The sequence below is a fragment of the Mesorhizobium sp. M0040 genome (genome assembly GCF_040323505.1).
GTDB lineage: Bacteria > Pseudomonadota > Alphaproteobacteria > Rhizobiales > Rhizobiaceae > Mesorhizobium.
On record NZ_JAMYVA010000001.1, the window covers coordinates 1 to 224,957 of the forward strand.

A 224,957-nucleotide genomic window follows, 5' to 3' on the forward strand; every position below is an offset into this window, starting at 1 on the left:
CAGCGGCCGCAAGGACCGTGCTCAAAGGCCGGACATATGGACGCAAGCGATCGAAAACGACGCAAAACAACCGTTGCAGGCAGGGCGCCGTCCACATATGGATCCTAGGGTCTGCGCTTCGCTTCGCGTTCGCTCCGCCCTAGGATGACGAAGCACGGCCTTAATGCGCCTCTTCCCAGTTGTTGGCGGCGCGGGCGTCGACGTGCAGCGGCACCGACATCGACACCGCCGGCATGGCGGCGTTCTCCATGACGTGGCAGACGACCGGGATCGTCGCCTCGACCTCGGCTTCGGCCGTCTCGAAAACCAGCTCGTCATGCACCTGCAGCAGCATGCGGGCAGAAAGCCTGGCTTTTTCCAGCGCCTCGTCCATGCGGATCATGGCGCGGCGGATGATGTCGGCGGCGGTGCCCTGCAGGCGTGCGTTGATCGAGGCGCGCTCGTTGAACGCCCGGACCGAAGGATTTGACGATCTGATTTCCGGATAGTGGATGCGGCGGCCGAAAATGGTCTCGACGAAGCCGTGCTCGCGGGCATAGGCCTTGGTCGCATCGATATAGTCGCGGATGCCGGGGAAGCGCTCGAAATATTTCTTGATGTAGTCGCCGGCTTCCTCGCGCGCGATCGACAGCTGGTTGGCGAGGCCAAAGGCCGAAATGCCGTAGATGATGCCGAAATTGATCGCCTTGGCACGGCGGCGCACTTCCGAAGGCATGCCCTCGACCGGCACGTTGAACATTTCAGACGCGGTGATGGCGTGAATGTCGGCGCCATCGGCGAAGGCCTGCTTGAGCTGCGGGATTTCGGCGACGTGGGCCAGCACGCGCAATTCGATCTGGCTGTAGTCGGCGGAAACCAGCTTGTTGCCCTTGTCGGCGATGAAGGCCGTCCTGATCTTTCGCCCCTCCAGGGTGCGTACCGGAATGTTCTGCAGATTGGGATCCGAGGACGACAGCCGTCCGGTCGTCGTCGCGGCAAGCGCGTAGGAGGTGTGGACGCGCTTGGTGTCGGGATGGATGAAGCCGGGCAGCGCATCGGTATAGGTCGATTTCAGCTTGGTCAGCTGGCGCCAGTCGACGATCTTACGCGGCAATTCGTGGCCTTCGGCGGCGAGGTCTTCGAGAAGCTGCGCCGAGGTCGACCACTGGCCGGTCTTGGTTTTAGAACCGCCGGGCAGACCCATCCTGCCGAACAGGATGTCGCCGAGCTGTTTTGGCGAGCCGATGTTGATGCGTTCGCCGACCAGCTGGTAGATCTCGTCCTCGAGCCGTGCGGCACCCTGTGCCAGTTCTCCGGAGAGCCGCGACAGGATCTGCCGGTCGACGGAGATGCCGCGCTGTTCCATCCGCGCCAGGACCGGCACCAGCGGCCGTTCCAGCCGTTCATAGACCGAGACCAGGCCCTTGGCGGCAAGCCGTGGCTTCAGCACCTGCCAGAGCCTGAGCGCGACGTCGGCGTGCTCGGCCCCGTAAGCCGTCGCCTTGCCGAGGTCGGCCTGATCGAGGCCGACGAAGCTTCTTCCCGAACCGGCCAGTTCCTTCAGCGGAATGGTCGCGTGGCCGAGCCATTTATCGGCCAGCGCCTCCAGGCCATGGCCACCATGAGTGCCGGCCTCAAGCACGTAGGAGATCAGCATGGTGTCGTCATAGGGGCCGATCTCGATGCCGTGACGGCTCATGACGACAAGGCGGTATTTCATGTCGTGCACGATCTTGAGGACGGATTTGTCCTCGAGCAGCGGCTTGAGCAACGCCAGCGCGTCGCGGATCGGGATCTGGTTTTCGACCGCGCCGCCGCCGAGCAGGTCGCCATTGCCGTTTTTGTGGGCAAGCGGCACGTAGGCGGCGTGGCCGGGCGCGACGGCCATGGCAAGGCCGATCAGTTCGGCCCGCATCGGATCGGGCGAGGAGGCTTTAACGTCGAAGGCGACGATGCCTCTCTCCATCGCCTCGGCGATCCAGACCTTCAGCGTCGCGGCGTCGCGGATGCAGGCGTAGGCGCTGTTGTCGATCTTGCGGGCGGTGGCAGCCTCCAGGCGAAGCGCCGAAAGCAGGGATGGGGTGTCGCCTTGCTTGGCTGCGGCCGGGGCTTCGAGTGCCGCTTCGTCCGACGGCGGTGCGCTCTCGGCGGCCGCGGGCGCGCCAAAACCCATATCGGGGCCATGTGCGGTATCGGCACGCTCTATGGTGACGGGGGTGGCTGGAACGTCGCCCGCGTCGGTCCCCGTCGCTTCGGCCACGCGGCGGGTCAGCGTCGAGAATTCCATGGTCTTGAGAAAGCCGATCAGCCTTGGGCCGTCCGGCGCGTGCAACACGAACTCGTCGAGCCCTTCGGTCACCGGCACGTCGTTCTTCAGCGTCACCAGGTCACGCGAGATGCGCGCCTTGTCGGCATTGGCGATGATCGATTCGCGCCGCTTGTCCTGCTTGATCTCGCCGGCGCGGGCGAGCAGCGTGTCGAGGTCGCCGAACTGTTCGAGCAATTGCGCCGCCGTCTTCGGCCCGATGCCGGGCACGCCCGGCACATTGTCGACCGAATCGCCGGTCAGCGCCTGCAGGTCGATCATCTTCTGTGGCGGCACGCCCCATTTCTCGATCACCTCGGGAACGCCGATCTGGCGGTCCTTCATCGGGTCGTACATGGCAACCGTTGGGCCGACCAGTTGCATCAAGTCCTTGTCGGAAGAGATGATGGTGGTGTCGGCGCCGGCTTCGCAGGCAAGCCGGCAATAGGTGGCGATCAAATCGTCGGCCTCGTAGCCTTCCGTCTCAAGGCATGGCAGGTTGAAGGCCCTGGTCGCCTGGCGGATCAGGCCGAATTGCGGGATCAAATCTTCCGGCGGCGCCGAGCGGTTGGCCTTGTATTCGGGGTAGAGGTCGTTGCGGAAGGTCTTCGACGAATAGTCGAAAATCACGGCGAAATGCGTCGGCACGATGCCGACATCGGTGTTGCGGGCGTCCTGCGTCAGCTTCCAGACCATGTTGCAGAAGCCGAGCACGGCACTGGTCGGCAGCCCGTCGGACTTGCGGGACAGCGGCGGGAGCGCGTGATAGGCACGGAAGATGTAGCCGGAGCCGTCGACAAGGAAGAGATGATCGCCTTTTTTCATGGCACGAGGGATAGCGCGGCGCAGCGCCGCGGTCCATGCCAAAGGCGGCTTGCGCCAAGGGTTCCGGCAACACCCTGACAAATGGCGTGCGAGCTTGGCCGGCCCTGCCGGCCTGGCCGGAGCTTTGTTCGCTCACGCCTATGTTACAAAAGTGTAATTTTTGTGCCCTTGAATCGCCACGTTCGCAGACACAGATAAACGCCATCGGCAGTTTTCGCCGAAGTCCGGAGCAAGGCCCGTCCCCCGCCTATCCCGGACACTTGCGGCAGCCTATCCCCCCTCTCCGGGCTGCCGCATCGTTTCGAGTAAGGCCGCCGTGGTTCCCCCTCCACCACGGCGGCATTTTTTTGCCTTTCGACAAGATCCTGCCTTGTGGCCTAACGGTCGCGGGCTTTCCGTTTCGCCGTATGGGCTCTAGATTCGCCGCCAGAATCGAAAGGCCCCGCCAGATGTCAGCAGTTTCCCCCGTCCTCGACCGCCTCGACAAGAACTTCGACCAGAGCCTCGAACGTCTGTTCGGCCTGCTCGGCATCAAGTCGATCTCCACCGATCCGGACTACGCCGCCGACTGCCGCAAGGCAGCCGAATGGCTGGTCGCCGAGCTCAAGCTGATCGGCTTCGACGCCAGCGTGCGCGACACGCCGGGGCATCCGATGGTGGTCGCGCATCACGACGGGCCGGCGGGCGCGCCGCATCTGCTGTTTTACGGCCATTACGACGTCCAGCCGGTCGATCCGATCGAACTGTGGGAAAGCGACCCGTTCGCGCCGGCGGTCAAGGAGATCGAGCCCGGCCACAAAGTGATCACCGGCCGCGGCGCGGCCGACGACAAGGGTCAGCTGATGACCTTCGTCGAGGCCTGCCGCGCGTGGAAGCAGGTGCATGGCGGATTGCCGTGCCAAATCACAATCCTGTTCGAGGGCGAGGAGGAGTCCGGATCGCCGTCGCTGAAGCCGTTTCTCGAGGCGAATGCTGACGAGCTCAAGGCCAATTTCGCGCTGGTCTGCGACACCGGCATGTGGGACCGCGATACGCCGTCGATCTGCGTCTCGCTGCGCGGGCTGGTCGGCGAGGAGATCACGGTGACTGCCGCCGACCGCGATCTGCATTCCGGGCTCTATGGCGGTGCGGCCGCCAATCCGATCCGCATCCTGGCAAAAATCCTGGCCGACATCCATGATGCGGATGGCCACGTCACCATTCCAGGTTTCTATGACGGCGTCGAGGAAACGCCGTCGCAGATATTGCAGTCGTGGCTGTCGCTCGGCGAGACGGCCGAGACCTTCCTCGGCCCGATTGGCCTGTCGATCCCGTCCGGCGAGAAGGGCCGCTCGGTGCTCGAGCTGACCTGGGCGCGGCCGACGGCCGAGTTCAACGGCATTATCGGCGGCTATACCGGCAAGGGCTTCAAGACGGTGATCGCCGCGCAGGCCTCTGCGAAAGTGTCCTTCCGCCTGGTTCACAAACAGGATCCGGAAAAAATCCGCGCCGCCTTCCAGGCATTCGTCAGGGAGCGCGTTCCGGCCGACTGCTCGGTCGAATTCCACCCGCATGGCGGCTCGCCGGCGATCCAGCTTTCCTACGACTCGCCCTTCCTGGCCAAGGCCAAGCAGGCGCTGTCCGACGAATGGCCGAAGCCAGCGGTGGTGACCGGCAGCGGCGGCTCGATCCCGGTGGTCGGCGATTTCCAGACCTATCTCGGCATGGAATCGCTGCTGGTCGGTTTCGGTCTCGACGACGACCGCATCCACTCGCCGAACGAGAAGTACGAGATGAGCTCCTTCCACAAGGGCCAGCGCTCCTGGGCGCGCATTCTCGAGGCGCTGACACGCTGAAATTGCGCCAGACTCAAGTTTTTGTTGATTTTTCGCCGGATCGCGGCAAGGACGGGCATGGTCTGTCGCGCATCGCTGCACGGGGCCGCGACCGGAGAAGACGATGAGCGACATACGTTTCCACAAAAACGATCTGCCCGGCCTGCTGCATTACGATGTCGGGGCGGTCGCCATCGACACCGAGACGCTGGGGCTGAACCCGCATCGCGACCGGCTCTGCGTCGTGCAGATCTCGCCGGGCGACGGCTCGGCCGACGTCATCCAGATCGCACCCGGCCAGAAGAAGGCGCCGAACCTCGTCAGCCTGCTGAAGAACCGCAGCATCACCAAGCTGTTCCATTACGGCCGCTTCGATCTCGCCGTGCTCTACAACGCCTTTGGCGTCATGTCGGAGCCGGTGTTCTGCACCAAGATCGCGTCGCGGCTGACGCGCACCTACACCGACCGGCACGGGCTGAAGGACATCTGCTTCGAGCTTCTCGGCGTCGGCCTATCGAAGGCGCAGCAATCATCGGACTGGGCCGCCGAGACGCTGTCGCCCGAGCAGCTCGAATATGCCGCCTCCGACGTGCTCTATTTGCACCGGCTGCGCGACGTGCTCAGCGCGCGGCTGGCGCGCGACAACCGGACCAGGGAGGCCGATGCCTGCTTCCGCTTCCTGCCGACGCGTGCGAAACTCGACCTGATGGGCTGGGATGAAGAGGACATCTTCGCCCACAGCTGATGGCCTTCTGGCACTTTAACGCCGTCGGCCGGGAGGAATTGAAATGGCTGCGCGAAAACCAATCGAAACGGCACCGAAGGACGGTTCCAAAGTCACCGTCTACTGGCAGGACAGCGACGGCGTGATCAACGAGAGCATCGCGCAATACCGTTCGCTCGACCGGCTGAAGGCGGCCGGCGGCGACTGGGACGAAAGCGACGCCGGCTGGTGGGCCTATACGGACGGCCATACGCAAAGGAAGATCGAGCCGATCAGCTGGCGGCCGGCCTCCGACGATCCGGACGCCGACGACTGAGGGTTGTCGCAACCGCCGAACTGAAGTGATTATTCTGAGGCAAAGCATATTTTGTTCTTGCTTTGTGCCTGCAGCTATGCTACTAATTTCGCTATGGTGCTCATTGGCTCCAACGACCCGCCAGCCGAGGCGGGTTTTTCATTTCCGGCTTTGGCGCTGTCGCGGGCCGCAGCCGTTCGGCAAGCGACTGAATACAGTTTATTTCGATTTTTCCCGACTTAACCCGCCTTTAAACCGCCGCATCTAGTCTTCAACCCCAACGCCATAGGCATGGGGAAGACAGCACAGCGCATGGCGAACCGGAAAGACAGCCGCATCGAGCCCAGCTTCGAGGCATCGCCGGGGGCGAGATCCTCGGCCGGTTTTTCGGTAAGCGAGGAGGACCGCGTCGTGCCGAGCAACCGAAAAGCCGCTGCAAAGCGCAAATCGTCCAAGGCCAAGCCGCCGCGCGGCGGGCGCGGCAAAAGCCGGCGCGGCGTGTTCGGCGTGCTTGCCCGGCTGTTCTACTGGTGCTTCGTGCTGGCCATCTGGGGCGGTATCGCCACTGCCGGCATCGTCGTCTATTACGGCGCGAAAATGCCGGCGGCCACCACCTGGGCCATTCCCGATCGCGCCCCCAACATCAAGATCGTCTCGGTCGACGGCCAGCTGCTTGGCAATCGCGGCATGAGCGGCGGCGAGGCCGTCGGCCTGCACGAAATGTCGCCCTACATTCCCGAAGCCGTCATCGCAATCGAAGACCGCCGCTTCTATTCGCATTTCGGCATCGATCCGATCGGCCTTTCCCGGGCCATGGTGACTAATGTGCTCGGCGGGCATTTTTCGCAGGGCGGCTCGACGCTGACCCAGCAGCTCGCCAAGAACCTGTTCCTGACGCCGGACCGCACGCTGGAACGCAAGGTGCAGGAAGTGCTTTTGGCGCTGTGGCTGGAGCACAAGCATACGAAGGACCAGATCCTCGAAATGTACCTCAACCGGGTCTATTTCGGCTCCGGCGCCTATGGCGTCGAAGCGGCCTCGCGCCGCTATTTCGGCAAGAGCGCGCGCGACGTCACGCTGTCGGAGGCGGCACTTCTCGCCGGCCTGCTCAAGGCGCCGTCGCGGCTGTCGCCGGCGCGCGACCCGAAGGCCGCCGAACAGCGTTCGCAGCTGGTGCTCGCCGCGATGCGCGACGAGGGCAAGATCAGCGCCAAGGAGCAGACCACGGCGATGAGCGCGCCGGCGACACGCGCGCCGTCCTACTGGACCGGCTCGGAAAACTATGTCGCCGATACGATCATGGAAGAACTGCCCGACCTGATCGGCGACGTGCGCCGCGATATCGTCGTCGACACGACTGTCGACCTGACGCTGCAGAAGCTCGCCGAGCAATCGATCCGCCGGCTGATCGACCAGAGCGGCAAAAAACTCAATGTCAGCCAGGGCGCGCTGGTGTCGATCGACAATTCCGGCGCGGTGCGCGCGATGGTCGGCGGTTACGACTATTCGACCAGCCAGTTCGACCGCGCCTCGGAAGCGCGCCGCCAGCCGGGCTCGGCGTTCAAGCCGTTCGTCTATATGGCGGCGCTGGAATCCGGCCGCACGCCCGACAGCGTGCGCAACGACGCGCCGATCAAGATCGGCAACTGGACGCCCGACAATTACGGCGGCAAGTATTTCGGCAAGGTGACGCTGGCGACGGCGCTGGCAAAATCGCTGAACTCGGTTGCCGCGCAGCTGACCATGGAAGTCGGGCCGAATGCGGTGGTCGAGGCGGCGCACCGCATGGGCATCCAGTCCGAGCTGACGGCCAACACATCGATCGCGCTCGGCACCTCGGAAGTGACGCCGCTGGAACTGACCTCGGCCTATGTTCCCTTCGCCAATGGCGGTTATAAGCCGGACATCCATTTCATCCGCCGGGTCACGACGAGCGACGGCAAGGTGCTCTACGAAAACAATGGCGGCGGTGCGCCGCGCGTCGTCAAGCCCGATGTCGTCGGCATGATGAACTCGATGATGACCGGCACGGTCGAGATCGGCACGGCCAGGAAGGCGGCGTTCGCCTGGCCGGCGGCCGGCAAGACCGGCACCAGCCAGAACTCGCGCGACGCCTGGTTCATCGGCTATACCGCCAACCTGACCACCGGCGTCTGGTTCGGCAATGATGACGGCAGCGCGATGAAGAAGGTCACCGGCGGCGCGCTGCCGGCGCAGGCCTGGCACGAATTCATGGTCGCCGCGCATGAGGGCGTGCCGGTGCGGCCGCTGCCCGGAACCTGGAAGTCGACGCCGCCCGACACCATCGTCCCGGACGACATACCGTCCGATACGGCGCCGCCGGCGCCGGTCGCTTCCGTCGGCCAATCGGCGCCGCCTGCGGCAGCTACCCAGTCGGCTTCGCGTCCCGTGCGTCCTGCCGAGACGGTCGATGCCGGCGGCCTGGCCATGCCGGGCGTCGACAGCGCCACCGGATCGATCAAGCACCCGGTGCCGCCCGGCAATGTCGGCGGCCCGGTCAAGAAGCGGCAGACCTCGATCCTTGATATTCTGACAGGCGGCTGAGCGACAGGCCCCTCGCCACCGCTGCCGCGTTCCGCTACATCTCCCGTTTGGAGACCGCGAATGGCAGAGACCGACACCAGAAAAACCATCGTGCTGACCGGCGCCAGCCGTGGCATCGGCCATGCCACCGTCAAGCGCTTTTCACGCGAAGGCTGGCGCGTCATCACCTGCTCGCGCCAGGCCTTTGCCGAGGACTGCCCGTGGCCGGCCGGACCTGAAGACCACATCAAGGTCGACCTCGCCGACCAGGAGGATGTCGGCATCGCCATCTCGGAAATCCGCCACCGGCTCGAGGCGCATGGCGGCCAGCTGCATGCGCTGGTCAACAATGCCGGCATCTCGCCCAAGCTCAAGGACGGCAACAGCCGCATGAACTCGATCGACACGCCGATGCATGTCTGGCGCGACGTCTTCCAGGTCAATTTCTTCGCCCCGATCATGCTGGCGCGGGGCCTGTTCAAGGAGCTGGCGTCGGCCAAGGGCTCGATCGTCAACGTCACCTCGATCGCCGGTACCCGCGTGCATCCTTTCGCCGGTACCGCCTATGCGACGTCGAAGGCGGCACTCGGCTCGCTGACCCGCGAGATGGCGCATGATTTCGGCCCGCACGGCATTCGCGTCAATGCGATTGCGCCGGGCGAGATCGACACCGCGATCCTGTCGCCGGGCACCGAAAAAATCGTCGAGACCATTCCGCTGAGAAGGCTGGGCACCACGGCGGAAGTCGCCGACATCATCTTCTTCCTGTGCTCGCAGCAGGCGTCCTACGTGACCGGCTCGGAAATACACATCAATGGCGGCCAGCACGTGTAGAAGGCTTTCCAGGCGAGCGAGCCGGCAGGATTTGTCAGCATCGCGGGCGGCGTGTTCAAGTCTGGCGGCGGTTGACGCCGCCGATGCCCGATCAGGTCGCCTGCAGCAGGCTCTCGATATCGGGTATGCTGTGGTTGGTCAGCGTCTTTGGAATTTCGGCCGTTATCTTGTCGGTGACCTCCTTGTGCAGCTTCCTGCGCATGTCGCCCAGCACCGGCGGCGGTGCGATCAGCACGATCTCCTTGAAGGTGCCGCGATGCGCCAGCTTGTAGAGCCTGTCGGCAATCTCTTCGGCAAAACGCTCCTTGCCGAGACGGTGCCAGTCGGTGTCCTCGACCGCACTGCGGTGGACGGAAGGGCCGTCGCTGTAGCGGCCGGGGCGGTCCGTGCCTTGTTCTCGGGTTGCCGGATTTTCCTGCTCCATCTCGTGCACGACCTGAAGGTCGGGATATTGGACGTCTCCACGGTTCTCGAGGAACAGCGCCTTTTCGCCATCTGCCACCACGATCCACAGTCCGCGTTTCAGTCTGACGTTGCTCATGGGGCGCTCCTTTTTTGATTTTTCGAGCCCATCGCCGGGCCTTTGCCGCAGGGGTGTGACCGGGCCTGGGTCCATAGGGCAAACGCGTGCCGAGGCGGGAATGTTCCGGTACTCGGACCCGGTATTCCGACAAGGGCCGGCGAGAGTGCGGGGCTGCCGTCGATCGCTCGGTCAGCATCCGGCGGCTTAATCTACTAAATTGATAGAATTTAGAAAAATCTGTTTTGTGATTAGCTCCTCCGGCCGCTAAAAAGGCAGCGGATCAAGGGCTGCAACAGCAGCTTCAATCTGCTCCGCATTTGAATGTGGAATATTTTTCTCTTGGCCTTCATGCTTGCAGAAAAGAGATTGCCTGCTACGAAGCGATGCGCGAGTGGGTGCCTTCTGGTTTTTCGCGCCCCCGCGTAGAACTGACAAACGGTTCCAGGATTCCGCTCGTCATGCCGCAAGCCACGCCCAAGCTCAATGCCTTTCCCGTCTTCATGCGGGTCGAGGGCGAAGCCGTAGCCATCGTCGGCGGCGGCGAGGAGGCGCTGGCCAAGGCGCGGCTGCTCGCGCAGTCGAGCGCTGTGCTGCGCGTCGTCAGCGATGAAACAAGCCCGGAGCTGCTGGCCTTTATCGCCGAGACGGGGGCCGCCCACATCGCCGACGCCTATGATGCAGCACATCTCAATGGTGCGGTGATGGTGTTTGCCGCCAGCGGCGACGAGGCGCTCGATCGCCGCGTTGCCGGGGATGCGCGCCGGCTGGGCATTCCGGTCAATGCCGTCGACCGGCCGGAGCTATGCGATTTCTTCACGCCGGCACTGGTCAACCGCGCGCCGGTCGCCATTGCCATCGGCACGGAAGGTGCCGGCCCGGTGCTGGCGCAGATGCTGCGCAGCCGCATCGACCGCATGCTGTCGCCCTCGCTCGGTCCGCTCGCAACTCTCGCCGCATCGTTTCGCGACACCGCCGAAAGACTGCTGCCGAAGGGCAATGCCCGCCGCCGCTTCTGGAGCGATTTCTTTGGCGGTGCACCGGCCCGCGCTGTCGAGGCCGGCGAGCTTTCGCAGGCGCATGATGCGGCCGTCGGCCTGCTGCTTTCGAAAGAACCGGCATCGGGCCATATCGCGCTTGTCGGCGCCGGTCCGGGCGCCGAGGACCTTTTGACGCTGCGCGCCCATCGCCTGCTGATGGAAGCCAACGTGATCGTCCATGACGCGCTGGTGCCGGAGGCGATCGTCGCCATGGGCCGTCGCGACGCCGAGCGCCTGCCGGTCGGCAAGCGCAAGGGCTGCCATTCCAAGAGCCAGGCCGAGATCAATGCGCTGCTGGTCGAGCTTGGCCGCGCCGGCAAGCGTGTCGTGCGGCTGAAGTCCGGCGACCCGCTGGTGTTCGGCCGGGCCGGCGAGGAGATGGCGGCACTTCGCGATGCCGGCGTCGCCTACGAAGTGGTTCCGGGCGTCACCGCGGCCTTCGCCGCCGCCGCCGATTTCGAACTGCCGCTGACGCTGCGCGGCGTGTCGTCGTCGATGGTGTTCACCACCGGCCATGACCTCAAGGGAAATTCGCTGCCAGATTGGGCAAAGCTCGCTATTTCCGGCGCGACGGTCGCCGTCTATATGGGCCGCTCGGTCGCTGCAGAGGTCGCCGGCCGGCTGATCGAAGCCGGCCTGTCGCCGGATACGGCCGTCGCCGTGGTCGAGAATGCCAGCCTTGCCAGCCGCCGCCGTTTCCACGGCACGCTCGCCGACCTGCCGTCGCTGGAGGCGCGCGCCGACCTCAGCGGCCCGGTGATGACCATCATCGGCGACGCGGTCGCCGGCGCCAATTTCGAACGGTCCGAGCCGCTGGCGGCACACAGGCAGGAAAGCGTGGCCCGTGCTGCCGCGCAAGGAGTGAACCAATGAAAGTCCTGACCGCGAACCGCCTCGCCGACGGCATAGCCGTCTGGTACGCCAATGGCGGCTGGGCCGAGACCATCGACCATGCCGACATCGCCCATGACAAAGCGGCCGAGGACCGGCTGGAGGCGATCGGCGCCAAGGCCTCCGCCAACAACGAAGTGGTCGACGTCAACCTGATAGACGTGACCGTGGCCAACGGCACGGTCGAAGCGGTCCGGCTGCGTGAAAAGATCCGTGCCGCCGGCCCGACCACCCGCAACGACCTGGGCAAGCAGGCCCGTCCGCAAGCCGCACGCGCGGCATAGATGACCCAAGCATGATCCCGATCATGCTCGAACGAAGAAAATAACGGGCGGACGCGCCCGGAAAGACCTGAATATGTACCGTTACGATGAGTTCGACCACGATTTCGTCAAGGCCCGCGTCGCCGAGTTCAGCGACCAGGTCGCGCGGCGCCTTGCCGGCGAGATCACCGAGGACCAGTTCCGGCCGCTGCGGCTGATGAACGGCGTCTATCTGCAACTGCATGCCTATATGCTGCGCATCGCGGTGCCCTACGGCACGCTGAACAGCAAGCAGCTGCGCATGCTTGGCCACATCGCCCGCAAATACGACAAGGGTTACGGCCATTTCACGACGCGCCAGAACATCCAGTTCAACTGGCCGGCGCTGTCGGACATCCCGGCGATCCTGGCGGATCTGGCAAGCGTCGAGATGCACGCGATCCAGACCAGCGGCAACTGCATTCGCAACGTCACTGCCGACCACTTCGCCGGCGCAGCCGCCGACGAGGTTGCCGATCCGCGCCCCTATGCCGAAATCCTGCGGCAATGGTCGTCGGTGCATCCGGAATTCTCGTTCCTGCCGCGAAAATTCAAGATCGCGGTGACCGGCGCCGAGCGCGACCGCGCCGCCATCCAGACGCACGACATCGGCCTGCACCTGAAGAAGAACGCCGCCGGCGAGCTTGGTTTCGCCGTCTATGTCGGCGGCGGCCAGGGCCGCACGCCAATGGTGGCCAAGAAGATCCGCGATTTCCTGCCCGAAGCGGATCTGTTGTCCTACTGCACGGCGATCCTGCGCGTTTACAACCTCTACGGCCGTCGCGACAACAAGTTCAAGGCGCGCATCAAGATCCTGGTCCATGAGACCGGCGTCGAGGAGATCACCCGCCAGGTCGAGGCCGAATGGCAGGAGTTGAAGGACGCCGAGCTGAGGCTGCCGGAAGAAGACATCCGCGCCATCGACGCCTATTTCGCGCCGCCGGCGCTTGTCGACCGGCCGGAAGGCGATGAGGCGGTCAAGCTTGCCCGCCTCGACTCAAAGAGCTTTTCCGAATGGCTGGACCAGAATGTGGTCACCCATCGCCATCCCGACTACGCGGCGGTGACCATCTCGCTCAAGGGCATCGGCGAGACGCCGGGCGATGCCTCCGACAGCCAGATGGAAGCGGTCGCCGACATTGCCGAAAAATATTCATTCGACGAGCTGCGCGTCAGTCACGAGCAGAACCTGATCCTGCCGCATGTCGCGCGGGCCGACCTCAAGGCGGTCTATGACGCGCTTGTCGATATCGGGCTGGCGACGGCCAATTCCAACCTGATCAGCGACATCATCTCCTGCCCCGGCCTCGACTATTGCGCGCTGGCAACGGCGCGTTCCATTCCCGTGGCGCAGGAAATCTCGCGGCGCTTTGCTTCGCTGGAGCGCCAGCGCGACATCGGCGAATTGAAGCTGAAGATTTCCGGCTGCATCAATGCCTGCGGCCATCACCATGTCGGCCATATCGGCATCCTCGGGGTCGAGAAGAAAGGCGCCGAGCTCTACCAGGTGACGCTCGGCGGCTCGGCCGACGAGAACACCTCGGTCGGCGAGATCATCGGCCGCGGCTTCAGTTCGGAAGAGATCACCGATGCCATCGAGCAGATCGTCGAGACCTATCTCGGGCTTCGGCTGGACAGAAACGAAAGATTCATCGACGCCTACCGCCGAGTCGGTCCCGCGCCGTTCAAGGAGGCGCTCTATGCTGGCGAAGCCAAGGCCGCTTGACCGGATCGTCGACGTCGAGGCCGGCATCGCCGCCCAAGCGGCGGGTCTCGACGCGCTCTACGGCCATCTAAAGCCGCTGGAGATCATCGAGCGGTCGGCCCGGGAGTTCTTTCACGGCGAAATCGCCGCCGTCTCGTCCTTCGGCGCGGATTCGGCGGTGTTGCTGCACATGATCGCCGAGATCGACCGGACGCTGCCGGTGATCTTTCTCGACACCGGCAAGCATTTCGAGGAAACGCTCGGCTATCGTGACGCGCTGGCCGCCGATTTCGGGCTGAGCGATATCCGGGTGATCAGGCCCGACGATGCGGCGCTGGCAAGGATCGACCCGACCGGCAATCTGAACGAGACCGACACCGACGCCTGCTGCGACGTGCGCAAGGTCGAGCCGCTGGCGCGCGGCGTCGAGCCGTTCCGCGCCTGGTTCACCGGCCGCAAGCGCTTCCAGGCGGCGACCCGGGCAGCGCTGCCGGTGTTCGAGGCGGTCGGCTCGCGCATCCGCATCAATCCGCTGGCGCACTGGACGACATCGGACCAGGCCGGCTACATGCGCGCGCATGCGCTGCGTGAAAACCCGCTGGTCGCCTATGGCTATCTGTCGATCGGCTGTTTCCCATGCACGCAGCCGGTGCAGCCGGGCGACGACGCGCGCAGCGGCCGCTGGGCCGGGCACGCCAAGACCGAATGCGGCATCCATTTGTCGGGGCTGGAAAGGTCGCTGACCGACGCCTCGCTTTAGGGTATGTTGATATTCAGCCGGCCTGCAAACGGCGGCTTCCTGCGCTTCCGGCGCTCACGTACCCAAAGTACGCTCCGCTCCGGTTCTCGGAAGCCACCATTTTCGGCTCGGCCTGACCTGAATCTCAACGCACCCTGAGGTGTTTTGCACTTTAGAATCTTTGGACTTGGGAATTTTCTTGATGAGCGACTTGATAGCCGAAAACGCCATGCGGCTGTGGACACCGGATGGGTTCCGCGAGGACGAGTGGGTGCATGCCGAAAGCGCCGAGGCGCTGGTCGGCAATGGCCGTTTCATCCTGCCGTTGCAGGCGTTTCTCGGCCTCGATCCGGAGGTGCGGCGGTCGGCGAAGGAGCGCATCGGTGTGCTGCTGCAGCCCGGCGATCAGCTCGAAAAGATCGCAGGCCTGCTCGATCAGCTGTCGCTGGTGGCGCTGGCGTTTCCGGCGTTCAATGACGGCCGCTCGTTCTCCAAGGGCGAATTGCTGCGCAGCCGTTATCATTTTGCAGGCGCTATGCGCGCCACCGGGCAGGTGCTGATTGATCAGCTGCCGCATATGCTGCGCCTCGGCTTCGATGAATTCGAGATATCGCACCCGGTGCTGCTGAAGCGGCTCGAGCAAGGTCGTACCGGCGGACTGCCGCTGTCCTACCAGCCGGCGGTGAAGCCGGAGGCCAAAGGCCCGAAATATTCCTGGCGGCGGGTGCGCGCCGGCTGATCCGCTCCGGAGGGCCAGAAGCCTTCTGGTCGGACCACATTCCCGATTCAGCCTTTTATTTTGCGCCTCTCCGCCTTAGGATAGGCCCATTATTTCGCGATCCGAATAAATGTGGCCACAAGGGAGGAACCGGGTATGGCTGGCAAGAAGATATTGATGCTCGTTGGCGAGTTCAGCGAGGAGTACGAGATTTTCGTCTTTGAACAGGCCATGCATGCGGTGGGCCACACCGTCCATGTCGTTTGCCCCGACAAGAAGGCCGGCGATATCCTGAAGACCTCGCTGCACGACTTCGAGGGCCACCAGACCTATACGGAAAAGCTCGGCCACGACTACATCCTCAACAATACGTTTTCCGAGGTCAATCCGGCCGACTACGATGCCGTCTACGCGGCGGGCGGGCGCGGGCCGGAATATATCCGCATCGACAAGCGCGTGCAGGCGCTGGTGCGGCATTTCCATGAGACGGGAAAACCGATCTTCACCATCTGCCACGGCGTGCAGATCCTGATCGCGGTCGACGGCGTGGTGCGCGGCCGCGAAGTCGCGGCGCTGCAATATTGCGAGCCGGAAGTCACGCTGGCCGGCGGCATCTATATCGATGTTGCGCCGACCGGCGCCCATGTCGACGGCAATCTGGTGTCGGCCAAGGGCTGGCCGGGCCTTGCCGCGTTCATGCGCGAATGCCTGAAAGTGCTGGGCACCGAGATCCGCCAGGGCGAGATCCTGATGCGCGACCAGCGCCAGGCGGCTTAAGCTCGGAATGTGGAGCCCGCCGCACCCCTAACGCATGTCGCGCAAAAGTGTTCAGCGGTTTTGCGATAACGGCATGCATAAACAAGAACCTAAAGCGCGTCGCATGAGGCCGGTCGAGCGCGACGCGCTTTAGGTGCGGCGGTGGGTCTACACGGCCATCCGCGCTTCGCGGAACGATACCAGCTTGCTGCGGCTCTCGTCCCACAGCGCCAGCTTGACGCAGCGCAGGCTGTCGAGGAGTGTGACGCGGCCGATCTCGCGCAACTCCGGATAGTCCCTCAGCACTTCCGGAAGCCGGTAGCATGGCACCTTGGCCGAGAGGTGGTGCACGTGGTGGACGCCGATATTGCCGGTGATCCAGTTCAGCACCGGCGGCAGGTCGTAATAGGACGAACCGTGCAGGGCAGCGTGCTGGAATTCCCACTCGGAGTCCTTTGTCCACTCCGTCTCTTCGAACTGATGCTGGACATAGAACAGCCAGATGCCGGCCGATCCGGCGAGGATGACGATCGGCAAATGCACGACCAGGAACGCGCCGGGGCCAACGAACCAGATGAGCAGCGCGGCGATGACCGCGATGGCTAGGTTGGTGGACATCGACGACACCCAGGGGGTGAGGCCGCCCCGCATCATGCCCAAGGGCAGTCTCTGCTCGAAAATGAAAATCCAGATCGGGCCAAGGCCGAACATCACCAGCGGATGGCGATAGAGGCGATAGGCGAGCCGGCCCCGCCACGACAGTTGCCGATATTCGGCGACGGTCAGTGTCTTGATGTCGCCGGTGCCGCGCTCGTCGAGATTGCCGGCGCTGGCGTGATGGGTTGCGTGGGCGCGGCGCCAGCAATCGTAGGGCGTCAGCGTCAGCACGCCAAGGACGCGGCCGATCCAGTCGTCGGCATAGCGATTGGCAAAGAAGGAGCCGTGGCCGCAATCGTGCTGGATCATGAAGATCCGCACCAGAAAGCCGGCGGCCGGAAGGATGAGGACCAGACCCCACCAATGGCCATAGGCATAAGCGGCCGAGGACAATCCCCACAGCGTGGCGAAAGGAATGAGGGTGATGGCGAGTTCGACGGCGCTGCGACGCCTGTCGGGCTTTTTATAGCGCGACAGGATTTTCAACCAGGCGCGCTTGCTGTTTGCCACAGCTTCGGGGGAAATCATGTTCATCATGAAACATAGGCGGAGCAGGGCGCTGCCGCAAGGCGGCGATCACGCAAAGTTACTGCGGGTAAATGTCGCGCGATGGCGAGGAATTGCGGCCGCAATCGCAGGTCGCGTTGCTGGCGACGGTGTCTACCGACGGCGCCCGCCTGCGACCACCTTGGCTTCGACGCCGTCCAGGCGGTCGAGCAATTCCTTCAGACGGTCGGGAATATCGGACTCCGTGCGGAAGGCCGGCAAGGTGCGCAGAAAGCGCTTAGTCGCCTCGGTGCCGAGCTGGCGCCGGATATCGGCGGCGAGCCCGACGCGTTTTTCGCCATTCCTGCGGGGCATCATCCAAAATCCTGTGTCGGCTTCGAAACTCTTCCAAGGGAGGAATGGTTCCCGCATTGTAGCATGCTGGCAAGCAAAGCCGTCGGGTACGGTAAAGTTTGAATTAAAATCGAGAGGTCTGCGCCGTCCGCCATCAAGCAGCGACAGCGGCTGCAGTATCGCTTGCCCCTTGATTTTTGGCCGCCAAACCTCGATATCGGGCGCAAATCACACCATTCGAAAATGACGGGAAACGGCGATGAGCGACCAGGCAAAAGACGAACGCGCGCCCGATGAAGCCGAGAAGACCGAGGCTGCCGCGGAGCCAAGGGAAGGTAGCGTCGACGGCGACTATGAAGCGCTTGTGCGGCTTCTGAAGGAAAACGAAGAGCTGAAGGATCGCGTGCTGCGCGTCGCGGCCGACATGGAGAACTTGCGTCGCCGCACCGCCCGCGACGTCCACGATGCGCGCGCCTATGCGGTTGCCAATTTTGCCCGCGACATGCTTTCGGTGTCAGACAATCTGCGCCGTGCGCTGGATGCCATCCCGGAGGAGGCCAAGGCTTCGGGCGATGCCGGCTTCAAGGCGCTGATCGACGGCGTCGAGATCACCGAGCGCGCCATGCTGTCGGCGCTGGAACGCCACGGCGTGAAGAAGCTCGAGCCCGAGGGCGAGAAATTCGATCCGAATTTCCACCAGGCGATGTTCGAGGTGCCCAATCCCGACGTACCGGCCAACACGGTCGTGCAGGTCGTGCAGCCCGGCTATTCGATCGGCGAGCGTGTTCTGCGGCCGGCCATGGTCGGCGTCGCCAAGGGCGGCCCCAAGCATGTCGCAAGCGAAGCGCCAGTGGAGCCGGGGCCAGTCAACGAGCAGGCCGAGAAGGATGCGTGAATGGTGAATAGTGAATGGTTAGTAGTGAGTAGCCAATTGCTGCTCCAGCAGTCAGTGCTATTCCCTTACTGCCCTACTCAGGCCGCAAACCGCTGCGCTTCTCCGCCATAATAATTGACGTAGCGGGCACCGATCTCCTTGACCGGCATCACCACGAACACGTCGACCGTCGAGAATTCACGGTCGATGACGCAACCGTCGCCGATGCGCGCGCCGACGCGCAGATAGCCCTTGACCAGCGGCGGCATCGCGGCGATCGCCGCCTTGGTATTGACGGCCTCGATCGGCATCAGATCCATGGAACAATAGCGCCCGGCGACGGCACGCACGTCCCATGATGAATTCGTCCGGCAGTGGTGGGCAAGATAGGTCAGCGCCTCCGCATGTGCCGCAGGCACGGTGCCGTGGAACGACGCGCAGCCGGTCATCACGCCGATGCCGTAATGGTTGATGTAGGCCCAGATGCCTTGCCACAGCGCCTCGATGGTGCGCTTCGAGCGGTATTCCGGCAGAACGCAGGAGCGGCCGAGCTCGAGGAAGCGCTGGCCGGGATGCCGCGCGATCAGCTTGGTCAGTTCGAATTCGCCTTCGGAATAGAAGCCGCCGGCGGCCGCGGCAATCTCCTGCCGCAGCAGGCGGTAGGTGCCGACGATGCGGCGATGCTCGGGGCCGGAAAGCGAAGTATCGAAGACCAGCAGATGATCGCAGAGGGGATCGAAGCGATCGGCATCGCGGCGGTCCTGCATCTGGAACAGGTCCTTCCTGGCACCAAGCTCGTCGTAGAACACCCGGTAGCGCACTTCCTGCGCGGCAGCGATCTCGGCCTCGTTGCGGGCGAGCCGCACTTCGAGATTGCCGATGCGGCCGAGCGATGCGCCTTTTATGACGGCATCGGCGTTCCGGCCGACGAGCAAAGGCCCGCTGGCGTTCGGCCGAGCATCACATTCCGGCATGACTGTATGCACGAGTGATTCTCCTTCGAGCCATCCCTCTTGGCACGGGGATACGGTGTAGGTGCAACAGGATTGTGACAGTACCGTGATACGCCTCTGCGGGCAATACTTCGTCGGCTGGGTAATCTATCAACCGTCTATGTTGTGCCTCAGGCGGCCGCTTGCCCTTCGACCGCATGAACCAGGGCATCGGGGTCGAGCGGCTTGGTGACGAAGCCGCTGGCACCGTGAGCGAGCACGGCGTGGCGGGTCTTTTCCTGGCTGTCGGCCGACAGCACCATGATCGGCACCGGCGGCACCGCGGTCTCCTCCTCATGGCGGCGGATGGCGGCGATGGCGTCCAGGCCGTCCATGACAGGCATATGCAAGTCCATCAGCACCACGTCGTAACGGTGCTTGTGGCCGGTGCTGATGACCGCCTCGACGGCGGCCTTGCCGTTGCCGACCACTTTCACGCGATGCCCGGCCTTCAGCAGCGTGGCGCGGGCCAGCATGGCGTTGATGTCGTTGTCCTCGGCGATCAGCACCGACAGGCCCTGCTGGCGGGCGCCAATGGCGTGCCCCGCCTGCGCGCCGCGCTTTTGCAGTTGCGGCTCGGCGATGACCGGCGCGTGGCTGGTCAAAAGCACGCGCAGCAATGTCTCGCCGCGCACCGGCCTCGCAAGGAAGGTGGCGTAACCATTGGCACGGAACTCGCCAAGCATGCCACGGTCGGTCGGTGCGATCAGCGTCACTGCCTCGCAATCGGCAAATCCGCTCTGGCGCAGGCGCCTGAGCAGCCTGCCGTCGCTTTGCTCCATGGCAGCATCAATCAGCAGCACGTCGCAGCTCTCGGCGAAAGGGGTGGCCTGGGCGGCGGCGGTGGCCAGATCGACCGTGCCGCCATTGGCGCGAATGGTGCGGGCGAGGGCTTCGGCCTCGACCAGGTTCTTCGATACGATCACCGCATGCCGGCCCGACAGCGCGTCCTGGCGGATCTGCGGCGCCTCGACGGCGGAAATAGCGGGAATCTCGAAGACGAATTCGGACCCCTGGCCAAGCCGGCTCGACACAGAGATAGTGCCGCCCATGGCGATCACCAGGCGTTTGGAAATGGCGAGACCGAGGCCGGCACCGCCATGCGCACGGGTCGAGGTGCCGTCAGCCTGTTCGAAGTCCTCGAATATGCGCTCCATGTCCTCCTCGCGCAGACCGGGGCCGGTGTCGGTGATGGTGAAGCGGATGCGGTCGGTGGTTTCGGTGCGGACGCGGGCGATGCTTGCCAGGACGCCGCCGCTGTCGGTGAACTTGACGGCGTTGCCGATGAGATTGAGCAGCACCTGCCTGACCCTGCCGGGGTCGGCGGTGATCAGCTGCGGCACGTTGGGTTCGACATGGCAGCCGAGGCCGATATCCTTGGCAAAAGCCCGCGCCGCCAAAAGCTCGATGACATTGTCGGCGATCTCGCGCACCGACATCGGCTGCGGTTCGGGATCGAAGCGGCCGGCCTCGATCTTGGAGTAGTCGAGCAGGTCCTCGATCAGCGCCAGCAGCGCGCTGGCCGAGGTCGAGATGGCGCCGACATAGGTCCGCTGCTCGGGCGAAAGGCTGGTGTCGGCGAGAAGCCGGGCCATGCCCATGATGCCGTTCATCGGCGTGCGGATCTCGTGGCTGACGGTGGCGAGGAAGCGCGATTTGGCCTGGCTCGCATATTCGGCCCGCTCGCGGGCGGTGATCAGCGAGGATTCGGCGCGCTTGCGAGCGGTGATGTCGCGGGCGATGGCGCGATGCGAAACGGCGCCGCTGTCCTTGTCGCGCACCGACAGCTCGATCCAAGAGAACCAGCGTGGGCCGTCCGGCGTGCGAATGGCGACGTCGGTGGAACTCAGGCATTCGTGGTCGGAAAACGCGGCGTCGGGGACGATGCCGACATCGATGCCTAGTTCGGCCAGGGTCTTGCCGGCAAGGTCGCGCTGGTCGGTTTCGACAAGGTCGGCGAAAACCTTGTTGGCGTAGACAATGTGGCCGTCGCGGTCACGATGGACGACGAGATCGCCGAGTGCATCGATCAGTCCGCGAAAGCGCTCCTCGCTCTCCTGCATCTCCCACATGCGGTCGGCCAGCGTCTCGATTTCGGCGCGGCTGCGGGCGGTCGTGGCATCGAGCAGGGCCACCGCGCGGCGCTCGGTGCGCCTGTTGCGCAGATGCATGGCGAGCCCGGCGATGGCTGTCGCCAAAAGGCCGATGGTGATGAAGATCGGCGCCCCGGTCAGATGCGAAAAGCCTGCCAGCACGACGATGGCGACGAGCGTCAGGAAGGGCAGGCCTTCGCGGTTGGAGGCCGGCAGTTCCGGCGCCAGCGGTGGCGCGGCGACAAGCTGCCGTCCTGGCGCCGCGGGGGCCGTCCCGTCGGCCCGTTCGGCTGGTTCCGCCTCTCTGATGCCGGGTTCCGCAATCATACGGAAATCCTGCCAGACAGAGCTTATCGAAGGTTGTGGTTGATCGCTCGAATTTTAGCGGTCGCGCTCTTTTTTATCCCTTGGGGGCTCACATATCCACCACCACGCGGCCGCGGATCTTACCCTCGACGATGTCATGCGCGGCGCCGATGATGCCGTCGAAGCCGATGCTCGTCGACAGGCTGGCAAGCTTTGCGTGGTCGAGATCGGCGCCGATGCGGCGCCAGGCCTCGAGGCGGACCGCCTTCGGCGCCATCACCGAATCGATGCCGAGCAGCGAGACGCCGCGCAGGATGAAGGGGGCGACGCTTGCCGGCAGGTCCATGCCGCCGGCGAGGCCGCAAGCGGCGACGGCGCCGCCATAGGAGGTCATCGACAGAACGTTGGCCAGCGTGTGACTGCCGACCGCATCGACGCCGCCGGCCCAGCGTTCCTTGGCGAGCGGTTTTGCCGGCTGGGTGAGCTCGTCGCGTGAAATCACTTCCGCGGCGCCGAGGTCGATCAGATAGGGGCTTTCGGCAGCGCGGCCGGTCGAGGCGATGACGTGATAGCCGAGGCTGGACAGGATCGAGACCGCGACCGAGCCGACGCCACCGGCAGCGCCGGTCACCACCACCGGGCCGCGATCGGGCACGATGCCGTGGCGCTCCAGCGCGATGACGCAAAGCATGGCGGTGTAGCCGGCGGTGCCGACCGCCATCGCATCATGCGGGCTCATGCCGTCCGGCAACGGCACCAGCCAGTCGCCCTTGACGCGGGCGCGCCCTGCAAAGGCGCCGAAATGCGTCTCACCGACGCCCCAGCCGTTCAATATGACCTTGTCACCTTCGCGCCAGTCGGGATTGGAAGACGAGATGACGGTGCCGGCGAAATCGATGCCCGGCACCAGCGGCCAGCGGCGGATTACCGGCGCCTTGCCGGTAATTGCAAGACCGTCCTTGTAGTTCACCGTCGTCGCCTCGACCGCGACGGTGACGTCGCCCTCCATCAGGTCTGCCTCGGTAAGCTCGGTCACCGCGACTGACTGGTTTTTCTCGGCGTCACGCGAAACGAGGATGGCTTTGAAGGTTTCGGGCATTTTTTCTCCTCGGGCTTGCAGATCAGAATGTGCGGCGCCAGGCGAGTGAGGTCAATCGCTCGACGCTCCGCGCCGCCAGCCAATGAGTTCGTCGAAGACGACCAGCACCGCACCAACCGAAATGAAAGCGTCGGCGAGGTTGAAGATCGCGAAGGACCAGACCGGCGTATGGAACAGGACATAGTCGATGACATGACCGTAGATTGCGCGATCGATCAGGTTGCCGAGCGCGCCGCCGACGATCAGCGCGAAGCCGATGCGGGCAAGCAGGTGGCCGGGCGGCGTGCGGGCCGCAAGATAGAGCACGAAAGCGACCACCAGAACCGCGACGACCACCAGGCCGGTGTCGCCGAAGGACGAAAACAGCGAGAACGCGATCCCGGTGTTGTAGGTGCGGTACAGCGCCAGGAACGGAAGCAGGTCGAGCCGTTCCTGAAAGGCAAGACCGGTTTCGACTAGGTATTTCACCCACTGGTCGAGCGCTATCGCGGCGACGACCAGAAGAGCATACGGCCTCCAGGACTTCATGGTTTGCAGTTTCACGGTTTGAGATGTCACGATCTGGCGTCCTCCGGGCCGAGCTTCAGCGCGCCGCGCCGGATCTCGAACAGCATGACGCCGGTGGCCACCGCAAGGTTGAGCGAATCGGCGCGGCCGGCCTGCGGTATCCGCAGCAGTTTGTCGCAGCTTGCGGCAAGCTCGTCAGGCAGGCCTTGCTGCTCGTTACCCATCATCAAAAGCACCGGGCCTTTTGAAAAATCGACCGAGCGGTAGTCGACCGCACCCTTCAGATGGGTGCCGGCGACGAGGCCGGGAAAGCTCTTTCGCCAGGCGAGAAAAGCTTCGGGCGACGCCTTGGCGACCTGCACGGCGAAAATCGAGCCCATGGTGGCGCGCACCGTTTCGACCGAAAAGGGATCGGTGGTCTCGCCGACCAAGATGACGCCCCTGGCCCCGACAGCGTCGACCGTGCGGATGACGGTGCCGAGATTGCCGGGGTCGCGGACGCGGTCGAGCGCCACCCAGACGTCGCCGTCACGGGCGCGGATGTCCTTCAACGGCAGGAATTTCTGCGAGAACACGCCGACGACCATTTGCGGATTGTCGCGGCGGGTGATGGCGACCAGCACTTTTTCCGAAACTTCAAGGACGGTGCCGCCAGCGGCGACCGTGCGCGCCGCGATCTTTTCAACCGCCGTATTGCCACGTCCGGCCTTGGCGAAGACCAATGTCCTGATCGACCAGCCGAGATCGAGCGCGTCGATGACCAGCTTCAGGCCTTCGGCCATGAAGGCATTCTGCTGGTCACGGAATTTCTTCAGCGCGAGCGCCTTGATGTCCTTGACCAGCGGGTTGGCGAGGCTGGTGACTTCCTTCACCTGCCCTGGCGCGCCCGCGTGCCGTTCGTACGCACTCATTCAGGCCACCCAGCGTGAGAACAGCGAGGTCGAAAGCGCCCGACCGGCAGATTTCTCGCGGATGATCAATTCACCCGACTCGACCGTGCCGCCCATGCCGGCGAAGGTGTCGCGCATCAGGGCATGGATGGCGAAAAAAGAGGCGCGGATCGAATAGGCGGTCAGTACCACGGCGAGCGGCTTCGGCGTCAGGATCGCGCGGCAGATATCGGTCAGCGCCGGCAGGTCCTCGAACAGCTGCCAGACCTCGCCTTTCGGTCCGCGGCCATAGGCGGGCGGGTCGAACAGGATGATGTCGTAGCGGCTGCCGCGGCGCTCCTCGCGTTCGGCGAATTTCACGGCATCGTCGACGATCCAGCGGATCGGCTTTTGCGACAAGCCCGCCATTTCTTGGTTTTCGCGCGCCCAGCCGATCGCCTTCTTGGAAGCATCGACGTGGGTGACCTCGGCGCCGGCACGCGCCGCCACCAAGGAGGCAAGGCCGGTGTAACCGAACAGGTTCAACACCTTCACCGGCCGTTTTGCCGCCGCGATCAGACCGGCCATGTGGTCCCAGTGCGAGGCCTGCTCGGGAAAGACGCCGACATGGCGAAACGAGGTGAAGCGGCCGAGATAATCTATGCCGTCATGCTTCATCGGCCAGGTCTCGCCGAGCGGCGTCTTGGGGAAGCGCCAGCGGCCGATGCCTTCCTCGTCGGTATCGCCGGTGAAAATGGCGTCGGCGCGCTCCCAGTCCCTGGCCGGCAAAGCCTTTTGCCAGATCGCCTGGCCCTCCGGCCGAACGATGCGGTAGGGGCCGTATTGCTCGAGTTTTTCTCCGGCGCCGCTGTCGAGCAGCGCGTAGTCCTGATTGGGGCCGACCTCGAGGATCAGCGGCAGATGTTCGGCAGGCAGCGCGCCATCGCGGCGGGATAGAGGGCGCGGCGCGGCTTTCGGCTCGGACCGGTCCTGCAGTTTAGGCTCCGAACCGGCGGTCAGGCCGGCGTCGCGCCGCCGCGGCTGCTCCGCCCCGCCCTTCGCGGGCGGGCGGCTGTCGCGGCGTTTGTCGCGAAAAGGTTTCAAGAAGGCGCATCTCCGGAAGGCGGCTCGCCGCTTCTGCCACAGCACATTGACCGGCGCAACAAAAGGGCTGCCGACGTTTGCAACCGGATCAGCCGCGCCTGATCGACAGCAGGCCGACTGCGAGCGCTATGAAACCAACGGCCTTGAAGCCGGTGACGACCATATGGCCGGTTTCCCAGCTGCTCCGGATACTTTCGAAATTGTCCGGGATCGGTCCAGGCACCCAGGTGGCCAGGACTTCGTTTGCCGGTTTGACCAGGGTAAACCACGCCACGAGGGCCATCAGATAAAGCACGGTGGCGGCCAAAATCCACCAGAATGCCGGGCGGTCGCTGCGCAGCATCCAGGCGAGAAGCCCCGGACAGGCGATCGCGGCCACGTCCAGCGGTGCGCCGACAATCGCGAAGAATTGGAACTGAGCGTTGAAGACAGTGGTTTCACGCCAGAGCGAAGGCGGCCATCTGGTCAGCCGCGGCACCGATTCCAGCACATGGGCGAAGGATGGTCCGAGGCTGAGCGCAGCGACGATGGCGGTCAAAACCGACCAGAACAACAGGACCCCGCGCATATCCATAATGGCCAGACAACGGCGTCAGGGCGCAGACGTTCCCGTCCGCCACCATGTCGCTTGCCGCCGAAAGTGCTGGGGCTCTATCGTGATTGAAACTAGGTCATGATTCATGTCCCGTGCTGAACGCCTGCTCGACCTGATCCAGATCCTGCGCCGGCATCGCCGGCCGGTCAGCGGCCGCAGCCTTGCGGGCGAAATGGGTGTGTCGATCCGTACGCTCTATCGCGATATCGCCACGCTGCAGGGGCAGGGCGCGCCGATCGAGGGCGAGGCGGGGTTGGGTTACGTGCTCAGGCCCGGTTTCATGCTGCCGCCCTTGATGTTCACCGATGAGGAGATCGAGGCGATCGTGCTCGGTTCGCGCTGGGTGGCCAAGCAGCCGGACTGGCGGCTTGCGAACGCCGCCACCGACGCGCTGGCCAAGATCGCCGCGGTGCTGCCGGACGATTTGCGCGAAGAGCTCGACGCCTCGACGCTGCTGGTCGGGTCGCGCACCGAGGTCACCGAAGGCATCGATCTCGGCGTGGTGCGGCAGGCCATCCGCGAGGAGCGCAAGCTGAGCTTTGTCTATCGCGACGCCGGCGGCGCTGCCTCCGAGCGCACCGTCTGGCCGTTCGCACTCGGCTTCTTCGACAAGGTGCGCGTCGTCGCGGCCTGGTGCGAGATGCGCCAGGATTTCAGGCACTTTCGCGCCGACCGGGTATCCGGCCTCAATGCCACCGAGATGCGCTATCCGCGCCGCCGTCAGGTGCTGCTCAAAGAATGGCGGGCGACGCTCGACACGCCAAGCTAAGGCTGCTGCTCAGTTAAGACTGCTGCCAGAATCTGGCAGTGGCATACGCTATGCTCCTCCAGTCGAAACCATCTGGAGAGCAATTCATGACACCGCCCAATTTCGTCATCCTCTATGTCGACAAGCCTGAGCAAAGCGGCGCCTTCTACAGCGCGCTGCTTGGGCGGCAGCCGGTCGAGACCTCGCCGACCTTCGTGCTGTTCGTGCTCGACAACGACTTCAAGCTCGGCCTCTGGTCGCGTCACACCGTGGAACCGGCCGCCGCGGCAGCAGGCGGTGGCGCCGAGATCGTCTTTGCGCTGGACACGCCGGGTGCCGTCGACGCCACCCATGCCGAGTGGGCCGGCCGCGGGCTGAAAATTCTGCAGACGCCGACCGACATGGATTTCGGCCGCACCTTCGTCGCGCTTGATCCCGACAGCCACCGGCTGCGGGTTTTTTGGCAAAGGGAGTAGGGCAGTAGGGCAGTAGGGCAGTAGGGGAGTACGTGACAGGAAATATAGCTGGCGCGACGCCGCACGATCAGTACAGTTTCCTACTGCCCTACTGCCCTACTGCCCTACTGCCCTACTGCCCTACTGCCCTACGCTTGCGCGACACACGGCAATGCCGGCGGCGAGGTCCTCGAGGGCTGCGCCGACCGACTTGAACAGCGTGATCTCGTCGTCGTTCTGCCGGCCTTTTTTCTGGCCGCGCGTGAGTTCATAAAGGTCGGCGACGATGGCTTCCGGCTTCAACACGCCGGAGGCCAGCGGCTGGACGATGTCACCGGCTTCCTTGGTGGCGCCGGCGCGGGTATCGACATAGACGCGGGCGCGTGCAATCGCGTCGTCGTCGCTTTCGCGCATCGCCGGCGTGAAGCCGCCGACCAGATCGACATGGGTTCCGGGCTTCAAGAGGGCGCCCCTGATCAGTGGCGTGGTGGTGATGGTCGCCGATGACACAATATCGGCCTGGCCGAGTTCGGCGTCGAGATCGCCTGCGGCTTCGGCCGCAAAACCCTCGGCACGCAATTTTGCCGCGACCTTTTCGGCATTCGCCGGCGTGCGGTTCCAGATGCGGATGTTCTTGATCGGACGCACCGCCGAATGCGCCTTTGCAAGGAATGGCGACAGCGCGCCGGCGCCGACCACCAGCAGCCGCGATGCGTCCTCGCGGGCCAGATAGGAGGCAGCCAGCGCCGAGGCACAGGCCGTGCGCCACTGTGTCAGCCTCTGGCCGTCGATCAAGGCCTGCGGCTCGCCTGTGGTGCCGTCGAGCAAGAGGTAAAGCCCCATCACCGCAGGCTTGCCGACGGCATTGTTGTCGGGCGACACGGTGACGATCTTGACGCCGATATGGCCACCGGCCGAGGTGCCGGCGGCGTTGAAGTCGGTCCAGGCCGGCATCAAAAGCAGCGTCGAGGCGGCGCCATCGGGCCGCTCGACCGTGTGATGATGCCTGACCGGCTGCACGGCGCCGTCGCGAAAAGCGGCGCGCAATGTCTCGACCAGCCCGGGAAAGGTCAGCGCGCGGTCGACCTCGGCGGCGGAAATGGTCAGCATGAAAGGCTCCGTGGAGAAATAGGCCAGCTGCGCTTCAGGCCCGAGTCGCGGCTCAGTTCGTCGGCTTCGGCAAGGCCGGGCCCTGCGACGCGGCGGGCGCGCGGCTGACCGCCTGGCGCAGGTTCTCGGCCTCGGCGCCGCGCTGGCGCGCCAGCTTGCGGTAGCGGCCCTGCTTGATCCAGGTCGCCAGGCTGCCGACGATCATGCCGATGGCCAGCGCCAGGAACAGGAAAATGAAGAGCGGCATGGTCAGCGTCAGCGCCGGATTGCCGGGATTGAACGGATCGAGCGTGAAGGCGACCGGTTCGCGATTGGCGACGGCCAGCGCAATCAGGATGACGGCCAGCGGCACGAAAACCACGATGAGAATGAAGCGATTGAACATGTTTTTCCGTTCGGAAGCAAAGGCACCAGCGGTGGCGGGCGCCGCGCCTATTTGCCTCCGTTCAGCCTTTCACGCAATTCCTTGCCGGTCTTGAAGAACGGTACCCATTTCTCCTCGACCTCTACGGATTCGCCGGTGCGCGGGTTGCGGCCGGTGCGGGCAGGGCGATTTTTCACCGAAAACGCGCCGAAGCCGCGCAACTCGACCCGGTTGCCCTCGGCAAGCGCGTCGGTGATTTCATCGAAGATGGCGCTGACAATGTTTTCGACGTCGCGCAGGAAAAGATGCGGATTACGCGTGGCGATGATCTGCACAAGTTCGGATTTGATCATGAAAAGGCTCCCCGTAAAAGCAGTGCCGCCGAAATTATCAGAATGATTTTATTTGGTTTTTCACTCGTCCCAAGCGGTTCCTCAAGGGTGCCAGACGGAAACGAGACCGTCAAGAAACAAGCGGTCCGCTCCAATTTCGTGAAGCACGTCGCCGCCATGGCCGGCCAGGCCAAGCGCAGCACCGACGGTCTGCGCCATCGCCTTGGAGAACAGGAAACCACCACGTTTTTCCGTGTCCTTCCATTCCACCACCTTGAGCTTGGCATCGACACCCTTGCCTGCAAGCCAGTCGATTGCTTCGGCCTCGCCGCCGACCGCGTCGATCAATCTGTTGGTGACCGCCTGCCGGCCGGTGAAGATCGACCCGTCTGCGAGCGCCAGCGCCTCCGGCTTGGTCATGTTGCGGCGCTCGGCGACGATGCCGACGAACCAGTCGTAGCTGTCGAGGATGAGCTTGCGGACCATGGCGCGCTCATCGTCATTGGTCGGCTTAAAGGGAGAAGGCGAGGCCTTCAAGGGCGAGGATTTCACCTCCTCCAGCTTGACGCCGAGCTTGTCCATGAGGCCGCTGACGTCCGGGTACTGGATCAGCACGCCGATCGAGCCGACGATCGAGGATTTGCGTGCGACAATATGGTCGGCCGCGGTGGCGATCATATAGCCCGCCGAAGCCGCGAGCGTGCCGACCTCGGCCACCACCGGCTTGTCGGCAGCCAGCTTGCGCACTGCCTCGTAGATCGATTCGCCACCGACGGTGGTGCCGCCGGGTGAATCGATCGACAGGATCACAGCCTTGACGCGCGGCGACTGACGGATGGCCTCCAGCCGCTTGATCAGTTCTTCGTCTTCGGTGATGGTACCTTCGATCTTGACCTTGGCGATGTGGTCGACAGCCGCGCCGGTGAAGTCGTCACCATAGATCCACGCCGAAAAGGCGATCAGCCCGGCTGCGGCGACGATAATCGCCGCGACACGCCAGAATGTCAGCTTGCGGCGCAAGCGGCGGCGGTCGATCAGGTCGTCGGCTCTCAATGCCATGGTCAGCCTCGTAGTCGGTGGGAGCAGATGCTTTTAAAGCAACCATTCGCGCCCGGCTACCGTTTCCTGACGGCCTTGCGCCAAAGGCCGTCTTAGGCATTCGCGGCAAGCCTCAACCTGTCACGTTCTACAGGCTCTAACACTGTGCGCCCATATCTGGTATGAGGTACAGGCTGCGCTGGGGCCATTTTCATTGTACAGGGGCGGCTGTCACATTTTTGCGGTTTTCCTCGGCTTGTGCTTGCTTGAGGGCGCCGGCACCCCACCTATAGGGCGGCCTGGCGGGCAGGGGTTTAGAAGAAGCAGTCATGTTAGCGGGACCAATCGAACCGACCAACACCGAGACGGAGTTGGCTCCCAAGGCCGCAGGCCGGGCGCGGGTCGACGCGTTTGACGTTGCGCAGCGTCATTCGCGCCGGGTCCGTATCCTCAAACTGGCCGTGCCGCTGGTCGCTGCCGTGATTGCGGTCGCGTTTCCGGTCTATTCCTATCTCATGGCTCCCGCTGCAATCGAGGTGCAGGCCGACGGCGGCGCCTTTGCCGATGGCAAGCTGGTGATGGCCAACCCCAAGCTAAACGGCTTCACCAAACAGAACCTGCCCTATTCGATGACAGCCCTGCGCGCCATACAGGATGTCAGCAAACAAGGCATCATCGATCTGGAAGGCATCAAGGCCAAGCTGCCGATTGCGGCCGACAACACGGCCGCCATCGATGCCACGCACGGCACCTATGATCGCGACGGCAACACGCTCAGCCTGACCAGCGATGTGACCGTGTCGACCACGGATGGTGTGGTGGCAAAATTCAAATCAGTCTATCTCGACATGGGCGAAGGCACTATGAAGACAAGCGAGCCCGTCGATGTCAGCCGCGGCGGGTCGCGGATCAGGGCGGATTCGATGTCGGTCCAGGACAATGGCAAGGTCCTGGTTTTCGAGAACAAGGTGCGCGTCGACATCGATCCCGCCAGTTTGAAGGCGGCAGAGGCAAAGAGCGGAGAGACCAATGCGGTTCAGTAGTTCGGCACGGCGCCTCGCCGCGATTTCGGCGTTGCTAACCTTGGGGCTGACCTTGGGGACGGCGCCGTCGCTGGCGCAGTCCAAGGCCACCAGCCAAATGTCCGGCCTCAGGCTGTCGGGCGACAAGCCTATCCAGATCGAAAGCGACAAGCTCGAGGTGCGCCAGGCGGAAAGCGTCGCCGTCTTCACCGGCAACGTCAACGTCGTCCAGGGCCCAACCGTGCTCAAGGCCGGCAAAATGACGGTCTATTACGTCAGGGATGCAGGCGCCGCCAAAAGCGCCCAGCCGGCGGGTGCTGCGGCAATGACCGGATCCGCCAACATCGACCATCTCGAGGTCGACGATAAGGTCTACATCAAATCGGACAATCAGGTTGCCACCGGCGACCGCGGCACCTTCGACATGAAGACCGAAGTGCTGGTGCTTTCGGGCAGCAAGGTCGTGCTCTCGCAAGGCGACAACGTGCTTGTCGGCTGCAAGCTCACCGTGCAGATGAAGAGCGGCCTTGCCCAGGTCGACGCCTGCGGCGGCCGCGTCATGATGTCGATCACGCCGCCGGCGAAGTCTGGAGCAGCGAAACCCTGATGACCGGTATATCGTCGCTGCTGGCGCGTCTTCCAGGGCGCGCCGCCAGCAAACTTGCGGCACCGGCCAGGGTCACCGTCGAAGCGGCAAAGTTCAAGGGAACCTTGATCGCCAAGGGGCTGACCAAAAGCTACAAGGGCCGCAAAGTCGTCAGCGGCGTGACGCTGGGCGTGCGCGCCGGCGAGGCGGTTGGGCTGCTCGGCCCCAACGGCGCCGGCAAGACGACCTGTTTCTACATGGTGACCGGCCTGGTGCCGGTCGATGAAGGCACGATCGAAATCGACGGTTTCGACGTCACGTCGATGCCGATGTATCGCCGCGCCCGTCTCGGCATCGGCTATCTGCCGCAGGAAGCCTCGATTTTTCGCGGCCTGAATGTCGAGCAAAACATCCGGGCCGTGCTCGAAGTGGTAGAAAAGAGCCGCAAGGAGCGTGAGCGCCTGCTCGACGAATTGCTCGAGGAATTCCACATCAGCCATCTGCGCAAGGCTCCGTCGCTGTCGCTCTCCGGCGGTGAGCGGCGTCGTCTCGAAATTGCCCGCGCCTTGGCAACCCGCCCCGCCTACATGTTGCTCGACGAACCTTTCGCCGGCATCGATCCGATCGCCGTCGCCGACATCCAGCAGCTCGTGCGCCACTTGACGGCACGTGGCATCGGCGTTCTGATCACCGACCACAATGTCCGCGAGACACTTGGCCTGATCGACCGCGCCTACATCATCCATGCCGGCCAGGTGCTGACCCATGGTCGAGCCGACGAAGTGGTCGCAAATGCCGATGTGCGGCGGCTTTATCTCGGCGAGGGATTTACGCTCTAAGTGCGAAATTCCGGCTCGAGCGGGATTTCCGGCGTAGTCCAGCAGCTTTTTCTTCAATTTTCTGCCTGAAAACGCGCCGCCAGGCGAGTTTTACCGCTCCTCGCCTTGACAAGCAAAAGCCGGGCCAGTTTCTATGCTGGCCTGGAAAATTCCTTCCAGCAGTGCGGGTGCGTAGACGGAGCGTTTGAAACCGAACCATGGCGTTGGCGGCAAAACTACAGCTACGACAGTCGCAGTCGCTGGTGATGACGCCGCAGCTGATGCAGTCGATCCGCCTGCTGCAGTTCACCCATCTCGAGCTGGAACGCTTCATCGACGACGAGATCGAACGCAATCCCCTGTTGGAACGCGCCGAACCGCAGGAGGACGCCGCCAGCGACCAGGCGCAGAAGGGCGACGCCGCATCGGAACCGGCTGCCGACGGCGACTGGTTCGAGGCGGAAACGGCGTGGAGCGCCGAGGCGATCTCGGAAAAGCTCGATACGTCGCTGGAAAACCTGTTTCCTGACGATCCTGGTACGAGCGAGCGGCTCGGGCCCGACCTGACGGCACAATGGAAATCGGCGTCCGGCAACGGTTCCACCTCTTCCTCCGACGGCTTCGACGTCGCGGATATGGCGGCGGCGGCCATCACGCTGCGCGACCATGTCGGCGAGCAGGTGGCGCTCGCCTTTGCCGATCCGGCGGCGCGCCTGATCGCCGGCGAGCTTGCCGACGGCCTCGACGAGGCCGGCTACATGCGTGCCGACATGGCCGAGATCGCCGCCCGCCTCGGCACGGACGCTACGGCGGTGGCAACGGTCCTGGCGGTCTGCCAGACATTTGAGCCCGCCGGCATATTCGCCCGCGACCTCGCCGAATGCCTGTTGCTGCAGCTGGCCGTGCGCGACCGGCTCGATCCGGCGATGAAGGTGCTGATCGCCAATCTCGAACTCCTGGCACGGCGCGATTTCCAGACGCTGAAGCGGATTTGCGGCGTCGACGAGGAGGATCTGCTCGACATGCTGGCCGAGATCCGGGCGCTCGACCCGCGGCCTGGAATGGCGTTTTCGCGCGGTGCCAGCGATGCGATCGTGGCCGACGTCGAGGTGCGTGCAGCCAATGACGGCAGCTGGACGGTCGAGCTCAATGCCGAGACGCTGCCGCGCGTGCTGGTCGATCACATCTATTTCGCCCAGGTCACGCCACATGCGAAAAACCAGGCGGAAAAGGATTTCCTCGCCGAATGCCTGCAGAACGCCAACTGGCTCACGCGCAGCCTCGACCAGCGGGCGAAGACCATTCTCAAGGTGGCCTCTGAGATCGTGCGCCAGCAGGACGCTTTTCTCGTCCACGGCGTGCGGCACCTGAAGCCGCTCAACCTGCGCACGGTGGCGGACGCCATCGGCATGCACGAATCAACGGTCAGCCGGGTCACGGCAAACAAATACATGCTGACGCCGCGCGGTGTGTTCGAGCTGCGCTATTTCTTCACCGCCTCGATCGCTTCGTCAGGTGGCGGCGATGCGCATTCGTCGGAAGCGGTGCGCGACCGCATAAGGCAGCTGATCGACGAGGAGAAAGCCATCGATGTGCTTTCCGACGATGCCATCGTGGACATGCTGCGGGAAAGCGGCGTCGACATCGCCAGGCGCACGGTGGCCAAATACCGGGAAGGCATGAACATACCCTCTTCGGTGCAGCGGCGGCGCGAAAAACGCGCTTTGGCCAGCGCCGGCCGTTGATCTCCGGCGGAATTTCCACAGCTTTCGCCCTTCATTGACAAGCGGCGACGAAGTGGCTAGAAGCCCGCCCGCATGAGACGGGCTGGCGAGTGGATTTGAGTTCGCCGATGCCCGCACGAGAGATGGTCCGTCACGACGTAGGCCACGGGACGGCCAAGAAGGCGGCTTGTGATCAACCGGAAAGTTCGGATCTAAAATCGGCGCAAGTGACGCCGCAAAAGCTTGTGCGCGCGGACCACGAGTATAAACTCGGGACAGTTTGAAGCCTGAGCAAGGAAGGTCAGTTTTCAGATGACACTGCGCATATCGGGAAAACACATGGATATCGGCGATGCGTTCCGTACGCGCATCAACGACCGTGTCGGGGAAGTGATCGGGAAATATTTCGATCGGGGCTTTTCAGGGCAAATCGTAGTCGTCAAATCGGGGTCGCGCTACACGGCCGATTGCATGATCCGGCTGGACTCCGGTGCTTCGCTGCAGGCGACCGGCGATGCCCAGGATCCAACGCTTGCCTTCGATACTGCGGCAGACCGTCTGGAAACGCGCCTCAGGCGCTACAAGCGCCGGCTGAAGTCGCACAATTCAGGCAATAGCAACGGCGAGCTCACCGACGTCGCCTATACGGTGATGGCGCCGCTTGCCGACGACGAGGAGGACATACCGGAGAATTTCGCGCCGGCCATCGTCGCCGAATCGACTATGACGCTGCGGACCATGTCAGTGGCGTCAGCGGTGATCGAACTCGACACCAAGGACAGCCCGGTCCTGGTCTTCCGCAATGCCGGAAATGACCATCTCAACATCGTCTATCGCCGGCCGGACGGGAATATCGGCTGGATCGACCCGTCCACGGCCAAGGTCGCGCAGGGGTAAAGACCAGCCGCACGCGAGCGTGGGGACTGGCGACGGCAGGCGAACAAGGGATTTCAAGCATGGATCTGAGCGATCTCGTCAGCGTTCCGGCAATCATGCCGGCGTTGAAGGCGAACTCCAAAAAGCAGCTGCTGCAATTGCTGTCCGAAAGGGCGGCGGCAATTTCCGGCATTCCGGAGCGAGAGGTGTTCGACACCATCCTGCAACGCGAGCGGCTCGGCTCCACCGGCGTCGGCAACGGCATCGCCATTCCGCACGGCAAGCTGGCTGGGGTGAAGCGGATCGCCGGCGTTTTTGCCCGGCTGGAGACACCGGTGGACTTCGAGGCCCTCGATGATCAGCCGGTCGACCTGGTGTTTCTGCTTTTGGCTCCCGAAGGTGCCGGCGCCGACCACCTCAAGGCGCTGTCGCGCATCGCGCGGGTGCTGCGCGACGCCGACACGGTTGCCAAGATCAGGGGCACGCGCGACGCCGTGGCCATCCATGCGCTGCTGTCGGACACGCAGGCCTCGCACGCCGCTTGAGGTTTTGATTAAATCCTTTGAAGGGCCGCCGTGAGCGGCCCTGTCCGTTTCCAGCCAGATCGCTGCGCCATATTTGTCAGTTGATGGCGCCAATGTTGGTGGATAGCGACGTTAGTGGATAGCGACCGGGGTCAGATCGTTTTCCAGCGCGCCAGCCAGTGCCCGGTCGCGAGCGTCCGAAAGCAGGATCGGCTGGCCATTAGCGGCAAACAGGGCCCACAGTTCCAGACCCGGCGCGATTTCGCCGAGGCCCGGGAAACGGCCGCGCAGATCGTCGCTCGACACTTTCCTGAGATAGGCGACCGAACCTTCGCCGAGATGGGCGAATTCGCCGCTGGTCATGATGATATTCTCGTTAGTTCTGGTCATTTCAAGCCTCCTTGCCGCGAGACGCCGCTCAAGGCCATCCCGCATGAGAGCTATCGGCAAAAATCAGTCTTTCACCGATATGTTTATTTTTCGTACCAGCCGTTCGGATTCCGGCCGATCGAGATCGATCGACAGAAGGCCGTTCTTCAATTCGGCCGCAATCACCCGCATGCCGTCGGCCAGCACGAAACAGCGCTGGAACTGGCGCGCGGCGATGCCGCGGTGGAGAAATTCGCGCTCGGTGTCGTCGTTCTGACGGCCGCGCACGACCAACTGGTTCTCCTCCGTTGTGACATCGAGATCGCTTTCCGCGAAACCGGCGACGGCGAGCGTGATACGCAGCCTTTCGGTTTTGCCGTCGGCACCGCTGAGGCGCTCGATGTTGTAGGGAGGATAGCTGTCACCGGACTTTGCCAAGCGCTCCAGCGTCTTTTCCATGGAATCGAAACCGAGGAGAAGCGGGCTGGAAAAAGGCGTCATTCGGCTCATGTTACAGTGTCCTCTCAAGAGCGACATAAAGTGGAAAAACCCGGATGGCATTTTTCCCGATGGTCTTGATATGGTCCGCCGCCCGGCAGACTTCAAGCCGTCACACGTCCCGCCCAAAAAGACTTGCCAAAACAAGGAATTGAAATGCCCCAATCCCGCAGGATCATCATCGACACTGACCCCGGCCAGGACGATGCCGTCGCCATATTGCTGGCGCTCGGCAGCGCCGAGCTGGAGATCGTCGGCATCACCGCGGTGGCCGGCAACGTGCCGCTGAAACTTACCGAAAAAAACGCCCGCAAGATCTGCGAGCTGGCCGGCCGGCCGGACGTCAAGGTCTATGCAGGCGCCATCCGGCCGCTGGCGCGCGAACTGGTCACCGCCGAGGAAGTGCATGGCAAGACCGGCCTCAACGGGCCGCAACTGCCCGAACCAAAGATGAAACTGCAGGAAGAGTATGCGGTCGATTTCATAGTCGAGACGCTGATGAGGGAGGAGAGCGGCACGATCACGCTTTGCGCGCTCGGGCCGCTCACCAACATTGCGTTGGCGCTGATCCGCGAGCCGAAAATCGCGCCGCGCATCAAGGAAATCGTGCTGATGGGCGGCGGCTTCTTCGAGGGCGGCAACGTCACGCCGACCGCCGAGTTCAACATCTATGTCGATCCGCATGCCGCCGATGTCGTGTTCAAATCCGGCATTCCGATCGTGATGATGCCGCTGGACGTCACCCACAAGGCGCTGACCACCGCCAAGCGCACGAAGGCCTTCCGCAAGCTCGGCACCAGGGTCGGCACGGCCACCGCGGACATGCTGGAATTCTTCGAACGTTTCGACGAGGAGAAATACGGTACCGACGGCGGCCCGCTGCACGATCCTTGCGTGATCGCGTATCTGCTGAAGCCGAAGCTGTTCAAGGGTCGCAATTGCAATGTCAGCGTGGAAACCGCCTCGGAGCTCACCATGGGTATGACGGTGATCGACTGGTGGGGGGTGACCAAGCGGCCGAAGAACGCCATGGTGATGCGCGACATCGACCATGATGCGTTTTTCGCGCTGTTGCTGGAAAGGCTGGGGCGGCTTTAGGGCTGCTCAGTAGTTGAGCAGGCGGTAGGTGGTGGTACCGTCCTGGCGTTGCTGTTCTTCGATCGATACTTCCGATCCGATCATGTGGGGTGTTTCCACCTCACCATCGACAAATATCCGAGCGTTGCCGTCATGGAGGCGGACTTCATATCTATAATAAAGTCCATGTCCGACGGAACCTTTCGGATTTAGAGGCATCGTCGCAACATCTTCGACGGTGCCTCCTACGAGTTGTGTGCCAGTGATCGGACTGTTCTGCCTAGTTACAATCGGCACAGCGATCGCGAGAGCGAGCGCGCACAAGATTGTGATGCCAACAACTCTGTCGCGAAACTCTTCCCGAAGCAAAAGAATGCGGGTTCTAAGAGAAATATTTGTCGGCCCCATACCTTAGAGTTGAGTAGCATAGGGGCTTTGTTCAAGAGCGATTCCCCGAAAAAGCCATATCACTCGCTTCACCTTTGAAAACAGCTTATCGATCGATCGTCGTTCAATTTGCAAACCGGTAAAAGACGAAGCCATTGTCGCGCGTGACGCGCTCGATGCCGACGCGCGAGCCGATCAGATGCGGGAGGTCGTCGTAAACGAGGACCGTCGAACCGTTCTCAAGGACCAGCAGATATTGGATATTGCGCCCTTTACCCTGTCCACTTTTGATCGTTGCATCGACCGGGTCGACCGACCGGATCGGACTTGCGTCATTCGCCCATTTGTTCAGAGCCGACGGAACCATCGCCGCGAACAAAGCGATGGACAGGATCACGCCAAACGCGTTCCTTTTCAAATCCGCGTAAGTCCACGGCATAGACATGAATCCCCAACTGTTGATCCATGTGGTGGCCTGAAGGCCGACTTTCAATCGGCCTTCCTATTCCAGGATGTTGCTGTTGGCGTCGCCGGGCTCGCGGCCGTTACTTCGCCTTGGAAAACGCCAGCCACAGGCCGCCGCCGACCAGGAAGCTGCCGCTGATCCTCGACAAGAGCTTGACGCGGCCGGCCGACAGCAGACGCCCTGCGCGGCCGGCGGCCAGCGCGTAGGTCGAATCCGAGACTGCGGCGAAGATCATCGCGGTGAGACCCATGACGCCGATCTGTAGTGCGTAATTGCCTTCAGGCGCGATGAACTGCGGAAAGAAGGCGCCGAAGAACACCAGCGTCTTTGGATTGCTGATCGCCACCAGCAGCCCCTGCAAAAAGAAGCCGCCACGCGGCTTTTTTGCCGATCCGTCGGCGTTAAGCTTGCCTTTCGAGCGGAACATCTGCACGCCCATCCAGATCAGGTAAGCGGCGCCGATCAGCCGGACCCATTCGAACCAGTGGCCCATGCCGGCGATCAGCGAGGTCAATCCGATGCCGACAATGGCGATCATGATGGCTAGCCCGGCCTGGGTGCCGGCGACATTGGCGAGACCGGCGCGCGAGCCGTGGCGGATGCTGTTGGCAATGATCAGCGTCACCGTCGGCCCCGGCACCAGGATGATGACGATGCAGGCGACGACATAGGTGGCGTAGAGTTCCAGCGACATTTTTTCCCTCCACAGATGCCGCTCGTGCGGCGCGCTGTCGCGATCAATGCATGGCGATGAGATGAGTGCAAGTCGGCGAGGCGCCGACAATACGGAGCTGATTTCAGCAGGCGCCGGCCTGCCATGGCAGCGTTGCCTCATAGGCGGCAGCCGCCCTCAGCACGGAGAGGTCACCGCGCGGCCGCCCGATCAATTGCATGCCCATTGGCCGGCCCCTGGCGTCGAAGCCCGCCGGTACGTTGACCGCCGGGCAGCCGCCCAGCGTGGCGAGCGCTGCGACCTGCATCCAGCGGTGATAGCTGTCCATGGCACGCCCGGCCACTTCCCTTGGCCAGTGGGTGACGACATCGAAGGGAAAGACCTGTGCGGCTGGCAGCGCAATCAGGTCGAAACGCTCGAAGAGCGACAGCAGCATTCGATGCCAGGACGAGCGCCTCACCGTGGCGGCGTGGATCTGCGGCGCGGTGAGGCGCAGTGCATGTTCCACCTCCCAAACGGCCTCCGGCTTCAGCAGACTTCGTTTCAGGAGATCGTCGTAATGCGCCTTGAGTGCACAACCGCTGCTCGCCTGGCGAAGCGTTACAAAGGCTTGCCACAGCGCTTCGAAGTCGAATTCCGGCATCAGCGGCTCGGCCTCGAAGGACACATCCGCGAACCGGCCGAGTGCTGCCTCGCAAAGCTGTAGAATGCCTGCTTCAACCGGCAGATGGCCTTCGAGATCGCCGAGCCAGGCGATGCGCCCGCCGGCCGCCGGTGCTTCCAGCCCTTCGAGGAACGAGCCTGGCTTATCATGCGACAGCGGCGCGCGAGGATGATAGCCGGCCTGAACGTCGAGCAGCAACGCCATGTCACGCACGTTACGCCCCATCGGCCCTTCGACGCCCATTTGCGCAAGAAACACATCAAGGTCAGGGCCGGCCGGCACCAATCCCTGCGATGGACGGAAGCCATAGACATTGTTGTAGGCAGCGGGATTGCGCAGGGAACCGCCAAAATCGCTGCCATCGGCAACGGGAACCATGTCGAGCGCCAGCGCGACCGCCGCACCGCCGCTCGAGCCGCCGGCGGTCAGCGCCGGGTCAAATGCGTTGAGCGTCTGTCCGAACACGGTGTTGTAGGTGTTGGAGCCGAGCCCGAATTCGGGAACGTTGGTCTTGCCGATGATGATCGCGCCGGCTTTGCGGACGCGCTCGACGAAGAAGTCGTCTTCCTCAGGCACAAAATCGGCGAAGATCGGCGAGCCGAAGGCGGTTCTCAGGCCTTTTGTCAGCGCAAGATCCTTGATCGCGATAGGCAGGCCGAACAGCGATCCGGTATCTGCTCCTCGCGCCAGATGAGCGTCAGCGCCGTCGGCCTCGCGCAGGATGTCGGCACGCTCACGCAATGAAACGATAGCGTTGACCAGCGGGTTCACCGCCTCGATCCTGTCGAGGAATGCCGCGACCACTTCGCGCACCGAAAGCTGCCGGCGCCTGATCTTCCCGGCAAGCGCCACGGCAGACTGGCGGCAGATGTCGCCGGCGGGCGGCACCGCGTGCTTCGTCGTCGGGCGCATGGCTGTCATCCCGCTTTAGCCTGCAGATTTCTGCAGGGCGGCATCGACGTCCCTGGCCAGCGGGATGGCCGGCTGTGCACCGGCCTTCAGGCAGGCCAGCGAACCGGCTGCGGCAGCGCGGGCAAGCGCCTGGTCGAGCGGCAGGCCGGCTGCCAGCCCGGCGGCAAAATAGCCGCAGAACGTGTCGCCGGCGCCGACCGTATCGAGCGGACTGATCTTCAGCGCCGGAACCATCAGGAGATCGTCCGGCGTTACCGCCAGAACGCCGTCCGAGCCAAGCGTGACGACGATGGTGCGGCCGGTTCTCGCGGCATAGTCGCGCATCCGTGCCGGGCGGTCGCGGCCATTCAACGAAAGCGCCTCGCCATAGAGGTCGAACTCGGTTTCGTTGGCGACGAGATAGTCGGCCTTGCCGAGGAAGCCGGCCGCGTCGCCATGGAAAGGTGCGGTGTTGAGCACTGTGATCGCGCCGGCCGTGCTTGCCGCGTCGAGTGCTGTCTCGACGGTCTGCAGCGGGATCTCCAGTTGCAGCAGCACGACGTCGCCGTTTTTTACGAAAGCCTTGGAAAGGTCACCCGGCACGACCGAATCATTGGCGCCCGGCACAACGGCGATCACGTTCTCGCCGTCGGCGCCGACCATGATCAACGCGGTACCGGTCGAGGCAAAGGTCTCGCCGACGCCGGACAGGTCGATCTTGCCGTCGCGCAGCAGCGCCAGAGCCTCGCCGGCGAAGCTGTCCTTGCCGACCGCGCCGACCATGCGCACCTTGGCGCCGGCACGGGCGGCGGCCAGCGCCTGGTTGGCGCCCTTGCCGCCGGGGGCAGTAGCGAAACCGGAGCCGCGCACCGTCTCGCCGGGACCGGGCAAGCGGTCGACACTGGCGATGAGGTCGAGATTGATGGAGCCGATGACGACGATCAAGAAGTGCCTCCCGCTAGCGCATGTCACTCTAATTGCGCGGGAAGCTACTCCGTAAGATCGCTGCTTGTCACCCTAGCGGTCCTTGCATCGCTCCTATCGTTCCATTCTTTGGCTATTCACGAAGAGACCTGTCCCGCCTCCCAGCCGAGGATGGCGCGTTTGCGGGTCAGGCCCCAATGGTAGCCGGTGAGCGCACCGGACTTGCCGAGAGCCCGGTGGCACGGCACGACGAAGGACATCGGATTGGCACCGACCGCGGCACCGACAGCCCGGCTGGCGCTCGGTGCGCCGATGCGCGCGGCGATCGAGGAATAGGTGCAGGCCTGGCCCATCGGAATACGCAGCAAGGCTTCCCAGACGCGGACCTGGAAGTCGGTGCCGATCATGACGACGCGCAGCGGCTGGTCGGCGCGCCACAGCGACGGATCGAAGATGCGCGCGGCATAGGGTGCCGTCGCCGCCATGTCCTCGACATAGGTCGCATTCGGCCAGCGGCTGGACATGTCGGCAAAGGCCGCACGCTCGCCGCCGGGGTCGTTGAAGGCGAGGCCGGCGAGGCCGCGGTCAGTCACCATGATCAGCGCGATGCCGAAAGGCGAGATATGATAGCCGTAGCGGATGGTGAGCCCTGCGCCGCGGGTTTTGTAATCGCCCGGCGACATCGCTTCGTGGGTGACGAACAGATCATGCAGCCGGCCTGGGCCGGACATGCCGAGTTCGAATGAGGTTTCAAGCAGCGGCATGCCGGCATCGAGCAGCTTGCGCGCATGATCGAGGGTGACGGCCTGCAGAAAAGCCTTGGGCGATAGGCCGGCCCAGCGGGTGAACAGCTTCTGCAGCCCGGTCGGCGTCTCGCCGACCTCCTCGGCCAGCACTTCCAACGAAGGCTGGTCGCGATAGTCGAGGCTGATCTTTTCGATGGCACGACGGACGATTTCGTAGTCTCCACCTTCAGGCGTGATGTCTTTCTGAAGGATTGCTGTCGTTTTGAGAGGCATTTGGGCGTTCATGGCAGTATCTCCTTGAGTGCGAATATCGTCCTTCGCGGCGGCGATCACCACCCGAAACTTGCTTTCCCGCGGCATGTACCCAGATAGAGCTGGGCTTTGAATGGGGAGGACGGTCGTGGCTGGTGAAAAAGTAAACCTGACCGGGGCAAAGGAGACTTTGCTTTTGACACTTTACGGCAAGGCGCTGGAGAGCCGGCTGCCCAATTCGCTGCTCAGGGACTACTTTGCCGACGAGGCGGTGCGCAACATCGACTATGATTTCTCACGGCTCAAGGTCGACAACAATCTCGGCGTCGGTCTAGCAATCAGGGCAAAGACGCTGGACGTCTGCGTTCAGGACTTTCTCGCCCGAAATCCTGACGCCATCGTACTGCATCTCGGGTGTGGGCTCGATACGCGCATATTCCGTATCGACCCGCCAGCCGGCGTGGACTGGTTCGACGTCGACTATCCCGAAGTCATCGACCTCAGGCGCAAGCTCTATCCAGTGCGGGATCACTACCACCTGATCGCTTCGTCGGTCACCGAACCGGGATGGCTGAACGAAGTACCTCGGGATCGCCCGGCCATAGTCGTGGCGGAAGGCCTGACTCCCTACCTGGGCGCCGAAGAGGGGCAGCAACTGTTTTCTCGTTTGGTGGGACATCTTTCGAGCGGCGAACTGGTTTTCGATGCCTATAGTCGTCTGGGACTGAAGATCATTCGCCTCAATTCCTCCTTCCGCGCCACCGGCGCCGAGGTCCACTGGAGCATCGAGAACCCGCATGAATTGGATCGAGCCGTTCCGAAGCTGCGGTTCGTCGAGGACATCCCTGCCTATAAGCCGGAACATGCCGCTCGCATGCGCTGGTTCGCGAAACTGTTTGTTCGCCTTTGGAAATACATTCCAGCATTGCGCAAGATCGGCAGGCTGTTGCGCTATCGGTTCTGAAACGCTGGCTCAGCGCGCCTTGGCGGCTGCCAGAGCGCGCGAAAATGCGGTGGCAAAACTCTCGCGGTCGGCGGGGTTGAGAAAGCCGCCGATCGAGACGGTTTTTCCTTGCGCCTCGACCGCCATTCTGGTGATGCCGATCTCGGCGTGTCGGGCGATCGAAAAGCGCGCCCAGAACGGATTGAAGCGGTGTGCTTCCGATTTGCCTGACGGGGCAGTCTTGCGGATGTCGAGGCTGGTGCGCGACACCGATACCTCCTCGCGAGCCCGGGCGGCACGATAATTGGCGCGGAAGGCTATGTAGACGGCGATCACGTCGAGGCCGAAGAAGCCGAACACCGGCCAGGCGCCGCGCGACAGAAAAAAAGCTCCGGTCGCCAGCCAGCCGAACAGCAGGGCGCCCATCAGTATGGCAAAGCCGGTCTTGCCCAGCGACCGGTGCGGTATCAGCAGCGCCTGGAAAAATGGCTCGTCGGCCTGAAATGAGGTGTTTGTGTCGCTCATTGGGGAATATTATAGGAAGGCAATGACAAGCCCCAAGCCCAAAAACTCTTCTGCGCTAAAAAAAGACCTGTTGCCCGGCCGCCGCAACGGCTCGAACGTCAAGCCGCGTCCGCGGCCGGCGAGATCGCGGGCGCTTTACAGCCCGGCCGAAGTGCATGAGATTTTCCGGCGCTTTTCCGTTCAGCGGCCGGAACCGAGAGGCGAACTCGAACATATCAACGCCTTCACGCTGCTGGTGGCGGTGGTGCTTTCGGCGCAGGCGACGGACGCCGGCGTCAACAAGGCGACGCGGGCGCTGTTCAAAATTGCCGACACGCCGCAGAAAATGCTGGCGCTGGGCGAGGCCAAGCTCGGCGACCATATCCGCACCATCGGGCTATGGCGCAACAAGGCCAAGAACGTCATCGCGCTGTCGGAGGCGCTGATCCGCGACCATGGCGGCGAAGTGCCTGAGGATCGCGATCAACTGGTCGAGCTGCCGGGTGTCGGCCGCAAGACCGCCAACGTCGTGCTCAACGTGGCATTCGGCCAGCATACGATGGCGGTCGACACGCACATCTTCCGCATCGGTAACAGGCTCGGCCTGGCGCCGGGCAAGACGCCGGAACAGGTCGAGCAAGGTTTCCTGAAGATCATTCCGGATGAATATATGCGGCACGCGCATCATTGGCTGATCCTGCACGGCCGCTATGTCTGCAAGGCGCGCAAGCCGGATTGCCCGGCCTGCGTCATCGCCGATATCTGCAAGGCCAAGGAAAAGACGACCAGCGTGCCTGCACCGCTGGTCGAGATCGCGCCGCTCGGGCCAGTAGAAGCGGCTACTGAGTCAGTGCCCGGCAAGTGACTCTGAAGTTCCTCGTATGTGGCGCCGTCCACATTCAGGAACTCTCCTCGACGAACACCTCCTCGCGCTTCTTCCTGACCGCGGGGAGAAACACGATGACGAGCACGGCAAGCGCGATGAGGAGCAGGCTGGCGCTGATCGGCCGCGTCACGAAGGTGCTCGGATCGCCGCGCGAGAGGATCATGGCGCGGCGTAGGTTTTCCTCGAGCAGCGGGCCGAGCACGAAGCCGAGCAGCAGCGGCGCAGGTTCGCAGCGCAGCTTGGTCAGGAGGTAGCCAAGCAAGCCGAAGAAGGCGACGGCATAGAGGTCGTAGACGTTGGTGTTGACGCTGTAAACGCCGATCGAGCAGAACGCCATGATGATCGGGAAGAGCACATAGTAGGGGATGGTAAGAAGTTTCACCCAAAGCCCGATCAGCGGCAGGTTCAAGATGATCAGCATCAGATTGCCGATCCACATCGAGGTGATGATACCCCAAAACAGTGCAGGCTGTTCGATGGCGACATTGGGGCCGGGCACGATGCCCTGGATGATCATCGCGCCGATCATCAGCGCCATTACCGGGTTGGCCGGAATGCCGAGCGTCAGCATCGGGATGAAGGAGGTTTGGGCGCCGGCATTGTTGGCCGATTCCGGTCCGGCGACGCCTTCGATGGCGCCCTTGCCGAATTCCCCGGGATTTTTCGAGACACGTTTTTCGACGGTGTAGGAGGCAAAGGCGGCAAGGATCGCGCCGCCTCCCGGCAGGATGCCGAGCGCCGAACCGATGATCGTTCCGCGCACGATGGGAGCCGCCATGCGCCGAAAATCTTCGCGGGTCGGCATAAGGCCGGAGATCTTTCGGATCAGCACGGAACGCTCATGCTCGTTTTCGAGGTTGCGCAGTATCTCGGCGACGCCGAAGACACCGACCGCCACTGCGACGAAATTCAGCCCGTCGGCATATTCGCGGATGCCGAGCGTGAAGCGGGGCGTACCAGTGTAAATATCGGTGCCGACAAGTCCCAGCAGCAGGCCGAGCACGACCATGGCCAGTGCCTTGACGATCGAGCCGTGGGCGAGCGCGACGGACGAGACCAGGCCGACGATCATCAGCGAAAAATACTCGGGCGCGCCGAATCTCAGCGCTATCGCAGTCAGCGGTGGGGCGAAGATGGCGACGAGGAAGGTCGACACCGTGCCGGCAAAGAACGAGCCTATCGCCGCGGTCGCCAGGGCTGCTCCGGCGCGGCCGTTCCTGGCCATCTGATAGCCATCGATTGCGGTGACGGCCGACGAGGATTCGCCGGGCATGTTGATGAGAATGGCGGTGGTCGAGCCGCCATACTGCGCGCCGTAATAGATACCGGCGAGCATGATGAGAGAGGAAACCGGGTCGCCGATCTGGAAGGTGATCGGCAACAGCATGGCGATGGTTGCGGTGGCACCGATGCCGGGCAGGACGCCAATCAGCGTGCCGAGAAGGACGCCGATCAGGCAGAAACCGAGGTTTGCCAAAGATGTGGCTGTCGAAAAGCCGAGTGCGAGGTTGTTGAGGAGTTCCATTTCATCTCCTCACAACGACAGTGGCAACCACGGGCCGAAACGCCGAAACGGCAGGCCGAGTGCGTAGCTGAAGACGACGAATGCGAACAGCGTCAGGCCGGCTGACAGCACGAGTGCAGTCAGCGGCTTCATACGGCCGCTACCGAAAGATGCGATCAGCGCCGTCAGGAAGATCGACGGGATGAAGCCGAGGCCGCGCACCGTCAGGCCGAAGAAGATCGGAGCAGGCAGGATGAACAGCATGCCGCGCCACGCAATGTAACCGATCGGCTCGCTCTCGAAACGCACCGCTTGGACGAGGATGGCGGCGCCAAGCAAGATCAGCACAATTGCCAGCACCAGCGGGAAATAGCCCGGCCCCATGCGAAAGGCGGTGCCGATTTCGAGGCCCAGCGACTGCAGCGCGAAAAAGGCGCCAATAAAGATCAACAGCGCGGCGCATATGCCGTTGGTTCTGTCGATTGCGAAAGGTTTCATGGCGTCCTCCCGGCCCGCCTCACGGGCGTGCCGATGCCGGTGTAAAAACGGGGCGCTGGCGGCGCCCCGTTAAAAACCTTTAGTCGGCGTACTGGCCGGCCGCTTCGATGATCGGCTTCCAGCGCGCAATCTCACTTTCCAGCTTGGCCTTGAGCGCGGCCGGCGTGGCATCGGCCTCGGGCGACGGCTTGGTGCCGAGTTCGGCAAATCGGGCGACGACGTTCTGGTCCTTCAGCGCCACCTGCAGAGATTTCGACAGGCGTTCGGTGATCTCGGCCGGCGTGCCCTTGGGTGCATAGATGCCGTGCCAGATGCCGACCTGCACCTGGGGAAGACCGGCCTCTATCGTCGTCGGCACGTCCGGCAGCACGTCTAGCCGTTGCGGCGAGGTTACGGCATAAGCCTTGATCGTGCCGCCCTGGATCTGCTTGGTGGTATTGGTCGTCTGGTCGCACATGATGTCGACCTGGCCGCCGAGAAGATCGGTCATGGCCGGGCCGGTGCCTTTATAGGGTACGGTGACCAGCGGCGTGCCGATGGCGCTCATAAACAGCATGCCGCACAGATGCGAGGCGGCACCGATCCCGGCATTGGCAACGGTGATGCTGTCCTTGTTGGCCTTGGCGTAGTCGACCAGCCCCTTCAGATCGGTCGGCTCGAGGTCCTTGCGGCCGACGATGGTCATCGGCACCTCGGTGACGAGGCCGACATATTCGAATGCGTTCAGCGTGTCGTAGGCGAGCTTTCTGTAGAGCGTAGCACTTGTCGCCATGCCGATGTGATGGAGGAGCAGCGTGTAGCCGTCAGGCTCGGCATTTGCGACGCGGCCCGCGCCCAGTGTGCCGCCGGCGCCGCCGACATTCTCGACGATGACCTGCTGGCCGAGGTCCTTCGACATGGCTTCCGCGACAAGACGCGTGACGGTGTCAGTAGGGCCGCCGGCCGAAAACGGCACGACAATGGTGATGGTGCGTTCGGGGTAGGTCTGCGCGCCAGCGGCCGGTGGGTAAAGCATGGCGGCCGCAGCGACAGCCAGCGCGGCGACGAATTTTCTCATCGTGATTCCTCCCATGATACGAATTACCAACCGCTGCGTGGAGTTCCTCTCAAAACTGACTGTAGATGGAGCAATAACTAGCGCAACCCGACAAATGACAATCGGGCTCAAACGGCAAACTGCACGTCTATCCGCGCAAATGAGTGGGAAGGCTGGGCCGTGCGATGCCCTTCCTCCAACCTATGCTAGTAGCCATAGCCGCGCGCCATCGCCGCCGCGAACACCGGGATCAAGAGGAAGATGAAGGCCGCGGTGCGGACATAGGTGCGAACGGACGCTAGCTCCGCCGCAGGCACCTGGAAGCCGGAACTGGCGCTCGCCTGCCTGTTCCAGGACAGGAATCGGACGGTCGGGATAATCGACAACAGGCCGACAATTGCGAAAGCGGCCATCTTTGCCCAGAACATCCAGTTGTAGACGTAGAATTCCCAGCCCTTGAGACCATAGATGACGCGGCCGATGCCGGCGACGATGATCAGCATGGCGATGATGCCGTAGTGGCGATCGATGCCGACAAGCCGCTTCAGCGTCGCGGCGGACAAGTCGCTGCGGATCAGGACGAACTCGGCGCCGATGATGCCCGCCAGCGAAAACACCAGCAGATGATGGAAGATGGCAAGCACAAGGTCGGTGGTGTCCATGCTGTTCCCCTCTGTCGGACGGCAGCGCCGAAACCGAACGCACGTGAACCAATACTGGCGAAAAATAACACTGCTTGGCAGGATTCACATCAGCCTGGAAGATAATCTACACAGCCTTGGCTCTTGTTTTACGCAACGGATTTTGATTCCCCGTCTCGTGCGTGTCGCTGTCCCCACGTTTGGAAGACCTGCATTAGGCACCGGCAACACAACCGAGACATGACCATGGCCAGTCCGCATACAATTGTCGCCCCAGTGATTGAGACCTCGCGCACGGTCCTGCGGCCGCACCGGCTTGACGATTTCGACGCCTATGTCGCTATGTGGGCCGATCCCGTCGTCACCCGCTTTATCGGCGGCAAGCCGCGCACGCGGGAGGAAAGCTGGATGCGCTTCCTACGCCACGCCGGCCTGTGGTCGCTTCTGGGCTACGGCTTCTGGGCGATCGAGGAAAAGGCGACCGGCCGCTTCATCGGCGAGGCCGGCTTTCACGATCTGAAACGCGACATGACGCCGTCGATCGAGGGCATTCCGGAAACCGGCTGGGCTCTGGTTTCGGGCGCGCATGGCCACGGGTTGGCCAGCGAAGTCGTCGCACGGGTGCTTGCCTTGGGCGACGAGACGTTCGGCGCCGCGAAGACCGTCTGCATCATCGATCCGGAAAACACCGGATCGCTGAACGTCGCGGCAAAATGTGGTTATGGCGAAGTGCTGCGAACCGTCTACCAAGGCAAGCCGACCATCCTGCTGGAGCGGCAGCCCTGACGGACGCTGTCTGGCCTCTGCCTGCCACGTCGTCCGGCGTCGAGTTCGCCTGCCTGAAGATCGCACAGGCCGATTGTGCCGCATGCGGCGTGTTCTGTCTTTGACAGGAAGACGCAAACTCTGCATGAATTTTATCGAGCGGGTCTGAAGTCAGGCCACGTTTCTGGCAGGCACCGGAGGAGGTGTCGCGATTTGGAGGAATCCCATGCTGAACAGACGCCGATTCTTGATGAGCACCGCTGCAGCAGGTGCTGCCGGACTGGCGGCATCGCATTTTATCCCCGCCTTCGCGCAGGACGCACCGCAGCTGCAGATTTTCGTGCCGGCGGCGCCGGGCGGCGGCTGGGACCAGACGGCGCGCGCCATGGACCAGGTGCTGCGCAGTGAAAAACTGATCTCCGGCTCGCAGATCACCAATGTCGGCGGCGCCGGCGGTACTGTCGGCCTGCCGCAATTCGTCAACCAGTGGAAGGGCAAGGGCAATGCGCTGATGGTGGCTGGCATGGTCATGGTCGGCGCGATCATCGCCAACAAGGCGGCTAACAACCTTACCGAGGTCACGCCAATCGCCCGCCTTACTGGCGAGTTCGAGGCGCTTGTGGTGCCGGCCGCCTCGCCGTTCAAGACGGCCGCGGACTTTGTCGCTGCTCTCAAGGCTGACCCGACGCAGGTTCCGGTTGCTGGCGGTTCGGCCGGCGGCTCGGACCATATATTGTTCGGCCTCATCGCCAAGACCGTTGGTGTTCCGGCCACCAATCTTTCCTATGTGCCGTTCGCCGGCGGCGGCGAGGCGCTTTCGGCGCTGCTCGGCAACCAGGTCGCGGCCGGCATCTCCGGCTATGGCGAGTTCGCCGAACAGGTCAAGGCGGGTGCGCTGCGGCTGCTGGCCATCTCCGCGGACAAACGCCAGGAGGGGATCGATGCGCCGACGATGAAGGAAGCCGGCATAGATGTCGAGCTGTTCAACTGGCGTGGCGTCTTCGCACCGCCCGGCGTCTCGGACGCCGACAAGGCAGCAATGATCAAGCTGATCGAGACCATGGCCAAGAGCGACGCCTGGGCCACCGAATGCAAGAACCGCAACTGGACGCAGATCCTGCTCACCGGTGACGATTATGCGAAATTCGTCGCAGAAGACACGGCCCGCATCGGGACGATCCTCAAGGACCTCGGCCTAGCGTGATGCTCTCGGCAAGGGGCGGCAGCCTGCGCCAACCCTTGCCGACTTTCGCCAGCCGCATGGACATACGCGGCGCCGGAGGTGAAACTACGCCGAGATCGGCCGAGTGAGACCGGTCCAAGGAGAACCGGCCCGAAGGGACCGACATTGGGAGGACGATGATGAGCACCAGCGACCAGCCGGCGCCGCCGCGCCTTGCAGTGCCCGAACTGCTGATCGGCGTCGGGCTCCTCGCCTGTGCCGGTGCGGTTGCCTGGCAGACGCTGGCAATCCCGGTGTCGCCGCTCTATTCCAAGGTCGGTCCGACCGTCTTTCCCTACATCACCATGACCGGGATGATGATCCTGTCGCTGCTGCTCATCATTGCCGCCTTGCGGGGCGGATGGCAGCCGGAGGACGAAAAGGAGACGCCGACCGACTGGAAGGCGATGGGCATCGTCGCCCTCGGACTGATCGCCAATCTGGTGCTGATCCAGCCGCTCGGCTTTACCGCTGCATCTGTCATCATGTTCGTTCTCATCTGCCACGGTTTCGGCAGCCGGCGTCCGCTGCGTGACGTGCTGCTCGGGCTGATCCTGGCGCTGGCCGCCTATTTCGGCTTTGCCAGGGCGCTTGGCGTCAATATCGGCGCCGGCTTCATCGAAAACCAGCTGAACGCGATCGTCGATTCGGTCGTTGCCATGCTGAGGGGCTGACGCCATGGAAACGCTCGGCCATCTCGCGCACGGATTTTCGGTCGCCTTCTCGCCGATCAATCTCATATGGTGCCTGGTCGGCACCACGCTGGGGACTGCGATCGGCGTGCTGCCCGGCCTCGGGCCGGCACTGACCATCGCGCTGCTGTTGCCGATCACCTATCAGGTGGCGCCGGAGGCGTCCTTCATCCTGTTTGCCGGCATCTACTACGGCGCCATGTATGGCGGCTCGACGACATCGATCCTGCTCAACACGCCTGGCGAAAGCGCCACCATCGTCACCGCGCTGGAAGGCAACCGGATGGCCCGCTCCGGCCGCGGCGGTGCGGCCCTGGCGACCTCGGCGATCGGCTCCTTCGTCGCCGGCACGCTGGGCACCATCGGCGTTGCCTTCCTGGCGCCGATCGTCGTCAAATTCGCGCTGGCCTTCGGCCCGGCCGAATATTTCTCGCTGATGGTGCTGGCCTTCATCACGGTTTCGGCAGTGCTCGGCTCGTCGTCGGTGCGCGGCCTGACCAGTCTGTTCGTCGGCTTCGTCGTCGGCATGATCGGCGTCGACCTGCAGACGGGGCAGCCGCGCTTCACCTTCGGCACGAGCGAATTGCTCGACGGCGTCGACGTCATCGTCGTCGCCGTTGGCCTGTTCGCCGTTGGCGAGACGCTTTACATGGCCTCGCGCCGCTATGCCGGCAAGGACGATATCGTGCCGTTGAAGGGCTCGCTCTACATGACCGCGGCCGAATGGGCGCGCTCGTGGAAGCCATGGCTGCGCGGTGCCCTGATCGGCTTCCCGATCGGTGCCATGCCGGCCGGCGGCGCCGAAATCCCGACCTTCCTCTCCTATGCGATCGAGAAGAAACTCTCCAGACACAAGGAGGAGTTCGGCACCGTCGGCGCCATCGAGGGCGTTGCCGGGCCGGAGGCCGCCAACAATGCATCCGCGGCCGGCGTGCTGGTGCCGATGCTGACGCTCGGCCTGCCGACCTCGGCGACGGCCGCGATCATGCTGTCGGCATTCCAGAGCTACGGCATCAATCCCGGGCCGCTGCTGCTGACGACACAGGCCGACCTGGTGTGGGGGCTGATCGCCAGCCTGTTCATCGCCAATGTCATCCTCGTCGTCCTCAACCTGCCGCTGATCGGGCTCTGGGTGCGATTGCTGAAGATCCCGGCCCCGCAACTCTATGCCGGCATCCTGGTGTTCGCCACGGTTGGCACTTACGGCATCTCGCAATCGCCGATCGACCTCGTCATCCTCTATCTGCTCGGTGCCGCCGGCTTTCTGATGCGGCGTTTCGATTTCCCGACCGCGCCCGTCATCATCGGCATGATTCTCGGGCCGCTTGCCGAAACGCAGTTCCGCCGCGCGATGACCATCTCGAATGGCGACTGGACGGTGTTCTACAAGCATCCGCTGTCGCTGACGCTGCTGACGCTGGCCTTCATCGGGCTGGTTGGACCGCATATCTGGGCCTACATCGAGCACAGACGCATGCGTGGACCGGAGCACGTGCCGGGCGATGCCTGAGCTGTTCGTGACGTCATGACAGACCTGCTTTCCGGCATCCGCATCCTTGACCTGACCAATGTGCTGGCCGGCCCCTATTGCGCCTACCAGCTGGCGTTGCTCGGGGCCGACGTCATCAAGGTCGAGACGCCGCAAGACGGCGATCTGGCGCGCCAACTCGGCGCCTCTCCGGAGCTCAACCGGGCGGGCATGGGCGCTTCGTTCCTGGCGCAGAATGCCGGCAAACGCTCGGTGGCGCTCGATCTCAAGCAGGAGGCCGGCCGCGAACGCTTCCTCGATCTGGTCGCTTCGGCCGACGCGCTGGTCGAGAATTTCCGCCCCGGCGTAATGGACCGGCTGGGGCTTGGCCATGCCAGGCTGAAGGAGGTCCGGCCAAGCCTTGTCTACTGTGCGATATCGGGCTTCGGCCAGACCGGGCCGATGCGCGACAATCCAGCCTACGACCAGATCATCCAGGGTCTTTCCGGCATCATGAGCATCACCGGTACACCGGAAACGGCGCCGCTGCGTGTCGGCTATCCCGTCGCCGATACGCTTGGCGGGCTGGTCGGGGCGTTCGCCATTACCGCCGCACTGGTCAAGCAGAAGACGACAGGCGAGGGCGCGTTCCTGGACGTGTCGATGCTCGAATGCACGCTTTCTGCGCTCGGCTGGCCGGTGTCGAACTATCTGACGGCGGACGTCGAGCCGCAGCCGATGGGCAATGAAAACATGACGGCCGCACCGTCTGGCGCGTTTCGCACCGGCGACGGCTTGCTCAACATCGCAGCCAACAAACAGGAGCAGTTCGTCGCGCTCTGCCGATTGATCGGCCGGCCGGAGCTGGCCTCGGATGTCCGCTTTGCCGAGCGAGAAACGCGCAAGCAGAACCGCATTGCATTGAAAGCGCTGATCGAGGATGCCTTGGCGAGCGGCTCGGCCGCCGCCTGGGAGGAGACGTTCAATCGCGCCGGCGTGCCGGCAGGCAGGGTGCTGACAATCCCGCAGATACTGCAGGAGCGACAGGTGATCGAGCGCGGCATGACGGCGCGCTTCCCGGCTGTGTCCGGGATGGACCAGCCGCTGACCGTGGTGCGCGGCGGCTTCATGGTCGATGGCGAGGCGCCTTTGCCGAGCAGGCCGCCGCCGGGGCTCGGCGAGCATATGGACGAGGTTTTTGCCGGCCTGCCGCCGCGTGCCAGGAAAAGAGCGAAGGCATGAGCGGAACGCAAAACAAGACTGGTCGCGCACGCGGCGAGGAATGGTGGCAGACCGGCATCATCGAGATGCGCCCCGGCGTCATCCGGCTGCGCGGCTATGAAATCCAGGATCTGATCGGCCGCGTCAGCTTTCCGGCAATGATCTGGCTGATGCTGCGCGGCGAACTGCCAAGCGAGGAGCAGGCAGCGCTGCTTGGCATCGCGCTGGGTGCTGCCGTCGACCATGGGCCGCAGGCGCCGTCGATCGCCATCGCCCGTATGGCGATCACCTGCGGCGTCGGCATCAACAGCGCCATGGCATCAGCCGTCAACGTGCTTGGCGATGTGCATGGCGGCGCCGGCGAACAGGCGCTTTCCTTCTACGGAGACATCGCTGCCGAACTGGACGCCGGCATGCCGCTTGCGGACGCCGTGTCGGCGCGGCTCGATCGTTTCCTTGCCGGGGAAAACGGCTATGTGCCCGGGCTCGGCCATCGTTTCCATCCGGTCGACCCGCGGGCGCCCCGCCTCATCGAGCTAACCCGCGACTTTGCCGCGCGCGGCATCGTCAGCGGGCGCTTCGCCGACATCGCGGAGGCGATCGAGGCCGAGGTGGCGCGGCGCAAGGGCAAAAAAATCCCCCTCAATATCGACGGCGCCACGGCCGTCATCTACGGCGAGCTCGGCTTTCCGCCGCCGCTGACGCGCGGCCTTTTCGTGCTGTCGCGCTCGGTCGGCATCCTCGCACATGCGTGGGAACAGTCGCAGGAAAGCGACCGCAACAAAGGGCCACTGCCGCGCGAATGGCTGTGGGCCTATACCGGCACGCCGGCGCGGCCTCTGCCCGAGGAAGACGATGGCAGTCAGTGAGGCATCGGTTCAAGAGACGGCGGCGGCGGGCGCTGGAACCAATTCCATCCCGACACAGTCGGGGCAGGCCTCCATCTTCTATTGAGCGGGATCTTTTCCGAACGCCGGACCCTGCTTTTTGGGATTATGCTCCAGCTCGGCAATCCTGATGTTTCTCACCAGCGTCGAAAGATCCGGCTCGTCGATGAGCAACGCCGCGTCGGCTGGTGCCAGCCACGCACGCTGACGCCTCTTGGATTCCTGCCAGTCGGCAAGTTCCTCGGTTACCTCCAGCAAATAGACGACGACGTCGACACGGACGAAGCGGTTTGCCAGCCGCTTCCAGTAGGAATAGGTGCCGGCCGGTTGTTTCAGTGTCTTGCCGAGAACGCCGGCTTCTTCCTGTGCTTCGATAGTGGCCGCCTTGCGGCCGCTCTTGCCCTTCATCGGCCAGCCCTTCGGCACGATGAAGCGCCTCGTCGTTCGCGATGTGACGAGCATCACCTCGACTCCGCCATGCCCATTCAGCCGAAAGGGGATCGCAGCGACCTGGCGAATCCGGTCGCCCTTCCTTGCCTTGCGTACGACCTTCTTCTTACTGGCTGCCATTCGATAATCCAGTCGAAGCGGTGCCCAAAGCAGGAAGGGCAGCGTTGCTAAATCCAAACCGCCTTCGATGTTATCTCAGGTGCGGCGGCATCCAAGCATAATAAGTCGGCTAAATAAATGGAAACGTTAACGGGCTAAATAAATGGAAACGTTAACGGCAAGTGCTGACAAAGCCGCTCCCCGACGGCAGCAACTGGCAAGTTGGCCTCATCTGCGGCACCTCCTGCCGTTGCGGTGTTGGGATTTGGCGATCCTGGGCACGGTACTGCTGTTGCTGCTGCTGGTATTGCTGCCGCCGCAGCCTGTTCTCCAACATCTGCAACTGGTCCTGCTGGATCAACACGTTGCGGTCGGCGGGACTGACGACCTGTGCCGATGCAGCAGGATTTACGCCCGACAGCATCGCCGCGGTCAGCATTGCCGACCCTAAAAACGTCAATAGACGAAGCCGTGACATCCGTTCATTCCCGCACAAAACCAACCTTCCCTTAATATAGGGCTTTTGTCCGGCGACGCCATGGCCGCCGCTGATTTGAAGCGGATTGGAAGAGGCATTTCGGCTTCGGATGCTCGTCGCGTCAATCGATTTCGCGCAGCCGGTATCCAACGCCGGTCTCGGTGGTGATATAGCGGGGCTGGTCGGGCGTTTTTTCGATCTTTTGCCTGATCTGCCGGACGTAGACTCTGAGATATTGAACGTCGGTGGAATCGCCCCAGACCTGCTTCAGCAGGAACTGGTGGGTGAGAACCTTGCCGGCGTGCTGCACCAAGGTGCGAAGAATGTCGTATTCCTTCGGCGAGAGCTTTATCTCCTTGTCCTCGACCTTGACGACGCGCTTCACCAGATCGACGGAGAGGTCGCCGGTTTGGAACACCGGTCTCTCACCCTGCTGCTGGAACTTGTGGCGAAGCGCTACGCGGATGCGTGCGACAAGCTCGTTCATACCGAACGGCTTGGTGACATAGTCGTCGGCGCCGAGTTCGAGGGCGGACACGATGCCGGCCTCATCAGTGCGGCTGGAAAGAATAACCACGGGAATGTCCAGGCCATCATCCCGCCATTTGCGCAGCAAATCATGGCCGCTCATGCCGGGGAGGCCGAGATCGAGCAGCACAAGGTCCGGCTTTTCCGTCTCGATGAGTTCAATCGCCGCCCTGGCGTTCGGCGCCTCGCTGATCGCATAGCCTTGGCTGCCAAGCCCGACGCGAAGCAGTTTCCGGATCGGCGGTTCGTCGTCGACCACCAATATCCTGACGTCCAGGCTCGTCATGCCAGATCGTCCATATTTTGATGGCCCGTCTCGGGTTCGCCGAGATTGGGCAGTTCCGCCGGCACCAGTTGCATCTTGATCGTGAAAACCGCCCCCGAGCGGTCGGACCTGTTTGCCGCCAAGAGCGTCCCGCCCATCGCTTCGATGAAGCCGCGGCAAATCGACAGGCCGAGCCCCGTGCCGGCACGCACCTGGTCACCCTTGCGCACACGGTAGAAAGTGTCGAAAACGCGCTCTAGATCCGCTGGCGGAATGCCTGGTCCCTCATCCATGATCTGCAGGATGACGAAGCCGTTGTCGGCCCAGGCTTGCAGGCGGATCGTCGAACCTGGCGGCGCGTATTTTGCAGCATTGTCGAGGAGGTTGAACAGCACCTGTTCGAACAGAACGGGGTCGACCCGCAACATCGGCAGATCCGATGGAATGTCGATCTCGGTCTTATGCTCGCCGACGATTTTGCGGGCCCGATACAGAGCTGAACCGACAATGTCGCCGAGATAGTGAAACGCATAGTTCGGCTCCATCGTGCCGGATTCGATCTTGGTCATATCGAGCAGATTGGCAATGAAGCGGTTAAGCCTCTCCGCTTCATCGAGCACGGTCGACAGCAGTTCCGTCCGGTCCTGCTCGGGAAGTGCGGCCTCGAAGTCCCTGAGTGTTCCGGCCGCGCCCATGATGGCGGCAAGTGGCGTCTTCAAATCGTGGGAAATGGAGGTGAGCAAGGCCGAGCGCAGACGGTCTGCCTCGGCCGCGAGCTTGGCCCGGTCAACATCGGCGACGAGCTGGATGCGCTCGATGGCGACCGCCGCCTGGTCGGCGAGCGCATCGAGCAGACGCTGCTGCTCGGGTGTCAGCAGCGGACCTTGCTTGTCGTTGTCGAGGCCGACAACGCCCACCGCCGTGCGTCCGGTCCGCAAGGGCAGATAGAGGCGCTTTGCTCCGGGCAGCGTGTCGGCGCCGCGCCCGGCGGCGCGGTTATGCTCCCAGGCCCAGCGGGCTGCTGCGATGTCGGCCTCGGCCAGCGTGTCGTCGGGTGGGTAGCCGGCTTTGACCGCAATTGTGCCGTTCTCCGGCAGAAGCAGCACCACGCGCAGCTTCAGCATCGAGGCGATCTGGAAGGCAGTCGCCCAGAGAACGTCATCAAGCGTCCCAGCGCCGGCGAGCTTCTTTGAGAAGAGATAAATATCTTCTGTGGCGCGTGCCCGCGAGCGCGCAGCGACCGCCTGACGCTGCACGCGCGCTGTTAGATTGCTGGCAATGACCGCAACAACCAGGAAGACAGCCAGCGCAACGATGCTCTCCGGATCCTCGATCGTCAGCGTGTAGCGTGGTTCCAGGAAGAAATAGTTGAAGGCAATGGCGCTGATGAGGCAGGCATACAAAGCCGGCCAGAGACCGCCGGTCACCGCCGACGTCAGGACCCCAATGAGAAAGATGATCGCCAGATTGCGGACGTCGAGAAACTGGTCGAGAAGAACGGCGAAGGCGAGCGAGCCAACAACATAGGCCGTGGCCCTGAGATAGGGCCAGATCTCGAACTGCCACTGCTCGTCCGCCGCCTTGACGGTCCTCGACGTCGCCTCGGCGTTGCGTTCGTTTCCCGAAATGACATGGACGCTGATGTCGCCGGCATTGCGGATGAGATCGTAAGTGAGCGAGCCTTCGATCAATTCCCGCCAGCGCGATCGGGTCGGCCTGCCGATCACGATATGGGTGAAGTTGTTCGCCGTCGCATGCCGAACGATGTCTTGCGCGACGTTCTGACCCGGAATGGTCGTCACCTCGGCACCGAGCTGCTCGGCAAGGCGCAGCTGCGTCGCCAGCCGATCCTTGTCCTCCTCGGGCATGGCCGCTGAATGAGGGGTATCGACATGAAGCGCCGTCCAAGGGGCGCGGAGCCGGTCGGCCAACCTCCGCGCATAGCGTACACGGGCCGCCCCGCCCGGACGCGCATCGACGCAGACGAGAACCCTTTCCCCCGCCGCCCAAGGCCCGGGTATCGCGTGGGCCTGCATGTGGGTCAGCAACTGCTCGTCGACCCGCTGGGCAGTGCGGCGGAGCGCCAATTCCCGGAGCGCCGTCAGATTGCCCGGCGAGAAATAGTTCTCGATGGCGCGCTGGGCGGTGCTGGGGATGTAGACCTTGCCTTCCTCAAGCCGTTTGATCAGATCGTCGGGGGTGAGGTCGATGATCTCGATATCGTCGGCCTGGTCGATTATGGAGTCGGGGACAGTTTCCCGCACCCTGACGCGGGTGATCTGCGCCACGACATCGTTCAGGCTCTCGACGTGCTGGATATTCAGCGTCGTGTAGACATCGATGCCGTGCGTCAGGATTTCCTGGACGTCGAGATAGCGCTTGGGGTGACGGCTGCCGGCGACGTTGGTGTGGGCGAGTTCGTCGACCAGAACTAGCGCCGGGTGCCGGGCGAGGATGGCGTCGAGATTCATCTCCTCAAGGATCCGCCCCTTATAATCGATCTCAAGGCGAGGAATGACCTCGTAGCCTTCGACCAGCGTCTGGGTTTCCTTGCGGCCGTGCGTCTCGACGATGCCGATCACCACGTCGACCCCGTCGGCCAGCCTGGCGCGGCCCGACATCAGCATCTCGTAGGTCTTGCCGACACCGGGGGCGGCGCCGAGAAATATCCTCAGGCGACCGCGCTCCTCCCGCTCGGCATGCTCGAGCAGCGCGTCGGGAGAGGGCCTGGTTTCGGCGGTGCGGCTGTCGTCTGGCATAAGGGTCAATCATGAACGGCGCCGGCTTCGGTGTCGATCCCGGCGCCGGTCCTTCACTGTTTCATCGCATCGTCCAGCGCAAGGTTGAGGGCCAGCACATTGACCACCGCCTCGCCGATGAATCCCAATTCGCGATCTTCGACATGGCTGTCGACAAGCGATTTGATCCTGGATTCATCGACGCCCCTGGCCTTGGCCACCCTGGCAACCTGAAAATAGGCCGCATCGGGGCTGATATGCGGATCGAGGCCGCTGCCGGACGTGGTGACCAGATTCATCGGTACCGGCTGGCTCGGGTTTTCGGCTCTCAGCTTTTCGGCGTCGCTCTTGATCCTGTCGATGAGCTTCGGGTTGGTAGGGCCGAGATTCGAGCCGCCCGAGGCGGCGGCATTGTAGCCGTCGCCGGCAGCCGACGGGCGGCCATGGAAGTAGCGGTCGCTTTCGAAAGCCTGGCCGATCAGCTCGGAACCGACGAGCTTGCCGTCCTTCTCGATCAGGCTGCCATTGGCCTGGCGCGAAAACAGCGCCTGGGCAATGCCGGTCATGCCGATCGGATAGACCAAACCCGTCAGAATGGTGAAGAAGACGATCATGACGATCGCGGGCCTGATTTGATTGAGCATCGACGTGGTTCCTTAGGCGAGACCGAGAGCGGTGATGGCCATGTCGATCATCTTGATGCCGACGAAGGGCACTACGACGCCGCCAAGGCCATAGACAATGAGATTGCGGCTGAGCAGCGCACCGGCGCCGACCGCGCGGTATTTGACGCCCCTCAGCGACAGCGGGATCAGCGCAATGATGATCAGCGCGTTGAAGATGATGGCCGAGAGGATAGCGCTCTGCGGCGTCGCCAGATGCATGACATTGAGCGCTTGCAGCGGCCCGGCGGTCTGGCCCGGGGCGATGTAGAAGACGGCGAATATTGCCGGGATGATGGCAAAATACTTGGCCACGTCGTTGGCGATGGAGAAGGTGGTCAGCGAGCCACGCGTCATCAGCAGCGCCTTGCCGATTTCGACGACCTCGATCAGCTTGGTCGGATCGCTGTCGAGATCGACCATGTTGCCGGCCTCGCGCGCCGCGACCGTGCCGGTGTTCATGGCAACGCCGACATCGGCCTGCGCAAGGGCCGGCGCATCGTTGGTGCCATCGCCGCACATCGCGACCAGTTTGCCTTTGGCCTGCTCGTCGCGGATCAGCTTCAACTTGTCCTCGGGCGTCGCCTGGGCAAGGAAGTCGTCGACGCCGGCTTCCGCCGCGATCGCCGCCGCGGTCATCGGATTATCGCCGGTGATCATCACCGTGCGGATGCCCATGCGGCGCAATTCGGCAAAGCGTTCTGCGATGCCGCCCTTGACGATGTCCTTCAGATGGACGACGCCGAGCAGGCGCCCGTCGCGCTCGACCGCGAGTGGAGTGCCACCCGATTTGGCGATCTCGTCGGCGATCGCCTGAAGGTCGCGGACGGTGTCGCTGCCGGGGCGCGTACTGCCTGTGGCAACGGTCGAGAGGTTGACGTGGGCAAGTACCGCATCGACTGCGCCCTTGCGGACTGAGGAGCCTTCCAGATCGACACCGCTCATGCGGGTTTGCGCGGTGAAGGGCACGAAAGTCGCGTGCAGGCTTGCCATGTCGCGGGCGCGGATGGCGTATTTTTCCTTCGCCAGGACGACGATCGAGCGGCCTTCCGGCGTTTCGTCGGCAAGCGAGGCAAGCTGAGCCGCGTCGGCCAGTTCCTGTTCGGTGACGCCCTTGACCGGACGAAATGCCGTCGCCTGACGGTTGCCCAGCGTGATGGTTCCGGTCTTGTCGAGCAGCAGCGTGTCGACATCGCCGGCCGCCTCGACGGCGCGGCCCGACATGGCGAGCACGTTGAAGCGCACCAGGCGGTCCATGCCGGCAATGCCGATAGCCGACAGCAGGGCGCCAATTGTGGTCGGGATCAGGGTAACGAACAGGGCGACCAGCACGGTCACCGAGATATAGCCGCCCGAATACGAGGCGAAGCTCGGGATCGTCGCCGTCGCCAGCACGAAGATCAGCGTCATGCCGACGAGCAGGATGTTGAGCGCGATCTCGTTGGGTGTCTTCTGGCGCTCGGCGCCCTCGACCAGCGAGATCATGCGGTCGAGGAACGTATGACCGGCAGCCGCAGTGATGCGCACGCGGATCCAGTCGGACAAGACCTGCGTGCCGCCGGTCACCGCCGAACGATCGCCTCCGGATTCGCGGATGACCGGTGCGGATTCGCCGGTGATGGCCGCCTCGTTGACCGACGCCACGCCTTCGACCACCTCGCCGTCCGAGGGGATGATGTCGCCGGCTTCGACAAGCACGATGTCGCCGACCTTCAGGCTGGTGCCGGGCACCAGTTTGAACTTGCTGCGGTCGCCACCGTTCAACAGCTTGGCCTGCGTCTCGGTTCGCGCCCGACGCAGCGAGTCAGCTTGCGCCTTGCCGCGGCCTTCGGCCACCGCTTCGGCGAAATTGGCGAAGAGCACGGTGAACCACAGCCAGATGATGATCTGCAGCGTGAAGCCAAGATCGCCGCCGCTGGTAACGAGATCCTTGACGAACAGCACGGTGGTGAGCGCCGAGACGACGGCGACGACAAACATCACCGGGTTTCGCATCAAGGTGCGCGGGTTCAGTTTTCTGAAGGAACCGCCGATAGCGGGCCACAGAATGCGGGTATCCATGATGCTCACGGATTTCGACGGGCTCATTTGGTAGCTCCAGTGTCGATGTTGTTGACCGGTCGATCGTGTGCCGAACGAAGGTGCGGCGGCCCCGTAAGCCAGCAGCCAGATCATGATCAAGGCTGCCGCAATAGCGAGGAATGTGGACAGCGTCGGGAAAGGAGGGGGCGTTTTCTCCCCCTCCGGCTCGGGGCGATGCCGGACCTTTCGAGGTATGATGTTGAACCAGGGCATCGCCGTTTCAGAATGTCTGACCGTGAATCATCGCCAGGTGCTCGACGATCGGTCCGACCGCCAGGGCCGGGAAGAAGGTCAGGCCGCCGACGATCAGGATGACACCGGCCAGCAGCCCGACGAACAGCGGACCGTCGGTCGGGAAGGTGCCGGCGGAGGCAGGGACGGTCTTCTTCGCAACCAGCGAGCCAGCAATCGCCAACGCCGGAATAATGACCAGGAACCGGCCCATCAGCATGCCGATGCCGAGCGTTACGTTGTACCAGGGCGTGTTGCCGCTGAGGCCGCCAAAGGCGGAGCCATTGTTCGCCGCGGCCGAGGTGTAGGCATAGAGAACCTCGGAGAAGCCGTGCGGGCCGGCATTGGCGATGGAAGCAACGCCGGTCGGCAGCACCACCGCGACAGCGGTGAAGATCAGCATTGCAAGCGGCAGGCAGAGCACGGCCAGCATAGCCATCTTGACCTCCTTGGCCTCGATCTTCTTGCCGAGATATTCGGGCGTGCGTCCGACCATCAGCCCGGCGACGAAAACGGCAATGACGATGAACATCAGGATACCGTAGAAGCCGGCGCCGACGCCGCCGACAATGACCTCGCCGAGCTGCATGTTGATGATGGGGATCATGCCGCCGAGTGCGGTGAAGCTGTCATGCATGGCGTTGACCGCGCCGCAGGATGCGGCCGTGGTGATGACGGCAAACAGTGCCGACAGGGCGATGCCGAAGCGGCTCTCCTTGCCCTCCATGTTGCCGCCGTCGACGCCCAGCGCATGGACGAGCGGATTGCCGGCGGCTTCCGCCCAGTAGCAGACGGCAACGCCGGCGATGAACAGCACGCCCATAGCCGACAGAATTGCCCAGCCCTGGCGCTGGTTGCCTACCATGCGGCCGAAGACATTGGTCAACGCCGCGCCGAGGGCGAAGATCGTCACCATCTGGATCAGGTTGGAGATTGCATCGGGATTTTCGAAGGGATGCGCTGCATTGGCGTTGAAGAAACCGCCGCCATTGGTGCCGAGCATCTTGATGGCAACCTGGGAAGCGACCGGCCCGATCGCGATAGTCTGCTGCGCGCCTTCGAGCGTCGTCGCGTTGACGTAGGCAGCGAGCGTCTGCGGCATGCCGAGATAGACATAGACCAGAGTCAATGCGACGCAAAAGGGCAAAAGCAGGTAGAGCGTGCCGCGGGTCATATCGACCCAGAAATTGCCGATCGATTTGCCTGAGGCTCTAGCAAAGCCGCGGATCAATGCGACCGCAATGGCGACGCCAGTCGCCGCCGACAGAAAATTCTGCACGGTCAAGCCGGCCATCTGCACGAGATAGGACATCGTGCTTTCGCCGCCGTAGTTCTGCCAGTTGGTGTTGGTCATGAAGCTGGCGGCGGTGTTGAAGGCCAGCCCAGGTTCGACGGCGGTCATGCCGGCCGGATTGTAGGGCAGGCCGCCTTGCAGCCGTTGCAGCAAATAGAGCACCAGGAAGCCGGCCAGGTTAAAGAACAGCAGGGCCGCCGCATAGGAGGTCCAGTGCTGCTCCTCGCGCTCGCTGGTCCCTGATATGCGGTAGAGCCCGCGCTCGAGCGGGGCCAGAATTGACGACAGGAATGTGCGCTCGCCGCTGAAAACGCGATGCATGTAGCCGCCGAGCGGCTTGGCCAGCAGAACGACGATCCCGCAATAGACGAGGATCTGTAGCCATCCGTTGATTGTCATGGGGTTGGCTCCTTGCCAGCGGAGATCAGAAGCGTTCCGGGCGAACGAGGGCGTATGTCAGGTAGGCGAGAAGAAACAAGGTCACGGCGCCGCCGAGGATATAGTCGAAAAGCATGTTACGATCCCCTAAACTTACAGCTTGTCGCAAGCTTTGATGTAGCCGAAGCATAGAGCAAAGAACGCGATTCCAATCGCGACAACAACTATGTCCACCGCGCGTTTTCCTTATGTTGTATTTGTTTGTTTACTTTAACAAACTATCCAAACCCGTCGCCGCATCATATCGGCGGCTGGATACACCGCTCCTGTGAATATGGATCAAAGTGCCATAAAGGTTCGAGACGGGACGCGGAGCAAAGAAATCAAAATCCCATAAGGATTTCGCCGCCTCGGCGCTGGCCGAAGCTTCAGGGGGGGAAGTGCGCACCGGCGCGCGAAGCTGCCGGGGCTCAGTCCGCGCGGGTGTAGATCACCGCGTAATCGTCCGCATAGGCCCGCTTCCAGCCCAGTTCGTCGAAGAACGGAATGCGGCTGTCGTCGGCGGTCAACAATGCCCAGCCTATCGTATATTTGTCGAGTTGGGCTTTCAGGATCGGCTTGCCCCGGCTGTGCCCAGTCTGCTCATCCGTTTCCGTAAAGCCATTCAGGAAGAGCTGATCCGCGCGGCCGTCGATAAACGTCCTGATGCCGTGGAAAATCAGCGTGCCGCCGAAATCGTAGGAGTTCAGCAGATTGCCCGACAGATTATGGGTTTGGGCAAAGGCCAGTGCGTCCCTCGCCGAGGTCTTCTGGCTCGGCGCGACCGGATAGGTCGTGAAGGCGGCAGCCGCCAAAACCAGCAAAACGGCAAGTCCAGCACAAATCCTGGAAAATTGCCGTGCGAAAAATTGTTCAAGTCCGTCACGCTTTTCCGCCGCCCATTTCTCGGCTGAAAGCACTGGATAATGTTGCGCGACCTCGACGGCAAGGACCACCGGCACGAGAAGAAAGAACAGATACATGAACCGTATGTGGGTGAGATAGACGTGCAACGTGAAGACAAGGAACAGCGCCTTGGCCCAGCCAATGCGCAATCTCGACACGAGCAGCCCGAAAAACGCCACCAGCAGGGCCACCTCCTGGAGGGTGTGCCGCGAGGCGTCGTAGGGTTGCCACTCCGCAATGTAAGGCACCGCCTCATTGCCATAGGCCACGGTGAATGTGGCGAGTATGGCCTTGACGCCATAGGGATTGAGCAGGCTGACCAGCGGGCAAAGCAGCCCGAAAACGATCCACTTGGCCAGCAGCCGGGGGTTCGACAAGCGTGTGCGCATGACGAGATCGAGGCCGGCGAAGGCGGCGATGACGAAACCGAAGGTGAAGGTGGCATGGAGATTGGCCCACAGGCAAAGCAGCGCCAGCAGCCATAAGGGCGGTGCTTTCTCGTTGCGTGCGGCCTGGAAAAGACCGGCGGTCCAGACGACGATGATGGGCAAGGTAAAGATGTGCGGCCGGGCGACATAGATTGGCCCGATCAAGAGCGCGAGAACCAGCGTCAGTCCTATCGCCAGCGTCGGCTTCAACCACGCGCTGAGATACCACGAGGTCAAGAAGGCCGTCAGCGCGATTACTGCAGTCGCCAGCAGCACCACGCCGTTCCAGCCGCCGGCTTGAAAGGCAATTGCAAGGAGAACCTGGCTAAGCCATTCCTTGGCGATCCATGGCTGGCCGGCAAAAGTGTAGGAATAGATGTCGACGGTGGGGAATGTGCGGCTTGCCAGCATATCCATGCCGACCTTGATGTGCCACCAGCTATCGGGATCCTGCAGGAGGGAGGTGGCAAAGGCGAGGAGCGCCGCCGCCATCACGACCGCCGCCAGCAGGCAAAACATCAGCCTCACATGCCGTATGTCATATATCGACGGCCTCGCCTCACCAGATATCCCGCGCATATGGCATCCCTGAGCCGCGATAGCGGAAGGGATAGGCCGAATTTGTTAGAAAACCGATAAGCTGCAGGATTGCGGCCACAACCCTGTGCCGCGCGTCCAACCGGCTCGGCGGCTCAGCCCTCGGCCTTGAAGTTCTTGGCTTCCTTCTCGACCTTCGGGCTGTCCTTCCCGTGCTTGCGCATCAGATCCTTCGCCTGCTTCGGCGAAACGTCGGTGGTTTCGGCAAGGTGCAGAGCCTTCTTTTCGTCCGAATCGCGCGTCTTGCGGTCGGCCATTGCGGTTGTCTTGTCAGCCATTACGACGCTCTTATGCTCTCGGCGATTTCGTTCAGCACCTTGCGGTCGGTGCCGTGGCGCTTGATCAGCGTGCGTGCCTGATCCGGGGTAATGCCCGCTTCCTCGGCGAAATGACGTACCTCATAGTCTTCGCCGCCCGCCACTCGTGAGCGGTCGCGACTGTCGGTCCTGGTTTTGTCGTCGGCCATGGCAGCTCTCCTCATCTCGACGAGAGCATAACGGGCAAGATTTCAGCGAGTTCCTTCGAGCGTGTCGCCCAATTACCGCCTTCGGGCATGACCCGGCATGAGCAGCGGTTTTGCTCAAAGCAAGGGCTTGGTGCCAGGCCGACCTTCACGCACAAACAGGCTGGCCTCTTTGGCGGCGCTGCCAACCGCCCGCCACTGCTCCTGGGCGCAGCCTGATGTTCGTTCCAGATTGCTTTAATGGGAGCGATGGTCGAACACGACGCCCATGGTCCGACCAACCGCCGTCATGACGATAAGCTCGACCAGATCGTCGTCACTGTTGCCGCAGGCCGGAGCCGTCCTGCGAACGATGTCCAGCATCGCCCTCGTCGATATGGTGTCGCCGGCACCGAACCGTGAAAGCGCAGATGAAACAAGCTCTTGGGCCGTCAAGTCGGCGACGGTCACCCTCTGCACCACGTTCATTGGCTTCCTCCCACCATGAACCCTCTCCCGGGAGAATGATACGCCGAACGTCGCGTTTCGCCAGCGAAATGGTGGTCCTACCAGCGCGTGGGCAGCGACCGAAATCGTCGGTTTTGCGGGAGGCAATCCGGGCGCGAGGCGGCAGCGCTTTTGTGCCATGCGACTTCGCCATAGACCCAATCCCGGTGGCCGGGATCGGTCTCAATTTTATTTACTGGCAGTCTGATGCTTGGCAGTGTGGTCTGCTCGGTTGCGGCCGAAGCCAGCGCAGCAAGAACCACGGTGCGGGCAGGACCGGGACGGTTCGTCGTTTCACGGAAACGCCGAACCGGTCTGTCTTTTTGTTTGACGCAATTCCGGACGGAAAACCGTTCACACGTTTTCCTGGAATTGCTTGTCTTGTGACTCTAGGCGGCCAGGTCGCTCGGAAGCTTGCCGCCATTCTCGGCCAGCTTTTTCATCAATGCGTCGTGCAGCCACAGATTCATCGTTACAGTGTCGTTCATATCGCCGGTGTATTTCAGCTCGTGGGCAAGCTCCTTGCGGGCGCCGAGGCTGCTGTCGATATTCAGAGCCTTCATCAGGTCGACGATCGAATTCTTCCAGTTGAGTTTCTGCCCCTTCGCGGCCACCGCCTTGTCGAGAATGGCAGCGATGTCCGGGGCAGAGGACGGCGCGGCCGGCGCGGCCGGAGCCGGGGTTGCAGCCGGGGCGGATCGGGTAGGCGCCGTCGGCTGGGTGGCCGTGCTCGAAGCAGGCGCGGGAGACGGTTGCGCCGGCGGCGCTTCGGCCGCAACCGCGTTTCCGAAAATCGCACCTTTGATACTGTCGAAAATGCCCATTGCTATCTCCTGTGTTGGCTCGACGGTGTGTTGCCTTGACGGTCGGTGGGGCGACCGTTGCCGAATGCCGCATTGAGCGCCCTGGTTGTACCGGACCACGAACGCAACGCAGGGGCAACTTAAAACTGGCTAAAAGGTAAAGGCTTGGTTGCATTGGGGAATCGGCTCAGTGATCCGACCCGAGAGTAGAATAGGTCGGATCGCGGCCCGACAAATCGTCACGCGCTATGGGCGAGGGAATGGTCAGCAGCCAGTTTTGCTGACGCAGACCAGAAAAATCATCTAGATTCGTGTTCGCAATTCGCTGAGAGGAACGAAGCCATGACAGCAGTCGTCGCATCCGACAGGCTCGAACGTTCGCTGGTTTGGGCAGAGGACGATCCGTCGGTCAAATGGGCCGGCGCTTTCGCGGTTTACGGCGGGCACGGCACCACCCAGTCCTCGGTCATTGTCTACGAGATCGAGCCCGGCAAGCGGCTCGGCTGGCACAGCGACGCCACCGAAGAGACGCAATACATCATCGCCGGCACCGGCGAGCTGCACATCGAGGGCGGCAGCACCCACCCGGTCGGGCCCGGCAGCGTCCTGGTACTTCCGACGCCGGTCCGGCACGACCTCGTCAACACCGGCACCGAAACCCTGCGCGCTGTCGCTTTCTTTGCGGCGGCGATGTTCACGCAGACATTCGACGACGTCATGCTGCCGCCGAAATCCCATGTCCTCGGCACGCCCAATCGTGCGGGCTGAATGCGTGCCGGCGAGAATCACCAGGCCTGCGGATTGCGGACTCGGAGCTGAGATGAGCGCGCGCGCGGCCGGCAACCGGTTCGGCGTCGTTACGCGCCTGCGTCACGGGCGGACCGGCTGATGGCGCCCGTCAAGGTCGACCCCGCCAAGGTGCGCGAGTTCAGGGATGCCGAAAGCTTCCATGCCTGGCTTGGCGAGCATCACGACAGCGAGGACGAAGTCTGGATCAAGATCCATAAGCTCGATTCGGGACTGCCGTCGATCACTCCGAAGCAAGCCATCGACGTGGCGTTGTGCTGGGGCTGGATCGATGCGGTGCGCAAGGCCTTGGACGGCAAAAGCTACCTGCAGCGCTACACCCCGCGCGGCAAGAAGAGCACCTGGAGCCAGATCAATGTCGACAATGTCGCCCGGCTGATCGAGGAGGGCCGGATGACCGAGCACGGGCTGAGGCAGGTCGATGCGGCCAAGGCCGATAGCCGCTGGGCGCGCGCCTACAAGAGCGGCAAGGAGATGAAGATCCCCGACGACCTCCAGGCGGCAATAGACGCCGAGCCCAGGGCAAAAGAGATGCTGGCAAAGCTCAGCGGGCAAAACCGCTTCGCACTCGCCTTCCGCATCCACAACATGAAAACCGAAGCCGGACGCAAGAAGAAGATCGCGGCGTTCGTGGAGATGCTGAAGCGCGGCGAGACCATCTATCCGCAGGGCAGAAAGTGACATCTAACGAGGCGTGCCGGCGCTGCGTCTTGTGCTTGTCCCGGTCGGCGAGCCTCGAATGCGGCCGGATCACTGCTCAGGCCCACCTTCGATCCAGGCGATGTCGCCGACGATTTGTTTTCGACGAGCGTCGCCCGGCACTTCGACACCAGCTCTAATTCGTTTAGTTGATGCAGGAAAAAGTCTCGTCCTCACAGTCGGCATAGTATATTAGCAGGCGCTGTTATGAGGTTTTTGCCCGTTCAGGAGCCGACTGGCACGTGGGCCGTGTTTGATGCGACCGTGGACGTGCCTGCGGATTTCGCTGGCAGTTGCCTTATCGGCTTGCCGCGGGAGCGGGCGGAGTGGCTCGCAGCAAGAGCCAATCGAGATGCTGCTGCAAAAGGCACTTCGATTTGCCGGTTGTCAGCTGCCGGACCGGCACAAGCCACGGTTCTTAGACTTAGACCGATAGGAGAGATTTCGATGATGCAAGAAAGGGTAATGGCGGCTGCGTTGGCAGCCAGGAATCAGGAAGCGGATATTCGTGGTGTCTTCGACATCACCAACAAAACCGATGCGCCAATTGGCCCCCGCCGATTGGGCGAGGCTATCCACTTTGTCGCCAATGCACCTATCGTTGGCTATGATGTTCACGCCGCCGTCATCAGATATGGCCCACTCGGAACCCCCAGCCTCAGAGCAACAGATTGCGCACAGCTGTGGGAGAAGTTCGGCGAGGCCTTGCTGCAACACTGACGGGCAGACCTTTGGCGCGTATGGTACCACCATCGTGCAGGACACTTTCCTGGCGAGAACGACATGAAGCCTGCCCGGTAATGTTGCAATTAAATTAGCGTGAGTGCATATTTTTTGCTGGCTGGACTCGCAACCGGCCAGGCCCGGCGGCCGGCCGCCAACGGGCTGTCAGGCCGGCGACAAATGGCTCCGCAGGCCCGACGGTCCCTTGGCAAGATCGCCGGAACCACAGCATGATGCGGCGGCAAAACGGGTTTGGGAGAATGACATGCCTAAGGTTTCGGAACTCTTTTTCAAGACAGCCATCATTTTTCTTATTCTGGGAATTGCAGCTGGCCTGCAGATGGCAATTTCAGGCGATCACGGCGCGTTTCCGGCTCACGCGCACATCAACCTGCTGGGGTGGGTCACCAGTGCAATATTCGGCGGCTATTATGCGCTGAACCCGGCGAAGGCTGCCCGCAGGAGCGCGATGATCCACTATGGCGTCTACAATCTCGGCCTGGTCGTGATGCTGCCAGCGCTTTACCTGATGCTGCAGGGAAATCCGGCGCTCGAGCCGATCGTCGCCACCGGCTCAATGATCGTCGCTGTCGCCGTGCTGATCTTTGCCTTCGTGGTTTTCTCCGCTGAAACAGAGCGCTCGGTCTCGGGGATACAAGCGGTCCCGCGCTAGACGGGGCGGCGATGGTGCCGAGTCGACCAAGCCCGTGCTTCTGGTGAAGCGCGGGCCGATTGGTTGTAGGCTGATCTGAGGTAAGGGTGCGGCGAAGATGAAAGCCGCTCAGTAGCCTTCGCGCGCCCCTTTGCCTGCCCCAAGATACCTGCACCGCAGCGGCAGTAGCCGTCCAGTGTCCCTTTAGGCTGGCGAACCGGTGAGATTTAACTGGCGGAGAGAGCGGGATTCGAACCCGCGTTACGGTCTCCCGTAAACACACTTTCCAGGCGTGCGCCTTCAACCACTCGGCCACCTCTCCGTCTTTTTAGCATTTTCGACGCGGCCGGTTTCGCCGCGCGGGTTGGGGAGATGCATCTCCTTTGGGATTCCGGCCGGAATTCCGGCCGTGGGCGCCGTCAACCAGCGGATACCCTTTCCCCGCACCCGAGCCGTCAAAGCAACAGGCGCGGGGCTCATCTAGTCGATCCGGTGCCGAATGCCAAGACATAACGGCAGTCTATTCGCTTTGCCGGATAGGGATGCTCAGCCCATGTTATCGGAGCACCCGTTGGGAGCCTATCGAAACGATCGGCGGAGGTGTGCTTGCCGTCCGGCGCGCCACCGGTTCCGGCGAACCGGCGGTCGCGGGTTCAACTTCACGTGTCGCGATTGTGCAATAAGCGGGTAGATCCTATTTAACAGTCCGACACGACATTCTGATAAACTCCTGGGGAGGAAGGGTCCGGATGTTCCGCTTCGTCTTTCGTCTCGCTGCAATGGTCGCGCTTTCGGTTTCGGTCATCATGGCCGTGCTCGATGCGACCCGCTCGGTGGCGGCTTCGGCGCTGGTGATGACCCCGCTCAACACCAGCTGGCTCGCTGTCTCGCCGGATACGCGCAGCGCCTTCGAAAGCTTCGTCCGCGATAAGATCAACCCGCTGCTGTGGGACGGTGCCATCGCCTGGGTGCTCAGCCAGCCTGGCTTTGCCGTGTTCGCGGTGCTGGCGTTCATTCTTTATGCCATCGGTTACAGGCGGCAGCGCCCCAGCGGGCGGTTCGCCGCAACCTGACATTTCCAGCCTGACCCGGTGTTCCCGTACCGGGGACGCTCAACCAAGAAGAAAAGGAACCCACACATGTTTCTCAGCGACATGCTGAACAAGAAGCTCAACCTGCCGAAACCCTCCGAGGCGTTGCCCGGCCGCGACCGGCCGATCCCGACCGCATCGAAGCACTTTGTCTCGAACAGGCCGCTCAAGGGTCCTTATCCCGAAGGGATGGAAACGGCGATGTTCGGGCTGGGCTGCTTCTGGGGCGCCGAGCGCCTGTTCTGGCAAGTCGAGGGCGTCTGGGTCACGGCGGCCGGCTATGCCGGCGGCGTCACGCCCAACCCGACCTATCAGGAAACCTGCACGGGGCTCACCGGCCATGCCGAAGTCGTGCTCGTCGTCTACGACCCCAAGATCGTGTCTTATGCCGAGCTCTTGAAGCTGTTCTGGGAAAGCCACGACCCGACCCAAGGCATGCGCCAGGGCAATGATGTCGGCACCACTTACCGCTCGGCGATCTATACGTTCAACGACGCTCAACACCAGGCTGCGATCGCCTCGCGCGACGCCTACGAGGGTTCGCTGCGCGGCGCCGGACGCGGCAAGATCACCACCGAGATCGCGCCGGCGCCGGAATTCTACTTCGCCGAGGAAGACCACCAGCAATATCTGGCAAAGAATCCCTACGGCTATTGCGGCCTGCAGGGAACCGGCGTCTCCTGCGCCATTCCGGCCGCCGTCTCCGCCTGATTTTACGACCCTGGCGCAAGGAATATGCTGTGGCGCCGCGATGCGGCGCCATGCTTTTCCAAAGGGTCAAAATTCCACGTGAATTTTGTTTCGGGCCGTGCCAGATTGACCCGAAGCGGGAGGAAGACACTCCTGCCCGACACCGTATGCCTGCCGGAGAACCGGGCCGGCATGCGGTGCATAATGGACAAATAACCGACAGGGGTGTGGATCACATGAAACGTATCGTTCTCGGCCTTATGGCCGCAGCTGCAATGGTTCTTCCGGCCTTCGCCGCGGACATTCAACCCGCGATCCTCTATGATCTCGGCGGCAAGTTCGACAAATCGTTCAACGAGGCGTCGTTCAACGGCGCTGAAAAGTTCAAGACCGAGACCGGCATCCCCTATGTGGAATTCGAGGTCAGCAACGCCACCCAGCGCGAGCAGGCGCTGCGCCGCTTCGCCGAGGACGGCCGCAACCCGATCGTCATGGCGGGCTTCTCCTGGGCAGATGCGCTGGACAAGATCGCCACCGAGTTCCCCGACACCAAATTCGCCATCATCGACATGGTCGTCGACAAGCCTAATGTCCGCTCCCTGGTCTACAAGGAGCAGGAAGGCTCGTACCTCGTCGGCGTGATGGCGGCGATGGCTTCCAAGACCAAGAAGGTAGGCTTCGTCGGCGGCATGGACATTCCGCTGATCCGCAGGTTCGGCTGCGGCTATGTCGGCGGCGCCAAGGCGGCCGGCGCCACCGACGTCATCCAGAACATGACCGGCGATACGCCCGCAGCCTGGAACGATCCGGCCAAGGGCGGCGAGATCGCCAAGACGCAGATCGACCAGGGCGCCGACGTGGTCTACGCGGCGGCAGGCGGCACCGGTGTCGGCGTGCTGCAGGCAGCGGCCGACGCCGGCAAGCTCGGCATCGGCGTCGATTCCAACCAGAACGGCCTGCAGCCCGGCAAGGTGCTGACCTCCATGGTCAAGCGCGTCGACGTTGCCGTCTACAACACCTTCATGGATGCCAAGGACGGCAAGTTCACGGCCGGCGTCAACGATCTCGGCCTCAAGGAAGGCGGCGTCGACTACGCCATGGACGACAACAACAAGGCGCTTGTCGACGATGCGATGAAGGCGGCGGTCGAAAAAGCCAAGGCCGACATCATAGCCGGCACCATCAAGGTGCACGACTACATGTCGGACAATGCCTGCCCGTATTGATCGATTGCCGTTATTGATCGACTGGCACTGCTGAACTGACGAGCCGCCGGGTGAAAGCCCGGCGGTTTTGTCTTGTCGGCCCGCTCACCAGTGCGGCGGCTTTGTCACCGGCACATCGGGCGCGGCCTGTTCTTCCAGCGCCAGGAAGCGCTCGGCCAACGCGTCGAGCTTGCGCTGCATGCGCTCGATCACCTTCCACTGCTCGGCGATCTGGCCGGACAGTTCCTCGATGGTCTTCTCCTGCTCGGCGGCGCGGATTTCCAACGTCGTCAGCCGGTCGTCGGGCATGGTCATTTGAAATCCTCGATCAGGCGATTGTGCAGGGTGCGGCCACGTTGGAAATTGACAAGCATGGCGGGATTTGTCGAGAGTGAACCCTGCTCCGGCCAATTGGCACAGACCCAATTGGCACAGACTGGGCGTCATGCTAGGCGTTTGACCAAGCGGTAAAAAATAACAGTGGGAACAGGCTGCATGGCGCAAGCCGCAATCGAGCTGATCGGCATCGACAAGAGCTTTGGCGCCGTGCGCGCCAACCGCGACATCAATCTGGAGATTATGCGCGGCACTATCCATGGCATCGTCGGCGAAAACGGCGCCGGCAAGTCGACGCTGATGTCGATCCTCTATGGTTTCTACCAGGCCGATTCCGGCGAAATCCGTGTCGGTGGGCAGCCGGCATCGATCAAGACACCGAATGATGCGATCGCGCTCGGCATCGGCATGGTGCATCAGCATTTCATGCTGGTCGACAATTTCTCGGTGCTGGAAAACGTCATTCTCGGCGCCGAAAGCGATGCGCTGCTGAAGAAGAGCATCGCCAAGGCGCGTTCCGAGCTGGAGCGGCTCGAGCGCGAATACGGGCTCGAGGTTGATCCGGACGCCATCATCGAGGAGTTGCCGGTCGGCCTGCAGCAACGCGTCGAAATCCTCAAGGCGCTCTATCGCGGCGCCGAGATCCTGATCCTCGACGAGCCGACAGGCGTGCTGACGCCGGCCGAGGCCGACCACCTGTTCCGCATCCTCAGGCAGCTGAAGGAGCAGGGCAAGACGATCGTGCTGATCACCCACAAGCTGCGCGAGATCATGGCGATCACCGACACCGTCTCGGTGATGCGCCAGGGCACGATGGTGGCGACCAGGGAGACCAAGAAGACCACGGTCGAGGAACTGGCCGAGCTGATGGTCGGCCGGCGCGTGCTGCTGCGCGTCGAGAAGGGCGAGGCGAAGGCCGGCGGCGTCAAGCTCGCGATCAAGAACCTGACGGTGAAGGATTCCCGCGGCGTCACCATGGTCGACGACGTCTCTTTCGATGTCCATGCCGGCGAGATCGTCGGCATTGCCGGCGTCGCCGGCAACGGGCAGTCCGAATTGCTCGAGGCGATTTCCGGCATCAGGCATGCCGTTTCGGGCTCGGTGATGCTCGACGGCAAGCCGATCGACCTCACCGGCGCCGCCGACCCTGGCGAGCTGCGCGAGCGCGGCCTTGCCCATGTGCCGGAGGACCGCCATCATGTCGGGCTGGTGCTGGCCTTCGAGGAGAACGAGAATTCGATCCTCGGCTACCAGGACGACGAGCGCTATCTGAAGGGGCCGTTCCTTGACATTGACGCCATCCGTAACGATGCCCGGGACAAGATCGTCAAATATGATATCCGCCCGACGGACTGCCGCCTCAAGACCGCCAATTTCTCCGGCGGCAACCAGCAGAAGATCGTGCTTGCGCGGGAAATGGAACAAGATCCCGGCGTGTTGATCGTCGGCCAGCCGACGCGCGGCGTCGATGTCGGAGCCATCGAATTCATCCACAAGCGCCTCATCGCCATGCGCGACCAGGGCAAGGCGGTGCTGGTGGTTTCGGTCGAGCTCGACGAGATCCGCTCGCTGTCCGACCGCATCCTGGTGATGTTTGCCGGCCGCATCGTCGGCGAACGCGGCCCCGACGCGACCGAGGGCGAGCTCGGCCTGCTGATGGCCGGCGTCGAGCAGCGCGAGGCGGCGGAATGAGCACTCCCTATGCCAAGCTGCCGGCCTGGGCCGACTACGTCCTGATCCCGCTGATCAACCTGTTCGTCGCCTTCGTCGTTGCCGGCTTCGTCGTCATATTGGTTGGCGAGAACCCACTGCGCGCAGCCGTCGTCCTGGTCGAGGGTGCCTTCGGCCGCGGCCAAGGCATCGCGTTCACGCTTTTCTATGCCACCACCTTCATCTTCAGCGGGCTTTCGGTGGCGGTTGCGGCGCATTGCGGCCTGTTCAACATCGGTGGCGAGGGCCAGGGCTATATCGCCGGTCTCGGCATTGGCATTGTTTGCCTGGCCTTCGACAGCGTGCTGCCTTGGTGGCTGACCTTCCCGATCGCCATTATCGCCGCCGCGGCGATGGGCGCGCTGTGGGCGCTGATCCCGGCCTATCTGCAGGCCAAGCGCGGCTCGCACATCGTCATCACCACCATCATGTTCAATTTCATCGCCGCCAGCGTCATGGTCCGTGCGCTGGTCGGGTACTTGAAGCCCCCCGCCTCGATGGCACCGCAGACGCGCACCTTCCTCGAAGGCGCGCAACTGCCGAAGCTCAACTGGGTCATCGAATTGTTCGGCGCCAAAATCCGTTCGGCGCCATTCAACGTCAGTTCCCTGCTGGCGCTAGCCATGGCCTTCCTGGTGTGGGTGCTGATCTGGCGCACCAAGCTCGGCTACGAGATGCGCACCTATGGCCACAGCCCGAAAGCGGCGCGCTATGCCGGCATTTCGGAGATCCGCATCATCATCATCGCGATGATGATCTCGGGCGCGCTAGCCGGCATGATGGCGCTCAACCCGACGATGGGCGACCAGCACAATGTCGCACTCGAATTCGTTTCGGGCGCCGGTTTCGTCGGCATCGCGGTGGCGCTGATGGGCCGCCTGCATCCGGTCGGCATCGTCATGGCGGCAATATTGTTCGGCATGCTCTACCAGGGCGGCGCCGAACTCGCCTTCGAGATGCCGGCGATCAGCCGCGACATGATCGTTATCATCCAGGGCCTCGTCATCCTGTTCGCCGGCGCGCTCGAGCATATGTTCCGGCCCTACGTCCAAGCGTTGTTCGCCTCGCTCAGCCCGAAATCGGTCGGCATGGAAGCGGTCAAGGGGAAGGGCGCCTGAGATGGATTTCTTCAACGCCATCGTACAGGTCCTGGACTCGACCATCCGCCTGTCGGTGCCCTTGCTGCTCGCCTGTCTCGCCGGCCTCTATTCGGAGCGGGCCGGCGTCTTCGACATCGGGCTCGAGGGCAAGATGCTTGCCGGCGCCTTCGCCGGTGCGGCCGCCGCCTCGGTCTTCCACTCGGCCTATCTCGGCCTCGGCATGGCCATCCTCATCTCGGTTGCCTTCGCGCTAATCCACGGCTTTGCCTCGATCACCCATCGCGGCAACCAGATCGTTTCCGGCGTCGCGATCAATTTCATTGCCGCCGGATCGACGATCATGCTCGGCCAGGCCTGGTTCCAGCAAGGCGGGCGCACGCCGGCGCTGGCCGCCGGCGAGCGCTTCGAGGCAATCACCTGGCTAGGCGCGGAGGCGTTCAGGAGCGTGCCGATCCTCGGGCCGATCTATTCGGAACTTATCTCCGGCCATTCCGTGCTGGTCTATCTCGCCTTCCTGGCCGTGCCGTTCACCTGGTGGGTGCTGTTCCGCACCCGCTTCGGCTTGCGCCTGCGCGCCGTCGGCGAGAACCCGGCGGCGGTCGATACCGCCGGCATATCGGTCGCCTGGCTGCGCTACCGCGCCCTGATCTGCACCGGCGTCCTCACCGGCATTGCCGGCGCCTATCTGTCGATGGTGCAGAATGGCGGCTTCGTGAAGGACATGACCGCCGGCAAGGGCTATATCGCGCTGGCCGCGCTGATCTTCGCCAAATGGAAACCGGTCAATGCCATGTTTGCCTGCCTGCTGTTTGGCTTCCTCGACGCGGCGTCGATCCGCCTGCAAGGCACGCCGCTGCCGCTGATCGGCAAGGTGCCGGTGCAATTCATGCAGGCGCTGCCCTATGTGCTGACCGTCATCCTGCTTGCAGGCTTCATCGGCAAGGCAATCCCGCCGCGCGCCGGCGGCGTGCCGTATGTCAAGGAACGCTGATCTATCATGGCTCATGATCTGTTCGAAGCGGCGAAAGCCGCCATGGCCAAGGCCTATGCGCCCTATTCGAAATTTCCGGTCGGCGCGGCGTTGCGCACCGAGGACGGCCGTGTCTTCACCGGCGCCAATGTCGAGATCGCGTCCTATCCGGAGGGCTGGTGCGCCGAAACCACCGCGCTCGGCCACTACATCATGGGCGGCGGCGGCAAGATCACGGAAATCGCCGTGATCGCCGAACGCGTGGCAAAATGCTCGCCCTGCGGCGGCTGCCGGCAGCGGCTGGCGGAATTCTGCCGGCCGGAGACGAAGTTCTATCTCTGCGATGATAGCGGCGTGGTTGAGACCGTGACCATGGGCGAGTTGCTGCCATACGGGTTTGAAGGCGATGTGCTGAAATGAAGGAAGCGCTCGATCACCTCGTCGAAAGGCTGGACGGGCTGGCGCCGACCACCGCCTTGGTGCTGGGGTCAGGGCTTGGCGGGCTTGTCGACCAGGTCGAGGATGCGGTGCGCATCTCCTACGCCGACTTGCCGGGGTTTCCCCGAAGCGGCGTCAGCGGCCATGCCGGCGAGGTGGTGGCGGGGCTCTTTGCCGGCACGCCGGTGCTGATGCTGTCCGGCCGGGCGCATTATTACGAGCACGGCAACGCGGCGGCGATGCGGCCGGCACTCGAGGTGCTCGCCGGCCTCGGCATCTCCAGGCTGATCCTCACCAACGCCGCCGGTTCGGTCGATCCCGGGATGGGCCCGGGCTCGGTGATGCTGATCACCGACCACATCAATTTCTCGGGCTCCAACCCGCTGATCGGCGAACCGAGCGACCGCCGTTTCGTCGGCCTGACCGAAGCCTACGACGCCGGTCTCCGCTCCGCCATCGAGCAGGCGGCGAAGGCCACCGGGACCACGCTGCACAAGGGCGTCTATATGTGGTTCTCCGGCCCATGCTTCGAGACGCCCGCCGAGATCCGCATGGCGCGCGTCATGGGCGCCAACGCAGTCGGCATGTCGACGGTGCCGGAGGTCATTCTCGCCCGCTTCCTTGGGCTGCGCGTCGCCGCGTGTTCGGTCGTGACCAACCTTGCCGCCGGCATGACCGGAGCCGAGCTGTCGCACCAGGAGACCAAGGACATGGCGCCGGTCGGCGGCGCGCGGCTGGCGACCATTCTGCAGCGTGTTTTTCAGGACGGGCTTCCGGAGCACAGGGTCGACGCCTGATGCTTCCCCAGGAAATCATCCGCCGCAAGCGCGACGGCCAGAAGCTCTCGGCTGAGGAGACAGCGTTCTTCATCGAGGGTCTGACCGCCGGCACAGTCACCGACGCGCAGGTCGGCGCCTTTGCCATGGCGGTGTTCTTCAACGGCATGAGCCGCGACGAGGCGGTGGCGCTGACTATGGCGATGCGCGATTCCGGCGATGTGCTCGACTGGTCGGATCTGCCCGGCCCTGTCACCGACAAGCATTCGACGGGCGGCGTCGGCGACAATGTCTCCTTGATGCTGGCGCCGATCGTCGCTGCCTGCGGCGCCTATGTGCCGATGATTTCCGGCAGGGGTCTGGGCCATACCGGGGGCACACTGGACAAGATGGATGCGATCCCCGGCTATATCAGCCAGCCGGATGTTGCGCGGTTCCGCAAGACCGTGCTCGAAACCGGCTGTGCCGTCATCGGCCAGACCGCCGATCTGGCACCCGCCGACGCCAGGCTCTACGCGATCCGCGATGTGACAGGAACGGTGGAATCGGTGCCGCTGATCACCGCCTCGATCCTGTCGAAGAAGCTGGCGGCCGGCCTCAATTCGCTGGTGCTCGACGTCAAGGTCGGCAACGGCGCCTTCATGGAGAAATCGCGCGACGCAACCGCACTGGCCAACAGCCTGGTCGACGTCGCCAATGGCGCCGGCCTTAAGGCCTCGGCGCTGGTCACCGGCATGAACGAGCCGCTGGCGTCCGCCGCCGGCAATGCGGTCGAGGTGCGCAACGCCGTCGATTTTCTCACCGGCCGCTTTCGCGACCGGCGGCTGGAGGACGTGACGCTGGCGCTGGCCGCCGAGATGCTGCAATCGGCAGGCCTGGTGTCGTCCAACCAGGACGGCCTGCGCCGCGCCGCCGAAACGCTGGCCGGCGGCCGCGCCGCTGCCGTCTTCGCGCGCATGGTGGCGGCACTGGGTGGTCCGGTCGACTTTGTCGACAATCCGGAAAAATATTTGCCGAAAGCGGCAACGGAATTCGCTGTCAAGGCGAGCGCGAACGGCTTTGTCACCGGCATCGCGACCCGCGAGATCGGGCTTGCCGTGGTCGGGCTTGGCGGCGGGCGGACGCGGCCCGACGACAGGATCGATCACGCCGTCGGCATCACCAGGCTGTTGCCGGTCGGTGCTGAAGTGCGGGCCGGCGAAGCGCTGGCGCTGGTCCATGCCCGTAATACCGGGGATGCCGAAGCGGCCGCGGCCGCCGTGCTTTCGGCCTATATGATCGGCACTTCCAAACCGGCCACGGAAAAAACCGTCATCCGGCGGATCCTGCCGCGCGGGTAATCACTGAACCAGCAGCAGCTTGCCGCCTTCGACCTGGTATTTTTCGAGCCGCTGCAGAAAGCTCATGCCGATCAGGTTGGTGTGCAGCGCCCTGTCGTCGAGCACGACGGCCTCGACGCCCTCGACGGTGATCTTGCCGATCTGCAGGCGATCAATCGTCACCACGGCGGCCTTGATCGCACCATTGGCGGTGTTGACCTGATGGCTGAAGTCCGTCGAATTGAGCGAGATGCCGATCCTGCGCGCAGTCGAGGTGTTGATGGCGACGAGCGTGGCACCGGTATCGATCATGCCGTCGATCTGGCGGCCGTTCAACTTGAAGACCGACATGAAATGCCCGCGCGAGTCCGCGGTGACGACGACCTTGCGGCCGAGCGGCTGCGGCGTTGTGGGCCTGTCCGGGACGGCGGCGAGATTCAGGTCGGTTTGTGTGTCGGCCGGCCTGGCTCCGATGGCGGATTTCAACAGCCGCTCGATTACCTGTGAATTGGACTGATACACGATCGGCAGCGATGCCGACGTTCCGGCAAACACGCCAAGGATGAGGAGCTTGCGCAGCATGGACCGGCCTTTGTTGTTGCCGATCCTTAGTCCGACATGGTGATTGCCGCTTTAACGAGTGCGGAAACCAGCCGTTTGCGTAAACAATCGGTAAACGGATCTATTTGGTGCCGTACATGCGGTCGCCGGCATCGCCGAGACCCGGCATGATGTAGCCCTTTTCGTTGAGCTGGCGGTCGATGGAAGCGGTGAAGACCGGAACATCGGGATGCGCCTGGGTAAACCGCTCGAGGCCCTCTGGTGCCGCCAACAGGCAGAGGAAGCGGATGTTGGTGGCACCGCGGCCTTTCAGCTTGTCGATCGCCGCGATCGCCGAATTGGCGGTCGCCAGCATCGGATCGACGACGATCACCAGCCGGTCGGCGAGGTCGCCCGGCGCCTTGAAGAAATACTCGACCGCTTCCAGCGTCTCATGGTCGCGATAGAGGCCGATATGGGCGACACGCGCCGCCGGCACCAGATCGAGCAGGCCTTCGAGCAAGCCGTTGCCGGCGCGCAGCACCGAGGCGAAGACCAGTTTTTTGCCCTCCAGCGTCGGCGCCTCCATCGTCTCGATCGGCGTCTCGATCGTAGTCGTCGTCAGTTCCAGGTTGCGGGTGACCTCGTAGCCGAGCAGCAGCGAGATCTCGCGCAGCAGCCGCCGGAAGCCGGCCGTCGAAGTTTCCTTCTTGCGCATGATGGTCAGCTTGTGCTGGACAAGCGGATGATCGACGACGGTAACGCCCTTCATGGTGTTCTCCAACTGCGCAGGTGAATAGTGGATGGTGAATGGTGAATAGTGAATAGTGAATAGTGAATAGTGAACTGGTTTGCGAGTCCTTGGTTGCGCGGAAAACTCGCGGTTGACGAACCGAAGCGCCGGGTGAACCATTCACCATTCACCATTCACCTGCCCTTGGCGCCGAGCCTGCCCAGCAGCACCGCCCTGGTCTTCCTGTCGACGAAGGCTGCCTCGATGGCCGTCCTGGTGACGGCGGTGAGCGCCTTGTCGTCCATCGCAAAATGCTCGGCAGCGATGTCGTATTCGCGTTTCAGCGAGGTCCAGAAATAGGGCGGGTCATCGGAGTTGAGCGTCACCTTGCAGCCCGCTGCCCGCAAGGCGGGGAAGGGATGGTCGGCGAAGCTGTCGAAGATTTTCAGGGCGATGTTGGAGCCAGGGCAGCATTCGAGCACGACGCCTTCGTCGGCGATGCGCCGCACAAGCTCGGGGTTCTCGATGGCGCGCACGCCATGGCCGATGCGAGACGGGCGGATGTGATCGAGTGCCGCCTCGACGCTCTCCCAGCCCATCAATTCGCCGGCATGGACGGTGATGCCGAGGCCGGCCTCGCGGGCGATCTCGAAGGCCCTGACATAATCTTCCAGGTCGCCTATCCGCTCGTCGCCGGCGACGCCGAAACCGGTGACCAGCGGATGCCCGCAGCGCGCGGCGAAACGCGCCGCTCGCTCGATCGATTCGACACCGAAATTGCGCACGCCGGTGACGATCATGCGGCCTTCGATGCCGGTCTTCGCCTTGGCGCGGGCCATGCCTTCGCCGAGCGCGTCGGTATAGGCCTTCGGCGACAGCCCGGCCTTGCTGGCATGGTCGGGCGAGGTGAAAACCTCGGAATAGATGGCGCCGTCGCGGGCGAGGCTGGTCAGGTAATGATCGGCCAGCCGCGCATAGTCTTCTTCGGTGCGGAACAGGTCCGACGAGAAGTCGTAGGCGGCGAGGAAAGAGGTGAAGTCGTGCCAGACGAAGGAGCCGTCCTGGATGTAGGGCGAGGCATCCTTGCCGTATTTCTCAGCCTGGCGGAGGACGAGTTCAGGCGCCGCTGCCCCTTCGATGTGGCAGTGCAGTTCTGCTTTCAAAGGCATTCAATTATCCCGTCAGGCTTTTTCTTATGACGCAAGTTCCTGTCGGAAAACCGTGTGACACTTTTCCGGAACCTGCTTCGAAGCGCGGCCGAACACCGCGCCTTAAACAATAGCGCCCGCACCATCGATCGGCTATGGTCCCGCCGATTTTATGGCGGATCAAAACGATGTCGGTTGAAAGAACCACTGCTGCGGGCGGCATGGAAACCTCCTATGGTTTCAAGCGGGTAGGGCCAGGCGACAAGCAGTCCCTGGTCAATGATGTTTTCCACAATGTGGCGAACCGCTACGACCTGATGAACGACCTGATGTCGGCCGGCTTGCATCGGTTGTGGAAGGACGCCATGGTCGCCTGGCTCAATCCACCGAAGCGGCCGGGCTGGAGCGTTCTCGACGTTGCCGGCGGCACCGGCGATGTCGCCTTCCGCATCGTCGAGGCGAGCGGCAGGCACGCTCATGCAACGGTTCTCGATATCAACGGCTCGATGCTCGCCGTCGGCCGCGACCGGGCCGAGAAAAAAGGCCTGTCGGCAAATACCGATTTCGTCGAAGCCAATGCCGAGGAACTGCCTTTTGCCGACGCCACTTTCGACGCCTACACCATCGCTTTCGGCATCCGCAACGTGCCGCGCATCGATGTGGCGCTTGCCGAAGCCTATCGCGTGCTGAAGCCTGGCGGGCGCTTTCTCTGCCTTGAATTTTCCGAGGTCGAGATGCCGCTGCTCGACAAGGTCTATGAAGCATGGTCGTTCAACGCCATCCCGCGGATCGGCAAGGTGGTGACCGGCGATGACGAGCCCTATTCCTATCTGGTCGAATCGATCCGCAAGTTTCCCAATCAGCAGAATTTCGCGGCGATGATTTCCCGCGCCGGCTTCGACCGCGCCTCGTTCCGCAACTACTCCGGCGGCATCGCCGCGCTCCACTCGGGCTGGAAGCTTTGAGGCTGGCCCGTATCTTTCGTACTCAATGTGCTCTTCGCCGGTCTAGGAAATCGGCGAGGCAAAGCCAGCCATGAGCAGCATCGGCGCTGGTTTCAGGCTCGTGCGGGCCGGCTGGGTGCTGGTCCGCGAGGGCGTCATCGCGGCTTTGCCCGGCGACGAGCTCTTCGGCTTGCCGAAATTCGGCTGGCGCATGGCCCGGCTATTCACCCGCCGTCGCGCGCTTGCCTATGAGCGCGGCGACAGGCTGGCCAAGGCGGTCGTGCGGCTCGGCCCGTCCTACGTCAAGCTCGGCCAGTTCCTGGCGACACGGCCGGACGTCGTCGGAAACGATATCGCGTTTGATCTCGCCATGCTGCAGGACAAGATGCAGACGTTTCCGAAGGCCGAGGCTGTTGCCGCGATAGAGGCCTCGCTCGGACGCAAGGTTGACGAGCTCTATGTCAGTTTTGGCGAGGCCGTCGCCGCCGCCTCGATCGCCCAGGTCCATACCGCCGAAACGCTGCAGGACGGCGTCGTTACCCAGGTGGCGGTGAAGGTCATCCGGCCGGGCGTGCGCCGCCGCTTCTTTCGCGATCTCGAGAGCTATTTCCTCGCCGCCCGGCTGCAGGAAAAATACATCCCGTCGTCGCGCCGGCTGCGGCCGGTCGAGGTGACGGAGACGCTGGCCCAGACCACCAAGATCGAAATGGATTTGAGGCTGGAGGCGGCGGCTTTTTCGGAGCTCGGCGAGAATACCAAGGACGATCCCGGCTTCCGTGTGCCGTCGGTCGACTGGGAGCGCACCGGTCGTGACGTGCTGACCATGGAATGGGTCGACGGCATCAAGATGAACGATATTGCCGGCCTCGCCGCCGCCGGCCACGACCTGAAGGCGATTGCCGCCAACCTCGTTCAGTCGTTTCTGCGCCATACGCTGCGTGACGGTTTCTTCCACGCCGACATGCACCCGGGCAACCTGTTTATCGAAGCCGACGGCACCATCGTCGCCGTCGATCTCGGCATTGCCGGCCGGCTCGGCAAAAAGGAGCGCCGCTTCCTCGCCGAAATCCTCTACGGGTTCATCACGCGCGATTACCAGCGCGTCGCCGAGGTGCATTTCGAGGCCGGCTACGTGCCGCGCCAGCACAATGTCGCGGCCTTCGCCCAGGCGATCCGGGCGATCGGCGAACCGATCCACGGCCAGCCGGCCGAGACCATCTCGATGGCCAAGCTGCTGACGCTGCTGTTCGAAGTGACCGACCTCTTCGACATGGCGACGCGGTCCGAGCTGGTGCTGCTGCAGAAGACCATGGTCGTTGTCGAAGGCGTCGCCCGCACCCTCGACCCGGCCTTCAACATGTGGAAGACGTCAGAGCCGGTGGTCAGCGGCTGGATTGCCCGCAATCTCGGCCCGCGCGCGCTGCTGGCCGATGCGCGCGACGGTGCCAGCGCGCTGCTGGCGCTGGCCCGCCAGGCACCGGACCTCGCAGCCCGTACCGAGCGGCTGTCGCGTGAGATCGACCTGATGGCCGAAAACGGCCTGCGCTTCGACGAGGGGACGGCGGACGCGATCGGCAAAGCCGAGGCGCGCCACACCCGCTCCGGCCGGCTGGCGCTGTGGGTGATCGCGCTGACGCTGGTGTATATCGCCTGGCGTATATTCTAGCGCTTGTTGCAAAGTGATTGCATTGCTATCATTGCACTCAGCAATTCCGGGCAAGGTGCAATCAGATGGCCAGCATCACGATCCGCAACCTTGATGACGAGGTCAAGGACCTGCTGCGCCGACTGGCGGCGGAGAATGGCCGGTCGATGGAAGACCAGGCGCGGGTGATGATCCGCGCAGCGGTCGAAGGTCAGTTCGGTTCGGCCGGTCGCATCGACCAGATCGAGAAAACACTGCGCGAACTGACGAGTTCGCAGAGTCCAGCAACGCCGGTGGTCGCCGTCTCCAGCCCGCGAGGCATCCTCTCCGGCAAGCGCATCCTGCTGATCATCGGCGGCGGCATCGCCGCCTACAAGGCGCTCGACCTGATCCGCCGGCTGCGCGAGCGCGGTGCGGCAGTGCGGGTGGTGATGACCGCGGCGGCGCAGGAGTTCGTCACTACGCTGTCGGCCGGGGTGCTGTCCGCCGACCATGTTTTCACCGAACTGTTCGATCGGCAGGACGAGCACGACATCGGCCATATCAGGCTGTCGCGCGAGGCCGACCTTTTGGTCGTGGCGCCGGCCACCGCCGACCTGATGGCAAAGCTCGCCAATGGCCACGCCAACGACCTTGCCTCGACCGTGCTCATCGCCACCGACAAGCGAGTTTTGATGGCGCCGGCGATGAACCCGAAAATGTGGGCGCATCCGGCGGTCCGCCGCAACCGCTCGATGCTGGGCAAGGACGGCGTCGCATTCGTCGGCCCGGCGAAAGGCGAGATGGCCGAAAGCAACGAGGTGGGCGAGGGCCGCATGGCCGAGCCGCTGGAGATCGTCGCCGCGATCGAGGCGCTGCTCGACAGCCGGCCAAAGCCGCTGGCGGGCAGGAAGATCATTGTCACCTCCGGGCCGACGCATGAAGCGATCGACCCGGTCCGCTACATCGCCAACCGGTCGTCGGGCAAGCAGGGCCACGCCATTGCGGCGGCGCTGGCCAGGCTCGGCGCCGACGTGCGTCTCGTCTCCGGCCCGGTCGGCATTGCCGATCCGGCCGGCGTCGCCACGCTGCACGTCGAAACGGCCGTCGAGATGAAGGACGCCGTCGAGCAACTGCTGCCGGCCGACGCGGCAGTGTTCGTCGCGGCTGTTGCCGACTGGCGCGCTCAAAGTTCGGCCGGGGAAAAGATCAAGAAGATGGCGGGCGAGGGGCCGCCGGCGCTGCAGATGGTGGAAAATCCCGATATTCTTGCCGGTGTCGGGCACCACAAAAAGCGGCCGATGCTGGTGGTCGGTTTCGCTGCGGAGACGCAGGACCTGGTCAGGAACGCCCAGGCCAAGCTTGCAAAAAAGGGTGCCGATCTTATCGTCGCCAATGATGTCTCGCATGAAGATGGTTCCCCGGGCGTGATGGGCGGCGACCGCAACAAGGTGCGGATCGTCTCGAAGGCCGGCGTCGAGGAATGGCCGGAGATGAGCAAGGACGAGGTGGCGACGCGGCTCGCGGCACTGATCGCCGACCGGCTGAAGACGGTCGTTGTCTAGTCAATCTCCCCCACGGAGATTGACAGCTTCGCCGGCTTCGTGTCGGTCGCCCCCGAAATCCGCAAGGCGGCGAGGCATCCCAGGATGCCGAGCGGTATGAAGGCGAGGAACAGCCAGGCGGCGACGTTCGCCGCGGCCTCGCGGTTCAGGCCTTCGGAAAAGCCGCTGGCGTTGGCGACGATGCCGGTCAGTGCCGCACCCACGGCATAGCCGATGCGCTGCATGGTCGGCACGGCGGCCGAGGCGATCGTCTGCTCGCCTTCCTTGGCCGATGCCACGATGACACGCGTGACGAACGGCCAGGCTATGCCGAAGCCGCCGCCTTGCAACAAAGCACAAAACAGGATCAGCGGGATCGAGCCGGCCGGCACCGTATAGGCGAAACCGGCGACGCCCGTGGCGATCATCAGCGCCCCGCCGACGATGATCAGCCGCTCGCGCTCCGGTGGCGCATTGGCGACGAGGATCGACAGGATCGACCAGGCGATCGATTCGGCGGCGATGATGTAGCCGGTGGTCAGGATCGGAATGCCGTGCAGGCTGGTCAGAAGCAGTGGTCCGTAGACCGCGAACGAGCAGGTCGCCACCGAAAACGCCGCGACCATGGTCATGCCCGCGCCGACCGGCGAGCGCCATGAGAACAGCCGCGACGGGAACAGGCGCGAGCGCGGCTTCAGTGCGTCGATATAGATAAACAGCGCCAGGCCGATCAGGCCGAGGGTGAGCAGCAGCGACGAGCGCAGCAGGGCGATGTCGACGCCGGCAGTGGCAATCAGCACGACGCTGCCGGCGAGGCAGCCAAGTGCCGCAAAGGGGAAGGGCGGCGCCGAGCCGCCCGTCGCCTGCGGCCTCGTTGCTTCAGGCGTATCGAGCACGAGGAAGCTTGCCAGCGCCATGGCCGTGCCTCCCAGGGTGAAGACGCCGAAGGCCCAGCGCCAGGACGAGAATTCGGTCATGACCGCGCCGAGCACCGGCCCGCTGAAGGCGGCGACACCCCAGATCGCCGACATGACGCCGAAAAGCTGCGGCCAGATCGCGCGGGCAAACAGCCGCTCGACCGAGACGAAGGCCAGCGACACCAGCGCGCCGCCACCGAGCCCTTCGATCAGGCGGCCGCAGAGGAACAGCGGCATCGAAGGCGCGGTGGCGCAGACCAGCGCGCCGGCGGCATAGAGCATTGCGGCGACCATCATGTTGGTACGCAGCGCGACATAGCTCACCAGCCGTCCGGCGGCCGCACCGGCAACGATGGCGCCGAGCTCGTAGATCGCCAGCGACCAGCCGACCAGTTGCACGCCGGCAAGTTCGCCGACCATGGCCGGCATGACCGTTGCTACCATGGTTTCGTTGGTGGCGTGCAGCAGAATGCCGAGGCTGATGAAGCAGAAGCGCGCCAGATCGCCGCTCGCCCACAGCGCGCGCCAATCGACCCCGTTTGTGCTTGTTTTGGTCATCCAGTCCCCCGAGCTTCCCTAGACGCTGGTCTAAAATATTGGAGCGCTCTTCGTCTCCAAATGGGCACGCGGCGCTTCGGGGACGGCTTGTAAAACCTCAACCGCAGTTGAGTTCAAGCGGTTTTTCCGGTGTGCTGAGATGATGATGTAGGCGGAAAGCCAGGGTGATCGTGCATCTCGGCACCACGATCAACCCGCTCTGCGGCGCAACTCATACTGGTTGACGCCGATTGCGATGTTCACGCCGTTCTACCAATCGATTTAGCAGCACCTCAACCGACGTATATCCCAGATACTGGTTGCCAGCTTCCGCAAATATGGTTAATATATTAGCAAGAAGAAATATTCCCGCTTACAGTCGTACTGGAGCACGACAATGGGCGCTGCCGATTTGCGCAGGCCAAGTATTGCGGCGATTCTGTGCGCCGCAGAGGGCCCTTCATCCGAAAGAGTCTTGTCACCCGAAAGAGTCTTGGGAGGCCCGGCGGCTTAAAGCCGTTGCTGGCGGCCTCATAACTTCCGCATCCCCCACAGCATAATCGATCGAGCCGAATCGAGGGCTTTGTTGCGCCCTCATGCTGCCGACCAGTGCCAGAGATGGCCTGCGCAGCACACTCTAGCTCTGGCAAAATCGGAGGAGAACATGATTATCAGACATAGTGGTTTAAAGGTGGCCGCGGTTGTCGCCTTCTGGGGTGGAACACTGTTGCTCGGAACAGGCGGAGCGCTAGCGCAGAACGCCTGTCCTGGCGTGTCGGCGACGCAGTGCACGGACTTCTGCGGCACCGCTGGCGTGGCCTCCTGTACAAAGACGGGGTCGGTTCCGGACTGCGTGTGCAATGAGACCAAGAAGGATGTGAATGGCAATGCGTTCGGCACGGCAACGCAGGATACGGCTGAAGGCCAAGGCAACATTGGCAACAAGACCGAGACGGCCTGCGAGGGTAATCCCGGCCACTGCAAGTAGTAATATCCGAAATTGTCGAATAAACATCTATGTATTTGGCTGTTGACGGGTTTATTCTATAGGTTTGTAGAATTCCTCTGCGGCACTGCCAAGTGCAGATTAAAGAGCTGGAAGGGATTACCTTTCCCTTCCGGCTCAGAGGTGGTCAGAACATGATGCGCAGCGTTTTGTTCGTTACGGTAATCCTCGGCGCGGCGGTAACGCCCGGGAGTTCCATGGGACCGACACCATCGGCGACTTCCGGCCAGGTTTTGTCGGCCTTCAATCAGCTCTCAGCTCTCCTCGAGCCTTCCTCCATCCGGCCCGATACCCCCGCCTATCGCACGCAAGCCGTGGAGCGCGGCGATATCGTCACAACGGTGCAGGCGGCTGGCACGCTGAACGCGCTAGTTATGGTGGAAGTCGGTTCTCAGCTCTCGGGTCGGGTGAAGGACCTCTATGTCGACTTCAACTCCAAGGTCACCAAAGGCCAGGTGATAGCCCGGGTTGAGCCGGAGATTTACGAAGCGAGAGTAGCGCAAGCCCTTGCCGAACGGGAGATGGCGCAAACGCAGGTTTCGGTACATCGGGCGCAGATCGAGCGGGCCAGGGCAGAGATGGAGACCGCCGAGGCCAGATATGATTCTGCAGCCGCACAGACTACACGCGCCGAAATCGCGCTCGATGGTGCGGCGCAGGAAGTGAACCGCAAACGTTCCCTGGCTAAGCAGAAGATCATCGCGGTGGGAGAATGGGAGCGGGAGAATACCGCGCACAATTCTGCCAAGGCGCAGGCGACTGCCGCCCAGGCCGAGGAACTGTCGCAATCGGCAGTCGTTCGAGCCGCCAAGGCGACACTCAACATGGCAGAAGCGGAACTCGCCAACACGCTTGCCCAGGTGAAGCAGAAGGAAGCGGTGCTTCAGCAGGCCCAAATTGATCTTGACCGCACCTATGTACGCGCGCCGGTCACCGGCACGGTGGTCAATCGCGCCGTCAGTGGCGGTCAGACCCTGGCGGCTAGCCTGCAGACCCCGATACTGTTCACCATAGCTCAAGACCTGACTGAGATGCAGGTGGAAGCTTCCGTGGTGGAAGCCGACATTAGCCGTTTTGCGCTTGGGCAGCCGGTTACTTTCACCGCCGATGCCTATCCCGACCGAATTTTCACCGGCACGGTAAAACAGATACGCAAGGCACCGCAGGTCGTTCAAAACGTCGTCACATACATAGTGGTGGTCGGTACGCAAAATTCCGATGAGCTGCTGTTGCCCGGCATGACCGCCAATCTGAGCGTGGTAATGGCCAAGCGACAGGGAGTCTTGAAAGTGCCCAATGCGGCCCTGCGTTTTCGGCCGCCGAGCGATACCGGGGACGAGGCGCGATCAACCGCGCCGGCCATTGCCGAAACGGGCGTAGAGGCGGGAAGCCCGGGCGAGGTATTTGTATTTGGGCCAGACCGCGAGCCGAAGCTTGTCTCGCTCCGGCTTGGAATCACCGACGGTCGTGCAACAGAGGTGCTGGCAGGCGACCTGACTGAGGGGCAGCAGGTCATTATGGGGCTTGCCACTGCTCCGCGTCGGGACGATGACGCGTCTTCCGTCCTGGTCAAGTTCCGGTTGTGGTGAGGTATTCATGGCTCTGATTGACGTCGACCGGCTGCGCCATTGCTACCGTGTTGGCGGAGAGCCGGTGTGGGCGCTCGAAGGGGTGAGCATGACGATTCAACGAGGCGAATTCGTCGCGGTGATCGGATCTTCAGGATCGGGCAAGTCTACCTTCATGAACATACTGGGCTGCCTCGACAGTCCGAGTGAAGGCCGTTATCGGCTGAACGGGGTAGACGTCGGTGGACTCCATCACGATGAACTCGCTGCGATCCGCAATAGGAACATCGGTTTCGTGTTTCAGTCGTTCAATCTGCTGCCGCGGGCCAGCGCACTAGAAAACGTGGAACTGCCGCTTGTCTATCGCCGCATGTGGGCTGGTGAGCGGCGGCGCGCAGCGCTGGCGATGCTGGCCAAGGTAGGGCTCGCCGATCGGGCCAGACATACTCCTGCCGAACTCTCGGGCGGACAACAGCAGCGCGTTGCCATTGCCCGCGCCCTGGTGACGGAGCCTTTACTTCTACTGGCCGATGAACCCACTGGTGCGCTCGACAGCCAGACAGGGCTGGAGATCATGGCAATTTTCCGCCGACTCAATGGAGAGGGCCTGACCATTGTGCTGGTCACCCATGAGGCTGAGATAGCTGCCCATACGGATCGCATTGTAGCCTTTCGAGACGGCCGCGTTCTGTCAGACACCCCTGTCATACAGCAGGTCCGACCTTTGGATGACACTCGCCGTCTAGCGCTGGCGTACAACAATGTCCGGTAGCACAAGAACCGCCCTGCGATCATTACGCTCCCATCATATGCGCAGCGCGCTCACCATGTTGGGCATCATCATCGGTGTGGCCGCTGTCGTGGTGATGATCGCGATCGGGGTTGGTGCGCGCGAACGGATCACCGCGCAGATCCGCAGCCTCGGCGCCAACCTCATCAGCGTCAGTCCGGGCAGTGCGAAGATGGGCAGCGTGCGGCTTGGGGCCGGTGGCGCGCCGCGGCTGAGTGAAGAGGACGCGGCGGCGATCGGAATGGAGATCCCCGGCGTCGTGGTGGCGGCGCCACTCCTCTACGCCCGCGAGCAGTTCACGATCGGCTCCGCCAATTGGCAAGGCGTGCTTCGCGGCGTGACGCCGGAATATTTCTCAGCGCGCGAGTGGAGGGTTATTGCCGGGCAGGAGATGACCCCGGAGGACAACAACCGCGTCGCCAACGTGGTGCTCCTCGGAACGACGATGCGGGAGAAGTTGTTCGGAAAAGCCGATCCGCTGGGCGCCGCGATCCGCATCCGCGACGTGCCGTTCACGGTGATCGGACTGCTGGAGCGGAAGGGCCAGAGCGTGTGGGGCGATGATCAGGACGATGTGGCACTTGTGCCGCTGAGGACGGCGCGACGTCAGTTCATTGGCACGAGCCGTGCCAATCCGACCTTCGTACACAACATCACCGTCAAGTTCGCCGATTGGACCTCGGCCGAGGGCACGATGGCAGCGATCCGCCAACTCCTGTGGCAGCGTCACCGGTTGCGGACAGGTCAGGAAGACAGCTTCATGGTGAGCAACCTCGCCGAAGCTGCGAATGCCGAAGGTTCGACCACACGCGTGGTATCGCTGCTGCTTTCGGCGGTGGCCTCAATTTCGCTGGTCGTGGGCGGGATCGGCATCATGAACATCATGCTGGCGACGGTGACGGAGCGGGTCCGCGAGATCGGACTGCGGCTTGCGGTGGGCGCGCGACGGCGAGATATCCTTGCCCAGTTTCTCGTTGAGGCAGCAACGCTTGCCCTGCTCGGGGGTATTCTAGGTGCTGGTATTGGGATTGTTGCTGCAATCGCCGTTGGGTCTATCGCTCAATGGCCGGTGATCATCGATCTCAGCGCCGTCCTGCTGGCTATCGGCTTTGCCGCGGCTGTAGGCGTCTTTTTCGGCTACTATCCCGCCCGCAAGGCCGCAAGCCTACAGCCGATCGAAGCGCTGCGCGCAGAATGAGTTTGGCGCCACCGCGCGATCATCGGTCAATTTCGAAGCCGCAAGGCGCCCAATCAAAAGGCTGCCACGCGCCGGCGACTACGCGGCGCGGAACCGTCCTATCCCGGCGCATGATGAAAGGCCACGGGCCGTATTTGCCAGAGGCCGCCTATTTGAAGGAGTGGATCAGGTCCAGCGAAGTGACGGCGACAGCCAGGTTGACGCCGGTCTGTGCCTGGACACTGAGCGGCTGCAGCGAAAAGGCGCTGTCGAGGCCGCCGACCAGGAGATTGGCGCCGCCACCGGTGACCACGCTGGCCTCGGCGTTCACGCCATAATAGCTGCCGGCAAGGTCGCCTTCATCGTGGTTGCGGGTCGCCGCCAGAACCGCCCATACCAGCTGGCCCTGATGCGTCCGGCCGACATCGACGCCGAGCTTGGAAATCACCCCGGTATAGACTTCGGAGGGGCCGCCACGATGCGGACGAAAGACACAGGAAACACCCTTGTTGGAGGTGACGAGATAGGCCGTGCCGCCGTCGATGGTGCAGTCGAGCACGCCGAGCTGGAGCTTGCTGGCGCTGGCGGGAGCGGCAACGACGGTCGTGGCGAGAGCAGCGGCACAAGCGAGTTTCTTGATCATGGCAGGGTCCTTTCGAAATTGCCTTGTACAAACGGCTGAGCACGCCGAGCGTTCCGCCGAAAACTTGGCGCCAGCAAGGCGAAGCTAAACGCAGGGTTGTCGGAGTGTGGAATCGGAGGCCCGATTAACCGGCCGCTCAGCCGGCACTGGTGCGGGCCAGGCCGTCCTTGGCCGGCTGGTAGGTCGGATTGAGGTGCACGGCTTCGCGGTAGGATTTCGCGGCCCTGACCTTGTCGCCGCGCCGCTCGTAGATCAACGCCTGGTTGGACCAGGCCTCGGCATTCTTGCCGTCGAGCTTGATGGCCATGTTGAAGTCGGCGAAGGCATTGTCCTCGTCGTTCATGGCAAGGTAGGAGAGGCCGCGTCCATTGTAGGGCTCGGAGGCGTCCGGCGCCAACGAAATGGCGGTCGAGAAATCCTCGATGGCAAAGGCGTGCTGGCCCTGACTCTGGTAGATCAGGCCGCGATTGTGATAGGCGCGCGCATCGGTCGTGTCGAGCTGGATGGCCTTCTGGAAATCGTTGAAGGCTTCCTGGACCCGGCCGGCCCTGCGGTAGAGATTGCCGCGGCCGATATAGGCGGCGTCATAGTTGGAATTGATCTGGATCGAGCGATTGTAGTCGGCGAGCGCGCTCGCCTGATCGCCGAGGAAGCGCTGGATGAGCGCACGGTTCGAATAGGCCTGGTAAAAATTCGGATTGAGCTGGATGGCGGTGTTGAAGTCCTTCAGCGCCGCCTGGTACTGGCCGCCGCGGCCATAGGCCGAGCCGCGCACATTGTAGGCTTCCGGATCCTGGGGGTTGCGCTGGATCACCGCCGACAGCGAGGAGATGTTCTCGGTCGAGGCTTGCGCCTTGTCGATGTTGTTGAACTCGCCGGTCGGAACGCTCTGGCAGCTGGCAAGCGCCATCCCGGAAAGCAGGGCTGCCGTCAGGGCGAGGCCGCGCCACGCGGTTCTGCGCTCTACGGTGATTGCGTCCATGTCTGCCCTGTCCTTACTGCGCCGTCTGGTCCGTTCCCCCTCCGAACCGGCATCTCTCCCAACCGGTCCTCTCGGACCGGGTCGAACTCACAACAAAAAGGTGGCGGCGATTCCGCATCGCGCCACCTTGGATATCCTTGGAAAAGGACGAAAAATTGACGTCAGAACCGCGGCGGACGCGGAGCACCGGCACCGGCAGCACCGGCCGCGACCGGACGCGGCGTCATCGGCAGCAGGCCTTCGCGCTGGGCGCGCTTGCGGGCCAGCTTGCGGGCACGGCGCACGGCTTCCGCCTTTTCACGGGCGCGCTTCTCGGAGGGCTTCTCGTAATGTCCGCGCATCTTCATTTCGCGGAAGATGCCTTCGCGCTGCATCTTTTTCTTGAGCGCGCGAAGCGCCTGATCAACATTGTTGTCGCGGACGAGTACCTGCACGTGCAATCCTGTCTTTCGGGTTTGAAATCAACAGGCAAGCGGCCATAGCCGCAAGCCTCCGCGGCGCGTTACACCACGAATTGGGGCGGCTGATAGCAGAATCAAGGGGCTCTGTCCACAGCCGATTGAGAGGCGGTCCCGATCCGGAAACGAAAAACCCGCCTCGGCGGGGGTCATTGGTGTGAATCAGCACCATATGGAGATTATTAGCATAGCTGCCGGCACAAAGCAAGAACAAAATTCGCCTTGGGTCAGATAGGCGCCGCTATGCGGTGGCCAGGTGGAGCTGCTCGAAACCCTCGAAGAACTCGCCGTAGTCGCAGGTTATCTCCTCGCCGGCGGCGATGTCGCGGGTTGCGGTGGCCCCGCCATATTGCGAAAAGTCGGTGTTCGGCTTGTCGGCGTGGTTCATGAAGCGGCCATTGTCGACCTCATAGACCATGAAGCCCGGCCGGTCCGGACTGGGATAGGCATATCTGTCGAGCAATTCCTTGAGGTGCGGCGGCGCCGTCTCGTATCTTTCCATCGGGATCAGCCGGTCGAAGTCCGGATCGAGCCGCCAGATCTGCGCCCCTTTCCGGATCGGCTCGGCGGCGAACACGCCGACGCCTTCGATTGCGCTTGCAGCGATATAGGTCCTGATCAGCAGCATGTTTCCAACCCGTTTTCGAGGAGAAGACGGAATCGTCAAATCGCCGGGAAAAGCAAGACCGGTTTTTCCGGCATTGCGGCTGGCGGCCGACATTGCGGCTGGCGGGCCGACGCCAACCGCGAAACGCTTCACGTGCGGGTGATCGAGACACCGCCGTCGGCGAACAGTGCCGTGCCGGTGGTGAAGCTCGATGCATCGGAAGCCAGGTAAAGCGCCGAGCGGGCGATCTCCTCTGGCTCGGCGACGCGCTTCAAGGCATGCAGGTTTTCGACGAACGCCCGCGATTCAGGTGTGTTGAATGTCGCCGAAGGCGTGTCGGTGCCGCCCGGCAGCAGCGCGTTGACCCGGACGCCCTTGGCGCCAAATTCGGCGGCCAGCACCTGCGTCAATCCGATCAGTCCGGCCTTGCTCGCGGCATAGCTGGTCATGCCGGGCATGCCGACCGTGTAGCCGACGAAGGTTGAGGTGAAGATCAGCGAGCCGCCGCCGCGTTCGACCATCGCCGGCACCTGGTATTTCGCGCCGAGAAAGGCGCTGGTCAGATTGGTATCGAGTGTCTCGCGCCAGCCCTCCAGCGACAGCTCCGAAACCGGCCCCATCCTACCGACCGAGCCGGCATTGTTGAAGGCGATGTCGAGCCCGCCGAATTTCTCGACCGCCAGGTCGACCAGGGCTTTTGCGTAGGCTTCGTCACGGACATCGCCGGCAAGGGCGACGGCCGTGCCGTCGGCGTCTTCGATTTCGGCAACCAGCGCATCGAGTTCCGCCTGGCGGCGGGCGGCGACGACGAGCCTGGCGCCTTCCTCGGCAAAGAGCTTTGCCGTGGCGCGGCCGATGCCGGAACTGGCGCCGGTGACGATGGCAACTTTGTTGATAAGTGCGAGCATTTTTTTGCATCCTTTTTGGCGCCGGCCCTTGCCGGCAATCGGGATGCTTGGTCGCAGATCGGGGCGGCGCGAGCCACCCGATACCTGCGCTGTGGCCGACAGCGCTTCTTGACGTCCGCTGGCCACCAGGCTACGGGTCGTCATCCAAAATTGCGGGTGGACGCGCCACCCATTTGCAATGACCCCCCAAGACATGATGAGCAAGTTGCTGGAGCCCGGCTACGAGGGCGAGGGCAATTTGGCGAACGACCTTCTTTCGGAGTTCAAAGAAGGCTTTCCGATTGAAAATCTCCGGCCGCTGCTGGTTTCAGGCAATGTCCATAACGCAGTCCGTGGCTGCGTTCATAACGGTCGAAATAGGCTTCAGACGACGCTTCAAGTTGAACTGCGTTGTCGCAGAGATAGCCGACCTGCTCGACAGCAAAGCTTCGCGCACCCGCTTCGATGTAATCGAGGCGCTCGGGGACTGCACCACGCCAGCTGATGGGGCTATTCTAGGTCGCGTAATGCTGCGGCTGGACGACGAACATGCCGGTGTCCGATGGAAGGTCGTCGAGTTCATCTGTCTCGCGGAGCGGTGGCAGCTGCAGCTCGCGGTGGAAAATGCTGCCGCGCTTCGCCCGGACTCGGCTTTCACGACACTGGTCAATGCTTATGGTCACTATATCATGCCGAGTGCCAAGGACCTGCCACAGTTGCTCGCGAATCCGGATGCGGTGTTGCGGCGCTTTGCTGCGGCAGTGGCTATCAGGCCGCGCGAGGTGATCGTCGAGCGCTTCGTGGCCATGGCGGAGCAGTCGGACGATGCGGAAATTCGTAAAATCGCTGCCGATTGCCGCGAAGGTTATTTGCGGCCGACCTATGCAATTGGGCCGTCCATCCTGAAGCGTGCTCCGGCTGACCGCTCAAAAGGCGAAGCTCAGAAGAGCGACCAGTGAAAGCACGGCGCAAAACGGCAAGCGCCGTCGCAAACAGGGGCAAGGCTGGCAGCCCGGTTTTCGCAAATGACGGCCGGCAGATCGGTCGACCCCGGCGCTAGTGACACAGCTCGCGCGATGGCGACCTTGTTGGCGAGTGCGAACATTTTCTGCATCCTTTTTTCGCGCCGGCTCTGGCCGGCAATCGGGATGCTTGGTCGCAAATCGGGGCGGCGCGAACCATCCGATACCTGCGAGGTGGTGTCGGCCTGGACTATTGCCTAAGCAGCCAGCCGAGCCGATCGAGCGAAAATGCGTAGCTGACGGCGATCAGCAGGGCGACGGCTATGCCGGCTGTCGTGTAACCGGCCAGGTGGAATCCGGCAGCGCCGCCGAACAGGATGACGAGTTCGAGCACCAGCCGCAAACCGCCCGGCACCGGAACCGGTGCCCGCCCCGAGCGGCTCGGATCGTTCGGCACCGCGAAGATTCCCCAGAGCGCGGCGGCAACGAACGGCAATGCCACGGCAAGCATCCAGCGCCACATGCCCGCTGAGAGGCTCCAGCCCGCCATGCCGAGGCCGAGCAAAGCGGCGAGCTCCAGCAAGAAGCGCAATGTCAGATTCCACCAGACGTTAGCCACCGCCATAATTCTCCGATCGTCAGGCGACGGATAGCGGTGGAAGGCAATTGCATCAACCTGCCGGATGCGGCTTTTTCACCACGGCGCAAAACGGCAAGCGCCGTCGCAAACAGTGCAAGGCTGGCAGCACGGTTTCGCTAGTGATACAAGCTCGCGCGCCGGGGCTGGCTGATCTGCCCGGCCGTCATTTGCGAGGCCTGCGACGTTGAAGAAATACTCGGTATTCGCCATCGCCCGCGAGGCCATGCGCGGCCATAAGGGTTGGGAGGAACAGTGGTCCTCGCCGGAGCCGAAGAAGGAGTACGACGTCATCATCGTCGGCGCCGGCGGCCACGGCCTGGCCACAGCCTATTATCTCGCCACCGTGCACGGCATCACCAACGTCGCGGTATTGGAAAAAGGCTGGCTCGGCGGCGGCAATACCGGGCGCAACACCACCATCATCCGCTCGAACTATCTCTACGACGAGAGCGCCGGCATCTACGACCATGCGCTGAAGCTGTGGGACGGGCTCAGCCAGGAGCTCAACTACAACGTCATGTATTCGCCGCGCGGCGTCATGATGCTCGCCCACAACATCCACGACATCCAGGTGCTGAAGCGCCACGTCCACGCCAACCGGCTGAACGGCATCGACAATGAATGGCTGACGCCGGAGCAGGCAAAGGAATTCTGCCCGCCGCTCAACATTTCGCCCGGTGCGCGCTACCCGGTTATGGGTGCTGCCCTGCAGCGCCGCGGCGGCACGGCGCGCCACGATGCGGTTGCCTGGGGCTATGCGCGCGGCGCCTCGGCGCGCGGCGTCCACATCATCCAGAATTGCGAGGTCACCGGGGTCAAGCGCGCGCCGAACGGCGCGGTAACCGGTGTCGAGACGACGAGCGGCTTCATCGGTGCCAGGAAGGTCGGCGTGGTTGCCGCCGGGCACTCATCGGTGATCATGAACATGGCCGGCGTGCGCATGCCGCTGGAAAGCTATCCGCTGCAGGCGCTGGTGTCGGAGCCGGTCAAGCCGGTGGTGCCTTGCGTGGTGATGTCGAACACCGTGCATGCCTATATCTCGCAGTCCGACAAGGGCGAGCTCGTCATCGGCGCCGGCACCGACCAGTATGTCTCCTATTCGCAGACCGGCGGGCTGCACATTTTGCAGCATACGCTGGACGCCATCTGCGAGATGTTCCCGATCTTCACGCGCATGAAGATGCTGCGCTCATGGGGCGGCATCGTCGACGTGACGCCGGACCGTTCGCCGATCCTGGCCAAGACGCCGGTGCCCGGCCTCTATGTCAATTGCGGCTGGGGCACGGGCGGCTTCAAGGCGACGCCGGGTTCGGGCCATGTCTTTGCCCATACGATCGCCAGGGACGATCCGCACCCGATCAACGCGCCCTTCACCATAGAGCGCTTCCGCACCGGCCGCCTCATCGACGAGGCGGCGGCGGCGGCGGTGGCGCACTGATGATGACCGAGATGGCCATCGCCATGCCGCTGATGCTCGCCGGCGAGCAAGGCCTGTTCCATATCCCCACGCCAGAGGAGGTGCGCCTGCAGCCCATCAGCCGCGCCGGCAATGAAGCGGATTGGCCGTTTTCCGTCGACGAGGGTGTACTCGCCTGCGCCTGGAGCGCCGGTCAGAGAGTGGTCACCTTTATGGAGAACCGGCCAGCCGATCTCAAGGAAGGCGAAAAATTCGAGCGGCGCTACGTCATCGTGACGACCGAACCGATGACGCTTTCGGTCGGCAATATGGCGTATCGCGACCTTTTCCGCCCGGTAGCCAGCATCGAGGAGCGCATCCGGCTGGTCGCGCCCTTCGTGACGATGGGCCAGAGGCTTTGCGACCAACCTGCCGGCGCTCGCGTCGGCCACGGCGAACTGTAGGACCAACCATGCTTCTCATCCGCTGCCCCTATTGCGAGGAAGAGCGTCCGGAGCTCGAATTCCGCAACGCCGGCGAGGCGCATATCGCGCGTTCCCCAAACATCGCCGGCGAGAGCGACGACGATTTTGAAAAGTTCTTTTTCATCCGCTCCAATCCCAAGGGGATCATCTATGAGCGCTGGCGGCACATGCATGGCTGTGCGCGGTTCTTCAATGCCGTGCGCGACACCATCAGCGACAGGTTCCTGATGACTTACAAGGCCGGCGAACCGAAGCCCACCAAGCTGCCGGGAGCCGCCAAATGAGCGCCACGTTCCGCATTGCCGGCGCCGGGCGGCTCAAACAGGCAAAGATAGCTGGCTTCAGCTTCGACGACCGCCCCTATACCGGCATCGAGGGCGATACGTTGGCCTCGGCGCTGCTTGCAAACGGCGTCCATCTCGTCGGCCGCTCGTTCAAGTACCACCGGCCGCGCGGTTTTCTGTCGGCCGGCGCCGAAGAGCCGAACGCGCTGGTCGAGATCAAGCGCGACGCGGCACGCAAGACGCCGAACGTGCGTGCCACGGTGCAGGAACTCTATGACGGATTGACCGCACAGTCGCAGAACCGCTGGCCGTCGCTCGCTTTCGACATCGGTGCCGTCAGCAGTATTGCCTCGCCGATGCTTTCGGCCGGCTTCTACTACAAGACCTTCATGTGGCCGAAGGCCGCGTGGAAAAACCTTTACGAGCCCAAGATCCGCGCCGCCGCCGGTCTCGGCGTCGCTCCTGACCAGCCGGATCCCGACCACTATTCGGCGCGCTTCGCCCATTGCGATGTGCTGGTGCTTGGCGGCGGTGCCGCGGGCATCGCCGCGGCATTGGCCGCGGCCGAGACCGGCGCGCGCGTCATCCTTGCCGACGAGCAGGCGGAATTCGGCGGCAGTCTGCGCTTCGAGAGCGGCGCGAAGATCGAAGGCCAGGACGGCTTTTCCTGGGCGCAATCGGCTCTCGCCAAGTTGAGCGCGATGGACAATGTCCGCGTGCTGCCGCGTACCACGGCCTTCGGCTATTACGCGCAGAATTTCGTCGGGCTGGTCGAGCGCGTCAGCGACCATCTGCAGAACCCCGGCCGCGACCTGCCGCGCGAGCGGCTGTGGCAGGTTCGCGCCAAACACGTGGTGCTGGCGACCGGCGCCATCGAGCGCCACATGGTGTTTGCCGATAACGACCGCCCCGGCATCATGCTGGCGTCGGCGGCGCGCACCTATCTCAACCATTACGGCGTCGCCGTCGGCAGGATTGTCGGCGTCTATACGGCAAACGATTCCGCCTATGCGGCGGCGATCGACCTGAAAAAGGCCGGCATCAACGTAGCGGCGATCGTCGACCTGCGCGACAACCCGACCGGGCCGGCGATCGACGAGGCGAGGGCGCTCGGCATCGAGGTCAATTTCGGCCGCGCGGTGATCCGCGCCGGCGGCAAATTGCGGGTGTCGTCGATGACTGTGCAGCCGAAGAATGGCGGCGGCGAGCGCACCATCCCGGTTGACGCGATTCTGATGTCGGCCGGCTGGACGCCATCGGTGCATCTGTTCTCGCAATCGCGCGGCAAGGTCGCCTTCAATGACGAGACCAAGCGCTTCGTGCCCGGAATTTATGCGCAGGACTGCGTCTCGGTCGGCGCCTGCAACGGTACCGACGGGCTGTCGGCGACGATCGACGAGGCCTATGCAGCGGGCGCGAAGGCGGCCAAGGACGCCGGCAGCAGGCCGGCCAAGGGCACCAAGCCGAAGGTCGACGCCGGCGAGAGCTGGTCGCGCGGCATGCTGGGTGCAGCACCCGGCGCCGGGGCGGATACGACGGTAAAGGCGTTCGTCGATTTCCAGAACGACGTCACCGCCAAGGACATCCGCCAGGCGGTGCATGAGGGCATGCGGTCGATCGAGCACGTCAAGCGCTTCACCACCAACGGCATGGCGACCGACCAGGGCAAAACCTCCAACATGCACGGCCTGGCGATTGCCGCCGAGACGCTGGGCAAGCCGATCCCGCAGGTCGGGCTGACGACGTTCCGGGCGCCCTATACGCCGGTGACATTCGGCTCGATCGTCGGCCACGCGCGGGGTCCCCTGTTCGACCCGACCCGCAAGACCGCGATCCATCCCTGGGCCGAGCGCCAGGGCGCTGTATTCGAGGATGTCGGCCAATGGAAGCGCGCCTGGTATTTCCCGAAGCCGGGCGAGGACATACATGCCGCCGTCGACCGCGAATGCGTCACGGTGCGCAAGACAGCCGGCCTGTTTGACGCCTCGACGCTGGGCAAGATCGAGGTGGTCGGGCCGGATGCGGCCAAATTCATGGAACTGCTCTACACCAATCCATGGGAGAAGCTCGAGCCCGGCCGCTGCCGTTACGGCATCATGCTGCGCGAGGACGGCTTCATCTATGACGACGGTGTCGTCGGCAGGCTTGCACCCGACCGTTTCCATGTGACGACGACGACCGGCGGCGCGCCGCGCGTCATGAACCATATGGAAGACTATCTCCAGACCGAGTTCCCGCATCTCAACGTCTGGCTGACCTCGATCACCGAGCAATGGGCGGTGATTGCCGTGCAGGGACCGAAGTCTCGCGACATCATTGCGCCGCTGGTCGAGGGCATCGACATGTCGGATGAGGCGCTGCCGCATATGTCGGTGCGCGAAGGCCGGATCTGCGGCGTGCCGACCAGGCTGTTTCGCATGTCGTTCAGCGGTGAGCGCGGCTTCGAGGTCAACGTGCCGGCCGATTACGGCGAGGCAGTCTGGGAAGCGCTATGGGCCCAGGGCCAGAAGCATGGCGCCTGTGCCTACGGCACCGAGTCGATGCATGTGCTGCGCGCTGAAAAGGGCTACATCATCGTCGGCCAGGATACCGATGGCACGGTGACGCCGAACGACGCCGGGCTCGACTGGGCGGTCGGCAAGAAGAAGACCGACTTCGTCGGCATTCGCGGCATGGCGCGGCCGGATCTGGTCGCCAAGGGCCGCAAGCAGCTTGTCGGCCTGAAGACCAGGGATCCCAAGGTGGTGCTGGAGGAGGGCGCGCAGATCGTCGCGGACCCGAAGCAGGCAATCCCGATGAAGATGATTGGCCATGTCACCTCGAGCTATTGGTCGCAAAATTGCGGCCGCTCGATCGCGCTGGGGCTGGTCGCCGGCGGCCGCGATCGCACGGGCGAGACGCTCTATGTGCCGATGCCGAACGGGGTGATCGAGGTGGAGGTCACCGGCATGGTGTTCTTCGACGAGAAGGGGGAGCGCCTCAATGGCTAAGGCCGCTTTGAAAACCGACGCCGCCGGACCCTCAGTCGAACGCCGTCCGGCTCTCGCCGGCCAGTCGCTTTCCGCCGCCGGCGTTACACTTGCCGTGCTGCCGCCGGCCGAGCGCATATCGCTGCGCGCGCCGGAAGCCTCGATTGCGGCACTTTCGAAAGCGCTCGGCGTCGTCCTGCCGCAAAGGCCGAAAACCTCGGCGGCAAAGGCCGGACGCACGGCCTTGTGGCTCGGGCCGGACGAATGGCTGGTCATCGATGAGAGCGGCAAAGATCCACTCGTCGATTGCGCCAAGATTTCCGAGCTGCATTCGGCGGTCGGCATCTCGCACCGCAACGTCGCCATATCGGTTACCGGTCCGGCTGCCGCGGCGACGATCAATGCCGGCTGCCCGCAGGATCTGTCGCTCGGCGCCTTTCCGGTCGGGGCGGCGTCGCGCACCATTCTCGGCAAGGTCGAAATCGTGCTCGTGCGCACGGCGGCCGACGCGTTCCGCGTCGAATGCTGGCGTTCCTTTTCCGATTATGTCTTTACTTTTCTGTCGGAGGCAGCGCGCGACGCGGCAGCATAGGCATGTTCGCCGCGCCCGGCCGTTCTGCGACAGCGAGCCGAGGGAGAATGCAAATGCCGCCGAACTCCGCGCCGAAGTCGCCGGTCAAGACGCCGGCCGTGCGCTCTTTCGAAGACGAGCAGCGCACTGGGACGGATATCGAAGAGGAACTCGAGGAAGGCCTCGAGGATACATTCCCGGCCAGCGATCCGGTGTCGATCACCGGAACGGCCATTCCCGGCGCACCGGCAAGACCCGGCAAGCCCAAAAGCGTGGTGGGACAGAAGCGCAAGAAGTGATCTGCACCGGGTGACAAAAAGCAGGGCTGAGGCCGGCACGATGGGCGGCCGGAAAATTGCTGCCGCCCTTTCGTTTCCTCACCGCGTATTGTCGCCCGATCGACTCAGAAGCTGCTTGGCACGATCCACGGGTCGATGCCGATGCCGAGCCTCGGGCCCTTGCTGCCGGCCTTGTGGGCCGCGGCATCGGCCTTTTCAAGCGATCCGGTCGGCGCGCAATCAAGCTTCGCACCGGTCTTGGTATCGATGCAGGCCGCTTCCTGCTTGGCTGGCTGACTGCTGCCGGCAAATGCGGCGCCAGAGAGCGCCAGCAGGGCGGCGAGCGTGAGGATTGCCTTCTTCATCGTCGGTCTCCGGTTCAGCTATTGAATTTCTCGTACATGTACGGTATTGCGTACAGATACGCCTTGGACTCCCGGTGTTCAAGTAAAATCGTACGCGTACGGAGAATTGCCGAACGCTCGGCGCCGCAGCGCAGATCGTTCGGAGAAGATCCTGCAGATCGGGAGGAGCGCCGCTCTTCAGCAGTTGACCGGGGGCGTGAGCGGCGCAATCTCGTGCGCGGCGATGGCTTCGAGCATGATGTCGCCGATCCGTGTGATGAACGTCGTCTGGTCGCCGAACGGGTAGAACGGGAAGGTGATCAGCAGCGAGATGGCGCCGTGGCCGACCGCCCATAGCATGGTGGCGATGGCGCGTGGATCGCCTTTGAGCCTGCCGGCGGCAACGCAGGCTTCGACCCTCGCGATCAGCACTTTCATCGCCGGGTTGCCGCTCTCCATTTCGGCGAAGGTCTTTCCGGCTGGCGGCCTGACTTTTTCGGTCATGAAGACGGTGCGGTATTCGTTGGGATTTTCCAGCCCAAAGGCGGCGTATTCGACAAGCACCGCCTTGAGCGCCTCGATCGGGTCGTCGGCCGTATGATTTGCGATGCGCCTGGCCAAGGTCTCGAAGGCATCCTCGGCAAGCGCGAACAGGATGTCCTGCTTGTCGGCGAAATAGGAATAGACCGACATCGGCGCATAGCCAACGCGCTTGGCGAGCTTGCGGATGGTGAGGCCGTCATAGCCTTCTTCCTGGACAAGCTTGTGCGCGGCGTCGACAAGTTCGGAACGCAGTTCGGCCTTTTGTTTTTCGCGGCGCTCCTGGACGCTTAGCTGCAACTTTCTACTGCCTTATGACTGATGGCTGGATGCAGCATATATACGCTGTACGGCGTCGGGCAAGGGTGGCACGAAGCAGAAGCTTGACTGTCGCATGGCTGGCAATCGCGCTCGGCTTCGCCATGGAAGCTCTCATTCTGACCGTCAGATTTGCGGCAGGTGCCTACCCGGCGACGACGCAGGTTCTGATCGAACTGGCGCAAGGCGTGACCTGGTCGTTCTTCGTCTGCGCCGGCGTCAGCCTCGGCACGGCGCTCACCAAGGTGCGAGCCTCGCTCGGTGGCCTGATCGGTGCGATTTCGGCGCCACTGGCGATGGGCATCGCCAAAGGGACGCAAAAGGTTATGGTCAGCGCGCTGGACGCGGCGGCAAAGCCGGCCATCCTGTCGCTCACGACGCTCGGTGTGCTGCGGGCGATCGAATACGGGCTGCTCGGCTGGGCACTGGCGTCGCTGGCATCGAAGGAAGAACCGCGTCCGCTCCATTTCGCGCTGGCAGGCGCCCTGATAGGCGCGGTATTCGGCGGCGGCACCACGGTGCTGACCATCGAGACGGCCGCGGCAAATGACGCTGCTCTCGCAATGCCACAGGCGATCGCAACCGGCCTCAACGAGATCGTGTTCCCAATCGGTTGTTCACTGGTCGTCTACATTGCGCTGCAGGTCAGCCGCCACATGAAGTACGTCGCGGCCGAAGCTAAATAGATTTGGCACAGATAGATTTGGGCTTCTCCGCCTGACGAGAGTCAGACCGCTTCCGGCTGGCGTTCGATCAGCGTCAGCGTCAGCCAGCGCGCGGTCAGCGCCGGTTTTTTCGAGCCCTCGATCTCGATCGTCACGTCGTGCGCCGTCTGCACCCACCCCGACGGCCTGACCTTGACGTCGGCCAGCACGAAACGGGTGCGGATGCGCGAGCCGGTCTTCACCGGCGCCAGGAAGCGCAGCGAATCGAAGCCGTGATTGACGCCCATCTTGCTGTTTTCCAGCGGCGGCATGGTTTCGAAGGTCATCGCCGACAACAGCGAAAGCGACAGGAAGCCATGCGCGATGGTGCCGCCGAACGGCGTTTCGCGGCTGGCGCGTTCCGGATCGCAATGGATGAACTGATGGTCGTCGGTGGCATCGGCGAACTGGTCGATCATGCGCTGGGTGACAACCCGCCATGGCGACACGCCGACTTCCTTGCCGACGTTGGCCAGAAGCACATCGAGACTGATCGGTTCCACGCTGATGTCCTCCATCTTCACCCCCGGCATTTCACTCGCCGGATGGCGTGCGTCTCATTCCTTGAACAATGTCAGCCCGTGTTGCACCGACTGCCCGCCATCGATCGGCAGGATGGCGCCGGTGACATAGCTGCCGGCCCGGCTGCACAAATAGAGCGTTGCGCCGGCAATGTCATCCGGTGCGCCGATGCGGCCGATCGGAACGTGGTTGCCGATATGTCTTGCCTGGTCCTCGGTGCCGGTGGCGAAGGCCGTCATCCGGCTCTGGAAAGGGCCAGGCGCAAAGGCGTTGACGGTGATGCGGCGGGCAGCGAACTCGATTGCCAGGATGCGCGTCAGGTGGTGAACCGCGGCCTTCGAGGCCGAGTAGGAGTAGGCATCTTCGGCCAAAGGCTGCGTGCCCATCACCGATCCGAGGTTGATCACCCGGGCCGGGTCGGCATCGCTGGCGGCGGCCTCGAGCAGAGGCAGCAATTCGCGCGTCAGATGGAAAACCGCGGTGACGTTGACGCCGAACACCTTGGCCCAGGCATGGTAGGGAAAGCTTTCCAGCGGCGCGCCCCAGGAGATGCCGGCATTGTTGACCAGGATATGCAGCCGCTCGGTCCGCGCCCTGACCTCGGCCACAAGCGCCGCAATGCCTGCCTCGCTGGAGACGTCGCCGGCAAAACCTTCCGCCCGGCCGGATGCGCCAAGGCCGTTCAACTCGCCCGCTACCCTGACGCAATCCTCGCTCTTGCGCGAGGCGATCATCACCGAGGCGCCGGCCATGACCAGAGCGGTCGCCGCCATGCGGCCGATGCCGGTCGCGGCGCCGGTGACCAGCGCCGTCTTGCCGGCGACTGAGAACAGCTCGTCCAGATAGCTCATCGAATTCCTCCGCGAAGTTCACCGCTGTTTGACTGGTGGTTCAAGGAGCGGCTTCACGTCGACAAGGCTAGCCGAACTTCGATCATGCTTGCCATGGGTAAAGTAGCTGGGGTGGGGCACGCTTAGCGGCTGAATGGTTAAGCCCGAAATGCAAGGTGGTCATTCGGCCGTGACATGGGTCGGATGAATGATGCGGCCGTGCCCGTTAGCGAGCACCTTGGTAAGCTGTTCATTTCGCGCGTGAACCAGTCGTCGTTACTCCTCCGCCCCAGCCGCAGGCGGGTCTTGAGGAGTTGGGAGGTGGCCGAGCAGTGGGGCGGGACTGACATTCGTATTCGTGGACGGGGACTATGCTTTCGGGGGGAAAGCCATGGGTAAGAAACAACGCACCGTCCTGCTGGCAGCGATTTTTGCGACTGCCTTTGGCGTCTTTTTGCTGATCCTGATCCTGCAGATGATCAGTTTTTTAGTGGACTAGACCGAAGCGAAACGCGTCCCTTTCCGGAGGGGCTCTACCGCAGGCTTTCCAGTTCGCGGATGCGTTTGGCGCCGTCGGCTTCGAGCTGCCTTGTGACCGCGCCGATCAGCGCTTCGGCAACGACGAAAAGTGCGGCGGATGAGTCCCACGCCGAAGGCACTGCGGTGCGCCCGGCGATGACGTGGCGGGCGAAGCGGGCGATCGGCGACAGCCACTGGTCGGTAAACAGCACGATCTGCACGCCGCGCTGGTTGGCGGTCTCGGCAAAGCGGACCAGGCTGTCCTGATAGCGCCTGATGTCGAAGATCACCAGCACGTCGCGCTTGCCCATGTCGATCAGCCGGTCGCGCCAGACGCTTTCCTGCCCGCCGAGGTGAAAAACGTTGGGCTGGATGATGGCGAGGTGGGCGGCCATGTAGCGTGCCAGCGGGTCGGTGAAGCGGCCACCGATCAAGAATGTCTTGCCGCGCCGGTCGGCCAGCTTGGCGACGATGTCGGCAAGCTGCTTGTCCGAGAGATGCCGGAATGTCTCGCGCATATTGTCGAGCGTCGCCTCCAGCATCGGCGAGACGGCGCTGGCGCCCTGCGATGGCGGATTGAGCGTGCGCGAGGCCGGCGACTGCAATTGCGCCGCCAGTTCGTCTTGCAGCGTCGACTGGAATTCCGGATAGTTCTGGAAGCCGAGCCGGGCGACGAAACGCAGGATCGTCGGCGACGACACGCCGGCGGCAGCCGAGAATTCGGCGACCGTCTTCAGCCCGATCAGCGGATAGCTGGCGATCAGCGTTTGTGCTGCGCGCCGCTCGCCTGCCGGCATGGTGCCCATGCGGTCGGAGATCAGTTCGGCAATGCTGGAAACCATGTTTTTCCCCACCCTGGCCGTGCCGTTACCGCATTATCGAAATCGCGTTTGACAAAGCCGGCCAAACTGTATGAAATCATCCGCAGGGACGCAATGAGGCAAAATACGTAACATACGATACAGCGCTCCCCGGGGACAGCAGACAATGGAGACAGCACGGCCCGCCAGCCTTGCATCGCCTGAAACCGTAAGGGTGACGAACCCCGGCGGATCGAGCCCCTTCGTGCTGACCTGCGACCACGCCTCCAATTTCCTGCCACCGGAATTCGGAACGCTCGGCCTTGCCGCCGAGGATCTTTCCCGCCACATCGCCTGGGATCCCGGCGCCTTGCCGGTGGCGCGCCGCATGGCCGAGGCGCTCGATGCGACGCTGGTCGAGACCTGCATCTCGCGGCTCATCATCGACTGCAACCGCCCGCTCGACGCGCCGGACCTGATAGTGACGGTCAGCGCCAGCGAAAAAACCGTGGTCCCGGCCAACCAGGGACTTTCGGCCGACCAGCGGGAGGCGCGCATCGCGCTGGCGTGGCGACCGTTTCACGAGCGGATCGCAACGGTCATCGACGAGCGCCTGGCGGCCGGGCGGGAGACCAGGCTGGTCTCGATCCATTCCTTCACGCCGCTCTACAAAGGCAAAAGCCGGCCCTGGCACATCGGCATCATCCACGACGAGGATCGCCGGCTGGCGGCGCCGCTGATCGCGACACTGAAGCGGCTTGCCGGCGTCAGCGTCGGCGTCAACGAACCCTATTCGCCGGCCGACCGGGTCTATTTCACGCTGGAACGCCATGCGCGCTCGCGCGGGCTGCCCTGCGCAATGATTGAAATCCGCAACGACGAGATCGCCGGCGCGGCCGGGCAGCGGAAATGGGCGGATCTGCTCACCGGTATTTTTCTCAATCTGGAGCCCGAAGCGGCCAAGGCCTCCAGACCAAGCGCAGTCGGAAAGTCAGTTCAATCGGCCAGCTAAGAAACCAAAAGGGGACTTTAAAATGGTAGCACCGGGTTACAGCGAAGTTGACAAGAAGGAGGACCTGAAAGTTCTCCACGGAATGGGCTATGCTCAGGAACTGTCGCGAAGCATGAGCCGCTTCTCGAATTTCGCGATCTCGTTCTCGATCATCTGCATCCTCTCAGGCGGCATCAATTCCTTCGCGCAAGCGACGTCGTCCATCGGTGGCGCCGGCGCTGGCATCGGCTGGATCGTCGGGTGCATGGTTTCGGGATTTTTCGCGCTCGCCATGGCCCAGATCGCCTCTGCATTTCCGACCGCCGGCGGCCTCTATCACTGGGCATCCATCCTAGGGAACCGTTTCACTGGCTGGCTCACCGCATGGCTCAATCTGCTCGGCCTGATCACCGTGCTCGGCGCCATCAACATCGGTACTGCTTTCTTCTTCGTCGGCACTTTCGGCGGAGCCTTCGGCATGACTGGCACGCCTGGTGAGATCGTCGGGTTTGTCGCCTTCATCACCGTGTTGCAGGCGCTGCTCAATCATTTCGGCATCAAATTGACGGCTATGTTGACGGACGCCTCCGGCTTCCTGATCCTGGCAACGACAGCCGTGCTGATCGTCGCCTGCCTGATGTTTGCTCCAGCGATCGACATCACGCGGCTGTGGACGTTCACGAACTATTCGGGCGACGCGGGCGGCGGTGTTTTCCCGCAGTCCGATTCCATGACGTATCTCTTCCTGCTCTGCCTGCTGCTGCCGGTTTACACCATCACTGGCTATGACGCGTCGGCGCATACTTCGGAAGAAACGTTGAGGGCGGCGCACTCGGTTCCGCGGGCAATCGTTTCGTCCGTAGTCTGGTCGTCGCTGATCGGCTGGGTGATGCTGTGCGCGATCGTACTGGCGATTCCGGATCTGGCGGCCGGCGCCAAGCAGGGCTGGAGCGTATTCTTCGCCACGATGGACGCGATCTTGCCGGCGTGGCTGAAGACACTGCTCTATCTGGGCATCCTGATCGCGCAGTTCCTCTGCGGTCTGGCAACGGTCACCTCTGCCTCGCGCATGCTTTTCGCCTTCTCGCGTGACGGCGGCATGCCGATCGGCTCGGCCTCGCTAGCCAAGGTCAGCCCGACCTGGCGCACGCCGGTCAATGCGATTTGGACGGCTGCTGTGCTCGAGGTCATCTATGTCTTTCTTGCCCAGTTCATCTCGGTCGGCGGCACGAACATCTATACCATCGTCGTCAATTCGACATTGGTGTTCCTGTTTCTGTCCTTCATCATTCCGATCGTGCTCGGCATGATGGCTTTCGGAACGGAAAAATGGCCGAACCCCGGCCCATGGAACCTCGGCGCCGGCCTGTTCAAGCTGTTTTGCATCCTGTCGGTCATCGGCATGGCGATCATCTTCTACATCGCCATCCAGCCGCCGAACGACAAAGTGCTCTATATCACCCTGGGCTTCATCGTGCTGACCGCGGTGCTTTGGTTCGGTTTCGAGAACCGCCGCTTCCAGGGTCCGCCCATCGGCGACCAGATCGCAAAGCGTCAGGCGGCGATCAAGGCAGCCGAGCTAGCCATAGGCGAAGCCGGCGCCTGACCCCCTCTCATGACCATGGCCGGCATTCGCGCCGGCCGTGGTTTTCGTTTCCTTTTCAAAGTGACAAGCCCGAAACGACAAGCGCTGGAGTGCCAAAGGAATGGCCGGAAATTTCTCGTTCGATCAGTTGAAGCAAGCGGTCTCCAGCGGCGACGTCGACACGGTGCTGGCCTGCATCGTCGATATGCAGGGGCGGCTCGCGGGAAAGCGTTTCCTGGCCCGTTATTTCGTCGATTCCGCGCATGACGAGACGCATGGCTGTAACTATCTCTTGGCGGCAGACATCGATATGGAACCGGTGCCCGGCTACAAGGCGGCGAGCTGGTCGAAGGGTTATGGCGATTTCGTCATGAAGCCGGACCTTGCGACGCTGCGGCTCGTTCCGTGGCTGGAGAAGACGGCGCTGGTGATCTGCGACGTGCTCGACCACCATACCCATGACGACCTGGCGCATTCGCCGCGCGCCATGCTGAAGAAGCAGGTCAAGCGGCTGCAGGATCGCGGCTATATCGGCTATTTCGCTTCCGAGCTCGAATTCTATCTGTTCAGCGAAACCTACGATTCCGCCCGCAAGAAGCACTGGCAGGGCCTCGAGACGGCATCGCCCTACATCGGCGACTACCAGATCGGCATCACCACCAAGGAAGAAGGCGTCATGCGCCGGCTGCGCAACGAGATGGAGGCGGCCGGCATCCCGATCGAGAATTCGAAGGGCGAGTGGGGGCCAGGCCAGGAAGAGATCAATGTCCGCTACGCCGAGGCGCTCGACATGGCCGACCGCCACGTCATCCTGAAGAACGGCGCCAAGGAAATCGCCGAGTCCGAAGGCAAGGCGATCTCGTTCATGGCCAAGTACAATTACGGGCTCGCCGGCAATTCCAGCCACATCCATAATTCGCTGTGGAGCGCCGACGGCAAGACGCCGTTGTTCTACGACAAAAATGCCGAGTGGACGCTGTCGACACTCGGCCAGCAATGGGCGGCCGGCCAGCTCAAATATGCCAAGGAATTCACCTGGTTCCTGGCGCCCTACATCAATTCCTACAAGCGCTTCCAGGCCGGCACGTTTGCGCCGACCAAGATCATGTGGAGCGAGGACAACCGCACCGCCGGCTTCCGTCTTTGCGGCGAGGGCACCAAAGGCATCCGCATGGAATGCCGCATCGGCGGCGCCGATTTGAACCCCTATCTGGCTTTCGCCGCGCTGATCGCGGCCGGGCTTGCCGGCATCGATGAAAAGCTTGAGCTGCAGAAGCCCTTCGTCGGCGATGCCTACCAGGCCTCGCAGCTGCCCGAAATTCCAAAGACATTGCGCGACGCCGCGGCGACACTGGCGGAATCGAAAATGCTGAGGCAGGCGCTCGGCGACGATGTGCTGGAACATTACGTCCACACGGCACACTGGGAACAGTTCGAGTACGACCGCCGGATTACGGACTGGGAACTGCACAGGGGGTTCGAGCGGTATTGAATAATCTGGCAACGTTGGCGCCGCTCCTCACCCTCAGCCTCTCCCGTGAAGAACGGGGGAGAGGGGGCCCGGCGCTGAGCTTGTCCCTTCTCCCCGTCAGTATACGGGAGAAGGTGCCGGCAGGCGGATGAGGGCGGCGCTAACCAACGACATTATTGTAGAATGCGAGGACCCAAGGCATGACCGAAACGGTCAAGATAAAATCCCCCGTCGACGGTTCGATCTATGCCGAACGGCCTCTTGCCACCGACCAGGCGATCGGTGCCGCGGTCGAACGTGCCAAGGCGGCGCAGGAGAAGTGGGCTGAGACGCCGGTCGTCGAGCGCGGCAAGTACATGCTTGCCATGCTGGAAGCGCTGGTCGCCATGACCGACGAGATCGTGCCGGAGATCGCCTGGCAGATGGGCCGGCCGGTGCGCTATGGCGGCGAGTTCGGCGGCGTCAGGGAACGCGTCAGCTACATGGTCGAGATCGCCGAGGCGGCCTTGAAGCCGGTCATGGCCTCCAACCCGAAGGACGGCTTTCGGCGCTATGTGAAGAAGATGCCGCTCGGCGTCGTCATGGTGATCGCGCCGTGGAACTATCCCTATCTCACCGCCGTCAACACCATCGTCCCGGCGCTGATGGCGGGCAGCGCCGTCATCCTCAAGCATGCGGCACAGACATTGTTGGTCGGCGAACGGTTTCAGCAGGCGTTTGATAAGGCCGGCCTGCCCAAGGGCCTGTTCCAGAACCTCGTCCTGAACCACGCGCAGACTGAAAGGCTGCTCGGCTGCGGCAAGATCGACCATGTCAACTTCACCGGCTCGGTCGCCGGCGGCCGCGCCATCGAAAAGGCGGCGGCGGGCACCTTCATGACGCTCGGCCTCGAACTCGGCGGCAAGGATCCGGCCTATGTGCTGCCGGACGCAAAGATGGACCATGCCGTTGCCAATCTGGTCGACGGCGCCTTCTACAATTCCGGCCAGTGCTGCTGCGGCATCGAGCGCGTCTATGTCCACGAGAAGGTCTACGATGAATTCGTCGAGGGCTTCATTGCCGAGACCAGGAACTACGTCGTCGGCAATCCGCTCGACCAGGCGACCACCATGGGGCCGATGGCGCAGGCGCGCTTCGCCGACCTGATCCGCGAGCAGAAGGCCGAGGCGTTGCGCAAGGGCGCCAGGGCACACATCAATATGAAGGTGGCCAACGACAGGCAAGGTTCCCCCTATCTGGCGCCGGAAGTGCTGACCCAGGTCGACCACCAGATGAGCGTCATGCGCGAGGAAAGCTTTGGCCCGATCGTCGGCATCATGAAGGTGCGCAACGACGAGGAAGCGATCGCGCTGATGAACGACAGCCCCTATGGGCTGACGGCCTCGATCTGGACGCGCGACACCGGCCATGCGGCGGCGATCGGCGATCGCGTCGAGACCGGCACCGTGTTCATGAACCGCTGCGACTATCTCGACCCGGCGCTGGTCTGGACCGGCGTCAAGGACACCGGCAAGGGCGCGGCACTGTCGGCCATCGGCTACGACAATCTGACCAGGCCGAGATCATACCATCTGCGCGAGGTGATCTAAGGTGGCGATCGACAAGCATGCGATCGCTGTTGAGGGGGAGTAATGGCGGATACACAACAATCGGCTTTGCCAGATCGTGAGGGTCCCGAGGGTATCGGCGGATGGCTTGTCCTGCCGATGCTCGGGTTGATGCTCACGCCGATACTGGGGTTGGTACAACTGCACAATACCGACTATCTCGGCATGCTACAGAACTGGCAGGCCTTCAGTTTGTCCCAAGGTGTGCTGATTCTTGCCGAATTGTTGATATTCGGCATACTAAACCTATCGGCCCCGGCCCTATTATTGTTCTTCATGTTCAAGCGCTGGCAGATATTCCCCGGCTGGTACATGATTTGGGCATTCGCGATGCCGGTATATGCCGTTCTCGATCCATGGGCTGTGCATCTGGCTTTTTCCACCGCCGTTCCAGAATTGGCCGACGCGTACGACGCAGACACCGTGGGCGGAATTTCGCGCTCGATATGGGCCGCAGTCATCTGGGTTCCGTACATGATGCGGTCGGAACGTGTGGCCAACACCTTTGTGAACGAATGACATCCAAGAGCACGAAAGCAGTCAAGAAGGTCGAAATGACAAAACTCGTTTCCAAATGGAATTACCCGACGACCGTCCGCTTCGGCGCCGGACGCATCAAGGAGCTGCCGGAGGTGCTGGCGGCGACCGGCATCAAGCGGCCGCTGTTCGTCACCGATCCGGGACTGGCCAGGCTGCCGGTGGTGGCCTCGACGCTGAAGATCCTCGACGACGCCAAGGTGCCGTATGGCGTGTTTTCCGAGGTCAAGCCGAACCCGGTGGATTCCAACCTGACCGCCGGCATTGCCGTGTTCAAGAAGGGCAAGCATGACGGCGTTATTGCCTTTGGCGGCGGCTCGGCGCTCGACCTCGGCAAGCTGATCGCCTTCCAGGCCGGGCAGACACGGCCGGTCTGGGATTTCGAGGATGTCGGCGACTGGTGGACACGCGCCGATGCCGATGCGATCGCGCCGATCATCGCCGTGCCGACCACGGCCGGCACCGGCTCGGAAGTCGGCCGCGCCGGCGTCATCACCAATGAAGCGACCCATACCAAGAAGGTCATCTTCCATCCAAAGCTTTTGCCGGCGATCGTCATTGCCGATCCGGAGCTGTCGGTCGGCATGCCGGGCTTCATCACCGCCGGCACCGGCATGGATGCGCTGGCCCATTGCCTCGAAGCCTATTGCGCGCCGGGCTATCACCCGATGGCCGACGGCATCGCCGTGGAAGGCATAAGGCTGGTCTTCGAAAACCTGCCGAAAGCCTATGCCAACGGCAAGGATCTGGTCGCCCGCGCCAACATGATGAGCGCCGCTGCCATGGGAGCGGCCGCCTTCCAGAAAGGGCTTGGAGCGATTCATTCGCTGTCGCATCCGATCGGCGCGCTCTACGACACCCACCATGGCATGACCAACGCCGTGTTCATGCCCTACGTGCTGGCCTTCAACCGAGAGGCGATCGAGCCGCGCATCGCCCGGCTTGCCGCCTATTGCGGCATCAAGGGCGGCTTCGACGGTTTTGCGAAGGCGATCATCAAGCTGCGCAAGGAGCTCAAGGTGCCGCATGCGCTGCCCAGCCTGATCAAGGGGCTCGACATGGACAAGAAACGCAAGGGCCTGATCGCCGACATGGCGGTGGTCGATCCGACCGCCGGTGGCAACCCGGTCAAGCTGACCAAAAAGGCGGCGCTGACGCTGCTCGAAAACGCCATCGCCGGCACCGTCTGAGACAATTTTCGCATCGGAAATCGACTTGGGAAAAGAGGCAAAGGAAAGGGGGAAAGATGAAAGGCAAGATCGAAACTAGTTAGCCGGAAAAAGAATCGCGAAGCGATTGCTCCAGCCGGTTAAAAAGAGTTTACTTTTTCGTACTGCGGGGCATCGCGTTCACAAAGCTTTCATCTGGCTGTCACACGAAAACGATACCGCATCGCAGGCGTCCAACGGCGTCAGTTCAACGGAGAGAACACATGTTCAAATTCACGGGAAAACTGCTTTCCCTTTCGGCCGTCGCCCTGATGGCGACCTCTGCCATCTCGTCGGCCCAGTCCATGGATGAACTGGTCGCCGCAGCCAAGGCTGAAGGCCAGCTCACGGTCATCGCGCTGCCGCATGACTGGTGCGGCTACGGCGCAGTCATCGACGGCTTCAAGGCGAAATATCCGGAACTCACCATCAACGAGCTCAACCCCGATGCCGGCTCCGGCGACGAGGTCGAGGCGATCAAGGCCAACAAGGACAACAAGGGCCCGCAGGCGCCCGACGTCATCGACGTCGGCCTGAGCTTCGGCCCGACCGCAAAGAAGGATGGCCTGATCCAGGCTTATAAAGTATCAACCTGGGACTCGATCCCGGACAGCGCCAAGGATGCCGAAGGCTTTTGGACCGGCGACTATTACGGCGTGCTTTCGTTTCTGGTGAACAAGGACCTGGTCAAGGAAGCGCCGGCCGACTGGGCCGACTTGCTGAAGCCGGAATTCGCCAATACCGTGGCGCTCGCCGGTGACCCGCGTGCTTCGAACCAGGCCATCCAGGCAGTCTATGCCGCCGGCCTTTCCGGCGGTGCGGCTGCCGGCGAAGCCGCCGGCACGGCTGGTCTCGACTTCTTCAAGAAGCTCAACGCCGCCGGCAATTTCGTGCCGGTCATCGGCAAGCCCGCGACGCTTGCCCAAGGCCAGACGCCAATCCTGGTGACCTGGGATTATAACGCGCTTGCCGGCCGTGATACGCTGAAGGGCAATCCGCCGGTCGACGTCGTCGTGCCGAAGACCGGTGTCGTCGCCGGCGTCTATGTTCAGGCGATCAGCGCCTATGCGCCGCACCCGAATGCTGCCAAGCTGTGGCTGGAATATCTCTATTCCGACGAAGGCCAGATCGGCTGGCTGAAGGGCTATTGTCACCCGATCCGCTTCAACGACCTCGCCAAGAATGGCAAGCTCCCGGCTGACGTGATGGCCAAGCTGCCGCCGGCCGAGTCCTATGCAGCCGCGGTGTTCCCGACGCTCGACGAGCAGGGCAAGGCCAAGGAAGCCATCACCAAGAACTGGGATGCCGTCGTCGGCGCCAACGTCAAGTAAGACTTGAGATCAGCCGGGCGGCTTAGATGGCCGCCCGGCATACCTCCAGGACGGTAGCCGGCGCATGACCGATATCTCGTTGTCCGATCACGCTGTTGCCGGGAAGACCGCGCCTCCTGCCGACGCCCGCAGCATGAGGCTGCCGACGCAATGGCTTGGCGTTGCGCCTTTCTTCATCTTCGCCATCATGTTCCTGATCCTGCCGACGCTCTATCTGATGCTGGGCGCATTCCGGAACGATGCCGGCGAATTCACTTTCGAAAACATAGCGGCCTTGGCGCAGCCGTCGATCGTTGCCGCCTACTGGATCTCAATCAAGGTCAGCCTCGCCTCGTCGCTGATCGGTGCTTTCGCGGGACTTGCCATTGCCATCGCCATCGTGCGCGGCGGGCTGCCGGAGTGGATACGCTCGGCGACACTGACCTTTTCCGGTGTGGCCTCCAATTTTGCCGGCGTGCCGCTGGCCTTTGCCTTTCTCGCGACGCTCGGCCGGCTCGGGCTCGCCACGGTGCTGCTCAACGTCTTGGTCGGCTTCAACATTTATGCCCATGGTTTCAACATCCTGTCGTTCTGGGGCCTGACGCTGACCTATGTCTATTTCCAGATCCCCCTGATGGTGGTGATCATCGTGCCGGCGATCGATGGGCTGAAGAAGGAATGGGGCGAAGCGGCGGCAACGCTTGGCGCGACCCAGGCGCAGTTCTGGCGCATGGTCGTCATTCCGGTGATCTGGCCAAGTTTCCTCGGCACCGTCATCCTCTTGTTCGCCAACGCCTTCGGTGCCATCGCCACCGCTTACGCTCTGACCGGCTCCTCGCTTAACATCGTCCCTATCCTGCTCTACGCACAGATCCGCGGTGACGTGCTGCACAATGCCCATCTCGGCTACGCCATCGCCTTCGGCATGATCGTCATCACTGGGCTGGCCAATGTCTTCTACATCTGGTTCCGGACGCGCTCTGAGAGGTGGCTCAAATGAAGTCCGGCAGATTCTGGGCCTGGATCGTCTTCGCGCTGGGCGCGGCCTATTTCTTCATTCCGCTGATCGCGACCGTGGAATTCTCCATGCGCATGCGGCGCGGCGCGTATTCCTTCGATGCCTATCAGGTCGTGCTCGGCGATCCCCGCTTCCAGGCGACCTTCATCTATTCGGTGGTCGCAGCCATCTTCACCATCGTCCTTGGCGTGCTGGTGGTGGTGCCGGCGGCGTACTGGATTCGTCTGCGGCTGCCGCAGATCAGGCCCGTCGTCGAGTTCATCACGCTGCTGCCGCTGGTCATTCCGGCCATCGTTATCGTCTTCGGCTACATCAGAATGTACGGGTCGAACTCACCGCTGCCGTTCCTGGCCAGCGAGACAGGAGCCAATGCCTTGCTGGTCATCGGTTATGCGACACTGGCGCTGCCCTATATGTATCGTGCCGTCGACACCGGGCTTCGCACCATCGACGTGCGGACACTGACCGAAGCGGCGCAGATCCTCGGCGCCGGCTGGGGCACGATCATCACCCGGGTCATCCTGCCCAATGTGCTGATCGCGGTGCTGTCAGGCGCCTTCCTGACCTTCGCCATCGTCATCGGTGAATTTACCATGGCCAGCCTGCTCAACCGGCCTGCTTTCGGACCCTATCTGCAGAACGTCGGCGCCAACCGCGCCTACGAGCCGGCGGCGCTTGCCATCATCGCCTTCGCCATCACCTGGGGCTGCATGTCGCTGATCCAGATCCTGTCGCGCTTCGCGCCGCGATCGGCGAACCGTCCGAACTGACCCGAAGGAAAAAGCCATGACCGAGCCATTCCTCTCAATCCAGCATGTGCAGAAATCCTTCGGCGCCGCCATTGTGGTGCAGGATTTCAACCTCGACGTCGAGCCGGGCGAATTCGTCTCCTTCCTTGGCCCGTCGGGCTGCGGCAAGACGACGGTGCTGCGCATGGTCGCCGGTTTCGAGGAGCCAAGCGCCGGCAAGATCGTCGTGGCCGGCAAGGACATCACCCGGCTCAAGCCCAACCAGCGCAATGTCGGCATGGTGTTCCAGGCCTATGCGCTGTTTCCGAACCTCACCGTGGCGCAGAATATCGGCTTCGGGCTGAAGGTCGCCGGCATGCCGAAGGCCGATGCCGACAGGCGCGTTGCCGAGATGCTCGACATCATCAAGCTGCCGCAGATGGGCGACCGCTATCCCTATCAGCTCTCCGGCGGTCAGCAGCAGCGCATCGCGCTGGCGCGGGCGATTGCGCCCAAGCCGAAACTGCTGCTGCTCGACGAGCCGCTGTCGGCACTCGACGCCAAGGTGCGCGTGTCACTGCGCGAGGAAATCCGCTCGATCCAGAAGAAGCTCGGCATCACCACCATCTTCGTCACCCACGACCAGGAAGAGGCGCTGTCGATCTCCGACCGCATCGCCGTCATGTATGGCGGCAAGGCCGAGCAGGTCGGCACGCCGTTCGAGATCTACAACCGTCCGGCAACCAAATTCGTCGCCAATTTCGTCGGCACGCTGAACGTGCTCGAAGGCACGGTCACCGACGCCGCTTCGGGCAAGGTGCGCGTCAACTCGCAAGAGGTCTCGCTCAAGGGCAAGCTCAACGGCTCGAAGTCCGGCGACACGCTGTCGCTGGCGTTGCGGCCCGAGGCGATCTCGCTCGGCCGACACCCCGGCCGCGATTCCAGCCTTTCGGGCGAAATCGCCGAGGTGCATTTCCTCGGCTCGGTCATCCGGGTTCGCGTCGGCATCGGCGGCAGCACGGTCTCGCTCGACACGTTCAATAGTCCGGCCACACCGCCGCCGGCCGTCGGCGAAAAGGCCGAGATTTCGTTCTCGTCGGGCGACATGCTGGTGCTGCATTAGGAGAAGAGTGAATGGTGAATAGTGAATAGTGAGAATGCGCTTTACGCGCCGAAATTCCTCTGCACGCAGCCATTCACCATTCACGAGCAGCCAAAGCCGTCGCCGTTTTTGCAGTGCCAATCGCCCGGCTTCACCGCTACGATAAGGCATGGCGCTTTTTGAACTCACCCTTGTCCTGCTTCTCATCGCGGTCGCCCTGACCGCGCTGTCGCGGCGTCTGCAGATTCCCTATCCGTCATTGCTGGCGCTGGCCGGCGCCGGCATCGCCTTCCTGCCGTTTGCCCCGACCATCGAGATCGACCCGGAGCTGGCGCTCGCTCTGTTCATCGCGCCGGTTCTGCTCGACGCGGCCTATGACACGTCGCTGCGCGATCTCAACCGCTACAAGGTTTCGCTCATCCTGCTGGCGCTTGGCGCCGTCATCTTCACCACCGTGACGGTCGCGCTGGTCGGCTGGACGATGGCAGGCCTGCCCATTGCCGCGGCCATAGCGCTCGGCGCGATCGTAGCGCCGCCCGATGCGGTGGCGGCGGCGGCCGTGCTCGGACAGTTCAAGGTGCCGCACCGCATTACCGCCATCCTGGAAGGCGAGAGCCTTCTCAACGACGCCACGGCGCTGTTGATCTACAGGATGTCGGTTTCCGCAGCCGCCGGCTCCATCCTGTTGAGCAGTGCCGTTCCAATGATCCTGCTGTCGACGGTCGGCAGCCTTGCCGCAGGCTATGTGCTCGGCCGCTTGTCTCTCGCCATACTCGGCCGCATCGACGACCCGGCGAGCGGCACCGTGGTGCAATTCGCCTCAACCTTCGGCGTCTGGATCCTGGCCGACAGGATAGGGGTTTCCGCCATCATCACGATCGTCGTCTATGCCATGACGATCGCACGTACATCGCCGCGCCACATGCCGGCAAGGAATCGTGTCAGCTCCTACTCGGTCTGGGAGACGGCGGTGTTCGTGCTCAATGTTCTGGCCTTCGTTCTGATGGGCCTGCAAGCGCGGTCGATCGTCGGTCGACTTGCCGAGCAAGGGCAAAGCGAGGCGTTCGTCTTTGCCCTGGCTGTGCTGGCCGTCGTCATCGTATCGCGGCTCGTCTGGGTGCTGGGCTGCGGCGCGATCCTCAGAGCGCTGGCACGTCTGGGTGACGAGGACAGGCAAAAAGACGCGCCGACATTTCGCGGCGGCGTGCTTATCGGCTGGTGCGGCATGCGCGGCCTGGTGACGCTTGCGGCAGCCTTCGCCTTGCCGGCCGACTTTCCGGGCCGTGATCCGATCGTGCTCGCCGCTTTCACGGTCGTGCTCGGCACATTGGTGCTGCAAGGCGTCAGCCTGAAACCGTTGCTGCTTCTGCTCAATCTCGACCTCGACCGGACGGTCGACCGGGAGGTGGCGCAGGCGCGCGTCGCCATCATGCAGGCGGCGCTGGACGTGCTCAGCGGCAAGACATCGAGCGCGGCCGGGGCGGTGCGAGAGCAATATGCCGCCCAGCGCGCCATCGCCGAAAACCCGGAGGATGCCCAGGCGGCGACCGAGTATGACAGATTGCGTCTTTATGCCATCAAGAGCCAGCGCGATGCGCTGGAGCGTTTGCGCATCGACGGAACGATCGGCGACGAAGCCTACCACCGCCTTGAGGAAGAAATCGACTGGTCGGAACTGGCAGCATCCCCGCCCGGTCGGTTCCAGCCGCTGACCACTTAGCATCTGGCCCAAGCTCCCTCCGCCCGGCTGCACATTGCAAGGCTGTCAGCGAACGGCTACTGCCAGCAGGAAACTGAGCCGGATAAGCAATGAAGCTGGTCAGCTATAACATCCAGTACGGCTTCGGCAGCGATGGCCGCTACGACCTGGCGCGTTGTGCCAAGGTCGTGGCCGGCGCCGACATCGTCGCCTTGCAGGAGGTGGAACGGCACTGGTTGCGCAGCAACGAGGACGACCAGCCGGAAGTTCTTTCGCAATTGCTGCCCGACTATCATTGGGTCTACGGGCCGGCCTTCGACATGGATGCCAACCACCGGCGTGAAGGCCGCATCGTCAACCGGCGGCGGCAATTCGGCACCATGGTTCTGTCGAAGCTTCCGATCGTCTGGTCGCGGCTGCATACGCTGCCGCTCAGGCGCACGCTGCGGCCGCTCAACACCCGCAATGCCGCACTCGAATGCATAATCCGCACCCCTGCCGGTCCGGTGCGGGTGCTGTCGTTGCATCTGGCGCATATCGCGGCCGAGGAGCGGCTGGAGCAGATCGACTATTTGCTCGCCGAGCATCTCCGCGCGCCGTCCGAGGGCGGCCCATGGAGCGGCGCCGACGACGAGCCGGCGCGCAACTGGAGCAATGGCGAACAGGAGCCAGAAAACCCCGTAGCGGCGATCTGGTTGGGCGACTTCAACATGGAGCCGGATAGCGCCGAGTACCGGCGCATTGTCGGCAGCGCGCCCTATCATCGCGGTGCCGCCTATCTCGACGGTTTTGTCGATGCCGCCGCCGTCGCAATGGAACCGACAGCGGATTTCCACACCCATGTGAAGACTATCGATGCCAGGCTGGCAAAGCGCCGGCTCGACCATTGCTTCGTCGGCGGCATGTTTGCCGGGCGCGTGCGCTCGGTCAGCGCCGATATCGGGCAAATCGCTTCCGACCATTTTCCGCTCTGGGTCGATATCGACCTGGAGACGCCGATCGTCATCGGGACGGGCGGCGGATGAACCGCCGATGAGCCTGTTTGTCTTTTTCGCGGTGCTCGCCGCCGCTTCCATGCATGCGATCTGGAACGCGCTGGTCAAGGTCCATCTCGACCGTTTCCTGTCGATCACACTGATGACGCTCGGCATGGGTGCCGCTGCGCTGGTGACGTTGCCTTTCGTCGAGGTGCCGAAGCCGGAAGTGTGGCCATACATCCTCGCCTCGGTTGTCTTCCACATGGGCTACAGGACGTTCCTGATCGGCGCCTACAAGGCCGGCGATTTCGCCCAGACCTATCCGCTGGCGCGCGGCACCGCGCCATTGCTGGCCGCTTTGGGGGGCGTTGTGGTGGTTGCCGAGATGCCGGCGCCGCTCGCCATTCTCGGCATCCTCTTGTTGTCGGCGGGCACGCTGGTGCTGTCGTTTCGCGGCGGCGCGCATCTGGAGAAATTGAACCTGCGCGCCGTCGGCTTCGCGCTGGGCACATCGATCTTCATCGCCAGCTACACGCTGTCGGACGGCAGCGGCGCGCGGCTGGCCGCCACCGCGTCGAGTTATGCCGCCTGGCTGTTCGTCTGCGATGCGCTGTGGGCGCTGGTGCTATGCGTCGTCTTTCGCGGACCACAGGCGCTGCCGGTGCTGGCGCGCGACTGGAAGGCCGGAATCTATACCGGCGTGCTCAGCGGCGGCGCTTACTGGATCGTGATGTGGGCGATGACCAAGGCGCCGATCGCCTCGGTGGCGTCGCTGCGCGAAACATCGATCCTGTTCGCCATGATGATCTCGGTATTCGCGCTCGGCGAGAAGATGACGGCATGGCGAGGTGCCGCGGTGCTTAGCATCGTTGCCGGCGTCGTTGCGCTGAGAATGGGATAGTCACGCGATCTCCAGATCAAACACCATCAGCCCGTCGGTGCCGCCTTCGAGCGCCGCGACCAGTTTTGCGCCGGCTCGCTGATGCGCTTCATGCTTCAGATAGGCATCGCGTGCCGCAGCGTCGCGAAAGTCGATGGTGAAGCCGTGCGTGAAGCCGCGGGCGAAGGGTTCCGGGCTGGTATTGGCGCTGAATTCGACCTTGCCCATGCCGTCGATCACCGCCCGCAACGCTTCGAGATCGGCATGGATTGCCGCGCGCTCGGCGTCGGCGACATCGTTGCGAAATCTGACGAAGGCACAGTGCCTGATCATTCTTTGTCCCTCATGCCGCTCGGTTGGTGGAAAACACCGCCGGCGGCAGCGGCTCGCGGCCAAGGATCAGATCGGCGCCTTTTTCGCCAACCATGATCGTCGGGGCATTGGTGTTGGAGGAGGGGATGCGCGGCATCACCGAGGCGTCGCAGACGCGCAGGCCCTCGATACCGCGCAGCCTGAGATCTGGCGTTACCACGCTCATCGCATCGTGGCCCATGCGGCAGGTGCCGACCGGGTGGTGGTCGGTCTTGGAACTGCGGCAAGCGTAGTCGAACAGCTCGTCGCCGCTCTGCAGGTCGGGTCCCGGCAGTACCTCGCGCAGCACATAGGGGGCCAGCGCCTTCTGCCGCATGATCTCGCGCGCCAGCCTCAACCCCTTGATCGACATGTCGCGGTCATAGGGATCGGACCAATAATTCGGATCGATCAGCGGGCGGTCGGCGGGATCGGCACTGTTCAGCCGCACGGTGCCGCGCGAGCGCGGGCGCAGGAAGGCCGAGTTCAATGTCACGCCCGGATTGTTCAGCTTCTCGACGCCGGCCTCGATGCCGGAGCCGAGGCCGAGATGCAGCTGGATGTCGGGAGAGGCGGCGGTCGGATCGGCGTACCAGAAGCCGCCGGTCTCGAACAGGCTGGAGGCTACCGGGCCTTTCTTCAGGAGCAGATACTGCAGGCCGGCCCAAGCCGTCCAGTGCAGCTTGGCATAGTTGTCGTAAGTGTGGTCGCCGGTGCATTCGGCGATGACGAACAGGTCGAGATGATCCTGCAGGTTGGAGCCGACGCCGGGCAAATCGTGCACCGGTGTCACTCCGATCGTCTTCAGATGGTCGGCCGGGCCGATGCCCGACTGCAGCAAAAGCTTCGGCGAGCCGATGGCGCCGGACGAGACGATCACCTCGCGCTCGGCGCGCAGGATCGCCGGCTGGCCGCCCGGCCTGTCGACGATCTCGACGCCGACGGCGCGGCCTTTGTCGACGACGATGCGTGTCACTAGAACGCCGGTCCTGATGGTGAGATTCTTGCGCTCCCGGATCGGCCTGAGATAGGCGACCGAGGCGGAGGAGCGCTTCGCGTCCTTCTGCGTCAACTGATAGTAACCGACGCCCTCCTGGGCTACCCCGTTGAAGTCGGGATTGAAGGGGATGCCCATCTCCTGTCCGGCACGGAAATAGGCCTCGCAGATCGGCAGCGGCGCGATCGGGTTCGACACGCCGAGCGGGCCTTGGTCGCCGTGGAAATCGTTGGCATAACGCTGGTTGTTCTCCGCGCGCTTGAAATAGGGCAGCACGTCGCGATAGCCCCAGCCGGCAAGGCCTTCTTCCTTCTCCCAGGCGTCGTAGTCGCGGGCGTTGCCGCGCGTGTAGATCTGGGCGTTGATCGAAGAGCCGCCACCGATCACCTTGGCCTGCGTGTATCGGAAGACACGGTCCTGCATGTGCTTTTGCGGCACCGTCGACCAGCCCCAGGCGGCGATGCCCTTGGTCATCTTGGCGAAACCGGCCGGCATGTGGATCAGCGGATTCCAGTCCTTGCCGCCGGCTTCGAGCAGCAGCACCTGATGCGACGGATCTTCGCTCAGCCGGTTGGCGAGTACGCAGCCGGCCGGGCCGGCGCCGACGATGATGTAGTCGGTCATGGCGTCACCTGTTCATAGCCTCGGCACCGACAGCGCGCCGTCGACATTGATGACCGAGCCGGTCGAAAAGCCGAACTTGCCACCGGCGAGTGCTGCCACGGCGGCACCGATATCTTCGCTCTCGCCCCAGCGCATTGCCGGCACCAGCCCGCCGTCGATCAATCCGTCATATTTGGCGGTGACACCCGCGGTCATGTCGGTGCGGATGATGCCCGGGCGCACCTCGAACACGGCGATGTTTTCGGTGGCAAGCCGCAGCGCCAGGTTCTTCACCCACATCGAAAGCCCAGCCTTGGAGATGCAGTAATCGGAACGTTCCGGCGAGGCCATGGCGGCGCTGACCGAGGTGATGGTGATGATCGATCTCGCATCATCGCTTGGCAGGCCGAGCATCGCTTTGGCGACGGCCTGGCTGAGGAATACGGTGCCGCGGAGATTGATGCCGAGCACCCGGTCGAAATTTTCGGGCTTGAGCTCGAGCAGATCGCCGCGCAGGACGGCGCCGATGCCGGCATTGTTGACCAGGCAGTCGATGCGGCCGAAGGCGCTTGTGGCGGCATCAATCAGCGCTGCGTGGCCGTCGAGGTCGGCGATGTCGCTGCTGGCATAGGCGAACTTCGCGCCGCGCCCTCTGATGTCGGCGGCGAGCCCGTCGGCGGCTTCGTCGGCAAGGTCTGAGAGGAGGATGTCGAAGCCTGCGTCGGCCAGCGCCTCGGCGCAGGCAAGGCCGATGCCGCGCGCGCCGCCGGTGACGATCGCTGCCGGGCGGGTCATGTTGCAAGCTCCGTCTTGCGGATATGATCGGCGACGCGCAGCGCCTGTGCGGCGATCGACAGCGCCGGATTGACGGCGGCCGAATTCGGCAGGAATCCGGCATCGACGACGAACAAATTGCTGTGGTCGAAGGAGCGGCAGAACGGATCCAGCGGCGAGGTCGCCGGATCGTTGCCCATCTTCACCGTGCCGCACTGATGCGAGGGCGTGCGCTTGTCAAACGGACGCGACAGGACGATCGGATAGCCGCAGGCGCGGAAATTCTCGCGCATCACCTTGGTCAGTCCGTCGAGCGACCGCATGTTGGAGCGCCGCCACTGCATGACGATGTCCTTGCCGTCGATCATGATGCGGCTCTCGGGATCGGGCAGGTCCTCGCACATCAGATACCAGTCGACGGCGTGGCCGGCCATGAAATCGAGCGCGAATTTGGGCGCGCGCCTGACATTGGCCTTGAGGATGTTGCCGTCGATCTTGCCGAGGAGCTGGACATTGCCGAGCGGGTTGCCGCCCTTGCCGTCGGACAGATAATAATCGTTCAGCATCAGCGTCTTCTGGTAGACGGATTTGTTCCGGCGGCGTGGATCGATCGCCAGCATGGCGCTCGAATTGTGGTTCATGAAGTTGCGGCCGACCTGGTCGGAGCGGTTGGCCAGGCCTTTGCCACCGCCTCTGCCCTGAGGGGTGGGCGAGCGCAGCAGGATGGCGGCGGAATTGACTGCGCCGGCCGATAGGATGACCAGCTTCGGCGCGACTTTCTTCAGCGTACCGTTCTGTCGATAATGGACGGCGATGATCGTCCTCGCATCCGGCGATGCCTCGAGATATTCGACATGGGCGCCGGTCTCGAGCTTGATCTTCTGGTCGGCAAGGGCGGCGGTCAGCGGCCCCGTTTGGGCGTCGACCTTGCCGACGCCGGTGTTGGGAAAAGCGTCCCACGGCGTGCTGCCGTCTTTCAGCCAGGCTTCGATGTCGACGCCGAGCGGCAGCGATGCCGGGTGCAGGCCCAGGCTCCTAAGCTCGGCGCGCGCACGCGCGATCGGCGGCTCGTCGGGTACCGGCCCGAAAGGGTAGGGCATCGAGTGGAACGGCTCGGTCGGGTCTTCGCCGAGTGCACCGCGCACGCGGAAAAGCTGCTCGGCCCTGGAATACCAGGGCTCGAATTCCTCGTAGGAAAACGGCCAGGCCGGCGAGACGCCGCCATAATGCTCCATCTCCGAAAAGTCTTCCCTGCGGTAGCGGATCAGCACCGCGCCGTAGAATTTCGAATTGCCGCCGACATAGTAGTAATTGCCCGGGTTGAACGGCGCTCCGCCGGCCTCGAGCCACATCTCCTTCGGCCGATAATGACCATCGACGAAGATTGCGCGGGTGTCGCGTGTGTGCGGCGTTGCTGGCAGTGGTTCGCCGCGCTCCAGCATCAGGATCGAGGCGCCACCGCCGGCAAGGCCGGAGGCGATCGTGGCGCCGCCGATGCCGGAGCCGATGATGACGATGTCGGGATTTGTCATGGCGGTCAGACGATGCGTTTCTCGGTCGCCGGATCGAAGAACACCGCCTTGGTCAGGTTGAAGGCGAGCGGCGTGACCGTGCCGGGCTGGATTTTGGCATCGGCGCGCAGCCGCGCCACCACCGCCTTGCCGCCGAGATTGGTGACCGCGAACGTATCCGAGCCGGCCGGCTCGATGACCTCGATGTGACAGTCGGCGCGGGCGATGTTCGAGGCGTTGCGTTCGGCACCCTCGGGATCGGTCAGTGCTTCCGGGCGAACGCCGAAGATGATCGGTTTTCCCTGGAATGCCGACAGGCCGGCCGGCGCATTGCCCAGCGGCAGCGAGATCGGCTGGCGCGCCTCGCGCTCCATGACGACGGAGAAGCCGCTGCCGTTGCTGCCGATCGTCGCCGGGATCAGGTTCATCGCCGGCGAGCCCATGAAGTCGGCAACAAACAGGTTGACCGGATTGTTATAGATTTCGGCTGGCGTGCCGAACTGCTGCACCTCGCCGTCGCGCATCACCGCGATCTTGGTGGCCAGCGTCATCGCCTCGATCTGGTCGTGGGTGACGTAGACGATGGTGGTGCCGGTGGTGGCGTGCAGGCGCTTGATCTCGATGCGCATGTCGACACGCAGCTTGGCATCGAGATTGGACAAAGGCTCGTCGAACAGGAACAGCTTTGGATCGCGCACCAGCGCCCGGCCCATGGCGACGCGCTGGCGCTGGCCGCCGGAGAGCTGGCTTGGCTTGCGCTTCAGCAAATGGCCGATCTGCAGGACCTTTGCCACCTTGTCGATCGCCTTCTGGCGCTCGCCGGCCGGCACGCCGCGCATCTCCATGCCGAAGGCGATATTGCCGGCAACGGTCATGTTCGGATAGAGCGCGTAGCTCTGGAAGACCATGGCGATGTCGCGCTTGGAGGGGTGGAGATCGTTGATCGTGCGTCCGTCGACGCGGATTTCCCCTTCGGTGATGGTTTCCAGGCCGGCAATAGTGTTGAGCAGCGTGGACTTGCCGCAACCGGAAGGCCCGACCAGCACGAGGAAGCCGCCCTTTTCCAGGTCGAGGTCGATGCCTTTCAGGATCTCGACCGCTCCGAAACGCTTCTTCAGCCCGTCAATTTCCAGAAAAGCCATGCGATTATCCTTTGACGGCGCCGGCCATCAGGCCGCGCACGAAATAGCGGCCGGCGAGCACGTAGACGAGGAGCGTCGGCAGCGCGGCGATCATCGCCGCCGCCATGTTGACGTTGTATTCGACGACGCCGGTCGAGGTGTTGACGACATTGTTCAGCGCCACCGTCATCGGCATCACGTCGCCTGAGCCGGCATAGGCGGAAGCGAAGAGGAAGTCGTTCCAGATGTTGGTGAACTGGTAGATCACCGTCACCACGATGATCGGGAGCGAGTTGGGCAGCATGATGCGCCGGAAGATCTGGAAGAAGCTGGCGCCGTCGATCTGCGCCGCCTTCACCAGCTCGTTCGGAAACGCTTCGTAATAATTGCGGAAGAACAGGGTGGTGAAGCCGATGCCGTAGACGACGTGAACGAACACCAGGTTCACGGTCGGATTGCCGAAGCCGAAGGTGAGGCCGGTCGCGTTCTGCAGCTTGACGCCGAACCGGCCGAGGCTGCCGAGGATCGTTGCCATCGGCAAGAGGACGGACTGGAACGGAATGAAGCAGGCAAACAGCATCAGCCCGAACACCAGCGTCGCCCCGCGAAAGCGCCATTTCGTCAGCACATAGCCGTTGAGCGCGCCGAGCAGGGTCGAGATGATGACGGCCGGAACCACCATCTTGATCGAGTTCCAGAAATAACCCTTCATGCCGACGCAGGTGAGACCCGAGCAAACCTCGCTCCACGCCCTTATCCAAGGTGCGAAGGTCGGCTCCTGCGGCAGCGCCAGCATGTTGCCGTTCTGGATTTCGTCCATGGTCTTGAACGAGGTCACCAGCATGACGAACAACGGCATCAGGTAGAACAGCGCGAACAGCGCCAGCAGCCCGTAGATGACAATACGGTTGACCGTCCTGGCGCTGATACCGCCAGTGCTCTGGCGAGCAGGAGTGGCCACGGCGCTCATCGCGGCTTCTCCCGAAGCTCGGAATAGAGATAGGGAACGATGATCGCGGTGATGGTCATCAGCATGATCACGGCGCTGGCCGAGCCGACGGCCATCTCGTTGCGCTTGAAGGTGTACTCATACATGAAGTTGGACGGCAGCCAGGCCGAACCGCCCGGCCCGCCGCTGGTCAGCGCGACCACCAGATCGTAGGATTTGATGGCGAGATGCGCGAGGACGATCAAGGCGGACAGGAAGATCGGCCGCAGCAGCGGGATGACGATGCGACGGTAGAGCTGGAAGGTGGTGGCGCCGTCGATCTGCGCCGCCTTCAGGATCTCGCCGTCGATGCCGCGCAGGCCGGCCAGGAACATCGCCATGATGAAGCCCGACGCCTGCCAGACGCCGGCGATGACCACTGTGTAGATGACGAAATCCTTGTTCTTGATCCAGTCGAAATGGAAGCTCGTCCAGCCCCATTGGTGCAGCGTCTGCTCGAGGCCGAGGCCGGGGTCCAGAAACCATTTCCAGGCAACGCCGGTGACGATGAACGACAGTGCCATCGGGTAGAGGTAGATCGGCCGCAGCACACCTTCGCCGCGGATCTTCTGGTCGAGCAGGATCGCCAGGAACAGGCCGAGCGCCAGGCAGATGGAAATATAGAGGAAGCCGAAAATCCCCATATTGGTGATCGACGTGTACCAGGAGGACGGCGGATCGCTTTCGAAAGTCCAGCGCCATAGCCGCTGATAGGCGCGTGGCCCGGTGATCGCATAGGAGGGAAAGGTCTTGGAATTGGTGAAGGACAGATAGATCGTCCACAGGATGAAGCCGTAGACGAAGACGATAGTGGCGGCGAAGCTCGGCGCCAGCACGAGCTTCGGCAGCGCGTCCTGAAGGCGCGAGCGCACCGTGGCGCCCGGACGGGCATCGTGCTCCGGCGTCAGCGTGATACTGGTTTCAGCAACTGTGCTCATCTGTCCATTCCGTATGGCGGGTCCGGAATTCTGCTGTCTCGGGCTCTGCGGCACGAAAGCGTGCCGGTCGGCGCAACCGCAAAACCTCGCCGCAGGGGATCTCCCCGGCTTGCGCCGGGGAGATCATTCACATGGGCGGGTGCCTTACTTGGCGTCTTCGATCGCGCTGACCAGTTGGGTCACGGCCTCGTCCGAGGTCTTGATCTGGCCGTGCACGAATTTCGAGACGACATCCTTATAGGCGTTGGCAACCGCGGGAGGCGCGCCATAGCCCTGCGCCAGCGAACCGAACAGCGTGCCGCCTTCATTGGCGGCCTTCAGGTCGGCCATGCCCTTCTTGCCGCAAGCGTCGAAATCGGTGTCCGGCACGTCGGTGCGGGCCGGAACAGAGCCCTTGACGACGTTGAAGGCCGACTGGAAGCTCTTCGACAGCGTGGCGGTGGCCAGGGCGATCTGGGCGGCCTTGCGGTCCTCCGGAACGTTGAACATGCCGAACATGTCGGAGTTGTAGACGACGCTGCCGTCGGTGCCCGGGAAGCGGTAGCACAGGAAGTCGGTGCCCGGGACCTTCTTGGCGGCGTTGAATTCGCCCTTGGCCCAGTCACCCATCACCTGCACCAGCGCATCGCCCTTGATGACCATGGCGGTGGCGAGGTTCCAGTCCCGGCCCGAGAAGTTCGGGTCGACATAGGTGACGAGCTTGGCGAGATTGTCGAACGACTTCTTCATCGTGTCGGACTTCAGCGACTCCTCGTCGAGGTCGTTGAAGGCCTTCTTGTAGAACTCAGGCCCGCCGGTCGACAGCACGACTGAGTCGAACATTGTCGCTTCCTGCCAGTTCTGGCCGCCCAGCGCGAGCGGGATGACGCCCGCCGCCTTGGCTTTGTCCAGCAACGCAATGAAGTCGTCGAAGGTCTTGGGCTCGGTGCCGCCGATCTTGTCCATCACCGCCTTGTTGATCCATAGCCAGTTGACCGAGTGGACGTTGACCGGAGCCGCGACCCACTTGCCGTCATAGACGGAGAATTTCTGCAGGGCCGCGGGAACGGACTTGTCCCAGCCTTCCTTTATCGCCGTCTCGGTCAGGTCGCCCATAACGCCGGCTGCGGCGTAATCGAGCACGGTATAGCCAAGCATCTGCGAGGCGGTCGGGTAGTTGCCCGCTGCCACCATCGCCTTCAGTGCGGTCATGGCGGCGTCGCCGCCGCCGCCGGCCACCGGCACGTCCTTCCAGGCAAAGCCTTCCTTGGCCAGATCCTGCTTGAGCACGTTCAGAGCGGCAGCTTCGCCGCCCGACGTCCACCAATGCAGCATCTGGACTTCCTTGACGTCCTCGGCATGGGCCGCGAACGCAACGCCCGATGCGAGAGCCGTCCCGATAAGCAGTTTGCGCAACATGTACTTCCTCCCTTGTTGAACTTACACGACCGGCGGATGCCCACCGGGTTCTTCCCAACTCAGCCGACCCACCATCCGGTGCGCTGGCCGCGATGAAACTGGATTGTCTTTTCCTCGGTATAATCCTCGACGGCGCGCTTGCCGAGTTCGCGTCCGAGACCGGACTGCTTGTAGCCGCCGAAAGGCAGCTCGGGGTAACCCTCCATGAACGTGTTCACCCAAACGGTTCCCGAACGCACATTCCGCGCCACCGACATGCAGGTATCGATGCTGGCGCTCCACACGCCCGCCGACAGACCATAGGGCGTGTTGTTGGCGATGTGCAACGCCCTTTCAATCGATTCAAAAGTCAGCACCGAGAGCACCGGACCGAACACTTCCTCGCGTGCAATGGCCATGTCTTCGGTGACGTCGCGAACGATGGTCGGATCAAGATACTGGCCGGCGCTCGAAGCAAGCTGATTGCCGCCGCTACAGATCCGGCCGCCGCCGTTTTCCGCTGCCGTCACGTAGCCGGTGACCTTGGCCACATGGTCGGCGGAGATCATCGCGCCGACCTTGGTGCGGTCGTCGAGCGGGTCGCCGACAACCACCTTGGCGGTGAGGGCTTTGACGGCGCCGAGGAACTCGTCGGCGATCGCCTCATGGACGATCAGCCGGCTGCCGGCATTGCAGCATTCGCCGGCATTGAAGAAGCCGCCGAACACCGCCGCGTCGGCGGCGGCCTCGAGGTCGGCATCGGGAAAGACGATCTGGCCGTTCTTGCCGCCGAGCTCCATCGCGACTTTCTTCAGCGAGTTGGCGGCAGACGCCATGGTCATCTTGCCGACGCGGGTGGAGCCGGTGAACGACACCATCTCGACCAGCGGATGGCTGACCATCGGTGCGCCGACATCGGCGCCCAACCCGGCAAGGATGTTGACGACGCCGTCCGGCAAGCCGGCCTGCATCAGGATCTCGCCGAGCACAAAGGTCGAGGCCGAGGTCATCTCGCTCGGCTTGACCATCGCCGTGCAGCCGGCGGCGAGCGCGAAGGGTAGTTTCTGGCTGACGATAAGGAACGGGAAATTCCACGGCGTGATGATGGAGACGACGCCGATCGGTTCGCGCAACACGACGCCGAGCATGGCATCGCCGAGATTGGCGTAGCTTTCGCCGTGAAGCGTCCGCGCAAGTGCCGCGGCATAGCGCCAGATGTCGACGGCGCCGCCGATCTCGCCGCGCGCCTGCGCAATCGGCTTGCCGGATTCCAGCGCGTCGAGCCGGGCAATCTCGTCCAGCCGCGCCTCGATCAGGTCAGCAGCCTTGAGCAGGATCGTGGCGCGTTCGGCGGCCTTCATGCGCGGCCACGGGCCGGTCTCGAAGGCTTTGTGCGCGGCCTGAACTGCCGCCTCTACGTCCGCCGCGCCGGCCTGTGCATAGCGCGAGACGGTGAAGCCGTGGCCGGGGCTGCTGCGCTCCAGTGTGCGGCCGTCCTGGGCGTCGATGAACTTGCCGCCGATCAGCAGCCGGTAGCTTTTCGGCGCTGCGGCTGCCTCGGCGGGCATGGCGATGTTGAGGGGTGCGTTCATGTGATTTCCAGGTTCCTAAGATCTTGAGAACGCCGGCTTCTGCTTGGCCTTGAAAGCCTCGACGCCGGCCCTGAGATCGCTTGTCAGCGCGATGAAGCCGCTGGCCAGCGCTTCGGTCGCGGCAGCACTCTCTTCGCCCTCGGCGACTGTAATCATCAGCTTGGCGGCTTCGGTCGAGAGCGGCCCCCGCTCGGCGATCTTGCCGGCCCAGGCCTTGGCTTCGGCGAACGCCTTGCCGGTCTCGACCACCCTGTCGACAATCCCCAGAGCAAGAGCCTCGGTAGCCAGAAACACTTCGCCGCCGAGCGCCATCCGCCGCACTGCCTGCGCACCGAAGCGGCGCACGGCGCGCTGGGTGCCGGACCAGCCAGGAACGACGCCGATCGAGGTCTCGGGGAACCCCAACTTCACCTGCGTTTCCGCCACGCGAAAGTCGCAAGCCGCCGCCAGCTCCAGCCCGCCGCCCAGCGCATGGCCGGCAAGAACGGCGATCGTGGGCTGCCGCAGCCGCGCCAGCCGGTCGAAGACGCGGTGGCCGTAGCGCACCCATTGCACCTGGAAATCGGCAGCGCTCATTTCTGCCCAAGCCTCGACGTCGCCGCCGGCGCAAAAGCCCTTGCCTTCGCCGCAGACCAGCACGACGCGGACGCCGGTTGCTGTCTCGGCCTCGTCGAGTGCCGCTTCCAGCGCCCGCAGCATCGGAATATCGAGCGCGTTGAATTTCTCCGGCCGGCGCAGCGTGACAATGCCGATGGCGCCGTCGGTTTCAAAGGTTACCAGACGCTCAGCCATGTGCGCCTCCAAGCGACGCGCCGCCATTGAGCGATAGGCCGATCGGCCGGTCCCGGTAGAGCGCATCCGGCGTCACTTTCAGGTCGTTGGCGACGGCGAGCGGGATCTCGGCCTGCGCCAGCACATCGCGCTCGAGGTCGATGCCCGGCGCCAACTCGGTCACCATCAGCCCCGCAGGCGTCAGCTTCATCACGCAGCGCTCGGTGACATAGGTGATATCCTGTCCCTGCGCGACGGCACGCTTGCCCGAGAAGGAGATATGCTCGACCTCGCCGACGACTTTCTTGACCTTGCCCTCCTGGTCGATGCGGATGCCGCCACCGGCAAGCGACAACTTGGCGCCGGCATTGAAGAAACCGGAAAAGACGATCTTCTTCGCCCGCGCGGTGATGTCGACGAAGCCGCCGGCGCCGGCGGTGACATGCGGCCGCGCCGAAAGCTTCGAGACATTGACAGAGCCGTGGCGGTCGATCTGCAGGAAGGACAGCAGCGAGGCGTCGAAGCCGCCGGCCTGGAAATAGATGAACTGGTGCGGCGAAGGCATGAAGGCGTCGGCATTCGACGAGCAGCCGAACTTGAAATCGAGCAGCGGCACGCCGCCGACCGCGCCCTGTTCGATGACCCAGGTGACCTTGCCGTGCTGGCCTTCCTCGAGCAGGATGCGCGGCACATTGGCCGAGATGCCGAAGCCGATATTGACCGCCATGCCGTCGGCAAGCTCCATGGCGACGCGGCGCGCAATGACCTTCTGGACGTTCATCTCGGCGTTGCGAAAGCTCGACAGTGGCCGGAAGATCTCGCCGGAGATGGCCGGATCGTAAGGCGTCAGCGTCGTCTGCAACTGGTCGGGCGCCACCACGATATGGTCGACCAGCACGCCGGGCACGCGCACATCGTGCGGCTTCAGCGTGCCGTTCGCGACGACGCGCTTGACCTGCGCGATGACGATGCCGCCATTGTTGCGGGCGGCCAGCGCCTGTTCGAGGCCGCCGAGATAGGCACCCTCATGCTCATAGGTAAGGTTGCCGCGCTCGTCCGCCGTGGTGGCGCGGATGATCGCGACCTGCGGTACGATCGAGCGGAAATAGAGCCATTCCTCGCCGTCGAACTGCTGCACCGAAACGATCGGCTCGCTGGCGGCAGCATTCATGGCGCAACCCTGATGGCGCGGGTCGGCAAAGGTATCGAGCCCGACCTTGGTCAGCACGCCGGGGCGCTTGGCCGCGGCCTCGCGATGCATGTCGAACAGGATGCCGGACGGCACGTTATAGGCGGCGACCGAATTGTCGCCGATCATCTTCCAGATCTGCGGCGGTTCCGACGATGACGGCCCGGACGGATAGGAGCCGCACAAAGTGCGCTTCAACAGGCCGGGCTTGGCTAGATGGTCGATGCCCTTGATGCCGTACATGTCACCGGCGGCGATCGGATGCAGCGTCGTGATGTCCCTGGGATGGCCTTCCGCGTCGAAGCGCTCGCCGACGGCAGCCAGCACCGCATCCGGACAGCCGAGGCCGCTCGACGATGACACGGAAACGACCATGCCATCCCTGATCAGGCCGGCAGCTTCAGCCGCTGAAACGAGCTTGCTCACGCGGCGCTCCCGAGCTTCGGGTCGATGGCAACGGCGTTTCCGGACCTGGCCGATTGCAATGCCGCCTCGGCTGATGTCAGCGACCAGACGCCGTCCTCGCCGGTGGCGGACGGCTGGCCGTCGCCACGGATCGCTGCGTGGAATTCGCGCAGCGAACGGGCATAGAGGTCTTCGCGGTCGAAGCTCAATTCCTCCTCGCCCTGTGCCGTGCGAAGCAAGACCGAGCCGACCGGCTTCTGCGTCATCACATTTTTGGCGATCAGCGAGCCTTCGCTGCCATGCACCTCGAAGCCGGTGCCGGCGAATTTTGTCGTGAAGCCCTCATGCGATTGGGCGATGACGCCCGATGCGAAGCGCCAGAGGCACATGGCGCCGTCTTCCAGTCCGCCGGCGGCCATGCCGGCCGATTGCGTGAATGCCGAGATCTCGACCGGATCGTCGCCGAGCACGAACCGCAGCGCATCGGCATCGTGGACGGTGATGTCGAGCACCACGCCGCCGCCGGCGTCCGGCCTGGTGATGCGCCAGCCCTGCAGGTGTTCCGGCAGATAGACAGAGTGGAAGACGCGCGCGGCGATCGGCCTGCCGATGCGGCCGGCAGCGATCGCTTCGCGCATCGCCCGATGCGAGCCGGCATTGCGCAGATGGTGATTGGTGCCGAGCACAACGCCGGCGGCCCTGGCCGCCGCGACCATCTTGCGCGCGTCGGCGCTGGTCAGCGCCAGCGGCTTTTCGCACAGCACATGCTTTCCCGCCTCGATGGCGGCGAGTGCCTGTTCGAGATGCAATTCGTTAGTGGTCGAGATGTAGACGGCGTCGATATCGGATTTGAGCAGGGCGTCGAGCGTCGAGACCGCCGCCGGAATGCGGTTTTCACTGGCGTAAGTGGCGGCGCGCTCCGCGCTGGAGCTCATCACCGCGGCGATCTCGTCGTCCTTCTGCGCGCGGATGGCGCCGATCATGAACTGTCTTGCGATCGTGCTGGCGCCGATCAGCCCCCAACTGACGGTCATGCCGCGTCTCCCATTCCTGCACAGCCATGCTCGTTGCGATCGGGGCCGCAGCTTTCCCTGACCACGAGGTTGACGGCGCCGATATGATCCTCGGCGCGCGTGGTGCGCGATTGGATCATCTTCAGCACTACATGGGCGGCGCGCTCGCCGAGGCCGGCGGTGTTCACCGCGACGCTGGTCAGCGCCGGCATATAGTGCTCGGCCTCGGCGACGTCGTCGAAGCCGACGACGGCAAAGTCCGCGCCGGGTTCCAGGCCGCGCTTGCGCAGCGCCAGCAAGACGCCGAAGGCGACCGCATCGTTGAAGCAAAGGGCCGCGGTCGGCGGCGCGGCCATGGCAAGTGCGGTTTCCAGGCAGGCAATACCGCCCTTGCGGCTGGTTTCGCCCTCGAAGACCAGCCTGTCGGCCGGTTCGATGCCGAGCGCTTCACAGGCCTCGCGAAAGCCGCCCAGGCGCTCGTGATAGACGACAAGGTCGGACGAGCCGCCGAAGAAGGCCAGCCGGCGATGGCCCTTGCCGATCAGATGGGCGGTGGCGAGATAGGCGCCGCGATGATTGTCGGGCGTGATCACCGGGATACGGCTTTCGGGAAGCCGGCGCATGACGAAGACGACCGGAACGCCTGCGGTCTCAAGGCGACGGAACGCGCCAGGCGTGGTGCCGCGCGCCGGCGACACGACGAGCCCGGCGACACCCTGCTCCATCAACGATTTCAGAACCTCTTCCTGGCGCACCGGGTTTTCAGCCGTATTGGCGATGAAAGGCACGACGCCGGCCGACTGGAAGACGCGCTCCATGCCGACCGCGAGCTCGGCGAAAAACGGATTGGTGAGATCGTTGATGACCATGCCGATGACGTTGGAATGGGCCTTGCGCAGATTGGCGGCGCCGCGGTTGTAGACATAGCCGACGTCCTCGATCGCCTTGCGCACCTTGAGCGCGGTTTCGGGCCGGATCAGCCCGCTGCCTTGCAGCACCAGCGATACCGTCGATTTGGACACGCCCGCCTCACGGGCGATGTCGAGTATCGTTGCCTTGGCCCGGCTGGCCATCCAGATCCGTCCTCCCGGTGGTTTCTTATGCGATTTTATTGGAACGATCTAATCCCTGCGGCGCATTTGAGTCAATCGCGTTTTTGCGAACCCGGGAAAAATGCGGCTCGGTGGCGCAATTCTCCGGCAAGCAGGGCTTTCGGCTGCTGCGATGCAGCAATTTTCGCTGCACGAGGCAGGGCGGCAAAATACTTGATTTGTTGGAACGTTCCATTTAATAGGCGTTGGTAAGGGAGAGAGCCATGGACATCACCTTGCCCGGGGAAGGCGCCGGCCGTGTCCGCTACCGGCTTGTCGGCCAGCCGGTGCAGCCTGTGGCCGGCGCTCGCTTCTCGCGCATCGCCTACGCCGCCGCCCATGTCGTTGCCGATCCCCTCGCCATGGCCGATCCGTGGTCGAGGCCCGCGGTCGACTGGGACAAGACGATGGCGTTTCGCCATCACCTCTGGCGGCTTGGCTTCCGTGTCGCCGAAGCGATGGACACCTCTCAGCGCGGCATGGGTTTCGACTGGGCGAATGCCAAGGAATTGATCCGCCGCTCGATCGCCGAGGCGCGCAGCGTCGAAGGCGCCGATCTTGCGTCGGGCGCCGGCACCGACCATCTGGCGCGGGGCGCCAGCAGGCTAGACGATGTCATCGCGGCCTATGAAGAACAGCTCGGCTTCATCGAAGGGCTTGGCGGCAAGGCGATCATGATGGCCAGCCGGGCGCTGGCGGCGGTCGCCAAAGGCCCCGACGACTATATCGGCGTCTACGACCGCATCCTGTCCCAGGCCTCCGGCAAGGTCATCCTGCACTGGCTGGGCGACATGTTCGACCCGGCGCTGAAAGGCTACTGGGGCAGCAGCGACTTCGAAACTGCGCTGGAGACGGTGGTCGCGATCATCGAACGCCATGCCGGCAAGGTCGAAGGCATAAAGATATCGCTGCTCGATGCCGGCAAGGAGATTGCGCTCAGGGACCGGCTGCCTGAGGGCGTGCTGATGTTCACCGGCGACGATTTCAATTACCCCGAGCTGATCGCCGGCGACGGCGACAGACATTCGCACGCGCTGCTCGGCATTTTCGATGCGATCGCGCCGGTCGCCAATGCGGCGCTGGCAAAGCTGGCCGACGGCGACCGCGCCGGCTACGACGCGCTGATGGCCCCGACAGTGCCGCTGTCGCGCAAGATTTTCGAGGCGCCGACCGAATACTACAAGGCCGGCATCGTCTTCATGGCATGGCTGAACGGCCACCAGGAGCATTTTTCGATGGTCGGCGGCATGCAATCGGCGCGCGGCATCCGTCACTATTCCGATGTCTTTCGCCTTGCCGACCAGGCAGGGTTGCTGGCCGACCCCGAGCTTGCCATTGCCAGAATGACAAGCCTCTGCGCGGCAGCGGGCGTCTGATCGCGAGCGCTACAGCGTCCGATCCAAAGGTTGCTTCGGGTGGCTTTGCGATTTGCCTTGTCTGGGCAAATCTGTATGCGGTATGCGTCCGGCAACAGAGAAGCCGAATCCGGCGCTCCGCCGGCCAACTGGCATAGCTGCCGTTCTGCATTGGGGTAAGCTGATGACCTTCGACCTTCAGGGCAAGCGCGTTTTCGTGGCCGGACATCGCGGCATGGTCGGCTCGGCCATCCTGCGCCGATTGGCCGACGAGGATTGCGAGGTCCTGACCGCCTCGCGCGCCGAGCTCGATCTTCTCGACCAGGCCGGCGTGCGGCGCTGGATGGCCGACCGCAAGCCGGATTCAGTGGTGATGGCGGCGGCCAAGGTTGGCGGTATCCTGGCCAACAACAGGCTTCCGGTCGATTTTCTGCAGGACAATCTCGTCATGCAGAACAATGTCATCGACAGCGCCTTCCGGAACGAGGTGCAGAAGCTGCTGTTTCTCGGTTCATCCTGCATCTATCCCAAATTCGCGGCGCAGCCGATCTCCGAGGACGCCTTGCTGACCGGGCCGCTCGAACCCACCAACGAATGGTATGCGATCGCCAAGATCGCCGGGCTGAAACTGTGCCAGGCCTATCGGCGCCAGTACGGCGTCGACTACATCTCGGCGATGCCGACCAATCTCTACGGTCCGGGCGACAATTTCGACCTCAATTCCAGCCATGTCGTGCCCGCTCTGATGCGCAAGGCGCACGAGGCCAGGCGCGCCGGCCGCAAGAGCCTGGAGGTGTGGGGATCAGGCACGCCGATGCGTGAATTCCTGCATGTCGACGACGCCGCCGACGCGCTGGTCTGGTTGCTGAAGAATTATTCGGGCGACAGCCACATCAATGTCGGCTCGGGAGAAGACATCACCATTGCCGATCTTGCCCGCACCGTCGTGTCGGTCGCTGGCGCCGATGCTGCGATAACGTTCGATGCGACGAAGCCGGACGGCACGCCGCGCAAGCTGATGGACGTGTCGCGTCTGTTCGCCACCGGCTGGCGCCCGCGCTACTCGCTGCGCAGCGGATTGGAACAGACCTATGCCTGGTTTCTGGAGCACGTCGAGACCGGCGATCTGCGCCTCGGTGCGGCCTGAGGCCGGTATAGGCCGGGAACGTCAGTCGACGAAAAATACCGACGGCCAATTGAGGGATTATCTGGATGGTGGGCGTGACAGGGATTGAACCTGTGACCCCTGCAATGTCAATGCAGTGCTCTCCCGCTGAGCTACACGCCCATCCGAAGCCGCGCATACACCATTTTTGGTTCGGCACGTCAATAGCGGGAAAAGCGAAAGAATGGCTGGCTTGCCGGGTCGGTCAAGACGCGAGAAAAAACGCGTCAGGCGGCCTGCAGCATCTTTTCGACTTCGTTGACGAGGTCGCGCAGGTGGAACGGCTTCGATAGCACCTTGGCGTCTTTCGGCGCCTTGGAATCAGGGTTCAGCGCGACGGCGGCAAAGCCGGTGATGAACATCACCTTGAGGTCGGGATCGATCTCGGTGGCGCGGCGGGCGAGCTCGATGCCATCCATCTCCGGCATGACGATGTCGGTCAGCAGCAGCGAAAAAGGTTCCTCGCGCAGCCGCTCATAGGCACTGGCGCCATTGTCGAAATCGCTGACCTGATAGCCGGCGCGCTCCAGCGCCTTGACGAGGAACCGGCGCATGTCGTCATCGTCTTCCGCCAGCAGAATGCGTGCCATCTTGTCCCGTCCGAATCACCCAACCGACAATGCCGTGCGGCAAGCCCGTTAACCATGCTGTATATGAGGAGGTGACGGTAAACATCAAGTGAACGTTGGCCGCACAATCCTGATTTGGCTGGCGCTTCGGCGGCTGGACATGCGGGCGGCGAGGTGGCACTTTCCTATCATGATGCATTGGTATTCCCGGGTTCGTTCAAATTGAAAACGGCAGCCGAGGATTTTTCGGTCGTTCCTCCCTTCGAAATCCGATCGGGCGCCGAACAGCGCGTTCCCTTCCTCTTCAACTCGCCGCATAGCGGCCGCTACTATCCGGAGCGGTTCATGGCGATGGCCAAGCTGGACCGCAACGCTATCCGTCGCTCCGAGGACTGCTATGTCGAGGAATTGTTCGGCGGCGCCGTCGCGCTCGGGGCGCCGATGCTGGCGGCAAACTTCCCGCGCGCCTATCTCGACGTCAACCGGGAGCCGTGGGAACTCGACCCGCGCATGTTCGCCGAACCGGTGCCGTCATTCTGCAACATCCGCTCGGCGCGGGTGGCCGGCGGGCTCGGCACCGTGCCCAAGCTGGTCGGCGAGGGGCTCGACATCTATTCCGGCCGCTTGCCGCTGGCGGAAGCCGTGGCGCGCATCGAAGCGGTCTACAAGCCCTATCACGAGACGCTGAAACGGCTTTTGACCAGAACCCATGCGCGCTTCGGCTACGCCGTGCTGATTGACTGCCACTCGATGCCGGCAAGCATAAGGGTCGGCGACAGCGGATTGCGGCCGGACTTCATCGTCGGCGACCGCTTTGGCATTTCCGCCGCGGCGGCGTTGACCGAGACGGCGATCGGCCTGCTCACCGGCATGGGCTACAGCGTCGCCCACAACAAGCCTTATGCCGGAGGCTTCATTACCGAGCACTATGGCCGCCCCGTGCGCCATCTGCATGCGCTGCAGATCGAGGTCAATCGCGGGCTCTACATGAATGAGCGGACGTTCCAGAGATCGGCTGGTTTCGACGCCCTGGCCGACGATCTGGCGCGGTTTTCGGCCGAACTGATGGCGATGCCCGATCACAATTTCATGGATCTGCCGCTGGCCGCCGAATAGCCGCGGAATCGCGGTACTCGCCGCTCATGCGGCAGCGTAAAAAAAGACCGCATCGTTTGCACGACACGGTCGAAGTCTAGGGAGGAAACGCCCAAGGAGGGCATGGACAGGAACCCCTGTCCGAGAACAAACGTATTGTGCGCTGCACAAATGTCAAGGCGCGTTCCGGCTTTTTTAATTCACTGTGAAGTGGAAACTGCATTTCCATGACGGCGGCGTTGCATTCGAGCAACAGTTGGCACCATGCGAAAGGCTCCGAACGCCCTTGTTTCGGCATAAATCCGTAGGCAAACGGGTATCTCCAAACATGCTGGAGCGGGAGAATCAGTTGGACATCAGCATCGAGTTCATGCGGCGCATTGCGCGTGCCGCCGCAGCCGAGACCTTGCCGCGCTTCCGCAACCAGGGCGCGGTCAACAACAAGGAGCGCGGCAGCTTCGACCCGGTCACCGAGGCCGACCGCGAGGCCGAGCGCGCCATCCGGGCGCTGATATCAGCGCAATACCCCGATCACGGCATTCTCGGCGAGGAACATGGCAGCGAAAACATCTCCAGCCGGCATGTCTGGGTGATCGATCCGATCGATGGAACGCGCGCCTTCATTTCCGGCCTGCCGGTATGGGGAACGCTGGTCGGGCTGACGGTCGACGGCGATGCCGTCGCCGGCATGATGTCGCAGCCCTTCACCGGCGAGTTGTTCTACGCCAATGCTTGCGGCTCGCACTATGAAGGTCCCGGTGGCCCCCGAAAACTCGCAACGCGCAAGACGACGAATCTCGCCGAGGCGACGCTGTTCACCACCACGCCGGCGCTGTTCAAGGGAGACGCGCGCCTGCGCTACGACCTGTTCGAGCAACAGGTCCAGCTCGCCCGTTACGGCACCGACTGCTATGCCTTCGCCATGGTGGCGGCGGGCAGCGTCGATATCGTTGCCGATCCCGGATTGAAACCGTACGACATCGTCGCGCTGATCCCGATCATCGAGAAGGCAGGCGGCGTTGTCACCACCTTCGAAGGCGGACCGGCGGAAAAGGGCGGCGACATTTTGGCGGCGGCGACACCGGAACTGCACGCGGCGGCGATGGCGGCGCTGCGCGGCTGAGATTGGGCATACTGCCCAGGCGAGATCGTTGCCATACCTCCTGACAGGATGATGTCAGTTGGCATGCGCTATGGAACGCTGTCAGCCGGGAGGATCATAGATGCCGACGCAGCCAGCAGCCAGCCATTCCGATGCTCCGGCGGACGGGCGGGCCGATTTCGATTTCTTCTTCGGGCGCTGGACCGTCGGCCATCGAAGATTGCAGAAGCGGCTGCAGGGCGACGGCAACTGGGATGTGTTTGGCGGCACGTGTGACGTGCGGCCGATCCTTGGCGGCCTCGGCAATATCGACGACAATTGGATTGAATTGCCCGGCGGGCCCTATCGCGCCGCCACCTTGCGGACCTTCTACCCGGCGGCGAGGCAATGGTCGATCTGGTGGATCGACGGCCGCAATCCGTCGACCATCGATGTTCCGACGCGCGGCACTTTCGTGGCGGGCGTCGGCACGTTCCTGTGCGAAGACGTATTCGACGGCCAGCCGATCCAGGTCCGCTTCCTGTGGTCGCGGATCACGGACAGGTCGGCACGCTGGGAGCAGGCTTTTTCGCCGGACGGCGGCAAGACATGGGAGACCAACTGGATCATGGATTTTGCCCGCGTGAGCTGAAGCCGGACAGGTATGCGGCTCAGACGTCACCGGTTCCTGGGATGAAGGCATCGAATGCCGCAAGCAGTTGCTCGCGATAGAGGTCGGCTTCCTGGAGGATCTCATGGCGAGCGCCGTCGATCATCACCAGCGAGCCGACGCGCAGACGTCTCGCATAGGCTTCGACTGCCCTGGTCGAGACGACCTGGTCGGCGCCGGCGGCGACCATCAGCAAGGGCACCTGGATCTTGGCCATGAAATCGGGGTCGCTGACGATCAAGGACGCCTCGGTGGCCGCCTTCAGCCAGCGGATCGTCGGTCCGCCGAGCGCCAGCTGCGGATAGGTTTCGTAGATCAGCGTGTTGCGCCGATAGCGCGCCGGGTCGCTGGTCAGCTTGTTCATGGCGAAGGGCACTGATTCCTTCGGTCGCGGACCCCATGCGGCATAGAGCCGGCCAAGGCCGAGAAGGCAGAACAGCGAACAGGTGCGGCGAACGGTTTTTATCGAAACCGGCAGGTCGGGCACGGTGAAGAATGGTGCGATCAGCACCATGCGGCGCACGCGGTTCGCCATTGAGGGCGCGGCGAGCAGCGCGATCACCGCGCCGGCCGAATGGGCCAGTATGTAGTAGGGTCCTCGGCAATCGGGCAGCACGATCTCTTCGAAGAACTGCTCCAGATCGCCGGTATAGTCGAAGAAGCTCTGGACGTAGCCGCGCTGTCGGTCGCCGATCATCCGGTCGGAAGCGCCCTGGCCGCGCCAGTCGAGGGTTGCCACGCCAAAACCCCGGTCGGCAAGGTTGCGAATGGTCTCGAAATACTTCTCGATGCATTCGTTGCGGCCGGTCAGGACGACCACGGTGCCCTTCATCGGACGGCTAACCGCGGCAAACAGACCATAGCGGATCTTCTTGCCGTCGCGCGTGGTGAAGAAGCCGCCGGCTGCGTTTTCCGGCAGCGGATTGCCCGGAGTTTCGTGGAAGAGAGGGGGCTGGTGGAGAAGATCGGTCATACGGTGTTTGGTTGGTGTCGGTGCCGGCGTGGGCGCAAGTCAGGCATAAACGCCCATGCGCCAAAAGCAAAGGAATTCGGGACGCCGGGGAGGTCGACCCAGGCAGCGAACAAGTAAGGCCGGAAGCAGCCTTGGCGTGCTTCCGGCCTCTGTCGACCGGGAGGAAGGGACGTTACACCCGGTTCGGCCTCGTCGTGTCGCCTTTCCCGGCGACCTGTTCGTGATCTCGAGAACAGTTTTAGTGCCGCCTGGCTGAACGCTCGCCGAAGCCACGGTTCATCTGCCGTTCATCGGCATCGGCATCGGGACGTGGGCCGGGACCGGTCGCGTTTGGACGCGGGAAAATCTTGAAATGCCGTCGCCGGCTTCCCAAATTTGTCATGCGGTCGCCAATGTCGGGGCCGCTGGCCCATCCGGAACGCCGTCACGGGTTTCGCACCGGCCATACGCAACCTTGTTGCTCAACAGGAGAACACACCATGCGTCACGTTGATTTTTCCCCGCTCTACCGTTCGACCGTCGGTTTTGACCGGTTGTTCACCATGCTCGATTCGCTTGCGCAGCCGGAAGGCCAGACGTATCCGCCTTACAACATCGAGCGCACGGGCGAGGATGCCTATCGCATCTCGATGGCTGTGGCCGGCTTCTCGGAAGATGAGATTTCGATCGAAGCTCACCGCAATGTGCTGACCGTCAAGGGTGAGCGCAAGGAGGAAGGCAATGGCGAAGGCTCCGAACTGCTCTATCGCGGTATCGCCAGCCGAGCCTTCGAGCGCCGCTTCCAGCTTGCCGATCACGTCGAGGTTGTCGGCGCCGCGCTGAAGAACGGCCTGCTCTTCGTCGACCTCAAGCGCAACATCCCCGAAGAGCTGAAGCCGCGCAAGATCGCGATCACCTCGGCTCCGGCCAAGGCCAAGCAGATCGAGGCCAAGACTGCCGCCTAAGCCAGGCAGCTAAACTCCGGGACGCCAACTCCCCGGGAAGAAAGGGCGGTGCAGCAATGCGCCGCTCTTTTTGCTGGTGGGCAAGGCTTGCTATCCGGCGAGCAGGTAGCCGAAACGGTCGACCTCGTCGGGCGTGGTCGCGAAGCTGGTGACAAAGCGATAGAGCGCTTCGTCTTCGCCAATGTAGCTGTCGTAGCCGAGCGGCCTGTGCCAGTCGTGGAAGGCCGCCCCTGCCGCTTGCATTCTTTCGGCCTCGGCCTTTTTCATGACTGCGAAGACCTCGTTCGCCTGCGGCAGCCAGGCCAGCCGGGCCGAAGGGGAATCTTCTATCGCCGCGGCAAGCCGTGCCGCCATCGCATTGGCGTGCCGTGCTGTGTCGAGCCATAGCCCACCCCTGAAATAAGCATCGAATTGCGCGGCGATGAAGCGCGATTTCGAGAACAGCTGGGCCGCGCGCTTGCGCAAAAAGGCCAATTCCTTGGCTCGCTCGAGGTCGAACAGAACGATCGCCTCGGCGCACCAACAGCCATTCTTGGTGCCGCCAAAGGAGAGGATGTCAACGCCGTGCTTCCAGGTCATTTCGGCCGGCGTCGTTTCTAGCGCGACGAGCGCATTGGCAAAGCGGGCCCCATCCATGTGCAGCGGCAGTCCATGCTGCTTTGCGATCGCCGAAATCCTGGCGATTTCGTTCAGCGTGTAGACGGTGCCGACTTCGGTCGACTGGGTGATCGAAACGGCAACCGGCCGCCCGGAATGGACGTTTTCGGGTGCGAAACGGTCCACCGCCCGTTCCAGATTGCCGGCATCGATCCTGCCGAGTGCGCCTTCGACTGTATAAAGCCGCGAACCGCCGGTGAAATATTCCGGTGCACCGCATTCGTCCTCGATGACGTGCGATTCGCGATGGCAGAAGGAAATGCCGCCTGGCTTGTTATAGGTAGTCAGCGACAGCGAATTGGCAGCGGTGCCGGTGGCGACGAAAAACACCGCGACCTCGCATTCGAAGATTTCATTGAAGCGCTGGTAAACGGCCTTGTCGAGGGCACCGTCGCCATAGGCGGTGGAGAAGCCGTCGGCATGGGCCGACAGGCCGGCAGCGATACGGGGATGGGCGCCTGCCCAATTGTCGGAAGCGAAAATCATGCGTCTGCCTATGCTGGGGAAATCGATGCGAGCTTGGCCGCTTTCGCATACCGGCCGCAAGTGGCAGATGCCGAAAATCCGCTAAAGCCAGCGAAACGCATGAGCGTAGATGCAGCGACCGAAGGCTACGCTAACACGGCGTTCCGCGCAATTTTCTGTCGCGAAAGCCTCAAGAATTTTGTGAATCGGTCTTGTGTGCATCCAAAATTTCTGTCATAAAAATTTAGGACAGTAGTGCTGTCTTATTTTGTCGCACAAAACTGGCCGCATTGGCATATGATTGCGCCTCTGCGGCATTGCCGCGAGCGACAGCTAGACAGTCTGGCTCCAGCCTGTACGAATACCATATGCGAACGAGGCGGAAAGCCGCACGGTCGGCAAGAATTTCGCAAGACGTGCCGCAAGATTGAAAGGGGAGCCACGCGCTTCCCGACGGAAACCAGCGCCCGAAGGGGACGGAACGGAGGACAGGACGATGACGGACATGACGCCATCTGCGACGAAGGCCGCGCAGACGAAAGCGGCAGCCGTCAAAAATCCGTCCGTGACCAATATTGGGCGAACCAGCACCGGCTATGCCGCGCACGGCCTCTATGATCCGCGCAACGAGCATGATGCCTGCGGCGTCGGCTTCATCGTCAACATGAAGGGCGTGAAGTCGCATCAGATCGTCGAGGACGGCCTTGCCGTGCTCGAAAACCTGACGCATCGCGGCGCCGTCGGCGCGGATCCGCTGATGGGCGACGGCGCCGGCGTGCTGGTGCAGCTGCCGGACCGCTTCTTCCGCGAGGAGATGGCCAAGCAAGGGGTCGAACTGCCGAAGCCCGGCCACTATGCCGTCGGCCATGTGTTCATGCCGCGCGACCCGGAACTGCAGGCGCATATCGAAGGCATCATCGCCGAGGTGGCGCAACTCGAGGGCCAGCCGCTGCTCGGCTTTCGCGACGTGCCGGTCGACAATTCGTCGCTGTCCAAGGCGCCCGACATCGCCGCTTCCGAGCCGGTGCACCGACAGGTATTCCTGGGCCGCGGCGCCGAGATCGAGAACGACGACGATTACGAGCGGCGGCTCTACATCCTGCGCAAGGTCATTTCCGGCCGTATCCACGAAGAGACCAAAGGCGTCGACAACGGCTTCTATGTCGTCTCGATGTCGTCGCGGACCATCGTCTACAAGGGCATGTTCCTGGCCTATCAGGTCGGCGCCTACTACAAGGACCTCACCGACCCGCGTTTCGAGACGGCGCTGATCCTCGTCCACCAGCGCTTCTCGACCAACACGTTCCCGTCGTGGAAGCTGGCGCATCCCTACCGCATGGTCGCCCACAATGGCGAGATCAATACGCTGCGCGGCAACGTCAACTGGATGGCGGCGCGGCAGGCCTCGGTCGATTCCGAACTGTTCGGCAACGACATCTCGAAGCTGTGGCCGATCTCCTATGAAGGGCAGTCCGACACCGCCTGCTTCGACAATGCGCTCGAATTCCTGACGCAGGGCGGCTATTCGCTCGCCCACGCCATGATGATGCTGATCCCGGAAGCCTGGGCCGGCAACAAGCTGATGGGTCAGGACCGCAAGGCCTTCTACGAGTATCACGCAGCCCTGATGGAGCCGTGGGACGGGCCAGCGGCGGTTGCCTTCACCGACGGCCGCCAGATCGGTGCCACACTCGACCGCAACGGGCTGCGGCCGGCGCGCTACATCGTCACCGATGACGACCGCGTCATCATGGCCTCGGAAGCCGGCGTGCTGCCGGTGCCGGAGGAAAGGATCGTCAAGAAGTGGCGGCTGCAGCCCGGCCGCATGCTGCTGATCGACTTGGACAAGGGCCGCATCGTTTCCGACGAGGAGATCAAGTCGGAGATCGCGACCAGGCACCCCTACAAGAGCTGGCTCGCCAACACACAGCTCATCCTGGAGGATCTGAACCCGGTCGAGCCGCGCGCCCTGCGCAGGGACGTCAGCCTGCTCGACCGCCAGCAGGCGTTCGGCTACACCCAGGAGGACACCAAGCTGTTGATGTCGCCGATGGCGACTACCGGCCAGGAAGCCGTCGGCTCGATGGGTACCGACACGCCGATTTCGGCAATGTCGGACAGATCGAAGCTGCTCTACACCTATTTCAAGCAGAATTTCGCACAGGTCACCAATCCGCCGATCGACCCGATCCGCGAGGAGCTGGTGATGAGCCTGGTGTCCTTCATCGGGCCGCGGCCCAACATCTTCGATCTTGTCGGCAATTCGCGCCGCAAGCGGCTCGAAGTGCGCCAACCGATCCTGACCAATGGCGATCTGGAGAAGCTGCGCTCCGTCGGCCACACCGAAGACCGTTTCGACACCAAGACGATCGACATCACTTACGGTTCGAATGAAGGCGCGGCCGGCATGCAGGGCGCCATCGACCGGCTATGCGAGCGCGCCGAGGCGGCGGTCGCCGGCGGCTACAACATCATCATCCTGTCGGACCGTCAGCTCGGCCCGGACCGCATCGCCATTCCGGCACTGCTGGCGACTGCGGCCGTGCACCATCATTTGATCCGCAAGGGATTGCGCACGTCGGTTGGGCTCGTCGTGGAATCCGGCGAGCCGCGCGAGGTGCATCATTTCTGCTGTCTCGCCGGCTACGGCGCCGAGGCGATCAATCCCTATCTCGCTTTCGACACGCTGCTCGACATGCACAAGCGTGGCGAATTGCCGGCGGAGGTCGATGCCTACGAAGTCGTCTCCCGTTACATCAAGTCGATCGGCAAGGCCATCCTGAAGGTGATGTCCAAGATGGGCATCTCCACTTACCAGTCCTATTGCGGCGCGCAGATATTCGACGCCATCGGGCTCAAGTCGGACTTCGTGCAGAAGTACTTCACCGGCACGGCGACGCTGATCGAAGGCGTCGGGCTGGACGAGATCGCCGCCGAAACGGTCAGCCGCCACACCGACGGCTTCGGCAACGACCCGGTGCTGCGCAACAGCCTCGAGGTCGGCGGCGAATACATGTTCCGCATGCGCGGCGAGGCCCATATCTGGTCGCCCGACGCAGTGGCGACCTTGCAGCACGCCGTGCGCCAAGGCTCGTGGGAGACGTTCAAGGACTATTCCGCCCAGATCGACAGCGAGACGGCGCAGGCGCAGACCATTCGCGGCCTGTTCAAGATCAAGCTTGCGCAAGAGACCGGGCGTAAGAAGGTCAAGCTCGACGAGGTGATGCCGGCGGCCGATATCGTCAAGCGCTTCTCGACCGGGGCGATGTCCTTTGGCTCGATCTCAAGGGAAGCGCACACGACACTGGCGCGCGCCATGAACGCCATCGGCGGCAAGTCGAACACCGGCGAGGGCGGCGAAGAGGCCGACCGCTATCTGCCACTGCCGGGCGGCGGCAAGAACCCCGAACGCTCGGCAATCAAGCAGGTCGCTTCGGGACGCTTTGGCGTCACGGCCGAGTATCTGGTCAATTCCGACATGATGCAGATCAAGGTCGCGCAAGGGGCGAAGCCCGGCGAGGGCGGCCAGCTGCCGGGCCACAAGGTCGATGCGACCATAGCAAAGGTCAGGCACTCGACGCCGGGCGTCGGCCTGATCTCGCCGCCGCCGCATCACGACATCTATTCGATCGAGGATCTGGCGCAGCTCATCTACGACCTGAAGAACGTCAATCCGGCGGCCGACGTATCGGTCAAGCTGGTCTCGGAAGTCGGCGTCGGCACGGTTGCGGCCGGCGTCGCCAAGGCGCGTGCCGACCACATCACCATATCAGGCTATGACGGCGGCACCGGTGCCTCGCCGCTGACCTCGCTCAAGCATGCCGGCAGCCCGTGGGAGATGGGCCTTGCCGAGACGCACCAGACGCTGGTGCTCAACGGCCTCAGGTCGCGCGTCGCGCTACAGGTCGATGGCGGCCTGCGCACCGGGCGTGACGTCATTATCGGCGCACTGCTCGGCGCCGACGAGTTCGGCTTTTCGACCGCGCCGTTGATCGCGGCCGGCTGCATCATGATGCGCAAGTGCCATCTCAACACCTGCCCCGTCGGCGTCGCGACACAGGACCCGGTGCTGCGCAAGCGCTTCAAGGGCACGCCCGAGCACGTCATCAACTTCTTCTTCTATGTGGCGGAAGAGGTGCGGGCGCTGCTTGCCGAGATGGGCTACACCCATCTCGACCAGATCATCGGCGACACCGACCTTCTGGAAAAGCGCGAGCTGATCCAGCACTGGAAGGCACGCGGGCTCGACTTCAGCAAGATGTTCTACAAGCCCGATGCGCCGCACGAGGCGGTGCACTGGACCGAGCGGCAGAAGCATCCGATCGACGACGTGCTCGACCGCAAGCTGATCGAACTCGCAAAGCCGGCGCTCGAAGCCAGGCAGCCGGTCAGTATCGAACTGCCGATCCGCAACGTCGACCGTTCGACCGGCGCCATGCTGTCGGGCGAGGTGGCAAAGCGCTTCAAGCACAAGGGACTGCGCGAGGACACGATCTCGGTCAAGCTCACCGGCACGGCCGGCCAGTCCTTTGGCGCCTTCCTGGCGCGCGGTGTCTCGTTCGAACTGGTGGGCGCTGCCAACGACTATGTCGGCAAGGGCCTGTCGGGTGGCCGCATTGTCATCCGCCCGCCGGAGAACACGAAAATCGTTGCTGCCGAGTCCATTATTGTCGGCAATACCGTGCTCTACGGCGCAACCGAGGGCGAGGCCTATTTCTGCGGCGTTGCCGGCGAGCGTTTTGCCGTGCGCAATTCGGGTGTCGCCGCCGTCGTTGAAGGCGTCGGCGACCATGGTTGCGAATACATGACCGGCGGTATCGTCGTCGTCATCGGCCAGACCGGCCGCAACTTCGCCGCCGGCATGTCGGGCGGCGTCGCCTATGTGCTCGACGAGGCGGGTGATTTCGCCGAACGCTGCAACATGGCGATGGTCGAGCTGGAGCCGGTTCCGGAAGAGGACGACCTGATGGAAAAGCTGCTCCACCATGGCGGCGATCTCGACCATAAGGGCCGTGTCGACGTATCCGGCGATATGACCAGCCATGACGAGGAGCGGCTCTATCAGCTGATCTCCAACCACGTCCACTACACCGGCTCGGTACGAGGTCGCGAAATCCTCGACGACTGGGCGACTTTCCGGCCGAAATTCCGGAAGATCATGCCGGTCGAATACCGCCGCGCGCTGATCGAGATGGAGCGGATGCGCATGAACGTGGCGGCGGAATAGATTTGGAAATTGCCGGGAGGCCGTGCGTCCCGGCAACCATCTTCATCAAGAATCCTGACCTCGGACTGAAGGTTGCCACAGCTGCCTTATGAGGTTAACGGGTGCGTCGCCAGGCGTGCCTTCCGGACAGTAGGGACTGGACTATGGGCAAGGTAACAGGGTTTCTCGAGATCGACCGGCAGGTGCACAAGTACCAGCCGGCTTCCGACCGCATCCGGCATTTCCGCGAGTTCACGCTGCCGATGTCGGACAAGGAGGTCGAGAAACAGGCCGCGCGGTGCATGGATTGCGGCATTCCGTATTGCCATGGACCGACCGGCTGCCCGATCCACAACCAGATCCCGGACTGGAACGACCTCGTCTACAATGGCGACTGGGAAAACGCGATCCGCAACCTGCATTCGACCAACAATTTTCCGGAATTTACCGGCCGCATCTGCCCCGCACCTTGCGAGGAAGCCTGCACGCTGAACCTCGAGGATATTCCGGTCGCCATCAAGACGATCGAGCAGGCGATTGCCGACAAAGCCTATGAAACCGGCCATATCCGGCCCTATCCGCCGGAACGGAAGACCGGCAAGCGCGTCGCGATCATCGGCTCGGGGCCGGCAGGCATGGCGGCTGCCCAGCAACTCGGCCGCGCAGGCCATGACGTTCACGTCTATGAGCGCGAGAGCCGGCCGGGCGGGCTGATGCGCTACGGCATCCCCGATTTCAAGATCGAGAAGCATTATATCGACCGGCGCATCGAGCAGATGCAGGGCGAAGGTGTCAGCTTCCATTGCGGCGTCAATGTCGGCGTCGACAAGCCGGTCGCCGAACTGCTCGCCGAATATGATGCCGTGCTCTATTGCGGCGGTTCCGAAACGCCGCGCCCGGCCAACATCCCGGGCGACGATCTCGACGGCGTGCACGACGCCATGCCCTATCTGGTGCAGCAGAACAAGCGTATCGGCGGCGAGCCGATCCAGTCGGTCGCATGGCCGTCGCGCCCGATCGTCGCCGGCGGCCAGCATGTCGTCGTCGTCGGCGGCGGCGACACTGCCTCAGACTGCGTCGGCACCGCCTTCCGCCAGGGCGCGGTGCGCGTCACCCAGCTCGACATCCGGCCGCAGCCGCCGGAAAAGGAAGACAAGCTGTCGGTCTGGCCCTACTGGGCGACCAAGATGCGCACGTCATCGTCGCAGGCCGAAGGCGCCGAGCGCGAATTCCAGGTGGCGACGCTTGAATTCATCGGCGAGGACGGCCAGCTGACCGGGGTCAAATGCTGCGAGGTCGACGAAAAGCGCAAGCCAATCGCCGGCACCGAATTCGTCATCCGCGCCGATCTCGCGTTCATCGCCATCGGCTTTGCCGGGCCAGCCGCTCGCGGGCCGGTCTCGGAACTCGACGGGCAGATGAAGATCGTCACCGACAGCCGCCGTTCGAAGAATGTCGAGGCCAATGACCGGGACTACAGGACCAGCGTCGAAAGGCTCTATGCGGCGGGCGACGTGCGGCGCGGCCAGTCGCTGGTCGTCTGGGCGATCCGCGAGGGCCGCCAGGCGGCGCGCGCCATCGACGAGGCGCTGATGGGATCGAGCGTGCTGCCGCGCTGAGCCCGTTCCGAAGAGGTTCTGTTTACTGGCGGATCGCCGTCGTCGTATCGGATGCGGCCGCCGTCGCAGGTTGTGTCTTGGGCGGCCAGGAGAAGTCATCGGCGCGGCCCGGTGAGGCGTCGGGCGCCTTGCCCTCGACGATCAGCCTTTCGCCCGGCAAATTCTTGTCAGCTTTTGCCGGCGGGGCGGCGCCGAGAAGTTCCGAGCCGCCGTCCAGCGCCGGATCGCTGAGCAGCATCGGCGCGGTGCGATCGACAGCTATCGGTGCGGCAGCAGGTGACGGCGCCTCGACGGGAGCGCCGGCCGGGGCAGACGCTGTCACCACGCTTCCCGGCGCGGCCAGCCCAAGGATCTTCATCAGCGGCTTTTCGGTATAGAAGGCGAGCTTGCGCTTGCCGGCCTTCGACATGTTGATGCCGTCGTCGGAACGCAGGCGCACCGATTGGCCGTTGATGTCCGGTCCGCTGGTGATGAAGGCGCCGTTCTCGTCGACGAACCCGTCCCAGACGTCGACGAATTCGCCGCCGTGGCTTTCGGCGGACGAGCGGAAGATGTCGTTGAAGGCCAGCATGTCGGAGGTCATTTTCGAGACCCGGAAGGCCGGCATGCCAACCCACAGATACGGCACCTTGGTTGCTGCGATGGCCTTGCCGAACGCTTCGGTCCGGCGCTCGTATTCCTTGGTCCAGTTTTCGGATCGCGGCTGCTCGCGTACATCGCCGACGCGCATCTGCTGCCGGTCGTTGGATCCGAGCATGACGACGACGGCTGCCGGTTTTTCGGCAGCGATCAGCGACTTGACCTGTTCTGGCCAGTTGTAGACATCGTCACGCACGAAGCCGGACGATCCGTTGGCACGGACGACGATCCTGACGCCAGTGTTCTCGGCAAAGGCGGCGTCGAGCCCCTCAGCCAGCCCAGACGCCATGAAATCGCCGACCACCAGAACGACGCGTGCATCCGGCGCCTTCTCGGCCACCGGGGTTGTCGGCTCGGCCGGCGGCGGCCGGCGAACTGACCGGGGCTTTCTCAGCTTGGGCCTGGGCTTTGTTCTCTGGAATTCTCTCTGGAATTCGGGCGGCGGCTGCTCAAACCGCTCGCTTCTGCGCGGAAACAACAGGTCGCGCAGCGACCAGCCACGACTTTCCGGCTCCTGCGCCATGGCCGAGGTATGAAAGGCACTGGCGGCGCCGACTGCCAGAACGGCGATCGCCAGAACCAGGATCGGCACGCGACGAACGATTAACCGGATGCGCGCAGCCGAAACCAATCACCCTCTCCATCCCGCAACCGGCTCTAGTTCTGCCTGAGCCATTTGAGCACTTCCTTGCTCGGATATCCGTCCTGGGTCAAGCCGGCCTTTGCCTGGAAGGCCATGATGGCGGTTTTCGATCCGTCACCGATCTTGCCGTCGAACTTGCCGTCGTAATAGCCGTGCTCGGAAAGTCGCTTCTGAAGCTCCTGCCTTTCCTCGAAGGAGAGCTTGGTAAACGGTCGCTTCCAGTCCTGCACAAGCCCGCCATAGCCGGCGATTTCGTCGGCAAGAAGGCCCACGGCGAGCGCATATTTGTCGGCATTGTTGTAACGCTTGATGACGGAGAAATTCTTGATCATCAGGAAGGCCGGCCCGCCGCTGCCGCCGGGCAGCTTCAACGTCGCCTTGTCCGCACCGTTCTTGAACGGCTTGCCGTTGGCACGGCTGACCCCCAGCGCCTGCCATTGCGACAGCGACTTCGAGCCTCCGGGCAGCTTCTTGCCGTCCGGAAGGCTGACCTCATAACCCCAGGTCTTGCCTGCCTGCCAGCCGTTCTTCCTCAGCAAATTCGCGGCTGTCGCCAGTGCGTCGGGAATCGAATTCCAGATGTCGCGCTTGCCGTTGCCGTCCATATCAACCGCATAGGACTGGTAGCTGGTGGGGATGAACTGGGTATGGCCCATCGCGCCGGCCCATGAGCCGCTGAGATGGCTTTCGTCGATGTCGCCGGTCTGCAGGATCTTCAGCGCCGCGATCAGCTGGGTGCGGGCAAATTTCGCTCGCTTCGGATCGGCATAACCAAGCGTCGCCAGCGAGCGCACGACATTGCGCATGATATCATCGCGCTTGAGAGTTTCGCCGTAGTTCGATTCCATAGACCAGATGGCCAGCAGGATGTAGCGGTCGACGCCGTATCTTGCCTCGATCCTGTCCAGCCAAGGCTTCCATTTCCTTGCCATCTGCTGGCCGACGGCGACCGACTGGTCATGGACGCGGTTATCGAAATAATCCCAGGCGGGTGCGGTGAATTCGGGTTGAGTACGGGCCTTTTCCAGCACCACCGGGTCAGCATCGTTGATGCCCTTGAATGCCTGGTCGTAGACGGAGCCGGAAACGCCGCTCGCCACGGCGGTAGCACGGAAGCTGGCGACCCATTGGCGGAAGCCGGCATCGGCAAAAGCCGGCCCGCTGGGCATGAGCAAGGCAAACGAGAGGCTGGCGGCCGTCAGGACGCTGGTGAAGCGCCTTGCGGCGTTGCGAACGGACATCTTTCCCTCCTTCTTCATCTCAGGAAGACTATTCATCGCCGAACCCGGTTAGCATTTGGTTTACCATAGGTGCCGTCCGGGGTGAAAAGATGCGTCAATGCTTTACCAGCTGAGATTTCTGACCCGCCGTTCAGTAATCCTCGATTTCGGCATGAAAATGTCTCGAATCGGGATTGCCGAACAGGCATGCAAATGGATAATTGGCACATGAAGAGAGTTCGCAAGGCAGTGTTCCCGGTTGCCGGTCTCGGCACGCGCTTTCTCCCCGCCACCAAGGCCATTCCCAAGGAAATGCTGACGGTCGTCGACAGGCCGGTCATCCAGTATGTGGTCGATGAGGCGCGCGAAGCCGGGATCGAGCATTTCATCTTTGTGACCGGCCGCAACAAGGCGGTCATCGAGGATCACTTCGATGTCCAGTTCGAGCTCTACGACACGCTTGCGCAGCGCGGCAAGGACGACCAGCTCGCCCGCCTGCAGCGGCTGCAGCCGGCGCCGGGGCAGACCAGCTTCACCCGCCAGCAGGTACCGCTCGGCCTTGGTCACGCCGTCTGGTGCGCGCGCGAGCTCGTCGGCGACGAGCCCTTTGCGCTGCTGTTGCCCGACATGATCATGCAGTCGGAAAAAAGCTGCATGAAGGACATGGTCGAGCTTTACGCCGAGACCGGCAACAACATCGTCGCCGTGCAGGAATGCGATCCGGCCGAGGCGCACAAATACGGCATTGTCGGCCGCGGCGAGGACGCGCATCACGGTTTCCGCATCACCGGCATGGTGGAAAAGCCGAAGACCGGCACGGCGCCGTCGAACCTCTACATCAACGGGCGCTATATCCTGCAGCCGGAGATATTCAAGATACTCGAAGGTCAGGAAAAAGGCGCCGGCAACGAGATCCAGCTCACCGATGCAATGCTGAAGCTGCAGAAGCAACAGCCCTTCTACGGCTACCACTACCGCGGGCGAACGTTCGACTGCGGCTCGCCCGAAGGCTTCGTCGAGGCCAACGTTGCCTTCGCACTGTGGCGCAGAGACATGAATGCCAGCATGGCCGGTGTCATTCGCACGCTTCTCGACGAACTCGCGCCGCCAGAACGCCGCGGCGTAGCCTTGTAGTTTCAACACCGGTTGCCGCGCTGATCGGCTAAAGCGCGCCGCGTTCGACCGGCCTCATGCGACGCGCTTTAGGTTCTTGTTTTACGCAAGTCGTTATCGCAAAACCGCTGCACACTTTTGCGCGACATGCATTTAGCGCTGCAACTTCAAGCCGACGAAGATACTGTTGGCCGTGTAGTCGCGCCCAACCAGGTTGCTGGTCAGTTTTTCAGTCCTGGCGCGGGTGGTGAGCCCGGTGTAGCGGTTCAGCCACCACGTCAGCGCAGCCTCGGCGCTCAGCGTTAAATCGTGATCGTCGGAGCCGGTATAGTCGCGCCATTCAAGGCCGAGAGCGGCATTTCCGGTCAGGTTGGCGCGGATCTGCCGCTCGCCGGTGAGGCTGCCGGAATAGAGCATGTCGCCGCTTTCGCCCGCATTCGTCGTGTTCTCGGCGGTCGTCTGTGCGGTGAGCCCGATCGTGGTGCCGCGTTCCGGCGACCATTTGAGATCGGCATTGACCGTCGCGCCCGAAATAGCCGGCAGGGCATCGTCGTCGATAGCTTCGCGCAGCCAGCCGACCGAGAACTCGCCGCTAAGCTTCTCGCGGAGATCGAGCTCGACGCCGGCCCGTGCGCCAAGCCTGGTCGAGGAGCGCTGGAAGCCGTTTGGATCGACGCGCAAATCATAAGCGCGCCGGCCGATCTCGATTTCGGTGAACGGGGTGATGGCAGGCGAGATCTCGTAACCGGTACGCAAAATGGCCGTGTAGAGCGTCGAGTCGCGGCCCTTCTGCGACAGCGATCCGCCCGACGAAAGCTTGGCGTCGCCAAAGATGTCGTGCTCGACCGCGCCGGTCAGCGCGAAGCGCATTTTGCCGGCATCCTTCTCGACGGCGAGACTGCCGTTCACGGTCTGGCGCACCGGCTGGCCAACGGCGCCGACGACCGCGTCCGGCGCCGAGGCCGATTCGGGCAAGGCCTCATAGCCCAGCTTGGCGATGGCGCGCAGATCATTGTCGAGATCGATGTTGAGTGTGCCGTCGACGCGGCCTTGCGCCTCGTGAATGTCATAGCCGGACAAGGTTTCGCGGAAGATGCCATAGCCCTCAACCGTCGCCGAATTCTCCCGCCAGTCGGAGACGGCGTTGAAGCGCAGCGTCGTTTCCGACAGCAAGGCCGGCTTGCCGAGGCTGCTCGAATCGGCGTTTGTCGAAGACGTCAGGCCTTGCTCGAGCGTCGGCCGGATCACGAAGGAGCCGAGCTTGATGCCGGTGGCGGCGAACGGGTCGTCCTCGTTCTTCTTGTCCTGGCCTTCGATGGCTTCGGTGCGCTCGGCGCCAGGGTCGAGCTTGAGCCTCTCGGCGGAATCGATGGTGACGGCACGGCGGTTGACCGTATCCTGCTCGTCTATGGCGGCGGTATCGGTGTCGTCGGTCGCCGCCGCGGCTGCAGTCGCGGTTCTCTTGCGCTTCTGGCTGTCAGCGGTCTCGTCTTCGGCGTTGGCCGCATTGGCGGCGCGTTGCGTCGCGCTTGGCCGCCGTCGGGGGGGCGGAGCAGGGTTGTCGGGAAATGGGTCGCCGCTGGCCGCTGGTTGATCGAAAGTGCCGCCGGTTGCGGCCGCTTCGTCCGTGCCGTCGTCAGGCAACGCCCCTTGGCTGGCCGGGCGATAGGTAGGCAGCGGCGTATTGTCGTTGGCGGTTGCAGCAGCCTGCGCGGCTTGGGTTCCGGCTATGCTCGATTGCCTGATCGTGTACTGCTGGTCGTCCAGGATTGTCGATTCCGAAACCTCGCCACGCAGCTCGGTTTCCTGGGCGCAAAGCAGTGCCGGCCGCGACAACGCAAAGACACTGGTTGCCAGCAGCAAAGCGCAGACCGCCTTGCCCTTTCGTCCCATTTTGTTTTGAGGCTGAAACCCGGACATCGGCACCACTGCTTGCGCGGCGCACGCGCGCCATACTTACGAAACCGTAAATGGGGATGGTTAACGGAGCGTTGAGGCATGGCCCGTCAGGAGGTTCGGGACGGCAATTCCGTTGGACAGGCGCGCGCCGAAGCGCTAATCGCATCGTCCATGGACGTGAAATCCCCAGACAGGAAGCGGCATGACGGGCAGGCCGCGATTGCCTCGGCGCTGAGAACCGTGGCGACGGAGCAGGCCGGCGTCGCGGCACTGGCAGACGCTCTCGAAAACGGGCTGGCCGAGCCGTTCGCACGAGCCGTCGGCATGGTGTCGCAGATCGATGGCCGCGTCATCGTCACCGGGGTCGGCAAAAGCGGCCATATCGGCTCGAAGATCGCCGCAACGCTCGCCTCGACCGGCACGCCGGCCTTCTTCGTCCACCCTGCCGAAGCCAATCACGGCGACCTTGGCATGATCGCCAGAAACGACGCCATAATCGCGCTTTCGTGGTCGGGCGAAAGCCTGGAGCTCAAGGGCATCATCGCCTATTCGAGGCGCTTCTCGATCCCGCTGGTCGCGGTCACCGCGGGTGAAAAATCGGCTCTGGCGCGCGCGGCCGACGTTGTGCTTCTGCTGCCGCGAGCACCGGAAGCCTGCCCACACGGGCTTGCGCCGACGACCTCGACACTATTGCAAATGGTGATGGGCGATGCGCTGGCCATCGCGCTCCTCGAGGCACGCGGCTTCACCCCGGACCATTTCCGCACGTTCCATCCCGGCGGCCAGCTCGGAGCCAACCTGACGCAGATCCGCGAGATCATGCATGTCGGCGACAGGCTGCCGCTGGTGTCGTCAGGTACCGGCATGCGCGAGGCAATCCTCGAATTGTCGCGCAAGGGGTTTGGCTGCGTGGCCGTGACTGCCGCGGACGGCAAGCTGATCGGCATCATCACCGATGGCGACATCAGGCGCCATATCGGCAGCGATCTCCTGGCAATGAGCGTCGATCAGGTGATGACCAGAGAGCCGAAAATGGCCGCGCCCGACACGCTTGTTGCGACGGCGCTGCAGACGATCAACGACTCGGCTATCACCAGCCTGATGGTGGTCGAAGGCAGGCGGCCGATCGGGCTCGTCCATCTGCACGACCTGCTGCGCATCGGTGCTGCCTAGCGGGCTTCTAGACCGCCTCGACCGTCAGTTCCAGGTCGGTATCAGCGGCGCCCGTCACGCGCACTTGCGTGCCGGCCGGCAGGTCAGGGCCGGAGACGCGCCACAACGTGTCGCCCAGCTTTATGCGGCCGCGCCCGTCCTTGATCGGCTCGGCAAGGGTCGCCGTCCGGCCGACCATCTGTGCGCCGCGACGGTTGAGCAGGGGCTGGTCGGTTTCATCATGGCGCCCGCCCACCAGCCGCTTGCCGACATAGGCCGAGACCAGCGACAGCGCGAGGAAGGCGAGGACCTGGACTTGCCAGGTCCAGAAACCGGCATCCCAGATGAGCAGTGAGACGACGCCGATCAACAGCGCGGCAATGCCGATCCACAGCATGAAAATGCCCGGCGCGATGACCTCCATTACCAGCAGGACGAAGCCGAGGACCATCCAGCTCCACGGGCCGAGTTCGGAAACAATGCGGTCGAGCATGGCTGTGGCCTCAGGTTTCGCTCGGACGAACGACCGGCGGGCGGGCGGCCCGTCGTGCGGCACCGGCGGTGCCTTCGCTTCGGAAAACTTCCTTGGCGATTTCGCCAATACCGCCGAGCGTGCCGATCAGCGATGAGGCCTCCATCGGCATCAGCACGAGCTTGCTATTTGTCGCTGAGCCGATCTTGGTCAGCGCTTCGGTGTATTTCAGCGCGACGAAGTAGTTGAGCGCCTGCACGTCGCCTTTGGAAATCGCCTCCGACACCACCTGCGTGGCGCGTGCTTCAGCCTCGGCCGAGCGCTCGCGCGCCTCGGCATCGCGGAAGGCGGCTTCCTTGCGGCCTTCGGCCTCCAGGATCTGCGATTGCTTGAGGCCTTCGGCGGCGAGGATCTGCGCGCGCTTATTGCGCTCGGCCATCATCTGTCGGCCCATCGATTCGACGAGATTGGCCGGCGGGTTGATGTCCTTGATCTCGACACGAGTGATCTTGATGCCCCAGGGATGCGCCGCCTCGTCAACGACGCGCAGCAGGCGCTCGTTGATGGCGTCGCGGTTCGACAAAAGTTCGTCGAGGTCCATCGAGCCCATCACGGTGCGGATGTTGGTCATCGTGAGATTGAGAATCGCATTCTGCAGGCCGGAGACCTGGTAGGCGGCCTGCGCCGCGTTGAGCACCTGATAGAAGGCGATGCCATCGACGGCAACGGTGGCATTGTCGCGGGTGATGATCTCCTGCGTCGGAACGTCGAGCACCTGCTCCATCATGTTCATCTTGGCGCCGACACGGTCGACGAAAGGCACGATCAGGTTGAGGCCTGGGTTCAATGTCTTGGTGTAACGGCCAAAACGTTCGACGGTATAATTATAGCCTTGCGGAATTGTTCGGATGCCCTTGATAAGCACCAGCACGACAAGGGCGACAAGAACAAGAAGCGCGATATCAAAACCACTGAAACCCATTTGGCTCTCCCCTCAAAGGCCGGCCATGTTGGATATTCCACGCGACCGATTCCCATCAAACACTTAAGTGTGTTTCAGCAATGTTACAATCAGGTGATCACGGATTGCGGGTGCATAGACGGGTGATCTGTTCAGGCCCAGCCGGACAGCTCGCGCCGCACCATCGCCTCGATCACCGCCATGCCCTCGGCACTGTCGTTGAGGCAAGGGATGTGTGCGAACTTTTCGCCGCCGGCATGATGGAAGGTCTCGGACGCTTCCCTGCCGATCTCGTCCAGCGTCTCGATGCAGTCGACGGAAAATCCTGGATTGACGATGGCGACCGATTTCACGCCTTCGCGCCCTAGTCTTTCGACCGTCTTGTCGGTGTAGGGCTGCAGCCACTCCTGCGCGCCGAAGCGCGACTGGAAGGTGGTAATCAGCTTGTTTTCATCCCAGCCGAGCTTTTCGCGCAGCAGTCGGGTCGTCTCGAGGCAATGGGCCTGGTAGGGGTCGCCCTTGTCGGAATAGGGTTTCGGAATGCCGTGATAGGAAGCGATGACAATTTCCGGTTCGAAGTCGAGGCTCGCCAGATGCTTTTCGATCGAACGGGCGAGCGCCTCGATATAGGCCGGCTCGTTGTAATAGGGTGGCACGCTGCGAATGGCCGGGGCGCGGCGCATCTTCATCAGCGCGCGAAACAGCTGGTCGTTGGCAGTCGCAGTCGTCGTCGCCGAATATTGCGGATAGAGCGGGAAAGACAGGATGCGGTCGCAGCCTTGCTCGACCAGTCTCTCGGCCACGCTCTCGGTCGAAGGGTTGCCGTAGCGCATCGCCCAGTCGACGACGACATTGGGTAGCTCGCCGAGCGCGAGCCCGAGCTTCTCGGCCTGGGCGCGGGTGTAGGTTCGCAGCGGCGACTCGTTGCGCTCCCGGTTCCATATCCTGGCATAGTTGGCCCCTGATTTCTTCGGCCGGGTGGTGAGGACCACGCCGTAGAGGATCGGATACCAGATCGCCTTGTTGAGCTCGATGACGCGCGGATCGGACAGGAACTCCCGGAGGTAGCGCCACATCGGCTTGAAGCCGGTGCCGTCCGGGGTGCCGAGATTGATCAGCATGACACCGACCTTGCCGGTCCTGACCAGAGGGCGCCCTGCCGACGGCGAGGCGGCAGTCTTCTCGGCGTTGATTTCAGCAGGGTTGGCAAGCGTCATGAGGTTCTCCAACACCGCGAACCAACGGTGCCGCGGCGAAAGTAGCGATGCCGCGCCGGTTTTCAAATGCTGCGTCTGGCCGCACCTTATCCCAGAAATGCAACACCCGCCCGGTCTGCCGGGCGGGTGCATTGCGTTCCTGCGGCCGGATTACTTCGAGGCCGCCGGGATCGTCAAGGTTGCGCCGACCGGAAGGCGGCGTGGCTCGTAGGCTTTGTTGGCATCGGAGATTATTTTCCATTTGGTGCCGTCGCCATAAGCCTTCACCGCGAGATCCCAATAGGTATCGCCGGCGACGATTACATGGCTGCTTTCGGCCGGTGCCGGCTCAGCCGGAGCAGGGGTCGCCGGAGCCGGTGCGGCCGGAGCCGCAGGTGCCGCCGGCTGGGCCGGCTCGGCGGGTGCGGGTGCCGGCGCTGTTTCAGCCGGGACGGCCGGCGGCGTCTTGGAAATGTCGCCGGAGCCGGCCGGCATTTCGGGCATTGCCGGCTCAACGGGCTTTGCAGGCGCAGCCTCAGCAGGTTTTGGCGGTTCGGCAGGGTTGGCAGGTTCTGCGGCCGGGGCCACGGTCGCGGCGATCTCGGTGATGCGGCCGTCGAGCTTCGGCGTATAAGGCCGGTGCGCGCCTAGGTAGTCGGCGACGACCTGTTCCAGCCCTGGGCCGTAATCATAGGCGTTCTTGGCCTTCTCGGCGAACACCTTGTAGCCGTCGCCGCCCTGGCGGACATAGTTGTTGGTGGCGACCAGGTAATCCTTGTCCGGCTTAATCGGCGTCCAGGCGCCGCCTTCCATGACCTCGACCGATTTGACGCGTCCGTTAGGCGGCGCCGATTTGTCGAACGCATATTTCAGGCCGGCAACCTGCGGGAAGCGCCCGGCGCCGTCCTCGACCTGGCTGAGGCCGCTTTCGAGGCCGGCAACCAAATCCTTGCCGGAGATCTGGAAGGTCGCCAGCGTGTTCTGAAACGGCAGGACGGTGAGAACCTCGCCCATGGTGACGGTGCCCTGGTCGATGGAGGCGCGCAAGCCGCCGCCATTCGAGATGACGATCTCGACACCTTGGCCCTTGACCCGGTCGAGGACGGCGTCGGAGACCAGATTGCCCATCTCGCATTCGCGGGCGCGGCAGTTTTCGCGACTGCCGTCGATCGCCTTGGTGGTCTCGGCGACTTCCTTGTTCTTCAAGGCCTCGATCGGCGCGCCGAGTTCCTTGATGCGGGCAAGCACGGCGGGGTCGGGCGTGATCGATTTGTCGAGATGGATGGGATCGCCGCTTGCCTCCTTGACGACGCCGTTGTCGTCGAACACGACCTTGAACTCGCCGAGATATTTCGAATAGGACGCCGCCTGCACGACCGGCACTTTGTAACCGTCCGGATTGTCGACCATCGTCGGATATGGGCCTTCCGCCTTGGGGTCGGTGTTGGACAGCAGCGAATGGCTGTGGCCGCCGACCACCACGTCGATGCCCGGGATCTTGGCGATCACGTCGCGCTCGCGCTTGTAGCCGATATGGGTGACCGCGATGATCTTGTTGACGCCCTCTCGCTTCAGTTTCTCGACCTCGGCGGTGATCGACTTGACGTCGTCTTCGATGGCAATGTTCGGGCCAGGGGTGGCAAGCTCCGGCGTGTCGTTGGTGACCGCGCCGACGATGCCGATCTTCTGGCCGCCGACCTCGACCACGATCGACGGCTTGACGCGGTCGCCGAGCTTGGATTGCGCATTGGCCTTCACATTGGCGCCGAGCACCGGAAACTGGATCATGTCGAGAAACGGCGCCAGCGCCGACTCGCCATCGTCGAACTCATGGTTGCCGAGAGCCTCGGCATCGAATTTCATCTGGTTGAGGAATTCGCCTTCGGTCTTGCCTTTGTAGGTCGTGTAGAAGAGCGAGCCCTGGAAATTGTCGCCGGCGCTGAGCAGCAGCACGTTCTGGCCCTCCAGCTTCTTGCGCTCCTGCGCAATCGCGGTGACCAGGCGGGCGGCACCGCCGACGCATTCGCCCTTGGTCTCCTCCTCGGCCGAGCAGGTCGATTCGTACTTGTTGTTGCTCTCGATGCGGCTGTGCCAGTCGTTGATGTGCAGGATGTTGAGCGTGTAGTCGGCAAAGGATACCCCAGCCGACAGGCCAAGCGCCGATGCCGACAGCGCGGCGATGGCAGCAATCTTCTTCATTCTCGTCTCCCGGGTGACTTGACCAGTGGCGTTAACGCTCTTGTTTGACTGGGATGTAACAGCCCTCTCAGGCCATGTTCACATCGCGTTTCAGTCGATGCAAGCTGAAATCGGCATCAGCTTTGCCGGCGCAAGAAGACGGCGGCTTGAAGCCGCCGCCCTTGTGCAAAGTAAATTCGGAATCGGATTTCAGGTGCGCCTGGTCAGCACAAAATTCTGTCCGCTCGCGCTGGTGCAATTGAGCTGGCTGGTGGAGACCATCAAGCAGTTGAAGCTGATTGGCGTCTGGCGGATCAGCGAAGTGCCATGGATCTCGACCGAGGTGCCGCCGGTCATGGTGTAGCTGCCATCGGCAAGCTTCTGGCCGGTATCGGTGGCGACGGTCGCGAAGCTGCCGCCCTTGAAGGTCGACAAGCCCGTGCCCTGCGCGTCGATCCAGGAGCCTTCAACCCCCTTGGCCGTGATCACCGGCGGCTCGCCTGGGCCGGTTGTCGTGCAGGCCGCCAACGCGACCGTAGCGGCCGCGGCAATGCCAGCCGAAAGCAGTCTTTGCGCAATCGTCATCTTCAAGATCCTCTCCTCTCGCATCGGCCCAAAATCGATCCGATTTTCGGAAAGCACGATGCGCACATTCAAAGTGCTAGAGCGTACTTTGTGCGTCCAAATGGACGCACGTCGCTCTAGGCCGCCCCTCTTCAATCGCCCGATTTCCGGGCGATTGCAAGCTGGCGGAGTGTCGAGGCAACGCTGCTATCGAACGAGGATGTTGCGGAATTGCCACGGGTCTTTGGTGTCGAGATCCTCGGGAAACAGACCAGGCCGATTGTCGAGCGGCGTCCAGTCGGTATAATAGCTCCTGACCGGCCCGAGATATGGGTTCTGCACGTCGAGGCAGCGCTTGTAATCCATCTCGTCGGCTTCGACGATGCCGGCCTCGGGATTTTCCAGCGCCCAGACCATGCCGGCCAGCACCGCCGACGTGACCTGCATGCCGGTGGCGTTCTGATAGGGCGCCAGCTTGCGCGCCTCGGCCAGCGACAGCTGCGAGCCGTACCAGTAGGCGTTCTTGGCGTGGCCGTAGAGCAGCACGCCGAGTTCGTCGACGCCATCGACCAGTTCATTTTCGTCGAGCACGTGATGCACGGGCTGAGCCTTGCCGGCGACACCGAACATCTCGTGCAGCGACAGCACGGCGTCGTTGCAGGGATGATAGGCGTAATGGCAGGTCGGCCGGTATTGCACCTTGCCCTTCTTGCCGCGCAGCGTGAAAAAATCGGCAATCGAGATCGCTTCGTTGTGTGTCACCAGGAAACCGTATTGCGGGCCGGGCGTCGGACACCATGTGCGCACGCGTGTATTGGCGCCGGGCTGCTCCAGATAGATCGCGGCCTTCGAACCGTTCTTGTGGCTTTTGGCGTTCTTCGGCATCCACGCCTCATGCGTGCCCCAGCCGAGCTCGGCCGGCTGCAGCCCTTCCGAAATGAAGCCTTCGACCGACCAGGTGTTCCAGAACACGTTCATCGGCTTGGGCTTCTTGGTGCGCTGGGTGTCGCGCTCGGCGATATGGATGCCCTTGACGCCGGCCTTCTTCATCAGCCTGGCCCAGCCTTCGCGATCGTGCTGCGCGGGTTCCGAGAAGTCGAAGCCAAGATCTGTGGCGAGATTGACCAGTGCCTGCTTGACGAACCACGAGACCATGCCCGGATTGGCGCCGCAGCACGAGATCGCCGTGGTGCCGCCCGGGTTCTTCGCGATTTCAGTACGTACGGTCTCGCGCAGCGCATAGTTGGTGCGTGAGGCGTTGTCGGCCTTCTCGTCGAAATAAAAGCCGAGCCAGGGTTCGACCACCGTGTCGATATAGAGGACGCCAAGCTTGCGGCAGAGCTTCATCAGCTCAAGCGAGGAAGTGTCGACCGACAGGTTGACGCAAAAGCCCTGGCCGCCGCCATTGGTCAAAAGCGGTGTCAGCAGCTTCTTGTAGTTCTTTTTGGTCACTGCATCCTGCATGAAAGTGATGCCGCGCTCGTCGAGCAATTTGCGGTCGGCGTCGCGCGGGTCGATGACCGTCATGCGCGACTTGTCGAATTTGAAATGGCGCTCGATCAGCGGCAGCGTTCCCCGTCCGATCGAGCCGAAGCCGATCATCACTACAGGGCCGGTGATCTCACCGTAAACGGGCCAGTTTTCATTCGCCATTTATCGATTACTCCCTCAAAAAACGCTTCGGAACAGCGGCTTGGCCGCGGCGCGACAAACCATAGATCATTGTCACAATAAAGCGAAAAGCGGACGGCCGGCGTTACACCGCGCCATCCCGGCTACGGCTCGACCAGTCTTGCGAATTCAGGCTTGAAGAGGTCACGTGCCTCGGAGACCGGCAGTTCCAGCAGATCGTCGGCGCAGGCCTGGATGGCATGCGGCAGGGTCTGGAGCCCGAAAACCAGAACCTGCTTGTCGCCCTCACGCCAGAGGCTGACCGCTAGATATTCGCCGATGAGATCGTCCATGCCGCATTCGGCTTCGTGATCGATATCGGTCTGATCGATCGGTTTCTTGCGCCGCTGCTTGACGAAGGAGGCCAGGGAAGGACCGGGCTTGCCATCCACCGTATCCGAGAAAATGTCCTGAAGGCCAAGCAGGACGCCGCGCCGCACATCAATGATGTAGGCGTCCGAATAGTTGGTCGGATGCGCTCCGCCGCAGAAGATGCTGCCGGACTCCCGCCAGCTCATCAGCCGCGACGTCAGCGAGCTCACTTCGAATGTGCTGTCCTCATAGCCGCCGAGCGTGCCGTCGTTCCTACCGTCAATCGGCCCGCCTTCGTTGAAACCGGCATATTGCGCCGCCACGCAGCCCAGTGCGCCGATGTTTGCGCGCCAGTGCCTGTCTTGCAGCAGAGCATTCGCGGCCTCGATCGGAACGTTGCCGGACAGTTCGACAATGCGCGGCGTGGCGAATTTGGTGCGAGGGTCGACGACATAGCGGTAGGTTGCGTCCGACCAACCAATCGTCTTGCCGTTATCGAGCTGAGTGTCCATCCGCAGATAGTCACAGGGGGACGTTTCCATAGTGAGCGGCGTGTCATTGGCGAAGAAGTTCATGAAGCTGAAATCGTAGAGATCGAGCGGGGTGCTGGGCTCGTTCCCGGTCACTTGCCGACTTGCGACCCGTTCCAATCTGAGCGGCAGCGCCTTCTTTCCGTTCCAGCTGCCTTCAAGGGTCTTGCCGTTACTGGATGAGGCCAGGCGCCACACAGCGGCGATCGGCGCGGCCTTTCCGTCATCGCAATTATCGGCGCCGCATGCCTCCTCCTCGGCCAGTTCGAACTTGCTGCCCTTCTGCAACCTGGCCTGCAGCGGTATATCGACGCCCTTCGAGCGGTAGAAGTAGCGGCCGGCCAGCGGGCCGTCGGCGGTCGCGGGGTCGCCGGTGAATTCGACGACGATATCGCTTTTTCCAAGCTTGCCGGCATAAGTCACCGGCTCCGCCTCAGCTGCTGTCGACAGTACCAGGATCGCGGCCATGAACGTGACCGGCCTGCCAAGATGCTGGATCATTGTTCCCCCAAGCCACAAGTTACAGTTGTCTTCCGCCGACAGTCACGGTCGGCTGTCAGGCCCTTATAGTCAAGTTGTGCCCCGTTCAGTGCCAGACGCTGCTTAGCGAAAAGACGCTGCCAGCGCCGCCCCTGATGCGGATGGCGCATCCGCGCGTTTCAGCGGACTTTTGCCCTCGGCCCGGCCGTGGAGGCTCGAACCACCAGTTCTACCGGCAGAACGACCTGGCGGGGGGCCTCATTGTCAAGAACCATTCGGGCGGCCAGCCTGCCTTTTCCGATCACGTCTTGCGCCACAGTGGTCATCGGAGGCGTGGTGCGTGCGGATTCAGCGGTCCCATCGAAGCCAACGACCGATACGTGGCCCGGCACGTCGATGCCGCGGCGAACCGCCTCGTCCAGTATTGTGATCGCCTGCCAATCCGACATGGTCAGGATCGCGGTTGCTTCAGGCGCCCTGTCGAACACCACTGCTCCGGCAGATGGCTCGCCTGGGATCGTCTCGATGATCGGGACATCGTCGATCGACAAATTCGCCTCCGCCAAACCCTGTTTGAAACCGTCGAGCCTTTCATCGTCGAGCGGGAAGCCGGCCAGAAGCGGGCGCGTTGCCTGTCCGGGCATGTGGACAATCGGTCGGCCGGGAGTCCGTCGCACCGAAAGGATGGCAAAATGCCGGTGCCCCAGCCCGGTCAAATGCCGGACGGCAGCTACCGCGCCGCTCCAGCCGTCGATCTTTATCGAATTGATGTCGGGACCTGCGTCGCTTTCGAGAATGACGAAGGGCAGACGCCGTCTCTGGACCGAAATTATGAGACCAATATCGGCGCTGTGACCAAGGATAAAGCCGTCAACCAGCGCATCGCGGATGCTGGCGAAGCGCGTGTCATCGGTGCCGTTTACAAGGCTGAGCGTCGTTCCAGCCTCGTCGCAGGCGAGCGAAACGCCGAGCACCAGCTCGCGGCCATAGGGGCTTCTCATCACTTCGGAGATGGCGTAGGCGCCAGGCGGCATGAACCCGATGGCATTGAACTTGCCGTCCCGCAGCAATCGTCCTTTCGGATCGGGGCCGCCAAACCCGAGCGCTCGCGCGGCCGCTTCGACGCGCTCGCGCAATTCGGGCCTAACCAGCTCCGGCCGGTTGAAGACGTTGGAGACAGTCCCCCGGGAAACTCCGGCAGCCTTGCCGACATCGGCTAGGGTTGGCATTGGCGATTCACTCGTTTTTCCTGAGGTAGACCATTTTTTGGAGCGCTCCAAGAATTTTATTGACTCAAAACCGAAATAGGCGGATCGTATTCCTTGGAGCGCTCCAAGAGCGTATATTCGGAGGATTGTTGCGACTAGACATTGAGAATCGTCAAATGGCGTGGCCGCAGCGCCATGCCCAAGGAGAGGATGATGGCAGAAACCGATGCTTTTCCAGCTTCGCTCGTCGGCAAGACTTTCGACTGCGTTTTCGGCCCCTTCGTACCACGGCTGACGTTTTTCTCGCCGCAGGAATTGCATATCCAGGCGTCGATCGGGACCACCGAAATCGACGAGGTGGTCACGGTCGACCTGACCAGCGTACGCCCGAATCTCGTGCTCGCGAGTTGGACGGAGCAGAGCGGCAACTTCATCGTGCAGTTGCAGGATCACGAGAAGGGGATCGTCCATAATTATGCGCGGCTGGCCGATGGGCAGCTCTTCTGTGCCCAGGGTGCCATTCAAGTCGTTCCTGCATAAGGGAGGAAAATGCGATGGAGCTCGCTTACGATAGTCATCTGCTTGCCCGAATTCTGCTAAGCGTCGCGACCGTGGGCTACGGCGTAGCGACGATCAAAGCCGACTTCAACGCCACACATGCAACCAATCCGTTGTGGACCCCACACGCCCGGTTTCATGTCGTCTGGCAGGTGCTGAGCTACACCGGTGTGGCGCTGATTGCGCTCGGACTTATCTGGATCAAGGGACAACTCGAAGCCGAGCGGCTCTATCTCGCCGGGGGATTGGCCGCGGCTATGTATGGAGCATTCTTCGCGGCCATGCTCTCGCGGCCGATCTACGGTGGCGTGCTGTATGACGAGAACGGCTATCCGCCGTTCCGGCCGCCGTTTGGACCGGCGGGCTGGCGGTGGGATGTCAACGTCACCGTCTTTACCGCAATGTCCGCGATCCTGCTGCTGGGCCTGGCCGCGATTTAGGACAGCACTAGCGCCCTGAGCCACGCGACCAGCCGGTCACGGTCGGCGGTCATCCCCTTGTAGTCGAGTTGTGCCTCGTCCAGCGCCAGAAGTTGTTCGGCCAAGGACGCCGCGAGCGCCGCGCGGTCGGGGTGGCGTTCCAGCACGGCGAGCGGGTCGAGATGGATGCGGATGGTGAAGAGTACGTCGCCCGAAACGGGGAGCTTTCTCAGCGTCTGCCGTTCGACGCGGATAAAGGCATGGGCGTCGATGTCGCCATCCGGGAATCTCGACGGGCGACAGCTGGCGCGGTCGATGCGTTCGAGGTTGGAGAGCGGATGGTAGAGCGCGTCGCCCGCCTGGATCGACCAGTTGTAGCGCTCGACGGCTTGGCCCTGGAGGCCGTCGAACATGCGGTTGATGAGATCGGCCGGGCGTGTGCCCGGGCCGAAACCCGGTACCGGCGCGTGGATCTGCTGCAGCGGCTTGCCGAATTTTTCGATCAGCGACCATGACGAGGGGAAGCAGAGCGAGCCGGCCGCCAGACGCCAGCCGCTCTCGTCGCGGCGCATCAGGATCAAATCTTCCTGGACGAGCAACGAGGCCGCGGCAAGCGGCGCATCGCTGAAAGAAGCTGCGGTGCCCGAGCCTTCGAGATCGTCGGTGCCGCCGATCACCTCGATCCCGTCGGCGGTACGCCTGTGGGTCTCAGGAAAGTTCGCCGCCAGATGCGCACCGACCAGATCGAGCACTTCGCGCTGGGCGTCGCGCGTTGCTTGCTCCTCGACAAAAACCTTGTCGGGAATTTCCGCGTAAAGCCGGCATTTCTCGGCAAGATAGGGCAGCAGATATTCGTCGACCTCGATCCATCTATCGAGATTGAGCGGCTTCAGCCCGATGGTGAACAGTTTCGACGAGCCGTCATAGGGTGTGTGGGTCGGTGGGCGGAAACTCATGCCTCTTTGTAGGCTTCCAGTGCGGCAGCGGCCATTCTCGCCGTGAATTCGGTGATTTCGTAATCGGCGGCACCTGCCTTGGCGAAGGGATCGTCCGCCAGTCTGGCATCGAGCTCCTCGCGTGGACCGCGCGCGATGATGATGCCGCCGGTCCTTGGCCGCTTTGGCCCGGAGGCGACAAAGATACCTTGCGCATAGCAGGCCTTCAGCCACTCGACATGCGCTTGCTGCAGGCAGTCGATCTCGGTCAGCGGCACCTTGTAGTTCAGCGAAACCACGAACATTGTTGTCTCCAGATGCTTCAGCCCAGCCGCGCCGGGATCAATCCGCGCAGCGAGTTGCCGACGAACAGCGCCTTGGCCGATTGCAGTTCGTTCCACGTGTAGACCGCTTCACCGGCGCGGCCTTGATCCAGCAGTTCGCCGCGCAGGACGCCAGGCAGCAGGCCGCAATCGAGCCGCGGCGTGGCCAGCACGCCGTCGCCGAAATCGGCAAAGACGTTGGTGATCGTGCCCTCGCAGATTTCGCCGCGCTCATTGGCGAGCAGCACCTCGTTGGCGCGGCTGGCGAGATATTCGGCGCGGGCGCGCGTATAGGTTTGTCGGCCGCTGGTCTTGTAGCGCAGCAGCATGTCGCTCGAATCAAGCCGCACGCGCGCCAGCTGCAGGGTCCAGACCTTGTCTGCGGCGAGCGGCTCGTAGGGCTGCACCGACACCGCCACTTCGCCCTTGCGCGACAGGACGAGGCGAGTGCGCAATGCGATGTGCTGGCGGCCGACCGCATTCATCAGCGCTTCGCCGACCCTTTGCGGGTCGCAGGCGAAGCCGAGTTCGCTTGCCGAACCGTAAAGCCGCGCGAGATGGCGGTCGAAACGGACGAAACCCGAGCCGGGTTCCCAGCGCATTGTTTCGATCAGTTCGAAATCGGCAGTGTTCCCGTCGCGAAACGGGCTTTCAGCAGACACTCCTGGTACTCCTCTTCGGCTGTCGAATCGAAGACGACGCCACCGCCGACATTGTAGACCGCCTCGCCATTGGCAAAGAGCGAGATGGTGCGTATCGCCACCGAAAAGCGCATCCGGCCGCCGGGCGCGATCCAGCCTATGGCGCCGCAATAGACATCACGCGGGCCACCTTCCAGCTCGCGCAGGATCTCCATGGCGCGGATCTTCGGCGCGCCGGTAATCGAACCGCAGGGGAACAGCGCGGCGAAAATCTGGCGGATGGCGAGGCCGGGCAAAAGTTTTGCCCGCACGCGGCTCACCATCTGGTGGACCGTCGGGTAGCTCTCGATGCGAAAAAGCTCCGGCACATCGAGCGTGCCAACCTCGCTGATCAGTGAGATGTCGTTGCGCAGGAGATCGACGATCATCCGGTTCTCGGCCTGGTTCTTCTCGTCGTTGCGCAAGAACGCTTTCAGGCGATCGTCCTCGGCCTTGGTGGCGCCGCGCGGCGCAGTGCCTTTCATTGGATGCGTCTCGATCATGCCTTCCGCGTCCACCTCGAAGAACAGTTCGGGCGAACGCGACAAGACGATCGGATCGCCGAGCGCGACCAGCGCGCCATACTTCACCGGCTGGCGTTCGGTCAGCGCGTTGAAGGCGGCCAGCGGATCGCCCGACCATTGCGCGCGGACCGGAAAGGTCAGATTGCCCTGGTAGCAGTCGCCCTTGCGAATATGGTCATGCAGCCTGGCAAAGCGTTTGGCGTAGTCGTCCGAAGACCAGGCTGCCTTGGCGTCGAAGATTGGGCCGTTGCTAGCCGGCAGATCGCCTGGCGCGATCGTCTCCTCGACTGGCGCGTCGAACACGCCGAGGCAGAAAAGCGGGGCGCGGCGGCCGGCCGGCAGCAGCGGAACGAGCTTGGGTTCGAGCAGGTAACCGGCCTCGTAGGAGAAATAACCGGCCAGCCATTTGCCGCCGTCATGTGCTACCTGCGCGGCTTCCAGGGCAGGCAAAAAGTCCGCCTCGCCATGCGCTGCGATTATCTCGGCCGGCCGGTCGAAAACGAGCTGCCGCGCGGTCTCGTCGTTCCTGAAAATTGCAAAGGGCAGGGGCAGGGACATAAGGCTCGGATGCTGCGGTCACCAGCGATCGATCTATATGGGGGCTCGACCGTGTGCAATCGAGGGAGCGGCGTCTCAAGACGCAAAGGCGCGGCGGCAAAAACAAATGCGGCGCCAGAGGGCGCCGCCTTGTTCCAGATGCCGCCTGCGATGGATCAGGTGTTGCTGGCTTCTCCCGCGGTCGGGAAGCGGCGCGCAAATTCCTTTTCGTCGCCGGCGGCAAGCAGTTTCGCCTGCTCGATCCAGCGTTCACGTTCGATACGGCCGTCGAAATTCAACGTCGCCTCGATCCGCTTGACATCGTCGGGCGTCCAGGCGGCGATCTGGGCATAGGTCGTGACCCCAAGCCCTTTGAGCAGCCGCTCGTTGGTGGGGCCGATGCCGATCAGGCGACGCAGATCGTTGGCTTTGCCTGCCGCGGTGGCTGTTGCCTTGCCGGTCGCGGCTTTCTTTGCCGCCGGCGCAGCCTTGCTTGCCGCTGGCGCGGTCGTCGGCGCGGCGCTCGCTTTCGATGCAGGCGGTTTCGGCGTTGCCGTTTTCGCGGCACTTGCGCGTGGCGCGGTCGCGGCCTTCGCCGTTGCAGATTTCTTCGGCGCCGGTTTAGCCGGTGCGGATGTCGACATCAGCGTTGACGGCGCCTGCATCGCGGCTTTGGTCGCGCCGGTCTTGGCGGCTGGCGCCTTGGCTGTTGCCGCCTTCGCGGTTGGCGCCTGGGTGGTTTTCGCCTCGCCCAGCCGGCGTTCGAGATCGGCGCGGGCGCGGCCGCATGCATCCAACTCACCGGTCAGACGGTCGCTATCGGCCCGCAATCTGTCGCGTTCGCTGCGCGTGCGGTCTAGATCGCCGCGCAAACTGTCGAGTTCGCCACGCAGGCGTCCCCAAATGAACCAGCCAACCAACACACCTACCAGGAACGCCAGGAGCATGTAGAAAAAAGTGCCCATTGTCTTTCTCTCTCCAGTCCGATCCGTCCGCCCTGGCCTGTGGAGCCATGACCTCGGCGAAGGACCATTCGATGGTGGTTCCGCAATTTGCAGAACAGCCGGCTTCGATCGAGCTGTCGGCGACCGGTTTGCCCCTGGCCAACAACCGTTGTCGCATCCGCCGACACGCCATGACCGGTCGGGATTTTCCGACCGGATCCATTCGTGCCCGGCTGAGCTTGAGGGCGGACGCTATCATACAGCTTACGGGAATCTAACGGAAAACTTCCATGGAAAGTTATTTAAGAACAAATATCCAAGACAAGAATAGAACCATCGCCAATATGCATTGCAGCTAAACTGTTCTGGAAAACCCGGTCATCCGGTGTTGCGCATCACCCAGTGTTGCGCATCAATTGTCCAGTGCTTCCAGCTCGTCGATCAGTCCGCTGATCACGCCAAGCCCGATCTGCCAGAAGGCAGGGTCGGCCGCGTCGAGGCCGAACGGTGCCAGAAGCTCGGAATGATGCTTGGTGCCGCCAGCGCGCAGCATGGCAAAATATTTCTCCTGAAAGCCGCGCTCGGCGTTCTGGTAGACCGCGTAGAGCGAGTTCACCAGGCAATCGCCGAATGCATAGGCATAGACGTAGAAAGGCGAGTGGATGAAATGCGGGATATAGGTCCAGAAAATCTCGTACCCTTCGCGCAGCTTGATCGCCGGCCCGAGGCTTTCCGCCTGCACTTCCAACCAGAACTGGCCGAGCTTGTCGGAGGTCAGTTCGCCGCTCCTGCGCTCGGCATGCACTTTGCGCTCGAACTCGTAGAAGGCGATCTGGCGCACGACCGTGTTGATCATGTCCTCGACCTTCTGGGCGAGCATGGCCTTGCGTTCGCGCTTGTCGGTGGTCTGCTCGAGCAGCGAGCGGAAGGTCAGCATTTCGCCGAACACCGATGCGGTTTCGGCCAGCGTCAGCGGCGTCGATGCCATCAGGGCGCCCTGGCCGCCGGCCAGCACCTGGTGCACGCCGTGGCCGAGCTCGTGCGCCAGCGTCATCACGTCGCGCGGCTTGCCCATGTAGTTGAGCAGCACATAGGGATGCGCCGAAGGCACGGTCGGATGCGCGAAGGCGCCAGGCGACTTGCCGGGTCTCACCGGTGCATCGATCCAGTTGCGGTCGAAGAAAGTTCTGGCGATCTCCGCCATGTCGGGCGAAAAGCGCTGGTAGGCGGAAAGCACGGTGTTCTTGGCCTCGTCCCAGCCGATGACTGCCTGCGGGGTCTCGGGCAATGGCGCATTGCGGTCCCAGTGGTTCATCACCTCCATGCCGAGCCAGCGCGCCTTCATCGCGTAATAGCGATGCGACAGGCGTGGATAGGCGTCGCGAACCGCGGCGGCGAGTGCATCCACCACGCTGCGTTCGACGCGGTTGGCGAGGTGGCGGGAATCGGCAATGTCCTCGAAGCCGCGCCAGCGGTCAGAAATCTCCTTGTCCTTGGCCAGCGTGTTGGTGACCAGCGTAAAGACGCGCAAATTCTTGCGGAAGGTCGTGGCCAGCGCCTCGGACGCCCGGCGGCGCACCTCGCTGTCTGCGTCCTGCAGGCGATTGAGTGCCGGCTCCAGCGTCAGCTCCTCGCCGTCGACGTCGAAGCGCAAATCGGTCATCGTCTCGTCGAACAGGCGATTCCAGGCCCCGCGCCCGGTGATCGATTTTTCATGGAAGAGCTGCTCGATGCGGTCTTCGAGCTGATAGGGCTTGTCCTTGCGCAGATCGAGCACCCAGGGCCGGTAATGGGCGAAGGCCGGATCGGCCGCGAGTGCGTTTTCGATCGCGCCATCGTCGATGAGGTTCAGCTCGAGCGCGAAAAACAGCAGGTGCGCGCTGGCATCGGTCATCTTTTCCTGGATGTCGCCATAGAGCTTGGCGCGCTGCGGATCCGACGTGTTGCCGGCATAGACAAGCCCGGCATAGGAGACGATGCGGCCGATCAGCTCCTCCAGCGCTTCATAGGCCTGAAGCGTCTCGCCAAGCCTGCCGGCGCTGCCACGCCCGGCCTCGGCGGCGAGCGTGCCTTTCCAACGGCTCTCGAAGGCGATGGCATCGACGGCGGCCTTGGCGATGTCGCGCTTCAACTCGGGCGCTTCCATGCCCGAATAGAGATCGGCCAGATTCCATTCCGGCAGGTCGCCAAGCTCCGCCACGCCCTGACCGGGCGCCGCCGCCAGCTTTCGAGCAAAAACCATGCGCATTGCCGATCCTTCCAGACACAAAAATTCGAGGAAACGAGAAGCCGGTCAAATCCTAAGGAATTCATTCACCGGGTTTTTTGAAAGCTTATTTAGAACCCTGTGCCAAGATGATCCATAGGGCGCATTCTCGGGCGGGCACGGTCGGATCAGTCATGGCAGCTTCCATACTCATAGTCGATGACGATCCCGTGCAGCGCAGGCTTCTCGAGGCGGCGGTGACGAAATTCGGCCACACCGCGATCGTCGCCGATGGCGGCGAGGCGGGTCTCGAGTTTGTCGACGGACCCAATGCGCGCGACGTGTCGGTGGTCATCCTCGACCTTATGATGCCCGGGCTCGACGGCATCGGCGTGCTGAAGGCGATGCGCGAGCGTGGCATCCACATTCCCGTCATCGTGCAGACCGCGCAGGGCGGCATCGAAACCGTCGTTTCGGCAATGCGTCACGGCGCCTTCGACTTCGTCGTCAAGCCGGCCTCCCCCGACAGGCTGCAGGCGTCGATCGGCAACGCCCTCAAGGTCGAAGCGCTCGAAGGCGAAGTGAAGCGCTCGTCACGACAGCGTGGCGGCCATCTGACATTCAAGGACATGATCACCCACAGTCCGGCGATGGATCGGGTGATCCGGCTCGGCCGCAAGGCGGCGGCGTCCAACATTCCGATCCTGATCGAAGGTGAATCCGGCGTCGGCAAGGAACTGGTGGCGCGCGCCGTCCAGGGCAGCGGCGACCGCCGCTCGAAACCCTTCGTCACCGTCAATTGCGGCGCCATCCCCGACAATCTGGTCGAATCGATCCTGTTCGGGCACGAGAAGGGCTCGTTCACCGGCGCCACCGAAAAACATACCGGCAAGTTCGTCGAAGCGCACACCGGCACGCTGTTCCTTGACGAAATCGGCGACCTGCCGCTCGACGTGCAGGTCAAGCTGTTGCGCGCCGTACAGGACGGCGAGGTCGATCCGGTTGGCGGGCGCTCGGCCGTCAGGGTCGACATCAGGCTGATCTCGGCAACCCATCGCAACCTGCTGCAGCAGGTCAAGGACGGCAAGTTCCGCGAGGACCTGTTCTACCGGCTGAACGTCTATCCGATCTTCGTGCCGCCATTGCGCGACCGTCGCGACGACATCCCCTATCTGGTCGAGCACTTCATGGAGAAGGTGGCGCCCGCCGATCCGCGCCACCGCCTGCGTGGCATCTCGGCTGCGGCGCTTGCCATGCTGCAGGCCTATGACTGGCCGGGCAACATAAGGCAGCTCGAAAACGCCGTCTTCCGGGCTTCGGTGCTCGCCGACGGCGACATGCTGACCGAAGAAGAATTCCCGCAGATCCGGGCGCAAGTCGAGGGCACGGTCAACCTCGATTCGGGTATCGCCTTGCCAGCTCCAGGGTGGCCAGCTTCAGGGGGGCCAACTCCAGGGTGGCCAGCTTCCGGAGTGGCTTCGGGCAGCCAGCCGCGCGACAACATATCGGCCGCTGGCGGCATCGCAGCCGCCGACGCCGATGCACCAGCCAAGCCTCGTTTCGGCACGCTGCGGGCGCTCGACGAGCGCGGCAATGTGCGTGCGCTGGCCGACGTCGAACTCGAAATGATCAAGCTCGCCATCGATCACTATAACGGCCAGATGAGCGAAGTCGCCCGCCGCCTCGGCATCGGCCGGTCGACGCTCTACCGCAAGCTCAAGGAATACGGCATCGACCCGGAAACCGGCCGCGTCGAACGGCTCGCTTCCTGAGTCACAGGGCCAAGCCGGTTCTCATCCGGACATCATTCCACGCAACTGCGCCTCGAAATGATGTGTTCGCCACAGTGTTCACGTATTAAGGCGGACGGTAACAGATCGTGTTTCGAGCTGGCGCCAAAACATGATCTAAACCAGCGGTTTACCAAGATATCCTGCGCAATATTTTTGGCGGGATATCGCCACCGTGTTACCGCATTTCGGCTTCAATAAGCGATGATTAACCATTAGGATCGATATTCGGATGCACACACCACGCATCCGTTTGGTCAAATCCGGGGACAAAACGGCAGCCTGCAAGGCCTTTTGATTTGAACAGAATCGAACGACACAAAAACGGGCGGCATTATCACATGAGCGTCTGGCCGAGATGGCTGGCAGCGGTGATTGTTGCCGTCGGGTTCCTTGCAGCAGCGGCAACCGGCGCCAGCGCCGAGACACGTTCGCTGAAGCTCTATCATCTCCACACGCATGAAAAGGCGGAGATCGTCTACAAGCGCAACGGGCGCTACGACCAGGCGGGCTTGCGAAAGATCAACATCATCCTGCGCGACTGGCGTCGCAACGAGCCGACCAAGATGGATCCGCGCCTGCTGGACCTGGTCTGGGAGGCCTATCGGGAGAGCGGCGCGACCGACTACATCCAGGTCGTCTGCGGCTATCGTTCGCCGGCCACGAATTCGATGCTGCGCAGCCGCAGCAGGGGCGTCGCCGAAAAAAGTCAGCACATGCTCGGCAGGGCGATGGATTTCTATATTCCCGGCGTGCCGCTGAAGAAGCTGCGCGACGTCGGCCTCAGGATGCAGGGCGGCGGCGTCGGCTACTATCCCAGCTCCGGCTCGCCGTTCGTGCATATGGATGTCGGCAATGTACGCCACTGGCCCGGCATCAGCCGCCAGGAACTGGCGCGCGTGTTCCCCAACGGCAAGACGCTGCATGTGCCGAGCGACGGCAAGCCGCTGCCTGGCTATCAACAGGCGCTCGCCTCCTACAAAGCCCGCAAGGGCGCCGGCGCGCCGGCCATCGAACTCGCCAGCGCAAGCGGCGGTGCCAAAAAATCCCGTGGGTTCCTGGCAGCCCTCTTCGGCGGTGGCGACGACGAGGCGGACGACAGCGCCGATGTGGCGATGGCCGAGCCGGCGCCAAAGCGCCGTAACGTGAAGCCGGCGCCGTCCGCCAAGAGCAGCAACCTGCCTGGCATTGCCATCGTGGCGCCTCAGGATGCCAGGCGCGCTCAGATTCCGGAAGTCGCCGATGCTCCGGCGCCTGCGCCTGAACCGGAGAACGACACGCCGGAGACGATCATCGCGGCATTGCCTGCCCGCAGCATTCCGCTGCCGGATTTTGCTCCGCGTCCGAAGACCGACGTCGGCGCCCAGCCGCCTGAAAACGTTCCGTTCGGCGTGGCGGATGCGGCTGGATCGACTGAACAGGCGGTGGCGACCGCGCAAGCGCCGGCAAGCGTGGCGCCGGCAAATGTTCCGTTCGGCATAGCAGACCCGTCTGCTGCGGCCGGCCCGGTGCAGGTCGCGGCAAACAACATTCCCGTGCCGAGCTGGCGGCCCAATCATTCGCTGCCGGCCGATCTTTCGTCGGTGGGTCTTGCGCCGCAGGACAAGCAAGTGTTGCTGGCGCTGGCGAGTGCGGCCGAGCGGAGCAACACCGCCACCGACGCATTCTCGGTATTGCCGTCGGCGCGGCCCGACAGTTCCCAGCCCGACGAGGTCAAGGCCGTTCTGGAAAGGGTCAGCGCGACCGACGAATACAAGGTCGCGTCGCTTTCCGAGCAAGCATCGGTGTTCGAGGAACCGGCGAGCGACGACGGGGCATCGAGCGACGGGGCATCGCCGCGCGAGGCCATCGTTGCCCGCCCGGCAGGCTCCGATCCGGCCGCCGTCATCGGTGCAGGCGTGAAGACCACACGCAAGGAACCCAGGGCCACCGCCCGCGACCTGAAGCCCGGCCCCAAGCCGGTGGTGGTCGCCGCCGCGCCGCAGTCCGCCCGGTGGGCGCTGCACAGCGGTGAGTATGTCGCAACTGTTTCAGATGCGACAACGGCGCCGCGCTACGCCTACGACTTCGTCCGTACGGCACCGAGCGAGGTCTATACGATAGGCTTCCAGCCGGGCAACGAGATGGCCGACGCAAACCGGTTCACCGGCAAAGCCGTCAAGTTCATGTCGGTGGCCCGCTTCAAGACCGAGTAGGCCGCGCTGGGCACCTCGCGCGGCTACCTCCACCGCCGGCACTGGCTTCCTTCATCCAGGGATGCTAACCAGCGGTCGGCATTCTCCCGCTTCGTCTAATGGTAGGACAGCGCCCTTTGAAGGCGTGAATCGTGGTTCGAGCCCATGAGCGGGAACCAGCCGGCGAACCAGATCGGCCAGATCGGCCGCGGCTTTTGATGCAGAAGATGCTAGCGCCCGAGCTTGCTTGCCGCGCGTGCCAAGGCTTCGATCTCGTCCCATTTGCCGGCCTTGACCAGCTCGTCCGGCGCCACCCAGGAACCGCCGACGCAGATGACGTTGGGCAGGCTGAGGTAGTCGGCGGCGTTCTTGCCGGTGATACCGCCGGTCGGGCAGAATTTCACGTCGGCAAGCGGCGAGGCGAAAGCCTTGAGCGAGGCAATGCCGCCCGACTGTTCGGCCGGGAAGAATTTCAGAAAGCGCAGGCCGGCTTCGCGGGCGGCCATGACCTCTCCCGGGGTGATGGCACCGGGCAGCAACGGCACGTCGCTGTCCTTGGCTGCCGCGAGAAGCTCGCGGGTGATGCCGGGGCTGACGATGAACTTCGAACCGGCGGCCGCCGCCTCGCCGAACTGGCGGGCGTCCAGGATGGTGCCGGCGCCGACGACCGCGTCTTCGACCTCGCCCGCCACCCGGCGGATCGCCTCCAGCGCGTCGGCGGTGCGCAGCGTGATCTCGATCACCGGCAGGCCACCGCTGGCCAGCGCCCGGGCCAGCGGCACCGCGTCGGCGGGATTGGCGATCTTCAGCACCGGTATGACCGGCTGGCCGTTGAGGAGCGACAGGAGCTTTTCGGTCGTGCTGGGCATTCGTCGTCTCTCCTCTGTTGATCAAGTCGACCGGTTAGCAGAAGGCGGTTTTTCTGTCCACGAAACGCGGCGTGTCGCGATGTCACGCGTGGTGTTCGAAACCCTCCGTGATCAGGTCGCTCCCGGCTCTGCCTTGATCCGGCTGTCGTGTGCGTTTAGTGGCTTGGTGATGACACTTCCCAGCCAAGCCTTCCGCGTTGCCGCGCTTTACCGCTTCGCCCGGCTCGACACCTTCGAGGCGCTGCGCGCGCCGCTTGCTGCCTTCTGCTGCGCGCGCGGCGTCAAAGGCACGCTGCTGTTGGCGCGTGAGGGCATCAACGGCACGGTCGCCGGCAGTGAACCGGCAATCGCGGCGCTCATCGATCATCTCGAATCCATCGACGGTCTCGCCGGCCTCGAGATCAAATACAGCAGCGCCGCAACGATGCCGTTCCACCGCATGAAGGTGCGGTTGAAGCGCGAGATCGTCACCATGGGCGTGGACAATATCGATCCGGCGGCAGGTGCAGGCACCTATGTTGCGCCTGCCGACTGGAATGCACTGATCTCAGATACGGGCACCATCGTCATCGACACGCGCAACGCCTACGAGGTGTCGCTCGGAACGTTCAAAGGTGCTGTCGATCCCGCCACCACCAGCTTCCGCGAATTCCCGGCCTGGGTCGAGCAGCATCGGCATGAGCTCGACGGGCGCAAGGTCGCCATGTTCTGCACCGGCGGCATACGCTGCGAGAAGGCGACGGCCTATGTGAAGTCGCTGGGCTTCGAGGATGTGTTCCACCTCAAGGGCGGCATTCTGAAGTATCTCGAAGACGTGCCCGCCGAACAGAGCCTCTGGCAAGGCGAATGCTTCGTCTTCGACGAGCGCGTTTCGGTATCGCACGGGCTGCTCGAAGGCGAGGCCGAACTCTGCCGCGCCTGCCGGCACCCGCTAGCCGCAGAAGACCGGCTGTCGCCGGAATATGCCACCGGCGTTTCATGCCCGCATTGCTTCGATGCCCGCTCGGACGAAGATCGCGCCCGCTACGCCGAGCGCCAGCGCCAGGTCGAGCTGGCGCAAGCGCGCGGCGACCGCCACATCGGAAGTTAGCTTCACGTTAAGCAACTTCACGTCAAGCAACAGAGAAACGATCGATGACCCACAGCCATGTCCCGTCGTTCTGCCGGCGCGCGACCTCGGTGGTGATGGTGCCATCGGGAAGCCGGGTCGAGGTGAGCGCCAGGTCGCCATTGACGACAGCCGGGCGCTGATCTCCGGACTGAAATTTTCGGCCGGTTGCGGTGCTCTCCGCGAACAGCCCCCGGATGGCTTCGCGGCCGAACGTCAGTTGTCCGCCACCGCTGTCGATGACGGCATGCTGCTCGAAAAGCGCTGCCATGCCGTCAATGTCTCCGACCCACTGCCGCGAAATCAGCAGGCGCTCCAGCTCCTGGGGATCGCGTGCCGGCTGGCGGGCTGTCTCATTGGTCATGCCAGGCTCCTCCCAAGCGACGTGCCGCGACATTACTCGAAGTCGGGGGCGGTTTCGACACGTCCAATGTCCACAGCGTCGCGTGTTTTTTGGCGCGGAAGGAGGCTGCAGCACTGTGATTTCCGTGTGAAATCCCAGCAGATGTCGGTGCGAGGTCATGCGTGGCAGCGGGCAAAAGGATGCACCGCGTCATTGTAATGTCAAACTGCGGGACCTAGGTCTTCGACGTGCAAACCTGCCCGCGCACCTTCGGCCGGGCCAATTCTGGAGGCATAGATGTTCGATCCCAAGAAGCTCCTCGACGATCTGCTCGGCTCGCAAATTCCCGGCACCGGATCGACCGTCCGCGACAAGGCCGGGCAGGCGGTGCAGATGGCCAAGGACAATCCGCTTGCCGCCGGTGCGCTGGCCGCGGTGCTGCTCGGAACCGGCCCAGGCCGCCAGGTCACCGGTGCGGCGGTGAAGCTTGGTGGGTTGGCTGCGATCGGCGGCCTCGCCTACAAGGCCTACCAGAACTACAAGAACGGCAACGCGCCGGCCGAGACGCAAGCTGCAGGCGAACCGGAATTGCTGCCGCCGCCGGCCGATACCGCCTTCCATCCGTCGCAAGCGCCGCAGGGCGAAGACGAATTCACGCTGACGCTGGTCAGGGCGATGATCTCGGCGGCGAAGGCCGACGGCCACGTCGATGACGAAGAGCGGCAGAAGATCGCCGGCAAGCTCAGCCTCGCCGGCGTCGGCGCCGAAGCGGAGAAATTCCTGATGTCGGAACTGGAGGCGCCGCTCAATCTGGATGCGCTGATCGCAGGGGCCAAGACCGATGCGCAAAAGCTGGAACTCTACACCGCCTCGCGTCTTGCCATCGATCCGGACACGCGGGCCGAACGCGGCTATCTCGACCTGCTTGCCGGCCGTCTCGGCCTGCCGGATGCGCTGGTCGACCATGTCGAGGCGACGGTGGCGGCGGCCAAGGTGCCGGCAGCGGGCAGCACGGCCAAGCCGGTCGCAGGCTCGCGCTGGTAGCTCGAAGAGGAAGCCTCGGAGCTCGGCGCCGTTGGCGTTAGCTTCTCGTTAATCCGGTGGGCGCATGATTCAGGCAGTCGGATCGGCTTTCCTCCTCCCAAGCCCGGTTCGGATCAGGGGCGGTCGCCAATGGCCGCCTTTTTTGTAGCACGAGCCGTTGCGCCGGCTTGCCATGGTTCCCGTCATTTGCGATGCCTCGTCCCTTTCAGGGAGTACAGCCATGACCGACTCTAAAACCGCCATCGTAACCGGCGCCGGCACGGGCATCGGCAAAAGCGTCGCCACGGCGCTGCTCAAGGCCGGCTGGAACACGGTCTTCTGCGGTCGCCGCAAGCCGGTGCTGGAGGATGCGATCGCCGCGGCCGGGCCGACGCAGGCCAAGGCATTGGCCTTCGCCTGCGACATCAGCAAGGCCGATCAGGTCGACGATCTGTTCGAGACGGTGGCTGCGGCTTTCGGGCGCGTCGACCTGCTCTTCAACAATGCCGGCACGAGCTACAAATCGACATTGATCGACGACATCCCGGTCGACGTGTGGAACGACATCGTCGGGGTCAATCTCACCGGCTCGTTCCTGTGTGCTCGCGCCGCGTTCGGCGCCATGCGCAGGCAGCAGCCGATGGGCGGCCGCATCATCAACAACGGCTCGGTATCGGCCTATGCGCCACGGCCGGGCTCGGTGCCCTATACGGCGACCAAGCACGCCATCACCGGGCTGACCAAGACGCTGGCGCTGGACGGCAGGCCCTTCGACATTGCTTGCGGCCAGATCGACATCGGCAACGCGCTGACCGACATGGCGCAGGCGATGACGGTCGGTGTGCCGCAAGCCAACGGCACCATTGCCGCCGAAGCGGTGATGGATGTCGAGCGCGTCGCCGATGCCGTCCTCCATATGGCCAGCCTGCCGCTCGACGCCAACGTCCTGTTCATGACCGTGATGGCGACGAAGATGCCGTTTGTCGGGCGAGGCTAAATTAGTCTCAACCCGGTCCTAAATCAGGGCCGGGTGACCGGAAGCGGCACGCCGGGTAAATATAGCGAAATCGGGCGGATTTCGTAGACGGCGGTCGGATTGACGCGGCGAAGGTCGCGCGCAATGTCGATGGCGGCGTCACGGTTGGCGCAGTCGACGACATAGAGCCCCAGCAATTGTTCCTTGGTCTCGGCAAAGGGCCCGTCGATAACCATTCCGGTGCCTGGCCCGCGCAAGGTGCAGGCGTCTTGCGTCGCGCCGAGCCGGGCCGCCGGCCCAAGGGTGCCTTGCCGATAGAGCCGATCGTTGATCTGGAGAAGATCGGTCATCAGCGCCGCATCCTGCTCAGGCGTCAGTGCCGTAATCGCTTCTTCCTCGTGATAGGCAAGAATGGCATAGAACATCTGGCGTCTCCTTTCGTCGTACCCTCACTTTGCCAGAAACGTCTCGATCCGCTCCAGCGCGCGCAGGATGTTCTCTTCGGAATTCGCGTAGGACAGCCTGACATAGCCTTCGCCGAGAATGCCGAAATCGGGGCCGCCGATCAGCGCCACGCCGGCATCCTCGAGCAGCGCCGAGGCGAGCTTCTTGGCCTTCCAGCCGGTCTTGGAAACATTGGGGAAGGCATAGAAGGCGCCTTTCGGCGTAATGCATGAAACGCCCGGCAAGGCATTCAACCCCTCGACCACGACCTTCCTGCGGCGGTCGAAGGCGCGCATCATCTTGTCGACGTCGTCCTGCGGGCCGTCGATGGCGGCTATGCCGGCATACTGGCTCGGCGCGTTGACGCAGGACCAGCAATTGACCGCCAGCTTGCGCACCTTGTCATAGAGATGCGCGCCCTTGTCGCCGTTCGGCCAGATCGACCAGCCCATGCGCCAGCCGGTCATCGCCCAGGTCTTCGACCAGCCGTTGAGCACGATGAGCCGGTCGCGGATTTCGGGGAAGGCGAGCAGCGAGCAGTGCGTCTCGCCGTCATAGGTCATCACGTCGTAGATCTCGTCGGAGAGGATGGGGATGTCCGGGTGCGCTTCCAGCCCCTTGACCAGCTTCTCGATCTCGGCGCGGGGGGTGACGCCGCCGGTCGGGTTGGCGGGCGAGTTGAGGATCAGCAGCCTGGTCTTCGGGGTGATCAGCGCCAGCGTCTCCGCGGCCGAAAAGGCAAAGCCGTTCTCCTCGCGCATCGGCACCGGGATGGGGGCAGCACCGGTGAACTCGATCATCGAGCGGTAGATCGGAAAGCCGGGATCGGGATAGAGGATTTCGGCGCCCGGCTCGCCGAACATCAGGATCGCCGCGAACATGGTCGGCTTGCCGCCGGGCAGGATCATCACCACTTCCGGCGAGACTTCGACGCCGGTGATGGCCAGCGTGCGGCGTACCACCGCTTCGCGCGTCGCCAGCAGGCCGTTGGCCGGCGTATAGCCGTGATGGCCATCGCGCAGCGCCTTGATCGCGGCCTCGACGATATGCTGCGGCGTCTTGAAGTCGGGCTGGCCGATGCCGAGATTGACGATGTCGCGGCCTTGATGGGCAAGTGCCGTGGCACGCGCCAGCACCGCGAACGCATTTTCCTCGCCGAGGCGGTCGAAGGCCGAAATCGTGTGGAGCATTTTTCCCGTCCGTGTGGTTCTTTCAGCGAGCGTGCGTTTTTGTGAGCGTCCGCCCGCAAAAGTCAAACGGATTGGAGTTTTCGGTGTCGGAAAATCTCAAGAATTGGCAACCGCGCCCGCGGCCCGAACGCAAGGTGCTGGAGGGGCGAACTGTCAGGCTGGAGCCGCTCAATGCCGAAAAACACGGCGACGGTTTGTTCGAGGCCTCGTCTGTGGCCGATGTCGACGGCCGCTTCGCCTGGCTGCCAGACTACCCGCCGGAGAGCCGCGCCGCCTTCCAGCCATGGCTGGACAAGGCGGAAGCCAGCGAAGACCCGCTGTTCTTCACGGTCATCGACAAGGCCAGCGGCAAGGTCGCCGGGCGTCAGACGCTGATGCGCATCGACGCCACCTACGGCGTCATTGAGATCGGCAACATCTATTGGGGCCCGCTGATCTCGCGAAAGCCGGCGGCGACGGAAGCGCAGTTCCTGTTCATGAAGTACGTCTTCGACGAGCTTGGCTACCGCCGCTACGAATGGAAATGCAACAACCGCAACGAGCCGTCGAAGCGCGCGGCGGAACGTTTCGGCTTCAAGTTCGAAGGCATTTTCCGTCAGCATCTTGTGGTCAAGGGCGAAAACCGCGATACCGCGTGGTATTCGATCATCGACAAGGAATGGCCTGATCTGCGCAGAGCCTATGAGGCGTGGCTCGATCCGGCCAATTTCGACAGCGAGGGCCAGCAGAAGCGGCGGCTCGAGGATTTCCGCGCCGAGTTCGGCGCCTGACCATGCTCCCGAAAAGTGGTATCCGGTTTTCGGAAAAGATCATGGTCAAATAAAAAGATAGAGCCTCCATCCCGATTCTGCCGGGATGGACCAGGCTCTAGCAGGAGCTCATAGATGGCGCATACCCACGACCATGCTGCGCAGGGCCACGACCACAGTCACGGTGCCGGGCATGTGCACGGCTCGACCGACAAGAAGCGCGTGCTGATCGCGGCCTGCCTGACCGCAGGCTTCATGGTCGTCGAAGCGCTTGGCGGTCTCTTGACGGGATCGCTGGCGCTGCTGGCGGATGCCGGCCACATGCTTGCCGATTGCGTCGCGCTCGGCCTTGCCTGGTATGCCTTTCACCTTGCGAGCCGGCCGGCGACCGTGCGCCTCACCTACGGCTTCGGCCGGGTCAAGACACTGGTCGCCTACACCAACGGCATCGCCATCTTCGCCATCGCGCTGTGGATCGTCTACGAGGCTCGGGGCCGCTTGCAAGCGCCGGCTCCGGTGCTCGGCGAGCCGATGCTGGTCGTCGCGATGGCCGGCCTGCTGGTCAATCTCGGCTCGTTCTACGTGCTGCATGGCGGCGACCGCGGCAGCCTGAACATGCGTGGCGCCATCCTGCATGTGCTCGGCGATCTGCTTGGCTCGGCGGCGGCGATCGTGGCGGCGCTGGTGATCCTGGCGACGGGCTGGACGCCCATCGATCCGATCCTGTCGGTGCTTGTCGCGCTGCTGATCCTGTCCACGGCCTGGTCGCTGATGCGCGAGGCAGCTCACGTCCTGCTCGAGGGCGTGCCGGCAAGCCTCGACCGCGACCTGATCGCCAGGGACATCGAGGCGACAGTCAAGGGCGTGCGCGAGGTGCATCACATGCATGTCTGGTCGCTCGACGGTTCCAGCAACATGGCGACGTTGCATGCCTGCCTCAATGACGGCGTCGACGCGCATATGGCGGTAAGCGCGATCAAGAAGCGGCTTGCGCAGGAGCACGGCATAGCCCATGCCACCGTCGAACCGGAATTCGGCCGATGTGCCGACAGCCATGAGCATGATGGCGAGCACGATCACGCGCATGATGCGGCACCGCACCGCGGCCATTATCACTGACTTCGGGAGTTCCTGGCATTGGCAACGATCGACATGAACTCTCGCCACCCTGGCGCCGCGTGATGGACCGCGACACCCGCAATGCGGCGATCGGCGCCGCCTGGATTTTGCTGCTGTTCGGCATCGCAGCCTATTATCTTCCAACGGTGATGCTGGCGGTCGGCAAGGTCTCGACGGTTCTTGCCGGCGTCGTCGCGGCGATCTTTATGGTGGCAATCTTCGTCGTGTTCTGGCTGCGTAGCCGCAGCCAGCGCAAAAAAGGAAAGTGACATGCGCATTCTGATTACCGGCGCGGCAGGCATGGTCGGCCGCAAACTCATCGCCAGGCTGGCCAAGGACGGGACGCTCGGCGGCCGCAAGATCGCCGCGCTCGATCTTCACGATATCGTGCCGCCGCAGGCGCCGGTGCTCGAAGGTGTCAGCATTACCCTCCACACCGGCGACCTTGCCGCACCGGGAGCGACCGCAAATCTGGTCGCGCCGCGCCCCGACGTGATCTTTCATCTCGCCGGCGTGGTGTCGGGCGAGGCGGAGGCCAATTTCGATCTCGGCTACCGCGTCAATCTCGACGGCACCAGGGCGCTGTTCGATGCCGTTCGGCTGGCCGCATTTGCGCCGCGCGTCGTGTTCACCTCGTCGATCGCCGTGTTCGGCGCACCGTTTCCCGACATCATTCCGGACGAGTTCCACCCGACGCCGCTGACCTCCTACGGCACGCAGAAGCTGATCGGCGAGGCGCTGCTTGCCGACTATACGCGCCGCGGTTTCTTCGACGGCATCGGCATCAGGCTGCCGACCATCTGCGTCAGGCCGGGAAAGCCGAACAAGGCGGCCTCAGGGTTCTTCTCCGGTATCATCCGCGAGCCGCTGAGCGGCCATGAAGCGATCCTGCCGGTGCCGCGCTCGGTCGTCCACACACACGCCAGCCCGCGTTCGGCGGTGAATTTTTTGATCCATGCGGCTCAGATCGACGGCGCCGCCGTCGGGCCGCGCCGCAACCTGACGATGCCGGGCGTCGCCGTCAGCGTCGGCGAGCAGATCGAAGCGCTGGAACGTGTCGCCGGCGCCAAGGCGGTGAAACTGATCCGCGAGGAGCCCGACGAGACGATCTGGGCGATCGTCAAGGGCTGGCCGACGCGCTTCGAGGCGCGGCGCTCGAGGGAGCTTGGCTTTGCCGCCGAGACGAGTTTTGATGAGATCATCCGCGCCCATATTGAGGATGAGCTGGGCGGCAGGATTTAACGTGGCGCCGTCTTCCTTCTCCCCTTGGAGAAGGTGGATTGGCGCGCAGCGCCAAGACGGTTGAGGGGTGCTGGACGGAGCGCTGTTGGCGCCAAGCTGGAACACCCCTCATCCGTCGCCTTCGGCGACACCTTCTCCCACAAGGGGAGAAGGGAGAGTCGCGCCTGGACGTCACCCGCCGGTCGTCAGGCTGGCCGAGAGCAGCAGCAGGCCGAACAGGAAGACGAAGGCGGCGCCGCCGATCTCGACGATCGAATGGATGCGGTTGCCCATGCGGCCATCGCCGGCGAAATACACCGCCCAGTTCTTCGCGGTCACCGCAAGCGTCGCCAGAGCCGAGACGGTGATTGCGGTGCCGAGCGCCATGGCCAGCACCGAAAGGATGCCGCCGAACCACAGCCCATTCAGCAAGGCGAAGCTCAGGACGATCAGCGCGCCTGAACAGGGGCGGATACCGACGGCAGCCACCGCCGACCAGGCCGTGCGCCAATCGAAGCGATCACCGGAAAGCAGCGCCGGGTCGGGCGCATGCGAGTGTCCGCAGGTGTCGCAGACCTCGCCCGCCGCATGGCTGTGGTGATCGTGTGCAGCATGGGCGTGGTGGTGGTCGTGGGCGCCGTGATCGTGATGGTCATGCGCATGATCGTGGTGGTCATGCGCATCAAGCGCGTGGGAATGTGCCGCATGGGCATGTGAATGGCCGGCATGTGAATGGCCGGCATGGGCAGCCGAGAGGCTGTAGCCCGGATTTGCGCCGAACAGGCGAAGGATGGCCGGGCCGGTCTTGCGCCACAGCAGCCAGGCGCCGAACAGAGTGACGAAGACATAGCTCATGATTTCGAGGAACCATGCGGCGTCTGTCATCGAGACAGCAGTGCCGCGCAGCAAGAAATAGGCGACCAGCATCACCACGATCGCGGTCAGCGCCTGCAGCAGGGCCGAGACGAAGGACAGCATGATGCCGCGCCGGAGCGCCACTTCATTGGCCACCATGTAGGAAGAGATCACCGCCTTGCCGTGACCGGGGCCGGCGGCGTGGAAAATGCCATAGGCAAAGGACAGGCCGATGAGCAGCCACAACTTGCTACCGTCCTGGCGCATCGCCTTCATCGCGCCGGCAAGCGCATGATAGAATTCCTGCTGGCGCAGATTGATCCACATCAGGATGTGGGCGAACGGGCCGGTGGTTGGGGCCGTCCCGTCATTGGTGCCGATGCCGAGCGAACTCTGGGCGTGGGCGGAGCCGAGGAAGTGCGTCATCACCAGGGTGGCGGCCAGAAGGCCGATGGCCAAACGCAGGGACGGTTTCGTCACTGGATCTATCCTTCCGGCTGACAGGTAAGTTCGAGCTTGGTGGCGAAGATCTTGCTCATGTCGGTGCCCGTCGGATCATTGAAGAACGCGTCGGTCAGGGTCTTCTGGTTCTGGGCGATTGCCTCGTCCGGGTTTGGGCGGATGACCTTGCTGGTGCAGGTCGAGGGCAAGCCATCGACCTGCAGATTGGCATCCTCGGTGAAGTCGATCGCGGTGTAGAAGGTCGGGTCGTAGACGCCGATATCGATCTTGCCGTTGAGCTTGATCGGCACCTTCGGTTCGGATTCGAACAGGATGATGAGCTGGTCATTGTCGAAATTGGCCATCAAATGCGGCGGTGGGTTCATCGCCACGTCCTTGCCGTCGACAGTGACGAGCTGGAAATAGTTGAACTCGGCAAGCGAGGCATGGACGGTGTCCGCAACATCCTTCAACTCCTTGTCATCGAGTTTCAGGTCGGAATTCTTGTCGAACTCCATCATCACCGTGCTCGAAAACAAATCGTCGAAGCGCCAGAGATGACGCAATGACTTCACGGTTTGGTGATCCGGGCCGAGGACCACTTCGAGGCGGGCTTCGGCGAAGACGTGGGGATGCACCTCAGCCGGCCCGACGGCGGCAAACGTCGCGGTCAAGGCCGAGGCCAGCATGATGGCTTGCTGTTTCAGGTGCATTCTCGGTCGCGATTCAATCGGCTTCGGTGAATTGCCGACAGTTACCAGAAAGGGGGCGAAAATGGGACCGCAAGGCGGCTGAAAGCTCATGCGTTGTCCAGCGCCTTGAACCACTGCACCAGGAAATCGACAAAGACACGAACTTTTGCAGGCAGATAGCGCCGGTGCGGATAGACGGCGAAAATGCCGCCGCCGGGCAGAATGCGGTCATCCAGCGCAGTCACCAGCTTGCCGCTTTCGATGTCGGGCGCGGCGATGAAATCCGGCAGGATGGAAAATCCCAATCCAGCGACGGCGGCCGCCCTCGCCGCCATCGGGCTGTTGACCTCGATCGGGCCAGAGACCGAAACACTCACCGTATCGGCACCGTCGCCCTTGAACGGCCAGTTGGTGAGCCAGCGGCCATTGGTGTCGATGATGCAGGGCACGCGGGCAAGGTCTTGCGCCCTGACCGGCATGCCGTGCTTGGCGATCAGTTCGGGAGACGCGCAAAGCCGTACCGAAAATGGCGCCAGGCGCCTGGCGATCAGCGAGGAATTTTCCAGCCGCGAAATGCGCACCGCCAGATCGAAGCCCTCCTCGACCAGATCGACGAAACGGTCGTCGAGATGGATGTCGAGCACGATGTCGGGATGCTGCTTGGCGAAATCGATCAGCGACTGGCCGATCGGCGCGTCGGCAAACGTGCGCGGCGCCGACAGCTTGATCCTGCCGCGCACGTCGCCGGAGGATTCGCGCACCGCATCGGCAAGGCTGTCGACCTCGCGCACGATCTCCGAGGCGCGCCGGTAATAGGTGTGGCCGGCCTCGGTCAGGGAAAACTGCCTGGTGGTGCGGTTGAGCAGCAGCGCGCCGAGCTCGTCCTCTAGCTCGCGCACATATTTCGACAATAGCGCCTTCGAGCGGCCGATCTTGCGCGCCGCCGCCGAAAATCCTTCGGCCTCGACCACGTCGATGAAGGCGCGCATGCGGGTCAGCGTATCCATGTCATGCGCCTCCTTGGTGGGCCGAAAGGATGCGGGCGGCCAGCGCAATCAGCTGCCGGTCGCGGTTCTTCGGGCCGAGCAGCGAAAGACCGAACGGCGCCCCGCCGGTCTTGCCGAGCGGCAGCGTGATTTGCGGAAAACCGGACAGGCCGGAAAGGCAGAGCAATCTCAGCGCCCGCTCGCGATAGGTCTGCAAATCGTCGAATGACGCGGCCTTGAGCGGCGCGGCACCGGGAGCGGTCGGAAGCACAAGAACGCCGTCCTCGCCAAGCAGGTCGCCAAGCTCGAGGCGAAACGAAACGCGACGTTCCGTTTCGTGCTGCGCGGTTGCCGGACCGATGGTCGCGCCATGCTCGAAGCGCTCCTTGACGCCGGGTCCCAGCATGCGGTCGCCGCCAGCGATCCAGGCGCCGTGGCTTTGCCAGGCTTCATAGCCTTGCAGCTTACGGAAGCACCAATAAAGATCGTCGGTGGAATGCGACAGCGGGCCAACGCTGCGCGGTGCGCCCAGCACCGAAGCGACACTGCGGAGCATGGCGCGATATTCGTCGGCCTCGTGCGGGCCGAGCACGAGGCCGTCCAGCGCAGCGAGAGTGACGGGGCGTCTCAGTTCGTGGGAATGCGGATCGTCGCCGAGCAGCACCGTGCCGACCTTTTCGTAGATGACGATGTCGCTTGCGAACCAGCCGAACGTGTCCAGCGAAGGCGCCAGCGGCATGGCGCCGTCGAGCGGGATGCGGCCATGCGTCGTCCTGAGGCCGATCAGGCCGCAGAAGCTTGCCGGCGCTCGGATCGAGCCGCCGGTGTCCGATCCGGTTGCAATGTCGGCCAGCCCGCCGGCGACTGCCGCGGCAGAACCGGAGGACGAGCCGCCGGTGACGCGGTCGGGTGCTGCCGGGTTGATGGGCGACGGGAAATGCGCGTTCAGCCCGAGCAGGGAAAATGCGAGTTCGTCGGTCTGCGTCTTGCCGACGAAGCGGGCGCCCGAATCAAGCAGCGCCTGGACGGCCGGCGCGGTCGCCATGGCCGGTGAAGCGTCCCGGTACTTCTGCGGGTTGCCGCAACCGGTGCGATAGCCGGCGACGTCGAAGATATCCTTGACGGCCAGCCGCAAGCCGGCAAGCGGGCCGGATTGCGCATTGGTAACAGGGACTTGATCAAGATCGAGAAAAGCGTTCAGCGGGCCGCGAGTGCCTGTCATGCGTTCGATATCCGGATGTGCTTGCCGCAGCATTGTTCTTCTGGTTGCCGCAGCATTGTTCGATGCCACAAATTTTACAACCTGCCATACGATTTTTATTGATTGTGAAATCTTTCGATCTTATATCGCGCTTGCCCAAAGTCGCACGTGCCTGTGGGTGTCCGCCGATCCTCGAATGGTGAGGGATATCGGTAAGGTAACTGGAGCCAACCCCTCCAGTCGGTTTAGCGGCCAACCGCCAGACCGAGGACACCTTGAAGCAACGACGGTGCGGGCCTTTCTGGTGTTCTGCCGGTCGTCCAAAGACCGGGGTTACTGAAGAGGCACACCTTCATTGCCGGCAGTGCGGACGGGTCTCCCATCCAAGCCAAGGCAGACAAAGCGAACCGAGGCCGGGCAAGGCCAAGGTTCACCGCCGCGAGACGGCGTTTCATGGTTCCGGGGTCTCCACCGGCTGGTTCCATGGATTTCCGTCCCGCCTTTGTCCACCGCGTGTTCGCGAGGCCGAGAGCCCGCGTCCGCAAGCCTTTGTGCGCGCCGAAAGGCGCTGATGGAGAGACCCGATGGCTACCCAGCGCATCCTTGACTTTCTCGCCACCCGACGTCCGAACGGCCCGTGCCTCGTCGTCGACCTCGATGTCGTGCGCGACAATTTCCGCGCCTTCGAGAAGGCGCTTCCCGATTCCAAGATCTACTATGCGGTGAAAGCAAATCCGGCGCCGGAAATCCTGCGCCTGCTTGCTGCGATGGGCTCGTCCTTCGACGCCGCTTCCGTTGCCGAAGTCGAGATGGCGATGGACGCCGGTGCGCCGGCGGACCGCATCTCCTTCGGCAACACCATCAAGAAGGAGCGCGACATCCAGCGCGCCTACCAGCTCGGCATCCGGCTGTTTGCGGTGGACTGCGTCGAGGAGGTCGAGAAGATCGCCCGCGTCGCTCCCGGCGCCCGTGTGTTCTGCCGCGTCCTGACCGACGGCGAGGGCGCCGAATGGCCGCTGTCGCGCAAGTTCGGCTGTGTGCCGGCGATGGCGGTCGACGTGCTGCGCCATGCCAAGGCGCTCGGCCTCGACGCCCATGGCGTATCATTCCATGTCGGCTCGCAGCAGACCGACCTGACCGCCTGGGATCGCGCGCTGGCCGACGCCAAGAAGGTGTTCGCGATGCTGGCCGACGAAGGCATCGTGCTGAAGATGGTCAATATGGGCGGTGGTTTCCCGACCCGCTATCTCAGGGATGTGCCGGTGGCGCAGGCCTATGGCCAGGCGATCTTCTCGGCGCTCAGGAAGCATTTCGGCAACGCGATCCCCGAGACGATCATCGAGCCGGGCCGCGGCATGGTCGGCAATGCCGGCGTCATCAAGTCGGAAGTCGTGCTGATCTCGAAGAAAGCCGACAACGACAATGTGCGCTGGGTGTTCCTCGACATCGGCAAGTTCGGCGGTCTCGCCGAGACCATGGACGAGGCGATCCGCTATCCGATCGTCACCGCGCATGACGGCAGCGAGACCGCGCCTTGCGTGCTCGCCGGCCCGACCTGCGATTCGGCCGACGTGATGTACGAAAAAACGCCGTATCCGCTGCCCTTGTCGCTGACCATCGGCGACGAGGTGCTGATCGAGGGCACCGGCGCCTACACGACGACCTACGCCTCGGTCGCCTTCAACGGCTTCGAGCCTCTCCGATCCTACGTGATCTGAGGGCTCGCAAGAGTTGCTCAGATCATCCCCGGTGGGCGCCTGTCGCCCGCCCGGGCTCGCCTGTGGAACAATCCGCTCGTGAAGGATCGCGGAAATGGACATTGCAGATCTCATCGTTGAAGGCGTGGGAATCTCCCCCCTCGAGGGGGAGATGGCCGCGAAGCGGCCAGAGGGGGTCGGTTCGACTGGACTCGGCCTCCTGCCGCAGATGGAGGCCGGCGCTTCACGCGCGACAACCCCCTCTGTCGCCTTCGGCGACATCTCCCCCTCGAGGGGGGAGATTGCCGGCGCCTTTGCCATCACCGCCGAAACCGCCGCCGACATTGGCGCTCGCGAGGCTTTGCTCGATCGCGCCATGGGGCCGAAGCGCCGGAAGAAGTCGTCGGAAAAGCTGCGGCGCGGCCGCCGGCCTTCGGAGGGCCTGGCCTTTGTCGCGCGCGATGCGTCGGGCACTGTTGCCGGCACGGTGCGGCTGTGGGACGTGGTGCTGGGCGAGGGCGGCACGGCAGCGCTGCTGCTCGGCCCGCTTGCGGTCGACCCGGCGCTGAAAAATGCCGGCATCGGCTCGGCGCTGATGCGCCATGCGGTCACTGAGGCCGAGCGGCTTGGCCATGCGGCGATCCTGCTGGTCGGCGACGCGCCCTATTACGAGCGCTTCGGGTTTTCGGCCGCAAAGACCGGCTCGCTGGCCATGCCGGGGCCTTACGAGCGGCACCGCTTGCTGGCGCGGGAACTGGTTGTCGGCGCGCTCGACGGCGCGCAAGGCACGCTGAAGGCGGCAGGGCGCAAGCTGAAGGCGCAGGGGCTGCCGCTCGCTGCCTGATGGTTCGAAGCAAGCCGCCCGCCATCGTGCGGCGGCTTGTTTCACCTCAAGCGATCAGCCGATCAGCTGGCTGAGCGCCATGGCGACTGTCATGTCGCCTTCGACCTTTATCTTGCCGGACATGAAGGCCATCGTCGGGTTGAGATCGCCTGATATCAGCGAGTCCAGGTCGTCGAGCGACAGCTTTATGGTGCAATCGGCCGGCGCATCGGTAGTCGAGACATCGGCGCCGTCGATGACGACGACGCCGTCGCTGCCGGTGTCGAATTTCACCGAGCGATCGAACCCGGCACTCGCCACGCGCGACCTGATCTTGTCGGCAATCTCCTGAACGCTCATGGCGGTTCTCCTCGTCTCGTTGCGTTTGTCGCGCCTTGGCGCTTCGACCTGGCCGAAGTCGCATGGCTGGTTTTACAGCCACGGCCGCCGGCGCATATAGCTTCGGGTTGACGTTTACGTCAACGCGGCTCCCCGAGCTGAGGATGGGCTTTATCGCCGCAGCATCACGCGGGCATGGTTGCCGGTGCTGTCCTTCGCCAAATTCATGGATGCGGTGCTGGTGCCGAGCATGAACGTGCAATCGGCGGCCGAGACCTTCCAGCGCGCCGGCGCCGAGGAATTGGCGGTGGTCGAGGATTTCACCGACCGCAAGGTTGTCGGGCTGTTGACCGAAGGCCACCTGATGCGGCGCTATGCCGAAGAACTCGACAAGGCGCGGCGCGATCTGTCGGGCGAGGGGTAGCCGCGTCCTCTCGCGATAGCGATGCGACACACATGTCGGCTGCTGTGTAAGGAGGGCTCACGTCAACGGCCCGCTAATCGCCGGCTCCGAAATCCGATTGCGCGGACTGTCTTCTTCCTTGTGGAAGAGTGTCTTGAAGAAAAGAACGTCGGGAACCGCCTTGATTACTTTTGCGATCACGGCGGTCGCGAGCACGGCAAACGCTAGGCGACCGAGAAGCACGCTCGTAACATCAGCGCCAAGTGTGACAACGACCAACGTATCCTCAATGAGGCTGTGGGCAAAACCCATGAACACGCAGGCAAGGAATATCTGACGCGGCTCCGCGCTAGGCGTGCGCGCCTCGCGGATCAGCAGTCCTGCGCCATAGGAAATCCCGAGAAACAGGCCAACAGCGGCGAAAGGTACCGTCTGCTTTTCGATGCCGGCGAGCCGAAAGAGCGGTGCAAGCCCTCTGTTCATCCACTCCAAAATGCCCGACATCTTGAGAAGCTCGATCACCCAGCTCAGCGCAAGCAGAACAACGAGCATGATGCCCAGGGTTTTGAGCGTACCCAGGAGAAAGCCGCCCCAGTCGGTGCTTTCATTCGTCGGCATCCACGCCGGCTTCACCGGTCCTGACAGCCATCCGGTCACGGCGAATATCTGATGCAGAAGGACAGCAAAGACCAAACCCCCGCCAATACGAAGCGCCGCGGTGACCAGGAAGCTCGGCCCGGCCCTCTGAATGATCCGTTGCTCGATCGGAATGGCATGTGCAAACAGCAAGAGAGCCGAAAGAACCGTCATGTCGGCAGTGCTGAGCGCCGAAACCGGAACCAAGGTGAATACGATCACAAGCGCGCCCCAGATCCCGACCAGCAATCCCGTCAGCCAGGCAAAGGCGAGTTCAGGTGGCAACCCCACCTGCAACATGAGCGGGGAGAAGAACGGAGAAATCGCCTGGATGACGCCAAGGTCCTGCAGCAGCCGCGTGGCAATCGCAACCGGAACGATCACGCGAACCAGTTCCCAATAGATTTCAAGCGTCTCCAATGTCTTGCGATAGAAGGCGGCGCAAATTGCCATCATGCTGCTCCATCATCCCTGGAGCCATCTGAGTAGCGTGAGACGCTTCGCATTTGTGGTCAAAGTTTGCGATTCCGTGCAATAAAATTGCAACGCACCGACGATGAGCGCGACCGACATGGACAAGATCGACAGAAGGCTTCTCAACCTGCTCCAGGATGATGCCTCACGAACTAACGCCAAACTGGCGGGGTTAGTCGGGCTTTCCCCTTCGAGTTGCCTGCGCCGCATACGACGACTGAAGAAGAGCGGTGTCATCAGCCGCGTTGTCGCGCTTCTCGCACCGGCAAAGGCTGGCCGGGGCTTGAAGGCGATCGTCGCCGTCGAACTGGAGCGTCATGGTGAGCAGTATATGAGGGACTTTCTCGAGTTGGCCGCTCAGGAACCGGCCGTCACTCAGGCCTACAGTGTAAGCGGCGAAACCGACGCCGTCCTCATGCTCCGCCTGACGGATATGGAAGAGTTCGATGCGCTGTGCGAGCGACTGTTCCGAGACCGAAGCAACGTCGCGCGATACCACACGATGTTCGTGATCCGAACGGCCAAAGAAGTGACCGCAATTCCACTGTAGTGTTCGGGTTGCGATAGACCTGCCGGGCCGCGAATTCAGCGGCCCGGCGGAGAAACTTTACGAACATTTCTATATGCCGAAAGGGGGTAGTGAAGGCAGCTTGGAGGCAACGCCTCGCGCACGCGAGGACAATCGCCAGCGCCGAATGTCGGAATTGGGCGCCAGCTCGACGCATTTCATGGCGCCTCCCTCACGCCCAGGCATGAAGCTGTCCTTGTTGGCTCAAGGAGAATTTGCATGCGCGGTCATTGCTTATGTGGCGCTATTGCCTTGAGCGGCAGCAGGTAGGCGATGATCTGCTGATCGCCGAGTGCTGGATCAAAGCCAATAATGTCGGAGGCGAAAAGGTCGTGGGCGGGGCCTCTCTCGAAGCCAAGGCTTTCATACAGCTTGCATGCAGACGTCATGAACGAGGCAGTGTGAAGTGCAAGGCCGCCTGAGCCCTGCAGACGCGCTTGCAAGACACACCATTCGCAAAGCGCGCGGCCGTATCCGCGGCCCTGTGCCGAGGGAGCAACCGCGAGGGTCCTGAGGCCTGCCAGCCCGGGCGGCCAGCCCATGCCGTCAAAGGCGGCATCGGCGTAGTAGGTGACCGTCCCGACGAGGCGTCCCTCGACTTCGAGCACCGCGACGCTGGCTTTCGCCCAACGCCCCGCGACATCCCGCGCATCCTTGACGTAGGGCTCGAAGATGTGCGGTGCCAGAACGGGCCGTAACGATGCGAAAGCCTCTGAGACGAGCAACCCAATTCCATCCAGTTCCTGACGGCTTGCCAGGCGGACGCGTGGCTTGGATGCGATCTGCATGCATGTCCTCACTGCTCCAGTAATTCGACCGTATGTAGGGCTCCCTCCGGCTGGCTGGACTTCGCCCGGCTTCGGCCGTCGGCCGCATCCCGCAGCGCGATTCACCCGGAGAGGTTCGCCTGCCACAATAATGACCGGCAGCAAGATTCCAATGGACCTGAGCCGTCGAGCCGCGACGACGAGTTAATCGGCGGAGCACCTCAAACTTTCGGTAACAGTTTGCTCATGCTTATGCGCTCCTCGACCTCGTATCCGCACTTTCGGTAGAACCCAAGAACCGTCGAATTGGAAGCGACAATCTGGAGGTTGATCTTTATGCAACCAAGGCCGGCGAGCCGCCTTTCGGCCTCATGGATGAGGGCCTCGCCGATCCCTTTTTGGCGATGGGACTGCAAGGTAGCGATGCGCGATATCCACCCTCGATGGCCGTCATACCCGGCCATGATCGATCCGACGACCTGATCGGCCGCTATCGCCACCAAAAGCAGGTTCGGCTGATGCCTCAGCTTCTCGCGAAGCGGGAGCGATCGTAGTTGCGCGACATCTCGAGCCCAGACTATCCGGCTCTATAGTGGAGCGATACGGCGACCCAGCAGCAGAGCGATGCCCAACGCCGGAAGCGTCGCCGTCGCGACGGCGAAGAAGACGAATTGCAGCCCGGCCGACCCAGCGACCAAGCCGAGCGCCGGACTGCCGAAGCCGAGCGCCACGTCGAGGAAGACAGTGTAGAGTCCCATGGCTAGGCCGCGGCTGCGTGGTGGAAGATGGCTTACGGCCTCGGCACCGAAACCGGGATAGACCAGCGAGTAGCCGAGGCCAGTCAGGCCCGCTCCGATGGCGGCGAGAACGGGCCCGGGCGCAAGCCAGATCAGCATCAGCCCTGCCGCCTCGACCGCCACGAAGATCACGGCGACGCGCGCGCCCCCTAACCTGTCAGGCAGGTGGCCGAAGCACAGCCTTGCCGCGATCAGCGACGCGGCATAAGTGGTGAAGGGAAGCCAGACCGGCTGCCAGCCGCGTTCGGCAAAGAGCAGCGCGCCAAAGGACAGGATTGCGCCATAGCCAAGGCTGCTGAAAGCAGCTCCGACGCCGGGAAGCCAGACCGCTTGCGCCACGCTCGTCCATGACTGTCGCGCGGCGCTCGCGGCGAGGCTGGTGCCACGCATAGGCAGGATGGCAAGCAGCGTCGCAAGCGGCAGGCCGACCGTCGCGAGTGCGATCGCGGCGAAGCCGCTCGCCGCGTAAAGCGCAGATCCGATCGGCGCGCCTAGCGCGAGCGCCGCGAACATCGCCGTGCCCACCCAGGCTATGACCTTTCCGGAGTTCTGTCCGCCCGCAAGGGAGAGGCCCCAGGCGACGCCGCCGGTGATGATGAAGCTCTCAGACGCGCCCAGTACCGCCCGGCCGGCGAAGAGCGCCGATGCGGACGCTACCGGCCGGTCGAGCAATGCCAGCGAGCCGAGGTAAATGAACCCCGCCAGGGCAGCGGCAATGAGGCCGACGATGACGGCCCGCTTGCCGCCGCGCCCATCGGCATAATTTCCGGCTCCAATGCGCGACAGCATCGAGGCGACGAACTGGCTGCCCGTCACCAGCCCGACTGCGAAGGGGCCGAAGCCGAGCTGCTGGTGAAGATGCAGCGGCAGGACGGGTAGCGCCAAGCCGATCAGGAGGAAGCCGGCGAAGACAGCCGCCATGATTGGCACCAGTTCCGCCATCGCGCCATTTCGGTCAGAAGTCCGCGCCATTGTGGCCACCGATAACACTTTGACAGCCGGGCTGTTCCGATCAGTAACGTTCGTAGGTCACGCGCCAGCCTTCGGCCGGATTGTCCGGCGTCAGGACCAGTTTGTTGTCCGAGACTTCGAATTTGCGTTTCATGCTCTTCCCGACAAGGTTGCGGACCAGGGAGGACTCGATCGTGATGACGAAGGTCTTGTCCTGGTCGTTGATGGCGACCGGCCCGTAATAGGCTTCGTAGCCATTCGCCGTGTAAGGCGTGTCCGGCGCCTTAGCGTCGGGGTTCTGGGCCTGCACCGAGAGGGTGCCGGCCTCGGTGAAGATGACCTGGCCGGAATATGGCACGGGCTTGAGGTTTCCCTCGGCACCGGTCTCGAGCGACCTCATGCGCCATGCGCCGATGATCGGGGACTCTTGGGAGAAAGCCGGCGTGGCGACCGAAAGCGCAAGCGCAAGGGCAGCGATCTTCAATCTCATCGTCATATGTCGTTGTTCCTTTTCTGATTTGTGGGTGCGGACAGGCCGTCCGCCCAATCTTCGCTCACACGGAAAGCATGACCTTGATGGCGCGCCGCTCGTCCATGGCGCGGTAGCCTTCAGCGACCTCGGCCAACGGCAGCTTGAGGTCGAAGACCTTGCCGGGCTTGATCCTGCCCTTGAGCACACGGTCCATGAGGTCGGGCAGGAAGCGGCGCACCGGCGCGGGGCCGCCCAGCATGCGCTTCTGGCCGAAGAAGAGATTCTGGCCATCGAAGCTCACGCCATGCGGCACGCCGACATAGCCGATGGTGCCGCCGGGGCGAGAGCAGGCCAGCGCCTGGTCGAAGGATTCCGCCGTGCCGACGCATTCCAGCACCGAGTCCGCGCCGACGTCCTTGGTGAGCCCTTTGATCCGGGCCACACCTTCCTCGCCGCGCTCAGCGACGATGTCGGTCGCGCCGAATTCGCGGGCGAGTTTTTGGCGGCTGGCGTGCCGGCTCATGGCGATGATGCGCTCGGCGCCCATCTCCTTGGCCGCAAGCACGCCCATCAGGCCGACCGCACCGTCGCCGACCACCACCACCGTCGATCCTTCTCGGACCTCGGCTGCGTCGGCCGCATACCAGCCGGTGCCGAGCACATCGGACACAGCCAGCAGGTCAGGGATGAGTTCGGCCGGCGGCACCTCGGCGCTGGCGACCAGTGTGCCATCCGCCAACGGCACGCGGGCGTAAGGCGCCTGCGCGCCCGACATGAACTCGCGCTGCACACAGGACGACTGGAAGCCGAAGCGGCAATGCGGGCAGGTATTGTCGGAGAGGCAGAACGAGCCGACGACGAACTGGCCGGGACGGACCGTGCGCACCTCTGCGCCGACCTCGACGACGATGCCACAATATTCGTGGCCCATATGCATCGGGCCGTTGACCGGCTGCAGCCCGCGATAGGGCCACAGGTCCGAGCCGCAGATGCAGCTCGCCGAGAGCTTGATGATAGCATCCGTCGGGCGAAGGATCCTTGGGTCTTCGACTTCCTCGCAGCGGATGTCGCCGGGCTTATGAAGAACGGTTGCGAGCATTTTGGTTCCTTTCGAGTGGAGAAGATCAGGCGCCGTAGTCGGCGTCGCTGACATGTTCCAGCCAGTCCACGACCTTGCCGTCTTTGACCTCCTGGAGCGCAATGTGGGTCATGGCCGTCTCCGGTGAGGCACCGTGCCAATGCTTCTCGCCGGGCGCGAACCAGACGACGTCGCCGGCACGGATTTCCTCGACCGGGCCAGCCTCGCGCTGCACGCGGCCAAGGCCGGAGACGACGATCAGTGTCTGGCCGAGCGGATGCGTGTGCCAGGCGGTGCGGGCGCCGGGCTCGAAGGTCACCTGTGCGCCTTGGACCCGCCCGGCATCGAAGGGATTGAAGAGCGGATCGATCCGCACCGTGCCGGTGAACCAGTCAGGTGGCCCCTTGCCGGAAGGCCTGGTGCCAGCGCGAAGAATGTCCATGGTTATCTCCGTTGGGTCCTCAAATGCGCTCGATGCGAAGCGGGAACTTGCCGCTTACGTGTAGGGCCTCTTCGCCCGCGTCGAAGCGGCCGAGCCTGATCAGCCCGGGATGGCGGTAGTCGGCGTAGAACATGGCCAGATTGCCCCAGGGCATGAAGTAGCAAAGGTCGTATGGCCGCTCGTTGCCGAACGGGCCGCTGCCCTCCTCCGTCAGCTTGCGCGGCAGATAGGCAATCTTCTCGTTATGCGCGTAGTCGTCGATGGTGAGATCGAGCGGCAGCATGATGAAGAAGTCGCGCGCCGACGGATTGTCGTAGAGCGTGGCGGTCATGGTCCGGCCATTGAAAATCATCTTGATCTTCATGTCGGTGGGCTCCTGGCTGCCTGGGTCGCTGCCCTGCTGGCTGCGGGCGGCCCGCGGCAGGACCGTTGCCGCGAGCGCGGCGCCGAGCAACGCGCGGCGGCTGAGGTCCGGACGGTCGATCGTCATGGCTGCGACCTCCGGGCCAAATGCGACGCTGCAAAGGCGGCGAGCGCCGATCCACAGAGCAGCACCGCGCCGAAAGTGAATGCACCCCACCAGCCGACCGTATCGAAGAGCGTGCCGCCGATGGCGGCGCCGCCGGTGATGGCGAGCTGGATGACGGCTACCTGCAACCCGCCGCCGGCCTCCGCGTCGTCCGGCAACGTGCGGCAGAGCCACGTGCCCCAGCCAACGGGCGCGGCCGTGCCGAAGAAGCCCCAGGCAACGAGCAGCGGCGCTGTAGGAATCGGCAGCGTACCGAAGGCGATGAGCGCTACGGCCAACGCGGCCATGACCAGCGGGATGACGATGAGGATGCTAAACAGGCGCGTGCGCAAAAGCCGGCCTATGCAGAGGGTGCCGAGCACCCCGGCCAGCCCCATCGCCAGCAGGATCGCCGAAAGCGCGGCGATGTCGAGCCTAGTGACGCTCTCGAGGAAGGGCCGCAGATAGGTAAAGAGCGCAAACTGGCCCATGAACAGCATCATGATCGACGCCATGCCGATGGCGACAGGAAAACGGCCGAGGAGCGCCAGCGGATTGCCTGGACGCTTCCTCCGGCGCGGGGGCAGCGCCGGCAGGCTTGTCCACTGCCAGACCAGCGCCAGGAGCCCAAACGGCACGACGAGGAAAAAAGCGCCGCGCCAGCCGACATAGGCGCCAAGAAAACTGCCCAGCGGCGCGGCGATGGTGGCCGCAATGGCATTGCCAGCGTTTAGCATGGCGAGACCCTTCGGAACCATGTCTTGCGGCACGAGGCGCATGACGATCGCGGTCGACATCGACCAGAACCCGCCGATCGCGATGCCGAGCAGCGCTCGGCCGACCATGAGGAACGCGTAGTTCGGCGCGAAGGTGACAGTGAGCCCGGACACGATGAGGAGAAGGGTGAAGCCGGTCACGACCAGTCGGCGGTCGATCCGGCGCGTGAGGCCGGCGACCAGCAGGCTGGTCACGACGGCGAAAGCGCCCGAAATCGAGATCGCCTGTCCCGTGCGGCCCGCGGTGATGCCGAGATCGGCCGCGAGCGGCGACAGCAGGCTGACCGGCATGAATTCCGACGCGATGAGCACGGAAACACACAGAGCCATCGACAGCACCGCGCCCCATGCGGCGCGGTCTTCGACAAGCCTTGTGTCGTAGGTCGTTTCCATAATTGGCATCCTTGCAAGGCGACGGGGGTGGATCAGCCGCCCATCCCCGTCACCATGCTGGAAGATATTGCAGAGGAACCCATTCTATTAGACTGAGTAATTCGCATGGACTTATCTGCTTATGATATAAATGTCAGACGGGAGGTGCCCTATGCAGCGCGATGGCATGAAGGATCTGCTCTGGTTCGTGGCGGTCACCCGGGAGCGCAGCTTCACCAAGGCGGCGGCCAAGCTCGGAACCTCGCAGTCGACTCTGAGCTCGACAATCAAGGAGCTTGAAGCTCGTCTTGGCGTCCGCCTGCTGACGCGTACGACGCGGAGCGTCGCTCCGACCGAGGCCGGCGAGCGACTTTTCCAATCTCTTGTTCCCCGCTTCGAGGAAATCGAAGCCGACCTTGCAAGTCTGGTGGCCTTTCGCGACAAGCCCTCCGGAACGGTCCGCATCACGCTGTCCGACCATGCGCTCCAGACGACCGTCTGGCCGAAGTTGCAGCCCTTGCTCAGCGACTATCCTGACGTGTGTGTCGAGCTCTACAGCGACAACGGCATGAAGAACATTGTGGAGGAGCGTTTCGACGCAGGCGTGCGGCTTGGTGAGAGCATTGACAGGGATATGATCGCAGTGCGCATCGGGCCGGATTGGAGGCTCGTGGCCGTGGCTTCGCCGGAGTACTTTTCCCGCCATCCGGTTCCGACCGCACCGCAGGATCTGGTTAATCATGACTGCATCAATATGCGGCAGGCGACGTTCGGCGGATTATATGCCTGGGAATTCGCCAGGGATGGCCGCGACCTTCGTGTGCGGGTGGAAGGCCAACTCACCTTCAATTCGTCCATTCCCATGATCGAGGCTGCGATAAGCGGTTTCGGGATCGCCTATGTCCCGGAAAACCTCGTCAGCCACCACATCGCCAAGGGATGCCTTAGGCTCGTGCTTGACGACTGGAGTCCGCCGTTTGCGGGCTATCACCTCTACTACCCGAGCAGGCGACAGCTCTCGCCTGCGATGGCGGTGATCGTGGAGGCGCTCCGCCATCGCATCTGACCCCAAGACTGCGCCTATGAATCATGAAGCTGACATTGGTAAATGGTAGGTTCTGACCCAAGCCATTTGACTTCTACGCTGCGGGCGGCTGCTTTCGCCTCAAAGCAGACGTGTAGCTCGCTCGCCTCTATGTCTGTGATTGACACAGAAGCAGTCATCGAAAAGGAGCCAAACTCGCAGGCTGAACTGGCCAAGAATTCTCGTGGATAGCCGAGGTTTTTCTCGAGCCTAGGCCATGTCTTGGTCGTCAATGGGTAGGACAGGGTTGTCCAGTTATCCCCCGGCAAGACGCGGCAGCAGGAAAATCTCCGCCCCTTCCGGCAGTTCCTTCGACCACGTGTCGCGATAGATCGTCCCGTCGATGGCGACGGCGATGCCGCGATCGATGTATGGCTCGAGGCCGGGATACTGCTCAGCCAGCTTCCTGAACAGCTCCCGAATATCCTTCGCCTCGATTTCGACCTTGCTCTTGCCTCCGGCGATCGCGCCGAGCGACCCCCAGAGCGTTACTTCGACCATCAGCCTCCCCGTTCCGCCTCGAGCGCCGCCAGGATGCGCGGCGGCGACATCGGGATATGCGTCATCCGCACGCCCGCGGCGTTCGACACCGCATTGGCGATCGCCGCCAGCGGCGGCACGATCGAGGTCTCGCCGACGCCGCGCACCCCGTAAGGATGGTTGGGATTGGGGATTTCGAGGATCTGCGTGTCGATCATCGGCAGGTCCGAGCAGACCGGGATCCGGTAATCCAGGAAGCCAGGGTTCTGCAGCCGCCCGTCCTTGCCGTAGATATACTCCTCGTTGAGCGCCCAGCCGATGCCTTGCGCGGCACCCCCCTGGTATTGCCCCTCGACATAGGTCGGATGCACCGCCTTGCCGGCGTCCTGGACGACGGTGTAGCGCAGCACCCTGGTGGAGCCTGTCTCGGGATCCACCTCGATATCGCAGATATGGGTGGCGAACGAGACGCCGGCGCCGTCGGCGACGAGCTCACTGTGGCCTGCGATCGGTCCCCCCGTCTTCCCTGACGCGGCCGCGATCTCCTTCATCGACAGCGGCGAAAGGTTGCCGTGCGTAGCGCCTTTGGCAATCGCGTGACCCTCTTCCCAGACCACGTCGTCGACGGGTATGTCCCACATCTGCGCGGCGCGCTGCCTGAGGACCTTGATGGCGTTGCGGGCGGCCGAGATCGTCGCCATGGAGGAGGAGAAGGTGCCGCGGCTGCCGTCCGTCATGTCGTTGTAGCCAAGGCTGGAGGTATCGGCGACCACCGCCTTGACCTGCTCATAGGGGATGCCAAGCTCCTCCGCCGCCACCAGCGAAAGCGACGCGCGGGAACCACCCACATCGACCGTGCCGACGGCAAGCGAGACCGAGCCGTCCATGCCGATGTTGAGGTCGGTGCAGGTCTGGCCACCGAAATTGAACCAGAAGCCGCAGGCCATGCCGCGGCCCTGGTTCTTGCCGAGCGGCGCCTTCATGTGCGGGTGATTCTTCGCCGCCTCCAGCGTCGGCCCGATGCCGATCGGGCCGTATACCGGTCCATAGGACGATCTGGTGCCTTCCTGCGCCGCGTTCCTGATCCGGAACTCGACGGGGTCCATGCCGATCTCCTTGGCCAGCTCGTCGACCGCACTTTCCACCGCAAACGCCGCCATCGGAGCCGACGGCGCGCGATAGGCCGCGGTCTTGGGCCGGTTGACCAGCACTTCGTAGCCGACCGTCCTGACGTTCTCGAGCTTGTAGCAGGCAAAGGCCGTCATGGCGCCGATCTCGGCCCACATGCCGGCATAGGGGCCGCAGCTATAGCGCAGTGTCGCCTCGGCCGCCGTGATCGTGCCGTCCTTGCGGGCGCCGATCCGAACATCGATCGAGGTGGCGCTGGTCGGGCCGGAGGCGCGGAACACCTCGTCGCGCGTCATGACCAGCTTGACCGGCCGGCCGGCCTTGCGCGACAGCGCCAGCGCCACCGGCTCGGCCCAGACATGGGTCTTGCCGCCGAAACCGCCGCCGATCTCCGACGAGGTGACGCGCAGCTTCGAGGCTTCCATGCCAAGCAGTTGGGCGCAGTGCTGCCGGTAGACAAAATGGCCTTGCGTACAGACCCACAGGTCGGCGGTGCCGTCGGAGCTGACAGTGGCCACGCAGGCATGCGGCTCGATGTAACCCTGGTGCGTCTGCTCGGTCTTGAAGGAGCGTTCGACGACGAAATCGGCCTGGCCGAAACCTTCATGGATGTCGCCATGGCCATACTGGGTGCGCTTGGTGACATTGGAAGGCTTGACGGGCTTCTCCTCGAGGCCCTCGGTGAAGATGGCGTCGTTGATCAGGGGTGCGGAGTGCTTCATCGCCTCGTCGACATCGGTGACATGCGGCAGCACCTCGTAGTCGACCTCGATCAGCTTCAGTGCCTGCCTCGCCGTGCGGGCATCGACCGCAGCCACCGCGGCCACGGCATGGCCGTCATAGAGCGCTTTCTTGCGCGCCATGCAGTTGTCGAGGATGTCGTACATGGCGGCATCGCCGTCGGTGAGGTCGGGCAGGTCGGCCGCGGTGATCACGGCCTTGACGCCGGCGAGCTTCTCCGCCTTCGACGTGTCGATCTTCCTGATCGTGGCATGCGCATGGGGGCTTCTGAGAACGCGCCCGACCAGTTGCCCGGCCATGTTGAAGTCGGCGCCATAGCGTGCGCGGCCCGTCACCTTGTCGACGCCGTCGGGACGGATGGGACGCGTGCCGACAGAGGTGAAATTGCGTCCGGAGTAACGCGGATCGAAATTCATCGTCATGCTCCCTTCATCACGCTGGCGGCGTCCTGAACGGCACGCACGATCTTGTCATAGCCGGTGCAGCGGCAGAGGTTCCCGGCGAGGCCGAAGCGGATCTCCTCCTCGGTCGGATCGGGATTCTTGGCCAAAAGGTCCTTGGCAGCCATGAGGAAGCCCGGCGTGCAGACGCCGCATTGGAGTGCGGCGTGTTCCAGAAATTTCTGCTGCAGCGGATGCAGCCTGTCGCCATGCGCCATGCCCTCGATGGTCTCGACGTGCCGGCCCTCGGCCTCCGCGCCGAGCACCAGGCACGAGCACACCAGCCGATCGTCGAGGATGATGCTGCAGGCCCCACAGTCGCCGGTGCCGCAGCCTTCCTTGGCGCCCGTCAGCCCCAGGCGATCGCGCAGGACATCAAGCAGCGTCTCGTCCGGCTGGCAAAGGAACTCGACATTGTCGCCGTTGATTGTCGTTGATACTGCCACACCAGCCATCATTTGCCTCCTGCGCGTGCATAGGCGGTCGTGGCGGCCCGCTTGGCCAGCACACCCGCGACTTTCCGTCTGAATTCGATAGTGCCGCGCTTGTCGTCGATCGGGCGGCAGGCGCCCGAGCAGACCTTGGCGAGCCTCTCCAGCGTGGCTTCGTCCAGCTTGGAGCCGATGAGAACCTCGGCGGCCTCCTCGACCAGAATCACCGTCGGCGCCACGGCGCCCAACGCCAGACGGGCGGATTTGACGCGACCTTGCTCATCGAGCGTCAAGTTCACGCCGGCGCTTACCACCGCGATGTCCATCTCCGTGCGCGGAATGAAACGCAGATAGGCATCGCCCGAACGCGGCAGACGGCTGTCGAGCAGGATTGCCTCGATGATCTCGCCCTTGGCCAGCGACGTCTTGCCCGGCCCAGTCGGCACCGCTTCCACGGCAATCGTGCGCCTGCCTCCTGGCCCGACTACCAATGCCCTGGCGCCAGCTGCCACCAGCGCCGGCACGCTGTCCGCCGCCGGTGAGGCGTTGCAGAGATTGCCGACTATGGTGCAGCGTCCCTGCACCTGCTTCGAGCCGATCAGCTTCGCCGCCTCGACGACGCCCGGCCATGCCTTAATCAGGGCCGCGCTCTCTCCCAATACGGCGCAGGGGACCGCAGCGCCAATGCTAAAGCCGTCCGCCGTTTCGCGGATTTCACTCAAGCCCTCGATCGCCTTGATATCGAGGATCAGGTCGGGTTCGATAAAGCCGCCTTTCATCCTCACCAGGAGGTCGCTGCCTCCGGCGAGAATGGCGACCGTGCCGACTGATCCGGCCAACTGGCCAACGGCATCTTCCATTGAAAGCGGACGTATGTAGCGCATCGTCTCCCCTTAGTGGTCATAGTCACACCAACTGATATAACCGTCTCTCCACAATGGCCATCCTGTTCGTGCATTCGCGGATTGGGCCAGGCGCCGCAATTTCATTTGCTCGTCCAACTGGACGCACCGCCAGCCACTAATGCTCGATCGGTCCCTTCGGCATGACCAGCGCCGTGCCAGCAGTCGTCGGGCGCTCGATCATGCGGCGGACGCGCGCGCAGTCCAGCACCGCGCCGACCCATCCGTAAGTCATCCGTAAGTGCGCTCCCTCTATGTCCTGTTTCGAACCAGGCGACATGTCTGCGCCGTACAGAGAGGGAAACGAACATGAGCACGCTCCTTGCACCAATTGTGATTGGCCCCGTATCGGTCTTGAGTACCTCGGTCCGTATCGATGGGCCGCTTCCCGGCTCGAGCATTTCCCTCCTGGTAAATGGCGTACCCGTCCCTGCGGTAAATGCCGGCGCCACAACCAGTACCTTTGTGCCGGTCGCCGCAGGCTCCCTCAACGTGGGGGATGCATTGACCGCACGCTGGACGCTCGGCGCCGAAACCAGTGATCCAAGCCCGGTCCCGATCGTCGTGCTCGGGTATCCCTCGACGCTAAGCCCATTGGTGTATTTGAGTCAGGTGCACGAGTGCGTCGACTGGGTGCTGATAGGCGCAGCCTATCCTGGCGCCACGGTCGAGATTTTCAACGGCGGCGCATTGATTGGCAGCGATACTGCACGCGGAAATGTCGTACCAGTGCGCATTCGCGGGGCGATCCAGGCCAACGATGTGCTTAGCGCAGTGCAGTCCGTTCAGACGCCTGCCGGACAGGTGAAGAGCAGTCAGACCCCGAGCTTGCCCGCCGAACAGACGCCGTATCGGGAAAATACCATGCCGGCACCAGCAGTCGGCCCGGTTCCTGGGTGCGCGCAAGCAGTACCCGTCAGGGGGTTGGCTCAAGGCGCCACCACGAAGGTCCACTTCAATGGCGACGTGCTGGAATATCCTTTCGTCGGTGCCAACCTCCTGGCGCTGCTTGGCCGTGCCGCGCACAATCCGGATGTCTTCAGCGCCACGCAGCACTTCGAGCGCTGCAATGCATCAAGTCCGTCATCTGCCCCTCCGGTGATCGTCGACGAAACCTTGCCGGTTAGAAAGCCCGTAATCGACGCCTCACAGTACTCCTGCCCGGCAGCCCGTGCTTTGCCTATCTCCAATCTCGAGCCCGGCGCGACATTGACGATCCAACTTGTCGATCCGACTTCGGGTGCAGCTACCGTGCTCGGGAGAATCGGAGTCGGCGAGGATGTGAGTTCCGGCCAATACTGGATTCCCGACGTGTCGGCCCTGATCCCGGCCTCGCCGCCGTTTCCATCGCTCGTCGTCATCCAGGAGCTATGCGGCAAGACAGCCACATCGGATAAGTTGCTGGTGGTAGGGTCTTACCAGGGCAGCGTATTTCCGCCGACCGTCATGGAGCCTGCATTTGAATGTGCAAGCGGCGCTTTCGTCAACAGCGTCGACAACGCGGTCGTACGTTTGTACTCGGATGCGCCAGATTCTCCTGTAATCAGCAAGCCCGTATTCAGTTTTGGCGGCCTCGTTTGGGTCGAGACATTTCGGCCGTTGCGCGCCGGCGAGCACATTCACGCCCAGCTGGAGCTTACTTGTCAGCCCCTCGCGCTTCGGGTCGGGGGCCCGATCAAAGTGTCCGACCTGACCCCACTCAAGACCCCGGATATTCAACAGCCCGTCCGGGTCTTCCAGCGGTTAATTTACGTATCAGGCGTGATTCCCGGGGCGCGCGTGCATGTATTCGTGAACGGGAAGTGGCGCGCCAGCGATACGCCACTTGGTTGGACGACGCTCTTCTTCGGGATTTACGTGGGCGAGCTCAAGGTAGAAGACCAAATTACGGTGATGCAGACATTGTGCACGAAGATGTCTCCGCTCACCAGAGTTCCCGTCAATGTCACCCTCGGGGAAATGCTGCTCTCCGCGGCTCCCCCGTCCCTGATAGCGGGCCAGCCGGCGACGATAACCATCAAAGCAGTCGACGCCGATAACAAGTCCCAATCGGTTGGAGGGACCATATCGCAAGGGGGCGCGGTGGTCGGGGCCACCAACACAGCGTTCACGCTATCTCCGCCGACCGGCCAAGCATCGGTCAGCTTGCAAGTTGCAGCCGTTGGCTACAAGACCGAGACCATCAGTATTCCCCTTACTGCGGCGCCGGTCGTCAAGCCGGCGATGCTGACGATAGCAACGGGTCTCTGGTTCAACGCCACCAAGAAAGAAATCACTGAAATCACCTGGCACCTGCAGGGGCCATCCGGCAGCTTTTCAAAGACCGAAAAGCCGAACGCAGAGCCGGCGTTGGTTCAGTTCGCGTTGCCCAAGCCGGCCGGCGGCGGGTTCACGCCGTTCACTCTCAGCTGCGAGGTCACATTCCAGTTCCAGGATTTCAATTTCATCTCAGGCGTATCTGGGACGAGGTCGAGTGACTTTATCGAGGGAGGCCTCATAAAGCCGTCTCCATCAACCGTCGAGATGTATTGGAGCGGTACCGACCTCACGATCAACTTCCTGGTAAAGTGGATACAGCAGGGCGATTATTTCGTCATAGAGCTCATGTAGTCGAATCGCCAGCGGAAGGGCGTCAGGGTGGCTGGAGCGGTTCATCGTTTCACGGAAACGGCGAACCGCTCTGTCTCTTCCGGACGGAAAACCGTTTCACACTTTTCCTGGAATTGCGCTGGAGCGAGATGCGTTCAAATTGAACGGTGCATCCCGCTTTATCTATTTGTTTTAACCGCATTTCTGCGACGTCAAGTGATTCCACTTGGCTGCAAAATGCTTTAATGCTCGATCGGTCCCTTCGGCATGACCAGCGCGGTGCCTGCTGTCGTCGGGCGCTCGATCATGCGACGGACGCGAGGTGGCTCGTTGCCGCTGTGCAGCGCCCTTATGCGCTCGCCGATGACCGCGTCGGCGTAGGTGGCGCGCCGATTGTGGCGGATATATTCGACCCAGGTCGGCGTGTGGTAGTGCTCGATCCATATCGACGGATTTTCGAGATCGCGCGCCAATGTCCAGTTGCGGGCGCCGTCACGGCGGCGGATGCGGCCGCGCTCGGCCATGGTGGCGAGGAATTCCGGTACGTCCTCGTTGCGGATGACATATTCGATCATGATGGCGATGGGACCGCTGCGCGGCTTGAGATCAAGCGCCAGATGCGGCTCCTGAAAACGGTTGAGCGGATCGAGGTTGAGCACCGCCTGCTGCGGCAGCGGCAGCAGCAGGCCGATGGCGCCTCCCGCCAGCATGGCGACGCTGGCCGCCATCAGGGCGACTTCGGCGCCATGCGCGTCGGCAACGACACCCCAGACCCAGCTGCCGAGCGCGATGCCGCCGAAGGTCGCGGTCTGGTAGACCGAAAGCACGCGGCCGACCACCCAGCGCGGCGTCGACATCTGCACGGTGACGTTGAAATGCGAAAGCGCCGTCACCCAGCAGGCGCCGCCAAGCAGCAGGCCGAGCGACGTCTGCCAGGCATGATTGCTGACGGCGGCGTTGAAGGCGCAGACGGCGAAGCCGGCGAATGCCATGCGCACCATGGTTTCGCTGGACAGCAGCTGCCGCAGCCTGACGCTGGTCAGCGCGCCGCCGACGGCGCCGATGCCGAAGGCGCCGAGCATGATGCCGTAGCTCAAGGCATCACCCTTGACGACGTCACGCGCGACCAGCGGCAGCAATGCCAGGACCGCGCCGGCGCTGAAGCCGAAAGCGGAGCTCCTGACCAGCACCTTGCCGATGTTAGGCGACATGGCGACGTAGCGCAGGCCGGCGCCCATTGCGGCGCCCAGCGTCTCGCGCGGCAAGGTCGATGCCGGCAGTTCCGGCTTCCAGCGGGCCAGCACGACGATGAGGCCGACATAGCTCAGCGTGTTGACGGCAAAGGCAGCGGCGGCACCGGCAGCGGCAACGATGATGCCGCCGATCGCCGGGCCGACGCTGCGCGTCAGGTTGAAGCCCATCGAGTTGAGCGCGATCGCCGCCGGCACTTTGGTGCGAGGCACCATGTCGCCGACCGAAGCCTGCCAGGACGGGCTGTTGAGCGCGGTGCCGCTGTCGATCAGGAAGGTGAAGGCGAGCAGCGTCCACGGCGTCATCAGGTCGAAATAGGTGAAGACGGTCAGAAGAGCCGAGACGACGAGCATGAAGATCTGCGCGATCAGCATGATTTTGCGCCGGTTGAAGCTGTCGGCGATAGCGCCGGCCAGCAGCGCAAACAGCATGATCGGCAAGGTGGTCGAGGCCTGGACCAATGCCACCTGGTAGGACGAGGTGGCGATCGTCGTCATCATCCAGGCGGCGCCAACGCCCTGGATGAGGCCACCGAAATTGGAGACGAGGCTGGCGGACCACACCGCCCGGAAGATGCCGTGCCGGAACGGCGCCAGCGCCGAGGCGCTTTCGCTTTCCGGTGTGTCGTCGTTCATAAATGCTTTCCCGGGCTCAAATGCGTTTGTTCTTCCGATCAATCGGCCCCGCAAGCCGTGGGTTCAAAAAATAGAACATCATTTCGCAAAGGGCGAACGCATTCTGGAAAAACATCATGGTCCAACAACAAGATAGCGGGCGGGTCAGCGCGTGCCGCTGCAGGCTGAACGATCGGTCAGGCAGGCGGTACCGCTTGCCGAGCGCTGCCATGTGATGGAGGCACCGGCGGCACTTCTAGCGGTCCTCGAAGCCGGTCAGCACGCCGACGGCGTTGATGCCGATCTCCTCGACGGCGTAGCCGCCTTCCATGACGAACAGCGTCGGCAGGCCGAGCCTGGCGATGCGGCGGCCGATCCTGGGATAGTCGGGGGTCTTCAGCTTGAACTGGCTGATCGGGTCCTTCTCGAAAGTGTCGACGCCGAGTGAAACCACGACGACGTCAGGAGCATAAGCCGAAAGCCTCGTGCAAGCGTCCTCGAGTGAGGCGTTCCACACGTCCCAGCCGGTGCCGAAGGGCATCGGGTAATTGTCGTTGAAGCCTTCGCCGTCGCCCTCGCCGCGTTCGTCGGCATGGCCGAGGAAGAAGGGATATTCGGTCATCGGATCGCCATGCAGGTTCAGCACCTGAACGTCACCGCGGCGATAGAATATCTCCTGGGTGCCGTTGCCGTGGTGATAATCGACGTCGAGGATCGAAACGCGACCGGCGTCATGGTCGCGGAACCATTGCGCGGCGACGGCGGCGTTGTTGATGAAGCAATAGCCGCCCATGAAGGCCGCCCCTGCATGGTGCCCTGGCGGGCGGCAGAGGGCGAAGGCGGAAGGCTCTCCGGCCTTGACCAGCGCGGCGGCGGTCAGCGCGACGTCATAGGACGACTTGATCGCATCCCATGTGCCTTTGACGAACGTCGCGCCACCGTCGAAGGAGTAGAAGCCGAGCAGCGCATCAATGCCTTTCGGGCGCACGTCGCCGCGAAGGCCGCGCGTCGGCCAGGTGAAGGGAATGGCCGAACCGCTGCGGCCCGACGCTTCCCAGAGCGGCCACACGGTCGGTAGGAAATCGATGTAGTCGCTGGCATGCACCTTCCTGGCGGCGGCGAGGTCGTGGCTTTCCGGCGGCAGGATCGGACCGAGCTTCTCGCTCTCCACCCGCGCCCTGATGAACTCAGCGCGCGAGGGCTTTTCAAAAGCCGGCACGATGGCGCCGGCGATCAGTTCGACATTGCCGGCATGACCGGCATGGAGAGGCGAAAAAACAGTCTTCATGAAATCATTCCGTGGTGAGACGCGGCGACCCTAACTGTCCTGCATGGCCCTTCACAAGGCGCTGGGCCAACCAGCCATGGCTTGCTGGCCCGGCAGCCGGTCGTCTAGCCTGCCGCCAGCGCAACCGAACCGCGGGTAATCATGAGTTCAAATGCCGACCTGATCGTCACCAATGCCCGTGTGCTGACCATGGACGAAGGCAATCCGACGGCCGAGGCGGTGGCGATAAAGGACGGCAACATCATGGCGGTTGGCGATCGCCGGACGATCGAGGCGCTGAAAGGGCCGGCCACGAAGATCATCGATGCGCAAGGCGGTTCGGTGGTGCCGGGCTTCATCGAAGCGCATATGCACCTTTTCGGCGGCGCGGCCGAACTGGACAATCTGCACCTTCAGGGCGTGCATGGCTTCGATGCACTGAGCGACGCAATCCGTGCCTACGCGGCGGCACGGCCGAACGCCAAATTGCTGCTTGGGGCCGGCGTCGATTACACCATCCTTTCCAAGGAAGAGCCGGTCACCCGCCATCATCTCGACCGCATCATCGCCGACCGGCCGTTCGCGATGTCGGCTTCCGATCACCACACGATGTGGGCCAACACCAAGGCGCTGAAGCTGGCTGGCATCCTGCACGGCAAGCAACTCGGCCCCGGCAACGAGATCGTCATGGGCGCCGACGGCCTCGCGGCCGGCGAATTGCGTGAGGGCGAGGCGTTTGGGCCGATCCTCGAGCTTTCCGGGCAGAACCGCGTGCGGCTCGGCCTTGCGACAGGCGGTGAGCCCGACCCATACCCTTCCGCTGATGAGATCACCGCCGACCGTGACTTGATGCATCGCGGGCTGGAATGGTGCGCCCGCCACGGCATCACCTCAATCCAGAACATGGACGGCAATCTCTACCAGCTCGAACTGCTTGCCGGGTTGGAGCAGGAAGGGCGGCTGCTCTGCCGCACCAAGATACCTTTTCATTTCAAGAACTTCATGACGCTCGACAGGCTGGAAAAAGCGTCGAGGATGGCTTCCGCCTACCGATCGGAATGGCTGTCGTCCGGCATGGTCAAGATGTTTTACGACGGCGTGCTGGAAGGCTGGACCGCGGTCATGGTCGACGACTATGCCGACCGGCCGGGCTGGCGCGGTGAGCCGCTGTTCACGCCAGAGCATTTCGCCGAGGTGGCGCTGGAGGCCGACCGGCGCGGCCTGCAGATCGCCGTGCATTCGATAGGCGACGGCGCTGTGCGCGCGGTTCTGGACGGTTACGAGGCGGCGCGGCGGAAGAACGGCAGGCGCGACAGCCGTCACCGGGTCGAGCACATCGAGGTGACCACTGCCGCCGACGTGCCGCGCTTTGCCGAACTCGGCGCCATCGCCTCGATGCAGCCGCCGCACCCGCCCGGCGCCATGGACTTCCCGCTGGAGCCGACGCTTTCACGCATCGGCCGTGAAAGATGGCCGCTGAGCTATGCCTGGCGGACGCTGAAGCAGGCGGGTGCGCATTTCGTCTTCGCTTCCGACTGGCCGGTGTCGCGGGTCGAGCCGATCCTGGGCATTCAGGCGGCGGTGCTGCGCAAACCTTGGGCAGAGGGCAATCCCGACCAGAGCTTCTCGCTGTTGGAAGCGCTTGCCGGCTATACGGTCGAAGGCGCCTACGCCGAATTCATGGAGCACCGCAAGGGCCGGCTGAAACCCGGTTATCTGGCCGATCTGGTGGTGCTGTCGGCCGATATCGAGACAACTGAACCGGGTTTGTTACACAAGGTGCATCCGGTGACTACCATCTGCGGCGGCAAGATCAGTTATCAGGTTGATGATGGGGCTGACGATGGCACGGAGCTTGCGTTCTGAACCGAGATTCAGATGCATGGTTGCCAAGCCGACCGGCATATGCTGACAATCGAATGGGAACTGGATCCGCCAACAAGAGCGGACATGAAAATGGGGAAGTGCGTGCCGGATCAGCCGGGTAAGAGTGCAATCGAAGTCCGCGGCGTCCGCAAGGTGTTCGGTACCGGGGACGCACAAGTCGCCGCTCTCGACACGGTTTCGGTGTCGATCCGCGAGAACGAGTTCTTCACGCTGCTGGGGCCGTCGGGCTGCGGAAAGACGACGCTGCTGCGGCTGATCGCCGGCTTCGACTTCCCCAGCGAAGGCGAAATCCTGCTGCACGGCCACGACATCGCGCCGCTGCCGCCGTTCAAGCGGCCGGTCAACACCGTCTTCCAGTCCTATGCGCTGTTCCCGCACATGACGGTCGCCGAGAATATCGGCTTCGGGCTGGAGATGCTGGGCAAGCCGAAAGCCGAAATCAAGGCGCGCGTCGCCGAGATGCTGAAGCTGGTCAAGATGGAGGCGCTGAGTGCCCGCCGCACCAGCCAGATCTCCGGCGGCCAGCAGCAGCGCGTCGCACTGGCCCGCGCGCTGGCGCCGCAGCCAAAAGTGCTGTTGCTCGACGAGCCATTGTCGGCGCTCGACTACAAGCTGCGCAAGGAGATGCAGATCGAACTGAAACGGCTGCAGCACCAGACCGGCATCACCTTCATCTTCGTCACCCACGACCAGGAGGAAGCGCTGACCATGTCGGACCGCATCGCTGTGATGTCGGCCGGTAAGATCCTGCAGGTCGGCACGCCCTGGGACATCTACGACAAGCCGGCGGAGCGCTTCGTTGCCGACTTCATCGGCGAAACCAATTTCCTGACCGCAGCCATCACCGACATCGGCAACGGCAAGGCTCGCGCGACACTAAAATCCGGCGCGACGATCGACGCGACGGTGGCTGAGGGCTTCCAGCCGAAGGCGAATGCCACCTTGGTGGTCAGGCCGGAACACGCAAAGCTGACCGGCGGCAAGGGCGATCTTTCCGGAACCGTCGAAAACATCGTCTATTTCGGCACCGATACGCATATTCATGTCCAACTGGACAGTGGCGAAGCCTTCACCGTGCGCCAGCAGAACACGCGCAGCGCAGGCTGCGGTTTCGAGCGGGGCGACAAGGTCGGCGTCTCGATCGGCAACGACGCCGCGCAAGTGCTGAGGGATTGATGGCGAGCGCGTTTTCCCAAGCTGCATTGTTCGAAGCAGAGGCGGAGAAGGCCAGCGCCAGGCGCCACCGCCTGCTTTCGTTGCCAGCTTTGATAATCATCGGCATTTTCGGCGTGCTGCCGCTTCTCATCATCGTCATCTATTCATTTCTTGCCGCAGCACCCTATGGCGGCGTGCAGTGGCAATTCTCGACCGACGCCTATCTGAACTTCCTGTTCCAGCGCGACATCTTCGACGACACGCTGCAGTTCACGCCGGATTTCCTGATCATCTATCTGCGCTCGTTCGTCTTCGCCGTGGTGACGACGGTCATCTGCCTGCTGCTCGGCTTTCCGACAGCCTATTTCATGGCCACGCGACCGCCAGCGCAGCGCAACTGGTGGGTGCTGCTGATCACCATCCCGTTCTGGTCGAACCTGCTGGTGCGCACTCTTGCCATCATGTTCATCATCCGCGACGAGGGCCTCATCAACAACGCACTGATGGCTCTGGGGGTGATCGAGAAACCGATCACCATGCTCTACACCAACTTCGCCATCCAGCTCGGCCTGCTCTATTCGTTCCTGCCGTTCATGGTGCTGCCGCTCTATTCCAGCCTGGAGAAGCTGGATTTCCGGCTGGTCGAGGCCGCCTACGACCTCTACGCGACACGTCGGCAGGTGCTATGGCGGGTGATCATCCCGCTGTCGCTGCCCGGCATCATCGCCGGCTGCCTGCTTGTGTTCATTCCGGCCCTCGGCGCCTATGTGACGCCGCTGATCCTCGGCGGCGGTATCCACCTGATGATCGGCGATCTCATCGCCCAGCAATTCGGCTCCGGGCGCAACTGGCCGCTCGGCTGCGCGCAGGCGCTGATCCTGATGGCAGCGGTGCTGGTGGCGCTCTACTTCTATGTCCGTAACACGTCGGGGAAGATGAGGCATGGCTGACCCCCGCAGCGCCGATATCAAGGACCAACCGGGCTTCCGCTCGATCGCCATCATCTGCCTCTGCGTGCTCTACGCGCCGATCCTGATCCTGATGATCTTCTCGCTGAACACCGGGTCTCTGGTCACGCGTTGGGAAGGCATCGGGCTCGGTTGGTATGGCAGTGCGCTGCTCAACCAGGAATTCCACAACGCCGCCAAGAACACGCTGATCATCTCTGTCACCGCCACGATCATTTCGACGATCGCCGCGACGCTGGCGGCGATCGGCATGACCCGGGTCAAGCCGTGGCGCGGGCTGTCGGCCGCCTTCATGGTCATCAACCTGCCGCTGATGGTTCCGGAGATCATCACGGCGGTGGCGACGCTCTCGTTCTTTGCGCTGATCGCGGGCACTCTCGGGCTCAATTTCGGTATCGGCAATCTGATCCTCGCCCACACCGTCTTTTGCATTCCTTTCGCCTATATGCCGATCCGGGCGCGTCTCGAGGACATGGATCTGACGCTCGAAGCTGCCGCGGCCGATCTCTATGCCACGCCCTGGCATGCTTTCCGGCGCATAACGCTGCCATTGCTAGTTCCCGGCATCCTGTCGGGTGGGGCGCTCGCCTTCATCGTCTCCTTCGACGATTTCACCATCACGCAGCTGGTCGCCGGCCCCGGGCAGACGACGCTGCCCCTCTACATCTGGAACCAGATCAGGCGGCCGATGACGCCGGAGATCAATGCCATCTCCACCATCCTGCTGCTGGTGTCGATCCTGTTCGTCTCGATATCGTTCCTGATCGCGCGCCGCCGCGCCAAGTGAGTCAATGGGAAGGCAAAGGAGACTGTGATGTCTAGGAAACTGATGGCTGCCGTTTCGACGGCAGCACTTTTATGGGCAGTACCTGCACTCGCCGATGGTGAGCTGCACATCTACAATTGGGGTGATTACACCAACCCCAAGCTGATCGAGAAATTCGAAAAACAATACAACGTCAAGGTGACGCTGGACGACTACGATTCCAACGAGACCATGCTGTCGAAGGTGCGCGCCGGCAATTCCGGCTACGACATCGTCGTCCCATCCGACTACACCGTGAAGATCATGATCGATGAGGGCCTGCTCGAAAAGACCGAGCCCAATGCGATGCCGAACGGCAAGAACCTCGACCCGCGCTTCGTCGACATCTACTGGGACAAAGGCCGTCACTACACCGTGCCGTGGCAGTTCGGCACCACCGCGTTCGAAGTCAACACCGACAAATACAAGGGCGACATCGACACGCTGGCAATCCTGTTCGACCCGCCGGACGAGTTGAAAGGCCAGATCAACATGCTCGACGATGTCAACACCGTGATGCACGCGGCCGAGCGCTATGCCGGCGTGCCGCGTTGCGGCGCCGACAAGGCCAATCTGAAGAAGGTCAACGACATTCTCATGGCCGCCAAGCCGTCATGGAAGACCTTCAGCTACGACACCATCACCAAGATCACCTCGGGCGATGTGATCGTCACGGAGGCGTGGAACGGCGCAACCTATCGTGCGCGCCAGAAAATTCCGGCGATCAAATACGCCTATCCCAAGGAAGGCATCGAAGGCTGGATGGACAATGTGGCCGTGCTGAAAGGCGCGAAGAACCTTGAAAATGCGAAGCTGTTTCAGGATTTCGTCATGGCCCCGGAAAACGCCGCGCTGATTTCGGAATTCGCCGGTTACGACAACGGCATTACCGGGAGCCACAAATTCCTGCCGTCGGACTTCGCCAGCGCGCCGGAAATCAATCCGCCGGCCGGTGCGCCGACTGCGGAATTCGTGCCACCTTGCCCACCGGAAGTGGTCGAGATCTACAACAAGATCTGGACCAATCTGCGCAAATAGGCTCGACGTGGGATCGATCGAAGGGAGGCTTCGGCCTCCCTTCTTTGCGACAAGGGGATTGGATGAAATCTTATCGCAACAGCGAACCGGCGCCGCCGATCATGCAGGGTTCGCCGCCGCGGATGGTGCCGCCGAAGCTCGACTGGGACCGGCCGCCATGGAACCGCTGGGCGTTCCAGCATATCCGCGAAATCCTGCCGACCGTCGAAGTCTGGCGCGGCAATGGCCATCGGCATCGCTTCGAGCGCGCCGAGGTCGATCTCGACGCGCTGCCGGTGAACGACAGCATGGGTCAGCCGACGACACTCGCCGGACTGCTCGATGAGACCTATACGGACGGGTTCCTCGTGCTCAAGGACGGCAAGGTCGCCTATGAGCGCTACTTCAACGGCATGACCGAGCGCACGCTGCATCTGTCGCAGTCGATGGCGAAGTCGGTCACCGCCTCGGTGTTCGGCATACTGGTCGGGCGCGGGCTGATCGATCCGGCTTTGCCGGTGACGACCTATCTGCCGGAGCTGGAACCGACCGGCTGGGAAGGCGCCAGCGTGCAGCATGTGCTCGACATGACGAGCGGGGTGCGCTTTTCCGAGGAATACACCGATCCCCATTCGGACATCGGCCAGGTCGATGTAGCCATCGGCTGGAAGCCGGTGCCGCCGGGCAGCGATCCGGTCTTCCGCTGGCCATCGCATATGTTCGAACTGATCCTGGGGCTCAAGGAAAAGAGCCGGCCGCACGGCGCCGCCTTCGAATACCGCTCGATCGAGACCGACGTGCTTGCCTTCATCATGGAGCGGGTGAGCGGCAAAAGGCTGGCGCAGCTGATTTCGGAAGAGCTCTGGCAAAAGCTCGGCGCCGATGAAAGCGCCTGCTTCACTGTCGACAGCGCCGGTTATGCGGTCGCCGACGGCGGTTTCAACGCCACGCTGCGCGATTATGGCCGCTTCGGCCAGCTGATCCTCGACAATGGAGGCGGCATCGTACCGGCCGACTGGATCGAGGCGACGCGCAATGGCAGGCATGGACCGGATTTCAGTCCCAGCCTGCCGGAAGGCAGCTACCGCAACCAGTTCTGGATCGAGGACCCGCGCTCGCGAGCGCTGATGTGCCGGGGCGTGTTCGGGCAGCTGATCCGTATCGACTGGGATACGAAAATGGTCGTGGTGAAGCTTTCGAGCTATCCGGATTTCACCAACATCGGCTATTCGGTGGCGACGCTGAAGGCCGTGCATGCCATTGCCGCGGCGCTCGCCTGAACCTCAAAGAAATCCGCAGGACCACCATGACCGGCAAGACCGCGTTCGAAACCAGATACGGCTTTGCCCGCAAGCAAGTGCTGCTCGGCAACTGGCGCGAAAGCCCGTTCAGCCGGTGGTCGTTCCAGAATGTCGGCGAGTTGGTGCCGAGCGCTGCCGTGGCGGCACAGCCGGGCAGCAGCGAAGCGCCGGCCCAGGATTTCGGCGGGTTACTTGGTGAAAAGGTCGCGCTTGCAGGCGGGGCGGAGACGGTCGCGGCTTTTCTCAGGCGCTCCGATACCGACGCGCTGACGATCATGAAACGCGGCAAATTCGTCGGCGACTGGTTCGCGCCGCATATGGGGTTTGGGGCGCGCCACATCGTCTTTTCGATCAGCAAGTCGCTGACCGCCATTGTTGCCGGCATATTGGAAGGCGAGGGGATTTTCGATCCGCAGGCACCGGTAAGCCTCTATCTGCCCGAAGCCGTCGGCTCGGCCTATGGCGACGCGCGTGTGCGGCACGTGCTCGACATGAGTGTCAGCCTCGATTTCGAAGAGGCCTATCTCGATCCGGAAAGTGCCTTCGCCCGCTACCGCCGCGCCATGCTGTGGAATCCGGGCGGGGGCACCGAGAGCCTGGCCACTTTCCTCATGACGCTGCAGGGTCTGGCCGAGCCGCATGGCCGGACGTTCCGCTACCGTTCGCCCAATTCCGACCTGCTCGGCATCCTGCTGGAACGTGCGTCTGGCCGGCGCTTCGCCGATCTGATGCACGAAAAATTATGGGCGCCGCTCGGCGCCGTCAGCGACGCCTCGGTGACAGTCGACATGGAAGGTACGGCGCGCACCGCCGGCGGCATTTCGGTGACACCGCGCGACCTCGCGCGCGTCGGCGAGATGATGCGGCAAGGCGGCACGGCCAATGGCCGCCGTGTCGTGCCGGAAGCCTGGGTGCGCGACACGGCCGAAACTGGCGGTGACGCCGAGGCCTGGCGGCGCGGCACGATGGCGTTCCTGTTTCCGCGTGGCCGCTACCGCAACAAATGGTACCAGACGGGCGCGGCAAGCGGCGCCGTCTGCGGCATCGGCATCCACGGCCAGTGGCTTTACGTCAATCCGAAGGCCGAAATGGTAATCGCAAAGATGTCGTCGCAGCCGGTACCGGTCGACGATCCGCTCGATCTGGATATGGTTTCCTTCTTCGAGGC

The 224,957-nt window shown here is 63.2% G+C and carries 215 protein-coding genes, 3 tRNA genes and 1 pseudogene (1 of these 219 running past the window's edge); 104 read left to right on the forward strand and 115 right to left on the reverse strand.

Annotated features, from left to right (window positions below):
- Window positions 1-160 precede the first annotated feature (160 nt).
- Window positions 161-3,109: a DNA polymerase I gene (gene polA, locus NKJ91_RS00005; protein WP_352453960.1), complete on the reverse strand. Its 2,949-nt coding sequence runs from the start codon at window positions 3,107-3,109 to the stop codon at window positions 161-163.
- 449 nt (window positions 3,110-3,558) lie between these two features.
- Here polA and NKJ91_RS00010 point away from each other — a divergent pair, with 449 nt between their 5' ends.
- From NKJ91_RS00010 to NKJ91_RS00030, 5 genes are all read left to right on the forward strand, one after another.
- Window positions 3,559-4,944 (forward strand): M20/M25/M40 family metallo-hydrolase, encoded by a 1,386-nt coding sequence (locus NKJ91_RS00010; protein ID WP_352453961.1) that lies wholly within the window; start codon window positions 3,559-3,561, stop codon window positions 4,942-4,944.
- A gap of 103 nt (window positions 4,945-5,047) precedes the next feature.
- A complete protein-coding gene (locus NKJ91_RS00015; protein WP_352453962.1) occupies window positions 5,048-5,668 on the forward strand; it encodes a ribonuclease D in 621 nt (206 codons plus the stop codon).
- A 43-nt stretch (window positions 5,669-5,711) separates the two neighbouring features.
- The gene (locus tag NKJ91_RS00020) at window positions 5,712-5,963 is read left to right on the forward strand and encodes a hypothetical protein (protein WP_352453963.1); all 252 of its coding nucleotides are present in this window, start codon (window positions 5,712-5,714) and stop codon (window positions 5,961-5,963) included.
- A 291-nt stretch (window positions 5,964-6,254) separates the two neighbouring features.
- On the forward strand, window positions 6,255-8,507 hold the full coding sequence (locus NKJ91_RS00025; protein WP_352453964.1) for a transglycosylase domain-containing protein: 2,253 nt from the start codon (window positions 6,255-6,257) through the stop codon (window positions 8,505-8,507).
- Window positions 8,508-8,567: 60 nt separating this feature from the next.
- Window positions 8,568-9,320 carry an SDR family NAD(P)-dependent oxidoreductase gene (locus NKJ91_RS00030; protein ID WP_023675240.1) on the forward strand — a complete coding sequence of 251 codons (753 nt, stop codon included), beginning with the start codon at window positions 8,568-8,570 and terminating at the stop codon, window positions 9,318-9,320.
- Window positions 9,321-9,411: 91 nt separating this feature from the next.
- On the opposite strand, the gene NKJ91_RS00035 is transcribed toward NKJ91_RS00030, so the two are convergent.
- Window positions 9,412-9,861, reverse strand: coding sequence for a baeRF12 domain-containing protein (locus tag NKJ91_RS00035; protein WP_352453965.1), 450 nt, complete (start codon window positions 9,859-9,861; stop codon window positions 9,412-9,414).
- A gap of 440 nt (window positions 9,862-10,301) precedes the next feature.
- Between NKJ91_RS00035 and cysG the strand changes: the two genes are divergently transcribed.
- From cysG to NKJ91_RS00065, 6 genes are all read left to right on the forward strand, one after another.
- The gene (gene cysG / locus NKJ91_RS00040; RefSeq protein WP_352453966.1) at window positions 10,302-11,753 is read left to right on the forward strand and encodes a siroheme synthase CysG; all 1,452 of its coding nucleotides are present in this window, start codon (window positions 10,302-10,304) and stop codon (window positions 11,751-11,753) included.
- Window positions 11,750-12,055 (forward strand): DUF2849 domain-containing protein, encoded by a 306-nt coding sequence (locus NKJ91_RS00045; RefSeq protein WP_352453967.1) that lies wholly within the window; start codon window positions 11,750-11,752, stop codon window positions 12,053-12,055. The genes cysG and NKJ91_RS00045 overlap by 4 nt, the downstream gene beginning before the upstream one ends.
- A 73-nt stretch (window positions 12,056-12,128) precedes the next feature.
- Window positions 12,129-13,799 (forward strand): nitrite/sulfite reductase, encoded by a 1,671-nt coding sequence (locus tag NKJ91_RS00050; RefSeq protein ID WP_352448340.1) that lies wholly within the window; start codon window positions 12,129-12,131, stop codon window positions 13,797-13,799.
- On the forward strand, window positions 13,774-14,538 hold the full coding sequence (locus NKJ91_RS00055; RefSeq protein ID WP_352453968.1) for a phosphoadenylyl-sulfate reductase: 765 nt from the start codon (window positions 13,774-13,776) through the stop codon (window positions 14,536-14,538). The genes NKJ91_RS00050 and NKJ91_RS00055 overlap by 26 nt, the downstream gene beginning before the upstream one ends.
- Before the next feature lie 181 nt (window positions 14,539-14,719).
- On the forward strand, window positions 14,720-15,256 hold the full coding sequence (locus tag NKJ91_RS00060) for a DUF934 domain-containing protein (RefSeq protein WP_352453969.1): 537 nt from the start codon (window positions 14,720-14,722) through the stop codon (window positions 15,254-15,256).
- A gap of 135 nt (window positions 15,257-15,391) precedes the next feature.
- Window positions 15,392-16,012: a DJ-1/PfpI family protein gene (locus NKJ91_RS00065; RefSeq protein ID WP_352453970.1), complete on the forward strand. Its 621-nt coding sequence runs from the start codon at window positions 15,392-15,394 to the stop codon at window positions 16,010-16,012.
- A 147-nt stretch (window positions 16,013-16,159) separates the two neighbouring features.
- Here the strand turns inward: NKJ91_RS00065 and NKJ91_RS00070 are convergent, their stop codons facing one another.
- Both NKJ91_RS00070 and NKJ91_RS00075 read right to left on the reverse strand, forming a co-directional pair.
- A complete protein-coding gene (locus tag NKJ91_RS00070; protein ID WP_352453971.1) occupies window positions 16,160-17,182 on the reverse strand; it encodes a fatty acid desaturase in 1,023 nt (340 codons plus the stop codon).
- Between the two features lie 126 nt (window positions 17,183-17,308).
- On the reverse strand, window positions 17,309-17,512 hold the full coding sequence (locus NKJ91_RS00075; RefSeq protein WP_352453972.1) for a hypothetical protein: 204 nt from the start codon (window positions 17,510-17,512) through the stop codon (window positions 17,309-17,311).
- A 235-nt stretch (window positions 17,513-17,747) separates the two neighbouring features.
- Between NKJ91_RS00075 and grpE the strand changes: the two genes are divergently transcribed.
- Window positions 17,748-18,383, forward strand: a complete 636-nt coding sequence (grpE, locus tag NKJ91_RS00080) for a nucleotide exchange factor GrpE (protein WP_352453973.1) — start codon at window positions 17,748-17,750, stop codon at window positions 18,381-18,383.
- Between the two features lie 77 nt (window positions 18,384-18,460).
- Here the strand turns inward: grpE and olsB are convergent, their stop codons facing one another.
- From olsB to NKJ91_RS00115, 7 genes are all read right to left on the reverse strand, one after another.
- Complete coding sequence (gene olsB, locus NKJ91_RS00085) at window positions 18,461-19,336, reverse strand: l-ornithine N(alpha)-acyltransferase (RefSeq protein ID WP_023675251.1); 876 nt, start codon at window positions 19,334-19,336, stop codon at window positions 18,461-18,463.
- 149 nt (window positions 19,337-19,485) lie between these two features.
- The gene (locus NKJ91_RS00090; protein ID WP_352453974.1) at window positions 19,486-21,774 is read right to left on the reverse strand and encodes a PAS domain-containing hybrid sensor histidine kinase/response regulator; all 2,289 of its coding nucleotides are present in this window, start codon (window positions 21,772-21,774) and stop codon (window positions 19,486-19,488) included.
- 88 nt (window positions 21,775-21,862) lie between these two features.
- A complete protein-coding gene (acuI, locus tag NKJ91_RS00095) occupies window positions 21,863-22,852 on the reverse strand; it encodes an acrylyl-CoA reductase (NADPH) (protein WP_352453975.1) in 990 nt (329 codons plus the stop codon).
- A 51-nt stretch (window positions 22,853-22,903) separates the two neighbouring features.
- Window positions 22,904-23,380, reverse strand: coding sequence for a signal peptidase II (lspA, locus tag NKJ91_RS00100; protein ID WP_352454178.1), 477 nt, complete (start codon window positions 23,378-23,380; stop codon window positions 22,904-22,906).
- Window positions 23,381-23,406: 26 nt separating this feature from the next.
- On the reverse strand, window positions 23,407-24,270 hold the full coding sequence (locus tag NKJ91_RS00105; RefSeq protein ID WP_352453976.1) for a TrmH family RNA methyltransferase: 864 nt from the start codon (window positions 24,268-24,270) through the stop codon (window positions 23,407-23,409).
- Complete coding sequence (locus NKJ91_RS00110) at window positions 24,271-25,332, reverse strand: RsmD family RNA methyltransferase (RefSeq protein WP_352453977.1); 1,062 nt, start codon at window positions 25,330-25,332, stop codon at window positions 24,271-24,273.
- Between the two features lie 88 nt (window positions 25,333-25,420).
- A complete protein-coding gene (locus NKJ91_RS00115; protein WP_352453978.1) occupies window positions 25,421-25,906 on the reverse strand; it encodes a DUF1772 domain-containing protein in 486 nt (161 codons plus the stop codon).
- Between the two features lie 106 nt (window positions 25,907-26,012).
- Between NKJ91_RS00115 and NKJ91_RS00120 the strand changes: the two genes are divergently transcribed.
- Window positions 26,013-26,696 carry a helix-turn-helix transcriptional regulator gene (locus tag NKJ91_RS00120; protein WP_352453979.1) on the forward strand — a complete coding sequence of 228 codons (684 nt, stop codon included), beginning with the start codon at window positions 26,013-26,015 and terminating at the stop codon, window positions 26,694-26,696.
- Window positions 26,697-26,782: 86 nt separating this feature from the next.
- Complete coding sequence (locus NKJ91_RS00125; protein WP_352453980.1) at window positions 26,783-27,151, forward strand: VOC family protein; 369 nt, start codon at window positions 26,783-26,785, stop codon at window positions 27,149-27,151.
- A gap of 120 nt (window positions 27,152-27,271) precedes the next feature.
- Here the strand turns inward: NKJ91_RS00125 and lhpI are convergent, their stop codons facing one another.
- From lhpI to sppA, 4 genes are all read right to left on the reverse strand, one after another.
- Window positions 27,272-28,240 (reverse strand): bifunctional Delta(1)-pyrroline-2-carboxylate/Delta(1)-piperideine-2-carboxylate reductase, encoded by a 969-nt coding sequence (lhpI, locus tag NKJ91_RS00130; protein ID WP_352453981.1) that lies wholly within the window; start codon window positions 28,238-28,240, stop codon window positions 27,272-27,274.
- A 52-nt stretch (window positions 28,241-28,292) separates the two neighbouring features.
- Window positions 28,293-28,625, reverse strand: a complete 333-nt coding sequence (locus NKJ91_RS00135; RefSeq protein WP_352453982.1) for a LapA family protein — start codon at window positions 28,623-28,625, stop codon at window positions 28,293-28,295.
- A gap of 47 nt (window positions 28,626-28,672) precedes the next feature.
- Window positions 28,673-28,957: an integration host factor subunit beta gene (locus NKJ91_RS00140; protein ID WP_023675261.1), complete on the reverse strand. Its 285-nt coding sequence runs from the start codon at window positions 28,955-28,957 to the stop codon at window positions 28,673-28,675.
- Window positions 28,958-29,038: 81 nt separating this feature from the next.
- Entirely contained in the window at window positions 29,039-29,995 is a 957-nt protein-coding gene (gene sppA / locus NKJ91_RS00145) for a signal peptide peptidase SppA (RefSeq protein ID WP_352453983.1), read from the reverse strand.
- A gap of 308 nt (window positions 29,996-30,303) precedes the next feature.
- Here sppA and lptC point away from each other — a divergent pair, with 308 nt between their 5' ends.
- The 6 genes from lptC to ptsN all read left to right on the forward strand — a co-directional run bounded on the left by lptC (window position 30,304) and on the right by ptsN (window position 35,545).
- Window positions 30,304-31,017, forward strand: a complete 714-nt coding sequence (gene lptC / locus NKJ91_RS00150) for an LPS export ABC transporter periplasmic protein LptC (RefSeq protein WP_023675263.1) — start codon at window positions 30,304-30,306, stop codon at window positions 31,015-31,017.
- Window positions 31,004-31,603, forward strand: coding sequence for an LptA/OstA family protein (locus NKJ91_RS00155; protein WP_023675264.1), 600 nt, complete (start codon window positions 31,004-31,006; stop codon window positions 31,601-31,603). Before lptC ends, NKJ91_RS00155 begins: the two co-directional genes overlap by 14 nt.
- Window positions 31,603-32,421, forward strand: coding sequence for an LPS export ABC transporter ATP-binding protein (gene lptB / locus NKJ91_RS00160; protein ID WP_292664962.1), 819 nt, complete (start codon window positions 31,603-31,605; stop codon window positions 32,419-32,421). The genes NKJ91_RS00155 and lptB overlap by 1 nt, the downstream gene beginning before the upstream one ends.
- A 197-nt stretch (window positions 32,422-32,618) precedes the next feature.
- Window positions 32,619-34,145: an RNA polymerase factor sigma-54 gene (gene rpoN / locus NKJ91_RS00165; protein ID WP_352453984.1), complete on the forward strand. Its 1,527-nt coding sequence runs from the start codon at window positions 32,619-32,621 to the stop codon at window positions 34,143-34,145.
- 291 nt (window positions 34,146-34,436) lie between these two features.
- Entirely contained in the window at window positions 34,437-35,021 is a 585-nt protein-coding gene (gene hpf / locus NKJ91_RS00170; RefSeq protein WP_023675267.1) for a ribosome hibernation-promoting factor, HPF/YfiA family, read from the forward strand.
- Window positions 35,022-35,080: 59 nt separating this feature from the next.
- Window positions 35,081-35,545 (forward strand): PTS IIA-like nitrogen regulatory protein PtsN, encoded by a 465-nt coding sequence (gene ptsN, locus NKJ91_RS00175; protein ID WP_023675268.1) that lies wholly within the window; start codon window positions 35,081-35,083, stop codon window positions 35,543-35,545.
- Window positions 35,546-35,656: 111 nt separating this feature from the next.
- On the opposite strand, the gene NKJ91_RS00180 is transcribed toward ptsN, so the two are convergent.
- Together NKJ91_RS00180 and NKJ91_RS00185 are read right to left on the reverse strand one after the other, a co-directional pair.
- The gene (locus NKJ91_RS00180) at window positions 35,657-35,914 is read right to left on the reverse strand and encodes a BQ00720 family protein (RefSeq protein ID WP_023675269.1); all 258 of its coding nucleotides are present in this window, start codon (window positions 35,912-35,914) and stop codon (window positions 35,657-35,659) included.
- Window positions 35,915-35,977: 63 nt separating this feature from the next.
- Window positions 35,978-36,403 (reverse strand): Hsp20 family protein, encoded by a 426-nt coding sequence (locus NKJ91_RS00185; RefSeq protein WP_023675270.1) that lies wholly within the window; start codon window positions 36,401-36,403, stop codon window positions 35,978-35,980.
- Window positions 36,404-36,547: 144 nt separating this feature from the next.
- On the opposite strand from NKJ91_RS00185, the gene NKJ91_RS00190 reads away from it, so the two are divergent.
- Entirely contained in the window at window positions 36,548-37,489 is a 942-nt protein-coding gene (locus NKJ91_RS00190) for a nucleoside hydrolase (protein ID WP_352453985.1), read from the forward strand.
- Between the two features lie 490 nt (window positions 37,490-37,979).
- On the opposite strand, the gene NKJ91_RS00195 is transcribed toward NKJ91_RS00190, so the two are convergent.
- From NKJ91_RS00195 to NKJ91_RS00215, 5 genes are all read right to left on the reverse strand, one after another.
- Window positions 37,980-38,348: a hypothetical protein gene (locus tag NKJ91_RS00195; RefSeq protein WP_245274634.1), complete on the reverse strand. Its 369-nt coding sequence runs from the start codon at window positions 38,346-38,348 to the stop codon at window positions 37,980-37,982.
- Window positions 38,349-38,400: 52 nt separating this feature from the next.
- Window positions 38,401-39,015: a LysE family translocator gene (locus NKJ91_RS00200; protein WP_023675274.1), complete on the reverse strand. Its 615-nt coding sequence runs from the start codon at window positions 39,013-39,015 to the stop codon at window positions 38,401-38,403.
- 103 nt (window positions 39,016-39,118) lie between these two features.
- Window positions 39,119-40,579, reverse strand: coding sequence for an amidase (locus tag NKJ91_RS00205; protein WP_352453986.1), 1,461 nt, complete (start codon window positions 40,577-40,579; stop codon window positions 39,119-39,121).
- A 6-nt stretch (window positions 40,580-40,585) separates the two neighbouring features.
- Window positions 40,586-41,494 carry a ribokinase gene (locus tag NKJ91_RS00210; RefSeq protein WP_352453987.1) on the reverse strand — a complete coding sequence of 303 codons (909 nt, stop codon included), beginning with the start codon at window positions 41,492-41,494 and terminating at the stop codon, window positions 40,586-40,588.
- A gap of 116 nt (window positions 41,495-41,610) precedes the next feature.
- Window positions 41,611-42,504, reverse strand: a complete 894-nt coding sequence (locus NKJ91_RS00215; RefSeq protein ID WP_352453988.1) for a methylated-DNA--[protein]-cysteine S-methyltransferase — start codon at window positions 42,502-42,504, stop codon at window positions 41,611-41,613.
- A gap of 115 nt (window positions 42,505-42,619) precedes the next feature.
- On the opposite strand from NKJ91_RS00215, the gene NKJ91_RS00220 reads away from it, so the two are divergent.
- Window positions 42,620-43,435, forward strand: coding sequence for a class I SAM-dependent methyltransferase (locus NKJ91_RS00220; protein WP_352453989.1), 816 nt, complete (start codon window positions 42,620-42,622; stop codon window positions 43,433-43,435).
- A gap of 9 nt (window positions 43,436-43,444) precedes the next feature.
- On the opposite strand, the gene NKJ91_RS00225 is transcribed toward NKJ91_RS00220, so the two are convergent.
- Window positions 43,445-43,939, reverse strand: a complete 495-nt coding sequence (locus tag NKJ91_RS00225; protein ID WP_352453990.1) for a DUF2244 domain-containing protein — start codon at window positions 43,937-43,939, stop codon at window positions 43,445-43,447.
- A gap of 22 nt (window positions 43,940-43,961) precedes the next feature.
- Here NKJ91_RS00225 and nth point away from each other — a divergent pair, with 22 nt between their 5' ends.
- Window positions 43,962-44,783 (forward strand): endonuclease III, encoded by an 822-nt coding sequence (gene nth, locus NKJ91_RS00230; protein ID WP_352453991.1) that lies wholly within the window; start codon window positions 43,962-43,964, stop codon window positions 44,781-44,783.
- Window positions 44,784-44,817: 34 nt separating this feature from the next.
- Here nth and NKJ91_RS00235 read toward each other — a convergent pair whose 3' ends face one another.
- The 4 genes from NKJ91_RS00235 to NKJ91_RS00250 form a co-directional block, all read right to left on the reverse strand.
- On the reverse strand, window positions 44,818-46,329 hold the full coding sequence (locus NKJ91_RS00235; protein ID WP_023675283.1) for a tripartite tricarboxylate transporter permease: 1,512 nt from the start codon (window positions 46,327-46,329) through the stop codon (window positions 44,818-44,820).
- A 9-nt stretch (window positions 46,330-46,338) separates the two neighbouring features.
- Complete coding sequence (locus tag NKJ91_RS00240) at window positions 46,339-46,806, reverse strand: tripartite tricarboxylate transporter TctB family protein (protein WP_292663247.1); 468 nt, start codon at window positions 46,804-46,806, stop codon at window positions 46,339-46,341.
- 79 nt (window positions 46,807-46,885) lie between these two features.
- Window positions 46,886-47,863: a tripartite tricarboxylate transporter substrate-binding protein gene (locus NKJ91_RS00245; protein WP_352453992.1), complete on the reverse strand. Its 978-nt coding sequence runs from the start codon at window positions 47,861-47,863 to the stop codon at window positions 46,886-46,888.
- A gap of 185 nt (window positions 47,864-48,048) precedes the next feature.
- The gene (locus NKJ91_RS00250; RefSeq protein WP_352453993.1) at window positions 48,049-48,504 is read right to left on the reverse strand and encodes a DUF2214 family protein; all 456 of its coding nucleotides are present in this window, start codon (window positions 48,502-48,504) and stop codon (window positions 48,049-48,051) included.
- Window positions 48,505-48,729: 225 nt separating this feature from the next.
- Here NKJ91_RS00250 and NKJ91_RS00255 point away from each other — a divergent pair, with 225 nt between their 5' ends.
- From NKJ91_RS00255 to NKJ91_RS00280, 6 genes are all read left to right on the forward strand, one after another.
- Entirely contained in the window at window positions 48,730-49,269 is a 540-nt protein-coding gene (locus tag NKJ91_RS00255) for a GNAT family N-acetyltransferase (RefSeq protein WP_352453994.1), read from the forward strand.
- Window positions 49,270-49,474: 205 nt separating this feature from the next.
- Window positions 49,475-50,452 (forward strand): Bug family tripartite tricarboxylate transporter substrate binding protein, encoded by a 978-nt coding sequence (locus NKJ91_RS00260; protein WP_352453995.1) that lies wholly within the window; start codon window positions 49,475-49,477, stop codon window positions 50,450-50,452.
- Window positions 50,453-50,610: 158 nt separating this feature from the next.
- A complete protein-coding gene (locus NKJ91_RS00265) occupies window positions 50,611-51,144 on the forward strand; it encodes a tripartite tricarboxylate transporter TctB family protein (protein WP_352453996.1) in 534 nt (177 codons plus the stop codon).
- 4 nt (window positions 51,145-51,148) lie between these two features.
- Window positions 51,149-52,672, forward strand: a complete 1,524-nt coding sequence (locus NKJ91_RS00270) for a tripartite tricarboxylate transporter permease (RefSeq protein ID WP_352448303.1) — start codon at window positions 51,149-51,151, stop codon at window positions 52,670-52,672.
- Window positions 52,673-52,687: 15 nt separating this feature from the next.
- Window positions 52,688-53,872 (forward strand): CaiB/BaiF CoA transferase family protein, encoded by a 1,185-nt coding sequence (locus NKJ91_RS00275; protein WP_352453997.1) that lies wholly within the window; start codon window positions 52,688-52,690, stop codon window positions 53,870-53,872.
- Window positions 53,869-54,720, forward strand: a complete 852-nt coding sequence (locus NKJ91_RS00280; RefSeq protein ID WP_352453998.1) for a citryl-CoA lyase — start codon at window positions 53,869-53,871, stop codon at window positions 54,718-54,720. Before NKJ91_RS00275 ends, NKJ91_RS00280 begins: the two co-directional genes overlap by 4 nt.
- A 78-nt stretch (window positions 54,721-54,798) precedes the next feature.
- On the opposite strand, the gene NKJ91_RS00285 is transcribed toward NKJ91_RS00280, so the two are convergent.
- The 13 genes from NKJ91_RS00285 to NKJ91_RS00345 form a co-directional block, all read right to left on the reverse strand.
- Window positions 54,799-55,308, reverse strand: a complete 510-nt coding sequence (locus tag NKJ91_RS00285; RefSeq protein ID WP_352453999.1) for an NUDIX hydrolase — start codon at window positions 55,306-55,308, stop codon at window positions 54,799-54,801.
- Window positions 55,309-55,459: 151 nt separating this feature from the next.
- Window positions 55,460-55,915, reverse strand: coding sequence for a hypothetical protein (locus NKJ91_RS00290; protein ID WP_352454000.1), 456 nt, complete (start codon window positions 55,913-55,915; stop codon window positions 55,460-55,462).
- Window positions 55,887-56,579, reverse strand: a complete 693-nt coding sequence (locus NKJ91_RS00295) for a response regulator transcription factor (RefSeq protein WP_352454001.1) — start codon at window positions 56,577-56,579, stop codon at window positions 55,887-55,889. Before NKJ91_RS00295 ends, NKJ91_RS00290 begins: the two co-directional genes overlap by 29 nt.
- On the reverse strand, window positions 56,576-59,317 hold the full coding sequence (locus tag NKJ91_RS00300) for a DUF4118 domain-containing protein (RefSeq protein WP_352454002.1): 2,742 nt from the start codon (window positions 59,315-59,317) through the stop codon (window positions 56,576-56,578). The genes NKJ91_RS00295 and NKJ91_RS00300 overlap by 4 nt, the downstream gene beginning before the upstream one ends.
- 53 nt (window positions 59,318-59,370) lie before the next feature.
- Entirely contained in the window at window positions 59,371-59,940 is a 570-nt protein-coding gene (gene kdpC / locus NKJ91_RS00305) for a potassium-transporting ATPase subunit KdpC (protein ID WP_023675296.1), read from the reverse strand.
- Window positions 59,941-59,952: 12 nt separating this feature from the next.
- Entirely contained in the window at window positions 59,953-62,046 is a 2,094-nt protein-coding gene (gene kdpB / locus NKJ91_RS00310; RefSeq protein WP_352454003.1) for a potassium-transporting ATPase subunit KdpB, read from the reverse strand.
- A 214-nt stretch (window positions 62,047-62,260) separates the two neighbouring features.
- Complete coding sequence (kdpA, locus tag NKJ91_RS00315; RefSeq protein WP_352454004.1) at window positions 62,261-63,964, reverse strand: potassium-transporting ATPase subunit KdpA; 1,704 nt, start codon at window positions 63,962-63,964, stop codon at window positions 62,261-62,263.
- A gap of 25 nt (window positions 63,965-63,989) precedes the next feature.
- On the reverse strand, window positions 63,990-64,079 hold the full coding sequence (locus NKJ91_RS00320) for a K(+)-transporting ATPase subunit F (protein WP_023675300.1): 90 nt from the start codon (window positions 64,077-64,079) through the stop codon (window positions 63,990-63,992).
- A 334-nt stretch (window positions 64,080-64,413) separates the two neighbouring features.
- The gene (locus tag NKJ91_RS00325) at window positions 64,414-65,835 is read right to left on the reverse strand and encodes a hypothetical protein (RefSeq protein WP_352454005.1); all 1,422 of its coding nucleotides are present in this window, start codon (window positions 65,833-65,835) and stop codon (window positions 64,414-64,416) included.
- A 173-nt stretch (window positions 65,836-66,008) separates the two neighbouring features.
- Complete coding sequence (locus tag NKJ91_RS00330) at window positions 66,009-66,191, reverse strand: hypothetical protein (protein ID WP_352454006.1); 183 nt, start codon at window positions 66,189-66,191, stop codon at window positions 66,009-66,011.
- Window positions 66,191-66,379 (reverse strand): DUF3606 domain-containing protein, encoded by a 189-nt coding sequence (locus NKJ91_RS00335; protein ID WP_023718995.1) that lies wholly within the window; start codon window positions 66,377-66,379, stop codon window positions 66,191-66,193. The genes NKJ91_RS00330 and NKJ91_RS00335 overlap by 1 nt, the downstream gene beginning before the upstream one ends.
- 234 nt (window positions 66,380-66,613) lie before the next feature.
- Window positions 66,614-66,844, reverse strand: coding sequence for a hypothetical protein (locus NKJ91_RS00340; protein ID WP_023675303.1), 231 nt, complete (start codon window positions 66,842-66,844; stop codon window positions 66,614-66,616).
- 407 nt (window positions 66,845-67,251) lie between these two features.
- A complete protein-coding gene (locus NKJ91_RS00345) occupies window positions 67,252-67,686 on the reverse strand; it encodes a DUF3597 domain-containing protein (RefSeq protein WP_352454007.1) in 435 nt (144 codons plus the stop codon).
- A gap of 321 nt (window positions 67,687-68,007) precedes the next feature.
- Between NKJ91_RS00345 and NKJ91_RS00350 the strand changes: the two genes are divergently transcribed.
- The 4 genes from NKJ91_RS00350 (at window position 68,008) to NKJ91_RS00365 (ending at window position 70,567) form a co-directional block, all read left to right on the forward strand.
- The gene (locus NKJ91_RS00350; protein WP_023675305.1) at window positions 68,008-68,433 is read left to right on the forward strand and encodes a cupin domain-containing protein; all 426 of its coding nucleotides are present in this window, start codon (window positions 68,008-68,010) and stop codon (window positions 68,431-68,433) included.
- A 120-nt stretch (window positions 68,434-68,553) separates the two neighbouring features.
- Window positions 68,554-69,153, forward strand: coding sequence for a YdeI/OmpD-associated family protein (locus tag NKJ91_RS00355; RefSeq protein ID WP_352454008.1), 600 nt, complete (start codon window positions 68,554-68,556; stop codon window positions 69,151-69,153).
- Window positions 69,154-69,618: 465 nt separating this feature from the next.
- Entirely contained in the window at window positions 69,619-69,891 is a 273-nt protein-coding gene (locus NKJ91_RS00360; protein WP_031211351.1) for a hypothetical protein, read from the forward strand.
- A 268-nt stretch (window positions 69,892-70,159) separates the two neighbouring features.
- Window positions 70,160-70,567, forward strand: a complete 408-nt coding sequence (locus NKJ91_RS00365) for a hypothetical protein (protein WP_023675307.1) — start codon at window positions 70,160-70,162, stop codon at window positions 70,565-70,567.
- A 211-nt stretch (window positions 70,568-70,778) separates the two neighbouring features.
- Here the strand turns inward: NKJ91_RS00365 and NKJ91_RS00370 are convergent.
- Window positions 70,779-70,868 (reverse strand) — tRNA-Ser (locus tag NKJ91_RS00370).
- Window positions 70,869-71,295: 427 nt separating this feature from the next.
- Here NKJ91_RS00370 and NKJ91_RS00375 point away from each other — a divergent pair.
- The 3 genes from NKJ91_RS00375 to NKJ91_RS00385 all read left to right on the forward strand — a co-directional run bounded on the left by NKJ91_RS00375 (window position 71,296) and on the right by NKJ91_RS00385 (window position 73,553).
- Window positions 71,296-71,619, forward strand: coding sequence for a hypothetical protein (locus NKJ91_RS00375; RefSeq protein ID WP_023675308.1), 324 nt, complete (start codon window positions 71,296-71,298; stop codon window positions 71,617-71,619).
- Window positions 71,620-71,685: 66 nt separating this feature from the next.
- The gene (gene msrA / locus NKJ91_RS00380) at window positions 71,686-72,348 is read left to right on the forward strand and encodes a peptide-methionine (S)-S-oxide reductase MsrA (RefSeq protein WP_023675309.1); all 663 of its coding nucleotides are present in this window, start codon (window positions 71,686-71,688) and stop codon (window positions 72,346-72,348) included.
- 215 nt (window positions 72,349-72,563) lie between these two features.
- Window positions 72,564-73,553 (forward strand): BMP family lipoprotein, encoded by a 990-nt coding sequence (locus NKJ91_RS00385; RefSeq protein WP_023675310.1) that lies wholly within the window; start codon window positions 72,564-72,566, stop codon window positions 73,551-73,553.
- Between the two features lie 84 nt (window positions 73,554-73,637).
- Here the strand turns inward: NKJ91_RS00385 and NKJ91_RS00390 are convergent, their stop codons facing one another.
- Complete coding sequence (locus NKJ91_RS00390; RefSeq protein ID WP_031194007.1) at window positions 73,638-73,847, reverse strand: SlyX family protein; 210 nt, start codon at window positions 73,845-73,847, stop codon at window positions 73,638-73,640.
- A gap of 180 nt (window positions 73,848-74,027) precedes the next feature.
- Between NKJ91_RS00390 and NKJ91_RS00395 the strand changes: the two genes are divergently transcribed.
- The 6 genes from NKJ91_RS00395 to deoA are packed head-to-tail and all read left to right on the forward strand — an operon-like array spanning window position 74,028 to window position 80,202.
- Window positions 74,028-75,560 carry an ABC transporter ATP-binding protein gene (locus NKJ91_RS00395; protein WP_352454009.1) on the forward strand — a complete coding sequence of 511 codons (1,533 nt, stop codon included), beginning with the start codon at window positions 74,028-74,030 and terminating at the stop codon, window positions 75,558-75,560.
- Window positions 75,557-76,696, forward strand: a complete 1,140-nt coding sequence (locus NKJ91_RS00400; protein WP_023675313.1) for an ABC transporter permease — start codon at window positions 75,557-75,559, stop codon at window positions 76,694-76,696. Before NKJ91_RS00395 ends, NKJ91_RS00400 begins: the two co-directional genes overlap by 4 nt.
- A 1-nt stretch (window position 76,697) precedes the next feature.
- Window positions 76,698-77,669, forward strand: coding sequence for an ABC transporter permease (locus NKJ91_RS00405; protein WP_352454010.1), 972 nt, complete (start codon window positions 76,698-76,700; stop codon window positions 77,667-77,669).
- A gap of 6 nt (window positions 77,670-77,675) precedes the next feature.
- The gene (gene cdd, locus NKJ91_RS00410; protein WP_352454011.1) at window positions 77,676-78,068 is read left to right on the forward strand and encodes a cytidine deaminase; all 393 of its coding nucleotides are present in this window, start codon (window positions 77,676-77,678) and stop codon (window positions 78,066-78,068) included.
- Window positions 78,065-78,883: a purine-nucleoside phosphorylase gene (locus NKJ91_RS00415; protein WP_352448279.1), complete on the forward strand. Its 819-nt coding sequence runs from the start codon at window positions 78,065-78,067 to the stop codon at window positions 78,881-78,883. Before cdd ends, NKJ91_RS00415 begins: the two co-directional genes overlap by 4 nt.
- Complete coding sequence (gene deoA / locus NKJ91_RS00420; RefSeq protein WP_352454012.1) at window positions 78,883-80,202, forward strand: thymidine phosphorylase; 1,320 nt, start codon at window positions 78,883-78,885, stop codon at window positions 80,200-80,202. Before NKJ91_RS00415 ends, deoA begins: the two co-directional genes overlap by 1 nt.
- On the opposite strand, the gene NKJ91_RS00425 is transcribed toward deoA, so the two are convergent.
- The 3 genes from NKJ91_RS00425 to NKJ91_RS00435 all read right to left on the reverse strand — a co-directional run bounded on the left by NKJ91_RS00425 (window position 80,203) and on the right by NKJ91_RS00435 (window position 82,623).
- Entirely contained in the window at window positions 80,203-80,763 is a 561-nt protein-coding gene (locus NKJ91_RS00425) for a TIGR02281 family clan AA aspartic protease (protein ID WP_352454013.1), read from the reverse strand. It lies immediately after the preceding gene.
- Window positions 80,764-80,863: 100 nt separating this feature from the next.
- Complete coding sequence (gene upp, locus NKJ91_RS00430) at window positions 80,864-81,493, reverse strand: uracil phosphoribosyltransferase (RefSeq protein WP_023675320.1); 630 nt, start codon at window positions 81,491-81,493, stop codon at window positions 80,864-80,866.
- A 155-nt stretch (window positions 81,494-81,648) separates the two neighbouring features.
- Window positions 81,649-82,623, reverse strand: a complete 975-nt coding sequence (locus NKJ91_RS00435; protein ID WP_352454014.1) for an adenosine deaminase — start codon at window positions 82,621-82,623, stop codon at window positions 81,649-81,651.
- A 167-nt stretch (window positions 82,624-82,790) separates the two neighbouring features.
- Between NKJ91_RS00435 and ubiE the strand changes: the two genes are divergently transcribed.
- The 3 genes from ubiE (at window position 82,791) to coaBC (ending at window position 86,735) form a co-directional block, all read left to right on the forward strand.
- Window positions 82,791-83,567, forward strand: a complete 777-nt coding sequence (gene ubiE, locus NKJ91_RS00440; RefSeq protein WP_352454015.1) for a bifunctional demethylmenaquinone methyltransferase/2-methoxy-6-polyprenyl-1,4-benzoquinol methylase UbiE — start codon at window positions 82,791-82,793, stop codon at window positions 83,565-83,567.
- A 70-nt stretch (window positions 83,568-83,637) separates the two neighbouring features.
- Complete coding sequence (ubiB, locus tag NKJ91_RS00445; RefSeq protein ID WP_352454016.1) at window positions 83,638-85,212, forward strand: 2-polyprenylphenol 6-hydroxylase; 1,575 nt, start codon at window positions 83,638-83,640, stop codon at window positions 85,210-85,212.
- A 65-nt stretch (window positions 85,213-85,277) separates the two neighbouring features.
- Complete coding sequence (gene coaBC / locus NKJ91_RS00450; protein WP_352454017.1) at window positions 85,278-86,735, forward strand: bifunctional phosphopantothenoylcysteine decarboxylase/phosphopantothenate--cysteine ligase CoaBC; 1,458 nt, start codon at window positions 85,278-85,280, stop codon at window positions 86,733-86,735.
- Here coaBC and NKJ91_RS00455 read toward each other — a convergent pair.
- Window positions 86,732-88,189 (reverse strand): MFS transporter, encoded by a 1,458-nt coding sequence (locus tag NKJ91_RS00455; protein ID WP_352454018.1) that lies wholly within the window; start codon window positions 88,187-88,189, stop codon window positions 86,732-86,734. The genes coaBC and NKJ91_RS00455 overlap by 4 nt on opposite strands.
- A gap of 1,059 nt (window positions 88,190-89,248) precedes the next feature.
- On the opposite strand from NKJ91_RS00455, the gene NKJ91_RS00460 reads away from it, so the two are divergent.
- From NKJ91_RS00460 to NKJ91_RS00470, 3 genes are read left to right on the forward strand one after another with little or no spacing between them, the layout of a single operon-like run.
- Window positions 89,249-90,763 (forward strand): efflux RND transporter periplasmic adaptor subunit, encoded by a 1,515-nt coding sequence (locus NKJ91_RS00460; protein WP_352454019.1) that lies wholly within the window; start codon window positions 89,249-89,251, stop codon window positions 90,761-90,763.
- Window positions 90,764-90,770: 7 nt separating this feature from the next.
- Window positions 90,771-91,514, forward strand: a complete 744-nt coding sequence (locus NKJ91_RS00465; RefSeq protein ID WP_352454020.1) for an ABC transporter ATP-binding protein — start codon at window positions 90,771-90,773, stop codon at window positions 91,512-91,514.
- 37 nt (window positions 91,515-91,551) lie between these two features.
- Entirely contained in the window at window positions 91,552-92,730 is a 1,179-nt protein-coding gene (locus NKJ91_RS00470; protein WP_352454021.1) for an ABC transporter permease, read from the forward strand.
- Window positions 92,731-92,878: 148 nt separating this feature from the next.
- Here NKJ91_RS00470 and NKJ91_RS00475 read toward each other — a convergent pair whose 3' ends face one another.
- The 5 genes from NKJ91_RS00475 to NKJ91_RS00495 form a co-directional block, all read right to left on the reverse strand.
- The gene (locus NKJ91_RS00475; RefSeq protein ID WP_023675329.1) at window positions 92,879-93,352 is read right to left on the reverse strand and encodes a DUF992 domain-containing protein; all 474 of its coding nucleotides are present in this window, start codon (window positions 93,350-93,352) and stop codon (window positions 92,879-92,881) included.
- A 136-nt stretch (window positions 93,353-93,488) separates the two neighbouring features.
- Window positions 93,489-94,334, reverse strand: coding sequence for a tetratricopeptide repeat protein (locus NKJ91_RS00480; protein ID WP_352454022.1), 846 nt, complete (start codon window positions 94,332-94,334; stop codon window positions 93,489-93,491).
- Window positions 94,335-94,495: 161 nt separating this feature from the next.
- Window positions 94,496-94,768, reverse strand: coding sequence for a 30S ribosomal protein S21 (gene rpsU, locus NKJ91_RS00485; protein ID WP_023675331.1), 273 nt, complete (start codon window positions 94,766-94,768; stop codon window positions 94,496-94,498).
- Between the two features lie 265 nt (window positions 94,769-95,033).
- A complete protein-coding gene (locus NKJ91_RS00490; protein ID WP_352454023.1) occupies window positions 95,034-95,420 on the reverse strand; it encodes an SET domain-containing protein in 387 nt (128 codons plus the stop codon).
- A gap of 128 nt (window positions 95,421-95,548) precedes the next feature.
- Window positions 95,549-96,307 carry an SDR family oxidoreductase gene (locus tag NKJ91_RS00495; protein ID WP_352454024.1) on the reverse strand — a complete coding sequence of 253 codons (759 nt, stop codon included), beginning with the start codon at window positions 96,305-96,307 and terminating at the stop codon, window positions 95,549-95,551.
- A gap of 281 nt (window positions 96,308-96,588) precedes the next feature.
- Between NKJ91_RS00495 and NKJ91_RS00500 the strand changes: the two genes are divergently transcribed.
- A complete protein-coding gene (locus tag NKJ91_RS00500) occupies window positions 96,589-97,245 on the forward strand; it encodes a hypothetical protein (protein ID WP_352454025.1) in 657 nt (218 codons plus the stop codon).
- A gap of 253 nt (window positions 97,246-97,498) precedes the next feature.
- Here NKJ91_RS00500 and NKJ91_RS00505 read toward each other — a convergent pair whose 3' ends face one another.
- A complete protein-coding gene (locus tag NKJ91_RS00505; protein ID WP_352454026.1) occupies window positions 97,499-97,873 on the reverse strand; it encodes a YrdB family protein in 375 nt (124 codons plus the stop codon).
- Window positions 97,874-98,072: 199 nt separating this feature from the next.
- Between NKJ91_RS00505 and NKJ91_RS00510 the strand changes: the two genes are divergently transcribed.
- The 6 genes from NKJ91_RS00510 to NKJ91_RS00535 are packed head-to-tail and all read left to right on the forward strand — an operon-like array spanning window position 98,073 to window position 103,892.
- A complete protein-coding gene (locus NKJ91_RS00510; RefSeq protein ID WP_352454027.1) occupies window positions 98,073-99,326 on the forward strand; it encodes a sarcosine oxidase subunit beta in 1,254 nt (417 codons plus the stop codon).
- Window positions 99,326-99,748: a hypothetical protein gene (locus tag NKJ91_RS00515; protein WP_352454028.1), complete on the forward strand. Its 423-nt coding sequence runs from the start codon at window positions 99,326-99,328 to the stop codon at window positions 99,746-99,748. The genes NKJ91_RS00510 and NKJ91_RS00515 overlap by 1 nt, the downstream gene beginning before the upstream one ends.
- Window positions 99,749-99,756: 8 nt before the next feature.
- A complete protein-coding gene (locus tag NKJ91_RS00520) occupies window positions 99,757-100,053 on the forward strand; it encodes a sarcosine oxidase subunit delta (protein ID WP_352454029.1) in 297 nt (98 codons plus the stop codon).
- The gene (locus NKJ91_RS00525) at window positions 100,050-103,043 is read left to right on the forward strand and encodes a sarcosine oxidase subunit alpha (RefSeq protein WP_352454030.1); all 2,994 of its coding nucleotides are present in this window, start codon (window positions 100,050-100,052) and stop codon (window positions 103,041-103,043) included. Before NKJ91_RS00520 ends, NKJ91_RS00525 begins: the two co-directional genes overlap by 4 nt.
- Window positions 103,036-103,614 carry a sarcosine oxidase subunit gamma gene (locus NKJ91_RS00530; RefSeq protein ID WP_352454031.1) on the forward strand — a complete coding sequence of 193 codons (579 nt, stop codon included), beginning with the start codon at window positions 103,036-103,038 and terminating at the stop codon, window positions 103,612-103,614. The genes NKJ91_RS00525 and NKJ91_RS00530 overlap by 8 nt, the downstream gene beginning before the upstream one ends.
- Window positions 103,615-103,667: 53 nt before the next feature.
- A complete protein-coding gene (locus NKJ91_RS00535) occupies window positions 103,668-103,892 on the forward strand; it encodes a hypothetical protein (protein WP_023675341.1) in 225 nt (74 codons plus the stop codon).
- Between the two features lie 104 nt (window positions 103,893-103,996).
- Here the strand turns inward: NKJ91_RS00535 and NKJ91_RS00540 are convergent, their stop codons facing one another.
- Together NKJ91_RS00540 and NKJ91_RS00545 are read right to left on the reverse strand one after the other, a co-directional pair.
- On the reverse strand, window positions 103,997-104,236 hold the full coding sequence (locus NKJ91_RS00540; protein ID WP_352454033.1) for a DUF680 domain-containing protein: 240 nt from the start codon (window positions 104,234-104,236) through the stop codon (window positions 103,997-103,999).
- Between the two features lie 177 nt (window positions 104,237-104,413).
- Entirely contained in the window at window positions 104,414-105,055 is a 642-nt protein-coding gene (locus NKJ91_RS00545; protein WP_023675343.1) for a TetR/AcrR family transcriptional regulator, read from the reverse strand.
- Between the two features lie 83 nt (window positions 105,056-105,138).
- Here NKJ91_RS00545 and NKJ91_RS00550 point away from each other — a divergent pair, with 83 nt between their 5' ends.
- A complete protein-coding gene (locus tag NKJ91_RS00550) occupies window positions 105,139-105,759 on the forward strand; it encodes a hypothetical protein (RefSeq protein WP_352454034.1) in 621 nt (206 codons plus the stop codon).
- A 41-nt stretch (window positions 105,760-105,800) separates the two neighbouring features.
- On the opposite strand, the gene NKJ91_RS00555 is transcribed toward NKJ91_RS00550, so the two are convergent.
- The 3 genes from NKJ91_RS00555 to NKJ91_RS00565 all read right to left on the reverse strand — a co-directional run bounded on the left by NKJ91_RS00555 (window position 105,801) and on the right by NKJ91_RS00565 (window position 108,490).
- On the reverse strand, window positions 105,801-106,295 hold the full coding sequence (locus NKJ91_RS00555; protein ID WP_031211357.1) for a MaoC family dehydratase: 495 nt from the start codon (window positions 106,293-106,295) through the stop codon (window positions 105,801-105,803).
- Between the two features lie 39 nt (window positions 106,296-106,334).
- Window positions 106,335-107,150, reverse strand: coding sequence for an SDR family oxidoreductase (locus NKJ91_RS00560; RefSeq protein WP_352454035.1), 816 nt, complete (start codon window positions 107,148-107,150; stop codon window positions 106,335-106,337).
- 512 nt (window positions 107,151-107,662) lie between these two features.
- A complete protein-coding gene (locus NKJ91_RS00565) occupies window positions 107,663-108,490 on the reverse strand; it encodes a MurR/RpiR family transcriptional regulator (RefSeq protein WP_352448257.1) in 828 nt (275 codons plus the stop codon).
- 145 nt (window positions 108,491-108,635) lie between these two features.
- On the opposite strand from NKJ91_RS00565, the gene NKJ91_RS00570 reads away from it, so the two are divergent.
- The 13 genes from NKJ91_RS00570 (at window position 108,636) to NKJ91_RS00630 (ending at window position 123,582) form a co-directional block, all read left to right on the forward strand.
- Window positions 108,636-109,460 (forward strand): N-formylglutamate amidohydrolase, encoded by an 825-nt coding sequence (locus NKJ91_RS00570; protein ID WP_352448256.1) that lies wholly within the window; start codon window positions 108,636-108,638, stop codon window positions 109,458-109,460.
- A gap of 22 nt (window positions 109,461-109,482) precedes the next feature.
- The gene (locus tag NKJ91_RS00575; protein WP_352454036.1) at window positions 109,483-111,045 is read left to right on the forward strand and encodes an amino acid permease; all 1,563 of its coding nucleotides are present in this window, start codon (window positions 109,483-109,485) and stop codon (window positions 111,043-111,045) included.
- 100 nt (window positions 111,046-111,145) lie between these two features.
- Window positions 111,146-112,516 (forward strand): glutamine synthetase family protein, encoded by a 1,371-nt coding sequence (locus tag NKJ91_RS00580; RefSeq protein ID WP_352454037.1) that lies wholly within the window; start codon window positions 111,146-111,148, stop codon window positions 112,514-112,516.
- A 179-nt stretch (window positions 112,517-112,695) separates the two neighbouring features.
- Window positions 112,696-114,084: an aldehyde dehydrogenase family protein gene (locus tag NKJ91_RS00585; protein WP_352454038.1), complete on the forward strand. Its 1,389-nt coding sequence runs from the start codon at window positions 112,696-112,698 to the stop codon at window positions 114,082-114,084.
- A 42-nt stretch (window positions 114,085-114,126) separates the two neighbouring features.
- Window positions 114,127-114,621, forward strand: a complete 495-nt coding sequence (locus tag NKJ91_RS00590) for a DUF2569 domain-containing protein (protein ID WP_352454039.1) — start codon at window positions 114,127-114,129, stop codon at window positions 114,619-114,621.
- A 35-nt stretch (window positions 114,622-114,656) separates the two neighbouring features.
- Entirely contained in the window at window positions 114,657-115,829 is a 1,173-nt protein-coding gene (locus NKJ91_RS00595; RefSeq protein WP_352454040.1) for an iron-containing alcohol dehydrogenase, read from the forward strand.
- Window positions 115,830-116,071: 242 nt separating this feature from the next.
- Window positions 116,072-117,178 (forward strand): ABC transporter substrate-binding protein, encoded by a 1,107-nt coding sequence (locus tag NKJ91_RS00600; protein ID WP_352454041.1) that lies wholly within the window; start codon window positions 116,072-116,074, stop codon window positions 117,176-117,178.
- A gap of 64 nt (window positions 117,179-117,242) precedes the next feature.
- Window positions 117,243-118,157: an ABC transporter permease gene (locus NKJ91_RS00605; protein ID WP_023675356.1), complete on the forward strand. Its 915-nt coding sequence runs from the start codon at window positions 117,243-117,245 to the stop codon at window positions 118,155-118,157.
- Window positions 118,154-118,945, forward strand: a complete 792-nt coding sequence (locus NKJ91_RS00610; protein ID WP_352454042.1) for an ABC transporter permease — start codon at window positions 118,154-118,156, stop codon at window positions 118,943-118,945. Before NKJ91_RS00605 ends, NKJ91_RS00610 begins: the two co-directional genes overlap by 4 nt.
- Before the next feature lie 16 nt (window positions 118,946-118,961).
- On the forward strand, window positions 118,962-120,026 hold the full coding sequence (locus NKJ91_RS00615) for an ABC transporter ATP-binding protein (protein WP_352448249.1): 1,065 nt from the start codon (window positions 118,962-118,964) through the stop codon (window positions 120,024-120,026).
- Between the two features lie 148 nt (window positions 120,027-120,174).
- A complete protein-coding gene (locus NKJ91_RS00620; RefSeq protein ID WP_352454043.1) occupies window positions 120,175-121,725 on the forward strand; it encodes a cation:proton antiporter in 1,551 nt (516 codons plus the stop codon).
- 89 nt (window positions 121,726-121,814) lie between these two features.
- Window positions 121,815-122,729 (forward strand): endonuclease/exonuclease/phosphatase family protein, encoded by a 915-nt coding sequence (locus tag NKJ91_RS00625; RefSeq protein WP_352454044.1) that lies wholly within the window; start codon window positions 121,815-121,817, stop codon window positions 122,727-122,729.
- A gap of 7 nt (window positions 122,730-122,736) precedes the next feature.
- Window positions 122,737-123,582 (forward strand): EamA family transporter, encoded by an 846-nt coding sequence (locus tag NKJ91_RS00630; RefSeq protein ID WP_023675361.1) that lies wholly within the window; start codon window positions 122,737-122,739, stop codon window positions 123,580-123,582.
- Here NKJ91_RS00630 and NKJ91_RS00635 read toward each other — a convergent pair whose 3' ends face one another.
- The 13 genes from NKJ91_RS00635 to NKJ91_RS00695 form a co-directional block, all read right to left on the reverse strand.
- Complete coding sequence (locus NKJ91_RS00635; protein WP_352454045.1) at window positions 123,583-123,894, reverse strand: Dabb family protein; 312 nt, start codon at window positions 123,892-123,894, stop codon at window positions 123,583-123,585.
- 10 nt (window positions 123,895-123,904) lie between these two features.
- Window positions 123,905-125,533: a GMC family oxidoreductase gene (locus NKJ91_RS00640; protein ID WP_352454046.1), complete on the reverse strand. Its 1,629-nt coding sequence runs from the start codon at window positions 125,531-125,533 to the stop codon at window positions 123,905-123,907.
- Window positions 125,534-125,545: 12 nt separating this feature from the next.
- On the reverse strand, window positions 125,546-126,307 hold the full coding sequence (locus tag NKJ91_RS00645) for a 3-ketoacyl-ACP reductase (RefSeq protein ID WP_352454047.1): 762 nt from the start codon (window positions 126,305-126,307) through the stop codon (window positions 125,546-125,548).
- Complete coding sequence (locus tag NKJ91_RS00650; RefSeq protein ID WP_352454048.1) at window positions 126,304-127,818, reverse strand: GMC oxidoreductase; 1,515 nt, start codon at window positions 127,816-127,818, stop codon at window positions 126,304-126,306. Before NKJ91_RS00650 ends, NKJ91_RS00645 begins: the two co-directional genes overlap by 4 nt.
- A 5-nt stretch (window positions 127,819-127,823) precedes the next feature.
- Window positions 127,824-128,939, reverse strand: coding sequence for an ABC transporter ATP-binding protein (locus tag NKJ91_RS00655; RefSeq protein ID WP_023675366.1), 1,116 nt, complete (start codon window positions 128,937-128,939; stop codon window positions 127,824-127,826).
- Window positions 128,940-128,943: 4 nt separating this feature from the next.
- Window positions 128,944-129,888 (reverse strand): carbohydrate ABC transporter permease, encoded by a 945-nt coding sequence (locus NKJ91_RS00660; RefSeq protein WP_023675367.1) that lies wholly within the window; start codon window positions 129,886-129,888, stop codon window positions 128,944-128,946.
- On the reverse strand, window positions 129,885-130,844 hold the full coding sequence (locus tag NKJ91_RS00665) for a carbohydrate ABC transporter permease (RefSeq protein ID WP_023675368.1): 960 nt from the start codon (window positions 130,842-130,844) through the stop codon (window positions 129,885-129,887). Before NKJ91_RS00665 ends, NKJ91_RS00660 begins: the two co-directional genes overlap by 4 nt.
- 144 nt (window positions 130,845-130,988) lie before the next feature.
- Complete coding sequence (locus NKJ91_RS00670) at window positions 130,989-132,242, reverse strand: ABC transporter substrate-binding protein (RefSeq protein ID WP_031194023.1); 1,254 nt, start codon at window positions 132,240-132,242, stop codon at window positions 130,989-130,991.
- A gap of 59 nt (window positions 132,243-132,301) precedes the next feature.
- Complete coding sequence (locus NKJ91_RS00675) at window positions 132,302-133,813, reverse strand: aldehyde dehydrogenase family protein (protein WP_352454049.1); 1,512 nt, start codon at window positions 133,811-133,813, stop codon at window positions 132,302-132,304.
- A 15-nt stretch (window positions 133,814-133,828) separates the two neighbouring features.
- The gene (locus tag NKJ91_RS00680) at window positions 133,829-134,605 is read right to left on the reverse strand and encodes an enoyl-CoA hydratase/isomerase family protein (protein WP_352454050.1); all 777 of its coding nucleotides are present in this window, start codon (window positions 134,603-134,605) and stop codon (window positions 133,829-133,831) included.
- Window positions 134,598-136,199 (reverse strand): acyl CoA:acetate/3-ketoacid CoA transferase, encoded by a 1,602-nt coding sequence (locus NKJ91_RS00685; protein ID WP_352454051.1) that lies wholly within the window; start codon window positions 136,197-136,199, stop codon window positions 134,598-134,600. The genes NKJ91_RS00680 and NKJ91_RS00685 overlap by 8 nt, the downstream gene beginning before the upstream one ends.
- Complete coding sequence (locus NKJ91_RS00690) at window positions 136,196-137,212, reverse strand: Gfo/Idh/MocA family protein (RefSeq protein ID WP_352454052.1); 1,017 nt, start codon at window positions 137,210-137,212, stop codon at window positions 136,196-136,198. The genes NKJ91_RS00685 and NKJ91_RS00690 overlap by 4 nt, the downstream gene beginning before the upstream one ends.
- Window positions 137,209-138,264 (reverse strand): LacI family DNA-binding transcriptional regulator, encoded by a 1,056-nt coding sequence (locus NKJ91_RS00695; protein ID WP_352454053.1) that lies wholly within the window; start codon window positions 138,262-138,264, stop codon window positions 137,209-137,211. The genes NKJ91_RS00690 and NKJ91_RS00695 overlap by 4 nt, the downstream gene beginning before the upstream one ends.
- A 242-nt stretch (window positions 138,265-138,506) precedes the next feature.
- Between NKJ91_RS00695 and NKJ91_RS00700 the strand changes: the two genes are divergently transcribed.
- The gene (locus NKJ91_RS00700; RefSeq protein WP_352454054.1) at window positions 138,507-139,658 is read left to right on the forward strand and encodes a dihydrodipicolinate synthase family protein; all 1,152 of its coding nucleotides are present in this window, start codon (window positions 138,507-138,509) and stop codon (window positions 139,656-139,658) included.
- Window positions 139,659-139,821: 163 nt separating this feature from the next.
- A complete protein-coding gene (gene fcl / locus NKJ91_RS00705) occupies window positions 139,822-140,784 on the forward strand; it encodes a GDP-L-fucose synthase (protein WP_352454055.1) in 963 nt (320 codons plus the stop codon).
- Window positions 140,785-140,850: 66 nt separating this feature from the next.
- On the opposite strand, the gene NKJ91_RS00710 is transcribed toward fcl, so the two are convergent.
- Window positions 140,851-140,925, reverse strand: a tRNA-Val gene (locus tag NKJ91_RS00710).
- Between the two features lie 104 nt (window positions 140,926-141,029).
- Window positions 141,030-141,392, reverse strand: a complete 363-nt coding sequence (gene cpdR / locus NKJ91_RS00715) for a cell cycle two-component system response regulator CpdR (protein WP_006199474.1) — start codon at window positions 141,390-141,392, stop codon at window positions 141,030-141,032.
- A 153-nt stretch (window positions 141,393-141,545) separates the two neighbouring features.
- Here cpdR and NKJ91_RS00720 point away from each other — a divergent pair, with 153 nt between their 5' ends.
- From NKJ91_RS00720 to NKJ91_RS00730, 3 genes are all read left to right on the forward strand, one after another.
- Window positions 141,546-142,487 (forward strand): N-formylglutamate amidohydrolase, encoded by a 942-nt coding sequence (locus NKJ91_RS00720; protein ID WP_023675377.1) that lies wholly within the window; start codon window positions 141,546-141,548, stop codon window positions 142,485-142,487.
- A 328-nt stretch (window positions 142,488-142,815) separates the two neighbouring features.
- Window positions 142,816-143,589, forward strand: a complete 774-nt coding sequence (gene hisN, locus NKJ91_RS00725; RefSeq protein ID WP_352454056.1) for a histidinol-phosphatase — start codon at window positions 142,816-142,818, stop codon at window positions 143,587-143,589.
- A gap of 100 nt (window positions 143,590-143,689) precedes the next feature.
- Window positions 143,690-144,199: a hypothetical protein gene (locus NKJ91_RS00730; protein WP_023675379.1), complete on the forward strand. Its 510-nt coding sequence runs from the start codon at window positions 143,690-143,692 to the stop codon at window positions 144,197-144,199.
- Window positions 144,200-144,218: 19 nt separating this feature from the next.
- Here NKJ91_RS00730 and NKJ91_RS00735 read toward each other — a convergent pair whose 3' ends face one another.
- Window positions 144,219-145,190, reverse strand: a complete 972-nt coding sequence (locus tag NKJ91_RS00735; RefSeq protein WP_352454057.1) for an alpha/beta fold hydrolase — start codon at window positions 145,188-145,190, stop codon at window positions 144,219-144,221.
- A 479-nt stretch (window positions 145,191-145,669) separates the two neighbouring features.
- Here NKJ91_RS00735 and NKJ91_RS00740 point away from each other — a divergent pair, with 479 nt between their 5' ends.
- A complete protein-coding gene (locus tag NKJ91_RS00740) occupies window positions 145,670-146,134 on the forward strand; it encodes an Hsp20 family protein (RefSeq protein WP_023675381.1) in 465 nt (154 codons plus the stop codon).
- Window positions 146,135-146,224: 90 nt separating this feature from the next.
- Here NKJ91_RS00740 and NKJ91_RS00745 read toward each other — a convergent pair whose 3' ends face one another.
- Window positions 146,225-147,277, reverse strand: coding sequence for a threonine aldolase family protein (locus NKJ91_RS00745; protein WP_352454058.1), 1,053 nt, complete (start codon window positions 147,275-147,277; stop codon window positions 146,225-146,227).
- A 475-nt stretch (window positions 147,278-147,752) separates the two neighbouring features.
- Between NKJ91_RS00745 and gltB the strand changes: the two genes are divergently transcribed.
- Both gltB and NKJ91_RS00755 read left to right on the forward strand, forming a co-directional pair.
- Window positions 147,753-152,483, forward strand: coding sequence for a glutamate synthase large subunit (gene gltB / locus NKJ91_RS00750; RefSeq protein ID WP_352454059.1), 4,731 nt, complete (start codon window positions 147,753-147,755; stop codon window positions 152,481-152,483).
- Window positions 152,484-152,626: 143 nt separating this feature from the next.
- Complete coding sequence (locus NKJ91_RS00755; RefSeq protein WP_352448228.1) at window positions 152,627-154,081, forward strand: glutamate synthase subunit beta; 1,455 nt, start codon at window positions 152,627-152,629, stop codon at window positions 154,079-154,081.
- Between the two features lie 22 nt (window positions 154,082-154,103).
- Here NKJ91_RS00755 and NKJ91_RS00760 read toward each other — a convergent pair whose 3' ends face one another.
- Window positions 154,104-155,351 carry an SGNH/GDSL hydrolase family protein gene (locus NKJ91_RS00760; RefSeq protein WP_352454060.1) on the reverse strand — a complete coding sequence of 416 codons (1,248 nt, stop codon included), beginning with the start codon at window positions 155,349-155,351 and terminating at the stop codon, window positions 154,104-154,106.
- 26 nt (window positions 155,352-155,377) lie between these two features.
- Window positions 155,378-156,604, reverse strand: a complete 1,227-nt coding sequence (locus tag NKJ91_RS00765; RefSeq protein WP_352454061.1) for a lytic murein transglycosylase — start codon at window positions 156,602-156,604, stop codon at window positions 155,378-155,380.
- A gap of 207 nt (window positions 156,605-156,811) precedes the next feature.
- Here NKJ91_RS00765 and galU point away from each other — a divergent pair, with 207 nt between their 5' ends.
- Entirely contained in the window at window positions 156,812-157,717 is a 906-nt protein-coding gene (gene galU, locus NKJ91_RS00770) for a UTP--glucose-1-phosphate uridylyltransferase GalU (protein WP_352454062.1), read from the forward strand.
- A 132-nt stretch (window positions 157,718-157,849) separates the two neighbouring features.
- Here the strand turns inward: galU and NKJ91_RS00775 are convergent, their stop codons facing one another.
- Entirely contained in the window at window positions 157,850-159,589 is a 1,740-nt protein-coding gene (locus NKJ91_RS00775; protein WP_502903541.1) for an outer membrane beta-barrel protein, read from the reverse strand.
- A 177-nt stretch (window positions 159,590-159,766) separates the two neighbouring features.
- Between NKJ91_RS00775 and NKJ91_RS00780 the strand changes: the two genes are divergently transcribed.
- Entirely contained in the window at window positions 159,767-160,768 is a 1,002-nt protein-coding gene (locus tag NKJ91_RS00780; RefSeq protein ID WP_023675389.1) for a KpsF/GutQ family sugar-phosphate isomerase, read from the forward strand.
- Between the two features lie 7 nt (window positions 160,769-160,775).
- On the opposite strand, the gene NKJ91_RS00785 is transcribed toward NKJ91_RS00780, so the two are convergent.
- The 8 genes from NKJ91_RS00785 to NKJ91_RS00820 all read right to left on the reverse strand — a co-directional run bounded on the left by NKJ91_RS00785 (window position 160,776) and on the right by NKJ91_RS00820 (window position 170,340).
- Window positions 160,776-161,240 (reverse strand): NfeD family protein, encoded by a 465-nt coding sequence (locus tag NKJ91_RS00785; protein WP_352454064.1) that lies wholly within the window; start codon window positions 161,238-161,240, stop codon window positions 160,776-160,778.
- Between the two features lie 10 nt (window positions 161,241-161,250).
- Window positions 161,251-162,201, reverse strand: a complete 951-nt coding sequence (locus NKJ91_RS00790; RefSeq protein ID WP_023675391.1) for an SPFH domain-containing protein — start codon at window positions 162,199-162,201, stop codon at window positions 161,251-161,253.
- 131 nt (window positions 162,202-162,332) lie between these two features.
- Window positions 162,333-163,397, reverse strand: a complete 1,065-nt coding sequence (hemH, locus tag NKJ91_RS00795) for a ferrochelatase (RefSeq protein ID WP_352454065.1) — start codon at window positions 163,395-163,397, stop codon at window positions 162,333-162,335.
- 150 nt (window positions 163,398-163,547) lie between these two features.
- On the reverse strand, window positions 163,548-165,575 hold the full coding sequence (locus NKJ91_RS00800) for a 5'-nucleotidase C-terminal domain-containing protein (RefSeq protein WP_352454066.1): 2,028 nt from the start codon (window positions 165,573-165,575) through the stop codon (window positions 163,548-163,550).
- A gap of 189 nt (window positions 165,576-165,764) precedes the next feature.
- Entirely contained in the window at window positions 165,765-166,139 is a 375-nt protein-coding gene (omp10, locus tag NKJ91_RS00805; RefSeq protein WP_023720183.1) for an outer membrane lipoprotein Omp10, read from the reverse strand.
- 186 nt (window positions 166,140-166,325) lie between these two features.
- Window positions 166,326-167,771 (reverse strand): homospermidine synthase, encoded by a 1,446-nt coding sequence (locus tag NKJ91_RS00810; RefSeq protein ID WP_023675395.1) that lies wholly within the window; start codon window positions 167,769-167,771, stop codon window positions 166,326-166,328.
- A 122-nt stretch (window positions 167,772-167,893) separates the two neighbouring features.
- Window positions 167,894-169,132: a hypothetical protein gene (locus tag NKJ91_RS00815; protein ID WP_352454067.1), complete on the reverse strand. Its 1,239-nt coding sequence runs from the start codon at window positions 169,130-169,132 to the stop codon at window positions 167,894-167,896.
- Between the two features lie 158 nt (window positions 169,133-169,290).
- The gene (locus NKJ91_RS00820; protein WP_352454068.1) at window positions 169,291-170,340 is read right to left on the reverse strand and encodes a LacI family DNA-binding transcriptional regulator; all 1,050 of its coding nucleotides are present in this window, start codon (window positions 170,338-170,340) and stop codon (window positions 169,291-169,293) included.
- Window positions 170,341-170,532: 192 nt separating this feature from the next.
- Between NKJ91_RS00820 and NKJ91_RS00825 the strand changes: the two genes are divergently transcribed.
- Window positions 170,533-170,859: a MoaF-related domain-containing protein gene (locus NKJ91_RS00825; protein WP_352454069.1), complete on the forward strand. Its 327-nt coding sequence runs from the start codon at window positions 170,533-170,535 to the stop codon at window positions 170,857-170,859.
- A gap of 14 nt (window positions 170,860-170,873) precedes the next feature.
- The gene (locus NKJ91_RS00830) at window positions 170,874-171,317 is read left to right on the forward strand and encodes a DUF6640 family protein (RefSeq protein WP_352454070.1); all 444 of its coding nucleotides are present in this window, start codon (window positions 170,874-170,876) and stop codon (window positions 171,315-171,317) included.
- Here the strand turns inward: NKJ91_RS00830 and NKJ91_RS00835 are convergent.
- From NKJ91_RS00835 to NKJ91_RS00860, 6 genes are all read right to left on the reverse strand, one after another.
- Window positions 171,314-172,252 carry a heme-dependent oxidative N-demethylase family protein gene (locus tag NKJ91_RS00835; protein WP_352454071.1) on the reverse strand — a complete coding sequence of 313 codons (939 nt, stop codon included), beginning with the start codon at window positions 172,250-172,252 and terminating at the stop codon, window positions 171,314-171,316. The two genes, NKJ91_RS00830 and NKJ91_RS00835, sit on opposite strands and share 4 nt — an antisense overlap.
- Window positions 172,249-172,536 (reverse strand): YciI family protein, encoded by a 288-nt coding sequence (locus tag NKJ91_RS00840; RefSeq protein WP_352454072.1) that lies wholly within the window; start codon window positions 172,534-172,536, stop codon window positions 172,249-172,251. The genes NKJ91_RS00835 and NKJ91_RS00840 overlap by 4 nt, the downstream gene beginning before the upstream one ends.
- A gap of 17 nt (window positions 172,537-172,553) precedes the next feature.
- Complete coding sequence (locus tag NKJ91_RS00845) at window positions 172,554-173,216, reverse strand: aminotransferase class IV family protein (protein ID WP_352454073.1); 663 nt, start codon at window positions 173,214-173,216, stop codon at window positions 172,554-172,556.
- Window positions 173,165-174,316 carry an aminodeoxychorismate synthase component I gene (locus NKJ91_RS00850; protein WP_352454074.1) on the reverse strand — a complete coding sequence of 384 codons (1,152 nt, stop codon included), beginning with the start codon at window positions 174,314-174,316 and terminating at the stop codon, window positions 173,165-173,167. The genes NKJ91_RS00845 and NKJ91_RS00850 overlap by 52 nt, the downstream gene beginning before the upstream one ends.
- Window positions 174,317-174,471: 155 nt before the next feature.
- The gene (locus tag NKJ91_RS00855) at window positions 174,472-175,260 is read right to left on the reverse strand and encodes a helix-hairpin-helix domain-containing protein (protein WP_352454075.1); all 789 of its coding nucleotides are present in this window, start codon (window positions 175,258-175,260) and stop codon (window positions 174,472-174,474) included.
- 391 nt (window positions 175,261-175,651) lie between these two features.
- Window positions 175,652-177,487, reverse strand: coding sequence for a M3 family oligoendopeptidase (locus NKJ91_RS00860; RefSeq protein WP_352454076.1), 1,836 nt, complete (start codon window positions 177,485-177,487; stop codon window positions 175,652-175,654).
- A gap of 152 nt (window positions 177,488-177,639) precedes the next feature.
- Between NKJ91_RS00860 and NKJ91_RS00865 the strand changes: the two genes are divergently transcribed.
- The 3 genes from NKJ91_RS00865 to NKJ91_RS00875 all read left to right on the forward strand — a co-directional run bounded on the left by NKJ91_RS00865 (window position 177,640) and on the right by NKJ91_RS00875 (window position 181,588).
- Window positions 177,640-179,217 carry a sigma-54-dependent transcriptional regulator gene (locus NKJ91_RS00865; protein ID WP_352454077.1) on the forward strand — a complete coding sequence of 526 codons (1,578 nt, stop codon included), beginning with the start codon at window positions 177,640-177,642 and terminating at the stop codon, window positions 179,215-179,217.
- A 359-nt stretch (window positions 179,218-179,576) separates the two neighbouring features.
- Window positions 179,577-181,430 (forward strand): peptidoglycan L,D-endopeptidase MepK, encoded by a 1,854-nt coding sequence (gene mepK, locus NKJ91_RS00870; RefSeq protein WP_352454078.1) that lies wholly within the window; start codon window positions 179,577-179,579, stop codon window positions 181,428-181,430.
- A gap of 84 nt (window positions 181,431-181,514) precedes the next feature.
- A tRNA-Gln gene (locus NKJ91_RS00875) sits at window positions 181,515-181,588 on the forward strand.
- Window positions 181,589-181,639: 51 nt separating this feature from the next.
- Here NKJ91_RS00875 and NKJ91_RS00880 read toward each other — a convergent pair.
- Window positions 181,640-182,278: a 2-dehydro-3-deoxy-phosphogluconate aldolase gene (locus tag NKJ91_RS00880; RefSeq protein WP_352448209.1), complete on the reverse strand. Its 639-nt coding sequence runs from the start codon at window positions 182,276-182,278 to the stop codon at window positions 181,640-181,642.
- Window positions 182,279-182,447: 169 nt separating this feature from the next.
- Between NKJ91_RS00880 and trhO the strand changes: the two genes are divergently transcribed.
- Window positions 182,448-183,368, forward strand: coding sequence for an oxygen-dependent tRNA uridine(34) hydroxylase TrhO (gene trhO, locus NKJ91_RS00885; RefSeq protein ID WP_502903542.1), 921 nt, complete (start codon window positions 182,448-182,450; stop codon window positions 183,366-183,368).
- A gap of 22 nt (window positions 183,369-183,390) precedes the next feature.
- Here the strand turns inward: trhO and NKJ91_RS00890 are convergent, their stop codons facing one another.
- The gene (locus tag NKJ91_RS00890; RefSeq protein ID WP_352454080.1) at window positions 183,391-183,750 is read right to left on the reverse strand and encodes a YybH family protein; all 360 of its coding nucleotides are present in this window, start codon (window positions 183,748-183,750) and stop codon (window positions 183,391-183,393) included.
- A gap of 276 nt (window positions 183,751-184,026) precedes the next feature.
- Between NKJ91_RS00890 and NKJ91_RS00895 the strand changes: the two genes are divergently transcribed.
- Together NKJ91_RS00895 and NKJ91_RS00900 are read left to right on the forward strand one after the other, a co-directional pair.
- Window positions 184,027-184,773, forward strand: coding sequence for a tellurite resistance TerB family protein (locus tag NKJ91_RS00895; protein WP_352454081.1), 747 nt, complete (start codon window positions 184,027-184,029; stop codon window positions 184,771-184,773).
- Window positions 184,774-184,993: 220 nt separating this feature from the next.
- On the forward strand, window positions 184,994-185,749 hold the full coding sequence (locus NKJ91_RS00900; RefSeq protein ID WP_023675411.1) for an SDR family oxidoreductase: 756 nt from the start codon (window positions 184,994-184,996) through the stop codon (window positions 185,747-185,749).
- 23 nt (window positions 185,750-185,772) lie between these two features.
- On the opposite strand, the gene NKJ91_RS00905 is transcribed toward NKJ91_RS00900, so the two are convergent.
- Both NKJ91_RS00905 and NKJ91_RS00910 read right to left on the reverse strand, forming a co-directional pair.
- Window positions 185,773-186,153, reverse strand: coding sequence for a YciI family protein (locus NKJ91_RS00905; protein WP_254816974.1), 381 nt, complete (start codon window positions 186,151-186,153; stop codon window positions 185,773-185,775).
- A 24-nt stretch (window positions 186,154-186,177) separates the two neighbouring features.
- Window positions 186,178-187,362, reverse strand: a complete 1,185-nt coding sequence (locus NKJ91_RS00910) for a pyridoxal phosphate-dependent aminotransferase (protein ID WP_352454082.1) — start codon at window positions 187,360-187,362, stop codon at window positions 186,178-186,180.
- A gap of 83 nt (window positions 187,363-187,445) precedes the next feature.
- On the opposite strand from NKJ91_RS00910, the gene NKJ91_RS00915 reads away from it, so the two are divergent.
- From NKJ91_RS00915 to denD, 4 genes are all read left to right on the forward strand, one after another.
- On the forward strand, window positions 187,446-188,132 hold the full coding sequence (locus NKJ91_RS00915; RefSeq protein ID WP_352454083.1) for a GNAT family N-acetyltransferase: 687 nt from the start codon (window positions 187,446-187,448) through the stop codon (window positions 188,130-188,132).
- 114 nt (window positions 188,133-188,246) lie between these two features.
- A complete protein-coding gene (locus tag NKJ91_RS00920; protein ID WP_352454084.1) occupies window positions 188,247-189,230 on the forward strand; it encodes a cation diffusion facilitator family transporter in 984 nt (327 codons plus the stop codon).
- Window positions 189,231-189,292: 62 nt separating this feature from the next.
- Window positions 189,293-189,499: a hypothetical protein gene (locus tag NKJ91_RS00925; RefSeq protein ID WP_031211377.1), complete on the forward strand. Its 207-nt coding sequence runs from the start codon at window positions 189,293-189,295 to the stop codon at window positions 189,497-189,499.
- Window position 189,500: 1 nt separating this feature from the next.
- Window positions 189,501-190,472, forward strand: coding sequence for a D-erythronate dehydrogenase (gene denD / locus NKJ91_RS00930; RefSeq protein WP_023675419.1), 972 nt, complete (start codon window positions 189,501-189,503; stop codon window positions 190,470-190,472).
- Window positions 190,473-190,643: 171 nt separating this feature from the next.
- Here the strand turns inward: denD and NKJ91_RS00935 are convergent, their stop codons facing one another.
- The 4 genes from NKJ91_RS00935 to NKJ91_RS00950 form a co-directional block, all read right to left on the reverse strand.
- Window positions 190,644-191,795 carry a nickel/cobalt transporter gene (locus tag NKJ91_RS00935; protein WP_023675420.1) on the reverse strand — a complete coding sequence of 384 codons (1,152 nt, stop codon included), beginning with the start codon at window positions 191,793-191,795 and terminating at the stop codon, window positions 190,644-190,646.
- Entirely contained in the window at window positions 191,792-192,460 is a 669-nt protein-coding gene (locus NKJ91_RS00940) for a DUF1007 family protein (protein WP_023675421.1), read from the reverse strand. The genes NKJ91_RS00935 and NKJ91_RS00940 overlap by 4 nt, the downstream gene beginning before the upstream one ends.
- An 86-nt stretch (window positions 192,461-192,546) precedes the next feature.
- Window positions 192,547-193,446 (reverse strand): LysR family transcriptional regulator, encoded by a 900-nt coding sequence (locus tag NKJ91_RS00945; RefSeq protein ID WP_023675422.1) that lies wholly within the window; start codon window positions 193,444-193,446, stop codon window positions 192,547-192,549.
- 1 nt (window position 193,447) lies between these two features.
- On the reverse strand, window positions 193,448-194,647 hold the full coding sequence (locus NKJ91_RS00950; RefSeq protein ID WP_352454085.1) for an amidase: 1,200 nt from the start codon (window positions 194,645-194,647) through the stop codon (window positions 193,448-193,450).
- Between the two features lie 563 nt (window positions 194,648-195,210).
- Between NKJ91_RS00950 and odc2 the strand changes: the two genes are divergently transcribed.
- Window positions 195,211-196,344 (forward strand): ornithine/lysine decarboxylase, encoded by a 1,134-nt coding sequence (gene odc2, locus NKJ91_RS00955; RefSeq protein ID WP_352454086.1) that lies wholly within the window; start codon window positions 195,211-195,213, stop codon window positions 196,342-196,344.
- 208 nt (window positions 196,345-196,552) lie between these two features.
- Window positions 196,553-197,167, forward strand: a complete 615-nt coding sequence (locus NKJ91_RS00960) for a GNAT family N-acetyltransferase (RefSeq protein WP_352454179.1) — start codon at window positions 196,553-196,555, stop codon at window positions 197,165-197,167.
- A 54-nt stretch (window positions 197,168-197,221) separates the two neighbouring features.
- Here NKJ91_RS00960 and NKJ91_RS00965 read toward each other — a convergent pair whose 3' ends face one another.
- A complete protein-coding gene (locus NKJ91_RS00965) occupies window positions 197,222-197,506 on the reverse strand; it encodes an SCP2 sterol-binding domain-containing protein (protein WP_352454087.1) in 285 nt (94 codons plus the stop codon).
- Window positions 197,507-197,708: 202 nt separating this feature from the next.
- On the opposite strand from NKJ91_RS00965, the pseudogene NKJ91_RS00970 reads away from it, so the two are divergent.
- Window positions 197,709-197,909: pseudogene (locus NKJ91_RS00970) on the forward strand (chloride channel protein); the annotation flags it as partial.
- Window positions 197,910-197,966: 57 nt separating this feature from the next.
- On the opposite strand, the gene NKJ91_RS00975 reads toward NKJ91_RS00970, so the two are convergent.
- Window positions 197,967-198,977 carry a nucleoside recognition domain-containing protein gene (locus NKJ91_RS00975; protein WP_352454088.1) on the reverse strand — a complete coding sequence of 337 codons (1,011 nt, stop codon included), beginning with the start codon at window positions 198,975-198,977 and terminating at the stop codon, window positions 197,967-197,969.
- 118 nt (window positions 198,978-199,095) lie between these two features.
- Here NKJ91_RS00975 and NKJ91_RS00980 point away from each other — a divergent pair, with 118 nt between their 5' ends.
- Window positions 199,096-199,548: an Lrp/AsnC family transcriptional regulator gene (locus NKJ91_RS00980; RefSeq protein WP_023675430.1), complete on the forward strand. Its 453-nt coding sequence runs from the start codon at window positions 199,096-199,098 to the stop codon at window positions 199,546-199,548.
- A gap of 245 nt (window positions 199,549-199,793) precedes the next feature.
- On the opposite strand, the gene NKJ91_RS00985 is transcribed toward NKJ91_RS00980, so the two are convergent.
- From NKJ91_RS00985 to NKJ91_RS01020, 8 genes are all read right to left on the reverse strand, one after another.
- Window positions 199,794-200,354: a GNAT family N-acetyltransferase gene (locus NKJ91_RS00985; protein WP_352454089.1), complete on the reverse strand. Its 561-nt coding sequence runs from the start codon at window positions 200,352-200,354 to the stop codon at window positions 199,794-199,796.
- 200 nt (window positions 200,355-200,554) lie between these two features.
- Window positions 200,555-200,914, reverse strand: a complete 360-nt coding sequence (locus tag NKJ91_RS00990) for a GNAT family acetyltransferase (protein ID WP_352454180.1) — start codon at window positions 200,912-200,914, stop codon at window positions 200,555-200,557.
- A 6-nt stretch (window positions 200,915-200,920) separates the two neighbouring features.
- Complete coding sequence (locus NKJ91_RS00995; RefSeq protein ID WP_352454090.1) at window positions 200,921-202,102, reverse strand: arabinose transporter; 1,182 nt, start codon at window positions 202,100-202,102, stop codon at window positions 200,921-200,923.
- A gap of 40 nt (window positions 202,103-202,142) precedes the next feature.
- Window positions 202,143-202,577, reverse strand: coding sequence for a lipocalin-like domain-containing protein (locus NKJ91_RS01000; protein ID WP_352454091.1), 435 nt, complete (start codon window positions 202,575-202,577; stop codon window positions 202,143-202,145).
- Between the two features lie 58 nt (window positions 202,578-202,635).
- The gene (locus tag NKJ91_RS01005; protein ID WP_352454092.1) at window positions 202,636-203,652 is read right to left on the reverse strand and encodes a zinc-dependent alcohol dehydrogenase family protein; all 1,017 of its coding nucleotides are present in this window, start codon (window positions 203,650-203,652) and stop codon (window positions 202,636-202,638) included.
- Window positions 203,653-203,677: 25 nt separating this feature from the next.
- Window positions 203,678-204,073: a (R)-mandelonitrile lyase gene (locus NKJ91_RS01010; RefSeq protein ID WP_352454093.1), complete on the reverse strand. Its 396-nt coding sequence runs from the start codon at window positions 204,071-204,073 to the stop codon at window positions 203,678-203,680.
- Window positions 204,074-204,092: 19 nt separating this feature from the next.
- On the reverse strand, window positions 204,093-204,563 hold the full coding sequence (locus NKJ91_RS01015; protein ID WP_352454094.1) for a cyclophilin-like fold protein: 471 nt from the start codon (window positions 204,561-204,563) through the stop codon (window positions 204,093-204,095).
- Entirely contained in the window at window positions 204,560-205,750 is a 1,191-nt protein-coding gene (locus tag NKJ91_RS01020) for an MFS transporter (RefSeq protein WP_352454095.1), read from the reverse strand. Before NKJ91_RS01020 ends, NKJ91_RS01015 begins: the two co-directional genes overlap by 4 nt.
- A 151-nt stretch (window positions 205,751-205,901) precedes the next feature.
- Here NKJ91_RS01020 and NKJ91_RS01025 point away from each other — a divergent pair, with 151 nt between their 5' ends.
- Window positions 205,902-206,795 (forward strand): LysR family transcriptional regulator, encoded by an 894-nt coding sequence (locus NKJ91_RS01025; RefSeq protein WP_352454096.1) that lies wholly within the window; start codon window positions 205,902-205,904, stop codon window positions 206,793-206,795.
- 273 nt (window positions 206,796-207,068) lie between these two features.
- Here the strand turns inward: NKJ91_RS01025 and NKJ91_RS01030 are convergent, their stop codons facing one another.
- The 4 genes from NKJ91_RS01030 to NKJ91_RS01045 are packed head-to-tail and all read right to left on the reverse strand — an operon-like array spanning window position 207,069 to window position 210,917.
- Window positions 207,069-207,314, reverse strand: coding sequence for a MoaD/ThiS family protein (locus tag NKJ91_RS01030; protein ID WP_023675441.1), 246 nt, complete (start codon window positions 207,312-207,314; stop codon window positions 207,069-207,071).
- The gene (locus NKJ91_RS01035) at window positions 207,314-209,578 is read right to left on the reverse strand and encodes a xanthine dehydrogenase family protein molybdopterin-binding subunit (RefSeq protein ID WP_352454181.1); all 2,265 of its coding nucleotides are present in this window, start codon (window positions 209,576-209,578) and stop codon (window positions 207,314-207,316) included. The genes NKJ91_RS01030 and NKJ91_RS01035 overlap by 1 nt, the downstream gene beginning before the upstream one ends.
- 2 nt (window positions 209,579-209,580) lie before the next feature.
- Window positions 209,581-210,057: a (2Fe-2S)-binding protein gene (locus tag NKJ91_RS01040; RefSeq protein ID WP_023675443.1), complete on the reverse strand. Its 477-nt coding sequence runs from the start codon at window positions 210,055-210,057 to the stop codon at window positions 209,581-209,583.
- Complete coding sequence (locus NKJ91_RS01045; protein WP_352454097.1) at window positions 210,057-210,917, reverse strand: FAD binding domain-containing protein; 861 nt, start codon at window positions 210,915-210,917, stop codon at window positions 210,057-210,059. The genes NKJ91_RS01040 and NKJ91_RS01045 overlap by 1 nt, the downstream gene beginning before the upstream one ends.
- Window positions 210,918-211,244: 327 nt before the next feature.
- Here NKJ91_RS01045 and NKJ91_RS01050 point away from each other — a divergent pair, with 327 nt between their 5' ends.
- Window positions 211,245-213,545 (forward strand): hypothetical protein, encoded by a 2,301-nt coding sequence (locus NKJ91_RS01050; protein WP_352454098.1) that lies wholly within the window; start codon window positions 211,245-211,247, stop codon window positions 213,543-213,545.
- A gap of 221 nt (window positions 213,546-213,766) precedes the next feature.
- Here the strand turns inward: NKJ91_RS01050 and NKJ91_RS01055 are convergent, their stop codons facing one another.
- Window positions 213,767-215,410, reverse strand: coding sequence for an MFS transporter (locus tag NKJ91_RS01055; protein WP_352454099.1), 1,644 nt, complete (start codon window positions 215,408-215,410; stop codon window positions 213,767-213,769).
- A gap of 235 nt (window positions 215,411-215,645) precedes the next feature.
- Window positions 215,646-216,677, reverse strand: a complete 1,032-nt coding sequence (locus tag NKJ91_RS01060; RefSeq protein WP_352454100.1) for a histone deacetylase family protein — start codon at window positions 216,675-216,677, stop codon at window positions 215,646-215,648.
- A 141-nt stretch (window positions 216,678-216,818) separates the two neighbouring features.
- Between NKJ91_RS01060 and NKJ91_RS01065 the strand changes: the two genes are divergently transcribed.
- From NKJ91_RS01065 to NKJ91_RS01095, 7 genes are all read left to right on the forward strand, one after another.
- Complete coding sequence (locus NKJ91_RS01065) at window positions 216,819-218,522, forward strand: amidohydrolase (protein WP_352454101.1); 1,704 nt, start codon at window positions 216,819-216,821, stop codon at window positions 218,520-218,522.
- 102 nt (window positions 218,523-218,624) lie between these two features.
- Complete coding sequence (locus tag NKJ91_RS01070; protein WP_352454182.1) at window positions 218,625-219,719, forward strand: ABC transporter ATP-binding protein; 1,095 nt, start codon at window positions 218,625-218,627, stop codon at window positions 219,717-219,719.
- Window positions 219,719-220,648: an ABC transporter permease gene (locus NKJ91_RS01075; RefSeq protein ID WP_023675452.1), complete on the forward strand. Its 930-nt coding sequence runs from the start codon at window positions 219,719-219,721 to the stop codon at window positions 220,646-220,648. The genes NKJ91_RS01070 and NKJ91_RS01075 overlap by 1 nt, the downstream gene beginning before the upstream one ends.
- Window positions 220,641-221,453, forward strand: a complete 813-nt coding sequence (locus NKJ91_RS01080; RefSeq protein WP_023675453.1) for an ABC transporter permease — start codon at window positions 220,641-220,643, stop codon at window positions 221,451-221,453. Before NKJ91_RS01075 ends, NKJ91_RS01080 begins: the two co-directional genes overlap by 8 nt.
- 27 nt (window positions 221,454-221,480) lie before the next feature.
- A complete protein-coding gene (locus NKJ91_RS01085) occupies window positions 221,481-222,509 on the forward strand; it encodes an extracellular solute-binding protein (protein ID WP_352454102.1) in 1,029 nt (342 codons plus the stop codon).
- Window positions 222,510-222,571: 62 nt separating this feature from the next.
- On the forward strand, window positions 222,572-223,768 hold the full coding sequence (locus NKJ91_RS01090) for a serine hydrolase domain-containing protein (protein WP_352454103.1): 1,197 nt from the start codon (window positions 222,572-222,574) through the stop codon (window positions 223,766-223,768).
- A gap of 26 nt (window positions 223,769-223,794) precedes the next feature.
- Window positions 223,795-224,957, forward strand: the 5' portion of a protein-coding gene (locus NKJ91_RS01095) for a serine hydrolase domain-containing protein (RefSeq protein WP_352454104.1). 19 nt of this gene lie beyond the right edge of the window; 1,163 of the gene's 1,182 nt are visible here — the first part of the coding sequence; its start codon is at window positions 223,795-223,797; the stop codon falls past the right edge of the window.

Excerpts from the sequence above, each read along its gene's own strand:
- polA (WP_352453960.1), bottom strand. The coding sequence starts at position 3,109 with ATGAAAAAAGGCGATCATCTCTTCCTTGTCGACGGCTCCGGCTACATC.
- NKJ91_RS00010 (WP_352453961.1), top strand. The coding sequence starts at position 3,559 with ATGTCAGCAGTTTCCCCCGTCCTCGACCGCCTCGACAAGAACTTCGAC.
- NKJ91_RS00015 (WP_352453962.1), top strand. The coding sequence starts at position 5,048 with ATGAGCGACATACGTTTCCACAAAAACGATCTGCCCGGCCTGCTGCAT.
- NKJ91_RS00020 (WP_352453963.1), top strand. The coding sequence starts at position 5,712 with ATGGCTGCGCGAAAACCAATCGAAACGGCACCGAAGGACGGTTCCAAA.
- NKJ91_RS00025 (WP_352453964.1), top strand. The coding sequence starts at position 6,255 with ATGGCGAACCGGAAAGACAGCCGCATCGAGCCCAGCTTCGAGGCATCG.
- NKJ91_RS00030 (WP_023675240.1), top strand. The coding sequence starts at position 8,568 with ATGGCAGAGACCGACACCAGAAAAACCATCGTGCTGACCGGCGCCAGC.
- NKJ91_RS00035 (WP_352453965.1), bottom strand. The coding sequence starts at position 9,861 with ATGAGCAACGTCAGACTGAAACGCGGACTGTGGATCGTGGTGGCAGAT.
- cysG (WP_352453966.1), top strand. The coding sequence starts at position 10,302 with ATGCCGCAAGCCACGCCCAAGCTCAATGCCTTTCCCGTCTTCATGCGG.
- NKJ91_RS00045 (WP_352453967.1), top strand. The coding sequence starts at position 11,750 with ATGAAAGTCCTGACCGCGAACCGCCTCGCCGACGGCATAGCCGTCTGG.
- NKJ91_RS00050 (WP_352448340.1), top strand. The coding sequence starts at position 12,129 with ATGTACCGTTACGATGAGTTCGACCACGATTTCGTCAAGGCCCGCGTC.
- NKJ91_RS00055 (WP_352453968.1), top strand. The coding sequence starts at position 13,774 with ATGCTGGCGAAGCCAAGGCCGCTTGACCGGATCGTCGACGTCGAGGCC.
- NKJ91_RS00060 (WP_352453969.1), top strand. The coding sequence starts at position 14,720 with ATGAGCGACTTGATAGCCGAAAACGCCATGCGGCTGTGGACACCGGAT.
- NKJ91_RS00065 (WP_352453970.1), top strand. The coding sequence starts at position 15,392 with ATGGCTGGCAAGAAGATATTGATGCTCGTTGGCGAGTTCAGCGAGGAG.
- NKJ91_RS00070 (WP_352453971.1), bottom strand. The coding sequence starts at position 17,182 with ATGAACATGATTTCCCCCGAAGCTGTGGCAAACAGCAAGCGCGCCTGG.
- NKJ91_RS00075 (WP_352453972.1), bottom strand. The coding sequence starts at position 17,512 with ATGATGCCCCGCAGGAATGGCGAAAAACGCGTCGGGCTCGCCGCCGAT.
- grpE (WP_352453973.1), top strand. The coding sequence starts at position 17,748 with ATGAGCGACCAGGCAAAAGACGAACGCGCGCCCGATGAAGCCGAGAAG.
- olsB (WP_023675251.1), bottom strand. The coding sequence starts at position 19,336 with ATGCCGGAATGTGATGCTCGGCCGAACGCCAGCGGGCCTTTGCTCGTC.
- NKJ91_RS00090 (WP_352453974.1), bottom strand. The coding sequence starts at position 21,774 with ATGATTGCGGAACCCGGCATCAGAGAGGCGGAACCAGCCGAACGGGCC.
- acuI (WP_352453975.1), bottom strand. The coding sequence starts at position 22,852 with ATGCCCGAAACCTTCAAAGCCATCCTCGTTTCGCGTGACGCCGAGAAA.
- lspA (WP_352454178.1), bottom strand. The coding sequence starts at position 23,380 with ATGAAGTCCTGGAGGCCGTATGCTCTTCTGGTCGTCGCCGCGATAGCG.
- NKJ91_RS00105 (WP_352453976.1), bottom strand. The coding sequence starts at position 24,270 with ATGAGTGCGTACGAACGGCACGCGGGCGCGCCAGGGCAGGTGAAGGAA.
- NKJ91_RS00115 (WP_352453978.1), bottom strand. The coding sequence starts at position 25,906 with ATGGATATGCGCGGGGTCCTGTTGTTCTGGTCGGTTTTGACCGCCATC.
- NKJ91_RS00120 (WP_352453979.1), top strand. The coding sequence starts at position 26,013 with ATGTCCCGTGCTGAACGCCTGCTCGACCTGATCCAGATCCTGCGCCGG.
- NKJ91_RS00125 (WP_352453980.1), top strand. The coding sequence starts at position 26,783 with ATGACACCGCCCAATTTCGTCATCCTCTATGTCGACAAGCCTGAGCAA.
- lhpI (WP_352453981.1), bottom strand. The coding sequence starts at position 28,240 with ATGCTGACCATTTCCGCCGCCGAGGTCGACCGCGCGCTGACCTTTCCC.
- NKJ91_RS00135 (WP_352453982.1), bottom strand. The coding sequence starts at position 28,625 with ATGTTCAATCGCTTCATTCTCATCGTGGTTTTCGTGCCGCTGGCCGTC.
- NKJ91_RS00140 (WP_023675261.1), bottom strand. The coding sequence starts at position 28,957 with ATGATCAAATCCGAACTTGTGCAGATCATCGCCACGCGTAATCCGCAT.
- sppA (WP_352453983.1), bottom strand. The coding sequence starts at position 29,995 with ATGGCATTGAGAGCCGACGACCTGATCGACCGCCGCCGCTTGCGCCGC.
- lptC (WP_023675263.1), top strand. The coding sequence starts at position 30,304 with ATGTTAGCGGGACCAATCGAACCGACCAACACCGAGACGGAGTTGGCT.
- NKJ91_RS00155 (WP_023675264.1), top strand. The coding sequence starts at position 31,004 with ATGCGGTTCAGTAGTTCGGCACGGCGCCTCGCCGCGATTTCGGCGTTG.
- lptB (WP_292664962.1), top strand. The coding sequence starts at position 31,603 with ATGACCGGTATATCGTCGCTGCTGGCGCGTCTTCCAGGGCGCGCCGCC.
- rpoN (WP_352453984.1), top strand. The coding sequence starts at position 32,619 with ATGGCGTTGGCGGCAAAACTACAGCTACGACAGTCGCAGTCGCTGGTG.
- hpf (WP_023675267.1), top strand. The coding sequence starts at position 34,437 with ATGACACTGCGCATATCGGGAAAACACATGGATATCGGCGATGCGTTC.
- ptsN (WP_023675268.1), top strand. The coding sequence starts at position 35,081 with ATGGATCTGAGCGATCTCGTCAGCGTTCCGGCAATCATGCCGGCGTTG.
- NKJ91_RS00180 (WP_023675269.1), bottom strand. The coding sequence starts at position 35,914 with ATGACCAGAACTAACGAGAATATCATCATGACCAGCGGCGAATTCGCC.
- NKJ91_RS00185 (WP_023675270.1), bottom strand. The coding sequence starts at position 36,403 with ATGAGCCGAATGACGCCTTTTTCCAGCCCGCTTCTCCTCGGTTTCGAT.
- NKJ91_RS00190 (WP_352453985.1), top strand. The coding sequence starts at position 36,548 with ATGCCCCAATCCCGCAGGATCATCATCGACACTGACCCCGGCCAGGAC.
- NKJ91_RS00200 (WP_023675274.1), bottom strand. The coding sequence starts at position 39,015 with ATGTCGCTGGAACTCTACGCCACCTATGTCGTCGCCTGCATCGTCATC.
- NKJ91_RS00205 (WP_352453986.1), bottom strand. The coding sequence starts at position 40,579 with ATGACAGCCATGCGCCCGACGACGAAGCACGCGGTGCCGCCCGCCGGC.
- NKJ91_RS00215 (WP_352453988.1), bottom strand. The coding sequence starts at position 42,504 with ATGAACGCCCAAATGCCTCTCAAAACGACAGCAATCCTTCAGAAAGAC.
- NKJ91_RS00225 (WP_352453990.1), bottom strand. The coding sequence starts at position 43,939 with ATGAGCGACACAAACACCTCATTTCAGGCCGACGAGCCATTTTTCCAG.
- nth (WP_352453991.1), top strand. The coding sequence starts at position 43,962 with ATGACAAGCCCCAAGCCCAAAAACTCTTCTGCGCTAAAAAAAGACCTG.
- NKJ91_RS00235 (WP_023675283.1), bottom strand. The coding sequence starts at position 46,329 with ATGGAACTCCTCAACAACCTCGCACTCGGCTTTTCGACAGCCACATCT.
- NKJ91_RS00240 (WP_292663247.1), bottom strand. The coding sequence starts at position 46,806 with ATGAAACCTTTCGCAATCGACAGAACCAACGGCATATGCGCCGCGCTG.
- NKJ91_RS00245 (WP_352453992.1), bottom strand. The coding sequence starts at position 47,863 with ATGAGAAAATTCGTCGCCGCGCTGGCTGTCGCTGCGGCCGCCATGCTT.
- NKJ91_RS00250 (WP_352453993.1), bottom strand. The coding sequence starts at position 48,504 with ATGGACACCACCGACCTTGTGCTTGCCATCTTCCATCATCTGCTGGTG.
- NKJ91_RS00255 (WP_352453994.1), top strand. The coding sequence starts at position 48,730 with ATGGCCAGTCCGCATACAATTGTCGCCCCAGTGATTGAGACCTCGCGC.
- NKJ91_RS00260 (WP_352453995.1), top strand. The coding sequence starts at position 49,475 with ATGCTGAACAGACGCCGATTCTTGATGAGCACCGCTGCAGCAGGTGCT.
- NKJ91_RS00265 (WP_352453996.1), top strand. The coding sequence starts at position 50,611 with ATGAGCACCAGCGACCAGCCGGCGCCGCCGCGCCTTGCAGTGCCCGAA.
- NKJ91_RS00270 (WP_352448303.1), top strand. The coding sequence starts at position 51,149 with ATGGAAACGCTCGGCCATCTCGCGCACGGATTTTCGGTCGCCTTCTCG.
- NKJ91_RS00275 (WP_352453997.1), top strand. The coding sequence starts at position 52,688 with ATGACAGACCTGCTTTCCGGCATCCGCATCCTTGACCTGACCAATGTG.
- NKJ91_RS00280 (WP_352453998.1), top strand. The coding sequence starts at position 53,869 with ATGAGCGGAACGCAAAACAAGACTGGTCGCGCACGCGGCGAGGAATGG.
- NKJ91_RS00285 (WP_352453999.1), bottom strand. The coding sequence starts at position 55,308 with ATGGCAGCCAGTAAGAAGAAGGTCGTACGCAAGGCAAGGAAGGGCGAC.
- NKJ91_RS00295 (WP_352454001.1), bottom strand. The coding sequence starts at position 56,579 with ATGACGAGCCTGGACGTCAGGATATTGGTGGTCGACGACGAACCGCCG.
- NKJ91_RS00300 (WP_352454002.1), bottom strand. The coding sequence starts at position 59,317 with ATGCCAGACGACAGCCGCACCGCCGAAACCAGGCCCTCTCCCGACGCG.
- kdpC (WP_023675296.1), bottom strand. The coding sequence starts at position 59,940 with ATGCTCAATCAAATCAGGCCCGCGATCGTCATGATCGTCTTCTTCACC.
- kdpB (WP_352454003.1), bottom strand. The coding sequence starts at position 62,046 with ATGAGCCCGTCGAAATCCGTGAGCATCATGGATACCCGCATTCTGTGG.
- kdpA (WP_352454004.1), bottom strand. The coding sequence starts at position 63,964 with ATGACAATCAACGGATGGCTACAGATCCTCGTCTATTGCGGGATCGTC.
- NKJ91_RS00320 (WP_023675300.1), bottom strand. The coding sequence starts at position 64,079 with ATGCTTTTCGACTATATCCTCGGCGGCGCCGTGACCTTGTTTCTTCTC.
- NKJ91_RS00325 (WP_352454005.1), bottom strand. The coding sequence starts at position 65,835 with ATGTTTTGCCTGCTGGCGGCGGTCGTGATGGCGGCGGCGCTCCTCGCC.
- NKJ91_RS00330 (WP_352454006.1), bottom strand. The coding sequence starts at position 66,191 with ATGGCTGACAAGACAACCGCAATGGCCGACCGCAAGACGCGCGATTCG.
- NKJ91_RS00335 (WP_023718995.1), bottom strand. The coding sequence starts at position 66,379 with ATGGCCGACGACAAAACCAGGACCGACAGTCGCGACCGCTCACGAGTG.
- NKJ91_RS00340 (WP_023675303.1), bottom strand. The coding sequence starts at position 66,844 with ATGAACGTGGTGCAGAGGGTGACCGTCGCCGACTTGACGGCCCAAGAG.
- NKJ91_RS00345 (WP_352454007.1), bottom strand. The coding sequence starts at position 67,686 with ATGGGCATTTTCGACAGTATCAAAGGTGCGATTTTCGGAAACGCGGTT.
- NKJ91_RS00350 (WP_023675305.1), top strand. The coding sequence starts at position 68,008 with ATGACAGCAGTCGTCGCATCCGACAGGCTCGAACGTTCGCTGGTTTGG.
- NKJ91_RS00355 (WP_352454008.1), top strand. The coding sequence starts at position 68,554 with ATGGCGCCCGTCAAGGTCGACCCCGCCAAGGTGCGCGAGTTCAGGGAT.
- NKJ91_RS00360 (WP_031211351.1), top strand. The coding sequence starts at position 69,619 with ATGATGCAAGAAAGGGTAATGGCGGCTGCGTTGGCAGCCAGGAATCAG.
- NKJ91_RS00365 (WP_023675307.1), top strand. The coding sequence starts at position 70,160 with ATGCCTAAGGTTTCGGAACTCTTTTTCAAGACAGCCATCATTTTTCTT.
- NKJ91_RS00375 (WP_023675308.1), top strand. The coding sequence starts at position 71,296 with ATGTTCCGCTTCGTCTTTCGTCTCGCTGCAATGGTCGCGCTTTCGGTT.
- msrA (WP_023675309.1), top strand. The coding sequence starts at position 71,686 with ATGTTTCTCAGCGACATGCTGAACAAGAAGCTCAACCTGCCGAAACCC.
- NKJ91_RS00385 (WP_023675310.1), top strand. The coding sequence starts at position 72,564 with ATGAAACGTATCGTTCTCGGCCTTATGGCCGCAGCTGCAATGGTTCTT.
- NKJ91_RS00390 (WP_031194007.1), bottom strand. The coding sequence starts at position 73,847 with ATGACCATGCCCGACGACCGGCTGACGACGTTGGAAATCCGCGCCGCC.
- NKJ91_RS00395 (WP_352454009.1), top strand. The coding sequence starts at position 74,028 with ATGGCGCAAGCCGCAATCGAGCTGATCGGCATCGACAAGAGCTTTGGC.
- NKJ91_RS00400 (WP_023675313.1), top strand. The coding sequence starts at position 75,557 with ATGAGCACTCCCTATGCCAAGCTGCCGGCCTGGGCCGACTACGTCCTG.
- NKJ91_RS00405 (WP_352454010.1), top strand. The coding sequence starts at position 76,698 with ATGGATTTCTTCAACGCCATCGTACAGGTCCTGGACTCGACCATCCGC.
- cdd (WP_352454011.1), top strand. The coding sequence starts at position 77,676 with ATGGCTCATGATCTGTTCGAAGCGGCGAAAGCCGCCATGGCCAAGGCC.
- NKJ91_RS00415 (WP_352448279.1), top strand. The coding sequence starts at position 78,065 with ATGAAGGAAGCGCTCGATCACCTCGTCGAAAGGCTGGACGGGCTGGCG.
- deoA (WP_352454012.1), top strand. The coding sequence starts at position 78,883 with ATGCTTCCCCAGGAAATCATCCGCCGCAAGCGCGACGGCCAGAAGCTC.
- NKJ91_RS00425 (WP_352454013.1), bottom strand. The coding sequence starts at position 80,763 with ATGCTGCGCAAGCTCCTCATCCTTGGCGTGTTTGCCGGAACGTCGGCA.
- upp (WP_023675320.1), bottom strand. The coding sequence starts at position 81,493 with ATGAAGGGCGTTACCGTCGTCGATCATCCGCTTGTCCAGCACAAGCTG.
- NKJ91_RS00435 (WP_352454014.1), bottom strand. The coding sequence starts at position 82,623 with ATGCCTTTGAAAGCAGAACTGCACTGCCACATCGAAGGGGCAGCGGCG.
- ubiE (WP_352454015.1), top strand. The coding sequence starts at position 82,791 with ATGTCGGTTGAAAGAACCACTGCTGCGGGCGGCATGGAAACCTCCTAT.
- ubiB (WP_352454016.1), top strand. The coding sequence starts at position 83,638 with ATGAGCAGCATCGGCGCTGGTTTCAGGCTCGTGCGGGCCGGCTGGGTG.
- coaBC (WP_352454017.1), top strand. The coding sequence starts at position 85,278 with ATGGCCAGCATCACGATCCGCAACCTTGATGACGAGGTCAAGGACCTG.
- NKJ91_RS00455 (WP_352454018.1), bottom strand. The coding sequence starts at position 88,189 with ATGACCAAAACAAGCACAAACGGGGTCGATTGGCGCGCGCTGTGGGCG.
- NKJ91_RS00465 (WP_352454020.1), top strand. The coding sequence starts at position 90,771 with ATGGCTCTGATTGACGTCGACCGGCTGCGCCATTGCTACCGTGTTGGC.
- NKJ91_RS00470 (WP_352454021.1), top strand. The coding sequence starts at position 91,552 with ATGCGCAGCGCGCTCACCATGTTGGGCATCATCATCGGTGTGGCCGCT.
- NKJ91_RS00475 (WP_023675329.1), bottom strand. The coding sequence starts at position 93,352 with ATGATCAAGAAACTCGCTTGTGCCGCTGCTCTCGCCACGACCGTCGTT.
- NKJ91_RS00480 (WP_352454022.1), bottom strand. The coding sequence starts at position 94,334 with ATGGACGCAATCACCGTAGAGCGCAGAACCGCGTGGCGCGGCCTCGCC.
- NKJ91_RS00490 (WP_352454023.1), bottom strand. The coding sequence starts at position 95,420 with ATGCTGCTGATCAGGACCTATATCGCTGCAAGCGCAATCGAAGGCGTC.
- NKJ91_RS00495 (WP_352454024.1), bottom strand. The coding sequence starts at position 96,307 with ATGCTCGCACTTATCAACAAAGTTGCCATCGTCACCGGCGCCAGTTCC.
- NKJ91_RS00505 (WP_352454026.1), bottom strand. The coding sequence starts at position 97,873 with ATGGCGGTGGCTAACGTCTGGTGGAATCTGACATTGCGCTTCTTGCTG.
- NKJ91_RS00515 (WP_352454028.1), top strand. The coding sequence starts at position 99,326 with ATGATGACCGAGATGGCCATCGCCATGCCGCTGATGCTCGCCGGCGAG.
- NKJ91_RS00520 (WP_352454029.1), top strand. The coding sequence starts at position 99,757 with ATGCTTCTCATCCGCTGCCCCTATTGCGAGGAAGAGCGTCCGGAGCTC.
- NKJ91_RS00525 (WP_352454030.1), top strand. The coding sequence starts at position 100,050 with ATGAGCGCCACGTTCCGCATTGCCGGCGCCGGGCGGCTCAAACAGGCA.
- NKJ91_RS00530 (WP_352454031.1), top strand. The coding sequence starts at position 103,036 with ATGGCTAAGGCCGCTTTGAAAACCGACGCCGCCGGACCCTCAGTCGAA.
- NKJ91_RS00535 (WP_023675341.1), top strand. The coding sequence starts at position 103,668 with ATGCCGCCGAACTCCGCGCCGAAGTCGCCGGTCAAGACGCCGGCCGTG.
- NKJ91_RS00540 (WP_352454033.1), bottom strand. The coding sequence starts at position 104,236 with ATGAAGAAGGCAATCCTCACGCTCGCCGCCCTGCTGGCGCTCTCTGGC.
- NKJ91_RS00555 (WP_031211357.1), bottom strand. The coding sequence starts at position 106,295 with ATGGAGGACATCAGCGTGGAACCGATCAGTCTCGATGTGCTTCTGGCC.
- NKJ91_RS00560 (WP_352454035.1), bottom strand. The coding sequence starts at position 107,150 with ATGAGCTATCTGGACGAGCTGTTCTCAGTCGCCGGCAAGACGGCGCTG.
- NKJ91_RS00565 (WP_352448257.1), bottom strand. The coding sequence starts at position 108,490 with ATGGTTTCCAGCATTGCCGAACTGATCTCCGACCGCATGGGCACCATG.
- NKJ91_RS00570 (WP_352448256.1), top strand. The coding sequence starts at position 108,636 with ATGGAGACAGCACGGCCCGCCAGCCTTGCATCGCCTGAAACCGTAAGG.
- NKJ91_RS00575 (WP_352454036.1), top strand. The coding sequence starts at position 109,483 with ATGGTAGCACCGGGTTACAGCGAAGTTGACAAGAAGGAGGACCTGAAA.
- NKJ91_RS00580 (WP_352454037.1), top strand. The coding sequence starts at position 111,146 with ATGGCCGGAAATTTCTCGTTCGATCAGTTGAAGCAAGCGGTCTCCAGC.
- NKJ91_RS00585 (WP_352454038.1), top strand. The coding sequence starts at position 112,696 with ATGACCGAAACGGTCAAGATAAAATCCCCCGTCGACGGTTCGATCTAT.
- NKJ91_RS00590 (WP_352454039.1), top strand. The coding sequence starts at position 114,127 with ATGGCGGATACACAACAATCGGCTTTGCCAGATCGTGAGGGTCCCGAG.
- NKJ91_RS00595 (WP_352454040.1), top strand. The coding sequence starts at position 114,657 with ATGACAAAACTCGTTTCCAAATGGAATTACCCGACGACCGTCCGCTTC.
- NKJ91_RS00600 (WP_352454041.1), top strand. The coding sequence starts at position 116,072 with ATGTTCAAATTCACGGGAAAACTGCTTTCCCTTTCGGCCGTCGCCCTG.
- NKJ91_RS00605 (WP_023675356.1), top strand. The coding sequence starts at position 117,243 with ATGACCGATATCTCGTTGTCCGATCACGCTGTTGCCGGGAAGACCGCG.
- NKJ91_RS00610 (WP_352454042.1), top strand. The coding sequence starts at position 118,154 with ATGAAGTCCGGCAGATTCTGGGCCTGGATCGTCTTCGCGCTGGGCGCG.
- NKJ91_RS00615 (WP_352448249.1), top strand. The coding sequence starts at position 118,962 with ATGACCGAGCCATTCCTCTCAATCCAGCATGTGCAGAAATCCTTCGGC.
- NKJ91_RS00620 (WP_352454043.1), top strand. The coding sequence starts at position 120,175 with ATGGCGCTTTTTGAACTCACCCTTGTCCTGCTTCTCATCGCGGTCGCC.
- NKJ91_RS00625 (WP_352454044.1), top strand. The coding sequence starts at position 121,815 with ATGAAGCTGGTCAGCTATAACATCCAGTACGGCTTCGGCAGCGATGGC.
- NKJ91_RS00630 (WP_023675361.1), top strand. The coding sequence starts at position 122,737 with ATGAGCCTGTTTGTCTTTTTCGCGGTGCTCGCCGCCGCTTCCATGCAT.
- NKJ91_RS00635 (WP_352454045.1), bottom strand. The coding sequence starts at position 123,894 with ATGATCAGGCACTGTGCCTTCGTCAGATTTCGCAACGATGTCGCCGAC.
- NKJ91_RS00640 (WP_352454046.1), bottom strand. The coding sequence starts at position 125,533 with ATGACCGACTACATCATCGTCGGCGCCGGCCCGGCCGGCTGCGTACTC.
- NKJ91_RS00645 (WP_352454047.1), bottom strand. The coding sequence starts at position 126,307 with ATGACCCGCCCGGCAGCGATCGTCACCGGCGGCGCGCGCGGCATCGGC.
- NKJ91_RS00650 (WP_352454048.1), bottom strand. The coding sequence starts at position 127,818 with ATGACAAATCCCGACATCGTCATCATCGGCTCCGGCATCGGCGGCGCC.
- NKJ91_RS00655 (WP_023675366.1), bottom strand. The coding sequence starts at position 128,939 with ATGGCTTTTCTGGAAATTGACGGGCTGAAGAAGCGTTTCGGAGCGGTC.
- NKJ91_RS00660 (WP_023675367.1), bottom strand. The coding sequence starts at position 129,888 with ATGAGCGCCGTGGCCACTCCTGCTCGCCAGAGCACTGGCGGTATCAGC.
- NKJ91_RS00665 (WP_023675368.1), bottom strand. The coding sequence starts at position 130,844 with ATGAGCACAGTTGCTGAAACCAGTATCACGCTGACGCCGGAGCACGAT.
- NKJ91_RS00670 (WP_031194023.1), bottom strand. The coding sequence starts at position 132,242 with ATGTTGCGCAAACTGCTTATCGGGACGGCTCTCGCATCGGGCGTTGCG.
- NKJ91_RS00675 (WP_352454049.1), bottom strand. The coding sequence starts at position 133,813 with ATGAACGCACCCCTCAACATCGCCATGCCCGCCGAGGCAGCCGCAGCG.
- NKJ91_RS00680 (WP_352454050.1), bottom strand. The coding sequence starts at position 134,605 with ATGGCTGAGCGTCTGGTAACCTTTGAAACCGACGGCGCCATCGGCATT.
- NKJ91_RS00690 (WP_352454052.1), bottom strand. The coding sequence starts at position 137,212 with ATGACCGTCAGTTGGGGGCTGATCGGCGCCAGCACGATCGCAAGACAG.
- NKJ91_RS00695 (WP_352454053.1), bottom strand. The coding sequence starts at position 138,264 with ATGGCCAGCCGGGCCAAGGCAACGATACTCGACATCGCCCGTGAGGCG.
- NKJ91_RS00700 (WP_352454054.1), top strand. The coding sequence starts at position 138,507 with ATGGACATCACCTTGCCCGGGGAAGGCGCCGGCCGTGTCCGCTACCGG.
- fcl (WP_352454055.1), top strand. The coding sequence starts at position 139,822 with ATGACCTTCGACCTTCAGGGCAAGCGCGTTTTCGTGGCCGGACATCGC.
- cpdR (WP_006199474.1), bottom strand. The coding sequence starts at position 141,392 with ATGGCACGCATTCTGCTGGCGGAAGACGATGACGACATGCGCCGGTTC.
- NKJ91_RS00730 (WP_023675379.1), top strand. The coding sequence starts at position 143,690 with ATGCCGACGCAGCCAGCAGCCAGCCATTCCGATGCTCCGGCGGACGGG.
- NKJ91_RS00735 (WP_352454057.1), bottom strand. The coding sequence starts at position 145,190 with ATGACCGATCTTCTCCACCAGCCCCCTCTCTTCCACGAAACTCCGGGC.
- NKJ91_RS00740 (WP_023675381.1), top strand. The coding sequence starts at position 145,670 with ATGCGTCACGTTGATTTTTCCCCGCTCTACCGTTCGACCGTCGGTTTT.
- NKJ91_RS00745 (WP_352454058.1), bottom strand. The coding sequence starts at position 147,277 with ATGATTTTCGCTTCCGACAATTGGGCAGGCGCCCATCCCCGTATCGCT.
- gltB (WP_352454059.1), top strand. The coding sequence starts at position 147,753 with ATGACGGACATGACGCCATCTGCGACGAAGGCCGCGCAGACGAAAGCG.
- NKJ91_RS00755 (WP_352448228.1), top strand. The coding sequence starts at position 152,627 with ATGGGCAAGGTAACAGGGTTTCTCGAGATCGACCGGCAGGTGCACAAG.
- NKJ91_RS00765 (WP_352454061.1), bottom strand. The coding sequence starts at position 156,604 with ATGTCCGTTCGCAACGCCGCAAGGCGCTTCACCAGCGTCCTGACGGCC.
- galU (WP_352454062.1), top strand. The coding sequence starts at position 156,812 with ATGAAGAGAGTTCGCAAGGCAGTGTTCCCGGTTGCCGGTCTCGGCACG.
- NKJ91_RS00775 (WP_502903541.1), bottom strand. The coding sequence starts at position 159,589 with ATGGGACGAAAGGGCAAGGCGGTCTGCGCTTTGCTGCTGGCAACCAGT.
- NKJ91_RS00780 (WP_023675389.1), top strand. The coding sequence starts at position 159,767 with ATGGACGTGAAATCCCCAGACAGGAAGCGGCATGACGGGCAGGCCGCG.
- NKJ91_RS00785 (WP_352454064.1), bottom strand. The coding sequence starts at position 161,240 with ATGCTCGACCGCATTGTTTCCGAACTCGGCCCGTGGAGCTGGATGGTC.
- NKJ91_RS00790 (WP_023675391.1), bottom strand. The coding sequence starts at position 162,201 with ATGGGTTTCAGTGGTTTTGATATCGCGCTTCTTGTTCTTGTCGCCCTT.
- hemH (WP_352454065.1), bottom strand. The coding sequence starts at position 163,397 with ATGACGCTTGCCAACCCTGCTGAAATCAACGCCGAGAAGACTGCCGCC.
- NKJ91_RS00800 (WP_352454066.1), bottom strand. The coding sequence starts at position 165,575 with ATGAAGAAGATTGCTGCCATCGCCGCGCTGTCGGCATCGGCGCTTGGC.
- omp10 (WP_023720183.1), bottom strand. The coding sequence starts at position 166,139 with ATGACGATTGCGCAAAGACTGCTTTCGGCTGGCATTGCCGCGGCCGCT.
- NKJ91_RS00810 (WP_023675395.1), bottom strand. The coding sequence starts at position 167,771 with ATGGCGAATGAAAACTGGCCCGTTTACGGTGAGATCACCGGCCCTGTA.
- NKJ91_RS00815 (WP_352454067.1), bottom strand. The coding sequence starts at position 169,132 with ATGATCCAGCATCTTGGCAGGCCGGTCACGTTCATGGCCGCGATCCTG.
- NKJ91_RS00820 (WP_352454068.1), bottom strand. The coding sequence starts at position 170,340 with ATGCCAACCCTAGCCGATGTCGGCAAGGCTGCCGGAGTTTCCCGGGGG.
- NKJ91_RS00825 (WP_352454069.1), top strand. The coding sequence starts at position 170,533 with ATGGCAGAAACCGATGCTTTTCCAGCTTCGCTCGTCGGCAAGACTTTC.
- NKJ91_RS00830 (WP_352454070.1), top strand. The coding sequence starts at position 170,874 with ATGGAGCTCGCTTACGATAGTCATCTGCTTGCCCGAATTCTGCTAAGC.
- NKJ91_RS00835 (WP_352454071.1), bottom strand. The coding sequence starts at position 172,252 with ATGAGTTTCCGCCCACCGACCCACACACCCTATGACGGCTCGTCGAAA.
- NKJ91_RS00840 (WP_352454072.1), bottom strand. The coding sequence starts at position 172,536 with ATGTTCGTGGTTTCGCTGAACTACAAGGTGCCGCTGACCGAGATCGAC.
- NKJ91_RS00850 (WP_352454074.1), bottom strand. The coding sequence starts at position 174,316 with ATGTCCCTGCCCCTGCCCTTTGCAATTTTCAGGAACGACGAGACCGCG.
- NKJ91_RS00855 (WP_352454075.1), bottom strand. The coding sequence starts at position 175,260 with ATGGGCACTTTTTTCTACATGCTCCTGGCGTTCCTGGTAGGTGTGTTG.
- NKJ91_RS00860 (WP_352454076.1), bottom strand. The coding sequence starts at position 177,487 with ATGCGCATGGTTTTTGCTCGAAAGCTGGCGGCGGCGCCCGGTCAGGGC.
- NKJ91_RS00865 (WP_352454077.1), top strand. The coding sequence starts at position 177,640 with ATGGCAGCTTCCATACTCATAGTCGATGACGATCCCGTGCAGCGCAGG.
- mepK (WP_352454078.1), top strand. The coding sequence starts at position 179,577 with ATGAGCGTCTGGCCGAGATGGCTGGCAGCGGTGATTGTTGCCGTCGGG.
- NKJ91_RS00880 (WP_352448209.1), bottom strand. The coding sequence starts at position 182,278 with ATGCCCAGCACGACCGAAAAGCTCCTGTCGCTCCTCAACGGCCAGCCG.
- trhO (WP_502903542.1), top strand. The coding sequence starts at position 182,448 with ATGACACTTCCCAGCCAAGCCTTCCGCGTTGCCGCGCTTTACCGCTTC.
- NKJ91_RS00890 (WP_352454080.1), bottom strand. The coding sequence starts at position 183,750 with ATGACCAATGAGACAGCCCGCCAGCCGGCACGCGATCCCCAGGAGCTG.
- NKJ91_RS00895 (WP_352454081.1), top strand. The coding sequence starts at position 184,027 with ATGTTCGATCCCAAGAAGCTCCTCGACGATCTGCTCGGCTCGCAAATT.
- NKJ91_RS00900 (WP_023675411.1), top strand. The coding sequence starts at position 184,994 with ATGACCGACTCTAAAACCGCCATCGTAACCGGCGCCGGCACGGGCATC.
- NKJ91_RS00905 (WP_254816974.1), bottom strand. The coding sequence starts at position 186,153 with ATGTTCTATGCCATTCTTGCCTATCACGAGGAAGAAGCGATTACGGCA.
- NKJ91_RS00910 (WP_352454082.1), bottom strand. The coding sequence starts at position 187,362 with ATGCTCCACACGATTTCGGCCTTCGACCGCCTCGGCGAGGAAAATGCG.
- NKJ91_RS00920 (WP_352454084.1), top strand. The coding sequence starts at position 188,247 with ATGGCGCATACCCACGACCATGCTGCGCAGGGCCACGACCACAGTCAC.
- NKJ91_RS00925 (WP_031211377.1), top strand. The coding sequence starts at position 189,293 with ATGGACCGCGACACCCGCAATGCGGCGATCGGCGCCGCCTGGATTTTG.
- denD (WP_023675419.1), top strand. The coding sequence starts at position 189,501 with ATGCGCATTCTGATTACCGGCGCGGCAGGCATGGTCGGCCGCAAACTC.
- NKJ91_RS00940 (WP_023675421.1), bottom strand. The coding sequence starts at position 192,460 with ATGCACCTGAAACAGCAAGCCATCATGCTGGCCTCGGCCTTGACCGCG.
- NKJ91_RS00945 (WP_023675422.1), bottom strand. The coding sequence starts at position 193,446 with ATGGATACGCTGACCCGCATGCGCGCCTTCATCGACGTGGTCGAGGCC.
- NKJ91_RS00950 (WP_352454085.1), bottom strand. The coding sequence starts at position 194,647 with ATGACAGGCACTCGCGGCCCGCTGAACGCTTTTCTCGATCTTGATCAA.
- odc2 (WP_352454086.1), top strand. The coding sequence starts at position 195,211 with ATGGCTACCCAGCGCATCCTTGACTTTCTCGCCACCCGACGTCCGAAC.
- NKJ91_RS00960 (WP_352454179.1), top strand. The coding sequence starts at position 196,553 with ATGGAGGCCGGCGCTTCACGCGCGACAACCCCCTCTGTCGCCTTCGGC.
- NKJ91_RS00965 (WP_352454087.1), bottom strand. The coding sequence starts at position 197,506 with ATGAGCGTTCAGGAGATTGCCGACAAGATCAGGTCGCGCGTGGCGAGT.
- NKJ91_RS00975 (WP_352454088.1), bottom strand. The coding sequence starts at position 198,977 with ATGGCAATTTGCGCCGCCTTCTATCGCAAGACATTGGAGACGCTTGAA.
- NKJ91_RS00980 (WP_023675430.1), top strand. The coding sequence starts at position 199,096 with ATGGACAAGATCGACAGAAGGCTTCTCAACCTGCTCCAGGATGATGCC.
- NKJ91_RS00985 (WP_352454089.1), bottom strand. The coding sequence starts at position 200,354 with ATGCAGATCGCATCCAAGCCACGCGTCCGCCTGGCAAGCCGTCAGGAA.
- NKJ91_RS00995 (WP_352454090.1), bottom strand. The coding sequence starts at position 202,102 with ATGGCGCGGACTTCTGACCGAAATGGCGCGATGGCGGAACTGGTGCCA.
- NKJ91_RS01000 (WP_352454091.1), bottom strand. The coding sequence starts at position 202,577 with ATGACGATGAGATTGAAGATCGCTGCCCTTGCGCTTGCGCTTTCGGTC.
- NKJ91_RS01005 (WP_352454092.1), bottom strand. The coding sequence starts at position 203,652 with ATGCTCGCAACCGTTCTTCATAAGCCCGGCGACATCCGCTGCGAGGAA.
- NKJ91_RS01010 (WP_352454093.1), bottom strand. The coding sequence starts at position 204,073 with ATGGACATTCTTCGCGCTGGCACCAGGCCTTCCGGCAAGGGGCCACCT.
- NKJ91_RS01015 (WP_352454094.1), bottom strand. The coding sequence starts at position 204,563 with ATGACGATCGACCGTCCGGACCTCAGCCGCCGCGCGTTGCTCGGCGCC.
- NKJ91_RS01020 (WP_352454095.1), bottom strand. The coding sequence starts at position 205,750 with ATGGAAACGACCTACGACACAAGGCTTGTCGAAGACCGCGCCGCATGG.
- NKJ91_RS01025 (WP_352454096.1), top strand. The coding sequence starts at position 205,902 with ATGCAGCGCGATGGCATGAAGGATCTGCTCTGGTTCGTGGCGGTCACC.
- NKJ91_RS01030 (WP_023675441.1), bottom strand. The coding sequence starts at position 207,314 with ATGGTCGAAGTAACGCTCTGGGGGTCGCTCGGCGCGATCGCCGGAGGC.
- NKJ91_RS01035 (WP_352454181.1), bottom strand. The coding sequence starts at position 209,578 with ATGAATTTCGATCCGCGTTACTCCGGACGCAATTTCACCTCTGTCGGC.
- NKJ91_RS01040 (WP_023675443.1), bottom strand. The coding sequence starts at position 210,057 with ATGGCTGGTGTGGCAGTATCAACGACAATCAACGGCGACAATGTCGAG.
- NKJ91_RS01045 (WP_352454097.1), bottom strand. The coding sequence starts at position 210,917 with ATGCGCTACATACGTCCGCTTTCAATGGAAGATGCCGTTGGCCAGTTG.
- NKJ91_RS01050 (WP_352454098.1), top strand. The coding sequence starts at position 211,245 with ATGAGCACGCTCCTTGCACCAATTGTGATTGGCCCCGTATCGGTCTTG.
- NKJ91_RS01055 (WP_352454099.1), bottom strand. The coding sequence starts at position 215,410 with ATGAACGACGACACACCGGAAAGCGAAAGCGCCTCGGCGCTGGCGCCG.
- NKJ91_RS01060 (WP_352454100.1), bottom strand. The coding sequence starts at position 216,677 with ATGAAGACTGTTTTTTCGCCTCTCCATGCCGGTCATGCCGGCAATGTC.
- NKJ91_RS01065 (WP_352454101.1), top strand. The coding sequence starts at position 216,819 with ATGAGTTCAAATGCCGACCTGATCGTCACCAATGCCCGTGTGCTGACC.
- NKJ91_RS01075 (WP_023675452.1), top strand. The coding sequence starts at position 219,719 with ATGGCGAGCGCGTTTTCCCAAGCTGCATTGTTCGAAGCAGAGGCGGAG.
- NKJ91_RS01080 (WP_023675453.1), top strand. The coding sequence starts at position 220,641 with ATGGCTGACCCCCGCAGCGCCGATATCAAGGACCAACCGGGCTTCCGC.
- NKJ91_RS01085 (WP_352454102.1), top strand. The coding sequence starts at position 221,481 with ATGTCTAGGAAACTGATGGCTGCCGTTTCGACGGCAGCACTTTTATGG.
- NKJ91_RS01090 (WP_352454103.1), top strand. The coding sequence starts at position 222,572 with ATGAAATCTTATCGCAACAGCGAACCGGCGCCGCCGATCATGCAGGGT.